General features: G+C 54.4%; 227 protein-coding genes, 3 tRNA genes, 4 rRNA genes and 2 pseudogenes (2 of these 236 running past the window's edge). 151 read left to right on the top strand and 85 right to left on the bottom strand.

The window, feature by feature from the left end; genetic code table 11:
- The 6 genes from asd to glgP all read left to right on the top strand — a co-directional run.
- Positions 1-1045: the 3' portion of an aspartate-semialdehyde dehydrogenase gene (asd, locus tag ACMYSO_RS12185; protein ID WP_154144988.1), read on the top strand. The gene continues 62 nt to the left of window position 1, outside the view; 1045 of the gene's 1107 nt are visible here — the last part of the coding sequence; its start codon lies beyond the left edge, outside the window; the stop codon is at positions 1043-1045.
- Between the two features lie 251 nt (positions 1046-1296).
- Positions 1297-3483, top strand: coding sequence for a 1,4-alpha-glucan branching enzyme (gene glgB / locus ACMYSO_RS12180; protein WP_434670634.1), 2187 nt, complete (start codon positions 1297-1299; stop codon positions 3481-3483).
- The gene (gene glgX / locus ACMYSO_RS12175) at positions 3480-5456 is read left to right on the top strand and encodes a glycogen debranching protein GlgX (protein ID WP_434670633.1); all 1977 of its coding nucleotides are present in this window, start codon (positions 3480-3482) and stop codon (positions 5454-5456) included. The genes glgB and glgX overlap by 4 nt, the downstream gene beginning before the upstream one ends.
- An 80-nt stretch (positions 5457-5536) precedes the next feature.
- Complete coding sequence (gene glgC / locus ACMYSO_RS12170; protein WP_434582701.1) at positions 5537-6832, top strand: glucose-1-phosphate adenylyltransferase; 1296 nt, start codon at positions 5537-5539, stop codon at positions 6830-6832.
- Positions 6832-8265, top strand: a complete 1434-nt coding sequence (gene glgA, locus ACMYSO_RS12165; protein WP_434582702.1) for a glycogen synthase GlgA — start codon at positions 6832-6834, stop codon at positions 8263-8265. The genes glgC and glgA overlap by 1 nt, the downstream gene beginning before the upstream one ends.
- A gap of 17 nt (positions 8266-8282) precedes the next feature.
- Positions 8283-10730: a glycogen phosphorylase gene (gene glgP / locus ACMYSO_RS12160; protein WP_434670632.1), complete on the top strand. Its 2448-nt coding sequence runs from the start codon at positions 8283-8285 to the stop codon at positions 10728-10730.
- Between the two features lie 99 nt (positions 10731-10829).
- Here the strand turns inward: glgP and glpD are convergent, their stop codons facing one another.
- Positions 10830-12338, bottom strand: coding sequence for a glycerol-3-phosphate dehydrogenase (gene glpD / locus ACMYSO_RS12155; protein ID WP_434670631.1), 1509 nt, complete (start codon positions 12336-12338; stop codon positions 10830-10832).
- Positions 12339-12552: 214 nt separating this feature from the next.
- Here glpD and glpE point away from each other — a divergent pair, with 214 nt between their 5' ends.
- The 3 genes from glpE (at position 12553) to ACMYSO_RS12140 (ending at position 14714) form a co-directional block, all read left to right on the top strand.
- Positions 12553-12882: a thiosulfate sulfurtransferase GlpE gene (gene glpE / locus ACMYSO_RS12150; protein WP_123757310.1), complete on the top strand. Its 330-nt coding sequence runs from the start codon at positions 12553-12555 to the stop codon at positions 12880-12882.
- Positions 12883-13070: 188 nt separating this feature from the next.
- Entirely contained in the window at positions 13071-13901 is an 831-nt protein-coding gene (gene glpG, locus ACMYSO_RS12145) for a rhomboid family intramembrane serine protease GlpG (RefSeq protein WP_434582706.1), read from the top strand.
- 54 nt (positions 13902-13955) lie between these two features.
- Entirely contained in the window at positions 13956-14714 is a 759-nt protein-coding gene (locus ACMYSO_RS12140; RefSeq protein WP_434582707.1) for a DeoR/GlpR family transcriptional regulator, read from the top strand.
- Positions 14715-14720: 6 nt separating this feature from the next.
- Here ACMYSO_RS12140 and malT read toward each other — a convergent pair whose 3' ends face one another.
- Complete coding sequence (gene malT / locus ACMYSO_RS12135; protein ID WP_434670629.1) at positions 14721-17426, bottom strand: HTH-type transcriptional regulator MalT; 2706 nt, start codon at positions 17424-17426, stop codon at positions 14721-14723.
- Positions 17427-18034: 608 nt separating this feature from the next.
- Between malT and malP the strand changes: the two genes are divergently transcribed.
- A complete protein-coding gene (gene malP / locus ACMYSO_RS12130) occupies positions 18035-20425 on the top strand; it encodes a maltodextrin phosphorylase (protein WP_123757314.1) in 2391 nt (796 codons plus the stop codon).
- Between the two features lie 10 nt (positions 20426-20435).
- Entirely contained in the window at positions 20436-22526 is a 2091-nt protein-coding gene (malQ, locus tag ACMYSO_RS12125; RefSeq protein WP_434670628.1) for a 4-alpha-glucanotransferase, read from the top strand.
- 113 nt (positions 22527-22639) lie between these two features.
- Here the strand turns inward: malQ and gntT are convergent, their stop codons facing one another.
- From gntT to gntX, 3 genes are all read right to left on the bottom strand, one after another.
- On the bottom strand, positions 22640-23956 hold the full coding sequence (gene gntT / locus ACMYSO_RS12120) for a gluconate transporter (RefSeq protein WP_123757316.1): 1317 nt from the start codon (positions 23954-23956) through the stop codon (positions 22640-22642).
- A 341-nt stretch (positions 23957-24297) separates the two neighbouring features.
- Positions 24298-24873 (bottom strand): Fe-S biogenesis protein NfuA, encoded by a 576-nt coding sequence (nfuA, locus tag ACMYSO_RS12115; RefSeq protein WP_123757317.1) that lies wholly within the window; start codon positions 24871-24873, stop codon positions 24298-24300.
- A 58-nt stretch (positions 24874-24931) separates the two neighbouring features.
- Positions 24932-25606, bottom strand: a complete 675-nt coding sequence (gene gntX, locus ACMYSO_RS12110) for a DNA utilization protein GntX (protein ID WP_434670627.1) — start codon at positions 25604-25606, stop codon at positions 24932-24934.
- 37 nt (positions 25607-25643) lie between these two features.
- Here gntX and bioH point away from each other — a divergent pair, with 37 nt between their 5' ends.
- A complete protein-coding gene (gene bioH / locus ACMYSO_RS12105) occupies positions 25644-26426 on the top strand; it encodes a pimeloyl-ACP methyl ester esterase BioH (protein WP_434670626.1) in 783 nt (260 codons plus the stop codon).
- A 108-nt stretch (positions 26427-26534) separates the two neighbouring features.
- Positions 26535-26804, top strand: coding sequence for a YdgH/BhsA/McbA-like domain containing protein (locus ACMYSO_RS12100; RefSeq protein ID WP_123757320.1), 270 nt, complete (start codon positions 26535-26537; stop codon positions 26802-26804).
- Positions 26805-26862: 58 nt separating this feature from the next.
- Here ACMYSO_RS12100 and feoC read toward each other — a convergent pair whose 3' ends face one another.
- From feoC to greB, 5 genes are all read right to left on the bottom strand, one after another.
- Positions 26863-27099, bottom strand: a complete 237-nt coding sequence (gene feoC, locus ACMYSO_RS12095; RefSeq protein WP_434670793.1) for a [Fe-S]-dependent transcriptional repressor FeoC — start codon at positions 27097-27099, stop codon at positions 26863-26865.
- A gap of 9 nt (positions 27100-27108) precedes the next feature.
- Complete coding sequence (gene feoB, locus ACMYSO_RS12090) at positions 27109-29445, bottom strand: Fe(2+) transporter permease subunit FeoB (protein WP_434670624.1); 2337 nt, start codon at positions 29443-29445, stop codon at positions 27109-27111.
- A gap of 28 nt (positions 29446-29473) precedes the next feature.
- Positions 29474-29701, bottom strand: a complete 228-nt coding sequence (gene feoA, locus ACMYSO_RS12085; RefSeq protein WP_434582714.1) for a ferrous iron transporter A — start codon at positions 29699-29701, stop codon at positions 29474-29476.
- A gap of 443 nt (positions 29702-30144) precedes the next feature.
- A complete protein-coding gene (locus tag ACMYSO_RS12080; RefSeq protein WP_434670623.1) occupies positions 30145-32475 on the bottom strand; it encodes a Tex family protein in 2331 nt (776 codons plus the stop codon).
- A 101-nt stretch (positions 32476-32576) separates the two neighbouring features.
- Entirely contained in the window at positions 32577-33050 is a 474-nt protein-coding gene (greB, locus tag ACMYSO_RS12075) for a transcription elongation factor GreB (RefSeq protein ID WP_434670622.1), read from the bottom strand.
- A gap of 246 nt (positions 33051-33296) precedes the next feature.
- Between greB and ompR the strand changes: the two genes are divergently transcribed.
- Both ompR and envZ read left to right on the top strand, forming a co-directional pair.
- Complete coding sequence (gene ompR / locus ACMYSO_RS12070) at positions 33297-34016, top strand: osmolarity response regulator transcription factor OmpR (protein ID WP_006177890.1); 720 nt, start codon at positions 33297-33299, stop codon at positions 34014-34016.
- Positions 34013-35374 (top strand): two-component system sensor histidine kinase EnvZ, encoded by a 1362-nt coding sequence (envZ, locus tag ACMYSO_RS12065; protein ID WP_434670621.1) that lies wholly within the window; start codon positions 34013-34015, stop codon positions 35372-35374. The genes ompR and envZ overlap by 4 nt, the downstream gene beginning before the upstream one ends.
- A gap of 78 nt (positions 35375-35452) precedes the next feature.
- On the opposite strand, the gene pckA is transcribed toward envZ, so the two are convergent.
- The 5 genes from pckA to ACMYSO_RS12040 form a co-directional block, all read right to left on the bottom strand.
- On the bottom strand, positions 35453-37075 hold the full coding sequence (gene pckA / locus ACMYSO_RS12060) for a phosphoenolpyruvate carboxykinase (ATP) (RefSeq protein ID WP_434582717.1): 1623 nt from the start codon (positions 37073-37075) through the stop codon (positions 35453-35455).
- 364 nt (positions 37076-37439) lie between these two features.
- Positions 37440-38324 carry an Hsp33 family molecular chaperone HslO gene (gene hslO / locus ACMYSO_RS12055; protein ID WP_434670792.1) on the bottom strand — a complete coding sequence of 295 codons (885 nt, stop codon included), beginning with the start codon at positions 38322-38324 and terminating at the stop codon, positions 37440-37442.
- A 40-nt stretch (positions 38325-38364) separates the two neighbouring features.
- Positions 38365-38766, bottom strand: coding sequence for a ribosome-associated heat shock protein Hsp15 (hslR, locus tag ACMYSO_RS12050; protein ID WP_123757328.1), 402 nt, complete (start codon positions 38764-38766; stop codon positions 38365-38367).
- Positions 38763-39446 (bottom strand): GMP/IMP nucleotidase, encoded by a 684-nt coding sequence (gene yrfG, locus ACMYSO_RS12045; protein WP_123757329.1) that lies wholly within the window; start codon positions 39444-39446, stop codon positions 38763-38765. The genes hslR and yrfG overlap by 4 nt, the downstream gene beginning before the upstream one ends.
- 60 nt (positions 39447-39506) lie before the next feature.
- Positions 39507-41636, bottom strand: a complete 2130-nt coding sequence (locus tag ACMYSO_RS12040) for an intracellular growth attenuator family protein (RefSeq protein ID WP_434670620.1) — start codon at positions 41634-41636, stop codon at positions 39507-39509.
- A gap of 328 nt (positions 41637-41964) precedes the next feature.
- Between ACMYSO_RS12040 and nudE the strand changes: the two genes are divergently transcribed.
- On the top strand, positions 41965-42525 hold the full coding sequence (gene nudE / locus ACMYSO_RS12035; protein WP_434582720.1) for an ADP compounds hydrolase NudE: 561 nt from the start codon (positions 41965-41967) through the stop codon (positions 42523-42525).
- Between the two features lie 67 nt (positions 42526-42592).
- Here the strand turns inward: nudE and mrcA are convergent, their stop codons facing one another.
- Entirely contained in the window at positions 42593-45151 is a 2559-nt protein-coding gene (mrcA, locus tag ACMYSO_RS12030) for a peptidoglycan glycosyltransferase/peptidoglycan DD-transpeptidase MrcA (RefSeq protein WP_434670619.1), read from the bottom strand.
- A gap of 118 nt (positions 45152-45269) precedes the next feature.
- On the opposite strand from mrcA, the gene ACMYSO_RS12025 reads away from it, so the two are divergent.
- The 12 genes from ACMYSO_RS12025 to trpS all read left to right on the top strand — a co-directional run bounded on the left by ACMYSO_RS12025 (position 45270) and on the right by trpS (position 55387).
- Positions 45270-46055, top strand: coding sequence for a pilus assembly protein (locus ACMYSO_RS12025; RefSeq protein ID WP_434670618.1), 786 nt, complete (start codon positions 45270-45272; stop codon positions 46053-46055).
- Positions 46056-46057: 2 nt separating this feature from the next.
- Positions 46058-46597 carry a PilN domain-containing protein gene (locus ACMYSO_RS12020; protein WP_434670617.1) on the top strand — a complete coding sequence of 180 codons (540 nt, stop codon included), beginning with the start codon at positions 46058-46060 and terminating at the stop codon, positions 46595-46597.
- Positions 46581-47030: a hypothetical protein gene (locus tag ACMYSO_RS12015; RefSeq protein WP_434670616.1), complete on the top strand. Its 450-nt coding sequence runs from the start codon at positions 46581-46583 to the stop codon at positions 47028-47030. The genes ACMYSO_RS12020 and ACMYSO_RS12015 overlap by 17 nt, the downstream gene beginning before the upstream one ends.
- Positions 47020-47418, top strand: coding sequence for a HofP DNA utilization family protein (locus ACMYSO_RS12010; protein WP_434670615.1), 399 nt, complete (start codon positions 47020-47022; stop codon positions 47416-47418). The genes ACMYSO_RS12015 and ACMYSO_RS12010 overlap by 11 nt, the downstream gene beginning before the upstream one ends.
- Entirely contained in the window at positions 47342-48595 is a 1254-nt protein-coding gene (hofQ, locus tag ACMYSO_RS12005) for a DNA uptake porin HofQ (RefSeq protein ID WP_434582726.1), read from the top strand. The genes ACMYSO_RS12010 and hofQ overlap by 77 nt, the downstream gene beginning before the upstream one ends.
- Positions 48596-48984: 389 nt before the next feature.
- On the top strand, positions 48985-49506 hold the full coding sequence (aroK, locus tag ACMYSO_RS12000; RefSeq protein ID WP_004868452.1) for a shikimate kinase AroK: 522 nt from the start codon (positions 48985-48987) through the stop codon (positions 49504-49506).
- A gap of 54 nt (positions 49507-49560) precedes the next feature.
- Positions 49561-50655, top strand: a complete 1095-nt coding sequence (gene aroB / locus ACMYSO_RS11995) for a 3-dehydroquinate synthase (RefSeq protein ID WP_174510131.1) — start codon at positions 49561-49563, stop codon at positions 50653-50655.
- 84 nt (positions 50656-50739) lie between these two features.
- Entirely contained in the window at positions 50740-52041 is a 1302-nt protein-coding gene (gene damX, locus ACMYSO_RS11990) for a cell division protein DamX (protein ID WP_434670613.1), read from the top strand.
- Positions 52042-52117: 76 nt separating this feature from the next.
- A complete protein-coding gene (gene dam / locus ACMYSO_RS11985; RefSeq protein WP_434582728.1) occupies positions 52118-52942 on the top strand; it encodes an adenine-specific DNA-methyltransferase in 825 nt (274 codons plus the stop codon).
- A gap of 16 nt (positions 52943-52958) precedes the next feature.
- Entirely contained in the window at positions 52959-53636 is a 678-nt protein-coding gene (gene rpe / locus ACMYSO_RS11980; RefSeq protein ID WP_434582729.1) for a ribulose-phosphate 3-epimerase, read from the top strand.
- The gene (gph, locus tag ACMYSO_RS11975) at positions 53629-54390 is read left to right on the top strand and encodes a phosphoglycolate phosphatase (protein WP_434670612.1); all 762 of its coding nucleotides are present in this window, start codon (positions 53629-53631) and stop codon (positions 54388-54390) included. Before rpe ends, gph begins: the two co-directional genes overlap by 8 nt.
- Entirely contained in the window at positions 54383-55387 is a 1005-nt protein-coding gene (gene trpS / locus ACMYSO_RS11970) for a tryptophan--tRNA ligase (protein ID WP_123757343.1), read from the top strand. Before gph ends, trpS begins: the two co-directional genes overlap by 8 nt.
- 69 nt (positions 55388-55456) lie before the next feature.
- Here the strand turns inward: trpS and cysG are convergent, their stop codons facing one another.
- The 3 genes from cysG to nirB all read right to left on the bottom strand — a co-directional run bounded on the left by cysG (position 55457) and on the right by nirB (position 59850).
- Positions 55457-56830, bottom strand: a complete 1374-nt coding sequence (gene cysG, locus ACMYSO_RS11965; protein ID WP_434670611.1) for a siroheme synthase CysG — start codon at positions 56828-56830, stop codon at positions 55457-55459.
- Between the two features lie 153 nt (positions 56831-56983).
- Positions 56984-57310, bottom strand: coding sequence for a nitrite reductase small subunit NirD (gene nirD / locus ACMYSO_RS11960; RefSeq protein WP_434582734.1), 327 nt, complete (start codon positions 57308-57310; stop codon positions 56984-56986).
- Positions 57307-59850: a nitrite reductase large subunit NirB gene (nirB, locus tag ACMYSO_RS11955; protein ID WP_434670609.1), complete on the bottom strand. Its 2544-nt coding sequence runs from the start codon at positions 59848-59850 to the stop codon at positions 57307-57309. Before nirB ends, nirD begins: the two co-directional genes overlap by 4 nt.
- Positions 59851-60090: 240 nt before the next feature.
- Here nirB and ACMYSO_RS11950 point away from each other — a divergent pair, with 240 nt between their 5' ends.
- On the top strand, positions 60091-61413 hold the full coding sequence (locus tag ACMYSO_RS11950; RefSeq protein WP_434670607.1) for a cytosine deaminase: 1323 nt from the start codon (positions 60091-60093) through the stop codon (positions 61411-61413).
- 4 nt (positions 61414-61417) lie between these two features.
- On the opposite strand, the gene tsgA is transcribed toward ACMYSO_RS11950, so the two are convergent.
- A complete protein-coding gene (gene tsgA, locus ACMYSO_RS11945) occupies positions 61418-62602 on the bottom strand; it encodes an MFS transporter TsgA (protein ID WP_434670606.1) in 1185 nt (394 codons plus the stop codon).
- A gap of 276 nt (positions 62603-62878) precedes the next feature.
- Between tsgA and ppiA the strand changes: the two genes are divergently transcribed.
- From ppiA to argD, 3 genes are all read left to right on the top strand, one after another.
- Entirely contained in the window at positions 62879-63448 is a 570-nt protein-coding gene (ppiA, locus tag ACMYSO_RS11940) for a peptidylprolyl isomerase A (protein WP_123757349.1), read from the top strand.
- A gap of 162 nt (positions 63449-63610) precedes the next feature.
- The gene (gene pabA / locus ACMYSO_RS11935) at positions 63611-64174 is read left to right on the top strand and encodes an aminodeoxychorismate synthase component 2 (protein ID WP_434670604.1); all 564 of its coding nucleotides are present in this window, start codon (positions 63611-63613) and stop codon (positions 64172-64174) included.
- Positions 64175-64329: 155 nt separating this feature from the next.
- The gene (gene argD, locus ACMYSO_RS11930; protein WP_123757351.1) at positions 64330-65550 is read left to right on the top strand and encodes a bifunctional acetylornithine/succinyldiaminopimelate transaminase; all 1221 of its coding nucleotides are present in this window, start codon (positions 64330-64332) and stop codon (positions 65548-65550) included.
- Here argD and ACMYSO_RS11925 read toward each other — a convergent pair.
- Positions 65540-67618 carry a YccS/YhfK family putative transporter gene (locus ACMYSO_RS11925; protein WP_434582740.1) on the bottom strand — a complete coding sequence of 693 codons (2079 nt, stop codon included), beginning with the start codon at positions 67616-67618 and terminating at the stop codon, positions 65540-65542. The genes argD and ACMYSO_RS11925 overlap by 11 nt on opposite strands.
- Positions 67619-67670: 52 nt before the next feature.
- Positions 67671-68303 (bottom strand): cAMP-activated global transcriptional regulator CRP, encoded by a 633-nt coding sequence (gene crp, locus ACMYSO_RS11920; protein WP_000242758.1) that lies wholly within the window; start codon positions 68301-68303, stop codon positions 67671-67673.
- Positions 68304-68608: 305 nt separating this feature from the next.
- Here crp and ACMYSO_RS11915 point away from each other — a divergent pair, with 305 nt between their 5' ends.
- Positions 68609-69013: an OsmC family protein gene (locus tag ACMYSO_RS11915; RefSeq protein WP_434670602.1), complete on the top strand. Its 405-nt coding sequence runs from the start codon at positions 68609-68611 to the stop codon at positions 69011-69013.
- A gap of 68 nt (positions 69014-69081) precedes the next feature.
- Here the strand turns inward: ACMYSO_RS11915 and ACMYSO_RS11910 are convergent, their stop codons facing one another.
- The 8 genes from ACMYSO_RS11910 to ACMYSO_RS11875 form a co-directional block, all read right to left on the bottom strand.
- Positions 69082-69951, bottom strand: coding sequence for a phosphoribulokinase (locus ACMYSO_RS11910; protein ID WP_434670601.1), 870 nt, complete (start codon positions 69949-69951; stop codon positions 69082-69084).
- A gap of 36 nt (positions 69952-69987) precedes the next feature.
- Positions 69988-70206: a YheU family protein gene (locus tag ACMYSO_RS11905; RefSeq protein WP_123757355.1), complete on the bottom strand. Its 219-nt coding sequence runs from the start codon at positions 70204-70206 to the stop codon at positions 69988-69990.
- On the bottom strand, positions 70203-71162 hold the full coding sequence (locus tag ACMYSO_RS11900; protein ID WP_434670791.1) for a hydrolase: 960 nt from the start codon (positions 71160-71162) through the stop codon (positions 70203-70205). Before ACMYSO_RS11900 ends, ACMYSO_RS11905 begins: the two co-directional genes overlap by 4 nt.
- Before the next feature lie 237 nt (positions 71163-71399).
- Complete coding sequence (locus ACMYSO_RS11895; protein ID WP_434670599.1) at positions 71400-72017, bottom strand: TetR/AcrR family transcriptional regulator; 618 nt, start codon at positions 72015-72017, stop codon at positions 71400-71402.
- 6 nt (positions 72018-72023) lie between these two features.
- On the bottom strand, positions 72024-75131 hold the full coding sequence (locus ACMYSO_RS11890; protein ID WP_434670598.1) for a multidrug efflux RND transporter permease subunit: 3108 nt from the start codon (positions 75129-75131) through the stop codon (positions 72024-72026).
- A 16-nt stretch (positions 75132-75147) separates the two neighbouring features.
- On the bottom strand, positions 75148-75537 hold the full coding sequence (locus ACMYSO_RS11885; RefSeq protein WP_434670596.1) for a hypothetical protein: 390 nt from the start codon (positions 75535-75537) through the stop codon (positions 75148-75150).
- 171 nt (positions 75538-75708) lie between these two features.
- The gene (locus tag ACMYSO_RS11880) at positions 75709-76161 is read right to left on the bottom strand and encodes a nuclear transport factor 2 family protein (RefSeq protein ID WP_434670595.1); all 453 of its coding nucleotides are present in this window, start codon (positions 76159-76161) and stop codon (positions 75709-75711) included.
- Positions 76162-76272: 111 nt separating this feature from the next.
- Positions 76273-78177 carry an ABC transporter ATP-binding protein gene (locus ACMYSO_RS11875; protein ID WP_434670594.1) on the bottom strand — a complete coding sequence of 635 codons (1905 nt, stop codon included), beginning with the start codon at positions 78175-78177 and terminating at the stop codon, positions 76273-76275.
- A gap of 173 nt (positions 78178-78350) precedes the next feature.
- On the opposite strand from ACMYSO_RS11875, the gene kefG reads away from it, so the two are divergent.
- From kefG to slyD, 4 genes are all read left to right on the top strand, one after another.
- Positions 78351-78914 (top strand): glutathione-regulated potassium-efflux system ancillary protein KefG, encoded by a 564-nt coding sequence (kefG, locus tag ACMYSO_RS11870; protein WP_434582751.1) that lies wholly within the window; start codon positions 78351-78353, stop codon positions 78912-78914.
- Positions 78901-80706: a glutathione-regulated potassium-efflux system protein KefB gene (kefB, locus tag ACMYSO_RS11865; protein WP_434670593.1), complete on the top strand. Its 1806-nt coding sequence runs from the start codon at positions 78901-78903 to the stop codon at positions 80704-80706. Before kefG ends, kefB begins: the two co-directional genes overlap by 14 nt.
- Positions 80707-80720: 14 nt before the next feature.
- The gene (locus ACMYSO_RS11860; protein WP_123757364.1) at positions 80721-80921 is read left to right on the top strand and encodes a YheV family putative zinc ribbon protein; all 201 of its coding nucleotides are present in this window, start codon (positions 80721-80723) and stop codon (positions 80919-80921) included.
- Between the two features lie 94 nt (positions 80922-81015).
- A complete protein-coding gene (gene slyD, locus ACMYSO_RS11855) occupies positions 81016-81600 on the top strand; it encodes a peptidylprolyl isomerase (RefSeq protein WP_123757365.1) in 585 nt (194 codons plus the stop codon).
- Between the two features lie 167 nt (positions 81601-81767).
- Here the strand turns inward: slyD and ACMYSO_RS11850 are convergent, their stop codons facing one another.
- Entirely contained in the window at positions 81768-81986 is a 219-nt protein-coding gene (locus ACMYSO_RS11850; RefSeq protein WP_434582753.1) for a protein SlyX, read from the bottom strand.
- 222 nt (positions 81987-82208) lie between these two features.
- Here ACMYSO_RS11850 and fkpA point away from each other — a divergent pair, with 222 nt between their 5' ends.
- From fkpA to bfr, 11 genes are all read left to right on the top strand, one after another.
- The gene (gene fkpA / locus ACMYSO_RS11845; RefSeq protein ID WP_434582754.1) at positions 82209-83039 is read left to right on the top strand and encodes an FKBP-type peptidyl-prolyl cis-trans isomerase; all 831 of its coding nucleotides are present in this window, start codon (positions 82209-82211) and stop codon (positions 83037-83039) included.
- A 357-nt stretch (positions 83040-83396) separates the two neighbouring features.
- A complete protein-coding gene (locus ACMYSO_RS11840) occupies positions 83397-84119 on the top strand; it encodes a helix-turn-helix transcriptional regulator (protein ID WP_004868391.1) in 723 nt (240 codons plus the stop codon).
- A complete protein-coding gene (tusD, locus tag ACMYSO_RS11835) occupies positions 84119-84505 on the top strand; it encodes a sulfurtransferase complex subunit TusD (RefSeq protein WP_123757368.1) in 387 nt (128 codons plus the stop codon). The genes ACMYSO_RS11840 and tusD overlap by 1 nt, the downstream gene beginning before the upstream one ends.
- A complete protein-coding gene (gene tusC, locus ACMYSO_RS11830; protein ID WP_434670592.1) occupies positions 84505-84864 on the top strand; it encodes a sulfurtransferase complex subunit TusC in 360 nt (119 codons plus the stop codon). Before tusD ends, tusC begins: the two co-directional genes overlap by 1 nt.
- A 7-nt stretch (positions 84865-84871) precedes the next feature.
- Positions 84872-85159: a sulfurtransferase complex subunit TusB gene (gene tusB / locus ACMYSO_RS11825; protein ID WP_434670591.1), complete on the top strand. Its 288-nt coding sequence runs from the start codon at positions 84872-84874 to the stop codon at positions 85157-85159.
- Positions 85160-85283: 124 nt separating this feature from the next.
- Positions 85284-85658 carry a 30S ribosomal protein S12 gene (gene rpsL, locus ACMYSO_RS11820; protein ID WP_002920115.1) on the top strand — a complete coding sequence of 125 codons (375 nt, stop codon included), beginning with the start codon at positions 85284-85286 and terminating at the stop codon, positions 85656-85658.
- A 95-nt stretch (positions 85659-85753) separates the two neighbouring features.
- Complete coding sequence (gene rpsG / locus ACMYSO_RS11815) at positions 85754-86224, top strand: 30S ribosomal protein S7 (RefSeq protein WP_004106370.1); 471 nt, start codon at positions 85754-85756, stop codon at positions 86222-86224.
- Between the two features lie 96 nt (positions 86225-86320).
- The gene (gene fusA, locus ACMYSO_RS11810; protein WP_434582758.1) at positions 86321-88435 is read left to right on the top strand and encodes an elongation factor G; all 2115 of its coding nucleotides are present in this window, start codon (positions 86321-86323) and stop codon (positions 88433-88435) included.
- A 70-nt stretch (positions 88436-88505) separates the two neighbouring features.
- Positions 88506-89690, top strand: coding sequence for an elongation factor Tu (gene tuf, locus ACMYSO_RS11805; protein WP_187042350.1), 1185 nt, complete (start codon positions 88506-88508; stop codon positions 89688-89690).
- A gap of 180 nt (positions 89691-89870) precedes the next feature.
- A complete protein-coding gene (gene bfd, locus ACMYSO_RS11800) occupies positions 89871-90065 on the top strand; it encodes a bacterioferritin-associated ferredoxin (protein WP_004106366.1) in 195 nt (64 codons plus the stop codon).
- A 73-nt stretch (positions 90066-90138) separates the two neighbouring features.
- Positions 90139-90615, top strand: coding sequence for a bacterioferritin (gene bfr, locus ACMYSO_RS11795; protein WP_434582759.1), 477 nt, complete (start codon positions 90139-90141; stop codon positions 90613-90615).
- Positions 90616-90622: 7 nt separating this feature from the next.
- Here the strand turns inward: bfr and ACMYSO_RS11790 are convergent, their stop codons facing one another.
- Entirely contained in the window at positions 90623-91066 is a 444-nt protein-coding gene (locus ACMYSO_RS11790) for a prepilin peptidase (protein WP_434670590.1), read from the bottom strand.
- A gap of 380 nt (positions 91067-91446) precedes the next feature.
- Between ACMYSO_RS11790 and rpsJ the strand changes: the two genes are divergently transcribed.
- The 31 genes from rpsJ (at position 91447) to ACMYSO_RS11635 (ending at position 106274) form a co-directional block, all read left to right on the top strand.
- Entirely contained in the window at positions 91447-91758 is a 312-nt protein-coding gene (gene rpsJ, locus ACMYSO_RS11785) for a 30S ribosomal protein S10 (protein WP_001181005.1), read from the top strand.
- 32 nt (positions 91759-91790) lie between these two features.
- Entirely contained in the window at positions 91791-92420 is a 630-nt protein-coding gene (rplC, locus tag ACMYSO_RS11780) for a 50S ribosomal protein L3 (RefSeq protein ID WP_004868374.1), read from the top strand.
- 10 nt (positions 92421-92430) lie between these two features.
- Positions 92431-93036 carry a 50S ribosomal protein L4 gene (rplD, locus tag ACMYSO_RS11775; RefSeq protein ID WP_000424395.1) on the top strand — a complete coding sequence of 202 codons (606 nt, stop codon included), beginning with the start codon at positions 92431-92433 and terminating at the stop codon, positions 93034-93036.
- Complete coding sequence (gene rplW, locus ACMYSO_RS11770) at positions 93033-93335, top strand: 50S ribosomal protein L23 (RefSeq protein WP_004868363.1); 303 nt, start codon at positions 93033-93035, stop codon at positions 93333-93335. The genes rplD and rplW overlap by 4 nt, the downstream gene beginning before the upstream one ends.
- A 17-nt stretch (positions 93336-93352) precedes the next feature.
- Entirely contained in the window at positions 93353-94174 is an 822-nt protein-coding gene (gene rplB / locus ACMYSO_RS11765; RefSeq protein ID WP_002919786.1) for a 50S ribosomal protein L2, read from the top strand.
- 16 nt (positions 94175-94190) lie between these two features.
- Entirely contained in the window at positions 94191-94469 is a 279-nt protein-coding gene (rpsS, locus tag ACMYSO_RS11760) for a 30S ribosomal protein S19 (RefSeq protein WP_001138115.1), read from the top strand.
- A 14-nt stretch (positions 94470-94483) separates the two neighbouring features.
- A complete protein-coding gene (gene rplV, locus ACMYSO_RS11755; RefSeq protein ID WP_002919773.1) occupies positions 94484-94816 on the top strand; it encodes a 50S ribosomal protein L22 in 333 nt (110 codons plus the stop codon).
- A 17-nt stretch (positions 94817-94833) separates the two neighbouring features.
- Positions 94834-95532, top strand: coding sequence for a 30S ribosomal protein S3 (gene rpsC, locus ACMYSO_RS11750; RefSeq protein WP_123753635.1), 699 nt, complete (start codon positions 94834-94836; stop codon positions 95530-95532).
- A 12-nt stretch (positions 95533-95544) separates the two neighbouring features.
- Complete coding sequence (gene rplP, locus ACMYSO_RS11745) at positions 95545-95955, top strand: 50S ribosomal protein L16 (protein ID WP_002919759.1); 411 nt, start codon at positions 95545-95547, stop codon at positions 95953-95955.
- On the top strand, positions 95955-96146 hold the full coding sequence (rpmC, locus tag ACMYSO_RS11740) for a 50S ribosomal protein L29 (protein ID WP_123753634.1): 192 nt from the start codon (positions 95955-95957) through the stop codon (positions 96144-96146). Before rplP ends, rpmC begins: the two co-directional genes overlap by 1 nt.
- On the top strand, positions 96146-96400 hold the full coding sequence (gene rpsQ / locus ACMYSO_RS11735; protein ID WP_004868357.1) for a 30S ribosomal protein S17: 255 nt from the start codon (positions 96146-96148) through the stop codon (positions 96398-96400). Before rpmC ends, rpsQ begins: the two co-directional genes overlap by 1 nt.
- A 160-nt stretch (positions 96401-96560) precedes the next feature.
- Positions 96561-96932, top strand: coding sequence for a 50S ribosomal protein L14 (rplN, locus tag ACMYSO_RS11730; RefSeq protein ID WP_004160583.1), 372 nt, complete (start codon positions 96561-96563; stop codon positions 96930-96932).
- Positions 96933-96942: 10 nt separating this feature from the next.
- Positions 96943-97257, top strand: coding sequence for a 50S ribosomal protein L24 (rplX, locus tag ACMYSO_RS11725; protein WP_041142967.1), 315 nt, complete (start codon positions 96943-96945; stop codon positions 97255-97257).
- A gap of 14 nt (positions 97258-97271) precedes the next feature.
- The gene (rplE, locus tag ACMYSO_RS11720; RefSeq protein WP_041142966.1) at positions 97272-97811 is read left to right on the top strand and encodes a 50S ribosomal protein L5; all 540 of its coding nucleotides are present in this window, start codon (positions 97272-97274) and stop codon (positions 97809-97811) included.
- A gap of 14 nt (positions 97812-97825) precedes the next feature.
- Positions 97826-98131, top strand: a complete 306-nt coding sequence (gene rpsN, locus ACMYSO_RS11715; protein ID WP_002919667.1) for a 30S ribosomal protein S14 — start codon at positions 97826-97828, stop codon at positions 98129-98131.
- Positions 98132-98164: 33 nt separating this feature from the next.
- Positions 98165-98557 carry a 30S ribosomal protein S8 gene (gene rpsH, locus ACMYSO_RS11710; protein WP_004106343.1) on the top strand — a complete coding sequence of 131 codons (393 nt, stop codon included), beginning with the start codon at positions 98165-98167 and terminating at the stop codon, positions 98555-98557.
- Between the two features lie 12 nt (positions 98558-98569).
- On the top strand, positions 98570-99103 hold the full coding sequence (gene rplF / locus ACMYSO_RS11705) for a 50S ribosomal protein L6 (protein ID WP_041142965.1): 534 nt from the start codon (positions 98570-98572) through the stop codon (positions 99101-99103).
- Positions 99104-99112: 9 nt separating this feature from the next.
- A complete protein-coding gene (rplR, locus tag ACMYSO_RS11700) occupies positions 99113-99466 on the top strand; it encodes a 50S ribosomal protein L18 (RefSeq protein ID WP_000358960.1) in 354 nt (117 codons plus the stop codon).
- Between the two features lie 14 nt (positions 99467-99480).
- The gene (gene rpsE, locus ACMYSO_RS11695) at positions 99481-99984 is read left to right on the top strand and encodes a 30S ribosomal protein S5 (RefSeq protein ID WP_004106339.1); all 504 of its coding nucleotides are present in this window, start codon (positions 99481-99483) and stop codon (positions 99982-99984) included.
- A gap of 3 nt (positions 99985-99987) precedes the next feature.
- A complete protein-coding gene (gene rpmD, locus ACMYSO_RS11690; protein ID WP_001140434.1) occupies positions 99988-100167 on the top strand; it encodes a 50S ribosomal protein L30 in 180 nt (59 codons plus the stop codon).
- Between the two features lie 3 nt (positions 100168-100170).
- Positions 100171-100605 carry a 50S ribosomal protein L15 gene (gene rplO, locus ACMYSO_RS11685; RefSeq protein WP_434670588.1) on the top strand — a complete coding sequence of 145 codons (435 nt, stop codon included), beginning with the start codon at positions 100171-100173 and terminating at the stop codon, positions 100603-100605.
- Positions 100606-100612: 7 nt separating this feature from the next.
- Positions 100613-101944, top strand: a complete 1332-nt coding sequence (gene secY, locus ACMYSO_RS11680; protein WP_041142963.1) for a preprotein translocase subunit SecY — start codon at positions 100613-100615, stop codon at positions 101942-101944.
- 31 nt (positions 101945-101975) lie between these two features.
- Positions 101976-102092: a 50S ribosomal protein L36 gene (rpmJ, locus tag ACMYSO_RS11675; protein ID WP_000868187.1), complete on the top strand. Its 117-nt coding sequence runs from the start codon at positions 101976-101978 to the stop codon at positions 102090-102092.
- Between the two features lie 146 nt (positions 102093-102238).
- Positions 102239-102595 (top strand): 30S ribosomal protein S13, encoded by a 357-nt coding sequence (gene rpsM, locus ACMYSO_RS11670; RefSeq protein ID WP_123753631.1) that lies wholly within the window; start codon positions 102239-102241, stop codon positions 102593-102595.
- 16 nt (positions 102596-102611) lie between these two features.
- A complete protein-coding gene (rpsK, locus tag ACMYSO_RS11665; RefSeq protein WP_004138423.1) occupies positions 102612-103001 on the top strand; it encodes a 30S ribosomal protein S11 in 390 nt (129 codons plus the stop codon).
- Positions 103002-103034: 33 nt separating this feature from the next.
- Complete coding sequence (gene rpsD / locus ACMYSO_RS11660) at positions 103035-103655, top strand: 30S ribosomal protein S4 (RefSeq protein ID WP_004868345.1); 621 nt, start codon at positions 103035-103037, stop codon at positions 103653-103655.
- 25 nt (positions 103656-103680) lie between these two features.
- The gene (locus ACMYSO_RS11655) at positions 103681-104670 is read left to right on the top strand and encodes a DNA-directed RNA polymerase subunit alpha (RefSeq protein WP_002919219.1); all 990 of its coding nucleotides are present in this window, start codon (positions 103681-103683) and stop codon (positions 104668-104670) included.
- A gap of 40 nt (positions 104671-104710) precedes the next feature.
- A complete protein-coding gene (gene rplQ, locus ACMYSO_RS11650) occupies positions 104711-105097 on the top strand; it encodes a 50S ribosomal protein L17 (RefSeq protein WP_004868344.1) in 387 nt (128 codons plus the stop codon).
- A 107-nt stretch (positions 105098-105204) separates the two neighbouring features.
- Positions 105205-105573 carry a DUF1992 domain-containing protein gene (locus tag ACMYSO_RS11645; RefSeq protein ID WP_434670790.1) on the top strand — a complete coding sequence of 123 codons (369 nt, stop codon included), beginning with the start codon at positions 105205-105207 and terminating at the stop codon, positions 105571-105573.
- Positions 105574-105575: 2 nt separating this feature from the next.
- Positions 105576-105998, top strand: a complete 423-nt coding sequence (gene zntR / locus ACMYSO_RS11640; protein ID WP_174510507.1) for a Zn(2+)-responsive transcriptional regulator — start codon at positions 105576-105578, stop codon at positions 105996-105998.
- Positions 105999-106055: 57 nt separating this feature from the next.
- Entirely contained in the window at positions 106056-106274 is a 219-nt protein-coding gene (locus ACMYSO_RS11635; protein ID WP_434670587.1) for an alternative ribosome-rescue factor A, read from the top strand.
- Here the strand turns inward: ACMYSO_RS11635 and mscL are convergent.
- The 5 genes from mscL to def all read right to left on the bottom strand — a co-directional run bounded on the left by mscL (position 106271) and on the right by def (position 111036).
- Entirely contained in the window at positions 106271-106684 is a 414-nt protein-coding gene (gene mscL, locus ACMYSO_RS11630; RefSeq protein WP_434670586.1) for a large-conductance mechanosensitive channel protein MscL, read from the bottom strand. The genes ACMYSO_RS11635 and mscL overlap by 4 nt on opposite strands.
- Before the next feature lie 143 nt (positions 106685-106827).
- Positions 106828-108204, bottom strand: a complete 1377-nt coding sequence (gene trkA, locus ACMYSO_RS11625; protein WP_434582807.1) for a Trk system potassium transporter TrkA — start codon at positions 108202-108204, stop codon at positions 106828-106830.
- Positions 108205-108217: 13 nt separating this feature from the next.
- Positions 108218-109513 carry a 16S rRNA (cytosine(967)-C(5))-methyltransferase RsmB gene (rsmB, locus tag ACMYSO_RS11620; protein WP_434670585.1) on the bottom strand — a complete coding sequence of 432 codons (1296 nt, stop codon included), beginning with the start codon at positions 109511-109513 and terminating at the stop codon, positions 108218-108220.
- 51 nt (positions 109514-109564) lie between these two features.
- Positions 109565-110512 (bottom strand): methionyl-tRNA formyltransferase, encoded by a 948-nt coding sequence (gene fmt, locus ACMYSO_RS11615; RefSeq protein WP_434670584.1) that lies wholly within the window; start codon positions 110510-110512, stop codon positions 109565-109567.
- 14 nt (positions 110513-110526) lie between these two features.
- A complete protein-coding gene (def, locus tag ACMYSO_RS11610; RefSeq protein WP_123753623.1) occupies positions 110527-111036 on the bottom strand; it encodes a peptide deformylase in 510 nt (169 codons plus the stop codon).
- A gap of 128 nt (positions 111037-111164) precedes the next feature.
- Here def and dprA point away from each other — a divergent pair, with 128 nt between their 5' ends.
- Genes dprA through ACMYSO_RS11580 form a run of 6 tightly spaced genes read left to right on the top strand, consistent with a single transcriptional unit; the run spans position 111165 to position 114956 of the window.
- Positions 111165-112289 carry a DNA-protecting protein DprA gene (gene dprA, locus ACMYSO_RS11605; RefSeq protein ID WP_434670582.1) on the top strand — a complete coding sequence of 375 codons (1125 nt, stop codon included), beginning with the start codon at positions 111165-111167 and terminating at the stop codon, positions 112287-112289.
- Positions 112261-112734 (top strand): DUF494 family protein Smg, encoded by a 474-nt coding sequence (smg, locus tag ACMYSO_RS11600; RefSeq protein WP_123753621.1) that lies wholly within the window; start codon positions 112261-112263, stop codon positions 112732-112734. Before dprA ends, smg begins: the two co-directional genes overlap by 29 nt.
- Before the next feature lie 26 nt (positions 112735-112760).
- Complete coding sequence (locus ACMYSO_RS11595; RefSeq protein ID WP_434670580.1) at positions 112761-113303, top strand: topoisomerase DNA-binding C4 zinc finger domain-containing protein; 543 nt, start codon at positions 112761-112763, stop codon at positions 113301-113303.
- A gap of 4 nt (positions 113304-113307) precedes the next feature.
- Positions 113308-113880 carry an L-threonylcarbamoyladenylate synthase type 1 TsaC gene (gene tsaC, locus ACMYSO_RS11590; RefSeq protein WP_434670579.1) on the top strand — a complete coding sequence of 191 codons (573 nt, stop codon included), beginning with the start codon at positions 113308-113310 and terminating at the stop codon, positions 113878-113880.
- 3 nt (positions 113881-113883) lie between these two features.
- Positions 113884-114702 (top strand): shikimate dehydrogenase, encoded by an 819-nt coding sequence (gene aroE / locus ACMYSO_RS11585; RefSeq protein ID WP_434670578.1) that lies wholly within the window; start codon positions 113884-113886, stop codon positions 114700-114702.
- Positions 114699-114956: a DUF1488 domain-containing protein gene (locus tag ACMYSO_RS11580; RefSeq protein ID WP_434670576.1), complete on the top strand. Its 258-nt coding sequence runs from the start codon at positions 114699-114701 to the stop codon at positions 114954-114956. Before aroE ends, ACMYSO_RS11580 begins: the two co-directional genes overlap by 4 nt.
- Here the strand turns inward: ACMYSO_RS11580 and ACMYSO_RS11575 are convergent.
- A complete protein-coding gene (locus ACMYSO_RS11575; RefSeq protein WP_123753638.1) occupies positions 114932-115486 on the bottom strand; it encodes a gamma carbonic anhydrase family protein in 555 nt (184 codons plus the stop codon). The two genes, ACMYSO_RS11580 and ACMYSO_RS11575, sit on opposite strands and share 25 nt — an antisense overlap.
- A 469-nt stretch (positions 115487-115955) precedes the next feature.
- On the opposite strand from ACMYSO_RS11575, the gene ACMYSO_RS11570 reads away from it, so the two are divergent.
- From ACMYSO_RS11570 to rrf (ACMYSO_RS11550), 5 genes are all read left to right on the top strand, one after another.
- A 16S ribosomal RNA gene (locus ACMYSO_RS11570) occupies positions 115956-117496 on the top strand.
- 232 nt (positions 117497-117728) lie between these two features.
- Positions 117729-120633, top strand: a 23S ribosomal RNA gene (locus ACMYSO_RS11565).
- A 95-nt stretch (positions 120634-120728) separates the two neighbouring features.
- A 5S ribosomal RNA gene (rrf, locus tag ACMYSO_RS11560) occupies positions 120729-120844 on the top strand.
- A gap of 14 nt (positions 120845-120858) precedes the next feature.
- A tRNA-Thr gene (locus tag ACMYSO_RS11555) sits at positions 120859-120934 on the top strand.
- Between the two features lie 38 nt (positions 120935-120972).
- Positions 120973-121088: ribosomal RNA gene (rrf, locus tag ACMYSO_RS11550) — 5S ribosomal RNA — on the top strand.
- The 16S, 23S and 5S rRNA genes sit together here with 1 tRNA gene alongside, the layout of an rRNA operon.
- Positions 121089-121283: 195 nt before the next feature.
- On the opposite strand, the gene ACMYSO_RS11545 is transcribed toward rrf (ACMYSO_RS11550), so the two are convergent.
- The 12 genes from ACMYSO_RS11545 to acuI form a co-directional block, all read right to left on the bottom strand.
- On the bottom strand, positions 121284-121505 hold the full coding sequence (locus ACMYSO_RS11545) for a hypothetical protein (RefSeq protein ID WP_434582818.1): 222 nt from the start codon (positions 121503-121505) through the stop codon (positions 121284-121286).
- A gap of 518 nt (positions 121506-122023) precedes the next feature.
- The gene (gene fis, locus ACMYSO_RS11540) at positions 122024-122320 is read right to left on the bottom strand and encodes a DNA-binding transcriptional regulator Fis (protein ID WP_000462905.1); all 297 of its coding nucleotides are present in this window, start codon (positions 122318-122320) and stop codon (positions 122024-122026) included.
- Between the two features lie 23 nt (positions 122321-122343).
- On the bottom strand, positions 122344-123309 hold the full coding sequence (dusB, locus tag ACMYSO_RS11535; RefSeq protein WP_434582843.1) for a tRNA dihydrouridine synthase DusB: 966 nt from the start codon (positions 123307-123309) through the stop codon (positions 122344-122346).
- A 358-nt stretch (positions 123310-123667) separates the two neighbouring features.
- Positions 123668-124549, bottom strand: coding sequence for a 50S ribosomal protein L11 methyltransferase (gene prmA, locus ACMYSO_RS11530; protein WP_434670574.1), 882 nt, complete (start codon positions 124547-124549; stop codon positions 123668-123670).
- 11 nt (positions 124550-124560) lie between these two features.
- Entirely contained in the window at positions 124561-126012 is a 1452-nt protein-coding gene (panF, locus tag ACMYSO_RS11525) for a sodium/pantothenate symporter (protein WP_123756258.1), read from the bottom strand.
- Entirely contained in the window at positions 126002-126244 is a 243-nt protein-coding gene (locus ACMYSO_RS11520) for a YhdT family protein (protein WP_434670573.1), read from the bottom strand. The genes panF and ACMYSO_RS11520 overlap by 11 nt, the downstream gene beginning before the upstream one ends.
- A gap of 111 nt (positions 126245-126355) precedes the next feature.
- Positions 126356-127705 carry an acetyl-CoA carboxylase biotin carboxylase subunit gene (gene accC / locus ACMYSO_RS11515; RefSeq protein ID WP_123756260.1) on the bottom strand — a complete coding sequence of 450 codons (1350 nt, stop codon included), beginning with the start codon at positions 127703-127705 and terminating at the stop codon, positions 126356-126358.
- Between the two features lie 10 nt (positions 127706-127715).
- Entirely contained in the window at positions 127716-128180 is a 465-nt protein-coding gene (gene accB / locus ACMYSO_RS11510; RefSeq protein ID WP_434670572.1) for an acetyl-CoA carboxylase biotin carboxyl carrier protein, read from the bottom strand.
- 22 nt (positions 128181-128202) lie between these two features.
- A complete protein-coding gene (gene aroQ, locus ACMYSO_RS11505) occupies positions 128203-128655 on the bottom strand; it encodes a type II 3-dehydroquinate dehydratase (RefSeq protein WP_123756262.1) in 453 nt (150 codons plus the stop codon).
- A gap of 233 nt (positions 128656-128888) precedes the next feature.
- Positions 128889-129488 (bottom strand): protein-methionine-sulfoxide reductase heme-binding subunit MsrQ, encoded by a 600-nt coding sequence (gene msrQ, locus ACMYSO_RS11500; RefSeq protein WP_434670571.1) that lies wholly within the window; start codon positions 129486-129488, stop codon positions 128889-128891.
- Positions 129488-130489 carry a protein-methionine-sulfoxide reductase catalytic subunit MsrP gene (gene msrP / locus ACMYSO_RS11495; RefSeq protein ID WP_434670569.1) on the bottom strand — a complete coding sequence of 334 codons (1002 nt, stop codon included), beginning with the start codon at positions 130487-130489 and terminating at the stop codon, positions 129488-129490. Before msrP ends, msrQ begins: the two co-directional genes overlap by 1 nt.
- A 77-nt stretch (positions 130490-130566) precedes the next feature.
- Positions 130567-131541 carry an acrylyl-CoA reductase (NADPH) gene (acuI, locus tag ACMYSO_RS11490; protein ID WP_434670567.1) on the bottom strand — a complete coding sequence of 325 codons (975 nt, stop codon included), beginning with the start codon at positions 131539-131541 and terminating at the stop codon, positions 130567-130569.
- A 219-nt stretch (positions 131542-131760) separates the two neighbouring features.
- Here acuI and csrD point away from each other — a divergent pair, with 219 nt between their 5' ends.
- The 8 genes from csrD (at position 131761) to tldD (ending at position 144240) form a co-directional block, all read left to right on the top strand.
- Complete coding sequence (gene csrD, locus ACMYSO_RS11485) at positions 131761-133701, top strand: RNase E specificity factor CsrD (RefSeq protein WP_434670566.1); 1941 nt, start codon at positions 131761-131763, stop codon at positions 133699-133701.
- A 304-nt stretch (positions 133702-134005) separates the two neighbouring features.
- On the top strand, positions 134006-135049 hold the full coding sequence (mreB, locus tag ACMYSO_RS11480; protein WP_002918653.1) for a rod shape-determining protein MreB: 1044 nt from the start codon (positions 134006-134008) through the stop codon (positions 135047-135049).
- Positions 135050-135119: 70 nt separating this feature from the next.
- On the top strand, positions 135120-136112 hold the full coding sequence (gene mreC, locus ACMYSO_RS11475; protein WP_123756267.1) for a rod shape-determining protein MreC: 993 nt from the start codon (positions 135120-135122) through the stop codon (positions 136110-136112).
- Complete coding sequence (gene mreD / locus ACMYSO_RS11470; protein WP_123756268.1) at positions 136112-136600, top strand: rod shape-determining protein MreD; 489 nt, start codon at positions 136112-136114, stop codon at positions 136598-136600. Before mreC ends, mreD begins: the two co-directional genes overlap by 1 nt.
- A 7-nt stretch (positions 136601-136607) precedes the next feature.
- Complete coding sequence (locus ACMYSO_RS11465; protein WP_434670564.1) at positions 136608-137189, top strand: Maf family protein; 582 nt, start codon at positions 136608-136610, stop codon at positions 137187-137189.
- 2 nt (positions 137190-137191) lie between these two features.
- On the top strand, positions 137192-138661 hold the full coding sequence (gene rng, locus ACMYSO_RS11460) for a ribonuclease G (RefSeq protein ID WP_123756270.1): 1470 nt from the start codon (positions 137192-137194) through the stop codon (positions 138659-138661).
- A gap of 124 nt (positions 138662-138785) precedes the next feature.
- Entirely contained in the window at positions 138786-142583 is a 3798-nt protein-coding gene (yhdP, locus tag ACMYSO_RS11455) for an AsmA2 domain-containing protein YhdP (RefSeq protein WP_434670563.1), read from the top strand.
- Between the two features lie 211 nt (positions 142584-142794).
- Complete coding sequence (gene tldD, locus ACMYSO_RS11450; RefSeq protein ID WP_123756272.1) at positions 142795-144240, top strand: metalloprotease TldD; 1446 nt, start codon at positions 142795-142797, stop codon at positions 144238-144240.
- Between the two features lie 81 nt (positions 144241-144321).
- Here tldD and aaeR read toward each other — a convergent pair whose 3' ends face one another.
- Positions 144322-145251, bottom strand: a complete 930-nt coding sequence (gene aaeR, locus ACMYSO_RS11445; protein ID WP_123756273.1) for an HTH-type transcriptional activator AaeR — start codon at positions 145249-145251, stop codon at positions 144322-144324.
- A gap of 130 nt (positions 145252-145381) precedes the next feature.
- Here aaeR and aaeX point away from each other — a divergent pair, with 130 nt between their 5' ends.
- The 4 genes from aaeX (at position 145382) to ACMYSO_RS11425 (ending at position 148928) form a co-directional block, all read left to right on the top strand.
- Complete coding sequence (aaeX, locus tag ACMYSO_RS11440; protein WP_041147453.1) at positions 145382-145585, top strand: p-hydroxybenzoic acid efflux pump operon protein AaeX; 204 nt, start codon at positions 145382-145384, stop codon at positions 145583-145585.
- 7 nt (positions 145586-145592) lie between these two features.
- Positions 145593-146525, top strand: coding sequence for a p-hydroxybenzoic acid efflux pump subunit AaeA (aaeA, locus tag ACMYSO_RS11435; protein WP_434670562.1), 933 nt, complete (start codon positions 145593-145595; stop codon positions 146523-146525).
- A gap of 5 nt (positions 146526-146530) precedes the next feature.
- Positions 146531-148498 carry a p-hydroxybenzoic acid efflux pump subunit AaeB gene (gene aaeB, locus ACMYSO_RS11430; protein ID WP_434670561.1) on the top strand — a complete coding sequence of 656 codons (1968 nt, stop codon included), beginning with the start codon at positions 146531-146533 and terminating at the stop codon, positions 148496-148498.
- 154 nt (positions 148499-148652) lie between these two features.
- Positions 148653-148928 (top strand): barstar family protein, encoded by a 276-nt coding sequence (locus ACMYSO_RS11425; RefSeq protein ID WP_123756276.1) that lies wholly within the window; start codon positions 148653-148655, stop codon positions 148926-148928.
- Between the two features lie 50 nt (positions 148929-148978).
- Here the strand turns inward: ACMYSO_RS11425 and yhcN-B are convergent, their stop codons facing one another.
- From yhcN-B to argR, 3 genes are all read right to left on the bottom strand, one after another.
- Positions 148979-149245 (bottom strand): DUF1471 family stress response protein YhcN-B, encoded by a 267-nt coding sequence (yhcN-B, locus tag ACMYSO_RS11420; protein ID WP_123756927.1) that lies wholly within the window; start codon positions 149243-149245, stop codon positions 148979-148981.
- Between the two features lie 102 nt (positions 149246-149347).
- Positions 149348-149611, bottom strand: coding sequence for a peroxide/acid stress response protein YhcN (gene yhcN, locus ACMYSO_RS11415; protein ID WP_434670560.1), 264 nt, complete (start codon positions 149609-149611; stop codon positions 149348-149350).
- A gap of 353 nt (positions 149612-149964) precedes the next feature.
- Complete coding sequence (gene argR, locus ACMYSO_RS11410; RefSeq protein ID WP_041147448.1) at positions 149965-150435, bottom strand: transcriptional regulator ArgR; 471 nt, start codon at positions 150433-150435, stop codon at positions 149965-149967.
- A 415-nt stretch (positions 150436-150850) separates the two neighbouring features.
- Between argR and mdh the strand changes: the two genes are divergently transcribed.
- The gene (gene mdh / locus ACMYSO_RS11405) at positions 150851-151789 is read left to right on the top strand and encodes a malate dehydrogenase (protein WP_434670559.1); all 939 of its coding nucleotides are present in this window, start codon (positions 150851-150853) and stop codon (positions 151787-151789) included.
- A 58-nt stretch (positions 151790-151847) separates the two neighbouring features.
- Here mdh and degS read toward each other — a convergent pair whose 3' ends face one another.
- The 3 genes from degS to zapG form a co-directional block, all read right to left on the bottom strand.
- A complete protein-coding gene (gene degS / locus ACMYSO_RS11400) occupies positions 151848-152906 on the bottom strand; it encodes an outer membrane-stress sensor serine endopeptidase DegS (protein WP_434670558.1) in 1059 nt (352 codons plus the stop codon).
- A gap of 87 nt (positions 152907-152993) precedes the next feature.
- Positions 152994-154361 (bottom strand): serine endoprotease DegQ, encoded by a 1368-nt coding sequence (gene degQ / locus ACMYSO_RS11395; RefSeq protein WP_434582879.1) that lies wholly within the window; start codon positions 154359-154361, stop codon positions 152994-152996.
- Positions 154362-154534: 173 nt separating this feature from the next.
- Positions 154535-154933, bottom strand: a complete 399-nt coding sequence (zapG, locus tag ACMYSO_RS11390; protein ID WP_434582880.1) for a Z-ring associated protein ZapG — start codon at positions 154931-154933, stop codon at positions 154535-154537.
- Between the two features lie 190 nt (positions 154934-155123).
- Between zapG and zapE the strand changes: the two genes are divergently transcribed.
- The 8 genes and pseudogenes from zapE (at position 155124) to nanQ (ending at position 160183) form a co-directional block, all read left to right on the top strand.
- Positions 155124-156251, top strand: coding sequence for a cell division protein ZapE (gene zapE / locus ACMYSO_RS11385; RefSeq protein ID WP_434670556.1), 1128 nt, complete (start codon positions 155124-155126; stop codon positions 156249-156251).
- A 279-nt stretch (positions 156252-156530) separates the two neighbouring features.
- Entirely contained in the window at positions 156531-156959 is a 429-nt protein-coding gene (rplM, locus tag ACMYSO_RS11380) for a 50S ribosomal protein L13 (RefSeq protein ID WP_123756283.1), read from the top strand.
- Between the two features lie 15 nt (positions 156960-156974).
- Positions 156975-157367 (top strand): 30S ribosomal protein S9, encoded by a 393-nt coding sequence (gene rpsI, locus ACMYSO_RS11375; protein WP_003025138.1) that lies wholly within the window; start codon positions 156975-156977, stop codon positions 157365-157367.
- Between the two features lie 312 nt (positions 157368-157679).
- On the top strand, positions 157680-158318 hold the full coding sequence (gene sspA, locus ACMYSO_RS11370) for a stringent starvation protein SspA (RefSeq protein WP_123756284.1): 639 nt from the start codon (positions 157680-157682) through the stop codon (positions 158316-158318).
- 3 nt (positions 158319-158321) lie between these two features.
- On the top strand, positions 158322-158816 hold the full coding sequence (gene sspB, locus ACMYSO_RS11365; RefSeq protein WP_434670554.1) for a ClpXP protease specificity-enhancing factor: 495 nt from the start codon (positions 158322-158324) through the stop codon (positions 158814-158816).
- A gap of 145 nt (positions 158817-158961) precedes the next feature.
- Positions 158962-159251 (top strand): annotated as a pseudogene (locus ACMYSO_RS11360) (MFS transporter); the annotation flags it as partial.
- A gap of 303 nt (positions 159252-159554) precedes the next feature.
- Positions 159555-159719: pseudogene (locus tag ACMYSO_RS11355) on the top strand (N-acetylmannosamine kinase); the annotation flags it as partial.
- On the top strand, positions 159716-160183 hold the full coding sequence (gene nanQ / locus ACMYSO_RS11350; protein WP_434670553.1) for an N-acetylneuraminate anomerase: 468 nt from the start codon (positions 159716-159718) through the stop codon (positions 160181-160183). The pseudogene ACMYSO_RS11355 and the gene nanQ, both read left to right, overlap by 4 nt.
- Before the next feature lie 72 nt (positions 160184-160255).
- Here nanQ and ACMYSO_RS11345 read toward each other — a convergent pair whose 3' ends face one another.
- Both ACMYSO_RS11345 and gltB read right to left on the bottom strand, forming a co-directional pair.
- Positions 160256-161674, bottom strand: coding sequence for a glutamate synthase small subunit (locus tag ACMYSO_RS11345; protein ID WP_123756292.1), 1419 nt, complete (start codon positions 161672-161674; stop codon positions 160256-160258).
- Between the two features lie 9 nt (positions 161675-161683).
- Positions 161684-166144 carry a glutamate synthase large subunit gene (gltB, locus tag ACMYSO_RS11340; protein WP_434670552.1) on the bottom strand — a complete coding sequence of 1487 codons (4461 nt, stop codon included), beginning with the start codon at positions 166142-166144 and terminating at the stop codon, positions 161684-161686.
- 675 nt (positions 166145-166819) lie between these two features.
- Here gltB and ACMYSO_RS11335 point away from each other — a divergent pair.
- The 4 genes from ACMYSO_RS11335 to mtgA all read left to right on the top strand — a co-directional run bounded on the left by ACMYSO_RS11335 (position 166820) and on the right by mtgA (position 171789).
- A complete protein-coding gene (locus tag ACMYSO_RS11335) occupies positions 166820-167755 on the top strand; it encodes a TIGR01212 family radical SAM protein (protein ID WP_434670551.1) in 936 nt (311 codons plus the stop codon).
- An 84-nt stretch (positions 167756-167839) separates the two neighbouring features.
- Positions 167840-170179, top strand: a complete 2340-nt coding sequence (arcB, locus tag ACMYSO_RS11330) for an aerobic respiration two-component sensor histidine kinase ArcB (RefSeq protein WP_434670550.1) — start codon at positions 167840-167842, stop codon at positions 170177-170179.
- A 231-nt stretch (positions 170180-170410) separates the two neighbouring features.
- Complete coding sequence (gene elbB, locus ACMYSO_RS11325; protein WP_434582896.1) at positions 170411-171064, top strand: isoprenoid biosynthesis glyoxalase ElbB; 654 nt, start codon at positions 170411-170413, stop codon at positions 171062-171064.
- Positions 171061-171789 carry a monofunctional biosynthetic peptidoglycan transglycosylase gene (gene mtgA / locus ACMYSO_RS11320; RefSeq protein WP_434670549.1) on the top strand — a complete coding sequence of 243 codons (729 nt, stop codon included), beginning with the start codon at positions 171061-171063 and terminating at the stop codon, positions 171787-171789. The genes elbB and mtgA overlap by 4 nt, the downstream gene beginning before the upstream one ends.
- A 63-nt stretch (positions 171790-171852) precedes the next feature.
- Here mtgA and npr read toward each other — a convergent pair whose 3' ends face one another.
- The 11 genes from npr to ACMYSO_RS11265 all read right to left on the bottom strand — a co-directional run bounded on the left by npr (position 171853) and on the right by ACMYSO_RS11265 (position 179749).
- Positions 171853-172125, bottom strand: a complete 273-nt coding sequence (npr, locus tag ACMYSO_RS11315) for a PTS phosphocarrier protein NPr (protein WP_123756299.1) — start codon at positions 172123-172125, stop codon at positions 171853-171855.
- On the bottom strand, positions 172122-172976 hold the full coding sequence (rapZ, locus tag ACMYSO_RS11310) for an RNase adapter RapZ (protein ID WP_434582898.1): 855 nt from the start codon (positions 172974-172976) through the stop codon (positions 172122-172124). Before rapZ ends, npr begins: the two co-directional genes overlap by 4 nt.
- A 45-nt stretch (positions 172977-173021) precedes the next feature.
- Positions 173022-173510 (bottom strand): PTS IIA-like nitrogen regulatory protein PtsN, encoded by a 489-nt coding sequence (gene ptsN / locus ACMYSO_RS11305; RefSeq protein WP_434582899.1) that lies wholly within the window; start codon positions 173508-173510, stop codon positions 173022-173024.
- 70 nt (positions 173511-173580) lie between these two features.
- Positions 173581-173868 (bottom strand): ribosome hibernation promoting factor, encoded by a 288-nt coding sequence (gene hpf, locus ACMYSO_RS11300; protein WP_123756302.1) that lies wholly within the window; start codon positions 173866-173868, stop codon positions 173581-173583.
- Between the two features lie 22 nt (positions 173869-173890).
- A complete protein-coding gene (rpoN, locus tag ACMYSO_RS11295) occupies positions 173891-175324 on the bottom strand; it encodes an RNA polymerase factor sigma-54 (protein ID WP_174509420.1) in 1434 nt (477 codons plus the stop codon).
- Positions 175325-175371: 47 nt separating this feature from the next.
- Positions 175372-176097: an LPS export ABC transporter ATP-binding protein gene (lptB, locus tag ACMYSO_RS11290; RefSeq protein ID WP_434582900.1), complete on the bottom strand. Its 726-nt coding sequence runs from the start codon at positions 176095-176097 to the stop codon at positions 175372-175374.
- 6 nt (positions 176098-176103) lie between these two features.
- The gene (gene lptA, locus ACMYSO_RS11285; protein ID WP_434670548.1) at positions 176104-176649 is read right to left on the bottom strand and encodes a lipopolysaccharide ABC transporter substrate-binding protein LptA; all 546 of its coding nucleotides are present in this window, start codon (positions 176647-176649) and stop codon (positions 176104-176106) included.
- The gene (gene lptC, locus ACMYSO_RS11280; protein WP_434670547.1) at positions 176618-177193 is read right to left on the bottom strand and encodes an LPS export ABC transporter periplasmic protein LptC; all 576 of its coding nucleotides are present in this window, start codon (positions 177191-177193) and stop codon (positions 176618-176620) included. The genes lptA and lptC overlap by 32 nt, the downstream gene beginning before the upstream one ends.
- Entirely contained in the window at positions 177190-177756 is a 567-nt protein-coding gene (gene kdsC, locus ACMYSO_RS11275; protein ID WP_434582903.1) for a 3-deoxy-manno-octulosonate-8-phosphatase KdsC, read from the bottom strand. The genes lptC and kdsC overlap by 4 nt, the downstream gene beginning before the upstream one ends.
- 14 nt (positions 177757-177770) lie before the next feature.
- On the bottom strand, positions 177771-178775 hold the full coding sequence (kdsD, locus tag ACMYSO_RS11270) for an arabinose-5-phosphate isomerase KdsD (RefSeq protein ID WP_410003350.1): 1005 nt from the start codon (positions 178773-178775) through the stop codon (positions 177771-177773).
- Positions 178772-179749 carry a calcium/sodium antiporter gene (locus ACMYSO_RS11265; RefSeq protein WP_434670546.1) on the bottom strand — a complete coding sequence of 326 codons (978 nt, stop codon included), beginning with the start codon at positions 179747-179749 and terminating at the stop codon, positions 178772-178774. The genes kdsD and ACMYSO_RS11265 overlap by 4 nt, the downstream gene beginning before the upstream one ends.
- Positions 179750-179960: 211 nt before the next feature.
- Here ACMYSO_RS11265 and mlaF point away from each other — a divergent pair, with 211 nt between their 5' ends.
- The 7 genes from mlaF to murA all read left to right on the top strand — a co-directional run bounded on the left by mlaF (position 179961) and on the right by murA (position 184766).
- Entirely contained in the window at positions 179961-180779 is an 819-nt protein-coding gene (gene mlaF, locus ACMYSO_RS11260; RefSeq protein ID WP_434582906.1) for a phospholipid ABC transporter ATP-binding protein MlaF, read from the top strand.
- Positions 180779-181561, top strand: a complete 783-nt coding sequence (gene mlaE / locus ACMYSO_RS11255) for a lipid asymmetry maintenance ABC transporter permease subunit MlaE (RefSeq protein ID WP_123756311.1) — start codon at positions 180779-180781, stop codon at positions 181559-181561. Before mlaF ends, mlaE begins: the two co-directional genes overlap by 1 nt.
- 4 nt (positions 181562-181565) lie before the next feature.
- A complete protein-coding gene (gene mlaD / locus ACMYSO_RS11250; protein ID WP_434582907.1) occupies positions 181566-182117 on the top strand; it encodes an outer membrane lipid asymmetry maintenance protein MlaD in 552 nt (183 codons plus the stop codon).
- A gap of 18 nt (positions 182118-182135) precedes the next feature.
- A complete protein-coding gene (mlaC, locus tag ACMYSO_RS11245; protein WP_123756313.1) occupies positions 182136-182771 on the top strand; it encodes a phospholipid-binding protein MlaC in 636 nt (211 codons plus the stop codon).
- Positions 182771-183061 carry a lipid asymmetry maintenance protein MlaB gene (gene mlaB / locus ACMYSO_RS11240; RefSeq protein ID WP_434582910.1) on the top strand — a complete coding sequence of 97 codons (291 nt, stop codon included), beginning with the start codon at positions 182771-182773 and terminating at the stop codon, positions 183059-183061. The genes mlaC and mlaB overlap by 1 nt, the downstream gene beginning before the upstream one ends.
- Positions 183062-183197: 136 nt before the next feature.
- Positions 183198-183452 carry a BolA family iron metabolism protein IbaG gene (ibaG, locus tag ACMYSO_RS11235; RefSeq protein WP_123756315.1) on the top strand — a complete coding sequence of 85 codons (255 nt, stop codon included), beginning with the start codon at positions 183198-183200 and terminating at the stop codon, positions 183450-183452.
- A 54-nt stretch (positions 183453-183506) separates the two neighbouring features.
- Positions 183507-184766, top strand: a complete 1260-nt coding sequence (gene murA, locus ACMYSO_RS11230; protein WP_174509427.1) for a UDP-N-acetylglucosamine 1-carboxyvinyltransferase — start codon at positions 183507-183509, stop codon at positions 184764-184766.
- A 63-nt stretch (positions 184767-184829) separates the two neighbouring features.
- On the opposite strand, the gene sfsB is transcribed toward murA, so the two are convergent.
- Both sfsB and ispB read right to left on the bottom strand, forming a co-directional pair.
- On the bottom strand, positions 184830-185102 hold the full coding sequence (gene sfsB, locus ACMYSO_RS11225; protein ID WP_123756317.1) for a DNA-binding transcriptional regulator SfsB: 273 nt from the start codon (positions 185100-185102) through the stop codon (positions 184830-184832).
- Positions 185103-185298: 196 nt separating this feature from the next.
- On the bottom strand, positions 185299-186270 hold the full coding sequence (ispB, locus tag ACMYSO_RS11220) for an octaprenyl diphosphate synthase (protein WP_434670545.1): 972 nt from the start codon (positions 186268-186270) through the stop codon (positions 185299-185301).
- Between the two features lie 260 nt (positions 186271-186530).
- On the opposite strand from ispB, the gene rplU reads away from it, so the two are divergent.
- From rplU to cgtA, 4 genes are all read left to right on the top strand, one after another.
- Positions 186531-186842, top strand: coding sequence for a 50S ribosomal protein L21 (gene rplU / locus ACMYSO_RS11215; RefSeq protein ID WP_004106123.1), 312 nt, complete (start codon positions 186531-186533; stop codon positions 186840-186842).
- Positions 186843-186861: 19 nt separating this feature from the next.
- Positions 186862-187119: a 50S ribosomal protein L27 gene (gene rpmA / locus ACMYSO_RS11210; protein WP_003861831.1), complete on the top strand. Its 258-nt coding sequence runs from the start codon at positions 186862-186864 to the stop codon at positions 187117-187119.
- Positions 187120-187214: 95 nt separating this feature from the next.
- Entirely contained in the window at positions 187215-188180 is a 966-nt protein-coding gene (locus tag ACMYSO_RS11205; protein WP_434582912.1) for a DMT family transporter, read from the top strand.
- 15 nt (positions 188181-188195) lie between these two features.
- Positions 188196-189374: an Obg family GTPase CgtA gene (gene cgtA, locus ACMYSO_RS11200; RefSeq protein ID WP_123756320.1), complete on the top strand. Its 1179-nt coding sequence runs from the start codon at positions 188196-188198 to the stop codon at positions 189372-189374.
- Between the two features lie 121 nt (positions 189375-189495).
- On the opposite strand, the gene dacB is transcribed toward cgtA, so the two are convergent.
- Positions 189496-190929, bottom strand: coding sequence for a serine-type D-Ala-D-Ala carboxypeptidase (dacB, locus tag ACMYSO_RS11195; protein WP_434582913.1), 1434 nt, complete (start codon positions 190927-190929; stop codon positions 189496-189498).
- 235 nt (positions 190930-191164) lie between these two features.
- On the opposite strand from dacB, the gene greA reads away from it, so the two are divergent.
- Positions 191165-191641 (top strand): transcription elongation factor GreA, encoded by a 477-nt coding sequence (gene greA / locus ACMYSO_RS11190; RefSeq protein ID WP_123756322.1) that lies wholly within the window; start codon positions 191165-191167, stop codon positions 191639-191641.
- Between the two features lie 152 nt (positions 191642-191793).
- Here the strand turns inward: greA and yhbY are convergent, their stop codons facing one another.
- Positions 191794-192087, bottom strand: a complete 294-nt coding sequence (yhbY, locus tag ACMYSO_RS11185) for a ribosome assembly RNA-binding protein YhbY (RefSeq protein WP_004139797.1) — start codon at positions 192085-192087, stop codon at positions 191794-191796.
- A 124-nt stretch (positions 192088-192211) separates the two neighbouring features.
- On the opposite strand from yhbY, the gene rlmE reads away from it, so the two are divergent.
- From rlmE to ACMYSO_RS11150, 7 genes are all read left to right on the top strand, one after another.
- Positions 192212-192841, top strand: a complete 630-nt coding sequence (gene rlmE, locus ACMYSO_RS11180; RefSeq protein ID WP_434670544.1) for a 23S rRNA (uridine(2552)-2'-O)-methyltransferase RlmE — start codon at positions 192212-192214, stop codon at positions 192839-192841.
- A 99-nt stretch (positions 192842-192940) separates the two neighbouring features.
- Positions 192941-194875 (top strand): ATP-dependent zinc metalloprotease FtsH, encoded by a 1935-nt coding sequence (ftsH, locus tag ACMYSO_RS11175; RefSeq protein ID WP_434670542.1) that lies wholly within the window; start codon positions 192941-192943, stop codon positions 194873-194875.
- A gap of 101 nt (positions 194876-194976) precedes the next feature.
- On the top strand, positions 194977-195825 hold the full coding sequence (gene folP / locus ACMYSO_RS11170) for a dihydropteroate synthase (protein ID WP_434670541.1): 849 nt from the start codon (positions 194977-194979) through the stop codon (positions 195823-195825).
- Positions 195818-197155, top strand: coding sequence for a phosphoglucosamine mutase (gene glmM, locus ACMYSO_RS11165; RefSeq protein ID WP_434670540.1), 1338 nt, complete (start codon positions 195818-195820; stop codon positions 197153-197155). The genes folP and glmM overlap by 8 nt, the downstream gene beginning before the upstream one ends.
- 297 nt (positions 197156-197452) lie before the next feature.
- A complete protein-coding gene (gene secG / locus ACMYSO_RS11160; protein ID WP_100684841.1) occupies positions 197453-197782 on the top strand; it encodes a preprotein translocase subunit SecG in 330 nt (109 codons plus the stop codon).
- 9 nt (positions 197783-197791) lie between these two features.
- A tRNA-Leu gene (locus tag ACMYSO_RS11155) sits at positions 197792-197878 on the top strand.
- A 147-nt stretch (positions 197879-198025) separates the two neighbouring features.
- Entirely contained in the window at positions 198026-198427 is a 402-nt protein-coding gene (locus ACMYSO_RS11150) for a hypothetical protein (RefSeq protein ID WP_434670539.1), read from the top strand.
- A gap of 41 nt (positions 198428-198468) precedes the next feature.
- On the opposite strand, the gene ACMYSO_RS11145 is transcribed toward ACMYSO_RS11150, so the two are convergent.
- From ACMYSO_RS11145 to argG, 3 genes are all read right to left on the bottom strand, one after another.
- Complete coding sequence (locus ACMYSO_RS11145) at positions 198469-199020, bottom strand: YfaZ family outer membrane protein (RefSeq protein ID WP_123756327.1); 552 nt, start codon at positions 199018-199020, stop codon at positions 198469-198471.
- Positions 199021-199483: 463 nt separating this feature from the next.
- Positions 199484-200113 (bottom strand): helix-turn-helix domain-containing protein, encoded by a 630-nt coding sequence (locus tag ACMYSO_RS11140; protein ID WP_434670538.1) that lies wholly within the window; start codon positions 200111-200113, stop codon positions 199484-199486.
- A 168-nt stretch (positions 200114-200281) separates the two neighbouring features.
- A complete protein-coding gene (gene argG, locus ACMYSO_RS11135) occupies positions 200282-201625 on the bottom strand; it encodes an argininosuccinate synthase (RefSeq protein WP_434670537.1) in 1344 nt (447 codons plus the stop codon).
- 455 nt (positions 201626-202080) lie between these two features.
- On the opposite strand from argG, the gene ACMYSO_RS11130 reads away from it, so the two are divergent.
- The 12 genes from ACMYSO_RS11130 (at position 202081) to mtr (ending at position 215790) form a co-directional block, all read left to right on the top strand.
- Positions 202081-202157 (top strand) — tRNA-Met (locus ACMYSO_RS11130).
- A gap of 206 nt (positions 202158-202363) precedes the next feature.
- Entirely contained in the window at positions 202364-202816 is a 453-nt protein-coding gene (rimP, locus tag ACMYSO_RS11125; protein WP_148060396.1) for a ribosome maturation factor RimP, read from the top strand.
- A 27-nt stretch (positions 202817-202843) separates the two neighbouring features.
- A complete protein-coding gene (nusA, locus tag ACMYSO_RS11120) occupies positions 202844-204331 on the top strand; it encodes a transcription termination factor NusA (RefSeq protein ID WP_434670536.1) in 1488 nt (495 codons plus the stop codon).
- 24 nt (positions 204332-204355) lie between these two features.
- On the top strand, positions 204356-207040 hold the full coding sequence (infB, locus tag ACMYSO_RS11115; RefSeq protein ID WP_434670535.1) for a translation initiation factor IF-2: 2685 nt from the start codon (positions 204356-204358) through the stop codon (positions 207038-207040).
- Positions 207041-207135: 95 nt separating this feature from the next.
- Positions 207136-207537: a 30S ribosome-binding factor RbfA gene (gene rbfA / locus ACMYSO_RS11110; protein WP_004106092.1), complete on the top strand. Its 402-nt coding sequence runs from the start codon at positions 207136-207138 to the stop codon at positions 207535-207537.
- Positions 207537-208481, top strand: a complete 945-nt coding sequence (gene truB / locus ACMYSO_RS11105) for a tRNA pseudouridine(55) synthase TruB (RefSeq protein ID WP_434670534.1) — start codon at positions 207537-207539, stop codon at positions 208479-208481. Before rbfA ends, truB begins: the two co-directional genes overlap by 1 nt.
- A 147-nt stretch (positions 208482-208628) precedes the next feature.
- The gene (rpsO, locus tag ACMYSO_RS11100; RefSeq protein ID WP_123756334.1) at positions 208629-208898 is read left to right on the top strand and encodes a 30S ribosomal protein S15; all 270 of its coding nucleotides are present in this window, start codon (positions 208629-208631) and stop codon (positions 208896-208898) included.
- A gap of 241 nt (positions 208899-209139) precedes the next feature.
- On the top strand, positions 209140-211275 hold the full coding sequence (pnp, locus tag ACMYSO_RS11095; RefSeq protein WP_434670533.1) for a polyribonucleotide nucleotidyltransferase: 2136 nt from the start codon (positions 209140-209142) through the stop codon (positions 211273-211275).
- Positions 211276-211383: 108 nt separating this feature from the next.
- Positions 211384-212268, top strand: a complete 885-nt coding sequence (gene nlpI, locus ACMYSO_RS11090; RefSeq protein WP_123756336.1) for a lipoprotein NlpI — start codon at positions 211384-211386, stop codon at positions 212266-212268.
- Positions 212269-212371: 103 nt separating this feature from the next.
- On the top strand, positions 212372-212452 hold the full coding sequence (yrbN, locus tag ACMYSO_RS11085) for a protein YrbN (protein WP_099001532.1): 81 nt from the start codon (positions 212372-212374) through the stop codon (positions 212450-212452).
- Positions 212445-214403 (top strand): DEAD/DEAH family ATP-dependent RNA helicase, encoded by a 1959-nt coding sequence (locus ACMYSO_RS11080; protein ID WP_123756337.1) that lies wholly within the window; start codon positions 212445-212447, stop codon positions 214401-214403. Before yrbN ends, ACMYSO_RS11080 begins: the two co-directional genes overlap by 8 nt.
- Before the next feature lie 142 nt (positions 214404-214545).
- Entirely contained in the window at positions 214546-215790 is a 1245-nt protein-coding gene (gene mtr, locus ACMYSO_RS11075) for a tryptophan permease (protein WP_434670532.1), read from the top strand.
- A gap of 52 nt (positions 215791-215842) precedes the next feature.
- Here mtr and ACMYSO_RS11070 read toward each other — a convergent pair whose 3' ends face one another.
- The 3 genes from ACMYSO_RS11070 to ubiU form a co-directional block, all read right to left on the bottom strand.
- Positions 215843-216850 (bottom strand): luciferase-like monooxygenase, encoded by a 1008-nt coding sequence (locus ACMYSO_RS11070; RefSeq protein ID WP_434670530.1) that lies wholly within the window; start codon positions 216848-216850, stop codon positions 215843-215845.
- Positions 216851-216992: 142 nt separating this feature from the next.
- A complete protein-coding gene (locus ACMYSO_RS11065; RefSeq protein ID WP_434670529.1) occupies positions 216993-217871 on the bottom strand; it encodes a U32 family peptidase in 879 nt (292 codons plus the stop codon).
- A gap of 8 nt (positions 217872-217879) precedes the next feature.
- Positions 217880-218875, bottom strand: coding sequence for a ubiquinone anaerobic biosynthesis protein UbiU (ubiU, locus tag ACMYSO_RS11060; RefSeq protein WP_434582929.1), 996 nt, complete (start codon positions 218873-218875; stop codon positions 217880-217882).
- Between the two features lie 223 nt (positions 218876-219098).
- Here ubiU and ubiT point away from each other — a divergent pair, with 223 nt between their 5' ends.
- Together ubiT and ACMYSO_RS11050 are read left to right on the top strand one after the other, a co-directional pair.
- A complete protein-coding gene (gene ubiT, locus ACMYSO_RS11055) occupies positions 219099-219623 on the top strand; it encodes a ubiquinone anaerobic biosynthesis accessory factor UbiT (RefSeq protein WP_123756342.1) in 525 nt (174 codons plus the stop codon).
- Entirely contained in the window at positions 219617-220120 is a 504-nt protein-coding gene (locus ACMYSO_RS11050; RefSeq protein WP_434670528.1) for a GNAT family N-acetyltransferase, read from the top strand. Before ubiT ends, ACMYSO_RS11050 begins: the two co-directional genes overlap by 7 nt.
- Here ACMYSO_RS11050 and ACMYSO_RS11045 read toward each other — a convergent pair.
- The gene (locus tag ACMYSO_RS11045; protein WP_434670527.1) at positions 220107-220391 is read right to left on the bottom strand and encodes a GIY-YIG nuclease family protein; all 285 of its coding nucleotides are present in this window, start codon (positions 220389-220391) and stop codon (positions 220107-220109) included. The two genes, ACMYSO_RS11050 and ACMYSO_RS11045, sit on opposite strands and share 14 nt — an antisense overlap.
- A 55-nt stretch (positions 220392-220446) precedes the next feature.
- Between ACMYSO_RS11045 and ACMYSO_RS11040 the strand changes: the two genes are divergently transcribed.
- The 3 genes from ACMYSO_RS11040 to ACMYSO_RS11030 all read left to right on the top strand — a co-directional run bounded on the left by ACMYSO_RS11040 (position 220447) and on the right by ACMYSO_RS11030 (position 222704).
- Positions 220447-220884 (top strand): YhbP family protein, encoded by a 438-nt coding sequence (locus tag ACMYSO_RS11040; RefSeq protein ID WP_434670526.1) that lies wholly within the window; start codon positions 220447-220449, stop codon positions 220882-220884.
- Positions 220885-220976: 92 nt separating this feature from the next.
- Positions 220977-221621, top strand: coding sequence for an NAD(P)H-binding protein (locus ACMYSO_RS11035; protein ID WP_434670789.1), 645 nt, complete (start codon positions 220977-220979; stop codon positions 221619-221621).
- Between the two features lie 45 nt (positions 221622-221666).
- Entirely contained in the window at positions 221667-222704 is a 1038-nt protein-coding gene (locus ACMYSO_RS11030; RefSeq protein WP_434670525.1) for a permease, read from the top strand.
- 84 nt (positions 222705-222788) lie between these two features.
- On the opposite strand, the gene dolP is transcribed toward ACMYSO_RS11030, so the two are convergent.
- The 4 genes in view from dolP to ACMYSO_RS11010 are tightly spaced (at most 22 nt apart) and all read right to left on the bottom strand, a layout consistent with a single transcriptional unit that may run on beyond the window.
- The gene (gene dolP / locus ACMYSO_RS11025) at positions 222789-223364 is read right to left on the bottom strand and encodes a division/outer membrane stress-associated lipid-binding lipoprotein (RefSeq protein ID WP_123756348.1); all 576 of its coding nucleotides are present in this window, start codon (positions 223362-223364) and stop codon (positions 222789-222791) included.
- Between the two features lie 9 nt (positions 223365-223373).
- Positions 223374-223964 carry a DnaA initiator-associating protein DiaA gene (gene diaA / locus ACMYSO_RS11020; protein ID WP_002918211.1) on the bottom strand — a complete coding sequence of 197 codons (591 nt, stop codon included), beginning with the start codon at positions 223962-223964 and terminating at the stop codon, positions 223374-223376.
- Positions 223965-223986: 22 nt separating this feature from the next.
- Positions 223987-224373 carry a YraN family protein gene (locus tag ACMYSO_RS11015; protein ID WP_434582941.1) on the bottom strand — a complete coding sequence of 129 codons (387 nt, stop codon included), beginning with the start codon at positions 224371-224373 and terminating at the stop codon, positions 223987-223989.
- Positions 224331-225694 carry the 3' portion of a penicillin-binding protein activator gene (locus ACMYSO_RS11010; protein WP_434670524.1) on the bottom strand. The gene runs 718 nt beyond the window's last position, so only the last 1364 of its 2082 coding nucleotides appear in the window; the start codon falls outside the window, past its right edge; the stop codon is at positions 224331-224333. Before ACMYSO_RS11010 ends, ACMYSO_RS11015 begins: the two co-directional genes overlap by 43 nt.

Raw genomic sequence — 225694 nt, 5'->3', positions numbered from 1 at the left:
GGTTGAAGAGCGCGATTTCGACGCCATTCGCCCTGTTTTTTTCTCCACCTCTCAGCTGGGGCAGCCTGCTCCTTCCTTCGGTGGTAGCACCGGCGGCACGCTTCAGGATGCATTTGATCTGGAAGCACTGAAAGCGCTGGATATTATTGTGACCTGCCAGGGCGGCGATTATACCAACGATGTATATCCGAAGCTGCGTGAGAGCGGCTGGCAGGGTTACTGGATTGATGCGGCCTCGTCGCTGCGTATGAAAGACGATGCCATCATTATTCTCGATCCGGTTAACCAGGATGTGATTACCGCAGGCCTGAACAACGGCGTGAAAACGTTTGTTGGCGGTAACTGTACCGTCAGCCTGATGCTGATGTCCCTTGGCGGCCTGTTTGCACAGGATCTGGTTGAGTGGGTTAGCGTGGCGACGTATCAGGCAGCTTCCGGCGGCGGCGCGCGCCACATGCGCGAGCTGCTGACCCAGATGGGCCAGCTGCATACCCACGTAGCGGCAGAACTGGCGGACCCGGCTTCTGCGATTCTGGATATTGAACGCAAAGTGACGTCGCTGACGCGTAGCGGCGAGCTGGCAGTCGATAACTTTGGTGTGCCGCTGGCGGGCAGTCTGATCCCGTGGATCGACAAACAGCTGGATAACGGCCAGAGCCGTGAAGAGTGGAAGGGCCAGGCAGAGACCAACAAGATCCTCGCCGCCCCGTCAGTGATTCCGGTTGATGGTCTGTGTGTTCGTGTGGGCGCCCTGCGTTGTCACAGCCAGGCGTTCACCATCAAACTGAAAAAAGATGTCTCTATCCCGACCGTTGAGGAACTGTTGGCGGCGCACAATCCGTGGGCCAAAGTGGTACCGAACGATCGTGATATTACCATGCGTGAGCTGACCCCGGCTGCCGTTACCGGCACCCTGACCACCCCAGTCGGTCGCCTGCGCAAGCTGAATATGGGGCCGGAGTATCTCTCGGCCTTCACTGTCGGAGACCAGCTCCTGTGGGGCGCTGCGGAGCCGCTGCGACGCATGTTGCGCCAGCTGGCTTAATATCCGACTCAACAACGGGAAAGGGGGTGTTTAACACCCCCTTTTTTTTGCGTAATACAAGGAGTAAACGCGGATGTTAGATTTTTTCCAACGGAGGTAACTCAGCCTTGGCTATGCTTTAAGTAAGGAACGACAACGTTGCCTTACCTGAAGGTGGGACGGAGCAGAAGGATGCACAGAGTGCTGCACCGTTCAGGTCAAAAAAAGTCGTCAGATACAGGAAATGACGGCACTTACAACAGGATGAAACCATGTCTAATCGTATCGATAGAGACGTGATTAATGCGCTTATCTCTGGCCATTTTGCGGACCCTTTTTCCGTGCTTGGCATGCATCAAACGGATGCCGGTCTGGAGGTACGTGCGTTATTACCCGATGCTACTGATGTATGGGTTATTGAGCCGAAAACCGGGCGTAAAGTTGGCAAACTGGAATGCCTCGATTCACGCGGTTTCTTTAGCGGCGTTCTGCCGCGTCGAAAAAATGCCTTCCGCTACCAGCTGGCGGTGACCTGGCATGGCCAACAAAATCTGATTGATGATCCTTACCGTTTTGGCCCGCTGCTGCAGGATCTCGACGTCTGGCTGCTCTCTGAGGGGACCCATCTGCGCCCGTATGAGACGCTGGGCGCGCATGCTGACACGATGGACGGGATCACCGGGACGCGATTCTCCGTCTGGGCACCGAACGCCCGCCGGGTTTCCGTCGTCGGCCAGTTCAACTACTGGGACGGGCGCCGCCACCCGATGCGCCTGCGAAAAGAGTCCGGTATCTGGGAGCTGTTCATCCCCGGCGCGCATAACGGTCAATTGTATAAATTCGAACTGATCGACGCCAACGGCCATCTGCGGGTGAAATCTGACCCTTATGCCTTTGAAGCGCAGATGCGCCCGGACAGCGCCTCGCTTATCTGCGGGTTGCCGGAAAAGGTCGAACAGCCGGAAGCGCGTCGCCAGGCTAACCAGTTTGATGCGCCGATTTCGATTTATGAAGTTCACCTCGGTTCATGGCGCCGCCATACCGATAACAACTTCTGGCTGAGCTATCGCGAGCTGGCTGACCAGCTGGTGCCTTATGCCAAATGGATGGGCTTTACCCATCTGGAGCTGCTGCCGGTTAACGAACATCCGTTTGATGGCAGCTGGGGCTATCAGCCCACCGGGCTGTACGCACCGACCCGCCGGTTTGGTACCCGTGAAGATTTCCGTTACTTCCTCGATGCCGCACATGCCGCTGGGCTGAACGTGATTCTGGACTGGGTTCCCGGCCACTTTCCGTCCGATGATTTCGCGCTCGCCTCGTTTGATGGTACCTCGCTGTATGAACACAGCGACCCGCGCGAAGGGTATCACCAGGACTGGAATACGCTGATCTATAACTACGGTCGCCGCGAAGTCAGCAACTTCCTCGTCGGGAATGCGTTGTACTGGATTGAGCGCTTCGGGATCGATGCGTTGCGGGTCGATGCCGTGGCGTCGATGATCTATCGCGACTACAGCCGCAAAGAGGGCGAGTGGGTGCCAAACGAGTTTGGCGGTCGGGAAAACCTCGAGGCGATTGAGTTCCTGCGTAATACCAACCGCGTGCTCGGCGAACAGACGCCGGGGGCGGTCACCATGGCGGAAGAGTCCACCGATTTCCCAGGCGTTTCCCGGCCTTCGTCGACAGGCGGCCTCGGCTTCTGGTTCAAATGGAACCTCGGCTGGATGCACGACACCCTCGATTACATGAAGCTCGATCCTGTCCATCGCCGTCATCATCACGACAAGATGACCTTCGGGATGCTCTATAACTACACCGAAAACTTCGTGCTGCCGTTGTCCCACGATGAAGTGGTGCATGGCAAAAAATCGATTCTGGACCGCATGCCCGGTGACGCATGGCAGAAGTTCGCCAACCTGCGCGCCTACTACGGCTGGATGTTTGCCTTCCCGGGCAAAAAGCTGCTGTTTATGGGGAACGAGTTTGCCCAGGGGCGGGAGTGGAACCACGATGGCAGCCTGGACTGGCATCTGCTGGAAGGTGGTGATAACTGGCACCACGGCGTCCAGCGGCTGGTGCGCGATCTAAACCATACTTATCGCCACCATAAAGCGCTCCACGAACTCGATTTTGACCCCTACGGCTTTGAATGGCTGGTGGTGGATGATCATGAGCGCTCGGTCTTCGTCTTCGTGCGCCGCGATAAAGCCGGTAACGAGATTATCGTTGCCAGCAACTTCACTCCGGTTCCGCGTCATGACTACCGTTTCGGGATCAATCAGCCTGGACGCTGGCGTGAAGAGCTGAATACTGACTCGATGCACTACCACGGTAGTAATACCGGCAACGGTGGCGTCGTGGAAAGTGATGCTATCGCCAGCCACGGCCGTGAACATTCGCTGTCAATTACGCTACCGCCGCTGGCGACCGTCTGGTTGGTACGGGAGGCACAATGACGATGCTGGCCGCCGGAAAACCCTCACCGTTAGGCGCAAGCTATGATGGAAAGGGCGTGAATTTTACGCTCTTATCCGCCCACGCTGAGCGGGTAGAGCTGTGCGTCTTTGATGCACAGGGTAATGAGCAGCGCTTTGATTTACCCGCGCGCAGCGGGGATATCTGGCACGGCTGGCTGGCGGATGCCGGGCCAGGGTTACGCTACGGCTACCGTGTTCACGGCCCGTGGGACCCGGCGCAAGGGCACCGTTTTAATCCGGCGAAACTGCTGCTCGACCCCTGTTGTCATCGGGTCGAGGGGGGGCTGCCCGATGACCCGCGGCTCCACGGCGGCGACCGCACGCCCGATCACCGCGACAGTGCAGCGATCGCCCCGAAGTCGCAGGTGGTGGATCTGCGCTACGACTGGCACAACGATACGCCGCCCCGGACGCCCTGGGGGCAGACGGTCATCTACGAAGCCCATGTGAAAGGACTGACGTGGCTACACCCGGCGCTGCCAGAGGCCATTCGTGGCACCTATAAAGCGCTGGGCCATCCGGTGATGATCGACTACTTCACCACCCTTGGGGTCACGGCGCTAGAGCTGATGCCAGTGGCGCAGTTCGCCAGTGAACCGCGATTGCAGAGAATGGGGTTGAGCAACTACTGGGGCTACAACCCGATGGCGATGTTCGCGCTCGACCCGCGCTACGCCAGCGAGCCGGAGCGCGCGCTCGACGAGTTTCGTGATGCGGTGAAAGCGCTGCATGCCGCGGGCATTGAAGTGATCCTCGACGTGGTGCTGAACCATAGTGCGGAAATTGACCTGGAGGGGCCGACCTTCTGTTTTCGCGGAATCGACAACCGTTACTATTATTGGATAAGAGACGACGGGGATTACTACAACTGGACCGGTTGCGGCAACACCCTCAATCTGAGCCAGCCTGGCACCGTGGAGTTTGCTCGTCAGTGTCTGCGCTTTTGGGTCGATGAGTGCCACGTCGACGGCTTCCGTTTCGACCTGGCTTCGGTGATGGGCCGTACCCCGCAATTTCGCCAGGATGCGCCGCTGTTTGAGGCGATTCGCCACGATCCGCAGCTTTCGGCCGTCAAGCTGATTGCTGAACCCTGGGATATTGGTGCCGGGGGGTATCAGGTGGGCAATTTCCCGCCGCTGTTTGCCGAATGGAACGATCATTTCCGTGATGTCGCAAGGCGGTTCTGGCTACATAACAACGTGTCGCTGGGCGAGTTCGCCCGGCGTTTTGCCGCCTCCAGCGATGTTTTTCAGCAAAACGGGCGGCTGCCGGCCGCGGCGGTCAATCTGGTCACCGCCCACGACGGGTTCACTCTCTGCGACTGCGTTTGTTTCAATCAGAAACACAATGAGGCAAACGGTGAAGAGAATCGCGATGGGACTAACAATAACTACAGTAGCAACCATGGTATAGAAGGGTTAGGGGGCAGTCTTGACGTGATGGAACGGCGTCGGGACAGCGTTCATGCCCTATTGTCCACGCTGCTGTTGGCACAGGGTACGCCGATGCTGCTGGCGGGTGACGAGCATGGTCATAGCCAGCATGGCAATAATAACGCCTATTGTCAGGACAATGCCCTGACCTGGCTTGACTGGAGTCAGGCCAATGGTGGACTGACCGCATTTACCGCCGCGCTCATTCATTTGCGCCGCAGCATACCGGCCTTAACCGGGAATGCGTGGTGGCAGGAAGGGGACGGCAACGTGCTGTGGCTAAACCAGAATGCGCAACCATTAACCGCTGACGAGTGGCAGCATGGCATCCCACGCCTGCAAATTCTACTCTCCGATCGTTGGCTGGTGACGCTGAACGCCACCCCGGAGGTGGCGCCAATGGAATTACCTGAGGGGGAGTGGCACGCCGTTCCTCCTTTCGCCGGAGAGGATAATCCGGTTGTCATAGCTGTCTGGCATGGGCCCGCGCACGGAGTGTGCGTATTTCAAAGGTCGTAAGCCCTGAAGCTTCCGGTTGGACTCGCGGCGGCTGCGCGGTGGGAAGGACGGGAAGACCGGGATGTAAAAAGGAGTTAATCATGGTTAGGCTTGAAAAGAATGACCCATTGATGCTGGCGCGTCAGTTGCCGATCAAAACCGTTGCGTTGATTCTGGCGGGGGGGCGCGGTACCCGGCTTAAGGACTTAACAATCAAGCGTGCAAAACCGGCCGTCCATTTTGGCGGTAAGTTTCGCATCATTGATTTCGCGTTATCTAACTGCATTAACTCAGGTATTCGCCGTATTGGCGTGATCACCCAGTATCAATCCCACACGTTGGTACAACATATTCAACGTGGCTGGTCGTTCTTTAGCGAAGAGATGAACGAATTCGTCGATTTGCTGCCGGCACAGCAGCGTGTGCATGGCGAAAACTGGTATCGCGGCACCGCGGACGCCGTGACGCAGAACCTCGATATCATCCGCCGCTATAAAGCAGAATATGTGGTGATCCTCGCCGGCGACCATATCTACAAGCAAGACTATTCCCGCATGCTTATCGACCATGTCGAAAAAGGGGCGCGCTGCACCGTCGCCTGTATGCCGGTGCCCATCGAAGAGGCATCCGCCTTCGGCGTGATGGCGGTGGATGAGAGCGACAAAATCATCGAGTTCGTCGAGAAACCGGCCAACCCGCCGGCCATGCCAAGCGATGCGAGTAAATCGCTGGCCAGCATGGGGATCTATGTCTTTGATGCGGATTATCTTTATGAGCTGCTGGCGGAAGACGATAACGACGAAAATTCCAGCCACGATTTCGGTAAAGATATTATTCCTAAGATCACCGAAGCTGGCATGGCTTATGCACATCCTTTCCCACTTTCCTGCGTGCAATCTGACCAGGATGCGGAACCGTACTGGCGTGATGTGGGAACGCTGGAAGCCTACTGGAAAGCGAACCTGGACCTGGCTTCGGTGACGCCGGAGCTGGATATGTATGACCAGAACTGGCCGATTCGCACCCATATGGAGTCTCTGCCGCCGGCGAAGTTTGTGCAGGACCGTTCCGGCAGTCACGGCATGACGCTGAACTCCCTAGTGTCGGGCGGCTGTATTATCTCCGGCTCCGTGGTGGTGCAGTCGGTGCTGTTCCCGCGCGTGCGCGTGAACTCATTCTGTAACATTGATTCGTCAGTCTTATTGCCAGAAGTATGGGTGGGGCGCTCATGCCGTCTGCGCCGCTGTGTAATCGATCGTGCCTGTGTCATTCCTGAAGGGATGGTGATCGGTGAACATGCGGAAGAAGATGCGCGTCGGTTCTACCGCTCAGAGGAAGGTATCGTGCTGGTTACGCGTGATATGTTGCGGAAGTTGGGGCATAAACAGGAGCGCTAATGCAGGTCTTACACGTATGTTCGGAGATGTTTCCGCTGTTAAAAACCGGCGGCCTGGCAGATGTCATCGGCGCGCTGCCTGCGGCACAAATCGCGGAAGGTATAGACACGCGTGTGTTGTTACCGGCCTTCCCTGATATCCGTCGTGGAGTGACCGATGCGCAGGTAGTGACGCGCCGGGATACCTTCGCGGGTCGTATGACGCTGCTGTTCGGCCATTTTAACGGCGTGGGGATCTATCTGATCGATGCCCCACATCTCTACGACCGCCCTGGGAGCCCTTATCACGATACCCATCAGCATGCTTATACCGACAACGTACTGCGTTTTGCGCTGCTGGGATGGGTCGGCAGCGAAATGGCCAGCGGGCTGGATCCTTTCTGGCGTCCCGATGTTGTGCACGCCCATGACTGGCATGCGGGGCTGACGCCCGCCTATCTGGCGGCACGCGGACACCCGGCGAAATCGGTCTTTACGGTGCATAACCTGGCCTATCAGGGGATGTTCTACTCCTGGCACATGAATGATATCGAACTGCCCTGGTCGTTCTATAACATGCATGGCCTCGAGTTCAACGGGCAGATCTCGTTCCTGAAAGCGGGACTCTATTATGCCGACCACATTACGGCAGTGAGCCCGACCTACGCGCGCGAGATCACCGAGCCACAATACGCCTACGGCATGGAAGGGCTGCTGCGTCAGCGCCAGCACGAAGGGCGGCTCTCGGGGATTCTTAACGGGGTAGACGACCGTATCTGGAACCCGGAAAGCGACCTGCTGCTGGCCGCGCGTTATGATCGTGACCGCCTTGAAGAGAAAGCAGAAAACAAACGTCAGCTGCAGATTGCGATGGGGCTGAAGGTCGATGACAAAGCGCCACTGTTTGCCGTCGTCAGCCGCCTGACCAGCCAGAAAGGGCTGGATTTGGTGCTGGAAGCGCTGCCGGGCCTGCTGGAGCAGGGCGGGCAACTGGCGCTGCTGGGGGCGGGCGATCCGGTACTGCAGGAAGGTTTCCTGGCCGCGGCGGCGGAACATCCGGGGAAAGTTGGCGTGCAGATCGGTTATCACGAGGCCTTCTCCCACCGCATTATGGGCGGTGCCGACGTGATTCTGGTTCCCAGCCGTTTTGAACCCTGCGGCTTAACACAGCTGTATGGCCTGAAGTACGGCACGTTGCCGTTGGTCCGTCGTACCGGCGGCCTGGCGGATACCGTCACCGACAGTTCACTGGAAAACCTCGCCGATGGCGTGGCCAGCGGTTTTGTGTTCGAAGACAGTAATGCACTTTCGCTATTACGGGCCATTCGACGCGCCTTCGTGCTGTGGTCGCGCCCGTCGCTGTGGCGATATGTGCAGCGCCAGGCGATGAATATGGATTTTAGCTGGCAGGTTGCCGCGAACTCCTATCGCGAACTTTATCAACGCTTGATGTAACCACAGGAGTCATTGCGATGAATGTACCCTTTAGCTATGCATCACCCACGCTGAGCGTTGAGGCGTTAAAGCACTCTATTGCCTACAAGCTGATGTTTATCATCGGCAAAGATCCGGCTATCGCCAATAAACATGAGTGGCTCAACGCCACCCTGTTTGCCGTCCGCGACCGGATGGTTGAGCGCTGGTTACGCTCCAATCGCGCGCAGCTTTCTCAGGAGGTTCGCCAGGTTTACTACCTGTCGATGGAATTCCTGATTGGTCGCACCCTCTCTAACGCGTTGTTGTCACTGGGCATCTATGAGGATGTGAACAATGCGCTGGAAGAGATGGGGCTCAATCTGGAAGAGCTGATTGATGAAGAGAACGACCCGGGCCTCGGCAATGGCGGCCTGGGGCGTCTGGCGGCCTGTTTCCTCGACTCTCTGGCGGCCTTAGGTCTGCCGGGACGGGGCTACGGGATCCGTTATGACTACGGGATGTTTAAGCAAAACATCGTGGACGGGCGGCAGAAAGAGTCACCAGACTACTGGCTGGAGTACGGTAACCCGTGGGAGTTTGAACGCCACAATACGCGTTACAAAGTGCGCTTTGGCGGGCGCATTCAGCAGGAAGGTAAACAATCCCGCTGGGTAGAGACCGAAGAGATCCTTGCGGAAGCGTACGATCAGATTATCCCGGGCTTCGACACCGACGCCACCAATACCCTACGGCTGTGGAGCGCGCAGGCCAGCAGCGAGATCAACCTCGGTAAATTTAACCAAGGCGATTACTTTGCTGCGGTAGAAGATAAAAACCACTCGGAAAACGTCTCCCGGGTGCTGTATCCGGATGACTCGACCTATTCCGGACGCGAGCTGCGCTTACGTCAGGAGTATTTCCTGGTTTCCGCCACGGTGCAGGATATTCTCAGCCGTCACTATCAGCTGCATAAAACCTACGCCAACCTGGCGGCGAAGATTGCGATTCACCTCAACGATACCCACCCGGTGCTGTCGATTCCGGAACTGATGCGCCTGTTGATTGACGAGCATAAATTCAGCTGGGACGAGGCCTTCGAAGTCACCTGCCAGGTGTTCTCCTACACCAACCATACCCTGATGAGCGAAGCGCTGGAGACCTGGCCTGTCGATATGCTCGGGAAAATCCTGCCGCGACACCTGCAGATTATCTTTGAGATCAACGACTATTTCCTGAAGACGCTTCAGGAGCAGTACCCTAGCGATACCGGGCTGCTGAGCCGTACGTCGATTATCGATGAATCTAACGGTCGTCAGGTGCGCATGGCGTGGCTGGCGGTGGTGATTAGCCATAAAGTGAACGGTGTTTCCGAGCTGCACTCACGGCTGATGGTGGAGTCTTTATTTGCTGACTTCGCGAAAATCTTCCCGATGCGCTTCACCAACGTTACCAACGGCGTGACGCCACGGCGTTGGCTGGCGCTGGCGAACCCGCCGTTATCGAAGGTGCTGGATGAGCACATTGGCCGCACCTGGCGTACCGATCTGAGCCAGTTGAAAGAGCTGGAGCAGCATATCGACTACCCGACGGTGAACCTCGCCGTGCGTCAGGCGAAGCTGGAGAACAAGCAGCGGCTGGCGAACTACATTGCCCAGCATCTGAACGTGGTGGTGAACCCGAAAGCGCTATTTGATGTGCAAATCAAGCGTATCCACGAGTACAAGCGCCAGCTGATGAACGTGCTGCACGTAATTGCGCGCTATAACCGTATCAAGGCCGATCCTGACGCCGAGTGGGTGCCGCGGGTGAATATCTTTGCCGGGAAAGCCGCATCGGCCTACTACATGGCGAAGCACATTATTCATCTTATTAACGACGTGGCGGCGGTGGTGAACAACGACCCGCAGATTGGCGATAAGCTGAAAGTGGTGTTTATCCCGAACTACAGCGTCAGCCTCGCGCAGGTGATCATTCCGGCAGCCGATCTTTCCGAACAGATTTCGCTGGCGGGAACCGAAGCATCCGGGACCAGTAATATGAAATTCGCGCTGAACGGCGCGTTGACTATTGGGACCCTGGACGGCGCCAACGTCGAGATGCAGGAGCACGTCGGAGAGGAGAATATCTTTATCTTCGGCAATACCGCAGAAGAGGTGGAGGCGCTGCGCAGGAGCGGCTATAAGCCACGTGAGTTCTACGAGCAGGATCCGGAACTGCATCAGGCGCTGACGCAAATCGGCACCGGTGTGTTTAGTCCTTCAGAGCCGGGGCGCTATCGTGACCTGCTGGATTCGTTGATTAACTTTGGCGACCACTATCAGGTGCTGGCGGATTACCGTAGCTACGTAGATTGCCAGGATAAAGTCGATGAGCTGTATCGTCATCCGGAAGAGTGGACCATGAAAGCGATGCTTAATATCGCCAATATGGGCTATTTCTCCTCCGACCGTACGATTCAGGAGTATGCCGACCATATCTGGCATATCGACCCCGTCCGGCTGTAGCCGTTCGTGCACTAAAACACACGGGGCCAGATGGCCTAATGCTGGTCACTTAAGGTGACCAGCATTTTTTTATGGTGTATCACGGGTCCGGTCAGCTGCTTAGGACGCCAGAGAGAGTTCAGTCTTTCCCACGCGCTGCGCCAGCCATTCAGCGATCCGCGCCTGCTGCTCGTCGTTCAGCCACATCCCCTGTTTCGTCCGACGCCAGATGGCATCGTCAAGGCTGCGTACCCATTCATGCTCGACCAGGTATTTTAGCTCGGCTGCGTAAAACTCATGGCCAAAGTCTTCACCCAGATCGTTCAGCGAGGACGCACCGGAGAGGATCAGTTCGCTGTTGCTGCCGTAGGTGCGGGCATAGTGGCGCGCCATGGATTCGCTGATAAAGGCGAAGCGGCGACGGAGTTTCGCTGCGTAATCATCCCGGTCACCGCCGATATCACCGCCGGGTAACACGGCAGTTTTGGTCCACGCCGGACCGATCCCTTTATAGTATGGCGTCAGTTTTTCCAGCGCGTGTTCGGCCAGCTTGCGATAGGTGGTCAGCTTACCGCCAAACACCGACAGCAGCGGTGCCTGACCATTTTCATCATGAATATCAAGGGTATAATCGCGGGTGATGGCCTGCGGTGAATCCGATTCATCATCACACAGCGGGCGGACGCCGGAGTAGGTCCAGACGATATCGTCGCGCGACAGCGTTTTCTTGAAGTGGGCGTTGTAGGCCTTCAGCAGATAGTTTATCTCGTTGTCATCGATCGCCACTTTTTGCGGATCGCCGTTGTACTCCACGTCGGTGGTGCCGATGATCGAGAACTCATCCATCCACGGGATGACGAAGACAATACGCTTATCTTCGTTTTGCAGAATGTAGGCCTGCTTCTGGGTATGCACCCGCGGCACCACGATATGGCTGCCTTTGATCAGGCGGATGCCGTACGGCGAGCGTAGCTGCATACCGTCGTCAAAGAACTGTTTGACCCACGGGCCGGTCGCGTTGACCAGTCCCCGGGCCTGCCAGGTAAATTTCTCGCCGGTATCGATATCCTCGGCTTCAACAATCCACAGACCGTTTTCGCGTTTTGCCGAGAGAGCCCGGGTACGGGTACGGACCTCGCCGCCTTTGCGTTCCACCATCTGTGCGTTAGCCAGTACCAACCGCGCATCGTCGACCCAGCAGTCAGAATATTCGAAACCGCGCACAATTTCAGGTTTAAGCACTGATTCTGCGCCAAATCGCAACCCGGTTGAGCTGGGTAAACTGGTGCGTTTACCGAGATGATCGTACATAAACAGACCCACCCGGATCATCCAGGCCGGGCGCAGGTGCGGGCGATGGGGCAGGCGAAAACGCATCGGGAAGGCGAGATGCGGCGCCATTTTTAGCAGCACTTCGCGCTCGGCCAGCGCTTCGCTGACCAGGCGGAATTCGTAGTGTTCAAGGTAGCGCAGCCCGCCGTGAATCAGCTTTGAGCTGGCGCTGGAGGTGGCGCAGGCGAGATCGCGTGCTTCCAGCATCAGGACGGATAAACCACGCCCGGCGGCGTCTGCCGCGATACCGGCACCGTTGATGCCTCCCCCTATCACAATCAGATCTTTGGTTTCCACGTTCGCTACCTCTGGCACTTTCGTTTAAGCTCACAAATGTTCGATATCGCTCAATATAGCAAACAAACGCGCCTTTGGTAACATCAAAAAAACATTTCAGAGTGATGCATGTAACATATTGGTGTTTAATTGCCGTCTGACGGTAAACTAGGCAGTAGAATCATGGCCGGTTACCGCCCGTAAAAACCCCTGCTATATATAGAGAACAGAGCACATGGACCACTTTGAATGTATCAACGTAGAAGAAGCGCACCAGAAACTGCATCAGGCGATGGCGGTGCTGGTGGATATTCGCGACCCGCAGAGCTTTGCGATGGGGCACACGCCGGGCGCGTTTCATCTGACCAACGATACGCTGGGCGCGTTTATGCGCGATAACGATGTTGAAACCGCAGTGATGGTGATGTGCTACCACGGCAACAGCAGCAAAGGCGCCGCGCAGTATCTACTGCAGCAGGGCTATGACAAGGTCTACAGCGTGGATGGCGGTTTTGATGCGTGGCATCGCCACTTCCCGGCGGAAGTGGAGCATGGCGCGCTGTAAGCGTCTTTTCCTGGCCAGCCGTCGGCTGGTCGATGCCGTTGATAAGGTGCGGCACTCTCTTGCTGGCTGATGCTGTCTCAAGGCCATAAGCGCGACGGCCCCGTGGCGTCAGTGGCGTACATCTCCTGCAACTCGACGGGTTTAGTGTATATACTAGCCCCCTTTGTGTGGAATAAGCGACCCGCTGTATGTTAATGATTACCTCTTTTGCTAACCCGCGTGTGGCCCAGGCGTTTGTCGACTATATGGCGACGCAAGGCATTATCCTGACCATTCAGCAGCATGAGCAGAGTGATGTCTGGCTGGCTGATGAGAGCCAGGCCGGGCGGGTGCAGACTGAACTGGCTCGCTTTCTGGAAAACCCGGCCGACCCGCGCTATCTGGCGGCCAGCTGGCAGTCCGGACACACCAACAGCGGTCTGCGCTACCAGCGCTTTCCCTTTTTTGCCACCCTGCGCCGTAACGCCGGACCTTTTACGTGGGCGGTGCTGATCGCCTGTATTCTGGTCTTTGTGCTGCAAAATCTTATCGGCGACCAGCCGGTGATGTTGCTGCTGGCCTGGCCGTATGATCCGTCACTGAAATTTGAGGCCTGGCGCTACTTTAGCCATGCTTTCATGCACTTCTCGCTGATGCATATTCTGTTCAACCTGCTATGGTGGTGGTACCTCGGCGGCGCGGTGGAAAAACGTATTGGCACCGGCAAGCTGGTGGTCATCACCGTGATTAGCGCCCTGTTGAGCGGGTTTATCCAGCATCAATATAGCGGTCCCTGGTTTGGCGGTTTGTCCGGCGTAGTCTATGCGTTGATGGGCTATGTCTGGCTGCGGGGCGAGCGGGATCCGCAAAGCGGCATCTATTTACAGCGCGGCCTGATCCTCTTCTCTTTAGTATGGTTAGTGGCTGGATGGTTTGATGTTTTTGGCATGTCGATAGCGAACGGCGCGCACGTGGCAGGTTTGTTGACCGGGCTGGCGATGGCGTTTGTCGATACTCAGCATGTGCGAAAGCGAACATAGCGCCTCTTCACCGGGCTCTCTGTGAAGTGAGTCTTATAATCCCAGGGATATTTCATGAAACAAACACAACGTCATGACGCGATTATCGAGCTGGTAAAAAAACAGGGATATGTCAGTACGGAAGAACTGGTCGAGCAGTTTGCCGTCAGCCCGCAGACCATTCGTCGTGACCTGAATGACCTCGCTGAACAGAAGATGATCCTGCGTCATCACGGCGGTGCGGCGCTGCCGTCCAGTTCGGTGAACACCTCGTGGCACGACCGAAAAGCCACCCAAACGCAGGAAAAAGAGCGCATTGCCCGTAAGGTGGCAAGCCAAATTCCCGACGGCGCCACGCTGTTTATTGATATTGGCACCACCCCGGAAGCCGTCGCGCACGCGCTGCTGGAGCATAACGATCTGCGTATCGTCACCAATAACCTCAACGTCGCCACCACGCTGATGGTGAAAGAGGACTTCCGCATTATTCTGGCCGGTGGCGAGCTGCGCAGCCGTGACGGGGGCATTATCGGCGAAGCGACGCTGGATTTTATCTCCCAGTTTCGCCTGGATTTCGGCATTCTCGGCATCAGTGGCGTTGACAGTGACGGTTCACTGCTGGAGTTTGATTACCATGAGGTGCGGACCAAGCGCGCGATCATTGAAAACTCGCGCCATGTGATGCTGGTAGTGGATCACTCGAAGTTTGGCCGTAACGCGATGGTGAATATGGGCAGCATCAGCATGGTCGATGCAGTCTACACCGATGTGATGCCGCCGGCAGGCGTGCTGAAGGTCATTACCGAGAATAACGTTCAGCTGGAACTGTGCTAAACGGCGTCAGACGCCGTATCCCATCATTTTAAGCAACCGCTGGGCATGCTGAACGGCATCCTGGCGGTGTGCGACTCCCAGCTTCTGATACAGATTACGAATATGGGTTTTAATGGTCGTGGCCGCAACGTCCAGTTCACCCGCGATCTGCTCATTGCTATAGCCGGAGTAGATAAGCCCTAATACCTGCCATTCGCGTTGGGTCAGCGGGCTGGTGCGGATCAGCTCCGGGACTTCCGGGTGGCTCAGCAGGCGCTCGACAAAGCCTTCATCAAAGTGAGCAAATTTATGGCGATGGTGCTGGTTAATATCGCGCAGGATGCGCTGGGCGCGGTGCTGCTCCAGCTCTGGCAGGGTATTTAACTGGATAAGCTGACGCAGCTGCTGCGCCATGGCTTCGCCTTCAATCACAAAGTGATTAATAAACCCGGTGCGGTTAGCGAGGGCCAGCGCTTCAAGCAGCACTTTTTGCGCTTCGCCTTTGCGTCCCGCCTGCCAGTACAGCTGGTTGAGCAGCAGCAGGTTGCGGTTGATATCGCTCATCAGGCGCAGCGAACGCGCGTTGTCGTTTAACTCTTCCAGTACCATTTCCGCCGAGTCAAAATCACCCAGCAGGATCTGCGCCCGGGCAATGTTGCGCCACTGGCTTTGCAGGAAGTGGTTATTGGCAAATTCTGGTTTTGGCGTCTGGCGCAGCCAGTTGGCCGCCGCGGCTTTGTCGCCGACCATCTGCCAGTAGATCACCCGGACCTTGTCGGCGTTCGACACCCAGTCGCTATGGTAGTGACCGTTGCCGAGCAGGTTTTCCAGACGATTGAGATGGCTGCGGGCGTTATCCAGATCCCCGCGCGCCAGCGAGCACTGGACCATCAAGGCCAGGCATTGCAGCTGCTGTTGCGGCTGATAGGTCGCCAGCACTTCCATCCCGCTACGGGCTGAGGCTTCTGCTTCGTCCAGACGCGCCCATGCCCACAGCAGCTGCGCACGAATACGCAGCAGGAACTCATGCATCGGTAGCTGTTCGAGATGCTGTTCCCGGATCAGCTGGAAGGCTTTCTCTTGAACTTCCCACGCGGCTTGCAGGAAGCCCTGGGCAAACAGAATTTCACTTTGCTGGATCATGCTCCACAGCGCGTAGTGCCAGATATCGTGGCGACGGGCCATCTGTTCCGTCTGCTGCATCACCGCCAGCGATTTACTCAACTGGCCTTTGCAATGCAGGACTTCACCGTGCACCGAAGTGGCGACGATGCGGCTGTAGTAGCTGGCCAACGGCAGCTCGTCGAGGGCGACCATTGCCAGACGCTCAGCCTCTTCCTGATCGCCGGCGTTAATGGCCACCTGCGCGCGCAGGGCGTTGAAATCGCCATGCATGGCGGTATCCAGCTTAATATCCATCTCCTGCTCGGCACGGGCCAACAGAGTATTGACTTCGCTGTAGCGGTGCTGGCTTTGCATCAGCCAGGCCTGCAACAGAATCAGGCGCGGGTTTTCCAGCAGGCTTGACCACGGCAGCGCCGCCAGCGACTGCTCAAGCAGCCCCAGCTCGCTGTGGTTAAACATGCCCCAGGCGTGATTGAGCAGGATATCGCGCAGCATTTTTGCATCGCCGGCCGCCAGTGCATGATGGATAGCTTCGCTCGGGAAGCCGAGCGCCATCCAGCCTTCTGCGGCGGAGCGATGGATTTCAGGGAGTTCGGTTGCCAGTTCCCACTGGCAGCGCTGACGCAGGAAGTTGCCGAAAAGAGGGTGATAGCGGAACCATTCACCGGAATCATCCATCCGCTGCATGAACAGGCCCTGACGTTCAATCTCTTCCAGCTGCATCTGGCCGTTATCTTCACCGGTCACGCGCACGATAAGCGCATCGTTCATTGAACGTAGCAGCGAGCTTTTCAGCAGGACATTGCGCGTCCGGGCATCGACATTATCCAGCACCTCATCCACCAGGTAATCGGACAGGTGGCTGGCGTTAATACCGGCCAGACGTCGGGCGGAGTGGTGAGCGGAGGAGTTGTTCTGGCGTGCAGACAGGGCAATCAGCTGCAGTGCGGTTGCCCAGCCGGCGACATCGTCACACAGCCGGCGGCTGTCTTCTGCTTCAATCGGTGACGTCAGGCGACAGTCGAAAAATTGTTTGGCTTCCTGATGGGTGAACGCCAGCTGTTGGCTGCCGATCTCCAGCAGTTGATCGCGGACCCGCAGGTTGGCAATGCCAAGCTGCGGCAGGTTACGCGAGAGCACCACCAGGGTCATATTTTCGGGTTGGTGGCGCAGGAAGAAGCGCATCGCATCATGAATCACCGGGTTGTTGATCAGGTGATAGTCATCGATGATCAGGTACAGCGGATGCTGCCAGCTGGCAAGTTCAATAAACAGCTGCGCGAAGAGCGAGGGGAGGCTGGCATACTGGCGCTTCTGCACCATCGCCTCGCTGGCGGCGCAGTGCCCACCGGTAGCCTGCTGAACGGAGGCGATCAGATAACTGGCAAAACGTTCCTGTTGGTTGTCGCCTTCATCGAGCGAGAACCACCCAAGTTCTTTTTTCCCCGCCGCCCACTGTGAGATGAGCGTGGTCTTGCCATAGCCTGCCGGGCTGGTGACCAACACGAGACGGTAATTGTTCGCGCCGGAAAGTTTCGCCAGTAATCGCTCGCGAACCACAGTGTGTTCAAGGCGGACTGGACGACCTAATTTAGACGGAATCAACATAGTTAATCATTTCGCTGTGCAAGAGAGGTTTGCGATTTTTTTTGCGCTTCGTAATTAATGACTATTAAGGTCGGCGATTATGAAAGTTATTGCAAGTTATGTCCGAATTTTATGCTCTTGAATTTGCACCAGGTCACAAATTCCTCATTAAATCACTCGCATGGTAAAACCGGTACCAGTGGGCGTGGAGCCTGGGTTTGATCGCACTTTCAGCGGCGATGAAATGAATTTCACTGCATTTTCTTGTAGTTGCATGTTTTTATTAAATTAATGTCAGCAAATTCTTAGAAATAAGTGTTTTGACGTATTGAGCATCCCGGAGAGGATTATTTTTACACAATGTTTATTTTTATTTGGTGATAATTGCGCAAGGGTATTGGGTTGAGCGCCATGTTTCGCCCTGTAACAGATTTTGTCCCTCTATCGCCCCCCGGCGTGGTGATTTATTCAGCAAATTTTTCTCAGAGAGCTACCGTTATAGTGGCCACGATCACACTTTTCGCTCATCCCTGCTGCTCCTCCCTGCCTAATCCCCATCGGGATGAGGACGTCGCTGCAGGAGGTCGGCACACTAACGCCAACGTTTTAGTAAAGGACCCGGATTTCTTATGTCACAGACTTCTTTTAATAAAGATCAGTTTCAGGCTGCACTGACCCGTCAGTGGCAGCATCTTGGCTTACAGTCCGCTTCTGAGATGACGCAGCGTCAGTGGTGGCACGCCGTGAGCGGCGCGCTGGCCGAGCTGTTATCGGCTCAGCCGATCGCGAAACCCGCGAAAGGACAGCGACACGTCAACTACATCTCGATGGAGTTTTTGATTGGCCGCCTGACCGGTAACAACCTGCTGAACCTCGGCTGGTATCAAGGGGTGAGCGATGAGCTGAAAGCGCACGACATCCACCTGACCGACCTGCTGGAAGAAGAGATCGATCCGGGACTGGGTAACGGCGGCCTGGGCCGTCTGGCAGCCTGTTTCCTCGACTCCATGGCGACCGTAGGCCAGTCAGCAACCGGCTATGGCCTCAATTATCAATACGGTCTGTTCCGCCAGTCTTTCAACGATGGCCAGCAGATTGAAGCACCTGATGACTGGGGGCGTAGTCGCTACCCATGGTTCCGCCATAACGAACAGCTGGACGTACAGGTCGGGCTGGGCGGTAAGGTGAGCAAGAGCGGTGCCTGGCAGCCGGCGTTTGTGATTACCGGTGAAGCCTGGGATCTGCCGGTACTGGGCTATCGCAATAACGTCGCGCAGCCGCTGCGTTTATGGCAGGCGACCCACGCGCATCCGTTTAACCTGACCAAATTTAACGACGGCGATTTCCTGCGTGCTGAACAGCAGGGTATCGACGCGGCCAAACTGACTAAAGTACTCTACCCGAACGACAACCACCAGGCAGGGAAAAAGCTGCGTCTGATGCAGCAGTACTTCCAGTGCGCCTGTTCGGTTGCCGATATTCTGCGTCGTCATCATCTGGCAGGCCGCAAGCTGGCCGAGCTGGCGGATTACGAAGTGATCCAGCTTAACGACACGCACCCGACGATTGCCATCCCTGAACTGCTGCGCGTGCTGATCGATGAGCACCAGCTGAGCTGGGACGATGCATGGGCTATTACCAGCAAAACCTTCGCCTATACCAACCACACGCTGATGCCTGAAGCGCTGGAGTGCTGGGACGAGAAGCTGGTCAAAGCGCTGCTGCCGCGTCACATGCAGATCATTAACGAAATCAACAAACAGTTTAAAACCCTGGTTGAGAAAACCTGGCCGGGCGATAAGCAGGTGTGGGCGAAACTGGCGGTGGTGCATGACAAGCAGGTTCGTATGGCGAACATGTGCGTGGTCAGCGGCTTCGCGGTGAACGGCGTGGCGGCACTGCACTCCGATCTGGTGGTGAAGGATCTGTTCCCGGAATATCACCAGCTGTGGCCGAACAAATTCCATAACGTTACCAACGGCATCACGCCGCGCCGCTGGATTAAACAGTGCAACCCGGCCCTGGCCGCGCTGCTGGATAAGACGCTGAAGAAAGAGTGGGCTAACGACCTCGATCAGCTGATTAATCTTGAAAAATATGCCGATGATGCGGCGTTCCGTAAAACGTATCGTGACATCAAGCTGGCGAACAAAGTCCGTCTGGCGGAGTTCGTTAAGCTGCGTACCGGTATCGAGATTAACCCGCAGGCGATTTTCGATATCCAGATCAAGCGTCTGCACGAGTACAAACGTCAGCACCTCAACCTGCTGAACATCCTGGCGCAGTACAAAGAGATTCGTGAAAATCCGCAGGCAGACCGTGTACCGCGCGTATTCCTGTTTGGCGCGAAAGCGGCACCGGGCTACTACCTGGCGAAGAACATCATTTTCGCTATCAACAAGGTAGCGGAAGCGGTCAATAACGACCCGCTGGTGGGCGATAAGCTGAAAGTGGTGTTCCTGCCGGATTATTGTGTCTCCGCGGCGGAAATGCTGATCCCAGCGGCGGATATCTCTGAGCAGATCTCCACGGCAGGTAAAGAAGCCTCCGGTACCGGCAACATGAAGCTGGCGCTGAACGGCGCATTGACCGTCGGCACTCTGGACGGCGCGAACGTTGAAATCGCTGAGCAGGTCGGCGAGGAAAACATCTTTATCTTCGGTAACACCGTCGAAGAAGTGAAAGCGCTGAAGGCGAAAGGCTATGACCCTCTGAAATGGCGTAAGAAAGACAAGCTGCTGGATGCGGTGCTGAAAGAGCTGGAAAGCGGTAAGTACAGCGATGGCGATAAACACGCCTTCGACCAGATGCTGCACAGCCTGCTGAAAGGCGGCGACCCGTACCTGGTGCTGGCGGACTTCGAAGCCTATGTGGCGGCGCAGAAGCAGGTGGATGAATTGTACCGTGACCAGGAAGCCTGGACGCGCGCGACCATTCTGAATACTGCGCGTTGCGGTATGTTCAGCTCCGACCGCTCTATCCGCGATTATCAACAACGTATCTGGCAGGCAAAACGCTAAGGACGGGCCTATGGAGACTCAACGCCTTGATAACGCCGCGCTGGCGGCAGGGATAAGCCCTGACTACATCAATGCGCATGGTAAGCCGCAGTCTATTGCTGCGTCGACGAAAAAGCGTCTGCTTGATGCGATGCATCGGACCACTGCCGCCACGAAAGTGGCGGTCGATCCCCTGCCGGTGGTGAAGGTGTTCACCCACGGGAAAAAAATGTCGCTGCCGGTCGCCGGCAGCGGTGAATTCCAGTGGATCCTCACTACCGAAGAGGGGAAGCAGTATCAGGGCAAGGTTAGCGGCGGCGATACGCTGCCGCTGCCGGTGAAACTCCCGGAAGGCTATCATTCACTGACGCTCACCCAGGATGGGGAGCGCTGGCACTGTCGGGCGATTGTCGCGCCCGTACGCTGCTATGAACCTCAGGCGCTGAAAGAGGGCCAAAAGTTGTGGGGCGCCTGCGTGCAGCTCTATACGCTGCGCTCAGAGAACAACTGGGGAGTGGGCGACTTTGGCGATTTACGTGCGATGCTGCCGCAAATCGCTCAGCGCGGCGGGGCGTTTATCGGCCTCAACCCGATTCATGCGCTCTATCCAGCAAACCCGGAAAGCGCCAGCCCATACAGCCCGTCTTCGCGGCGCTGGCTGAACGTTATCTATATCGACGTGAACGCGGTCGATGATTTCCGGTTGAACAAAGAAGCCCAGGCCTGGTGGCACTCACCGGAGACGCAGCAGGCTTTACAGGCGGCGCGTCAGACCGAGGATGTGGATTACACCGCGGTCACCGCGTTGAAAATGACTGCGTTGCGCATGGCCTGGCAGCGTTTTTCTGCCCGCAACGATGACGCCATGACGGCGTTTCGTCAGTTCGTGCTGCGCGAGGGCGAAAGCCTGTACTGGCAGGCGGCATTTGATGCGCTGCATGCCTGGCAGGTTCAGCAAGATCCGCTGCGCTGGGGCTGGCCGGCATGGCCAAAAGCCTACCAGGATATCACCAGCCCTGAAGTGAAAGCCTTCTACACTGAACATGCTGATGAGGTGAGTTTCTACCTCTGGCTGCAGTGGTTGGCCTGGTCACAGTTTGCCGACTGCTGGCAGACTAGCCAACGAGATGCGATGCCGATTGGCCTGTATCGCGATCTGGCGGTTGGTGTGGCGGAAGGGGGATCGGAAACCTGGTGTGACCGTGAGCTGTACTGCCTGAAAGCCTCCGTTGGTGCACCGCCGGACATTCTCGGTCCGCTGGGACAAAACTGGGGCCTGCCGCCGATGGATCCGCATATCATCGTCTCCCGGGCGTATGAGCCGTTTATCGAACTGCTGCGGGCCAACATGCAAAACTGCGGCGCGCTGCGTATCGACCACGTGATGTCGGTCCTGCGTCTGTGGTGGATCCCGTACGGCGAAACCGCCGACCACGGGGCCTATGTGCAGTATCCGGTGGACGATCTGCTGTCGATTCTGGCGCTGGAGAGTCAGCGTCAGCGCTGCATGGTGATCGGCGAAGACCTCGGTACGGTGCCGGTAGAGATTGTCGGCAAGCTGCGTAAGAGCGGCGTTTATTCCTACAAAGTGCTCTATTTCGAAAATGACCACGAGAAGAATTTCCGCGCGCCGCAGACGTATCCGGTGCAATCAATGGCGGTGGCGACAACGCATGACCTGCCGACGCTGCGCGGCTACTGGGAAAGCGGAGATCTGACGCTGGGCAAATCGTTAGGCCTGTATCCGGATGAAGTGGTGCTGCGCGGTCTGTATCAGGATCGCGAGCTGGCGAAGCAGGGGCTGCTGGACGCCCTGCATGAATACGGCTGCCTGCCAAAACGCGCCGGGCATCATGCTTCGCTGATGGCGATGAGCTCCACTCTGAATCGCGGGATGCAGCGTTATATTGCCGATAGCAACAGCGCGTTGCTGGGGCTGCAGCCGGAAGACTGGCTGGAGATGGCTTCTCCGGTCAATATTCCGGGCACCAGCACCGAGTATCCGAACTGGCGGCGCAAGCTGTCGGTGACCCTTGAGCAGATGTTTGCCGATGAACGGGTGAATAAGCTGATTAAGGATCTGGATAAGCGTCGTAAAGCGGCGGCGAAGAAGAATAAGTAGTATTGCGGTTCCCCGATTGCGGCAGACGCGTAGGGGAACTGTGTAAAAGGTCCCAAGAAAAAGGCCGGGTCGCGACATGCTGACCCGGCCTTTTTTCTATCACACTACCTGACTTACACCACCATCCCCAGCAGCAGACAACCCACCAGGCCGCAGACTGAGATAATGGTTTCCAGCATCGACCAGGACTTGATGGTCTCACCGATGGTCAGGTTGAAGTACTCCTTGAACAGCCAGAAGCCCGGGTCGTTGACGTGAGAGAAGATCACGCTACCTGAGCCCACTGCAATCACCATCAGTTCCGGGCTGACGCCGGTGGTGGCGATCAGCGGAGCCGCAATGCCCCCCGCGGTGATGGCCGCGACGGTTGCCGAGCCCAGTGCGATACGCAGCACGGCGGCGATAGACCAGGCCATAAACAGCGGAGACATGTTGGATTCATGCATGATAGAGGCGATGTATTTATCCATGCCGCTATCTACCAGCACCTGTTTGAAGGCGCCGCCGCCGCCGATGATCAGCAGCATCATGGCGATGATTTTGATCGATGAAGTCAGCGTCTCGTTGATCTGATCCATCGAACGGCCGCGGTTCAGACCGAAGGTGAACAGGGCAATTAAGACCGCGATCAGGGTTGCCATCACCGGGTCGCCAAAGAATTCAGCAACCGGCAGGAAGGCGTGACCTTTTGGCAGCACCATTTCAGCCACGGCGCGCATTGCCATCAGCACCACCGGGACCAGCGAAGTCCAGACGCTGACGCCGAAGCCCGGCATCTCTTCTTCGGTGAAGGTTTTCGGGTTGTGCAGGCCTTCCGGAATCGGTTTATCGATGTTCTTCAGGCAACGGGCATAGACCGGACCGGCCAGAATCACGGTCGGAATAGCCAGCAGCGTACCGTACAGTAAGGTTTTACCCATGTCGGCATGGAAGATGGTGGCGATCGCCGTCGGACCCGGGTGCGGAGGCAGGAAACCGTGGGTAACGGAGAGCGCGGCCGCCATTGGGACACCGACATACAGCAGCGGGATACGAGCAGACGCGGCGATGGTAAAGACCAGCGGCAGCATCAGCACAAAGCCCACTTCATAGAACAGGGCGAAGCCGACGGTAAAACCAGTCAGCACTACTGCCCATTGAATGTGCTTTTTGCCAAATTTGGCGATGAGGGTCGTAGCGATACGCTGAGCGCCACCACAATCCGCCAGCAGCTTACCGAGCATGGCGCCAAAGCCCATGATCAGCGCAAGACTGCCGAGGGTGCCTCCCACGCCGTTTTTAATGGATACGATGACTTTATCCAGCGGCATACCCTGCATCAGTCCGACGGCGAGAGCCACCAGAACCAGCGCGATAAAACCGTTCATTTTGAAGCGGATCATCAGCAGTAATAACAGGGCAACCCCGATAGCAACGATGACTAATGGCATAATTTACCTGGCCTTTCATTTGTTATGGGTAACGTCAAATTTCAATCTCTTTTCGCTTGCTCCCACGCGGGTGGCAAGCGGTGCGGCGCCATAAAATGGACTATCACTCCTGTAAGAAAGGATAGCTGGCTATTTTTATAGCAGCGGTGCCTGAAACAGATGATACGGGTAACATATGCAGGTTGAGAATCACCCGACGGGGGTAAATTTTAAATATGAGACTTAAGTCATACTCTTTCCCGGGTTTTAGCCGGATAGCTTAGCGGGAAATGCTGGGTGGGGGCGTCAGAAAAGCAGCCCGGCAGGTGAAACACCGCCGGGCGTGATACGGAAGGGGAGACTTAGTAGTAGGAGTGCTCGCCGCGCTGGTGTTCGGTCAGGTCGCGCACGCCTTTCAGCTCCGGGAATTCGTTCAGCAGTTGCTTCTCGATCCCTTCTTTCAGGGTCACATCGACCATGGAGCAGCCGTTACATCCGCCGCCGAACTGCAGGATCGCCAGGCCGTCTTCAGTGATTTCCATCAGCGTAACGCGCCCGCCATGGCCGGCCAGCTGCGGGTTAATCTGCGATTGCAGCATGTACTCCACGCGCTCCATCAGCGGTGCATCGTCGGAGACTTTACGCATCTTGGCGTTCGGCGCCTTCAGCGTCAGCTGAGAACCCAGCTGATCGGTTACGAAGTCAATTTCAGCGTCATCGAGGTACGGCGCGCTGAGTTCGTCGACATAGGCGGTCAGTTGCTCAAACTTCAGCGCCGTGTCGGTGGCTTCCACCGCATCCGGTGGGCAGTAGGAAACGCCGCACTCAGCGTTAGGGGTGCCGGGATTGATCACAAATACGCGAATTTGTGTCCCTTCTTCCTGATTGACCAGCAGTTTGGCAAAGTGCGCTTGTGCAGCATCGGAAATACGGATCATAGCGTTGGCCTAATAGTTGACTATTTTACTGGGTTATAATACGCCCATCAGCAGGGGTCTACAAGGTACGGCATATACACCATACCTGAACCGTCGCGGCGCCGTTTCGCAAAAGCAGGCGGGATATCTCGGCGACGGTGCTTCCGGTTGTGACGACATCATCCACAATGGCGATATGGTGACCCTGAACCGGGATTTCAAGCTGAAAGGCATTTTTCAGGTTGCGTCGACGTAATCGGGCGGAGAGTTGATGCTGGGTTGCGGTACGCCGGTGGCGCCGTAACGCATCACTATGCCAGGCGCAGTGCATCCAGCGCGCCAGCGGGAGACAGAGCAGGTCGCTTTGATTGAAACCCCGCCGCCAGTGGCGCCGCTGCCAGAGCGGGACGCTGACGAGCCGGTCCGGCCGGGGTAATTCCGCGCTCTGGCGCAGGCGTAACAGCAGCAGGCGCGCCAGCGCCGGGGCCAGTTCCGGGCGCGCGGTAAACTTCAACTGATGCACCAGGTGGCTCAGCGGTGCCCGGTAGTCATTGACCGCCACCAGACGTTGCCACGGCGGCGGTTTTTGCACGCAGCGTCCGCAGGGCTGCAGGCCGGTGATGGCCGGCAGTCCACACTGCGGGCACAGCGGTTGCGGGTGCAGTAATGCACTGGTGCAGCGCGAACAGATCCCCCATCCGCTGAGCGCCAGCGGCATTTGGCATAGCCAGCATAAGCTGTGTGCTGTTAGCATATTTCACCTCATAGTGATGGAAAGAGAACAGTAACTGATGAACGACATCTGGTGGCAAACCACGGGCGAAGGAAATTGTCATCTTGTGCTGCTGCACGGCTGGGGGCTGAATGCCGGGGTATGGGATGGCGTCGTGTCGGAACTGGCCTCGCATTTTACGCTACATCTGGTCGACCTGCCGGGCTACGGCCGCAGTCGTGGTTTTGGCGCACTGTCGCTGGACGCGATGGCGCAGCTGGTGGTGGAAAAAGCGCCGGAAAGGGCGGTCTGGTTGGGCTGGAGCCTCGGCGGGCTGGTGGCCAGTCAGGTGGCGTTGCAGCATCCTGAGCGGGTGCTGGGGCTGGTGACCGTTGCCTCTTCCCCTTGTTTCGGTGCCGATGGCGACTGGCCGGGTATCAAGGCGGAGGTGTTGAGCGGTTTCCAGCAGCAGCTGAGCGAGGATTTTCAGCGCACCGTTGAGCGTTTTCTGGCGCTGCAGACCATGGGTACAGAAAGTGCGCGTCAGGACGCCCGGGCGTTGAAAAGCACGGTACTGTCGCTACCTATGCCCTCCACTGAGGTATTAAATGGCGGCCTGGAGATCCTCAAAACCACGGACCTGCGCCAGCCGCTGGCGGCGTTAACGATGCCGTTTATCAGGCTGTATGGCCGACTGGATGGTCTGGTGCCGCGCAAAATCGTGCCCCTGCTGGATGCCTCATGGCCGCAGAGCGAATCTCTCGTCTTTGATAAAGCCGCCCACGCGCCGTTTATCTCGCACCCGCAGGCGTTTTGCCACCCGCTGGTGGCGCTGAAAAACCGCCTGAGCAATTATTTGTAGCCAGCTGTGGCAAAAATCCCGGTCAAAGCAATACTTAGGTTGTCACGGAGAAAATGAATTTCGGTCATTACCGTGTCCTATAAAAACAACCTGATGGAGAGTTAGGCTATGAAACTTATTACGGGTATTGCTGCATCTCTGGTTATTGGATCCCTGTCTTTCGGCGTATTTGCGGCGAAAGAGATTCAAAAAGATGAAGTTGCGTCGATGAATTTGACGAAAGTCGGAAGCATTACCACCTCTAAAACGACATCTCCGATGGATGCAAAACGCGATCTGTCGAAGAAAGCGGATGAGCTGGGCGGCAAGTATTTTGTGGTCATTGCCGGTGAGAAAAACGAGAAAACCGTGCACGCTAACGCCGACGTCTACAAATAAGCAAAAAGCGGGTCCTCAGGACCCGCTTTTTGCTGTGCTCTTCCCGCCGTCATGGCGTTCAGCGCAGTGCCCACCACTCCCGTAAACAGGCGTTGCCCTCCGGGCAGCTTTTGCAGTTACCGGACAAGCAGCTGTCTTTGTCTTCCTTGATACGCATGACTTTTCCCATGGCTTCCAGGCGACTCAGCATGGCGTCAACCAGCGGCTGCGGCGTATGGAGACGGGCGCTGAGTTGCGTCGCCTCCATACGGCCCTGCAGGGCCAGCATATCGCGGACTTCAATCAGTGACGCCATCATGGTTTCCTAGTGGCAATCCCCTGCCGGACTCTGGCAGCAGGATGACGGCGTTTTGCGCGTGGCCAACAGCGAGACGTCCACCCGGCTACGCGCCCGGCGCAGCAGACCAAAGACCACGACGTTAAACAGGATCACCGACAGGATGCACACCAGGCTATAGCGGGGATGCTGGCTGAAGCTGACGGTCTGGTAGTACAGCGTCGAGAGTGAATAGGCGATGTTCAGCCCCCACAGGATGGAGAATGACATCCAGCCACGGCTGGATTCGCGGGCGATAGCCCCCATCACCGAGATGCACGGAATATAGAGCAGAACGAAAATCAGGTAGCTGTAGGCGGCCGCAGCGCTGCCGAACTTGCTGCCCATCACGCCCATGGCGCCGGTTTCCATTTCACCATCGCCTTTGCTGGCTTCGATAGGGTTAGCCAGCACGCTCAGGCTGAAGGTATCTTTCAGGCTCTGCCACGTCTCGTCTACCGCCGCCAGCAGCTCGTCACCGAGGTGGAACTCCTGCGGGTTAAAGGCTTCATTCTGGATATCTTCCGCGGTGTAGAGCGTGTTCAGCGTCCCGACTACCACCTCTTTGGCCATCGCACCGGTAAACAGCCCGACGGTCGCCTGCCAGTTATCTTCATGCACGCCGATCGGTTTGAAAATCGGGGTGATCACCCGGCTGACCGACGCCAGCGCCGAATCGTTGATGTTGTTCACCAGTTTCCCGTTGAGCGAGAAGCTGTTCAGGGCGCTGAGGAAGATACTGACGATCACGATAACTTTACCCGCGCGCAGGACGAAGCCTTTCAGGCGCTGCCAGGTCTGAATGATCAGGCTCTTAATATGCGGAACGTGATAGACCGGAAGCTCCATGACGAACGGCGAGGCTTCGCCACGCATAATGGTGTGTTTAAGCATCAGGCCGGTCAGGATCGCCATCACAATGCCAAGCAGATACAGCGAGAACACCGCCAGCGCACCGTTCTGACCGAAAAACGCAGCGGCGAAGACGGCGAAGATCGCCAGACGTGCGCCGCAGGACATAAACGGCGCCATCATGATAGTCATCAAGCGTTCACGCGGCGCATCCAGCGTGCGCGCCCCCATCACCGACGGGACGTTACAGCCGAAGCCGACAATCAACGGCACGAAGGATTTGCCCGGCAGGCCCAGCGCCTGCATCAGACGGTCCATAACGAACGCCGCCCGCGCCATATAACCGGAATCCTCAAGGAAGGAGAGGAACAGGTACATCATGCCAATCTGCGGCACCAGCGGCAGGACGGTATTGATACCGCCGCCAATCCCCTGGGCCAGAAAAACGGTCAGCCAGTCTGGAAGATGCAGCGTGTAGCCCAGCCACTGGATACCGTGGATAAAGATGGCGACGGAGCCGGCGTCGAAGAACGGCTGCAGCGCGCCGCCGATGTTGATCGCCAGCAGGAACATCAGGTACATGACAAACAGGAACACCGGTAGCCCCAGCACGCGGCTGAGGACGATTTTATCCATCGCGGCGGTAAAGCGGCTCGGTTCAGCGGTCAGAGTGTTGCTGACCGCATCGCAGATGGCGGCGATGCTTTGATAACGGGCATCGGCAATATGTAGCGCCGGATCGTCAATCTCGTTGCTCAGGTTGGCGAGCGCGGCGTCTAATTTATGCTCGGCATTGCCGGCATTGCCGGCATTGCCGGCGTATGCGCGGCTGTAAATATCGCCCTCCAGCATCTGCAGACCCAGCCAGCAGCGTTGACGTTCCGGGATGTCCTGCGCCATCTCCTGGGCCAGCAGGTTGGCTTCACGCAGCAGCGGCTGCGGATAGTGCACCAGTTCGAGCGCGGTATTTTGCTGGTGGCGATCGACCGCCATTTTTAAGGCTTCAATCCCGCGACCGCGCGTAGAAACCAGCGGGATCACCGGGCAGCCGAGACGAGCTGCGAGCGCATCAACGTCGATACGGATTTTTTGTTTCTCGGCGATATCCAGCATATTCAGGGCGACGATGCAGGGGAAACCGAGTTCCAGTAACTGGAGGGTCAGGTAGAGGTTACGTTCCAGGTTTGAGGCGTCGACCACGTTAATCAGCATGTCGGCGTCGCCGCTCAGAATATAGTGGCAGGCTATTTGCTCATCCAGAGAGGTTTGCGAAGAGATGGTGGTGAGCGAGTAAGTTCCCGGAAGGTCAACCAGCGTGACCTGGTGGTCCGTGGTGGTAAACGCCCCTTCTTTACGCTCAACGGTCACCCCGGCCCAGTTGCCTACGCGCTGGCGGGCGCCGGTGAGCTGGTTGAATAAGGTTGTTTTACCGGAATTAGGATTTCCAATTAAACCAATGGTTAATTTTTTCATATTTCAGACTCTAAGTGCCGGGCCGGCGTTATTGTGCAACCGCTTCCAGTTCGATTAAATCGAGATCTTTTTTACGTAATACCAGGCTCACGCGCCGGGTTTCGATATGAACAGGATCGCCAAGCGGTGCGACGCGAACCACACTAAAAGAAGAGCCTGGCAGCATTCCAAGAGACAGCAGTTTCTGACGATAAGCCGGGCTAATATCGCGAGAGAAACCAGTGATTTTCCACGCACTATGAGGAGTGAATTGCATAGGGCCTACTTGTCATCGCTAAGTCAATGAGAATGGATTGCATGCGATAGCCACACCGCGCCGGGGAGCATCGCCAACGGAGAAAATATATACTAACTACGAATGATGATAATGATAATGGTTTTTATCATCAATACATAACCAGTGTAATAATCAACTTAGACCGGCAAATTTGCCTGTTTTTTGATATGACGCAAGGTCTGTGACATAGGGAAAAATAAAGGCAAAGTGAGCTGCTGTTGTTAATGTTTAATTAAGGTTTCATTGGTTAACAAAATGAAATCTTTAGGCGGGGAATATTTACTCATTTAATTAACCGTAATTAACGGTAATTAACCCGTTACCAGAATATATAAACGCTCAGAGGTTGTTGGCCGAGGGAAAGGGAATGGCGAATGTTGCGGGAATGAAAACGGCCCCTCGTCAGAGGGGCCGGGAAGGCATTAGCGTTTTTTGCCCATTGCCGCAGCCAGCGCGTCCATCATGGCGCTGTTACCGGTAGACGCTGTTTCACGGCCACGAGGTTTCGCCGTTTTCGCTGCCGGGCGGTTACCCTGCGGGCGTTCATTGCCGCCGCTGCGCCGGGCGTTGCTCTCGCCTGGTTGCTCGTCCAGACGCATGGTTAAGGCGATACGCTTACGCTGCAGGTCGACCTCCATCACTTTCACCTGCACGATATCACCGGCTTTGACCACGGTATGCGGGTCTTCGACGAATTTATTCGACAGCGATGAAATATGTACGAGGCCATCCTGGTGAACGCCGATATCGACAAAGGCGCCAAAGTTGGTGACGTTGGTGACCGCCCCTTCAAGCACCATGCCGGGCAGCAGGTCGTTCATGGTTTCCACGCCGTCTGCAAACTTCGCGGTTTTAAACTCCGGACGCGGGTCACGGCCAGGCTTTTCCAGCTCTTTGATGATGTCGGATACCGTTGGCACACCAAACTTGTCATCGGTGAAATCGGCGGCTTTCAGGTTGCGCAGTTCGCTGCTGTTGCCCATCAGGTCGTTTAACGCCTGTTGGGTGGCGGCCAGAATGCGCTCCACGATCGGGTAGGCTTCCGGGTGCACGGTAGAGGCATCCAGCGGGTTATCACCGTGGTTGATGCGCAGGAAGCCGGCGCACTGTTCAAAGGCTTTTGGCCCGAGGCGGCTCACTTTCAGCAGTTGCTGGCGGTTCTGGAACTGACCGTTTTCATCGCGCCAGGCGACGATATTCTGCGCCATCATCCGGGTCAGGCCGGCCACGCGGGTAAGCAGCGGCACCGACGCGGTGTTCAGGTCTACGCCGACGGCGTTTACGCAGTCTTCGACGACCGCATCCAGCTTACGCGCCAGCTGCGACTGGCTAACGTCGTGCTGATACTGGCCCACGCCGATGGATTTCGGGTCGATTTTAACCAGCTCGGCCAGCGGGTCCTGCAGACGACGGGCGATAGATACCGCACCACGAATGGAGACGTCGAGGTCCGGGAATTCCAGCGCTGCGAGTTCGGAGGCGGAGTAGACGGAGGCGCCTGCTTCGCTAACGATCACCTTCTGCGCAGTAACTTTCGGGAACTGCTGCTGCACGTCGAGGAAGAAACGCTCGGTTTCACGGGAAGCGGTGCCGTTACCGATCGCCACCAGCTCGACGTTGTGTTTTTCGCACAGCGCAGCCACGGCAACCGCCGCTTTAGCGGCCTGCCCGGTGTGCGGGTAGATGGTATCGGTGGCCACCAGTTTGCCGGTGCCATCGACAACCGCGACCTTGACCCCGGTACGCAGGCCAGGATCGAGGCCCATGGTGGCGCGCAGACCGGCAGGTGCCGCCATCAGCAGATCGTGCAGGTTACGGGCAAAGACATTGATCGCTTCATCTTCCGCGCGTTCACGGACGGTGCCCATTAGCTCGGTTTCGAGGTGCATCAGCACCTTGATGCGCCAGGTCCAGCTCACCACGCCTTTACGCCAGCTGTCCGCCGGGGCGTTGTTCAGGCGCAGGCCAAGATGGTTGATAATAATGAGCTCGCACTGGCTCTCTTTCGGCGGCTCATCGAACTGCGGGTCGGCATTGAGGGCCAGCTGCAGTATGCCTTCGTTGCGCCCACGGAACATCGCCAGCGCACGGTGTGAAGGGACGGTAGCGATCGGCTCGTGATGGTCGAAGTAGTCGCGGAACTTGGCGCCTTCTTCTTCTTTACCCGTCACGACGGTGGCGACCAGGTGGGCATTCTTCCACAGATAGTCGCGCACTTTTGCCAGCAGTTGGGCGTCTTCGGCGAAACGCTCCATCAGGATGTAGCGTGCGCCATCAAGGGCGGCTTTGGTATCGGCGATGCCTTTGTCGGCATCGATAAATCTGGCGGCTTCCGTCTCCGGATCGTGGGACGGTTCGTTCCACAGCAGGTCTGCCAGCGGCTCCAGTCCAGCCTCAATCGCAATCTGCCCGCGGGTGCGGCGTTTTGGTTTGTAGGGCAGGTAGAGGTCTTCGAGCTCGGTTTTGCTCAGGGTGGTGGTGATGGCTTTCTCCAGCGCGTCGGTCAGCTTGCCCTGTTCACCGATCGATTTGAGAATCGACTGACGGCGGTCTTCCAGTTCACGCAAATAACCGAGACGGGTTTCCAGATTACGCAGCTGCGTGTCATCCAGACCGCCGGTGACTTCTTTACGATAACGTGCAATAAACGGCACGGTATTCCCTTCATCAAGCAGGCGAACGGCAGCTTCTACCTGTTCAGACCTGGCCTGAAGTTCACCCGCAATAATGCGGCAGAGCGAATCATTCATCATGTCTATTTCATCTTGTGGATCGAAAATCAGGGGATAGTTATACGGGCTGGCACGGTAAAATGCCAGTCGCCGCACGAGGGTCTCAGAATGTTCCGGACGCGCTATTTAACATATTCAATCTCGTTCACGTACCAGCTGGCTTCGCCTGCCGGGGTGTTGACCACCGCCAGGTCGCCGACCTCTTTTTTCAACAGCGCGCGGGCCATCGGCGAGTCGATGGAGATGTAGTCTTTGCGCCCGAAGATTTCATCGTAGCCCACGATGCGAAAACGCTTGGTATCGCCCTCGTCGTTTTCGATTTCCACCCACGCGCCGAAGAACACTTTGCCCTCCTGCTGCGGGGAGTAATCGACAATCTTCAGATGTTCCAGACATTTGGTGAGGTAGCGTACCCGGCGGTCAATTTCACGCAGACGCTTTTTGTTGTACTGGTAATCCGCATTCTCGCTCCGGTCACCGAGGCTGGCAGCCCAGGTCACTTTCTTCGTCACTTCCGGACGCTCTTCACGCCACAAATAGTCCATTTCTTTTTTAAGTTTTTCATACCCTTCACGGGTGATCAGCGGCGTTTTCATTCATCGATCTACCTTCAGGTTACCGGTATTGCACATGGGGATGTGCGGTTGCGCACAATTCGTAGTGCGTAATAATACCGACAGGATAAATAATGTGTCTTATGATTAAATGTATGCTTAAGCTGCTGTTAAATATGCTTTGTAACAATTTAGCCTGGAATATATACCAGATTTAGCTGGTGGGCGAGCCGGGCTTTTTTGAGAATACGCACTGACAAATGCAGTGAACCTTTGGGAGTATAAACAATGCAAGAGAATTATAAGATTCTTGTTGTCGATGATGACATGCGTCTGCGTGCGCTGCTCGAACGTTATCTGACCGAGCAAGGCTTCCAGGTTCGTAGCGTCGCAAACGCTGAACAGATGGATCGTCTGTTAACCCGCGAATCGTTCCACCTGATGGTGCTGGATCTGATGCTACCGGGCGAAGATGGCTTGTCCATTTGCCGTCGTCTGCGTAGCCAGAGCAACCCGATGCCTATCATCATGGTGACGGCGAAAGGGGAAGAAGTTGACCGTATCGTGGGCCTCGAAATCGGTGCTGACGACTACATTCCGAAACCATTTAACCCGCGTGAACTGCTGGCCCGTATTCGTGCCGTGCTCCGTCGCCAGGCGAATGAGCTGCCGGGCGCGCCGTCGCAGGAAGAAGCGGTCATCGCTTTCGGCAAGTTTAAGCTGAACCTCGGTACCCGTGAGATGTTCCGTGAAGATGAGCCGATGCCGCTCACCAGCGGCGAGTTCGCGGTGCTGAAAGCGCTGGTCAGCCATCCTCGCGAACCGCTCTCCCGTGACAAGCTGATGAACCTGGCCCGTGGTCGCGAATACTCGGCGATGGAGCGTTCCATCGACGTGCAAATCTCCCGTCTGCGCCGTATGGTTGAAGAGGACCCGGCCCATCCGCGTTATATCCAGACCGTGTGGGGGCTTGGCTACGTATTTGTACCGGACGGCGCTAAGGCATGAAACGCCTGCGTTTCTCGCCGCGAAGCTCGTTTGCCCGCACCCTGTTGCTGATCGTCACTCTGCTGTTTGTCAGCCTGGTGACGACCTATCTGGTGGTGCTGAACTTTGCGATCCTGCCGAGCCTCCAGCAGTTTAATAAGGTGCTGGCATACGAAGTGCGTATGCTGATGACCGATAAGCTGCAGCTGGAGGACGGTACGCAACTGGTGGTGCCGCCGGCGTTTCGGCGCGAGATTTATCGCGAGCTGGGGATTTCGCTGTACTCCAACGAAGCGGCGGAAGATGCAGGTCTGCGCTGGGCGCAGCATTATGAGTTCTTAAGTCAGCAGATGGCGCATCAACTGGGTGGGCCAACCGAAGTGCGGGTTGAGGTGAATAAAAGCTCTCCCGTGGTGTGGTTGAAAACCTGGCTGTCACCCAATATCTGGGTGCGCGTACCGCTGACCGAAATCCATCAGGGCGACTTCTCTCCACTGTTCCGCTATACCCTGGCAATTATGCTGCTGGCGATTGGCGGGGCCTGGCTGTTTATTCGTATTCAGAACCGACCCCTGGTCGACCTGGAGCATGCGGCGTTGCAGGTTGGACGCGGCATTATTCCGCCACCGCTGCGGGAGTACGGTGCCTCTGAAGTGCGGTCGGTGACCCGGGCCTTTAACCATATGGCCGCCGGCGTCAAACAGCTGGCGGACGACCGAACCCTGCTAATGGCTGGCGTCAGTCACGATCTGCGTACGCCGTTGACGCGTATTCGCCTGGCGACGGAGATGATGGGCGAAGAGGACGGTTACCTCGCCGAATCGATTAACAAAGATATCGAAGAGTGCAACGCCATCATCGAGCAGTTCATCGACTATCTGCGTACCGGTCAGGAGATGCCGATGGAGCTGGCGGACCTGAACTCGGTGTTGGGTGAGGTTATCGCGGCGGAGAGCGGTTATGAGCGGGAAATCGCGACTAATCTGCAGGCAGGCGAAATCCCTCTGCGGATCCACCCGCTGTCGATCAAACGTGCGCTGGCCAATATGGTGGTTAACGCTGCGCGTTATGGTAACGGCTGGATTAAAGTGAGCAGCGGTAGCGAAGCCAACAGCGCATGGTTCCAGGTCGAGGATGATGGCCCGGGGATCAAGCCGGAGCAGCGCGAACATCTGTTCCAGCCGTTTGTTCGCGGCGACAGCGCCCGAAGTACCAGCGGAACCGGACTGGGGCTGGCGATTGTGCAGCGTATTATTGATAACCATAACGGTCGCCTGGAGATTGGCTCCAGCGAGCGCGGTGGGTTGTTGATTCGTGCGTGGTTGCCGGTGCCGTTCCAGCGTGTACAGGCGCCTACGAAGCCAGGGAAAGAGAGTTAATCTATCCAGGTTATGAGTTGGTGAGAAACGTAAAAAGCCGGGCATTTGCCCGGCTTTTCTTTATCTATCGACTGCGGATTAGCGTTTCGGGCCTGCGGCCACCAGCGCTGCGCCTGCCGGCGTATCGGTGTACTTCTCAAAGTTCTCAACGAACAGTTTCGCCAGCTGCTCGGCTTTCTCCTGCCACTGCTCCGGCGACGCGTAGGTATTACGCGGGTCGAGAATATGCGTATCCACACCCGGCAGCGAGGTCGGGATCTGCAGATCAAACATCGGCAGGGTGAAGGTTTCCGCATCGTCCAGCGAACCGTCGAGAATGGCGTCGATAATGGCGCGGGTATCTTTAATTGAGATACGTTTGCCGGTGCCGTTCCAGCCGGTGTTGACCAGGTAGGCCTGGGCGCCGGATGCCTGCATGCGTTTTACCAGCACTTCCGCATACTGTGTCGGGTGCAGCGACAGGAACGCCGCGCCGAAACAGGCCGAGAAGGTCGGCGTTGGTTCGGTTACACCACGCTCGGTGCCTGCCAGCTTGGCGGTAAAGCCGGAGAGGAAGTGGTACTGGGTCTGGTCAGCGGTCAGGCGCGATACCGGCGGCAGTACGCCGAAGGCATCCGCAGTCAGGAAGATGACTTTGGTGGCATGGCCCGCTTTAGAGACCGGCTTAACAATGTTTTCGATATGATCGATCGGGTAGGAGACGCGGGTGTTCTCGGTTTTCGAACCATCATCGAAATCAATGGTGCCGTCAGCGCGCACGACGACGTTTTCCAGCAGCGCATCGCGGCGGATGGCGTGATAGATATCCGGCTCGGCGGCTTCCGACAGTTTAATGGTTTTGGCGTAGCAACCGCCTTCGAAGTTGAAGACGCCGTCGTCATCCCAGCCGTGCTCGTCATCGCCAATCAGGCGGCGTTTCGGGTCGGTGGACAGGGTGGTTTTGCCGGTGCCGGAAAGCCCGAAGAAGACCGCAACGTCCCCTTTTTCGCCGACGTTGGCGGAGCAGTGCATCGACGCGATGCCCTGCAGCGGCAGCAGGTAGTTCATGATAGAGAACATCCCTTTCTTCATCTCGCCGCCGTACCAGGTCCCGCCGATCAGCTGAATGCGCTCGGTCAGGTTGAAGGCGACGAAGTTCTCAGAGTTCAGACCCTGTTCTTGCCACTGTGGGTTGGTGCATTTGGCGCCGTTCATCACGATAAAGTCTGGCGTAAAGTTAGCCAGTTCTTCTTCGCTTGGGCGGATGAACATGTTTTTGACAAAGTGTGCCTGCCAGGCCACTTCGGTAATAAAACGCACGCTCAGGCGGGTGTCGGCGTTGGCGCCACAGAATGCATCAACGATGAAAAGACGCTTACCGGAAAGCTGATTGGTGACCAGTCCTTTCAGATGTTGCCAGGTTTCCTGAGACAGCGGTTTGTTGTCATTCTTACCGTTGCCTTTATCTGACCACCACACGGTGTCGCGGGTGGTGTCATCGCGAACGATATATTTATCTTTCGGCGAACGACCGGTGAAAATGCCGGTATCGACAGCGATCGCGCCGAGACTGGTGAGGATACCACGCTCATACCCTTCCAGACTGGGATCGAGTTCCTCTTGATACAATGTTTCGTAGCTTGGGTTGTGGACGATATCCTGGACGTCGTTGATACCATAAGCCTTGAGATCCTGCGGGGTTAAACCATGATTAACGCGCATGTCACTGCTCCTTAGCCATTAAGATATACTGCTTCAAATTGTAGGGGTTCTTTAGGGGTATAGACCGCGACCAGGCTCATAGATTTACGTATCTCGACAAACGCCTTACTTACGAAAAACACGGTGACTCCTGTCACGAAGCGTGCGTGATTATCTCAGGAAAATGGCGATGGGTGGTGATAGATGTTTCTTATTGGTTAAAAAGTAATTAAAGAAACTGCCGAAATGTGAATGTAATCGCTTTCTTGAAAGAAAACTACGTAACTCTTTCAGTGAAAATCGATTCATCTCGCGAAGGAAAATTTCACGCCAGCGGCGGCGGCGGCAGAAAACCGACACCGGGCCCGCTGGCGGGGGAAGAAAATCAGTGAACCTGTGGGTCGGCCGGAGAGGCGTTATTGCGGATCTCGGCGATATCCATCGCATTGAAGAGGTAATGACTGCCGCAGTAATCGCAGTGCATATCAATTTCGCCTTCGTCAGCCAGGATGCTGTCGATCTCTTCATCCGGCAGCGTTTTCAGCGCACCGGCGCAGCGCTCGCGAGAACAGGTGCATTTAAATTCCACATTCTGCGGATCGTAAACGGTCACTTCTTCTTCGTGATACAGGCGCCACAGCACGTCGGTCGCAGAGAGGGTGAACAGCTCTTCGGCTTTGATGGTCTCCGTCAGGGTCGCCAGATGCTCAAAGTCTGTCGCCTGCGCATCCTGTGCCGGCATTACCTGCAGTAACATGCCTCCGGCCATCGGTTTACCTTCAAGTTCGCCGGTACGGATGACCAGACGGGTCGGCAGCTGCTCAGAGCGCTGGAAATAATCTTCCAGACAGGCCGCGAGAGTGTCGCCTTCCAGACCGACGACGCCCTGATAGCGCTCGCCTTCATCCGGAGAGATAGTAATGACGAGATAACCATTACCGACCAGCGTTTTCAGATCCGCATCTTCCGGAATATCGCCCTGAACGCGCGCGACGCCGCGCAGCTGCTGCTGGTTGGTGCCGTTAATCACCGCCAGAGACAGCGGCCCGTCGCCCTGCAACTGCACGGTAATATCGCCGGCAAATTTTAGCGTTGCGGTCAGCAGGCTGGTGGCAACCAGCAGCTCGGCCAGCACGGTTTTAACCGGCTGCGGATAGCTGTGATTCTCAAGAATCTGCGCCAGGGTTTCTGATACGGTCACCAGTTCACCGCGTACGGCAACGTTTTCAAACAGGTAACGATGTAATTGATCGTGTTGAGTCATAATTATCTCTCTTGCTGGCCACAGTGGCTTCTACGGATATAGAAGGTTATTCACTGTCACCGTGTTTAAATCTCATCAGGTCGCGGCGTTCTTTCTTGTCCGGACGTCTGTCGGGATGGGGCATGGTCAGCGCGTTCATTTTGCGCGCCAGCGCCGTTTTCTCGCGCTTTTCGATGCTCTCCGCCGTCTCTTCATACAACGAGACGGCTTCGCTGGCTGGCCGGCGCTGTTCCATGATCGCTTTGACGAGTAGCGTGCGGTCGTCATTGCCCTGGCGTAGGGTCAGGATTGCGCCTGGCTCGACGATTTTCCCCGGTTTACTGCGCTGCCCGTTGTAGTGCACCTTGCCGCCTTCAATCATCTCGCGCGCCAGCGCACGGGTTTTATAGATGCGGGCCGCCCACAGCCATTTGTCCAGCCTGACGGCGTCGACGGGTTTTTCTTTCATGGCCTCTCCTGTTGGGTCAGGGAAGGGATCAGCCGCCGGTAATCGTTCAACCCTGGGTGGCGAGCATAGCTTTTTTCCGCCAGCCCGGAATCCGGATTGGTGATGCCAAGGCAGTAGCGAATACCGAACTGCGCGGCAGCGTCCAGAATGGCCTCGTTATCATCGACAAAGAGCGTTTTACGCGCATCAAAGCCGGTTTCTTCCTCGACCGCACGCCATAAGCGCTGATCCTCTTTCGGATAACCAAATGTGTGGGTGGAAAGCAATAAATCAAGGTGTGCATCGAGGCCGGTATGCTTAAGTTTTACGGCCAGGTTGTGCGGATGGGCGTTGGTCAACAGGATCCGCTGCTTGCCGCTGGCTTTGAGCGCATCAAGAAACGGCACGGTATCTTCACGCAGTGAAGCGCGTGGCCCCTGCTCGCTGGTCATCGCACGAATATCCAAATTCAGACGCTCGCTCCAGTAATCAAGACAGTACCAGTTTAGCGTATGCTGAACCGCATGGTACTCCTGGTGCATCGCCTCTTTGGCTTCTGTCAGGCTGAGCCCGCGTGCGGCCCCCCAGGTTTCCGGAACCAGCTTTTGCCAGAAATAGTTGTCGAAGGCGAGGTCGAGCAGCGTGCCATCCATATCCAGCAGAACGGTATCGACCTCCTGCCAGGCAATATCTACGTGCATGGTGAGTCTCCAGCAAGGGGGGAAATGCGCGACAGGGTATCACACCCATCGCGCCGGGAATTACTCTTGATGATCCGTTGAGGGGATGAGGACCGGATTCAGGCAGCTTTCATAGTATTTTTGAATATCTTCCATTCGCTGACGATGGCGCTGATAGCGGCGAATCGTCAGGATCCCGTGCCAGGACATGCAGCCTAACATCGTCAGCAGCAGCAGGGTGGTGCCAAGATAGCGCCACAGGCCTGAGCGGTCGGGAATGCGATGCAGATTAATGTGCTGTGTCCCGTTGGCATCGGTGAACAGATTAGTGACAATTCCTTCGGCGTGGAATGGCGTACGCATCAGCATGCCCGCCAACCGTTGCAGCTCTCCCCACTGTTCATGCGCCGGATAGTCATACAGGCTGGTGGTGGGCCACGGCTGATTGACCAGTTCACTGCCTTCATCGCTGGCGATCACAAAGCCGCCAGGGGCCGGGCTGTTCAGCGCCTGTGCTGCGCGCGATGTCTCACGGACGATAAACGGCGCGGTTGACGTGGTGACCAGGTTCTCCAGTGATTCTGCGCTCACCGGGCGAAGAAGCACGTTGACGCCATCCAGCTTGCCAGAACTGGCGCGCTTGGTCAGAGCTTCCCAGTTACGGGTATTGCCAAGGTTAACCAGGGCATTTTTCAACCGGGTGCAGTCATCTTTGGCTGCGCACAAGCTATTGGTTTTGATTACGATATCGCCAAAGTCGTCCAGCAGTACCATGCCTGATTTCTGAATTGCCGAACGCAGCGCCGGGCTAACGCGCGAATCATCGTCCGGATCAGGGTGCAGCTGGCGCTGTACGGACTGCATCAGCGCGGTGGCTTTACTGACAATGTCGGACTCCGGCAGCGGCAGCGGCGGGGCTTCATTCCAGATGATCTGTGAGCAATCGAAGGGCATAAACGGCGAATTTTCTTTTGCCGTCCAGCTGTCGGGAGAGTGGATATTGCACATCCCAATCCCTTTCAGCCTGAGCGTATCGCCGATGCGAACCTGCGACTTTTCCATTTGCGCGACGGTGGTGGCTTCAATCGTTTGCGCGCCTTTCAACCACGAGAGGGTGAATTTAAAGGGCATATTCAACGGCACGCTGGCCCACAGCATCATCACCACCAGCAGCGCGCCGCTGGCGATAATAGCGCTGCGCAGCCAGTACTGCAGAGGAAAGTGTTTCACCTCATCGTGCAATGACAGGAAGCGTCCCTGGCGAACAACGTGGCGGCTCAGATAAATATCGATATCCGTTTGTTGTCCGAGGTCCAGGGCAATCCAGGGCTGCCAGTGGCGTGGATAAATCAGATCGATAATTCCCAGGGAGATGTTGTTGATCTGCTCCTGGTCATTTTCGCCAAACAGGCCCCAGCGTTTTGGCATCCCACGCAGACAGTGGATCTCCCGAAGCGAGGTCTTACGTGGCGGGGCATAGATCCCCCACAGGCCTGCTGCCAGCAACAGCAAGCCGCCGGCCAGCAACCATGGCGTAAATACGTAGGGACTGATCAGACTGAAGTAAAACAGCAGGAACGAGGCGACGATCAGGACGGCTTCACGAAGGCCGTCAGGGCGAATCAGGGCATGTTCTTCCTGGGTTTCCTGACGAATGTTCAGCAGCTCAATTTGCTCGCTCTCTTCCCCGCGTATCGAGGCCTGAGTGGCTGATACCCGCTCAAGCGCAAAGTTGCGATGCTCCTGCGGATAATCGCTGAGCGCGTGACCATTGAGTGCAATGACCAACGGCAGGCTCTCGGTGGGGATCAGCTCAACGCTATTTTCGTCATTAATATATTGTTCCCAGAACGGTGGAAGATGAACTTCTACCGAGTCGAGGAAATAGCGCCATTTGTTCGGTTCGTCAGAGGTAATGCCGTAGCGCGTAATCGCACGGGTGACGGTAAAGACGGTATCGCTCTGCAGCGTTAATGCGAGATTGGCCGGCGCCACGCTGGCCCCGGATGCTGGCGTCTGCTGTGCGCGATTGACACCCTCGAGGTACTTTTCTACCGCCCGCTGTTCATCCGTCGTGATCTTGCGCGTCGTGGCGTCACTAAAGGCATGCAGCAGGGGGAGGCGGCGACGTCTGGCATGCACGCGATACCACCACCCGATGAGCAATGCGCAGATTAGCAGAGCTGTGAAAGAAATCAGAAAGGTGCCCATGCCCATCCCATCATAGTTATTCTTTTCTTACAGGTTCGTCGATTGCATAACACGTTGCGCAAACCTGCAGTTTGCTCGTGGCAGATGTCGTGTAAATACGGGAAAAAATAGTATGCGATACAGCTGCCTGGTAGCTTATCAAAAACGCAAAAAATCAGGAATCAGTAAATTCTCAAAGACATTTCAAACTATTGACTTTTTTATCTTAATCAGCGTCCGTCTGCCTGTATTTAGGTTGCAATTATGTAAATTAGTGGCGAATTGAATTGCCGAAACCGTGGCGCGTATCGCACAATGACTTCTGGAATCACAGCATAGATCGATAACAATGAGCAAATCATTACAAAAACCCACCATTCTTAATGTTGAAACAGTAGCGCGTTCGCGTCTTTTTAACGTTGAAAGTGTGGATCTGGAGTTCAGTAACGGCGTGCGTCGCGTGTATGAACGCATGCGTCCTTCTACGCGTGAAGCCGTGATGATTGTCCCGATTGTTGATGACCACCTCATTCTGATTCGTGAATATGCCGTCGGCACCGAATCCTATGAACTGGGGTTCTCCAAAGGGTTGATTGATCCAGGGGAAACCGTGCTGGAGGCTGCCAACCGCGAACTGAAAGAAGAAGTCGGTTTCGGCGCCAACCAGCTGACGTTCCTGAAAAAACTCAGCATGGCGCCGTCGTATTTCTCCAGCAAGATGAATATTCTGGTGGCGGAAGACCTGTATCCGGAATCGCTGCCGGGCGATGAGCCGGAGCCGTTACCGCAGGTGCGCTGGCCGATATCGCAACTGATGGCGTTGCTGGATGAAGAAGACTTTAATGAAGCGCGCAACGTCAGTGCGTTGTTCCTGGTCCGCGAATGGCTGCTGGCTCAGGGGCGTTTGTAGCTCGCTAAAGTCGGTTGCAGACTCGAGCAGAGAGATAAAGAAAAAGCGCCCGCAGGCGCTTTTTTTGTCAGAACAATTCGTGAGTTTCGCCACCGCCATCGGTGATAGTGGTCCCCACTTCATGAACCGCCTGATGAGTAGGCTGTGTGCCTTCGATGAAGTATTCGGCGCGGCTGTTACCCCCGCTCGCGAGCTGCCCGGTGCTTCGGTCGATATTGACCGTCACCACGCCAGGTGGCGGAGTTAACGGCTCTTCCGGTACGCCTTCCAGGACCTGTTTCATAAAGTCATCCCAGGCCGGCTGGGCGCTTTTTGCTCCCCCTTCATAGCCAGAGATCTGATCTTTAATCGCCCCGGAAGCGGTGGTCCGCCCCAGGTCGCGGCGGTGATCGTCAAAACCAATCCACACCGAGGTGACGACCCCAGGACCGTAACCCGAGAACCAGGCATCTTTAGAGCTGTTGGTGGTCCCGGTTTTGCCGCCGATATCTTTGCGCTGCAGATCGCGACCGGCACGCCAGCCGGTACCCATCCAGCCTGGTTCACCGAAAATGTTCGTGTTCAGCGCGCTTTTAATCAGGAACGCCAGCGGGGTGTTAATCACGTGCGGCGCATATTCCTGCGTACCGGTTTGTGCAACCAGAGACTGGTTAGCCTGTTCAAGCTGTGGCTGCGGCGGTACCGGGACATTCTGCGCGGTGTCAGAGGTGGCAACATCTTCGACATCTTTATTTTCCAGCACGTTGGATTTCGGTGTATCACCGTAAATCACCGGCACATCACACTGCGGGCAGGCAATCTTCGGTCGTTCTTCGAAGATCACGCCGGCCTGGTCGTTCTCGATTTTGCTGATAAAGAAAGGTGTTACCAGGAAGCCGCCGTTAGCCATCACCGAGTAACCGCGGGCCACCTGCAGTGGCGTAAAGGAAGCGGAACCCAGCGCCAGCGATTCGGTTCGCACGATATTCTGTGCCGGGAAGCCGAAACGCTGCAGATATTCCGCGGCATAATCGACGCCCATAGCGCGCATGGCGCGCACCATCACCACGTTTTTCGACTGTCCCAGTCCCTGACGAAGACGGATCGGGCCGGCGTACTGCGGCGGGGAGTTTTTCGGCTGCCAGTCAGAACCGGCGCCGGCATCCCAACGGGAAATCGGTACGTCATTGAGCATGCTTGCCAGGGTCAGGCCTTTATCCATTGCTGCGGTGTAGAGGAACGGCTTGATGTTTGAGCCGACCTGACGCAGCGCCTGAGTCGCGCGGTTAAATTTGCTCTGATTGAAATCGAAACCGCCAACCAACGCAATAATGGCACCGTTCTGCGGGTTGATGGACACCAGCGCCGAGTTAACATCCGGAACCTGCGAGAGCGACCAGTTAGTACCTACCTGACGCACCCACACCTGCTGCCCGGCCTGCAGTACGTCGGTCACTTTACGTGGTGTGGCGCCCTGTTGGGTATCGGAGATAAAACGACGCGCCCAGCGGACGGCATCAATATTCAGCGTGACGGTGGCGCCGTTGCCCAATAGTGCGACGGCTTCCTGTGGGTTCGCCGCAGTGATCACCGCAGGCGCCAGCGGCCCGTATCCCGGCAGTCGTTTGAGCTCCGCCAGAATTTTAGCGTTATCCCACGGGGTTTCACCCACTTTCCACAGCACATTTGCCGGGCCGCGGTAGCCGTGGCGCATATCGTAATCCAGCACATTATTGCGGACTGCCTGCTGGGCCGATTGCTGATTTTTACGGGTAATGGTGGTGTAAACGCGGTAGCCATCTTCATAGGCCTGCTCGCCGTAGCGGCGGACCATTTCCTGGCGGACCATTTCACTCAGATAAGGCGCGGAGAAGGCAATTTCCGGTGCGTGGTAGCGTGCGTCGATGCTTTCGCTACGTGCGCTGTCGTACTGCGCTTGAGTGATATAGCCTTCACTCAGCATACGCGCCAGAACCACGTTGCGACGCGCGGTGGCGCGATCCATCGAATAGAGCGGGTTAAAGGTCGACGGCGCTTTAGGCAGGCCGGCAATCACCGCCATTTCGCTCAGCGTCAGCTGATCGACGTTTTTACCAAAGTAGACCTGCGCCGCGGCGCCAACGCCGTAGGCACGGTAGCCGAGATAGATTTTATTCAGGTACAGCTCAAGGATTTCATCTTTATTCAGCAGCTGCTCGATGCGGATCGCCAGGAAGGCTTCTTTGATCTTACGCATCAGGGTCTTCTCCGGACTGAGGAAGAAGTTACGCGCAAGCTGCTGAGTGATGGTACTGGCACCTTGCGAAGCATGCCCGGAGAACATAGCGACGCTGGCGGCACGGAAGATTCCGACGGGGTCAACACCGTGGTGCTCATAGAAACGGCTGTCTTCGGTGGCAATGAACGCTTTGATCAGTTCAGGCGGCATTTGCTGCAACGTGACAGGAATACGACGTTTTTCGCCATATTGCGCGATCAGCTCGCCATCCGCGCTATAGACCTGCATGGGGATCTGCAAACGCACATCCTTCAGGGTCGCGACGTCGGGGAGTTGTGGCTCAATATATTTATAAAGGCCAAAAACCGAGCCTGCTCCCAGCAGTACGCAACAGACTGCAAGGATCAATAGATACTTTACGAACTTCACCGGAGATTTCCCATTTAGTTTGATTTGGGCAGTTTATAAACAAACGCGCGGTAGTATAAAGGCAAGCCTGGTGCATTGATAGAGTCGAGCCGTAATGGCGGACAAGGAGATCGTAAGCATGGCTTTCACTAACTGGCGAATCGGGATGCATATCCAGCAGGACGAAATCGTGCTTGTGGCGCTGCGCAATGTACGTGCACGCTGGGCGCTATGTCGTTGGTGGCGTATTCCGCTGACACCCGGAACCGTACGTCATGGGATGGTGGTTGACGTTGTCGGGTTGGTGCAGCAACTGCGTCACTGGCGACGAGAGCTGCCGCTGCAACACCAGGTCAGCATTGCCTTTCCGGCCAGCCGAACTCTGCAAAAGCGGCTGCCACGGCCACAATTGTCCCTCAGCGAAAGTGAACGCGCGCAATGGATAACCAGCGTCATGGCTCAGCAGTTGGAAATGCCCGTAGCTTCACTCTGCATCGATTATTCTGCCGCACCGGCAATGACGGAATGGCGGGTGACGGCGGCACAACGTCTGGAGATCGACCTGCTGCGCCAGCTCGCGGCGCGTCTGAAGTTAAGAGTGGCAGAGATTGTGCCGGATGCCAGTGCCCTCAGGGCCTATTTTCCCTGGCTACCTTCAGGATCGCACGGTCTGGGGTGGCGTCATGGCCCGAACTGGCTGTGGGCCACGCAAGAGGGCTGGGGCTGTTCGCCTTGCGCTGAAACCGCTTCATTTGCGCAGCTCGCCCGACAGATCAACGCCGAATCACTCCAGCACTGTGCTGCTGGTTCCGGCGATGAAACCTGTTTTAACCCCTGGAGTGTGATTCATCGCCTGCAACCCCCGCTGCCGGAGGGTGGCGATGGCTTCACCGTGGCGATCGGACTGGCGTTAGGCGGGCGTTAACTATGGCTGCGCTGGTTAATTTTCTACCCTGGCGTGACGTGCGCCGCCGTCAGCGAGTCCGTATTGGGGTGTTGTATGCCATCGGACTGGGATTGTCGCTGCTGACGATCGCCGTGGCTCAGCGAGTAGCTCATGACGCTGACGAGGCGCTTGTCGTGGTACGCATGGCGGCGGACAACCAACTCTTTGCTGCTCTCAGCCAGCGTGAAAGCCTGCTGTTGGAGCGGCGTCAACAGCGTGAACAACGGCGCCAGCGGCAGCAGAGACGAGCGTTGACCGAGTCCTGGCATCAGCGTTTACAGACCATTGCCGCGCGGCTTCCGCCGCAGGCCTGGTTAACCCGGCTGGAGTATCAGCGTGATGCCCTGACATTGAACGGGATGGCCTTGAACCTGAACGCCGTATCGGGGCTGCAGCAGCTCCTGAGTACGGTCTCCGGGTTCCAGCCCGCGCGGGCTGGTGAAACGCGTCGCGGTGAGCAGGGGAACTGGCAGTTTAGTTTTTCTCTTGCCGGAGGGCACGCCGATGCGCGCGACCATTGAGCACTGGTGGGGGCTGCTTTGTTCCGGGCGTGGTGGCCAGCTGGCGTTGCCATTCGTGCTGGTATTGCTGGTGGCGGGGTATTTCTGGTTCTCGTTATCACCTCCGCCAGTTGAAAGCCATGAGCCTCCCGGTATCCGTCTGCAGTGGCTGCGGCTGATGCCGTTACAGGTCGCTTCGCCGCAGGATAGTGTTGAAGAGCGGGTCACGCAGCGTTTTTCTCCTATGACGCTGCCCGGAACTGACAGCAAACTGGTGGCCTGGCGTCCTGTGGGACGAGGAGGAGAGTTGGTGCTGGATGTCCGCTGGCAGGCGGTTCCGCCCCTGTTTTTGTGGCTAGCGCAGTGCGGTATGCGAGTCACGGCGTTTTCGCTTCATCCGCACAAGGGATCGTTGCAAATGACGCTGGCGCTGGAGGCTGACCATGAGGATTAACGGGTGGTACCTGCTGTGGCTGCTTCCGTTGCCGGTGCTGGCTGCCGATCGCGATCCGTTTGAGCCAGTGGAAGACCGCTGCCAGACGGCGCAGCTGGCGCAATGGCACTACGGCGGCGCAGTGGGAACTGCGCAGCAGAACGTGGGTTACCTGCAGGACCGCACAGGTAAATGGCGCCGCGTGCGCGTGGATGACGCTTTGCCTCCCGGCTGGCAAGTTACTGCGCTGACGACAGAACGCATTGAAATTATGACCGGGCCAGGATGTGAACCCTTGCGTTGGGCGTGGAAGCGAAAGGAGAACGGAATAAATGATGCGATGGATAAGCCTGCTGATTCTGCTGCTGCCAGCTCTGGTGGTTACCGCACCCGGAGCGGTAAAAAATGAACCGCCAGTTTCTTTGATGGTTGATGATGTTCCGGTTGCCCAGGTGCTGCAGACTCTGGCAGAAATGCGGCAAAAAAACCTGATTATCGCGCCGGACGTCAGCGGTTCGCTGTCGCTGCACCTGAAAAATGTTTCCTGGCAGCAGGCGTTACGTTCGGTTATCGATAGCGCCGGGCTGACGCTTAGCCAGCAGGGCACCGTTCTCTATGTACACACGCTGGCCTGGAAAAGCGCCCAGCAGGCGCAGCAGGAGGCGGAACGTGAGAAGCGCTTGCTGAGCTTACCGTTACAACGGCACAGCGTGACTTTGCGCTATGCCGATGCGACGGAGCTGGCGAAGGCCGGGGATAAATTACTCAGCGCGCGTGGCAGCCTGACGGTGGATGCACGCACTAATCGCCTGTTGATGCGTGATGATGCCCGCCATCTTGCGATCCTGAAAGCGTGGGCGCAGGAGATGGATCTCCCGGTTGGTCAGGTCGAACTGGCTGCGCATATTGTGTCCATGAGTGAAACCAGCCTGCGAGAGCTGGGGGTGAAATGGAGTCTGGCCGAGGCCAGCAATACGCCTGGTTTCGGCAAGCTCACGACCTTTAGCAGCCAGCAAGGGGTAAGTAATGCCGATACACGGGCCGGATTTAATATCGGCCGTATCAGTGGGCGACTGCTGGAGCTCGAACTCTCGGCGCTGGAGCAAAAGCAACTGGTGGAAATCATCGCCAGCCCTCGTTTGCTGGCTTCCCATATGCAGCCTGCCAGTATCAAACAGGGGAGCGAAATCCCTTATCAGGTTTCCCGGGGTGAAAACGGGGCAACGTCGGTGGAGTTTAAAGAAGCGGTGTTAGGCATGGAGGTCACGCCAACGGTTCTGCAACAAAACCGCGTGCGCCTGAAGTTACGGATTAGCGAAAATACGCCGGGTCAGGCCCTGAAGCAGGAGAATGGCGAAGTCCTGGCGATCGACAAACAAGAAATTGAAACCCAGGTCGAAGTGAAAAGCGGTGAAACGCTGGCGCTGGGCGGCATATTTTCACAAAAAAAGAAATCAGCCCGGGATGGTATTCCCCTTCTTAGCGATATCCCATTGCTTGGCCAGCTGTTTCGTCACGATGGTAAAGGGAAGGAACGGCGTGAACTGGTGGTCTTCATCACCCCACGAATTCTGGCAGTGCATTAAGCCCTTTTCTTGCTAAACATGTTTCAGGTGTTTGACGTGAGGACGGATTTAGCATACAAGGGGTACCGATTTGAGAGTCGGGTTCGGCATCAATCTTCTTTTTTGTCCGGTGATTGCAACAAGATCATTCAGGATGCATCAAGGCGGCACGCTGATTTACCCCCAGAATCATAGATAACTATGCACCTGGAGGCGAAAAAGTGCAGCCGACGGCAGGGTAGTTTGAATATTGACTAGTATATTCAGTTGCCAAACCTGCCTGAGTATTGAGATAATTTTCAGTCTGACTCTCGCTCTATTGCATATGAGGTTTCAGTTCATGTCCTGCTGCGCCAGGTAGTTGCGAAGCGGGTTTACCATTAACGAATAGTCTTAGTAGTACCGAAAAAATGGCAGAGAAACGCAATATCTTTCTGGTTGGGCCTATGGGTGCCGGCAAAAGCACTATTGGGCGCCAGTTAGCCCAACAGCTCAATATGGAATTTTACGATTCTGATCAAGAGATTGAGAAACGCACTGGCGCAGATGTAGGCTGGGTTTTCGATGTCGAAGGTGAAGACGGCTTCCGCGACCGTGAAGAAAAAATCATCAATGAGTTGACGGAAAAACAGGGAATTGTGCTGGCGACTGGCGGCGGCTCTGTGAAATCCCGTGAAACGCGTAACCGTCTCTCCGCCCGCGGCGTGGTGGTGTACCTGGAAACAACGATCGAAAAACAGCTTGCCCGTACGCAGCGTGATAAAAAGCGTCCTCTCTTACAAGTTGAAGCGCCGCCTCGCGAAGTTCTTGAAGCGTTGGCCGACGAACGCAACCCACTGTATGAAGAGATTGCTGACGTCACTATCCGTACCGACGATCAAAGCGCAAAAGTCGTGGCAAACCAGATTATTCATATGCTGGAAAGCAATTGATTCTGGCTTAATAAAGAGCGTCAGAGTAAAAGCAACTGAGGTGGACGTCGCGTTATGGAGAGGCTTACTGTAACTCTCGGGGAACGTAGTTACCCGATTACCATCGCGGCTGGTTTGTTTAACGATCCAGCTTCCTTCCAGCCACTGAAATCAGGCGATCAGGTTATGCTGGTCACCAATGAGACTCTGGCGCCGCTTTATTTGGATAACGTTCGCTCCGTGATGGAGCAGGCGGGTGTTAAGGTTGACAGTGTCATTCTCCCTGACGGCGAGCAGTACAAAAGCCTGGCAGTGATGGACACCGTCTTTACCGCCCTGCTGCAAAAACCGCATGGCCGTGATACGACGCTGGTGGCGCTTGGTGGTGGTGTAGTCGGTGATTTAACCGGCTTTGCTGCGGCCAGCTATCAGCGCGGCGTGCGTTTTATCCAGGTTCCAACCACTCTGCTGTCGCAGGTGGACTCCTCGGTCGGTGGTAAAACGGCCGTCAATCATCCCCTCGGTAAAAACATGATTGGTGCCTTCTGGCAGCCGGTTTCCGTGGTCGTCGATCTCAACTGTCTTAAGACGTTGCCGGCTCGCGAGCTCTCTTCCGGACTGGCCGAAGTCATCAAATATGGCATTATCCTGGACCCTGAATTCTTCAGCTGGCTTGAAGACAATATCGACGCGCTGATGGCGCTTGACGAGAAAGCAATGGCGTATTGCATTCGCCGTTGTTGTGAACTGAAAGCCGAAGTTGTCGCCGCTGACGAGCGCGAAACCGGGTTACGTGCTTTACTCAATCTTGGACATACTTTTGGTCATGCTATTGAGGCTGAAATGGGCTACGGTAACTGGCTCCACGGCGAAGCCGTCGCTGCCGGTATGGTGATGGCCGCGCATACGTCCGAACGATTAGGGCAGTTCAGCAAACAGGACACACAGCGTATCATTACGCTGTTGCAGCGTGCGGGCTTGCCGGTACGTGGACCGCAGGAGATGTCTGCGCAAGCGTATCTGCCCCACATGATGCGTGATAAGAAAGTACTGGCCGGTGAGATGCGGTTGGTACTTCCGCTCGCTATAGGGAAAAGCGAAGTACGCGGTGGAGTGCCGCATGATGTTGTTCTTGGCGCGATTGCTGATACTCAGCTAGCGCAACAATAAGAAGGTCTAGCCGCGCTTGCGCGGCGTTATCATTTCAGGTGACATGCAAAAGTCGTGAGCATAAGCCTTTTAGTGGGGTGTTAAATGGATGAATTAAAACCAGAAGACGATCTGAAAGCCGATCGCAGCGATCGTCGTACTGGTCGTTCCCGTCAATCTTCCGAGCGCGATAGCGATCCGCAGATCAATTTTGATGATGTCGATCTTGATGCGGATGACAGCCGTCCAACACGTGCCAGTAAAGCACGCCGTGAGCGCGATGAAGAAGAGTATGAAGAGGACGTAGAGTCTGAAGAAGACGAAGAGCAGGAAGAGCAGCAGGTAGAGCGCCGTCCGCGTAAGCGTAAGAAAGCGCCCTCAAAGCCAGCGTCTCGCCAGTATATTATGATGGGGGTGGGGATCCTCGTGCTGCTGCTGCTGATTGTTGGCATCGGTTCTGCACTGAAGTCGCCGTCCTCTTCCAGCGAACAAACCGCATCAGGTGAGAAGAGCATTAACCTTTCAGACGATCAGTCGGGTAATGCTCAGCCAGCCTCTCAGGAGCCGTCTGCTTCTCAGGGTCAGACTGCGGGTACCAATCAGCAGCAGGACGTCTCTCTGCCGCCAATCGCTGCTAACCCGACTCAAGGCCAGACGACCACTGAGCCGCAAGGGCAGCAGCGTGTTGAAGTTCAGGGCGATCTGAATAATGCACTGACTCAGCAACCGGGTCAGATGGACAGCGCTGTGGCCAATTCCACACTGCCGACCGAACCTGCCACCGTTGCTCCGGTGCGCAATGGCACCGCGCCGCGTCAGGCGACGACCGAGCGCCAGACTACCGCCGCCCAGCGTCCGGTAGAGCGTAAGCATACGGTTATTGAGCCGAAGCCAGTCGCGAAAGCACCGGTTGAAGCGAAGCCAGTACAGCCTAAGCGTGTTGAAAGCACTACGGCAACCGCCCCGGTGAAAGCGCCTGCTATCCAGCCGAGCAAGCCTGTTGCGACAGCACAGACTAAATCTGCTCCGGCAACCACGGCGACCGCACCAGCGGCCACTGCAGCAGCCACAACGGCGGCGACAGCGGCGCCGGCAGCAGTAGCAGCCGGCGGTAAAACTGCGGGTGATGTCAGCTCCATGAAAGCGGCACCGTCTGGCAACTATACTTTGCAACTTAGCTCCTCCTCCAACTACAACAACCTGAATAGCTGGGCGAAGAAAGAGAAGCTGGAAAAATATGTTGTCTATGAGACCACCCGCAACGGCCAACCCTGGTATGTACTGGTCAGCGGCATCTACGCATCGAAAGACGAAGCGAAACGTGCTGTAGCCACTCTGCCAGCGGACGTGCAGGCGAAAAACCCGTGGGCGAAGCCGCTGCATCAGGTACAAGCTGACCTGAAATAAGCGCGGTGTAGTCTTAAGCGCAGGGTGCTGTCGGAGCTTTCTCCACAGCCGGAGAATGTGTAATTAGTTAGGCAGCATGAAAAAGAATCGCGCTTTTCTGAAATGGGCAGGGGGGAAATACCCCCTGCTTGACGATATTAAAAAGCATTTGCCGCAAGGCGATTGTCTGATTGAGCCCTTTGTGGGCGCCGGGTCGGTATTTCTTAATACCGACTTTTCTCGTTATATCCTGGCGGACATCAACAGCGATCTGATCGGTCTCTACAACATCGTCAAATTGCAGACTGATGAGTATGTGAGCGCAGCGCGTGACATGTTTACGCCGGAAAATAACGCCGCAGAGCAGTACTACCGGTTCCGCACTGAATTCAACCTGAGCCAGGACCCATTCCGCCGTGCGGTGTTGTTCCTGTACCTCAACCGCCACGGTTACAATGGCCTGTGTCGTTACAATCTGCGCGGTGAATTTAACGTCCCGTTCGGCCGTTACAAGAAACCCTATTTCCCGGAAGCTGAGCTGTATCATTTTGCCCAGAAGGCGCAGAATGCGTACTTCTACTGCGAGTCGTATGCCGACAGCATGGCACGCGCGGACGGGTCTTCGGTGGTCTATTGCGATCCGCCGTACGCTCCTTTGTCGTCGACCGCCAATTTTACGGCATACCACACCAGCAGCTTTAATGCCGAGCAGCAGGCGCACCTGGCGCAGCTGGCAGAGAATTTGCTCGAGCAGCGGGTTCCGGTTCTGATTTCCAACCACGATACGGCGCTGACGCGCGAATGGTATCGTCAGGCTAAGCTGCATGTCGTCAAAGTGCGGCGCAGCATCAGCAGTAACGGTGGTACACGAAAGAAGGTGGACGAGCTTCTTGCTCTTTACCGTCCGCCCAAGACTAAATAATTTCAAGGAGATGCGGATGAAGCAGTATTTGATTGCCCCTTCGATTCTGTCGGCTGATTTTGCCCGTCTGGGTGAAGATACCGCCAAAGCGTTGGCTGCAGGTGCCGATGTTGTGCACTTTGACGTGATGGACAACCACTACGTGCCGAATCTGACCATCGGCCCTATGGTGCTGAAAGCACTGCGCAATTATGGCATCACCGCCCCGATCGACGTGCATCTGATGGTGAAGCCGGTTGACCGCATCATTCCTGATTTCGCCGCGGCGGGCGCCAGCATCATCACCTTCCACCCGGAAGCGTCTGAACACGTCGACCGCAGCCTGCAGCTAATCAAAGAACATGGCTGTAAAGCCGGTCTGGTGTTTAACCCGGCCACCTCGCTGAGCTACCTCGATTACGTGATGGACAAGCTGGACGTCATCCTGCTGATGTCCGTCAACCCAGGTTTCGGCGGCCAGTCTTTCATCCCACAGACGCTGGATAAACTGCGCGAAGTTCGTCAGCGTATTGATGCCTCGGGCTATGACATTCGCCTGGAAGTCGACGGTGGCGTCAAGGTCAGCAATATCGCGGATATTGCCGCGGCGGGTGCTGATATGTTCGTTGCCGGCTCGGCGATTTTCGATCAGCCGGACTACCAGCAGGTTATTGATCAAATGCGCAGTGAATTAGCAAAGGTTAGTCATGGATAAATTACACGCCATTCGCGGTATTGCCTTCGACCTGGACGGTACGCTGGTAGACAGCGCGCCGGGGTTGACTGCCGCGGTTGATAGCGCACTTTACGCGCTGGAGTTACCGGTCGCCGGTGAGCCGCGCGTCGTGACCTGGATTGGCAACGGCGCGGATGTTCTGATGGAGCGGGCCCTCAACTGGGCGCGTCAGGAGCGTGCCACCCAGCGTGCCGCAATGGGTAAACCGTCTGTCGATCATGACGATATCCCGCAGGCAGAGCAACTGATGGTGTTGCGTAAGCTGTTTGACCGCTACTATGCCGAAGCCGCTGAAGAGGGCAGTTTCCTGTTCCCGGCGGTTGCCGATACCCTCGGTGCCCTGCACGCGAAAGGTTTACCGCTGGCGCTGGTGACCAACAAGCCGACGCCGTTTGTCGCGCCGATCCTGGACGCGCTGGATATCGCGAAATACTTTAGCGTCGTCATTGGCGGCGATGATGTGAAGAATAAGAAACCGCATCCGGACCCGCTATTGCTGGTGGCGCAGAAACTGGCGCTGACGCCGGCTGAGCTGTTGTTTGTCGGGGATTCACGCAATGACATTCAGGCCGCGAAAGCGGCGGGCTGCTGTTCCATCGGGCTGACCTACGGCTATAACTACGGCGAGTCGATTGCCATCAGCGAACCGGACTATATCTTCGACCAATTTAATGAACTCTTGCCCGCTTTCGGGCTACCGAACAGTGAAACTCAGGAATTGAAAAATGACTAAGCCCATCGTTTTTAGTGGCGCACAGCCCTCAGGTGAATTGACCATTGGCAACTACATGGGTGCGCTGCGTCAGTGGGTGAGCATGCAGGATGATTATCACTGCATCTACTGCATCGTGGATTTGCATGCTATCACCGCGCGTCAGGATCCGGAGAAACTGCGTAAAGCGACGCTGGATACGCTGGCGCTTTACCTGGCCTGCGGGATCGATCCTGAGAAAAGCACCATCTTCGTTCAGTCACACGTGCCGGAGCACGCACAGCTGGGCTGGGCGCTGAACTGCTACACCTATTTCGGCGAACTGAGCCGTATGACCCAGTTCAAAGATAAATCGGCGCGTTATTCGGAAAACATTAACGCCGGCCTGTTTGACTATCCGGTGCTGATGGCGGCGGACATTCTGCTGTATCAGACCAACCAGGTGCCGGTCGGTGAAGACCAGAAGCAGCACCTGGAGCTAAGCCGCGATATTGCCCAGCGCTTCAACGCCATCTACGGAGACGTGTTTAAAGTGCCTGAGCCGTTCATTCCGAAATCTGGCGCTCGCGTGATGTCGCTGCTTGAGCCGACCAAGAAAATGTCTAAGTCGGACGACAACCGCAATAACGTGATCGGCCTGCTGGAAGACCCGAAATCGGTCGTCAAGAAGATCAAACGTGCAATGACCGACGGTGACGAGCCGCCTGTTGTGCGCTACGACCAGCAGAATAAAGCCGGTGTTTCCAACCTGCTGGACATTCTCTCTGGGGTAACCGGTCAGAGCATTGCCGAGCTGGAACAGCATTTTGAAGGCAAAATGTATGGTCATCTGAAAGGTGAAGTAGCCGATGCCGTGTCCGGTATGCTGCTGGAGCTGCAGGAGCGTTATAACCGCTTCCGTAACGACGAAGCGTTCCTGAACCAGGTGATGAGAGACGGGGCCGACAAGGCCAGCGCTCGCGCATCTGAGACCCTGAAAGCGGTGTACGACGCTATTGGTTTTGTCGCTAAGCCATAATCGGTCAGCGTTCGGCAAACAGAAAAGGGCGGGTTATCCCGCCCTTTTGCTATTCAGGCATAGCCTGAATCAATGATGTGAGAACCAGTTCAGTTTGTCTCGCAGGCTGACCACGCGACCCACGATAATCAACGCCGGGCTGGCCATTTGCTGTGCCAGAAGATCCAACTGATCCAGCGTCCCGGAGACCACCTTCTGGCTGACCGCCGTGCCATTTTCCACAATGGCGACCGGCATCTCTGCCGCCATACCGTGGGCAATGAGCTTTTCACGGATGGCCGGAGCCTGACTCAGCCCCATATAAAACACCAGGGTTTGTTTCTCTGCAGCCAGATTTTCCCAGTCCATCTCGCCGTCGGTTTTCAGGTGCCCGGTGACAAGCCGCACGCCCTGGGCGAAATCGCGATGGGTCAGCGGGATGCCGGAATAGGCAGAACAGCCGGAAGCGGCGGTAATTCCCGGTACCACGGAGAAGGGGATCCCGGCATTACACAGGGTTTCCAGCTCTTCCCCTCCGCGACCGAAAATAAAGGGATCGCCACCTTTCAGACGCACTACGCGACGCCCGTTCTGGGCCTCGCGCAGCAGGATCTGGTTAATTTCTTCCTGCGGTACGCAGTGGTAACCCGCGCGTTTACCGACGAATACCCGGTCGGCGTCGCGGCGTACCAGGTTCATAATGTCGTCGGAGACCAGACGGTCATATACCACAACGTCCGCCTGCTGAATTTGCTGAAGACCTTTCAGCGTCAGCAGCCCGGCATCGCCCGGTCCGGCGCCCACCAGCACCACTTCACCACGATGATCCAACGGCTCTGTGAGCAACTGCTCGGTGGTATCCGCCACGGCCTGACGGTCCTGGTTGGCCAGCGATTGCGCGAGGCGGTCGTTGATAAACAGCTTCTCCCAGAAACGGCGACGTTCGCCGACCGTCGCAAACTGTTTTTTCACCCGCGAACGTAACTGGCCCGCATAGTGCGCGAGCTGGCCTAAATGGAGCGGTAACAGGGATTCCAGCTTTTCGCGTAGCAGTCGTGCCAGCACCGGCGAGGTGCCGCCAGAGGAGACGGCGACCATCAGCGGCGAACGGTCGATGATCGACGGCATAATAAAGCTGGCCTGCTTCGGCGCATCTACCACGTTACAGAAAATCCGACGGGATTCTGCGGCGTCGCTGACCTGCTGATTGACATCTTCATCGTCGGTGGCGGCAATCGCCAGCCAGCAGGCGTCAAGCAGCGCGGGGTCAAATGGCGCCGTCACCAGTGTCAGCATCTGCGAATCCGCCCACGCCTGGAACTGCGGTGAGAATGCCAGCGCGTTGACCGTTAACCTGGCGCCGGCATCCAGCAGCAGGCGTGCCTTGCGTTCGGCAACATCACCGCCGCCGACTAGTAAACAATCGCGACCGCGCAGCTGACAGAAAATAGGTAAGTGGTCCACGGAACATCCTCGCAGAAAAGCAGTGGGAGAGGGTAAGCGGTCGTAGCATAACAGCAGAGGGTTGACGGAATACACGACTTTTCTGGGGTCTACCGCTTAGTGGTCATAAGAAAAAAATAGGGTTCCCTCTGGGCGGGAGGGAACCGCAGAGCGCTATGCCTTCAGCTGCACGTTGCCGTCTTTTACTCGCGCCTCAAAGTGGGCGATGGAGTGACTTTCATCTTCCATACACAGGCCGTCGCGCAGGCGGAAGCGCTGTTTCTTCAGCGGGCTGGCAACCCACAGCTCGCCTTCGTGTTCGGCAATGATGCCGCGTGACAGCACGCTGGCGTTAAAGAACGGGTCGATATTGCTGATCGCAAACACCCGATCGTCATGGTAGGGCCGGAACAGTGCGACCTGCTGCTGACCCAGCAGCGCGCAGACGCCGGTCGCGGGCAGGATATCGTCAATCTTGCAGATGTTTATCCACTGGCTCATGCGTTTTCCTCCACCAGCGTCACCGGGATACGCTCATACGGCGTGGCCGGGCGATGCTGCTCGCGCTCCGGGACGACCTGCACATTCGGGTCGCGCTGGTTGCTGTTGATAAAGTGTTTGAAGCGGGTCTGCGCCGCCGGGGTATTGACCGTTTCGGTCCACTCGCAGGCGAAGGCGGCACGCAGACGCGCCAGCTCTTCTTCAAGGTGTGCGTTCAGGCCCAGCTTGTCGTCGATGATGACACTGCGCAGGTAGTCGATTCCGCCTTCCATGTTATCTAACCATGGTGCGGTACGGGTCAGCTTATCGGCTGTGCGAATGTAGAACATCATGAAACGGTCGAGATAGCTGAGCAGCGTTTCACGATCGAGGTCGGCGGCCAGCAGATCGGCGTGACGCGGTTTCATCCCACCGTTGCCGCAAACATACAGGTTCCAGCCTTTTTCGGTGGCGATAATCCCTACGTCTTTGCCCTGGGCTTCCGCACATTCACGGGTACAGCCGGAGACGCCAAACTTCATTTTATGCGGCGTGCGGATGCCCTTGTAGCGGTTTTCCAGCTCGACGCCAAAGCCCACGCTGTCACCGACACCGTAGCGGCACCAGGTGCTGCCGACACAGGTTTTCGCCATCCGCAGCGCTTTGGCATACGCGTGGCCGGTTTCGAAGCCCGCCTCAATCAACTGACGCCAGATTTCCGGCAGGTCGTCTTTTTGCGCGCCGAACAGGCCAATGCGCTGTGAACCGGTAATTTTGGTGTAGAGGTTATATTCGCGTGCAATGCGCCCAACGGCGACCAGGCCTTCCGGAGTAATTTCACCGCCGGCGGAGCGCGGGATCACTGAATAGGTACCATCTTTCTGGATGTTGGCGAGGAAGTTATCGTTGGTATCCTGCAGCGGCGTATGCTGCGGCTTGAGGATGTACTCGTTCCAGCAGGAGGCCAGCAGGGAACCGACCGTCGGCTTACACACTTCACAGCCGTACCCTTTACCGTGTTTGGCCAGCAGCTCTTCGAAGGTTTTAATGCCTTCAACGCGGATCAGGTGGAACAGTTCCTGGCGGGAGTAGGCGAAGTGTTCGCATAGGTTATGGTTAACTTCGATACCCTGTTTTGCCAGTTCGGCGTTCAGTACCTGCGTCACCAGCGGGATACAGCCGCCGCAGCCGGTACCGGCTTTGGTCTCAGCTTTCAGGGCCGCCACGGTATGGCAGCCTTTGTTGATGGCGGCAACCAGCATCCCTTTGGTGACATCGAAGCAGGAGCAGATTTGTGCGCTGTCCGGCAGTTTATCGACGCCAATTGATGGTTTGCCGCTGCCCGCATGGGCCGGCAGGATAAGCGAGTCCGGGTTTTCCGGCAGCTCAATAGCGTTCAGTACCAGCTGCAGCAGGTTGCCGTAGTCGCTGGTATCGCCGACCAGTACCGCGCCAAGCAGGGTTTTATTGTCTTCGCTGACGATCAGGCGTTTATAGACTTCTTTGCTTTCATCGAGATAGACATAGCTACGGGCGCCCGGCGTGCGACCATGCGCGTCACCGATGCCGCCAACGTCGACGCCAAGCAGTTTCAGTTTGGCGCTGAGATCGGCGCCGGTAAAGGCGTTGCTGTTGCCGAGCAGATGATCGACGGTCACCTGTGCCATCTTATAGCCCGGTGCTACCAGGCCATAGACGCGGTTGTTCCAGCTGGCGCATTCGCCGATCGCATAGATGTCCGGGTCTGATGTCTGACAGGTATCATTCACGGCGATGCCGCCACGTTGGGCGACCGCCAGACCACACTGGGTCGCCAGCTTGTCGCGTGGACGAATACCGGTGGAGAAGACGATAAAGTCGACCTGCAGTTCGCTACCATCGGCGAACTGCATAGTTTTGCGCGCTTCGCTGCCCTGCTGGAGGATCTCTTTGGTGTTTTTGCTGGTATGGACCTTCACGCCCATGCTTTCGATTTTACGTTTGAGCTGTTCGCCGCCCATGTTATCCAGCTGCTCGGCCATCAGCATCGGAGCAAACTCAATCACGTGGGTCTCGACGCCGAGGTTCTTCAGGGCGCCAGCAGCTTCGAGGCCCAGCAGGCCGCCGCCGATGACCGCACCGCGTTTGCTGCGGCGGGCGCAGGACTCGATCGCGTTGAGGTCTTCAATAGTACGGTAGACGAAGCAGTCCTGAGTTTCTGCGCCTTTGATCGGTGGGATCCACGGATAAGACCCTGTTGCCATGACCAGCTTGTCATAAAAGACGGTGCGTCCGGCGCTGGAGTGAATGACTTTCTCCTGACGGTTAATCGTGATCGCCCGTTCGCCGATCAACACTTTCACGCCATGCTTTTCGTAAAATCCTTCACGAACCAGCGAAAGTTCTTCCGCAGTGTGGTGGGAGAAGTAAGACGACAGGTGGACACGGTCGTAAGCGATACGGGGTTCTTCACAGAACACGGTAATGTCGAATTGTCCGGCAGGCGCCTTATCAAGAAGCTCTTCGATAAAGCGATGGCCGACCATGCCGTTACCGATAATAGCGATTCTGACTTTGCTCATTTTTGCCTCGATTTCTTTTCTATTACCGCCTACCTTAACGATTCAGCCAGTGCACTTATTGATACAAATCAAGATCGCTCCCGCCTACCACTTAATGGGTATGATCATGATTTTAATGGATTTTTATAAGTTGTGGAAAACTCAGGCTTTTCCTTCTTGCTGCTTTTGTGTACAAACTGGAGGTGAGAAAATGTTCATAGCCTGGGTGAATAATCAGCATTATTAACGGGAGTCATCACGATGACAGCAGTTCCACTTTGGTTAATTCAGAACGTACGTCTGCCGGACCGCGACGGGTTATGGCAGATTGCGATAGATAAAGGCTGTTTTGGCGATATCACCCCTATGGGTGATGCGCGTAGCGAAAGTTACGAAGTGCTTAACGCCCGCGGAGGGCTGGCAATCCCGCCGTTTATTGAACCGCATATTCACCTGGATACCACCCAAACCGCCGGTGAACCGAACTGGAACCAGTCCGGAACACTGTTTGAGGGCATTGAACGCTGGGCCGAGCGCAAGGCGCTGCTGAGCCACGAGGATGTGAAAGCCCGGGCGTGGAAAACCCTGAAGTGGCAAATTGCCAACGGGATCCAGTTTGTTCGTACCCACGTTGACGTTTCTGACCCGACGCTGACCGCCCTAAAAGCGATGCTGGAAGTGAAGCAGGAGGTAGCGCCGTGGGTAGATTTGCAGATCGTCGCCTTCCCCCAGGAGGGGATTTTATCCTACCCCAATGGAGAGGCCCTGCTGGAAGAGGCGCTGCGCCTCGGAGCCGATGTGGTGGGTGCCATTCCGCACTTTGAGTTTACTCGCGAGTACGGTGTCGAATCGCTGCATATTGCGTTCCGTCTGGCGCAGCAGTATCAGCGGCCGCTGGATATTCATTGCGATGAAATCGATGATGAGCAGTCGCGGTTTGTCGAAACCGTTGCCGCTCTGGCACTGAAAGAGGGGATTGGCCCGCGGGTTACCGCCAGCCATACCACCGCGATGCACTCCTATAACGGCGCCTATACCTCCAGGCTGTTCCGCCTGCTGAAGCTCTCGGGTATCAACTTCGTGGCTAACCCACTGGTGAACATTCACCTCCAGGGACGGTTTGATGATTATCCGAAGCGCCGGGGTATTACCCGGGTGAAGGAGTTGATGGCCGCGGGCATTAACGTCTGCTTTGGTCACGATGATGTGTTCGACCCGTGGTATCCGCTCGGCACTGGCAACATGCTGCAGGTGCTGCATATGGGGTTACATGTCTGTCAGTTGATGGGCTATCAGCAGATTAACGACGGGCTGAAGCTTATCACCGACAACAGCGCCCGCACCTTCGGCCTGCAGGATTACGGCATTGTCCCGGGGAATCCGGCCAATCTGATTATTCTGCCGGCAGAGAATGGTTTTGAGGCGGTGCGTTGTCAGGTACCGGTCCGCTGGTCGATCCGTCAAGGTAGGGTGATTGCCACGACGCAGTTGGCACAGACCTGGATCCAGACTGACAGAGGAGGAGAGGAGCTGTTCTTTACCAGAAACAGCCCCTTCGCGGATGCTAAGGGGCCGACGGCTTAAAGGCTTAGTGAGACGCCGCTGCCATGTTGTGCTGGCGGTGGCGGGAGACGAACCCGAGAATCAGGCACATCACAAAGACCACGGCGTAGAGGCCGTTAGCGGTGTGCAGCGCAGCCAGTGGGCCGCTGGCTGCCACAATCGGGCCGGTCACAACGAAGGTCAGCATGGTGCCGATGGTGCCGCAGGTCAGGACGAAGTTCACCAGCTTCGGCGATGCCACTTTGGTCTGCAGCGAACCCAGGGTGATGAGCGAAGTGTAAATCGCGCTGGAGAAGAAGCCCAGGGTCAGGATAAACCATGGCATGTGCTCCGGCGAACCGTTGATGAACAGATACATCAGCACCGTTGCCAGGCCCGCCAGAACGGTGAGGATCCGCTGAAGGTCGAAGAAGCGCAGGATAAAGCTAAATGACCACATTCCAATCATGTAAGACATCCAGAAATCACTGACCAGTTGACCGCCATCGGCAAGGCTCATACCCAGCGTCTTCGCGTATTCAGGCACCCAGGAGATAAAGCCCAGCTGGCCGAGGATATAGCACAGCGCCGCGATAGCGAGGAACAGCACGCCGATGCCCCACTTTTCTTTGACCACGGGCTGACTGTCCTGCTGCGCTTTTTTACCGAGAACCGGGAATTCGCAGCCGAAAGTCAGAATAAAGATCGCTACGTAGACCAGACCAATGCAGGCGTACACCCAGTACCACTCAATGCTACGAGCCAGCAGGAATGCAGCGACCATCGGGAAAATCATCCCCGCCATGCTGAAGAAGGAGTCGGTAAACAGCAGGCGCGCACCGCGCTGACGGCCTTCATACATGTGGGTGATCAGGAAGGTACCGATCGACATGGTAATCCCGCTGACCAGACCCAGTACAAACATCGAGGCGGAAAATAGCGCCAGGCTGTGGCTGTACATCAGCCCGGCAACGGCCAGCACCATAAGAATAAAGCCAAAACGGAGCTGAGTTTTCAGCGGGACAATTTCCATCAGCCAGGCGTTCAGGAAGATAGAGATCAGAATACCGGCGTTGAGGAAAGTAAAAGTGTTACTCATACTGGAAACCGGTAGGTGGAAATAATCGGCGATATTTCCCATCACCATTCCGGTGACGATCACCAACGCACCGGTAAGGGCGTAGGAGAAGAAGCTGATCCATGTGAGCTTGGTACGGTTGCTGTTAGTCATGACTGGCCTGTGAATAGAAATGTAAAGCGCATTGACTGCGCGATGGCGAACAGATTTTATTCATTCGCGTGATGTAAGCAAACGTTTATTATGTAATACACTCTTTTTTGCATTGATTAGTGTGATGTTGATCGGCTTTAAATGCGGCGCTGGTGAATGGATGTGTCGTAACAACTATTTCAGCTACGTAAAATTAGGTAAAACGCTGGCCCACGATGCAAAGGCTCTTTAGAATCAAAGCACTCGCTTTTTATTCTGCTCCGTTAAGGAATTCCCATGTTCAAATCAACTCTGGCGGCGGTGGTTGCCGTTGTCGCCATTTCAGCTTTCTCTCCGGCTATGGCTGCGAAGGGCGATCCTCATGTATTGCTGACGACCTCCGCGGGAAATATTGAGCTGGAGTTAAATAGCCAGAAAGCACCGATTTCCGTGGATAACTTCCTGAAATACGTGAACAGCGGTTTCTATAACAACACCACCTTCCACCGCGTAATCCCGGGCTTCATGGTGCAGGGCGGTGGATTTAACGAACAGATGCAGCAAAAGCAGCCGAATCCGCCGATTAAAAACGAAGCCGATAACGGCCTGCGCAACACCCGCGGCACCATCGCGATGGCGCGTACTGCCGACCAGGACAGCGCGACCAGCCAGTTCTTCATTAATATCGCTGACAATGCTTTCCTTGACCACGGACAGCGTGATTTTGGCTACGCGGTCTTCGGTAAAGTGGTGAAAGGCATGGACGTGGCAGATAAGATTTCTCAGGTGCAGACCCACAACGTCGGGCCGTACCAGAATGTTCCGTCTAAACCCGTCGTCATCCTCTCCGCGAAAGTCCTGCCGTAAGCTTTTCTTCCCGCGCGGGTAATGATCCCCCGCGCCTTATCGCCCGTTCTGTCTCAGCGGAAAGGGCGATTCCGACCCTTCTGCACGGATGTTTCGCAAAGTGATAAGCGCAGCAGCATAATCTGAGTAGAATAGCCCGGTTTTGTTTTTTCCGGAGCCACCATGATCCTGCTTATCGATAACTATGATTCTTTCACCTGGAACCTGTACCAGTATTTTTGCGAGCTGGGGGCGGAGGTGCTGGTCAAGCGCAATGATGAGTTGACGCTTGAGGAGATTGCGGCGCTGGCGCCGGAGAAAATTGTTATCTCGCCCGGGCCCTGTACGCCGAATGAGTCCGGCATCTCGCTGGCGGTTATCGCGCATTATGCCGGCCGGGTTCCGCTGCTGGGGGTTTGCCTGGGCCATCAGGCGATTGCGCAGGTCTTTGGGGCCACCATCGTCCGCGCTGCTACCGTTATGCACGGCAAAACCTCGCCTATCCAGCACAACGGCACCGGGGTCTTCCTGGGGCTGAATAATCCGCTGGTGGTCACCCGCTATCACTCTTTGCTCATTGACCCTGCGACCCTTCCCGCCTGCTTTGAAGTGACGGCGCGTAGCGAGAATGGTGAAATTATGGGAATTCGCCATCGCGAGTGGGATCTCGAAGGGGTGCAGTTCCACCCGGAGAGCATTCTCAGCGAGCAAGGGCATCAGCTGCTGGCAAACTTTCTCAATCGATGATTTATGCCTTTCATACATCCAGGCTAGCGCTTAGTCGCTTAACCCCACAACGCGAATTATTTTGGCTATACAGTTGCCATTGATTGATTTTTTATGCATATTTTGTGATTAGATTATCACAATAATGATTGCGTAACGAAGAAGGATGGCATGACATGGCAACTGAGCAACCGGTAATTACCCGCGCCACATTCGATGAAGTTATTCTGCCAATTTATGCACCTGCGGAATTCATCCCGGTAAAGGGTAAAGGTAGCCGCGTATGGGATCAGCAGGGTAAAGAGTACATTGATTTTGCCGGTGGGATTGCGGTGACGGCGTTAGGTCATTGTCATCCGGCGCTGGTGGCGGCGCTGCAGCAGCAGGGCGAAACCCTGTGGCACACCAGCAACGTCTTTACCAACGAACCGGCGCTGCGCCTTGGTCGCAAGCTGGTGGACGCCACCTTTGCCGAGCGTGTGGTATTTATGAACTCCGGTACGGAAGCCAACGAGACGGCCTTCAAGCTGGCGCGCCACTACACCATTACCCGCCACAGTCCGTATAAGACCAAAATCATCGCCTTCCATAACGCCTTCCATGGCCGCTCGCTGTTTACCGTGTCCGTGGGCGGGCAGCCAAAGTATTCTGATGGCTTCGGCCCGAAACCCGCCGACATTATCCACGTGCCGTTTAACGACCTGCATGCGGTTAAAGCGGTGATGGACGATCACACCTGCGCGATCGTGGTTGAGCCGATCCAGGGAGAAGGTGGCGTGATGGCGGCGACGCCAGAGTTCCTGAAAGGACTGCGTGAACTGTGCGATGAGCATCAGGCGCTACTGGTGTTTGATGAAGTGCAGTGCGGGATGGGGCGTACCGGTTCGCTGTTTGCGTACATGCATTATGGCGTGACGCCGGATATCCTCACCAGTGCTAAAGCGCTGGGCGGCGGTTTCCCGATCAGCGCCGTGCTGACCACCAATGAGATTGCCAGCGCCTTCCATGCTGGCTCCCATGGTTCAACCTACGGCGGTAATCCGCTGGCCTGCGCCGTTGCCGGGGCGGCATTTGATCTGATTAATACGCCTGATGTGCTGGAAGGGGTGAACGCGAAGCGGGCGCTGTTTGTGCAACATCTGCAGGAGATTGATGCTCGTTTCGACCTGTTTAGCGATATCCGCGGCATGGGGTTACTGATTGGCGCGGAGCTCAAACCGCAGCATCAAGGCCGGGCGCGTGATTTTCTGTATGCCGCGGCGGATGCGGGCGTCATGGTGCTCAACGCCGGGCCGGACGTCATGCGCTTTGTGCCGTCGTTGGTGATCGATGAGCAGGATATTGCTGAAGGGATGGCGCGCTTTGCCCAGGCGGTACAGAAGGTGCTTAGCGCTTAGTCGCGCTTAGCCAGATGCCATGATGAGGACGCTGACGCCATGCCACCGACGAGATGGTGTGCATGGTGTTCAGATGGTCTAGGATCCGCTGCAGGTGCTGTTCCATGGTGCTTAGCGGGCCGCGGCTCACTTCAACGTCCTGAGACTCCATAATATTCACGTCGTCAGCGCTGCCAGGACCGTCGGTGTCCAGCCGCTGCTGACAGCGCTGAAGCGCAATCTCACAGGACTCCAGATAGCGCCGGGCCAGCTCCGGCGTCAGCATGTTGTGCTCGCGGGCGAGGGTGGTCATCGCGTTGATATGCTCAACAATAAACTGGCTGTGGGTGACCCACAGCTTCATATCTTCCAGATAATGTGAGTTAAACCCAGGCTCCTGCATAGCCTGGTTCAACGAGTTAAACAGCGAGTTATGTGCTTGATTGACGCGCATGCGGCGATAGGCCAGCGCCGGTGCCTGGTGGTCGTCGCTGAGGATCAGCCGGATGGCCTCCTGATCGGCTTCCAGCGCGTCATGGGCGTTTTTACGTAGCAGTCCGCTCTGCCACTGTGGCCACAGCCAGACCATCCCGCCAAAGGCGATCAGGCAGCCGATAAGCGTATCGATAAGCCTGGCGACAATGTACTGTTCGCCGTTAAGTGTCAGAAGTTGCAGGGTATAGACCGCCGTCACGGTAAAGCCGACCATCGCCCAGCCGTAATGCTTACGAATAATCAGGTAGCTCAGCAGCGTAATGATCAGCAACGCGGTAAGCGTATACCCCTCTGGAACGTGAAAGTGCAGCGTCAGTCCGGCAATGGCGAGGCCTGCGAGGGTGCCGGCCGCCCGATGGACGATGCGCACTCGTGTCGCGCCGTAGCCGTTTTGGGTGACGAAAAGCACCGTCATTAAGATCCAGTAAGGCTTGGGAAGATGCAGGGCGCTGCCCATCAGGCTGGCGGCGGTGAGCATCACGCAGATACGCGCGGCATTGCGCAGCGCCGGCGATTTCCATGAGAGATAGTGCTTCAGCGCAGGTAGCAGCGGCAGGCGGCGTTCTTTATCTGCCATCAGGTTGCGGGCATACAGCGGGCGCTGGGTACGCAGCACCCGGGCGATGCGGCTAAAGTGCCAGGCACAGAATTGCCCGACGGGATTGTCGGGGTGCTGCCAGGCAATTTTCTCCAGCGCGCCAATCTGCTTATCCATATGAAAGCGTTGCGGATAGCGGTGGTACAGAATGTCGTCGGCCAGCACCCGTAGACGGGCGGCAACGGTTTGTGCGTTCCAGCGGATCACCGCCTCCGCGTGGCTCCGCTCCACCAGTTTCTGAACTTCCTCAGGCTGATGCAGGCTGACGGAGATATGTTCCTGTAGATCCAGCGCCACCTGAAACGCCCGCAGCAGACGCTTGTGATCGTTACGCTGGTTCGCCGCCAGCATATGCATCTGCTGGTAGCACTGGGTGATCAGATCCACCACCTTTTGCTGGCGTGTGAGCAGCGGCGGGAGCGAGGTCGCCGGGTCAATATGCTGAGTCAGTAGGCTGTATTTCGCTTCGCAGTAGTTAGCCAGCTCCCGGTAGAGCAGGCTCAAGGATTCACGCAGCGGTTGTTCGCGCCATAGCCAGAACCAGAACCAGTTAAACAGTCCGTACCACAAGGTGCCGAGTGCGTAGATCAACAGCGGCTCCCAGATGGGCATGTTCCCGGCAAGGCTCAGGGTAAAGATGGCTGCAATCAGTGAGGCCGGGAGAAGTCTGGCATGGAGCGAGCTAATCTCTGCCGTCACGCCAAGCAGCAGCGCCAGGCCGCTAAGAATTAAGGGCAGCGGGATTTCCTGTTGCAGCAGCAGCTGAACCACCAGGCTACAGCCGGCAAACAGTGAACCGCCCACGATCAGGCGTTTAAAAAAGCGTTTGTGCGGGGTGTCCAGACCGGCGACGTTACAGCAGGCAGGTACTAAGGAAAACAGCAGACCCTGTTGCAGGTGACCGAGGAGAAGACCGACCGCGACAGGCAAACACAACACCAGCGTTTGCCGCAGTGCATAGTTGACTTCTGGATGGTAAATCAGCCTGCGCCACATCAGGAGGAGACAAAAACGGCGTATTGCGGGGGCAACACGCCGTTTTAACGACTTAACGGGTACCGTAAACGACGATAGTTTTACCGTGTGCGGAGATCAGATTCTGATCTTCCAGCATCTTCAGAATACGGCCGACGGTTTCGCGAGAACAACCGACGATCTGACCAATTTCCTGGCGGGTAATTTTAATTTGCATACCATCAGGGTGGGTCATGGCGTCCGGCTGTTTAGCCAGATTCAGCAGCGTCTGAGCGATACGACCGGTGACGTCGAGGAAGGCAAGGTTACCCACTTTTTCAGAGGTGACCTGCAGACGACGAGCCATCTGCGACGACAAGCGCATCAGAATATCCGGGTTAACCTGGATCAGCTGACGGAATTTTTTGTAAGAGATTTCGGCCACTTCACATGCGGTTTTTGCACGTACCCAGGCGCTACGCTCCTGGCCTTCTTCAAACAAGCCTAATTCACCGATGAAATCGCCCTGGTTGAGGTAAGAGAGGATCATCTCTTTACCTTCTTCATCCTTGATGAGCACAGCCACAGAGCCTTTGACGATGTAGTACAACGTTTCTGCTTTTTCACCCTGGTGGATCAGCGTGCTTTTCGATGGGTACTTATGAATATGGCAATGAGACAAGAACCATTCGAGGGTAGGGTCTGTTTGCGGTTTGCCAAGCACCATGCGCGGTTATCCTCTGTTATAAGCTATCTCCGGGTGCCGACACTACACGGCATCCGGGCATGCAATCGTATTGTTTCCCTATGCCTGGGAAATGGCTGGTGATTTTTCTTCAGCCTGTAATGTGAACTCCTCTGCATACATGCAATACATCAATGTAATACTGTAGCATCCCGACTGTTTTAGCATAGCTTTTGCCGCATGTCTCCTGGTGTCTCGCTTCAGCATGATGTAGGTCGCCTTCCGTTGCGAGAATTGTTATGTGCGCGTAATCTGTCAGGAAAATTGCAACCTCGGAGTTAAATTTTATGCAAGCTCGTGTGAAATGGGTTGAAGGGTTAACCTTCATCGGAGAGTCCGCATCAGGTCACCAGATTCTGATGGACGGCAACTCCGGAGATAAAGCGCCAAGCCCGATGGAAATGGTGTTGATGGCGGCGGGCGGATGCAGCGCAATTGATGTTGTGTCTATTTTGCAGAAAGGGCGTCACGACGTGACCAACTGTGAGGTGAAGCTGACCTCTGAACGCCGGGAAGAGGCGCCGCGCCTGTTTACCAATATCAACATGCATTTCATTGTGACCGGCAAAGAGCTGAAGGATGCGGCGGTATCGCGTGCGGTGGATCTGTCGGCAGAGAAATATTGCTCGGTGGCGCTGATGCTGCAAAAAGCAGTGAACATCACCCACACCTATGAAGTCATTGAAGGCTAACTGACGGCAGGATAGTGCCAGGTAGCAGAGAACAACCCCGGTCGTAATGCGTCCGGGGTTTTTTATGGCTAGTCGATCTTTCTGCCTTCCATCAGGCGCTCTACCAGCGGCGTCATGATCAACTCCATCGCCAGGCCCATTTTGCCCCCCGGAACCACCAGCGTATTGATATGCGAGATAAACGACCCCTGCAGCATCGCGAGCAGCCACGGGAAATCGATATCCTGCAGATTACGGAAGTGGATCACCACAAAGCTCTCATCCAGTGAGGGGATGCCTTTAGCCGCAAACGGGTTCGAGGTATCGACGGTGGGGACCCGCTGGAAGTTGATATGGGTACGGGAAAACTGTGGGGTGATGAAATTGATGTAGTCCTCCATCGAACGCACGACGGAGTCCATCACCGCTTCACGGGAATGGCCGCGTTCGCTGGTATCCCGGATAAGCTTCTGGATCCATTCCAGATTGACAATCGGCACCACCCCGACCAGCAAATCGACATTCTGTGCGACGTTGTACTGCGGGGTGACCACGCCGCCGTGCAGCCCTTCATAAAACAGGACGTCGGTGGGTTCCGGGAGCGGTTGCCACGGCGTAAAGGTACCCGGAACCTGATTCCACGGGACCGCTTCGTCATAGGTATGCAGGTATTTTCGCGACTGACCGCTGCCGTTGCGCCCGTATTCAATGAAGGTATTTTCGAGCAGTCCGAAGTCGTTGGCTTCCGGACCGAAGTAGCTGATGTGCTTCCCCTGATCGCGCGCTTTACGGATCGCCATGTCCATTTCCGGGCGGGTGTAGCGATGGAAGCTGTCGCCTTCGACTTCCGCAGAACGCAGATTCAGCTGGGCGAAAATTTTTCGAAAGGCGAGGCTGGTGGTCGTGGTTCCCGCGCCGCTGGAGCCCGTGACGGCAATCACCGGATGTTTGGCAGACATAACAACTCCCAGATTAAACGATGGTGTGGTGCCGCCTTAGCCGTGGAACTGCTTGCGGGGCATAATGTTGACCGTTTCGTGTAGTTCAGACCACACCAGCACGGCTTCTCCGCTTTTTAACTGTTGTTTGACGTCGGCGACTTTATCCACCAGCGAGCGTTCATGTTCACCATAATCGGTGCCTTCGCGCAATACAAAACTTTCGATTAGGTTATCCAGCGTTTCGGGATCCAGATCGTGCCAGGGAATAATCATATTTGTGCTCCCAACCAACGGGTTAACCAGTCCGGAATGCGTCGTTCGAGCCACATTTCCGGCTTACGCAACGTGCCGCCAACGAACCCGACGTGCCCACCTTGTTCGGTCAGCTGATATTCCACATTTGCCGGCAGCTGTTCTTGCGGTGGGATAGAGTGGTGATCCATGAAAGGATCGTCCTTTGCGTGAATGATCAGCGTCGGCGTGGTGATATCACTTAATCGTGGCATCGCGCTGCACTGGCGATAGTAGTCCAGCGCATCGGCGAAACCGTGGATTTTCGCGGTGATCATATCGTCAAACTCGCGGATGCGGCGCATTCCTTTGAGCTGGCGTAAATCGACCGGCAGTGAACCCGGGTAGGCCTTCAGCTTACGGGCCGCATTGGCCTTTAGCAGGTTAAGCAGATAGCGCTGATAGACCCGGGAAAAGCCTTTATCCATATGATAGCTGCAGGCTTCCAGCATGAAGGGGGCTGAGACGATCACCGCGGCGTCCAGCGGGGCGTTATCGCCTTCTTTTGCCAGCAGGCAGCCCAGCATGTTTCCCCCCAGCGAATAGCCAACGGCGGCGGTCGGGACCGTACCAAATTCACGTTGCAGCCAGTGCAGAAACCAGCTGCCGTCTTCGGTTTCGCCAGAATGATAGATCCGGTTATTACGATTGGGTTCACCGCTACAGCCGCGAAAATGCATCACCACGCCCAGCCAGCCGCGCTGCATGGCAGCATGAATCAGGCCGTGAGCGTAGGGGCTGTGCAGGCTGCCTTCCAGGCCGTGAAAAACGACCAACCGCGGTTTATGCCGTGCCAGGGAGGGGTCTTCGCTCCATGCCAGATCGACAAAATCACCATCCGGTAGCTCGAGGCGTTGCCAGAAGGGTGTGAAGCCCAGTTTGCGGCGGATCAGACGCGGAAGCATGGTTTGCAGATGACGATTACCCACGCCGCGCATCGGGTGAAACTCGCGCGAATCGTCTTCAGGGGGCGTCATTTCTGTGGGGGTGATTTCAACCATAGCACCAGAGCAATTAATAAACTAATACGACACTATACCGCGCACGAGGTGCGCCGGTTATCCAATATGTGGTCTTACGGCCAGGACTATAGGTTACACGAAATTGCGGCCGGGTGATGACTGGAGTACGCGCTGCCGGTAATTATCGCGCCCGGCAGGCGTCGGTCCGGTGGGTCAGGAGTGGTAATGCCAGGCGCTGAGGAAAGTAGTGACGGCAGATTTGGCGAGTGGCTCCAGCTGCGCGGGGTCAAGCGCCTGCTGCGAGATCAGTGCCGCTGGTAGTGGGTAACCCATCACCGATCCAAGGAACAACCTGGCCTGCACTTCGGGTTCCGTCAGGGTCAACGTGCCGCGCGCATTTTGCGTGCTGAGTATCTCAACCAGCACGGTCAACACCCGGCCCGACGGGCGTTGTTCGATCACCGCGTACAGCTCGGGCTTTTGCACCAGCACCTGAATGAGGAGACGCTGAAAGCGGATATTTTCCGCACTGTAAAAATGCGCCTGCACGATACGAGCAAAACCGAGCAGCAGGGCTGGTAAGTCGTGCTGCTTATCCTGCAGCAACTGACGCAGCGGCGGCTGCATTTTCGCGTTTAAATAGGAAAAGCTCTCCAGCAGCAGCGCGTCTTTACCACCCGGGAAGTGGCTATAGAGCGTGGGGCGGGAGCTTCCTGCTTCAGCGGCGATGGCGTCGAGGGAGACATCCAGCCCGTGTTTCAAAAACAGTTCGCATGCGGTATGTAAAATGCGAGGGCGCGCGGTCATCGGGCGCCCACGTTGGTTAGCCATCAATTGCTATCCTTTGTGTTTTCCTTTTAGGGAGTGGATCCCCTGTTGGATCAGGATGAAAAAAAGCGGGACCAGGAGCAGCGTCAGGAGTGTCCCGGAAAGCATCCCGCCGATCACCGCGGTTCCGATTTCCGTGCGGCTCGACGCGCCAGCTCCGCTAGAGAGTACCAGAGGGATGGCGCCGGCAACAAATGCCAGCGACGTCATTATGATCGGCCGCAAACGCAGGCGTGCACCTTCAAGGGTGGCTTCCACCAGCTTTTGGCCAGCCGCCAGCCTTGTCTGGGCGAATTCAACGATCAGGATGGCATTTTTAGCTGACAGCCCCATGGTGGTCAGCATCCCGACCTGAAAGTAAATATCGTTATCAAAACCGGCCAGCGTCGATGCGCTTACTGCCCCCAATATGCCCGGAGGAATGATCAACATAACAGCCAACGGAATTGACCAGCTCTCATAGAGCGCGGCAAGACAAAGGAAGATAAAGATAACTGAGGCAAGGTAAACCCACAGCGTCTGCCCCGATGAGGCCTGTTCCTGGTACGACAATCCGCTCCATTGTAGACCGAAGCCATCCAGACCCTGTACCAGCGTGGTCATTTCATTCATCGCGCTACCGGAGCTAATACCGCTGGCGGCACTTCCCTGGAACTGGACCGCCGACAGACCATTAAATCGCTGCAGCATCTGCGGCCCTGTGGTCCATTGCATCGATGCGAAGCTGTTGAAAGAAGCCATGTTGTCTTCACTGCCGCGCACAAACCAGGTGGCGAGACTTTCAGGGCTGGAGCGCCACGGTGCATCGCCTTGCATGTAAACTCGTTTGATACGCCCGCGGTCGACAAAATCGTTAACGTAAACACCCCCCCAGGCAGCGGCGATAGTCTCGTTGATGTCAGCCTGCGCCAGACCCTGTGATTCGGCCTTCTGACGATCCACCTCAATGTGCAACTGAGATTTTTCATCAAGGCTATTGAGTCTCACTGCATCGAGGTTGCTGTTGGCTGTCGCCATCGACATCAGATTTTGTTGCGCCGCGAGAAGTGCGTCATACCCCTGCGCCGACTGGTCCTGCAGCCACAGCTCAAAGCCGCTGGACTGCCCAAGTCCGCGAACGGCCGGCGGGGCGGAAACGCTAATCGTCGTGTCGGTCGATGCCCTGAAGTACCGATTGGCGCGAGCAATAATCGACTGGGCGCTGTTTTCTGTACCCTGGCGTTCGTCCCAGCGTTTTAACTCTACAAACGCCATGCCGACGTTTTGTCCGCTGCCGGCGTTATTACGCCCGGTGACCATAAAAATGACGTTCAGGTTGTCTTTCTCTTCGGTCATAAAATAGTTTGAGATGTCTTTTCCCGTCTGCTCGGTCATCGACATCGGCGAGCCAGGCGGCAGCGTAAACTGAATGACGACCGATCCCTGATCCTCCTCCGGCAGGAAGCCGGTTGGCAGACGTTGATACTGCCAGAGCATCAACAGGATCAGCAGAAGAGTGAGCAGGCAGTTGCGTAAGGGCCGGCGAGTGATGTGCTGCAGAATGATGAGATAACGGCTTTGGCTTTTTTCGACGCCGTGGTTAAACCAGCGGAAAAATCGGCCTTGCTTCGCGTGACCGGACTTGAGTAAATGCGCGCACAAGGTAGGGGTCAGCGTCATCGCTACCAGCGCGGAGAGGCTCATGGCGGTCACGATCGTGGCGGTAAACTGCCGGTAGATGATCCCAACGGAACCACCAAAAAAGGCCATGGGAACAAAGACAGCCGACAGCACCATCGCGATACCGATCAGCGCCCCGGTGACCTCATTCATCGAACGTAGCGTCGCCTCTACCGGGCCGAGTCCCTCTTCAGCCATCACCCGCTCGACGTTTTCGACCACCACGATGGCATCATCAACCAGCAGACCAATCGCCAGAACCATGGCGAACAGCGTCAGGGTATTGATGTTGTAGCCGAGCATGCTGAGGATACCAAAGGTGCCAAGCAGGACGACCGGGACGGTGACCGTCGGGATCAGCGTCGCACGCCAGTTTTGCAGGAACAGGTACATGACGATGACCACCAGAATGATGGCTTCGATAAGGGTTTGCACCACGCCTTCAATCGAGACGGTGACGAACGGCGTACTGTCGCGCGGGTAGGCCGCCACCATACCTGCAGGAAACTGAGGGCTTAATCTTTCAACTTCGGCACGTACATTTTCGGCGGTATTGAGTGCGTTTGCCCCTGAGGCCAGTTGGATAGAGATCCCGGCAGCAGGGTAGCCATTCAGGGTGGTCAGGTTCTGATAGTTTTCGGCGCCGACCTCAATACGAGCAATGTCGCGCAGATAGATCGTGGAGCCATCGCGGTTGGTCCGAATAGTGATGTTTTCAAACTGTTCTGGCGTTTCCAGCCGCGATTGCATCGTGACTGTCGCGTTGAGGTATTGCCCTTCCAGCGTCGGCAGCGTACCGATTTCCCCGCTGGTCACCTGCGTGTTTTGTGCCTCAATCGCGGCGCGGACGTCGGAAGGCATCAGCCCGAAACTATTGAGCTTGTGCGGGTTCAGCCAGATGCGCATGGCGTACTGGGCGCCGAATACCGTGGTTTCTCCGACGCCATCGACACGGCTGAGCGGATCCTGCAGGGTGTTAACCAGGAAGTCGTTAATATCAATATTGGTGAGCTGGCCGGTTGTATCGTACAGGGCGACCACCATCAGGCTGTCCCCCTGTGATTTGGTTACCGTGATCCCCTGTTGTTGTACTTCCTGTGGTAAACGAGTTAATGCCTGGTTGACGGCGTTCTGGACCTGGACCTGCGCCATATCAGGATCGATATTTTGGGCAAAGCTGAGGCTGATACGTGCCTGTCCGGCAGAACTGCTGCTGGACGAAAAGTAGAGCAAACCATCAATGCCCTTAATTTGCTGTTCCAGCACCTGAGTGACGCTTTCTTCGATCGTTTCAGCAGAGGCGCCAGGGTAGTTTGCCGTCACGGTGACGCCAGGAGGTGCGATATCGGGATATTGTTCAACGGGTAGCGTAAACAGGGCGAGCGTACCGGCCGCCATGATGCAAATTGCCATGACGGCGGCAAAAACGGGTCGGGAAACAAAAAAATGTGCCAGCATATTCACAAACCTTTCGTCAGTCAGCGGGATAAAGTTTCCGGAGAAGCGAGGGGTAGGCTTCAGGACAATAGAGGGCGCGTCGTGCGTAGTTGACGCAGAGTGGATTGAGTTCAAGCAACATCAGGTTCCACTGATACGCCGTCCACAGGCGGTCATAGACCTGGATACTGAGTGAGTTTTGCTGCAGCTTTTCCCGCAGTTGATGCAGTGTTGCCAGCGTACTTTGACGGTTGAATAACCGCTGCTGCAGGCCGCTGCGCGTCCAGACGGCGGGCGCCGGACAGATGGCGGAAATTTTGATCGCTACTGGCGCGATAATAAGGTGTGCGGACGCAGAATTTCCGGCGCTGAATACCGATAACAACATGAAAAAAACCAGATAATTCCACCTTTTGTACAGCGTCATGTTACGGCATCCACATCAATTTATTTACTTTACAGTAAAGTAAATAAATTGGTTAAACAAGACACATTCGCAAGTGTTATGACGAGGGTAAACAGAGGAAGGTGTAGGGGAGGTCAGAGAATAACGCAGGAAAAATAGCCACCTTGCACCACAGATGGCTGAGTGACGGGGTTAAAACATACCGTTGCCGCTGGCCGTTTTTTCCGGAACAGTCTGAATAACGTCCCAGTGTTCCACGATTTTATGCTGTGCATCGAGGCGGAAAATATCCACGATGGCGCGGGTGACTCCGGGTTCGCGTCCGGTGGTGGCGACGTGCAGGACAACGTAGTCGCCATCGACGATCGTCCGTTTAATCTCGCTGCGGGAGTCCGGGTATTTATCTTTCAGGAAGGCGATAAACTGGCGAAAGCCTTCAGGCCCATCTTTTGCACCGGGGTTGTGCTGGATATACTGCTGGCCGAGATAGGGCCTGGCGGCATCAAAGTCTTTATCGTTCAACGCCTTATTATAAAAGGCGATGACGTTTTCTTTGTTTTTTAATTCGCTCTCGGTGTAGGCGGCAAAAGCTGTATGGGTCAGGGCGCACAGCAGTGAGAGGGAAAGGAGCGTTTTTTTAACCATGGCAGTTCCTCTTGCAGGTGGGTTATGCGGTTTTTAACAGAGGCGAAGCACGATGCATTCCCATAAAACCACATCGCTGGATTTTCGCCTCTGTTATTAGCATACCCGGCTTTAGCCTTCCTGCAGCATTTGCTCCAACTGCTCTTGCGCCTCCAGCCAGGCCATTTCACACTCTTCCAGACCCGACTTCGCACTGGCCTGCTGTTGCAGGCAGGCGGTTAGATCCGCTTTGCGAGAGGTGTCATACAGCTCGCTGTCGCCCAGCAACTCTTCCGCCTGAGCAAGTTGGGCGTTGAGCTTGTCCATCTCTTTTTCAAGGCGGGTAATCTCTTTGCGCAGTGGTTGAGTCAACGTACGCAGTTCGGCTTCCCGCCGTTTTTGATCTTTGCGGGCCTGGGCGCTGTTACCGGCCTCTTTCGGCGCTTCAGTGCTCTGGCTTTCCTGCTTTTGCGAGTCGCTGAGCCACTGCTGATAATCCTCCAGGTCACCATCAAACGGCTCAACTTTACCGTCGTGCACCAGATAGAGATCGTCAGTGGTCGAGCGGATCAGATGGCGATCGTGCGATACCACCACCAGTGCGCCTTCGAAATCAATCAGCGCTTCGGTTAAGGCCTGGCGCATATCGAGGTCAAGGTGGTTGGTGGGTTCATCGAGCAGCAGCAGGTTCGGGCGCTGCCAGACGATGAGTGCCAGCACCAGTCGCGCTTTCTCACCGCCGGAGAAACGTTGGGTCTCTTCGTTGACCTTGTCGCTCTGGAAACCAAACCCGCCGAGATAGTCGCGTAGCTTTTGCTCCAGCTCCTGTGGCGCCAGACGAGCCAGGTGCTGCAATGGCGATTCATCAGCACGCAGGAACTCCAGCTGATGCTGGGCAAAGTAGCCAAGCTTAATACCTTTGGCGAGGCCAATCTCACCGTGCAGCGGCTGGAGTTCACCGGCCAGCAGCTTAATCAGCGTCGATTTACCGGCGCCGTTACGACCTAACAGGCCGATACGAGAACCCGGTACCAGGTTGAGTTTGATGGAGTCCAGAATGATCCGCTCGCCGTATCCGGCGCTGACCTTCTCCATTTTCAACAGGGGATTGGGCAGGCTTTCCGGGGCACGGAAGCTAAAGTGGAACGGGTTATCGACGTGAGCCGGGGCGATCAGCTCCATCCGTTCCAGCATTTTGATACGGCTCTGCGCCTGCTTGGCTTTCGTGGCCTTGGCACGAAAACGGTCGATATAGCTCTGCAGATGCGCGACGCGCAGCTGCTGGCTTTCGTACATCGACTGCTGCTGCGACAGACGAGTCGCGCGCTGGATTTCAAACGAGCTGTAGTTGCCGGTGTACTCGAACATCGTTTGCTGTTCGATATGAATGATCTTATCGACGATCGGGTCCAGGAAGTCGCGGTCGTGAGAGATCAGAATCAGCGTGCCCGGATAGCCTTTGAGCCACTTTTCCAGCCAGATGACCGCGTCGAGGTCAAGGTGGTTGGTCGGTTCATCGAGCAGCAGTAAATCGGAGCGGCAAATCAGCGCCTGCGCCAGGTTCAGGCGCATACGCCAGCCACCGGAAAAGTCACTGACCGGGCTTTCGAGCTGCTCGTTGCTGAACCCCAGCCCGTGCAGCAGGCTGGCGGCGCGGGAGCGAATAGTCCAGGCATCGATGGCATCGAGCTTGCCGTGCACCGTGGCGATAGCATGGCCGTCGTTCTGCTCGTTGGCGTGATGTAAATCCGCTTCAAGCTGGCGATATTCGCGATCGCCGTCGATAACATAATCAATAGCGGGCTGCGCAAGCGCCGGGGTTTCCTGATTAACCCACGCCAGCTGCCAGCTGCCCGGGAAGGTCATACTGCCGCCGTCGGCGCTAATCTCGTTTTTCAAAAGCGATAGCAGCGTGGATTTCCCGCAGCCGTTTTTGCCCACCAGACCGACTTTCTGGCCAGGGTTGATGGTGGCGGTGGCGTTGTCCAGCAGGACCCGTACGCCGCGACGAATTTGTAACGAGGAGAAAACAATCATAAGGCGCCGTATGTTCTGACTATGTTAGTTTGTCATTATGATAATGTAATGTGGTAGCAAATAGCTCCACCGGGCCGCAATGGTAGCCCAAAACGAAGACGATAGACAAAGTCATTCTGGTTGCGTCGGGACGCAGCCATGTTAGAGGCCGCCAAAAGACATTCGGGAGGGGAATGATGTCTCAGACAGCGAAGGTTTTGCTGCTGTATGCCCACCCAGAATCCCAGGATTCCGTGGCCAACCGGGTTTTGCTTGAACCGGCTTTACAGTTGCCTAATGTCACCGTGCACGATCTTTATGCGCACTACCCCGATTTTTTTATCGATATTGCCCATGAGCAGGATCTCCTGCGCCAACATGAGGTGATTGTGTTCCAGCATCCGTTATACACCTGGAGCTGTCCGGCCTTACTGAAGGAGTGGCTGGACAGGGTTCTGAGCCGCGGCTTTGCCAGCGGTGCCGGAGGAAATCAGCTCGCGGGAAAGTACTGGCGCAGTGTGATCACCACCGGTGAGCCAGAGAGTGCCTACCGACGTGATGCAAACCGCTATCCGATGAACGATATTCTGCGGCCGTTTGAGCTGACGGCCGGCATGTGTCGCATGCACTGGATGAGTCCGATTATTGTCTACTGGGCTCGCCGGCAGTCACCCGACGATCTGAAAAGTCATGCCCGTGCCTACCGTGACTGGCTGGCCAATCCCATTACGGCAGGAGGAATTTATGGCGGGAGCTGATTTGCTGTTAGCCGGCGTCTTATTTCTGTTTTCTGCCGTGGTTGCGGTACCGCTGGCCGCCAGGCTCGGTATCGGTGCGGTCTTAGGTTATCTGCTGGCCGGTATTGCGATCGGTCCGTGGGGGCTGGGATTCATCAGTGATGTTGATGAGATCCTCCATTTCTCCGAACTGGGCGTGGTGTTCCTGATGTTTATCATCGGGTTGGAACTGAATCCGTCCAAACTCTGGCGCTTACGCAGTTCGATCTTTGGCGTGGGGGCGGCGCAGGTGCTGCTCAGCGCGGGTATTCTTGGCGGCCTGCTGGTGCTGACGGGGTTCTCCTGGCAAGCGGCGGTGGTCGGGGGGATTGGGCTGGCCATGTCGTCCACGGCGATGGCGTTGCAGCTGATGCGCGAAAAGGGGATGAGCCGGAGCGAATCCGGGCAGCTGGGTTTTTCGGTATTGCTGTTTCAGGATCTGGCGGTGATCCCCGCGCTGGCCCTGGTACCGCTGCTGGCGGGACCCGGGGATGACCATTTTGACTGGTTTACGATCGGGATGAAGGTGCTGGCTTTCGGCGGCATGCTGATTGGCGGCCGCTTTTTGCTGAGGCCAGTTTTCCGCTTTATTGCCGGCTCCGGCGTGCGCGAAGTGTTCACCGCCGCGACGCTGTTGCTGGTGCTGGGGTCAGCCCTGTTTATGGATGCCCTTGGCCTGTCGATGGCGCTCGGCACCTTTATTGCCGGCGTGCTGCTGGCCGAGAGCGAATATCGCCATGAGCTGGAGATCGCTATCGAGCCGTTTAAGGGACTTCTGCTAGGTTTGTTTTTTATCTCCGTGGGGATGGCGCTGAATCTTGGCGTGCTGTACACCCATTTGCTGTGGGTGGCGGCAAGCGTCGCCGTGCTGGTGGCGGTAAAAAGCCTGGTGCTGTACATCCTGGCGAGAGTGTATGGTTTGCGCAGCTCGGAACGGATGCAGTTTGCTGGGGTGCTGAGCCAGGGGGGAGAGTTTGCTTTTGTACTGTTCTCGCTGCCGGCTTCGCTACGTCTGTTTGAAAACGATCAGATGGCGCTGCTATTGGTGACGGTTACATTGTCGATGATGACCACGCCGCTCCTGATGACCCTGGTCGATAGTGTGCTCTCCCGGCGTTTTAATCAGTCGGAAGAAGAAGATGAGGCTCCGTGGGTTGAAGATGATAAACCGCAGGTCATTATCGTCGGGTTTGGTCGTTTCGGGCAGGTGATAGGCCGCTTACTGATGGCCAACAAAATGCGTATTACCGTGCTGGAGCGTGATATCAGCGCGGTTAACCTTATGCGGAAATATGGTTACAAGGTCTATTTTGGCGACGCAACCCAGCTGGAATTACTGCGCTCGGCAGGGGCTGAAGCGGCACAGTCGATCGTGATCACCTGCAATGAGCCGGAAGATACCATGAAGCTGGTCGAGATGTGCCAGCAGCACTTTCCGCATCTCAATATCCTGGCGCGAGCACGGGGCCGCGTTGAGGCGCATGAGTTGTTGCAGGCCGGGGTAGTGCAGTTTTCACGTGAGACCTTTTCCAGCGCCCTGGAGCTGGGGCGCAAAGCGCTGATTAGCGTCGGCATGCACCCGCACCAGGCACAACGTGCGCAACTGCACTTTCGGCGTCTGGATATGCGAATGCTGCGCGAGTTAATGCCGGTAAATACTGATACGCTGCAGATATCACGCGTGCGGGAAGCGCGCCGGGAGCTGGAGGAGATTTTCCAGCGTGAGATGCAGAAAGAGAGCAGACAGCTTGATGGCTGGGATGAGTTTGAATAAAGGGTCAATAAAAGATGGCTGTACGTAAACGTTTTATTGCTGGCGCAAAATGTCCAACGTGCCAGGCTCAGGATTCACTGGCGATGTGGCGTGAAAATAATGTCGATATTGTTGAGTGTGTTAAGTGTGGACACCAGATGCGTGAGGCGGATAAAGAGGCAAAAGAGCATGTCCGCAAAGATGAACAGGTGATTGGCATTTTTCATCCGGACTAGCGTTATCGCTCGCCTTTTTTTAAGCTAGAGGGTACACGGCTGCAGAATTCCGTTACAATCTGCGCCACTATTCTTCCCATGCTCAGGAGCAATCATGAAAGTAGCAAAAGACCTGGTGGTCAGCCTGGCCTATCAGGTACGTACAGAAGACGGTGTGTTGGTTGATGAGTCTCCGGTGAGCGCACCGCTGGACTACCTGCATGGTCACGGTTCCCTGATCTCCGGCCTGGAAAATGCGCTGGATGGTCATGAAGTGGGCGACAAATTTGACGTAGAAGTCGGCGCGAACGACGCGTACGGCCAGTACGACGAAAACCTGGTTCAGCGTGTTCCTAAAGACGTCTTCATGGGCGTTGATGAACTGCAGGTCGGGATGCGTTTCCTGGCTGAAACCGACCAGGGTCCAGTACCGGTTGAAATCACCGAAGTTGATGACGAGCACGTTGTGGTTGATGGTAACCACATGCTGGCGGGCCAAAACCTGAAGTTCAACGTTGAAGTGGTTGCGATTCGCGAAGCGACGGCAGAAGAGCTGGAACACGGTCACGTACACGGTGCTCACGGCCACGATCATGACCACGATCATGATGGTTGCTGCGGCGGTCACGGCCACGATCACGACCACGGTCATGAACATGGCAAAGGTGGTTGCGGTAACGGCGGTTGCGGCTGCCACTAATACCAAACGTCTTTCAAGCGCAGGTGCGTTGGTTTCGCTGTTAACCCCGGCACGTCGGGTGTGCTCAGGTTACCGCCATACTGTGACTCGAAATTCTTCAGGTATTCAATCCGGTAGCAACAATGCTACCGGATATAGAAAGCGGGGAAACCCGCTTTTTTTACGTCTCAATAATGTGGAGGTGGCGTTTCTTCGGCCTGTGACGCGATGTGCGATGACTGGGTAGCTTTCAGTTTTTCGACCATCAGACGCATATGCTCACGCATTTTCGCCATCTCGATCTCATGGGCGGTAACGGTCTTGTTGAGGTCTTCAAGGGTGATTTCCTGAAATGCCAGTCGGCTTTCCAACTCCGCCAGGCGAGTCTCCAGTGTACTATCGTGCATGAGTTACCCCTTTTGTCGGATTTCGCGGGCGGATTCTACTGAATTTTCATCAGTTGTGCAGCAACCTGGCGTAAGGCAGGAAACTAATTTATACAAAAATAGTCTGAAAACGGGTGATATTCAGGAACGACTGTATGTAGATTTATCCTGCAACGTTCTATAGTACCTCTTTTGCATTTTACGATAACCCTGGGGTGAGATGCCCCGGCCCTGGAGAAATGGATGAAATCACTGTTTAAAGTAACGCTGCTGGCGACCACAATGGCTGTCGCCCTGAATGCACCGCTGACCTTTGCGGCTGATACTGCTGCGAAGGCGGCACCTGCGACGGATAGCAAAGCGGCATTTAAAAATGACGATCAAAAATCTGCTTATGCGCTGGGTGCATCGCTGGGACGTTACATGGAAAACTCCCTGAAAGAACAAGAAAAACTGGGCATCAAGCTGGATAAAGATCAGCTGATCGCCGGTGTTCAGGACGCGTTTGCCAACAAGAGTAAACTGTCCGATCAAGAGATCGAGCAGACACTGCAGACTTTCGAAACTCGCGTAAAAACTGCTGCTCAGCAGAAAATGGAAAAAGACGCGACTGAGAACGACGCGAAAGGCAAAGCCTACCGTGATACCTTCGCGAAAGAGAAGGGCGTGAAAACCTCTAAATCTGGTCTGCTGTATAAAGTTGAGAAAGAAGGTACCGGTGACGCACCGAAAGACAGCGATACCGTTGTCGTGAACTACAAAGGTACGCTGATCGACGGTAAAGAGTTCGATAACTCTTACACCCGTGGTGAGCCACTTTCTTTCCGTCTGGACGGCGTGATCCCGGGCTGGACTGAAGGTCTGAAAAATATCAAGAAAGGCGGCAAAATCCAGCTGGTCATCCCACCGGATCTGGCTTACGGCAAAACAGGCGTACCGGGTATTCCGGCAAACTCCACTCTGGTATTTGACGTAGAACTGCTGGATATCAAGCCAGCACCGAAAGCGGATGCCAAGCCTGAAGCAGCGGCTGACGCAGCGGCAGCAGCGCCGGCTGCAGACGCGAAGAAGTAATCTGGTTTAAGCCGCCGCCCTCAAAGGCGGCGGCTTTTTTATTTGGGGCGGATATAATTAAAACTGGAAAGTGCCTCAAGCGCTGTATTACTTTAGATAGCTTAATAATGATGATGAGCCTGCCCTGACGAGCTACACTTCATCCTTCAAGCCGCATCTACGTTGGCCGCACTCGCTAATTTCAGTGACCATCGGAGTTTGCTCTGGGAATCATAAGAGACATCGAGTCTCTTACTGAACCAGCTTCTGGCTGGTCAAATTCGTTGCTGATGAGTTTGTCCTGGACTTGTGCCTCAACGCACCTTGAATGATTTGGTGTAAAAAATGACAGGCTCCTGAAAAGGAGTGCTTTTTTTCATGTCCAGGTCGCTTTTAACCAACGAAACCAGTGAGCTTGACCTGCTGGATCAACGTCCTTTCGACCAGACCGACTTCGATATCCTCAAATCCTATGAAGCGGTGGTGGACGGGTTAGCGATGCTCATTGGTTCCCATTGTGAGATCGTGCTGCATTCCCTACAGGATTTGAAATGCTCCGCTATCCGCATCGCCAACGGTGAACATACCGGTCGCCAAATCGGCTCGCCTATTACCGACCTCGCGCTGCGTATGCTGCACGATATGACGGGTGCCGATAGCAGCGTTTCCAAATGTTACTTTACGCGAGCCAAAAGTGGCGTCCTGATGAAGTCTGTCACGATTGCTATCCGCAACCGTGAGCATCGGGTTATTGGTCTGCTGTGCATCAACATGAACCTGGACGTCCCGTTCTCCCAGATCATGAGCACCTTTATTCCGCCGGAAACGCCGGAGGTCAACTCTCAGGTGAACTTTGCATCGTCTGTTGATGACCTGGTTGCACAAACGCTTGAATTCACGATTGAAGAAGTCAATGCGGACCGCAATGTGTCCAACAACGCCAAAAATCGCCAGATTGTCCTGAACCTCTATGAGAAAGGGATCTTTGATATCAAAGATGCCATTAACCAGGTCGCCGATCGGCTCAATATTTCCAAACATACGGTCTACCTCTACATTCGCCAGTTTAAGAGCGGCGATTTCCAGGGGCTGGATAAGTAATGCGTTTTGCCATTACGGTGACAGGGCCAGCCTACGGTACACAACAGGCCAGCAGTGCCTGGCAGTTTGCCCAGGCGGTTCTGCAAGAGGGCCATGAACTGGCCTGCATTTTTTTCTATCGTGAAGGCGTCTATAACGCTAACCAACTGACGGCGCCTGCTAGCGATGAGTTTGACCTGGTGCGCGCATGGCAACGTCTGCATGATGAACATGCGGTTGCTTTACACATTTGCGTCGCGGCAGCGCTGCGCCGTGGTGTAACCGATGAACGGGAAGCTCAGCAACTGGGCTTACCGGGCCATAATCTGCAGCCAGGGTTTACGTTGAGCGGCCTTGGGGCGCTGGCAGAAGCGTCATTAACCTGCGATCGGATGGTGCAGTTCTGATGAAACGCGTGGCCTTTGTTTTTTCTTCCGCGCCTCACGGCTCAGCTTCCGGCAGGGAAGGTCTGGATGCGCTGCTGGCGACCTCTGCATTAACCGATGAGCTGGGCGTTTTCTTTGTTGGCGACGGCGTCTTTCAGCTGTTATCGGGTCAAACGCCGTCAGCGGTGTTTGCCCGCGACTATATCGCCACTTTTAAGCTGCTGTCATTGTATGACATTGACGCCTGCTGGGTATGCGCGGCTTCCGCGCGTGAACGCGGTCTTGATGCAACCACGCCGTGGATTATCGATGCTGAATGGCTTGAACCCGAAGCGTTACGCGCCCGGCTCGATGATTTCAACGTGATTCTGCGGTTTTGAGGTTCCGATGCTCCACACCTTAAGCGTTTCTCCCTGGCATACCGATATCACTACCATGCTCCGTCTGATGAACGCGGGGGATGATCTGCTGTTGTTATCGGATGGCGTCACTGCCGCCATCGCCGGTAGCCGCTTCCTTGAAATGCTACAGTCTGCCCCCATAACCATTCATGTTCTGCAAGATGACATCGATGCCCGCGGGCTGGCTGGTCAAATTTCAGACAGTGTCGTCAGGGTTGGCTATACTGATTTCGTCAGAATGTCGATCAAACATCCCGGGCAACTGGCCTGGTAATGACGGGATTGTTGTATATTTCTTGACACCTTTTCGGCACCGCCCTAAAATTCTGCGTCCTCATATTATATGAGGCGATTTATTACGTGTTTACGAAGCAAAAGCTAAAACCAGGAGCTATTTAATGGCAACAATTAACCAGCTGGTACGCAAACCACGCGCACGCAAAGTTGCAAAGAGCAACGTGCCTGCACTGGAAGCCTGCCCGCAGAAACGTGGCGTATGTACCCGTGTATATACCACCACTCCTAAAAAACCGAACTCCGCACTGCGTAAAGTTTGCCGTGTTCGTCTGACTAACGGTTTCGAAGTCACCTCCTACATCGGTGGTGAAGGTCACAACCTGCAGGAACACTCCGTGATCCTGATCCGTGGCGGTCGTGTTAAAGACCTTCCGGGTGTTCGTTACCACACCGTTCGTGGTGCGCTTGACTGCTCCGGCGTTAAAGACCGTAAGCAAGCTCGCTCCAAGTATGGCGTGAAGCGTCCTAAGGCTTAATGGTTCTCCGTTAAGTAAGGCCAAACGTTTTATATTAATGTCAAACTAAACTCTTTGAGTTTTGGACAATCCTGAATTAACAACGGAGTATTTCCATGCCACGTCGTCGCGTCATTGGTCAGCGTAAAATCCTTCCAGATCCTAAGTTCGGATCAGAACTGCTGGCAAAATTTGTCAACATCCTGATGGTAGATGGTAAAAAATCTACTGCAGAAGCAATCGTATACAGCGCGCTGGAGACCCTGGCTCAGCGTTCTGGTAAAAATGAACTGGAAGCTTTCGAAGTCGCTCTGGACAACGTCCGTCCGACCGTCGAAGTTAAGTCCCGCCGTGTAGGTGGTTCTACTTATCAGGTTCCAGTTGAAGTCCGTCCGGTTCGTCGTAATGCCCTGGCAATGCGTTGGATCGTAGAAGCTGCTCGTAAACGTGGTGATAAATCCATGGCTCTGCGTCTGGCGAACGAACTTTCTGATGCTGCAGACAACAAAGGTACTGCAGTTAAGAAACGTGAAGACGTTCACCGTATGGCAGAAGCCAACAAGGCGTTCGCACACTACCGTTGGTAATCCCTTCGGAGTCATAGTCACCAGGCGGGCGCTTCAGGTAAGTCGCCCGTACTGGATAACTTAACTGAACGCCTAAAGAAACAAACGAGGAATCAAATGGCTCGTACAACACCCATCGCACGCTACCGTAACATCGGTATCAGTGCGCACATCGACGCCGGTAAAACCACTACTACCGAACGTATTCTGTTCTACACCGGTGTAAACCACAAAATCGGTGAAGTTCACGACGGCGCAGCAACCATGGACTGGATGGAGCAGGAGCAGGAGCGTGGTATCACCATCACCTCCGCAGCGACTACTGCATTCTGGTCTGGTATGGCTAAGCAGTATGAACCGCATCGCGTTAACATCATCGACACCCCGGGGCACGTTGACTTCACTATCGAAGTAGAACGTTCCATGCGTGTGCTTGATGGTGCAGTAATGGTTTACTGCGCAGTTGGTGGTGTTCAGCCGCAGTCTGAAACCGTATGGCGTCAGGCAAACAAATATAAAGTTCCGCGCATTGCGTTCGTTAACAAAATGGACCGCATGGGTGCGAACTTCCTGAAAGTTGTTGGTCAGATCAAATCCCGTCTGGGCGCGACTCCGGTCCCGCTGCAGCTGGCAATTGGTGCTGAAGAAGGTTTCACCGGTGTTGTTGACCTGGTGAAAATGAAAGCCATCAACTGGAACGAAGAAGACGCAGGCGTTACCTTCACTTATGAAGATATCCCGGCTGACATGCAGGAACTGGCTGACGAATGGCACCAGAACCTGATCGAGTCCGCTGCTGAAGCTTCAGAAGAGCTGATGGAGAAATACCTGGGTGGTGAAGAACTGACTGAAGAAGAGATCAAAAAAGCTCTGCGTCAGCGTGTTCTGAACAACGAAATCATCCTGGTAACCTGTGGTTCTGCGTTCAAGAACAAAGGTGTTCAGGCGATGCTGGATGCGGTAATTGATTACCTGCCATCCCCGGTTGATGTACCTGCGATCAACGGTATTCTGGACGACGGTAAAGATACTCCGGCTGAGCGTCACGCTAGCGATGAAGAGCCGTTTGCTGCTCTGGCATTTAAAATTGCTACCGACCCGTTCGTGGGTAACCTGACCTTCTTCCGCGTTTACTCCGGTGTGGTTAACTCTGGTGATACCATCCTGAACTCCGTGAAATCTGCACGTGAGCGTTTCGGTCGTATCGTACAGATGCACGCTAACAAACGTGAAGAAATCAAAGAAGTTCGCGCGGGCGATATCGCTGCTGCTATCGGTCTGAAAGACGTAACTACCGGTGACACCCTGTGTAACCCGGATGCGCCGATCATTCTGGAGCGTATGGAATTCCCAGAGCCGGTAATCTCCATCGCTGTTGAACCGAAAACCAAAGCTGACCAGGAAAAAATGGGTCTGGCTCTGGGTCGTCTGGCTAAAGAAGACCCGTCATTCCGCGTATGGACTGACGAAGAATCTAACCAGACCATTATCGCCGGTATGGGTGAACTGCACCTCGACATCATCGTTGACCGTATGAAGCGTGAATTCAACGTTGAAGCGAACGTCGGTAAACCTCAGGTTGCTTACCGCGAAGCAATTCGCTCTAAAGTTACCGATATCGAAGGTAAACATGCTAAGCAGTCTGGTGGTCGCGGTCAGTATGGTCACGTTGTGATCGACATGTACCCACTGGAGCCGGGCTCAAATCCGAAAGGATACGAGTTCATCAACGACATCAAAGGTGGTGTAATTCCTGGCGAATACATCCCGGCCGTTGATAAAGGCATCCAGGAACAGCTGAAAGCTGGTCCGCTGGCAGGTTACCCGGTAGTTGATCTCGGTGTGCGTCTGCACTTCGGTTCTTACCATGACGTTGACTCCTCTGAGCTGGCGTTTAAACTGGCTGCTTCTATTGCCTTTAAAGATGGCTTTAAGAAAGCGAAACCAGTTCTGCTTGAGCCGATCATGAAGGTTGAAGTAGAGACTCCGGAAGAGAACACTGGTGATGTCATCGGTGACCTTAGCCGTCGTCGTGGTCAGCTGAAAGGCCAGGAATCTAACGCTACTGGCGTACAGATTCATGCTGAAGTTCCGCTGTCTGAAATGTTCGGATATGCAACTCAGCTGCGTTCCCTGACCAAAGGTCGTGCATCTTACTCCATGGAATTCCTGAAGTATGATGACGCACCGAACAACGTTGCTCAGGCCGTAATTGAAGCCCGTGGTAAATAAGCCGTAGGGTTAAAACCAAAATCCCGTGCTCTCTCCTGATGGGGAGAGCACTATAGTAAGGAATATAGCCGTGTCTAAAGAAAAATTTGAACGTACAAAACCGCACGTCAACGTCGGTACTATCGGCCACGTTGACCATGGTAAAACTACTCTGACCGCTGCAATCACTACCGTTCTGGCTAAAACCTACGGTGGTTCTGCTCGTGCATTCGACCAGATCGATAACGCACCGGAAGAAAAAGCTCGTGGTATCACCATCAACACTTCCCACGTTGAATATGACACCCCGACTCGCCACTACGCACACGTAGACTGCCCGGGCCACGCCGACTATGTTAAAAACATGATCACCGGTGCTGCTCAGATGGATGGCGCGATCCTGGTTGTTGCTGCGACTGACGGCCCGATGCCGCAGACTCGTGAGCACATCCTGCTGGGTCGTCAGGTAGGCGTTCCTTACATCATCGTGTTCCTGAACAAATGCGACATGGTTGATGACGAAGAGCTGCTGGAACTGGTTGAAATGGAAGTTCGTGAACTTCTGTCTCAGTACGACTTCCCGGGCGACGACACTCCGATCATCCGTGGTTCTGCTCTGAAAGCGCTGGAAGGCGAAGCAGAGTGGGAAGCTAAGATCGTTGAGCTGGCTGGCTACCTGGATTCTTACATCCCGGAACCAGAGCGTGCGATTGACAAGCCGTTCCTGCTGCCGATCGAAGACGTATTCTCTATCTCTGGCCGTGGTACTGTTGTTACCGGTCGTGTAGAGCGCGGTATCGTTAAAGTTGGCGAAGAAGTTGAAATCGTTGGTATCAAAGAGACTGCTAAGTCTACCTGTACTGGCGTTGAAATGTTCCGCAAACTGCTGGACGAAGGCCGTGCTGGTGAGAACGTTGGTGTTCTGCTGCGTGGTATCAAACGTGAAGAAATCGAACGTGGTCAGGTACTGGCTAAGCCGGGTTCTATCAAGCCGCACACCAAATTCGAATCTGAAGTGTACATCCTGTCCAAAGATGAAGGCGGCCGTCATACTCCGTTCTTCAAAGGCTACCGTCCGCAGTTCTACTTCCGTACAACTGACGTGACTGGTACCATCGAACTGCCAGAAGGCGTAGAGATGGTAATGCCGGGCGACAACATCAAAATGGTTGTTACCCTGATTCACCCGATCGCGATGGACGATGGTCTGCGTTTCGCAATCCGTGAAGGCGGCCGTACTGTTGGTGCGGGCGTTGTAGCTAAAGTTCTGGGCTAATTTATTAGTTCTGAATTAAAAAGGGCGCTTCGGCGCCCTTTTTGCTGTCTGTCATTTACGGTGGCAGTAAAGATGTTGCTTGATTAAAACGTGCTTCGCTCTCGGTATTTCAGCAATAGTCTATTGTAATTATAACCATTCTCATTTACACTTTTGATCATAAATTGAACGGGAGTCGGTATGTACGTTTGTTTGTGTAATGGTGTAAACGATAAAAAAATTCGTCAGGCCGTGCGTCAATTTCATCCTCAGTCTTTTCAGCAACTGCGTAAATTCATTCCTGTGGGAAATCAATGCGGTAAGTGCGTCCGCGCGGCCCGCGAGATTATGGAAGATGAATTAACCCGCATGCCTGAATACCAGGAGATCGCTTAAGCGCTCCAGCTTTTCTTTGACATCTATATAGCCCGAACTACGCTTCAATAAGTGGAAGCGGAGGGACTATATAATGAAAGGTGATGTCAAAATCATAAGTTATCTCAATAAATTATTGGGCAATGAGCTTGTCGCAATAAATCAGTACTTTCTTCATGCCAGAATGTTCAAGAACTGGGGCCTGATGCGTCTCAATGATGTTGAATATCATGAGTCCATAGATGAAATGAAACACGCCGATAAATACATCGAGCGGATTTTGTTTCTTGAAGGCATTCCAAATTTGCAGGATCTCGGAAGACTGGGCATCGGTGAAGATGTCGAGGAGATGTTGCAATCTGATTTAAGGCTGGAGCTTGAAGGCGCAAAAGATCTGCGTGAAGCGATCGCCTATGCTGATAGCGTTCATGACTATGTTAGTCGCGACATGCTGATCGAAATTCTTACCGATGAGGAAGGCCATATTGACTGGCTGGAAACCGAGTTAGATCTTATCGGTAAAATCGGGCTGCCGAACTACCTCCAGTCGCAGATCAAAGTGGCTGACTAACTCGCGTTTACCATCCACACCAAAAACCCGCTGCAGCCAAAAAAGGGCCAAATGGCAGCGGGTTGTTTAATGACCCCTCCGTTTTACCCGACAGCATCAAAATCAGCCATCCGCCACAGGCCAGAAGTGAGGCCATAAAGATCAATTGTGGCAACAGTTGCCAGCCATGCCATGCGCCGAGGGCGGCCAGAAATTTGACATCCCCATAGCCTAATCCTTCATAACCGCGAATCCCGCGATAAAGCCAGTAGATCAATGCGAAGGCGAGATAGCCCGCGATGGCACCAGCAACGGCTTGTTCCAGTTTGATTGGGGAATGGCAAAGATAATAGAGCAGACCACACCAGAGCAGGGGACAGGTCAGGCGGTCAGGAAGTAACCCATCCCGCAAATCATACCAGCACAGTGCGAGCGTAAAACTGCTATAGACAAGTAAGAAGGGGAGCGTCATCGATTCATTGCCCTGGCTGCGGAGTTGTAACCCAGAGTCTGGGAGAAAGGGTGGCCAGTGGCAAAAGACAGAGCTGACAATCTCGAGCGGTATTCTGATGTTTTGCACCTATTTCAGAGTGTTGCAGTGCCTGACCAGTCAGGTACGCAAAAATGATTGCTGATTTTGTATGCAGTACTTGCGTAAGGCCGGAATTTGCGTATAATGCGCGGGCCTGTCAAAATTGGCAGGCTGGTTCGATATGAACCCTGATAGAGCAGTTAGCTATCAAACAATGTTCCCAATCGGGGAACTATGTAAGAACGGTTACACTCTCCCATCAATCGTAATGGGTATGAGGAGTAATCATTTCGTCTATAAATAATTGGAGCTCTGGTCTCATGCAGAACCAAAGAATCCGTATCCGTCTTAAAGCGTTTGATCATCGTCTGATCGATCAATCAACCGCGGAAATCGTCGAGACTGCCAAGCGCACTGGTGCGCAGGTTCGTGGTCCGATCCCGCTGCCGACCCGCAAAGAGCGCTTTACCGTTCTGATCTCCCCGCACGTCAACAAAGATGCGCGTGATCAGTACGAAATTCGCACTCACAAGCGTCTGGTTGACATCGTTGAGCCAACTGAGAAAACCGTTGATGCTCTGATGCGTCTGGATCTGGCTGCCGGTGTAGACGTGCAGATCAGCCTGGGTTAATCAGGTCATCGAGCGATTGAGAGGTTGAAACAATGATTGGTTTAGTCGGTAAAAAAGTGGGCATGACCCGCATCTTCACTGAAGATGGCGTATCTATCCCAGTAACCGTAATCGAAGTTGAAGCAAACCGTGTTGCACAGGTTAAAGACCTGGCTAACGATGGTTACCGCGCAATTCAGGTTACCACCGGTGCTAAAAAAGCTAACCGTGTAACCAAGCCGGAAGCTGGTCACTTCGCTAAAGCTGGCGTAGAAGCTGGCCGTGGTCTGTGGGAATTCCGTCTTGCTGACGGCGAAGAATTCACCGTAGGTCAGAGCATTAGCGTAGAACTGTTTGCTGACGTTAAAAAAGTTGACGTAACCGGTACCTCTAAAGGTAAAGGTTTCGCCGGTACCGTTAAGCGCTGGAACTTCCGTACCCAGGACGCTACTCACGGTAACTCCTTGTCTCACCGCGTTCCGGGTTCTATCGGTCAGAACCAGACTCCGGGCAAAGTGTTCAAAGGCAAGAAAATGGCAGGTCAGCTGGGTAATGAGCGTGTCACCGTTCAGAGCCTGGACGTAGTACGTGTTGACGCTGAGCGCAACCTGCTGCTGGTTAAAGGTGCTGTCCCGGGTGCAACCGGTAGCGACCTGATCGTTAAACCAGCTGTGAAGGCGTGAGGAGATAGCAATGGAATTAGTATTGAAAGACGCGCAGAGCGCGCTGACTGTTTCCGAAACTACCTTCGGTCGTGATTTCAACGAAGCGCTGGTACACCAGGTTGTTGTTGCTTATGCAGCTGGTGCTCGTCAGGGTACTCGTGCTCAGAAGACTCGTGCTGAAGTAACTGGTTCAGGCAAAAAGCCGTGGCGCCAGAAAGGTACCGGCCGTGCGCGTTCAGGTTCTATCAAGAGCCCGATCTGGCGTTCCGGTGGCGTGACCTTCGCTGCTCGCCCGCAGGACCACAGTCAAAAAGTTAACAAAAAGATGTACCGCGGCGCGCTGAAAAGCATTCTGTCCGAACTGGTACGTCAGGATCGTCTGATCGTTGTCGAGAAGTTCTCTGTTGAAGCGCCTAAAACTAAGCTGCTGGCACAGAAACTGAAAGACATGGCTCTGGAAGATGTGCTGATCATCACCGGTGAGCTGGACGAGAACCTGTTCCTGGCTGCGCGCAACCTGCACAAGGTTGACGTACGCGATGCAACTGGTATCGACCCGGTTAGCCTGATCGCCTTCGACAAAGTCGTAATGACTGCTGATGCTGTTAAGCAAGTTGAGGAGATGCTGGCATGATTCGTGAAGAACGTCTGCTGAAGGTGCTGCGCGCACCGCACGTTTCTGAAAAAGCGTCTGCTGCGATGGAAAAAACAAACACCATCGTTCTCAAAGTTGCTAAAGACGCGACTAAAGCAGAAATCAAAGCTGCTGTGCAGAAACTGTTTGAAGTCGAAGTCGAAGTCGTTAACACCCTGGTAGTTAAAGGGAAAGTTAAACGTCACGGACAGCGTATCGGTCGTCGTAGCGACTGGAAAAAAGCTTACGTCACCCTGAAAGAAGGCCAGAATCTGGACTTCGTTGGCGGCGCTGAGTAAGTCGGAGGAGTAATACAATGGCAGTTGTTAAATGTAAACCGACATCTCCGGGTCGTCGCCACGTTGTTAAAGTGGTTAACCCTGAGCTGCACAAGGGCAAACCTTTTGCTCCGTTGCTGGAAAAAAACAGCAAATCCGGTGGTCGTAACAACAATGGCCGTATCACCACCCGTCATATCGGTGGTGGCCACAAGCAGGCTTACCGTATTGTTGACTTTAAACGCAACAAAGATGGTATCCCGGCAGTTGTTGAGCGTCTTGAGTACGATCCGAACCGTTCCGCGAACATCGCGCTGGTTCTGTACAAAGATGGCGAGCGCCGTTACATCCTGGCCCCTAAAGGCCTGAAAGCTGGCGACCAGATTCAGTCTGGCGTTGATGCTGCAATCAAAGCAGGTAACACCCTGCCGATGCGCAATATCCCGGTTGGTTCTACCGTTCATAACGTAGAAATGAAACCAGGTAAAGGCGGTCAGCTGGCACGTTCCGCTGGTACTTACGTTCAGATCGTTGCTCGTGATGGTGCTTATGTCACCCTGCGTCTGCGTTCTGGTGAAATGCGTAAAGTCGAAGCAGACTGCCGCGCTACTCTGGGCGAAGTTGGCAATGCTGAGCATATGCTGCGCGTTCTGGGTAAAGCAGGTGCTGCACGCTGGCGTGGTGTTCGTCCTACCGTTCGCGGTACTGCGATGAACCCAGTCGACCACCCACATGGTGGTGGTGAAGGTCGTAACTTTGGTAAGCACCCGGTATCCCCGTGGGGCCTGCAGACCAAAGGTAAGAAGACCCGCAGCAACAAGCGTACTGATAAATTCATCGTACGTCGCCGTAGCAAATAATATTAGAGGATAAGCCATGCCACGTTCTCTCAAGAAAGGTCCTTTTATTGACCTGCACTTGCTGAAGAAGGTAGAGAAAGCGGTGGAAAGCGGAGACAAGAAGCCCCTGCGCACTTGGTCCCGTCGTTCAACGATCTTTCCTAACATGATCGGTTTGACCATCGCTGTCCATAATGGTCGTCAGCACGTTCCAGTTTTTGTTTCCGACGAAATGGTTGGTCACAAACTGGGTGAATTCGCACCGACTCGTACTTATCGCGGCCATGCTGCTGATAAAAAAGCGAAGAAGAAATAAGGTAGGAGGAAGAGATGGAAACTTTAGCTCAACATCGCCATGCTCGTTCTTCTGCTCAGAAGGTTCGCCTTGTAGCTGACCTGATTCGCGGTAAGAAAGTGTCGCAGGCCCTGGATATTCTGACCTACACCAACAAGAAAGCTGCTGTATTGGTCAAGAAGGTACTGGAATCTGCCATTGCTAACGCTGAACACAACGATGGCGCTGACATTGACGATCTGAAAGTTGCGAAAATTTTCGTAGACGAAGGCCCGAGCATGAAGCGCATTATGCCGCGTGCGAAAGGTCGTGCAGATCGCATCCTGAAGCGCACCAGCCACATCACTGTGGTTGTGTCCGATCGCTGAGACTCTGGAGACTAGCAATGGGTCAGAAAGTACATCCTAATGGTATTCGCCTGGGTATTGTCAAACCATGGAACTCTACCTGGTTCGCGAACACCAAAGAATTCGCTGACAACCTGGACAGCGATTTTAAAGTACGTCAGTTCCTGACTAAAGAACTGGCTAAAGCGTCCGTATCTCGTATCGTTATCGAGCGTCCGGCTAAGAGCATCCGTGTGACCATTCACACTGCTCGCCCGGGCATCGTTATCGGTAAGAAAGGCGAAGACGTAGAAAAACTGCGCAAGGTCGTAGCGGATATCGCTGGCGTTCCTGCACAGATCAATATCGCCGAAGTTCGTAAGCCAGAACTGGACGCTAAATTGGTTGCTGACAGCATCACTTCTCAGCTGGAACGTCGTGTTATGTTCCGTCGTGCTATGAAGCGTGCTGTACAGAACGCAATGCGTCTGGGCGCTAAAGGTATCAAAGTTGAAGTTAGCGGCCGTCTGGGCGGCGCGGAAATCGCACGTACCGAATGGTACCGTGAAGGTCGCGTACCGCTGCACACTCTGCGTGCTGACATCGACTACAACACCTCTGAAGCGCGTACCACTTACGGTATTATCGGCGTTAAGGTATGGATCTTCAAAGGCGAGATCCTGGGTGGTATGGCTGCTGTTGAACAACCGGAACCGGCTGCTCAACCTAAAAAGCAGCAGCGTAAAGGCCGTAAATAAGGAGCGTCGCTGATGTTACAACCAAAGCGTACAAAATTCCGTAAAGTGCACAAAGGCCGCAACCGTGGTCTGGCGCAGGGTACGGATGTTAGCTTCGGCACTTTCGGTCTGAAAGCTGTTGGCCGTGGTCGTCTGACTGCACGTCAGATCGAAGCAGCACGTCGTGCTATGACCCGTGCAGTTAAGCGTCAAGGTAAGATCTGGATCCGTGTATTCCCGGACAAACCGATCACCGAGAAGCCGCTGGAAGTTCGTATGGGTAAAGGTAAAGGTAACGTGGAGTATTGGGTTGCCTTGATTCAGCCGGGTAAAGTCCTGTATGAAATGGACGGTGTTCCGGAAGAGCTGGCCCGTGAAGCCTTCGGCCTGGCAGCAGCGAAACTGCCTATCAAAACCACCTTTGTAACTAAGACGGTGATGTAATGAAAGCAAAAGAGCTGCGTGAAAAAAGCGTTGAAGAGCTGAACGCTGAGCTGCTGAACCTGCTGCGTGAGCAGTTCAACCTGCGTATGCAGGCTGCAAGTGGCCAGCTGCAACAGACTCACCTGCTGAAGCAAGTGCGTCGTGATGTTGCGCGCGTTAAGACTTTACTGACTGAGAAGGCGGATGCGTAATGACCGATAAAATCCGTACTCTGCAAGGTCGTGTTGTTAGCAATAAAATGGAAAAATCCATCGTTGTTGCTATCGAACGTTTTGTGAAACACCCGATCTACGGTAAATTCATCAAGCGTACGACCAAACTGCACGTACATGACGAGAACAACGAATGCGGTATCGGTGACGTGGTAGAAATCCACGAATGCCGTCCGCTGTCCAAGACTAAGTCCTGGACGCTGGTTCGCGTTGTAGAGAAAGCAGTTCTGTAATAGAGCTGTGTTCTCAACGGATAAACGGCTCAGCGATGAGCCGTTTATTTTTTCTACCCATATCCGATTTCCGGTGTTATAATGCCGCGCCCTCGATATGGGGATATTTATTGGCCCGATTTTGGGTCTCAGTAGTAGTTGACATTAGCGGAGCACTAAAATGATCCAAGAACAGACTATGCTGAACGTCGCCGACAACTCCGGTGCACGTCGCGTAATGTGTATCAAGGTTCTGGGTGGCTCGCACCGTCGCTACGCAGGCGTAGGCGACATCATCAAGATCACCATCAAAGAAGCAATTCCGCGTGGTAAGGTCAAAAAGGGTGATGTGCTGAAGGCGGTAGTGGTGCGCACCAGGAAGGGTGTTCGTCGCCCGGACGGTTCTGTCATTCGCTTTGATGGTAATGCATGCGTTATTCTGAACAATAACAGCGAGCAGCCCATCGGTACGCGTATTTTTGGGCCGGTAACTCGTGAGCTTCGTACCGAGAAGTTCATGAAAATTATCTCTCTGGCACCAGAAGTACTCTAAGGAGCGAATCATGGCAGCGAAAATCCGTCGTGATGACGAAGTTATCGTGTTAACCGGTAAAGATAAAGGTAAACGCGGTAAAGTTAAGAATGTCTTGTCTTCCGGCAAGCTCATTGTTGAAGGTATCAACCTGGTTAAGAAACATCAGAAGCCGGTTCCGGCCCTGAACCAACCAGGTGGCATCGTTGAAAAAGAAGCTGCAATTCAGGTTTCTAACGTTGCACTCTTCAATGCGGCAACCGGCAAGGCTGACCGTGTAGGCTTTAGATTCGAAGACGGCAAAAAAGTCCGTTTCTTCAAATCTAACAGCGAAACTATCAAGTAATTTGGAGTAGTACGATGGCGAAACTGCATGATTACTACAAAGACGAAGTAGTTGGTAAACTCATGACTGAGTTTAACTACAATTCTGTCATGCAAGTCCCTCGGGTCGAGAAGATCACCCTGAACATGGGTGTTGGTGAAGCGATCGCTGACAAGAAACTGCTGGATAATGCAGCAGCAGATCTGACAGCAATCTCCGGTCAAAAGCCGTTGATCACCAAAGCACGCAAATCAGTTGCAGGCTTCAAAATCCGTCAGGGCTATCCGATCGGCTGTAAAGTAACCCTGCGTGGCGAACGCATGTGGGAGTTCTTTGAGCGCCTGATCACTATTGCTGTACCGCGTATCCGTGACTTCCGTGGCCTGTCCGCTAAGTCATTCGATGGTCGTGGTAACTACAGCATGGGTGTCCGTGAGCAGATCATCTTCCCAGAAATCGACTACGATAAAGTCGACCGCGTTCGTGGTTTGGATATTACCATTACCACTACTGCGAAATCTGATGAAGAAGGCCGCGCTCTGCTGGCTGCCTTTGACTTCCCGTTCCGCAAGTAAGGTAGGGTTACTTAATGGCTAAGCAATCAATGAAAGCACGCGAAGTAAAGCGCGTGGCTTTAGCTGATAAATTCTTCGCTAAACGCGCTGAACTGAAAGCTATCATCTCTGATGTGAACGCAACCGACGAAGATCGTTGGAATGCTGTTCTCAAGCTGCAGACTCTGCCGCGTGATTCCAGCCCGTCTCGTCAGCGTAACCGCTGCCGTCAAACAGGTCGTCCGCATGGTTTCCTGCGGAAGTTCGGGTTGAGCCGTATCAAGGTCCGTGAAGCCGCTATGCGCGGTGAAATCCCGGGTCTGAAAAAGGCTAGCTGGTAATTGTCACCAATTGAATCACGGGAGTAAAGACAGATGAGCATGCAAGATCCGATCGCGGATATGCTGACCCGTATCCGTAACGGTCAGGCCGCGAATAAAGCTGCGGTCACCATGCCTTCCTCCAAGCTGAAAGTGGCAATTGCCAACGTGCTGAAGGAAGAAGGCTTTATTGAAGATTTTAAAGTTGAAGGCGACATCAAGCCGGAACTGGAACTGACTCTTAAGTATTTCCAGGGTAAAGCTGTTGTAGAAAGCATTCAGCGTGTCAGCCGCCCAGGTCTGCGCATCTACAAACGTAAAGATGAGCTGCCGAAAGTTATGGCGGGTCTGGGTATCGCAGTTATTTCTACCTCTAAAGGTGTTATGACTGATCGTGCAGCGCGCCAAGCTGGTCTTGGTGGCGAAATTATCTGCTACGTAGCCTAATCGGAGGAAAAAATGTCTCGTGTTGCTAAAGCACCGGTCGTTGTTCCTGCCGGCGTTGATGTAAAAATCAACGGTCAGGTTATTACGATCAAAGGTAAGAATGGCGAGCTGACTCGTACTCTCAACGATGCTGTTGAAGTTAAACATGCAGATAATGCACTGACTTTCGGTCCGCGTGATGGTTTCGCAGACGGTTGGGCTCAGGCTGGTACCGCGCGTGCCCTGCTTAACTCAGTAGTTATCGGTGTTACCGAAGGCTTCACTAAAAAGCTTCAGCTGGTTGGTGTAGGTTATCGTGCAGCGGTCAAAGGGGATGTAGTAAACCTGGCTTTAGGTTTCTCACACCCAGTTGAGCATAAACTGCCGGCCGGTATCACTGCAGAATGTCCGACTCAAACTGAAATCGTGCTGAAAGGCGCTGATAAGCAGGTGATCGGCCAGGTTGCAGCAGATCTGCGCGCCTACCGTCGTCCTGAGCCTTATAAAGGCAAGGGTGTTCGTTACGCCGACGAAGTCGTGCGTACCAAAGAGGCTAAGAAGAAGTAAGGTAACACTATGGATAAGAAATCTGCTCGTATCCGTCGTGCGACCCGCGCACGCCGCAAGCTCCAGGAGCTGGGTGCAACTCGCCTGGTGGTACATCGTACCCCGCGTCATATTTACGCACAGGTAATTGCACCGAACGGTTCTGAAGTTCTGGTAGCTGCTTCTACTGTAGAAAAAGCTATCGCTGAACAATTGAAGTACACCGGTAACAAAGACGCGGCTGCAGCTGTGGGTAAAGCTGTTGCTGAACGCGCTCTGGAAAAAGGCATCAAAGATGTTTCCTTTGACCGTTCCGGGTTCCAATATCATGGTCGTGTCCAGGCACTGGCAGATGCTGCCCGTGAAGCTGGCCTTCAGTTCTAAGGTAGAGGTGTAAGATGGCTCACATCGAAAAACAAGCTGGCGAACTGCAGGAAAAGCTGATCGCGGTTAACCGCGTATCTAAAACCGTTAAAGGTGGTCGTATTTTCTCCTTCACAGCTCTGACTGTTGTTGGTGATGGTAATGGCCGCGTAGGTTTTGGTTACGGTAAAGCGCGTGAAGTTCCAGCAGCGATCCAGAAAGCGATGGAAAAAGCCCGTCGCAATATGATTAACGTCGCGCTGAACCACGGCACCCTGCAGCACCCGGTTAAAGGTGTTCACACGGGTTCTCGTGTATTCATGCAGCCAGCTTCCGAAGGTACCGGTATCATCGCCGGTGGTGCAATGCGCGCCGTTCTGGAAGTTGCTGGAGTTCATAACGTTCTGGCCAAAGCATATGGTTCCACCAACCCGATCAACGTGGTTCGTGCAACTATTGATGGCCTGGAAAATATGAATTCTCCAGAAATGGTCGCTGCCAAGCGTGGTAAATCCGTTGAAGAAATTCTGGGGAAATAAACCATGGCAAAGACTATTAAAATTACTCAAACCCGCAGTGCAATCGGTCGTCTGCCGAAACACAAGGCAACGCTGCTTGGCCTGGGTCTGCGTCGTATTGGTCACACCGTAGAGCGCGAGGATACTCCTGCTGTTCGTGGTATGGTCAACGCGGTTTCCTTCATGGTTAAAGTTGAGGAGTAAGAGATGCGTTTAAATACTCTGTCTCCGGCCGAAGGCTCCAAAAAGGCGGGTAAACGCCTGGGTCGTGGTATCGGTTCTGGCCTCGGTAAAACCGGTGGTCGTGGTCACAAAGGTCAGAACTCTCGTTCTGGCGGTGGCGTACGTCGCGGTTTCGAGGGTGGTCAGATGCCTCTGTACCGTCGTCTGCCGAAATTCGGCTTCACTTCTCGTAAAGCGATGATCACTGCAGAAGTTCGTCTGTCTGATCTGACTCACGTAGAAGGCGATGTAGTCGACCTGAACACGCTGAAAGCGGCTAATATTATCGGTATCCAGATCGAGTTCGCGAAAGTGATCCTGTCTGGCGAGGTAGCTCGTCCGGTAACTATTCGTGGCCTGCGTGTGACTAAAGGTGCTCGTGCTGCTATCGAAGCTGCTGGCGGTAAAATTGAGGAATAAGTAGCAGATGGCTAAGCAACCGGGATTAGATTTTCAAAGTGCCAAAGGTGGACTTGGCGAACTGAAACGCAGACTTTTGTTTGTTATCGGTGCGCTGATTGTATTCCGTATTGGTTCTTTTATTCCGATCCCTGGTATTGATGCCGCTGTACTTGCCAAACTGCTTGAGCAACAGCGAGGCACCATCATTGAAATGTTCAACATGTTCTCTGGTGGTGCTCTCAGCCGTGCTTCTATCTTTGCTTTGGGTATCATGCCGTACATTTCGGCATCGATCATTGTCCAACTGCTTACAGTTGTTTATCAACCGTTAGCAGAGATGAAGAAAGAAGGGGAGTCTGGTCGTCGTAAGATCAGCCAGTACACCCGCTACGGTACTCTGGTGTTGGCTATATTCCAGTCGATCGGTATTGCTACCGGTCTACCGAATATGCCTGGTATGCAGGGCCTGGTAATGAATCCAGGCTTTGCATTCTACTTCACCGCTGTTGTAAGTCTGGTCACAGGAACCATGTTCCTGATGTGGCTCGGCGAACAGATTACTGAACGTGGTATCGGTAACGGTATCTCGATCATTATCTTCGCTGGTATCGTTGCGGGTCTCCCGCCAGCCATCGCCCATACTATCGAGCAAGCGCGTCAAGGCGACCTGCACTTCCTCCTGTTGCTATTGGTTGCAGTATTAGTATTTGCCGTGACCTTCTTTGTTGTGTTCGTAGAACGTGGTCAACGCCGCATTGTGGTGAACTACGCGAAGCGTCAACAAGGTCGTCGTGTCTATGCTGCACAGAGCACACATTTACCGTTGAAAGTGAATATGGCAGGGGTAATCCCGGCAATCTTCGCTTCCAGCATTATTCTGTTCCCTGCAACCATCGCGTCATGGTTCGGGGGCGGAACCGGTTGGAACTGGCTGACAACAATTTCGCTGTATTTGCAGCCTGGGCAACCGCTTTATGTGTTACTCTATGCGTCTGCGATCATCTTCTTCTGTTTCTTCTACACGGCGTTGGTTTTCAACCCGCGTGAAACAGCAGATAACCTGAAGAAGTCCGGTGCATTTGTACCAGGAATTCGTCCGGGAGAGCAAACGGCGAAGTATATCGATAAAGTAATGACTCGTCTGACTTTGGTTGGTGCGCTGTACATTACCTTTATCTGCCTGATCCCGGAGTTCATGCGTGATGCAATGAAAGTGCCGTTCTACTTCGGTGGAACCTCGCTGCTTATTGTTGTCGTTGTGATAATGGACTTTATGGCTCAAGTGCAAACTCTGATGATGTCAAGTCAGTACGAGTCTGCATTGAAGAAGGCGAACCTGAAAGGCTACGGCCGCTAACGGGTCGCCCGAGAAGTTACGGAGAGTAAAAATGAAAGTTCGTGCTTCCGTCAAGAAATTATGCCGTAACTGCAAAATCGTTAAGCGTGATGGTGTCATCCGTGTGATTTGCAGTGCCGAGCCAAAGCATAAACAGCGCCAAGGCTGATTTTTTCGCATATTTTTCTTGCAAAGTTGGATTGAGCTGGCTAGATTAGCCAGCCAATCTTTTGTATGTCTGTACGTTTCCATTTGAGTATCCTGAAAACGGGCTTTTCAGCATGGTGCGTACATATTAAATAGTAGGAGTGCATAGTGGCCCGTATAGCAGGCATTAACATTCCTGATCAAAAACATACCGTAATCGCATTAACTGCAATTTTCGGTATCGGCAAGACCCGCTCTAAAGCCATCTGTGCTGACACGGGTATCGCTGAAAATGTTAAGATCAGTGAGCTGTCTGAAGAACAAATTGAAGCCCTGCGTGAAGCAGTAGGCAAATTTGTCGTTGAAGGTGATCTGCGCCGTGAAATCACCCTGAGCATCAAGCGTCTGATGGACCTTGGTTGCTATCGTGGTTTACGCCATCGTCGTGGTCTTCCGGTTCGCGGTCAGCGTACTAAGACCAACGCACGTACCCGTAAGGGTCCGCGTAAACCGATCAAGAAATAATCGGGGTGATTGAATAATGGCAAAGGCACCAGTTCGTGCACGTAAGCGTGTAAGAAAACAAGTCTCTGATGGCGTGGCTCATGTCCATGCTTCTTTTAACAACACCATCGTTACCATCACTGATCGTCAGGGTAACGCACTGGGTTGGGCAACAGCCGGTGGTTCCGGTTTCCGTGGTTCTCGCAAATCCACTCCGTTTGCAGCTCAGGTTGCAGCAGAGCGTTGCGCTGAAGCCGTAAAAGAATACGGCATCAAGAATCTGGAAGTTATGGTCAAAGGTCCGGGTCCGGGTCGCGAATCTACTATTCGTGCACTGAACGCCGCTGGTTTCCGCATCACTAATATTACTGATGTGACTCCGATCCCTCATAACGGTTGTCGTCCGCCGAAAAAACGTCGCGTATAACGCGCTCGTTTCTAGGATTGTTGGAGAAAGAAAATGGCAAGATATTTGGGTCCTAAGCTCAAGCTGAGCCGTCGTGAGGGCACAGACCTGTTCCTTAAGTCTGGCGTTCGCGCGATCGATACCAAGTGTAAAATTGAACAAGCTCCTGGCCAGCACGGTGCGCGTAAACCGCGTCTGTCTGACTATGGTGTGCAGTTGCGTGAAAAGCAAAAAGTTCGCCGTATGTACGGTGTGCTGGAGCGTCAGTTCCGTAACTACTATAAAGAAGCAGCACGTCTGAAAGGCAACACCGGTGAAAACCTGTTGGCTCTGCTGGAAGGCCGTCTGGACAACGTTGTATACCGTATGGGCTTCGGCGCGACTCGTGCTGAATCACGTCAGCTGGTTAGCCACAAAGCTATCATGGTAAACGGTCGTGTTGTTAACATTGCTTCTTATCAGGTTAAAGCGAACGACGTTGTTAGCATTCGTGAGAAAGCGAAAAAGCAATCTCGCGTGAAAGCCGCTCTGGAGCTGGCTGAGCAGCGTGAAAAGCCAACCTGGCTGGAAGTTGATGCTGGCAAGATGGAAGGTACGTTCAAGCGTCAGCCGGAACGTTCTGATCTGTCTGCGGACATTAACGAACACCTGATCGTCGAGCTTTACTCCAAGTAAAGCTTAGTACCAAAGAGAGGACACAATGCAGGGTTCTGTGACAGAGTTTCTAAAACCGCGCCTGGTCGATATCGAGCAAGTGAGTTCGACGCACGCCAAGGTGACCCTTGAGCCTTTAGAGCGTGGCTTTGGCCATACTCTGGGTAACGCACTGCGCCGTATTCTGCTCTCATCGATGCCGGGTTGCGCGGTGACCGAGGTTGAGATTGATGGTGTACTGCACGAGTACAGCACCAAAGAAGGCGTTCAGGAAGATATCCTTGAAATCCTGCTCAACCTGAAAGGGCTTGCGGTGAGAGTTCAGGGTAAAGATGAAGTCATCCTTACTTTGAATAAATCTGGCATTGGCCCTGTGACCGCAGCCGACATTACCCATGACGGTGATGTCGAAATCGTCAAGCCGCAACATGTGATCTGCCACCTGACCGATGAGAACGCTGCGATTAGCATGCGTATCAAAGTTCAGCGCGGTCGTGGTTATGTGCCGGCTTCTGCCCGAATTCATTCGGAAGAAGATGAGCGCCCAATCGGCCGTCTGCTGGTCGACGCATGCTACAGCCCAGTAGAGCGTATTGCCTACAATGTTGAAGCAGCGCGTGTAGAACAGCGTACCGACCTGGACAAGCTGGTCATCGAAATGGAAACCAACGGCACAATCGATCCTGAAGAGGCGATTCGTCGTGCGGCAACCATCCTGGCAGAACAACTTGAAGCTTTCGTTGACTTACGTGATGTACGTCAGCCGGAAGTTAAAGAAGAGAAACCAGAATTCGATCCGATCCTGCTGCGCCCTGTTGACGATCTCGAATTGACTGTCCGCTCTGCTAACTGCCTCAAGGCAGAAGCTATCCACTATATCGGTGATCTGGTACAGCGTACCGAGGTTGAGTTGCTGAAAACGCCGAACCTGGGTAAAAAATCTCTTACCGAGATTAAAGACGTGCTGGCTTCACGTGGTCTGTCTCTGGGCATGCGCCTGGAAAACTGGCCACCGGCAAGCATTGCTGACGAGTAACCGGATCACAGGTTAAGGTTTTACTGAGAAGGATAAGGTCATGCGCCATCGTAAGAGTGGTCGTCAACTGAACCGCAACAGCAGCCATCGCCAGGCTATGTTCCGTAACATGGCTGGTTCGCTGGTTCGTCATGAAATCATCAAGACGACCCTGCCGAAAGCGAAAGAACTGCGTCGCGTAGTTGAGCCGCTGATTACTCTTGCCAAGACTGATAGCGTTGCTAATCGTCGTCTGGCATTCGCCCGCACTCGTGATAACGAGATCGTGGCAAAACTGTTTAACGAGCTGGGCCCGCGTTTCGCGAGCCGCGCCGGTGGTTACACTCGCATTCTGAAGTGTGGCTTCCGTGCAGGCGACAACGCGCCGATGGCATACATCGAGCTGGTTGATCGTGCTGAGCTGAAAGCAGAAGCTGCTGCAGAGTAATCTGTAGTAACGTAAAAAAACCCGCCTCGGCGGGTTTTTTTATATCCTCGTTATGTTGGCGTCACTACAATAGCTGTATTCTTTTTGTTCATCCCCGGAGCCTTATGATGTGGTTACTGGATCAGTGGGCAGAATGCCATATCCTTGACGCCCAGCGCAAAGGCGAGTTCGACGACCTGCCCGGCCGTGGAGAGCCGCTGACGCTAGACGACGATCTACATGTCCCACCTGAACTGCGTGCCGGCTATCGGCTACTCAAAAACGCCGGTTGTCTTCCACCAGAGCTTGAGCAGCGCCGGGAAGCCGTCGCGCTGATTGATTTACTCAAAGTTGTCCGCCCTGATGACCCACAACACGCTGAATTGAGCCGTCAGCTTGCGTTGCTTGAACTGAAGCTTCGCCAGGCTGGATTGAGTACTGATTTTATACGGGGTGAATATGCGGACAGGCTGTATAACAAAATGAATAAGGAGTAGGCATGTATCGTATTGGTGAACTCGCGAAACTGGCTGATGTGACACCCGACACCATCCGCTACTATGAAAAGCAGCAGATGATGGCTCACGATGTCCGTACCGAAGGTGGTTTTCGGCTGTACACCGAGAAAGATCTCCAGCGTTTGCGGTTTATTCGCTATGCCCGCCAGCTAGGCTTTACGCTGGAAGCGATCCGCGAATTATTGTCGATCCGCGTCGATCCGGAACATCACACTTGTCAGGAATCTAAAGGGATCGTGCAGGCCCGTTTGGGTGAAGTGGAAGCACGTATTAAAGAACTACAATCGATGCGCCGGTCTTTGCAACGACTCAATGACGCCTGTTGCGGGAGTGCGCACAGCAGTGTGTATTGCTCGATTCTTGAGGCGCTTGAGCAGGGGGCAAGTAGCACGACAGGACGTTGATTTTCTCATCGCGCGGATCTACACTCGCGACGATCTTATCCACTATCAGGAGTCATCATGAGCCGCTATCAACATACTAAAGGGCAGATTAAAGACAATGCTATTGAGGCGTTACTGCACGACCCATTATTCAGGCAACGGATTGAAAAAAGTAAGAAGGGGAAAGGTAGTTATCAACGTAAGGACAAACATGCAGGGCGGAATGACCGGGAGGCCAGTGGCAAAAGAGTGATCCACTTTTTTACCACTGGCCTTCTGCTTTCTCCGCTTGATTAAGAACGGTTATTTTGCTCTTTCAACAGATCGCGAATTTCACTTAACAATACTTCTTCTTTCGACGGAGCCGGCGGTGCTGCTGGTGCTTCTTCCTTTTTGCGATTCAGGTTATTCATCAGTTTGATTGCCATAAAAATGGCAAAAGCCACGATCACAAAATCGAAGACATTCTGGATAAACACCCCGTAATGCATCACGACAGCAGGGACATCACCCTGTGCATCGCGCAATGTAACGGCAAAGGATTTAAAATCAATACCGCCAATCAGTAGTCCTAGCGGTGGCATAATAATATCGGCAACCAGTGACGATACAATTTTACCAAATGCTGCACCAATGATGACACCCACTGCTAAATCAACAACATTCCCGCGCATCGCGAAGTCGCGAAACTCTTTTAAAATGCTCATTTTATTCTCCTTGAACCAGCCAACTTAATAAGTTTATCAAATGTATTCCTGTTTGCCATTACTGTTGAATAATTGCTAAAAAATATTATCCATTAATAAGTGCAGGGTAATTAAAGCGGGCGCTGTATTGCCGCCCGCAGTTATTAAAGGAAGAAAGGACTTGGCTGGAACAGGCGTTCGACATCGGAGATAAATTTTTTGTCCGTCAGGAACATAATGACATGGTCGCCCTGTTCAATGCGCAGGTTATTATTGGCAATCATAACATCGTTACCACGGACTACGGCGCCAATGATCGTGCCTGGTGGCAGTTTGATCTCATCGATCGAACGACCAACTACCCGGGAGGTACTTTCATCGCCATGGGCGACAGCTTCAATGGCCTCAGCCACACCGCGGCGTAGTGATGATACGCCAACGATATCCGCTTTACGCACATGACTGAGGAGGGCAGAAATGGTGGCCTGCTGCGGAGATATCGCAATGTCGATCACGCTACCTTGTACCAGATCGACGTACGCTTTCCGTTGGATCAGCACCATCACTTTTTTGGCGCCCATCCGTTTGGCCAGCATGGCGGACATGATGTTCGCTTCGTCATCGTTGGTGACGGCAATGAAAAGATCCACCTGATCAATGTGCTCTTCGGCCAGCAGCTCCTGATCGGAGGCATCGCCATAAAACACGATCGTATTTTGCAATTTCTCGGCAAGTTCAGCGGCTCGTTGCTGATCGCGTTCGATGAGTTTTACGCTGTAATCTTTCTCAAGACGATGAGCCAGACCTGCCCCGATGTTGCCACCACCAACCAGCATGATTCTTTTATAAGGTTTTTCCAGACGCTGCAGTTCACTCATTACCGCGCGGATATGTTGGGATGCGGCAATAAAGAACACCTCATCGCCGGCTTCAACAATCGTTGATCCCTGGGGGCGGATAGGTCTGTCGTGGCGGAAAATGGCCGCGACGCGCGTGTCGATATGTGGCATATGTTCGCGCATGGTTGATAGTGCATTACCGACCAGCGGACCACCGTAGTAGGCTTTCACTACCGCGAGACTGACTTTCCCTTCTGCAAAGTTGACGACCTGCAGCGCACCCGGATACTCAATAAGGCGATAGATATTGTCGATAACTAACTGTTCAGGCGCGATTAGATGGTCAATGGGTACCGCTTCTGAGTGGAACAGTTTTTCGGCATCCCGGACGTAATCCGGCGAGCGGATGCGGGCAATACGATTGGGAGTATTAAAGAGCGAGTAGGCGACCTGGCAGGCCACCATATTGGTCTCATCTGAGCTCGTTACCGCAACCAGCATGTCGGCATCATCAGCGCCGGCTTCACGTAATACCCGGGGGTGGGAACCGTGTCCCTGGACAACGCGAAGGTCGAATTTATCCTGCAGACTGCGCAGGCGATCCCCGTTGGTATCGACCAAGGTAATGTCGTTGTTCTCTCCAACGAGGTTTTCCGCGAGAGTTCCACCTACCTGACCGGCGCCCAGAATAATAATCTTCATCAGCAGTGATCCATTATTTCCGATGTTTGATCAGCTTAGCGTAAAAGAACCCATCACCGTCTTCAGCACCAGGCAAATTTTGCACGCCAGGCTGCTCGGGGGTACCGGTGATGCTGAGTTCGGCATCTGCGGTACGCTTCAGGAACGCCGCAATCTGCTGGCTATTCTCTTCCGGAAGGATTGAACAGGTTGCATAGACCAATGTGCCGCCAGGTTTCAGATGTGACCAGATAGCATCCAGAATTTCTGACTGCAGTCGGGCCAGTTCGGCAATATCGCGGTCGCGGCGTAACCATTTAATATCCGGATGGCGACGAATGACGCCCGTTGCCGAGCAGGGGGCATCAAGCAGAATACGGTCGAATTTTTCATCCTCGCACCACTGGGCGGGATAGCGGCCATCGCCCTGTTTGACCTGGGCTTTCATGCCGAGTCGTTTCAGGTTGTCGTAGACGCGGGACAGGCGTTGTTCGTCAATATCAACGGCCAGTACGTTAGCCTGCGGCGCAACTTCGAGAATATGCGTCGTTTTGCCACCAGGGGCTGCACATAGGTCCAGTATTCTCTCACCGTTTTCCGGGGTTAAATAACGCATGCAGCCCTGAGCTGAAGCATCCTGAACGGTGACCCAGCCCTGGTCGAATCCCGGTAATGCATGGACGGGAGCCGGCGTTGCCAGGCGAACCGCATCAGGGTAATCAGGATGAGTGAACCCCTGTAATCCGGCCTCTTCCAATAATTTCAGCCACTCATCGCGCGAGTGATGATTGCGGTTAACACGCAGCCACATAGGCGGGCGCTGATTATTCGCCTCGGCGATGGATTGCCATTGCTGCGGCCAGGATTTTTTCAGGCGGTTAAGCAACCAGGCGGGGTGGAGAAAGCGGCTCTCGCCCTGGGCAAATTCGGCCAGCAGGGTTTCCTGTTGACGCTGAAACTGGCGTAATACGCCGTTGATGAGCCCTTTCAGTTGCGGACGTTTGATCGCTACCGCGCCTTCAACGGTCTCTGCTAGCGCAGCATGAGCCGGAATGCGGGTATAGAGCAGCTGATAAAACCCGACCATAATTAAATAGTGAATAGTACGCTGTTTGCCCGTCATCGGGCGCGCCATCAGCTTGTTAACCAGCCATTCCAGCTGGCTCAGCGTGCGTAGTACGCCAAAGCACAACTCTTGCAGCAGTGCTTTGTCTTTTTCTCCAACCTTCTGCTGTAACGGTGGCAGAACGTTGCTCAACGACTGGCCTTGTTCGACAACCTGCTCAACGGCCTGTGCCGCCAGACTGCGTAAATTAAAATTTTTTTTCATAGTCGCAAAATAAAAATGCCCGGTAAATCCGGGCGTTAGAATTGATTACTGTCAGGATAGACGGTTGCCAGGAGTAAACCATTCCCGTCGAGAATTTAGCAGGTCCTGGGCGCTCATCGCTTTTTTACCCGCAGGCTGCAACGATTCCAGATTCAGGATGCCGTTGCCTGTTGCGACCTGGATGCCTTGCTTACCAGCGGCTACGATGGTGCCTGGTGCAGCGCTGCTGGTTTCAGCAATCACAGATGCCTGCCAGACTTTCACCGGTTGCTCGTCAATTTCAAGCCAGCTCATCGGCCACGGGTTGAAGGCACGAATGCAGCGCTCGAGTTGGGCAGCGGAAAGTGACCAGTCAATACGGGCTTCTTCTTTGCTGAGCTTCTCTGCGTAGGTTACAACTGCCTCGTCCTGTACTTCCGGCTGAGTGGTGCCATTCGCCAACTGGGTTAATGTTTCCAGTAATCCCTGCGGGCCGAGAGCCGCGAGCTTGTCATACAGGCTCGCGCTGGTATCCTGTGCCGTGATCGGGCAGGAGAGTTTGTGCAGCATGTCTCCGGTATCCAGACCAACATCCATCTGCATGATGGTCACACCGGTTTCCGCGTCACCCGCCCAGAGCGAGCGTTGGATCGGTGCTGCCCCACGCCAGCGTGGTAACAATGAGCCATGTACGTTGATGCAGCCCAGGCGCGGCATATCCAACACCGCTTTAGGCAGAATCAATCCGTAGGCCACGACAACCATGACATCGGCGTTCAGCGACGCAACCAATTGCTGATTTTCTTGCGGGCGCAAGGAAACAGGCTGAAATACCGGCAGATTGTGGCTCTCAGCGAGGGCTTTTACCGGCCCCGGCATCAGCTTTTTGCCGCGGCCAGCAGGGCGATCCGGCTGGGTAAATACGCCAACAACCTGGTGCTCAGACGACAACAGCGCATCAAGATGACGCGCTGCAAAATCAGGGGTTCCCGCAAAAATGATACGTAGTGATTGTGACACGTTAGTCCTTGTCCTCAGGCACGCGTACGCAAACGATCCAGTTTTTCAACTTTCTGACGGATACGCTGTTGCTTAAGCGGTGACAGATAATCGATAAACAGCTTGCCTACCAGGTGATCCATTTCATGTTGGATGCAGATAGCCAGCAGACCGTCAGCCTCCAGTTCGAACGACTTGCCTTCGCGATCTAATGCGCGAATTTTCACGGTTTCGGCACGTGGGACCAGCGCTCGTTGTTCCGGGATCGACAGGCAACCCTCTTCGATACCCGTTTCACCGTCCTTTTCCAGCAGCTCAGGGTTGATTAACACCAGCTGCTGTTCGCGGTTCTCAGAAACATCAATGACGATAATCCGCTGATGGACGTCTACTTGAGTGGCGGCCAGGCCAATACCTTCTTCCGCGTACATCGTCTCGAACATATCATCGACGATACGCTGAATTTCTGCATTCACTTCTTTTACCGGTTCAGCGACTTTGCGAAGGCGCTCGTCCGGGATATGTAACACTTGCAAAACTGCCATAAAGATCCAGAGTCGTATTCAGGAGTGGATAAGATTATTAGCTCTATTCTAGACAAAACCCCCTGCAATTGACAGTCTCGCTCTCCAATCACAAGGATTGTCAAAGCCACTTATGGCAGGGGATAAGGATGGCGCCTACAGAGATTTGGTTGCGCCTGATGAAGGTGAACAACCTTTATGGTGATAGCATGATGTGGACTGCCAGGAGACTGTGTGCGGCCCCTACACTTGATAGCGAGGCCCTCGGTGCCTGTGGCTTGAGTAGCGCGCAGGCTGGACAATTTATGTCCTTGAGCCAGCAACAGCTTGATTCTGCACTATTGTGGCTGGAACAGCCCGGGCACCATCTGCTGCTGGCCGACCATCCATACTATCCACCGCAGCTACGTGCGATCGTTGATTATCCTGGCGCGCTTTTCGTCTGCGGGGAATTACCCCTTCTCAGCAGCGTTCAACTGGCGATTGTTGGTAGTCGTGCACATTCCTGGTACGGCGCGCGTTGGGGACGGCAGTTCAGTGAACTGCTGGCGTCTCGTGGCATCACGATTACCAGTGGTCTGGCGCTCGGCATTGATGGTGTCGCTCACCGCGGTGCACTGGACGCGCAAGGGAAGACTATTGGCGTACTCGGCAATGGATTAGAGGCGATTTACCCACGTCGTCATCGTGCACTAGCAACGCAAATAGTGGATAGCGGTGGCGCGTTGTTGTCAGAATTCCCCCTCGCTGCGGCTCCGCTACCGGGGAATTTCCCTCGTCGCAACCGGATCATCAGCGGGCTTAGTGTCGGTGTTGTAGTGATTGAGGCCGCTTTGAGAAGTGGCTCCCTGGTAACCGTTCGCTGCGCATTAGAGCAGGGCAGAGAAGTTTTTGCGCTACCCGGACCGGTGGGTAATCCCGGCTCAGAAGGGCCACATTGGTTAATTAAGCAAGGGGCCGTCCCCGTGACGTCGGCGGAAGATATCATTGAATACTGCCGGCAGGAGCTACAATGGTTCCCTGATACACCTGACAATATAAATAATTGCGTGGATCGGCCTCCCATGGCATTGCCATTTCCAGAGCTCCTGGCTAACGTAGGAGATGAGGTAACACCTGTTGACGTTGTCGCTGAACGTGCCGGCCAATCTGTGCCAGTGACCGTAGCTCAGCTACTTGAACTGGAGTTAGCAGGCTGGATCGCAGCTGTACCCGGCGGCTATGTCCGATTAAGGAGGGCAAGCCATGTTCGACGTACTCATGTATTTGTTTGAGACTTACATTCAAAACGAAGCAGAAATGCGCGTGGACCAGGACAAACTGACCCGTGATCTGACTGATGCAGGTTTTGATCGGGAAGATATCTATAACGCGCTGATGTGGCTCGAGAAACTGGCTGATTATCAGGAAGGTCTCGTTGAACCCATGCAGCTTGCGTCAGACCCGCTCTCTTTGCGGATTTACACCGAAGAAGAGTGCTTGCGTCTGGATGCCAGTTGCCGAGGATTTTTATTATTCCTCGAGCAGATTCAGGTGTTGAACCTCGAAACACGAGAAATGGTGATAGAGCGTGTGTTAGCGCTGGATACAGCAGAGTTCGATCTGGAAGACCTGAAATGGGTGATTCTGATGGTGCTGTTTAACATTCCAGGCTGTGAAAATGCCTATCAACAAATGGAAGAATTACTCTTCGAAGTAAATGAAGGTATGCTGCATTAATCTTTTTGCAGCAACATCGAGTTGTTATGACCAAATCAGCACTGTTTTCGGTGCGTAAAAATGAGCCCTGCCCACAGTGTGGGGCTGAACTGGTAATTCGCTCCGGGAAACACGGGCCGTTTCTCGGCTGCTCACACTATCCGGACTGTGATTATGTCCGTCCCCTGAAAAACCAGGCGGACGGGCATATCGTAAAAGTGCTGGAGGGGCAGGCATGTCCGTCTTGTGGCGCTGTTATGGTGTTACGCCAGGGGCGCTTCGGGATGTTTATTGGCTGCAGCCGTTATCCGGAATGCGAACATACCGAAACTATCGATAAACCCGACGAAACCGCGATAGCCTGCCCACAGTGTGGACAGGGGCAGCTGGTTCAGCGTCGCTCTCGTTTCGGCAAAACATTCCATTCCTGCGATCGTTACCCCGATTGCCAGTTCGTTATCAACTTCAAACCGGTAGCGGGTGAATGTCCTGAATGCCACTATCCGCTATTAATCGAAAAGAAAACGGCACAGGGCGTAAAATGCTTTTGTGCCAGTAAGCAATGTGGAAAGCCGATCCCGGCGGAATAAATCAGTGAATAATAACCTGCACTCAGAAACCGTCGCCCATGCCGTGGCGGTTCTACATAATGAACATGTCATCGCCTATCCGACAGAAGCCGTTTTTGGTGTTGGTTGCGATCCTGACAGCGAAAAGGCTGTTATGCGTCTGCTGGAGCTCAAACAGCGTCCCGTCGATAAAGGTCTCATTTTGATCGCCGCGAATTTTGAGCAACTGAAACCTTATATTGATGATTCGCAGCTCAATGACGAACAGCGTGCGGCGATTAACGCCTGCTGGCCTGGTCCCGTAACCTTTGTTTTCCCTGCTAATGTTTCAACCCCTCGCTGGTTAACCGGCCGCTTTGATTCTCTGGCCGTGCGTGTTAGCGATCATCCGTTGGTGATCGCGCTGTGCGAGGCTTATGGTAAACCGCTGGTCTCAACCAGTGCCAATTTATCCGGTCAGCCTCCTTGCCGCACTACGGCAGAGGTTCTGGCGCAGTTTGGCGCTGATTTCCCGGTAGTTGATGGTCCGACAGGCGGCCGTCAAAACCCGTCTGAAATTCGCGATGCCCTGACGGGTGAACGCTTTCGCCAGGGGTAAATAATGGAAACCTATGCAGTCTTCGGAAATCCGATAGCCCACAGCAAGTCCCCTTCTATTCACCAGCGTTTTGCGCAGCAGCTGCAGATTGCTCACCCGTATGGCCGTATCCTGGCGCCGACAGACAGTTTTATAAACACTCTGAATACTTTCTTTGCTGAAGGTGGGAAAGGGGCGAATATTACCGTGCCGTTCAAGGAAGAAGCGTTTGCCCGTGCGGATGAGCTCACTGAACGCGCGGCGTTAGCCGGGGCAGTGAATACCCTGAAGCGACTAGAGGACGGGCGTTTGTTGGGGGATAACACTGACGGGATTGGGTTGTTGAGCGATCTGGAGCGGCTAGGATTCATTAAGCCAGGTTATCGGGTATTGCTCATCGGTGCGGGTGGCGCATCACGCGGTGTTCTACTGCCGCTTCTGTCACTGGATTGTGCGGTGACGATTGTTAACCGCACCTTCGCGCGTGCCCAGGAGCTGGCAACTCTGTTCGCACACACCGGCAGTATTTGCGCTCTGGAGATGGAGTCGCTGGCTGGACATGAGTTTGACCTCATTATTAATGCGACCTCCAGCGGCATCAGCGGCGAAGTGCCAGCCATCCCAGTTTCATTAATAAATGCCCAGGTCCATTGTTATGACATGTTTTACCAGAAAGGCAGCACGCCGTTTCTGTGCTGGTGTCAGCAGCATGGCGCTAAAATGTATGCCGATGGTTTAGGGATGCTGGTGGCACAGGCTGCTCACGCGGTACTGCTCTGGCATGGCGTTCTGCCGGAAATTGCACCGGTTATCCAGGAACTGGATCAGGAACTGAACGCGTGAATCAGGCGATCCAGTTTCCCGACAGGGAAGAGTGGGATAGTGACCGACAATGTGTCACCTTCCCGGTCCTGGTACAGGGGTTCCAGCTCACTTGCGCAATCCGCGGCGCGACATTAAAGCAGCGCTTTGGTGGTGATGAGCCGGGGCAGTGGCTGGACGCGTTCCGCGAGCATCGTTGGGATCTGGAAGATGAAGCTGACGAATTGATCCGCGACCAGCAGGAAGACGATCAAGGCTGGGTCTGGTTTTCCTGATCCAGATAATCGTTTTTCCATTTCACATAGTTGTTGGCTGAATACAGAAGACCAGCCCGCTCCGCCTCCGTCAGGGGGCGAATTTGTTTTACCGGGTTACCAAAATAGAGATAGCCGCTTTCCAGACGTTTATTTTGCGGTACCAGACTACCGGCACCAATCATCACGTCATCTTCTATAACGACGCCATCCAGCAAAATTGAACCCATCCCGACCAGGACTCGATTGCCAATAGTGCAACCATGCAGCATAACCTTGTGACCAACGGTGACATCTTCGCCGATGAGTAGCGGGTTCCCCTGCGGGTTATAGGATGATTTATGGGTGACGTGCAGGACGCTCCCGTCCTGAATGTTCGTGCGGGCGCCGATTTCCACATAGTTAACATCCCCGCGAATAGCGACCAATGGCCAGATGCTGACATCGTCAGCCATTCGGACATCGCCGATCGCCACGCTGGTCGCATCGATCATGACGCGCAGGCCGGTTTGCGGGAACAAATCTTTATACGGACGTAAATTGGCGGACATGATTACCTCAATAAACCAGGGTTGTATAAAGACTTTGGTGGCTTTTAAGGCCATCTGCAACCCTTTATTGTGGTAAAAACTGAACGAATTGGGTAATAACACCGCGAAAAGGGTGAAAAACCATCACTTGGAAAAAAAGATCGATAAAAGGCTTGTGCAAAAAAATCGGATCCCTATAATGCGCTCCCACTGACACGGCAAATGTGAACAACTTCACAGAGTAAGCCGGGTCGGAAAGAGAAAAACTTCTGAAAATGAGGTTGACTCTGAAAGAGGAAAGCGTAATATACGCCACCTCGCGACAGAGCGCTAAGCGCCGTCGCACTGCTCTTTAACAATTTATCAGACAATCTGTGTGGGCACTCAAAGTGACATGGATTCTTAACGTCCTCGGACGAAAAATGAATACCAAGTCTCTGAGTGAACATACGTAATTCATTACGAAGTTTAATTCACGAGCATCAAACTTAAATTGAAGAGTTTGATCATGGCTCAGATTGAACGCTGGCGGCAGGCCTAACACATGCAAGTCGAGCGGTAGCACAGGAGAGCTTGCTCTCTGGGTGACGAGCGGCGGACGGGTGAGTAATGTCTGGGAAACTGCCTGATGGAGGGGGATAACTACTGGAAACGGTAGCTAATACCGCATAACGTCGCAAGACCAAAGTGGGGGACCTTCGGGCCTCATGCCATCAGATGTGCCCAGATGGGATTAGCTAGTAGGTGGGGTAATGGCTCACCTAGGCGACGATCCCTAGCTGGTCTGAGAGGATGACCAGCCACACTGGAACTGAGACACGGTCCAGACTCCTACGGGAGGCAGCAGTGGGGAATATTGCACAATGGGCGCAAGCCTGATGCAGCCATGCCGCGTGTATGAAGAAGGCCTTCGGGTTGTAAAGTACTTTCAGCGAGGAGGAAGGCATTAAGGTTAATAACCTTAGTGATTGACGTTACTCGCAGAAGAAGCACCGGCTAACTCCGTGCCAGCAGCCGCGGTAATACGGAGGGTGCAAGCGTTAATCGGAATTACTGGGCGTAAAGCGCACGCAGGCGGTTTGTTAAGTCAGATGTGAAATCCCCGGGCTCAACCTGGGAACTGCATTTGAAACTGGCAAGCTTGAGTCTTGTAGAGGGGGTAGAATTCCAGGTGTAGCGGTGAAATGCGTAGAGATCTGGAGGAATACCGGTGGCGAAGGCGGCCCCCTGGACAAAGACTGACGCTCAGGTGCGAAAGCGTGGGGAGCAAACAGGATTAGATACCCTGGTAGTCCACGCTGTAAACGATGTCGACTTGGAGGTTGTTCCCTTGAGGAGTGGCTTCCGGAGCTAACGCGTTAAGTCGACCGCCTGGGGAGTACGGCCGCAAGGTTAAAACTCAAATGAATTGACGGGGGCCCGCACAAGCGGTGGAGCATGTGGTTTAATTCGATGCAACGCGAAGAACCTTACCTACTCTTGACATCCAGAGAACTTAGCAGAGATGCTTTGGTGCCTTCGGGAACTCTGAGACAGGTGCTGCATGGCTGTCGTCAGCTCGTGTTGTGAAATGTTGGGTTAAGTCCCGCAACGAGCGCAACCCTTATCCTTTGTTGCCAGCGGTCCGGCCGGGAACTCAAAGGAGACTGCCAGTGATAAACTGGAGGAAGGTGGGGATGACGTCAAGTCATCATGGCCCTTACGAGTAGGGCTACACACGTGCTACAATGGCATATACAAAGAGAAGCGACCTCGCGAGAGCAAGCGGACCTCATAAAGTATGTCGTAGTCCGGATTGGAGTCTGCAACTCGACTCCATGAAGTCGGAATCGCTAGTAATCGTAGATCAGAATGCTACGGTGAATACGTTCCCGGGCCTTGTACACACCGCCCGTCACACCATGGGAGTGGGTTGCAAAAGAAGTAGGTAGCTTAACCTTCGGGAGGGCGCTTACCACTTTGTGATTCATGACTGGGGTGAAGTCGTAACAAGGTAACCGTAGGGGAACCTGCGGTTGGATCACCTCCTTACCTGAAAGAACCTGCCTTTGTAGTGTCCACACAGATTGTCTGATGAATGATAAATTTCAAAATGTACTGTGAAGTGCATTGTGAAATTTTGCTCTTTAAAAATCTGGATCAAGCTGAAAATTGAAACGACACACTGTTTCCTTTCTCCGTAATAAGAAAGGAAAAGCGGTGTGTTCGAGTCTCTCAAATTTTCGCAATGCGAACTGTTTTACGAAACAGCTTCGGGTTGTGAGGTTAAGCGACTAAGCGTACACGGTGGATGCCCTGGCAGTCAGAGGCGATGAAGGACGTGCTAATCTGCGATAAGCGTCGGTAAGGTGATATGAACCGTTATAACCGGCGATTTCCGAATGGGGAAACCCAGTGTGTTTCGACACACTATCGTTAAGTGAATACATAGCTTAACGAAGCGAACCGGGGGAACTGAAACATCTAAGTACCCCGAGGAAAAGAAATCAACCGAGATTCCCCCAGTAGCGGCGAGCGAACGGGGAGGAGCCCAGAGTCTGAATCAGCGCGTGTGTTAGTGGAACGGTCTGGAAAGTCCGGCGGTACAGGGTGATAGCCCCGTACACTAAAATGCACACGTTGTGAACTCGAAGAGTAGGGCGGGACACGTGGTATCCTGTCTGAATATGGGGGACCATCCTCCAAGGCTAAATACTCCTGACTGACCGATAGTGAACCAGTACCGTGAGGGAAAGGCGAAAAGAACCCCGGCGAGGGGAGTGAAAAAGAACCTGAAACCGTGTACGTACAAGCAGTGGGAGCCTACTTGTTAGGTGACTGCGTACCTTTTGTATAATGGGTCAGCGACTTATATTCTGTAGCAAGGTTAACCGTATAGGGGAGCCGCAGGGAAACCGAGTCTTAACTGGGCGTTAAGTTGCAGGGTATAGACCCGAAACCCGGTGATCTAGCCATGGGCAGGTTGAAGGTTGGGTAACACTAACTGGAGGACCGAACCGACTAATGTTGAAAAATTAGCGGATGACTTGTGGCTGGGGGTGAAAGGCCAATCAAACCGGGAGATAGCTGGTTCTCCCCGAAAGCTATTTAGGTAGCGCCTCGTGAATTCATCTTCGGGGGTAGAGCACTGTTTCGGCTAGGGGGTCATCCCGACTTACCAACCCGATGCAAACTACGAATACCGAAGAATGTTATCACGGGAGACACACGGCGGGTGCTAACGTCCGTCGTGAAGAGGGAAACAACCCAGACCGCCAGCTAAGGTCCCAAAGTCATGGTTAAGTGGGAAACGATGTGGGAAGGCACAGACAGCCAGGATGTTGGCTTAGAAGCAGCCATCATTTAAAGAAAGCGTAATAGCTCACTGGTCGAGTCGGCCTGCGCGGAAGATGTAACGGGGCTAAACCATGCACCGAAGCTGCGGCAGCGACACTATGTGTTGTTGGGTAGGGGAGCGTTCTGTAAGCCGTTGAAGGTGGCCTGTGAGGGTTGCTGGAGGTATCAGAAGTGCGAATGCTGACATAAGTAACGATAAAGCGGGTGAAAAGCCCGCTCGCCGGAAGACCAAGGGTTCCTGTCCAACGTTAATCGGGGCAGGGTGAGTCGACCCCTAAGGCGAGGCCGAAAGGCGTAGTCGATGGGAAACAGGTTAATATTCCTGTACTCGGTGTTACTGCGAAGGGGGGACGGAGAAGGCTATGTTAGCCGGGCGACGGTTGTCCCGGTTTAAGCATGTAGGCGGAGCGTTTAGGTAAATCCGGACGCTTGTTAACGCTGAGGTGTGATGACGAGGCACTACGGTGCTGAAGTAACAAATGCCCTGCTTCCAGGAAAAGCCTCTAAGCATCAGGTAACATCAAATCGTACCCCAAACCGACACAGGTGGTCAGGTAGAGAATACCAAGGCGCTTGAGAGAACTCGGGTGAAGGAACTAGGCAAAATGGTGCCGTAACTTCGGGAGAAGGCACGCTGATGGTAAGTGAAGTGACTTGCTCATGGAGCTGAAATCAGTCGAAGATACCAGCTGGCTGCAACTGTTTATTAAAAACACAGCACTGTGCAAACACGAAAGTGGACGTATACGGTGTGACGCCTGCCCGGTGCCGGAAGGTTAATTGATGGGGTTATCCGTAAGGAGAAGCTCTTGATCGAAGCCCCGGTAAACGGCGGCCGTAACTATAACGGTCCTAAGGTAGCGAAATTCCTTGTCGGGTAAGTTCCGACCTGCACGAATGGCGTAATGATGGCCAGGCTGTCTCCACCCGAGACTCAGTGAAATTGAACTCGCTGTGAAGATGCAGTGTACCCGCGGCAAGACGGAAAGACCCCGTGAACCTTTACTATAGCTTGACACTGAACATTGAGCCTTGATGTGTAGGATAGGTGGGAGGCTTTGAAGCGTGGACGCCAGTCTGCGTGGAGCCAACCTTGAAATACCACCCTTTAATGTTTGATGTTCTAACGTAGACCCGTGATCCGGGTTGCGGACAGTGTCTGGTGGGTAGTTTGACTGGGGCGGTCTCCTCCCAAAGAGTAACGGAGGAGCACGAAGGTTAGCTAATCCTGGTCGGACATCAGGAGGTTAGTGCAATGGCATAAGCTAGCTTGACTGCGAGCGTGACGGCGCGAGCAGGTGCGAAAGCAGGTCATAGTGATCCGGTGGTTCTGAATGGAAGGGCCATCGCTCAACGGATAAAAGGTACTCCGGGGATAACAGGCTGATACCGCCCAAGAGTTCATATCGACGGCGGTGTTTGGCACCTCGATGTCGGCTCATCACATCCTGGGGCTGAAGTAGGTCCCAAGGGTACGGCTGTTCGCCGTTTAAAGTGGTACGCGAGCTGGGTTTAGAACGTCGTGAGACAGTTCGGTCCCTATCTGCCGTGGGCGCTGGAGAATTGAGGGGGGCTGCTCCTAGTACGAGAGGACCGGAGTGGACGCATCACTGGTGTTCGGGTTGTCATGCCAATGGCATTGCCCGGTAGCTAAATGCGGAAAAGATAAGTGCTGAAAGCATCTAAGCACGAAACTTGCCCCGAGATGAGTTCTCCCTGACTCCTTGAGAGTCCTGAAGGAACGTTGAAGACGACGACGTTGATAGGTCGGGTGTGTAAGCGTAGCGATACGTTGAGCTAACCGATACTAATGAACCGTGAGGCTTAACCTTACAACGCCAAAGCTGTTTTGGTGGACAGAGAGAAGATTTTCAGCCTGATACAGATTAGTTGATGCGTCTTCAGGACGTGTTGATAACAGAATTTGCCTGGCGGCGATAGCGCGGTGGTCCCACCTGACCCCATGCCGAACTCAGAAGTGAAACGCCGTAGCGCCGATGGTAGTGTGGGGTCTCCCCATGTGAGAGTAGGGAACTGCCAGGCATCAAATTTAGTGTGCTGATATGGCTCAGTTGGTAGAGCGCACCCTTGGTAAGGGTGAGGTCCCCAGTTCGACTCTGGGTATCAGCACCAGTTTTTAGGTTAAAGTTCGGTACTTTGAAAAGAATTTGCCTGGCGACGAGAGCGCGGTGGTCCCACCTGACCCCATGCCGAACTCAGAAGTGAAACGCCGTAGCGCCGATGGTAGTGTGGGGTCTCCCCATGTGAGAGTAGGGAATTGCCAGGCATCAAATAAAGCAAAAGGCTCAGTCGAAAGACTGAGCCTTTTGCTTATCTGTTGTTTGCCGGTGAGTAGTTGCAACGGCCACGGAATGTGGCGGGCAGGAAAGCCCGGCGTACATCAGGCCCAAATAATATAAAAGGGCTCCGTCTTGCGACGGGGCCCTTTGTTTTATCTGCTAGTAAGCCGCTGTGCTCAAACTTAACGAGTTAACGCCACAATCCCAAGAGTTAAACCGGCAACGGCTGCAGCGCCGCCTGCGATAGCGCCTGCCGTTTCCCAGTTATCCTGGGTGGTCCCTTTCATACAGGTGTTGGTATGGACCAGTCTGCCCTCAGAATCATAGACCGGCACGCAGGGGGAATCGTGAGCACAGCCTGCGAGTAAAGTCGCCAGCAGTGACACTATAATTAATTTTTTCATGACAGGACCTCTGAATAAACCGCCTGGTGGTATCGATTCAGATACATGACGGAATGCGTTATTTTACCATCAGCAATATCAGGGCCCGGCAGGCGAAATAATCTCAATTTATGACCAGCGTAAACATCATGGAGAAGGCTGTGGGATTATGTGGAAAATATGCAGAGTGGAGCAAAGAAATCTATTTTTGACGGCTTCGTAAGCCAGGTGCGGTGAAAGGTCTGAAACTAATACTTTAGCTCTCTGGTCTTGAGTGGGAGGGTATCAGCCGTTAAACAGCGCAGAGGGTATCATATGCCGATGAGAGCGCCCAGAATCCACGACATTGACTTCCCGGCCACCTCTTTGGGGCAGGCTAATATTTTACCAACGATCGCGTGATGTGCGTTTTATTCACTTTCATGTCGCACGCGCTGTTGCAGCAGAAAGATGTTTAGGGGAGAGAGGAGCCAGAAAATAAAAAGGCGCTTCCCCATGCCGAAGAGCGCCTTTTATCACCAGCAATTAACTGATTAGTATCAGTTCATGCCGTATTTTTTCAGTTTTTTACGCAGAGTACCACGGTTGATACCCATCATCAGGGCCGCACGGGTCTGGTTACCACGGGTGTATTGCATCACCATGTCCAACAGGGGCTGTTCAACTTCAGCCAGTACTAGCTCATACAGGTCATTCACATCCTGACCATTCAGTTGAGCAAAATAGTTCTTCAGTGCCTGTTTAACCGAGTCACGCAGGGGTTTTTGAGTTACCTGATCCTGAGAGTTAACGGTAGAAACGGTCAGTACGTCAGAATTTACGCGTTGTTCGAACATAGTTCTGTCAGCTCTTTATTTCATTACGCAAGATTTTCGAAGTATGCCTCCAACGCCTCCAGCTGTTCGCTGGCATCCTCTATGGCGTTGAATGTGCGCCGAAACTGGTCATTTGGAGCGTGCTCCTGGAGATACCAGGATACGTGTTTACGCGCAATTCGGTACCCTTTTGCCTGACCGTAAAAGTCATGCAATTCCCGAACATGTGCGCAAAGTAAGCGCTTAACCTCTGCCAGTGGCAGTGGCGCAAGCAGCTCTCCAGTGTCCAGATAATGCTGGATTTCCCGAAAGATCCAGGGTCTTCCCTGAGCTGCGCGTCCTATCATCAGAGCATCAGCTCCCGTATAGTCGAGCACAGCTCTGGCTTTAAGCGGGTCAGTAATGTCACCATTCGCGATAATCGGAATGGAAACTTTCTGCTTAACTGCCCGAATGCTGTCGTATTCAGCTTCGCCATTGAACAAACAGGCGCGAGTGCGTCCATGAATGGTCAGAGCCTGAATGCCGCAGTCTTCGGCCAGTTGGGCAATCTCTACACAGTTACGGTGTTCCGGCTCCCAACCGGTGCGAATCTTGAGTGTCACAGGAACGTCCACTGCCTTGACGACCGCCGTCAGGATTAACTTCACCTGATCGGGATACTGCAAGAGGGCTGAACCTGCGAGCTTACGATTCACCTTTTTCGCCGGGCACCCCATATTAATATCAATAATCTGGGCACCGCTTTCCACGTTAATCCGGGCGGCTGCGGCCATCTCTTCCGGTACGCTACCGGCGATTTGCACGGTACGAATACCGGGCTCATCAACGTGCACCATCCGTAAACGGGACTTGTCACTCTCCCAAACCTGAGGGTTGGAGGACATCATCTCGGAAACGGTTAAACCGGCTCCCATCTCATAACACAACGTCCTGAATGGTCTGTCAGTGATGCCAGCCATAGGCGCTGCGATCAGGCGATTTCTGAGCTGATAGTGTCCGATGCGCATGAATTAAGAAATGACCATACTGTGACTGCAAGGCGGCGTATATTACGCATTTTTTGCACGAGATGAAAGGCCAAACTTTGAGCAATCCTCTGTCACAGATCAATGAATCGAGTATCGATATAAAAGTGATGATTAAATTACCATATTAATCATTGCCTTAATCAATAGCGGATAATTTGTGCCCATTTATAAAATCGCAAAACTTCTCGATTTTTCTTAGAAAAAGGTGGTCATTGACGGTATAAAACGCTGTTTTTGTAGCCAAAAAAGCGCTTCGTAATGCGATCTGGCTCTCATTTCTTGACGTCATTCAGCGGTTACTGGAAACAAAGGGCGGCCCGCAGGCCGCACTGCGGAGTTATTTGCGCTGGCCGGTAATGCGGCACCACTCTTCTTTCTCCACCACCGGGTCGAGAGTAAAGCGATCGATATACGCCTCGCAGACGCTTTCCGCCTGGCTGGCAAGAATACCGGAAAGGCCCAGCAGACCGCCTGAAACGGGCAGCACGCTGATTAACGGGGCTAGCTCACGTAATGGGCCTGCCAGAATGTTGGCGACCACGACATCGGCGCTCAGCGCGTCTGGCTGGTCCTGCGGTAAGTAAAGTTCCAGACGGTCAGAGACGCCATTGCGTTCGGCGTTATCACGGCTGGCCTGAATCGCCTGGGGGTCGATATCAATGCCGATTGCTTTGGCTGCGCCGAGCTTTAGCGCGGCAATGGCCAGGATGCCCGAACCACAGCCGAAATCGATGATCGTTTTGCCCGTCAGATCCAGGCTATCCAGCCACTGCAGGCACAGCGAGGTGGTCGGGTGCGTGCCAGTACCAAATGCGAGGCCCGGATCGAGCATCACGTTGACCGCGTTTTCATCCGGCACGTCACGCCAGCTCGGGCAAATCCACAGGCGCTCGCCGAAACGCATCGGGTGGAAGTTATCCATCCATTCGCGTTCCCAGTCTTTATCTTCCAGCTGTTCGATTTTATGCGCAAAACCCGTTCCCAGCAGTGGATGGTTCTCAAGGATAGCCACGACCTCATGCATATCGCTTTCGGCATCAAACAGGCCGATAACATCAGTATCGCCCCACAGGCGGGTTTCGCCCGGCAGCGGTTCGAATACCGGTGTATCGTGGGTATCCTGGAAGGTGATGGAGACTGCACCAGCCTCCATCAGCGCGTCACTCAGCTCTTCAGCGTGTGCGCCGGTGGTGTTCAGTTTCAGTTGGATCCATGGCATAGCAAAACTCTTTATTTGTCAGTAGTCATAATAGGGGCCGGTGGTACGGGTTGACCAAAACGGTTTCCCACCACAAAAGCCAGCAAACTTAGCAGCAGCGAGGGCACGATCGGATGAAAGCCCAGGTACTGAATCTTGAACGTGGCGAGAACGGCATACAGTATGCCGCCGACCAGCATGGCGCTGAGCGCACCGGCCGCATTCGCACGCTCCCAATAAAGTCCCAGCACGAGCGGCCATAAGAACACCGCTTCCAGGCCACCAAAGGCTAACAGGTTCAGCCAGATGATCATCTCAGGTGGTCGCCAGGCCGCCAGCAGCAGCAGCGCGCCGAGAATCAGCGTAATCAGCGCCGACATCCGCTTCAGGCGTTTCTCGTTATGCAGCTGCTCCGGGTGCAGGTTCAGGTACAAATCCTTAATGATCGTAGCGGAACTCTGTAATAACTGCGCGTTGATCGTCGACATGATCGCCGCCATCGGTGCAGCAAGGAAGATCCCGGCGGCAAACGGCGGCAGCACTTTCACCATCAGCGTCGGGATCACCAGATCCGGAATAGTCAGATCCGGGATCACTGCACGTCCCAGGGCGCCGGCGAGATGCATACCAAACATCAGGATCGCCACCACGATGGTACCGAGAATAATCCCGCGGTGCACCGCTTTGCTGTCTTTATAGGAGATACAGCGCACCGCCGTATGCGGCAGCCCGATAACCCCAAAACAGACCAGCACCCAGAAAGAGGTCATAAAGGTCGGTGACAGAATATCGTCTGCTCCCTGAGGAGCAACCAGCTTCGGATCGATGTGTTCCAGGGTCTGCACCGCCTGGCTCAGCCCCCCCGCGGCATGAACGATCCCGACCAGCAGCACGATGGTGCCAACCAGCATCACCAGCCCCTGCATTGCGTCATTCAGCACGCTGGCGCGAAAGCCGCCGAAAGCAGTGTAGAGCGCGATACTGATGCCGAAAATCAGCAGGCCGGTTTCGTACGGGATACCGGCAGCGGTTTCTAGTAATCGCGCGCCGCCGATAAACTGCACCGTCATTGCGCCGATAAACGCAACCAGCAGGCTGAGGCTTGCCAGCCACACCAGCAGACGGCTTTGGTAGCGAGCGAACAGCATATCGTTGAGGGTCACCGCGTTATAACGACGGGCAAGGATCGCGAATTTTTTTCCCAGCACGCCCAGAGACAACCACACGGCAGGCAGCTGGATCATCGCCAGCAGAACCCAGCCAAGCCCGTATTTATAGGCCGCACCCGGGCCACCAATGAATGAACTGGCGCTGATATAGGTGGCGGTCAGGGTCATGGCCAGCACGAAGCCGCCCATTGAACGGCTGCCGAGAAAATATTCGTTGAGGAAGGTGCCGGTCGTGCGTTTGCGCATCGCATAAATCGACAGGCCAAACACCACCACCAGGTAGGCGACCAGCGGCAGGATCACTTCAGGCTGCATCGTCATCCTCCAGAGGAATATCGCAGTAGATAAACTTCACCATGGCCCAGCACAGCAGCGTAAACAGCAGGGGCACCAGCAGGCAGGCCATTTCGAACCAGTGCGGCAGACCGGTGATGCCAATGCCATTACCCGGTAGGTAAGCCGTTACCAGCCAGGCGGCAAGATAGAGAAGGGTCAGCCACAGCGCCCAGCGCGCTTCTTTGTGGGCCTGAACAAACCGTTTGTCCATTTTTAAGTCCCGGGAGGATGAAGAAAGCGGGGATTGTACCGCATGGTAAAGACGAGGGGAGAGAAAAAGAAAAAAGGCCGGATTAACCGGCCTTTTGCTGCATGGGCAGGATTATTTTTCCTGCAGACCGAGTTTTTTCTCCAGATAGTGGATGTTGGTTCCACCGTGCTGGAAATTCTCGTCATTCATGATACGAATCTGCAGATCGACGTTGGTTTTGATACCATCGATGATCAGTTCCTGCAGCGCATTTTTCATGCGTGAGATGGCAACATCACGGTTTTCACCGTAGCAAATCAGCTTGCCAATCATTGAGTCATAGTACGGAGGCACGGTATAGCCTGCGTAGATATGAGACTCCCAGCGCACACCAAAACCGCCAGGCGCGTGGAAGCGGGTAATTTTTCCCGGGCTCGGCAGGAAGGTGTTCGGGTCTTCGGCGTTGATACGGCATTCAACCGCATGGCCACGGACATGAACTTCTTCTTGCTTGATGGACAGCGGTTGACCCGCAGCAATACGCAGCTGTTCTTTGATCAGGTCAACGCCGGTGATCATTTCAGTGACCGGGTGTTCAACCTGAATACGGGTATTCATCTCAATGAAGTAGAACTCGCCGTTTTCGAACAGGAACTCGAAAGTCCCGGCGCCACGATAGCCGATATCGACACAGGCTTTGGAGCAGCGCTCGCCGATGTAACGGCGTAGTTCGGGAGTAATACCCGGTGCTGGCGCTTCTTCGACCACTTTCTGGTGACGACGCTGCATAGAACAGTCGCGCTCTGCCAGATAGATAGCATTGCCCTGGCCGTCAGCCAGTACCTGGATCTCGATGTGACGCGGATTTTCCAGGTACTTTTCCATGTAGACCATGTCATTGTTGAACGCGGCTTTTGCTTCAGCTTTGGTCATGGAGATGGATTGCGCCAGTTCGGCATCGCTGCGCACAACGCGCATACCGCGACCGCCGCCGCCGCCGGACGCTTTGATGATAACCGGGTAGCCGATGCGTTTCGCATGGGCACGGTTAGCATCCATATCTTCGCCCAGAGGGCCGTCAGAACCTGGAACGGTAGGAACCCCCGCTTTCTTCATCGCGGTGATGGCCGACACTTTGTCGCCCATCAGGCGAATAGTGTCGGCTTTCGGGCCGATAAAGATAAAGCCAGAACGTTCTACCTGCTCGGCGAAGTTCGCGTTCTCCGAGAGGAAGCCGTAGCCCGGGTGGATAGCCACTGCACCGGTGATTTCAGCCGCGCTGATGATCGCCGGGATATTCAGATAGCTTTTTACGGACGGAGCCGGGCCGATACAGACCGTCTCATCCGCTAACAATACGTGTTTTAGATCGCGATCCGCAGTGGAGTGCACAGCAACGGTCTTGATGCCCAGTTCTTTACAGGCACGCAGGATACGCAGTGCAATCTCGCCACGGTTGGCGATAACAATTTTATCCAGCATGTTCGCCTCGTTACTCGATGACTACTAGCGGCTCGTCAAATTCTACCGGTTGGCCACTTTCGATCAGAATGGCTTTCACCACGCCGGCTTTATCGGCTTCGATCTGGTTCATCATTTTCATTGCTTCTACGATGCACAGGGTGTCGCCCACGTTAACTTTCTGACCGATTTCCACAAACGCTTTAGCGTCCGGGCTCGGGGTACGGTAGAAAGTACCGACCATTGGGGAACGTACGATGTGACCGCTGATTTCTGCTTTCGCCGGTGCTTCTGCCTGAGCGGCAGCTGCTGGTACTGTCGCTGCAACCGGAGCCTGCATCATTGGTGCGGCATAGGCCTGTTGCATGACCGGGTAGCCCGCATTCGGTGCGGCACGGCTGATGCGTACAGACTCTTCGCCTTCAGAAATTTCCAGTTCGGAGATGCCTGATTCTTCAACCAGCTCGATCAGCTTTTTAATCTTACGAATATCCATGAGTGGGTTCCGTACTCTTTGTTTAGTGTGATTGTGACAGGCGTTTTACCGCCGTCTGTAAAGCGTATGAATAGCCGTCCGCACCAAGTCCGCAGATGACGCCCGAGGCGATATCCGACAGATAGGAGTGGTGACGGAACGGTTCGCGTGCATGTACGTTGCTCAGGTGGATCTCGATAAACGGGATACTCACCGCAAGTAACGCATCGCGGATAGCCACGCTGGTGTGCGTAAACGCGGCCGGATTAATCAGGATATAGTCCACAGTGTCTTTAGCCTGATGAATTCGGTCGATGAGCGCGAATTCCGCATTGGACTGCAGGTGATCCAGCGTTACATTCAAAGCCGAGGCTTCTGACTGCAATTGGTTAACAATCTCAGAAAGCTTAAGGGTTCCGTACTTCTCAGGCTCGCGTGTTCCAAGCATGTTAAGGTTGGGTCCGTTTAAAAGCAAAATGCGAAACTTGTCAGCCATTGTGCGGCTATCTCCTGCCATTCTCGGGTAAAAAACAAAATATACCTTCGAAGCGCGCTTGTCACCTTTTCAGAGTCCGAAAACCCCGTCAGGAAAACCAAAGTCGCACATTATAACGATTTCGTAGCATTTGGCAGCTAAATACTGGTCTTATCAGGGAAGATTATCAACCGCTATTGTTAAAAGCGTCGCGGTTGATAAAAGATCTGCGGGAAACTGCACATATCCGGTGATTAACGCCACCACTGACGGAACTTCTTGTAACGCCATACTAAAAGCAGTGCGGCGAGTACCGCATAAATCACCGGTTGTGGGGATAAAATTTTCACCGACCACAGGTAATGAACTGGTGCGAGGATCGCCACCAGATAGACGAAGTTGTGCAATGTTTGCCAGCGACGACCTAATTTTCGCTGTAGTGCCTGGGTAGAAGTCGCGGCCAGCACCAGCAAAATCAACCAACTGATAAAACCCAGGGTGAGATACGGTCTGCTAACCACCTCTGAACCCAGCAGCGCCAGGTTGTTGATCCCTAACTCCAGCAATGTGTAACTGGTGAGATGCAGCGTCGCCCAAGCGAAACACCATAATCCCAACAAACGGCGGGTACGAATCAATAATGGTTGTTTAGCGTAGCGTGCCAGCGGCGAAACAAGCAAGGTCGCGAGCAAAAATTTAAGAGCCATCCTACCGGTAAAGTGTTGAATATCTTTTGCCGGGTCGGCGCTAAAGTAGCCTTGCTGTCTGGCCCAGAACAGCCAGATGAACGGTAAAAAACCAGCCAGGTGGAGAGCCACTTTCAGCCAGGTAATCTGTTTTACACTCAGGCGCACTAGTAGTTCTCCCGCAAATTGAGACCCCGATAGAGCGATGCCACGTCGTCGGCATAGCCGTTGAATAACAAAGTTGGTTGACGCTTAACGTCGAGCACGCCCCCTGAACCGATAAAGCGTTCTGTGGCCTGCGACCAGCGAGGATGATCGACATGCGGATTCACATTGGCGTAGAAGCCATATTCTTCCGGACCCGCCAGATTCCAGGTGGTGGGGGGACGCTCGCGGGTCAGCTCGATACTGACGATAGATTTAATGCCTTTAAAACCATATTTCCACGGCACGGTCAGGCGCACCGGCGCCCCATTTTGCGGCGGCAGGGCTTTCCCGTAAACGCCGACGCTCAATAACGTCAGGGGATGCATCGCTTCGTCCAGTCGCAACCCTTCCACATAAGGATAAGCCAGTCCGCCGCCGATAAAGCGGTCTTTCTGCCCCGGCATCTGGTCCGGCGCGTAGATCGTTTTAAACGCCACAAACCGGGCATTGCTGGTGGGTTCAACCAGCGTCAGCAGTTTATGCAACGGGAAACCGACCCACGGCACCACCATCGACCAGGCCTCTACGCAGCGCATCCGGTAAATGCGTTCTTCCAGTGGAAAACGCCTGGTGAGGTCATCATGATCAAGAGTCAGCGGTTTAGCGACTTCACCGCCAATAGTCAGCGTCCAGGGGTCAGTTCGCAGGCTGCCTGCATTGGCGGCGGGGTCGGCTTTATCGAGGCCAAATTCATAGAAATTGTTGTAGCCCGCGACTTTATCTTCTGGCGTGAGTGCGAGTGAGTTTTGCCATTGTGCGGGTTTGTCGAAGGTTAATGCTTTACCTGCCGGGGCGGGAGGGCGGTCATGGCCTTTGAACCAATCCAGAAGATCGGCCTGGGCGACAGGAGAAAGTGAAAGGGCCGTAGCGGTAATACCGAGCGTTTTTAGCACCTGGCGGCGCTGCAGCATAAAAACGGATTCGGCCGTTACATCGGCTTCCGTGAGTTTTTTGGGTTTCATGACATCCTCCGGCATGCTTTTTTCTAAGCATGACGGAGGCGAAGCGTTATCGCGAATATGTCACGAAAAATTGCAGATTAGGCGATCTTCACCAGCGTCCGGCCCTGGATCTGGTTATTGATGATTTTGTCGGCGAATGCCGGCGCTTCTGCGAGGGCGATCTCAGTGGTGCTGGTGGCGTAGAATGATTCCGGTAGATCGCGGACCAGACGTTGCCAGGCTTCCGCGCGGCGTGCCGGTGGGGTCATCACGGAGTCCACGCCCTGTAGACGGACGTTACGCAAAATAAATGGCATAACCGTGGTGGGCAGCGCGAAACCTCCAGCCAGGCCACAGGCGGCGACGCAACCACCATAGTTCATCTGTGCCAGCACTTTCGCCAGCACTTTATCCCCGACGGTATCAACCGCGCCAGCCCACAGCTGTTTTTCCAGCGGACGGGTTTCGGCAAACTCTTCACGCCCGAGAATGCGTTGAGCGCCTAGGCTTTTCAGGTATTCATGCGTGCTTTCGCGACCCGAGACCGCGACGACCTGGTAACCAAGCTGATGCAGCAGCGCAATGGCGGTGCTGCCAACGCCGCCGCTGGCGCCCGTCACCACGATCTCACCGTCCTGCGGGCGAATACCAGCATCTTCCAGCGCCATCACGCACAGCATGGCGGTAAAACCGGCGGTGCCGATAGCCATAGCTTTGCGGCCATCCAGGCCTGCGGGCATGGCGACCAGCCAGTCACCTTTCACCCGGGCACGCTCTGCCAGGCCGCCCCAGTGGTTTTCACCGACGCCCCAGCCGGTCAGCAGCACTTTCTGGCCACTGTGGAAGCGGGGATCTTCGCTGGCGTGAACCGTGCCGGCGAAATCGATGCCAGGAATCATCGGAAAGTTTCGAATGATTTTTCCCTTGCCGGTGATTGCCAGCGCATCTTTATAGTTGAGGCTGGACCACTGAATATCGACGGTTACATCGCCTTGCGGCAGCTGCCCTGCGTCGATGGTTTGCACCGAAGAGATTGTTTTGCCATCTTGCTGTTCTAATATTAAAGCCTGCATATGCGGGTCCTTATATGTACAAAGATTGGAAAAATTTTTCTGCAGACTATACTCGCTATCGGCATTATTACGCCGATTTAACGCAATAAATTGCCAGATACGCCAGCTTTGATAGTATGCCTCGCGCTTTAGAAAGTTAGTGCTTACTTTAGGTATAGTGCTAGTACAGGAGCCTGAATTTCTATCGGGCGGTCATTCACTCGCGGAGTTAACACAGGGATGCGATTAACGACGAAGTTCTCAGCATTTGTTACGCTGCTTACCAGCCTGACCATCTTTGTCACGCTTATAGGCGCTTCGCTGAGTTTCTATAACGGTATCCAGCTCAAAATGGAGAATCGCATCCAGGCTGTGGCGACGATGTTGGATAACCGCCTGGTGACTTCTTCCTTTGATAAGCTTGAGCCGCAGATGGATGAGCTGATGACGCCGGTCGAGATCGTCCGGGTGGATTTCCTGCTCGGCGGGAAGTCGGTATACAGCCACTCTCGTAGCGACAGCTATCGTCCGCCGGGAAGTAATAATCAGTATCGTGAAATCATTGTACCGTCGTTAAAACACCCGGGGATGACGTTTCATCTGGTCTATCTCGACCCGATGGTGAACTATTTCCGCGCGCTGCATACCACTGCACCATTATCTATTGCTATTGGCTTGATGGTGCTGGCGATTTTCTTCTCCGTACGCTGGGTTCGTCGTCAACTGGCGGGGCAGGAGCTGCTGGAAATGAGGGCGGCGCGCATCCTCAGCGGCGAGCGCGGCCCTCAGGTGAGAGGGTCGGTACACGAGTGGCCAGCGAGTACCAGTAGCGCGCTGGATATGCTGCTTTCTGAACTGCAATTTGCCAGCGATCAGCGCAGCCGTATGGATACACTTATTCGTTCTTATGCCGCGCAGGATTCGAAAACCGGGCTAAGCAATCGCCTGTTTTTTGATAATCAGCTGGCTACCCTGCTGGAAGATCAGGAAAAAGTCGGGTCACACGGTATCGTCATGATGATTCGTCTGCCGGAGTTCGACCTGCTCCGTGATAACTGGGGACGCGCGGCTGCCGAAGAGCATTACTTCACGCTCATCAACCTGCTTTCTACTTTTATTATGCGTTACCCAGGCGCGCTGCTGGCGCGTTATCACCGCAGTGATTTTGCGGTGCTCCTCCCTCATCGCACCTTAAAAGAAGCCGATAGCATTGCCGGACTGCTGTTAAAAGCGGTTGATGCACTGCCTCCGACCCGCATTCTTGACCGTGACGACATGATGCATATCGGCATCTGTGCTTTCCGTAGTGGCCAGACCGCGGCACAGGTGATGGAACGTGCTGAGGCTGCCACCCGCAATGCGGTACTACAGGGCAGCAATAGCTGGGCAGTTTATGATGATTCGTTACCGGAGAAAGGGCGCGGTAACGTCCGTTGGCGCACGCTGATTGAGCAGATGCTCAGTCGCGGGGGACCCCGTTTGTATCAGAAACCGGCGGTAACGCGTGACGGTCGGGTTCATCATCGCGAACTGATGTCACGACTGTACGACGGGACGGAAGAGGTTATCGCGGCGGAATATATGCCGATGGTGCAGCAGTTTGGCCTGGCGGAAGAGTATGACCGCCTGCAGGTAACGCGACTGCTGCCGTTTTTAAGCTTTTGGCCAGAAGAAAACCTGGCGCTGCAGGTTACCGTTGAGTCATTGATCCGGCCGCGTTTTCAGCGCTGGTTGCGTGATACTTTGATGCAATGTGAAAAATCGCAACGGCGACGGATTATTTTTGAACTTGCAGAGGCAGATGTTTGTCAATATATCGGCCGCTTACAACCGGTCATGCGCCTGGTGAACGCTTTGGGTATACGTGTGGCGGTTGTTCAGGCTGGATTAACGCTGGTTGGAACCAGCTGGATCAAGCAGTTGGACGTCGAAGTCATTAAGCTGCATCCGGGGCTGTCGCGCAATATAGAAAAGCGCAGTGAGAACCAGCTGCTGGTGCAGAGCCTGGTGGAAGCCTGTAAGGGCATGCCGGTTCAGGTTTTTGCCACGGGAGTCCGGAGCCGTAGCGAGTGGCAGGTGCTGTCTCAGTGCGGTGTCACCGGTGGTCAGGGGGAATTTTTTGCCGCCTCACAGCCACTTGACACAAATGTGAAAAAATATTCGCAAAGATACTCGGTTTGATCTGCCGTTTAGCGTGATTTCACGTAGAATAACGCGCGCCATAGTGAAGGGGGTGTGCTTGTCTACCTGCCGGATTATCGCAATGTAAATGCCAGTAAATGACCTTTAACGGGTTACGGATTCAAGCGCGGAGCGCTGCTGAACATTTCAGCACTGAATGGACCCGGTAAATTTGTAACAAAGGACATGAACTGCACTAATTTTCACCGTAGCAGATGATTTTTGCGCCTTGTCGCTGCTGCGTGTGGTTGGTAAAGTAAGCGGATTTTGTTTTCCGCCCCAGCTTTCAGGATTATCCCTTAGTATGTTAAAAAAATTTCGTGGCATGTTTTCCAATGACCTGTCCATTGACCTGGGTACTGCGAATACCCTCATCTATGTAAAAGGACAAGGCATCGTATTGAATGAGCCTTCAGTTGTGGCCATTCGTCAGGATCGTGCCGGTTCGCCGAAAAGCGTCGCTGCTGTTGGTCATGAAGCGAAGCAGATGCTCGGGCGTACTCCGGGCAATATCGCGGCGATTCGCCCGATGAAAGACGGCGTCATTGCCGACTTCTTCGTTACTGAAAAGATGCTCCAGCACTTCATCAAACAGGTGCATAGCAATAGCTTCATGCGTCCGAGCCCGCGTGTTCTGGTGTGTGTGCCGGTTGGCGCGACACAGGTTGAACGTCGTGCGATTCGTGAATCTGCGCAGGGCGCTGGCGCGCGTGAAGTCTTCCTGATTGAAGAGCCGATGGCGGCTGCAATCGGTGCGGGCCTGCCGGTATCTGAAGCCACCGGTTCAATGGTGGTGGATATTGGTGGTGGTACCACAGAAGTGGCGGTTATCTCCCTGAACGGCGTGGTGTACTCCTCTTCCGTACGTATCGGCGGTGACCGTTTCGATGAAGCCGTGATTAATTATGTGCGTCGTAACTACGGCTCACTGATCGGTGAAGCGACAGCTGAACGTATCAAGCATGAAATCGGCTCGGCATACCCGGGTGATGAAGTGCGTGAGATCGAAGTTCGTGGTCGTAACCTGGCAGAAGGTGTGCCACGTGGCTTTACCCTGAACTCAAATGAAATTCTCGAAGCCCTGCAGGAACCGCTGACCGGCATCGTGAGCGCGGTAATGGTCGCACTGGAACAGTGTCCGCCAGAACTGGCTTCTGATATCTCCGAGCGCGGCATGGTGCTGACTGGCGGTGGTGCGCTGCTGCGTAACCTTGACCGTCTGTTGATGGAAGAGACAGGTATTCCTGTCGTAGTTGCAGAAGATCCACTGACTTGCGTCGCGCGTGGCGGCGGTAAAGCGCTGGAAATGATCGACATGCACGGCGGCGACTTGTTTAGCGAAGAGTAGTCAGCCGAAGGTCTGGGGTAGTCGTAAACGCTACCCCTGGTCTTAACTGACACGAGAATACGCATAGCCTATGAAGCCAATTTTTAGCCGTGGCCCGTCGCTACAGATTCGCCTTATTCTGGCGGTTTTGGTGGCGCTTGGCGTGATTATCGCCGACAGCCGCTTAGGTACGTTCAGTCAGATCCGAACGTATATGGACACAGCCGTCAGTCCTTTCTACTTTGTCTCAAATGGTCCCCGGGAATTACTGGACAGCGTGTCGCAAACGCTGGCTACCCGCGATCAGCTCGAACTGGAAAACCGTGCACTGCGCCAGGAGTTGCTGTTAAAGAACAGCGATTTGCTGATGCTGGGTCAGTACAAGCAGGAGAACGCGCGTCTGCGTGAACTGCTGGGTTCGCCCCTGCGCCAGGATGAGCAAAAAATGGTGACCCAGGTCATCTCAACGGTTAACGATCCTTACAGCGATCAGGTTGTCATCGATAAAGGCAGCGTCAACGGCGTTTATGAAGGCCAGCCGGTGATCAGTGACAAAGGTGTTGTCGGCCAGGTCGTGGCGGTGGCGAAGCTGACCAGCCGCGTTCTGCTGATTTGCGATGCGACCCATGCCTTGCCTATTCAGGTACTGCGTAATGATATCCGCGTGATTGCGGCCGGGAACGGCTGTACAGACGATTTGCAACTGGAACACCTGCCGGCCAATACCGATATTCGCGTCGGTGATGTGCTGGTGACCTCTGGTCTCGGTGGGCGCTTCCCGGAAGGTTACCCGGTCGGGGTGGTTTCTTCCGTGAAGCTGGATACGCAGCGTGCCTATACGGTTATTCAGGCGCGTCCGACCGCCGGTCTGCAGCGTCTGCGCTACCTGCTGCTGCTGTGGGGTGCCGATCGCAACGGGGCTAACCCGATGACACCGGAAGAAGTCCATCGTGTGGCCAATGAGCGCCTGATGCAGATGATGCCGCAGGTTCTGCCGGCGCCGGATGCTATGGGGCCGCAAATGCCTGCGCCAGCAACTGGCCTGACGCCACCTGCGCAACCTCTGCCTGCAGGGGGGCAATAGTGGCAAGCTACCGAAGCCAGGGACGCTGGGTTATCTGGCTCTCGTTTCTTATCGCTCTATTGCTGCAGGTCATGCCCTGGCCGGCGGATCTTACCGTCTACCGGCCAAACTGGGTGTTCCTTATTCTGCTTTACTGGATCCTCGCCTTACCGCATCGAGTCAACGTCGGCACCGGTTTCGTGATGGGGGCGATCCTTGACCTCATCAGCGGGTCGACACTGGGCGTTCGCGCACTATCGTTAAGTATCATTGCTTATCTGGTCGCTCTGAAATATCAGCTGTTCCGTAATCTGGCACTCTGGCAGCAGGCGCTGGTGGTCATGATGCTATCGCTCGCGGTGGATATCGTTGTTTTCTGGTCAGAGTTTTTAGTGATCAACGTCTCTTTCCGTCCGGAAGTGTTCTGGAGTAGTGTAGTAAACGGTGTGCTGTGGCCCTGGTTATTCCTCCTGATGCGTAAGGTGCGTCAGCAATTTGCGGTGCAATAAGGTTGATATGATGATGTTGTATCTCGCTTCTGGCTCTCCGCGTCGGCAGGAATTGCTGACGCAAATGGGTCTGTGTTTTGAACGTCTGGTTCCCGGCATTGAGGAACAACGTTTGCCGCAGGAGAGCGCTGAGCATTATGTCGTTCGTCTGGCGCGCGAAAAAGCGCAGGCGGGCGTGACTCTGGCCGAACGGGATCTGCCGGTGCTGGGTGCGGATACCATCGTCATACTGAACGGCGAAGTGCTGGAAAAACCCCGCGACGCTGGCCATGCCGCAGAGATGCTGCGTATGCTTTCCGGTAAAACGCATCAGGTCATGACGGCCGTGGCGTTGGCTGACAAGCAACAGACGCTGGATTGCCTGGTGATGACGGAAGTGACCTTCCGCCTGCTCTCAGAGCAGGATATTGCCGGCTACGTGGCCAGCGGCGAACCGCTCGATAAAGCAGGTGCATACGGTATTCAAGGGTTGGGTGGCTGTTTCGTCAGGAAGATAAATGGCAGCTATCACGCCGTAGTCGGCTTACCGCTGGTAGAAACGTATGAGTTGCTGAGTAACTTTAACTCACTGCGTGAAGAAAAGGGATAAAGATGACGGCTGAACTACTCGTTAACGTAACACCATCAGAGACGCGCGTTGCGTACATTGATGGCGGTATTCTGCAGGAAATTCATATTGAGCGTGAAGCGCGGCGCGGGATCGTAGGCAATATCTACAAAGGGCGTGTCAGTCGTGTGCTGCCGGGAATGCAGGCGGCTTTTGTAGATATTGGCCTGGATAAAGCCGCATTCCTGCATGCGTCAGATATTATGCCGCATACCGAATGCGTTGCCGGGGAAGAGCAAAAGCAGTTCACCGTGCGTGATATTTCTGAGCTGGTGCGCCAGGGCCAGGACCTGATGGTACAGGTGGTGAAAGATCCCCTCGGCACTAAAGGCGCCCGCCTGACCACCGATATTACGCTCCCCTCCCGCTATCTGGTGTTTATGCCCGGGGCTTCTCACGTTGGCGTATCCCAGCGTATTGAAAGTGAAGCGGAACGCGAACGGTTGAAGCGCGTGGTGGCCGACTACTGTGATGAGCAGGGCGGCTTTATCATTCGTACCGCCGCGGAAGGTGTACACGAACAGGAACTGGCTGCCGATGCCGCGTATCTTAAGCGGGTCTGGACCAAGGTCATGGAGCGTAAGAAACGTCAGCAGACGCGCTATCAACTCTACGGCGAGCTGGCGCTGGCTCAGCGCGTGCTGCGTGACTTTGCCGACGAACACCTCGATCGCATTCGCGTCGACTCTCGCCTGACTTATGAATCGCTGGTCGAGTTTACTGCCGAATATATGCCTGAGATGACCAGCAAGCTGGAGCATTACAGCGGTCGCCAGCCAATCTTCGATCTCTTTGACGTTGAGAACGAGATCCAGCGTGCGCTGGAGCGCAAAGTAGAGCTGAAATCTGGTGGCTATCTGGTTATCGACCAGACGGAAGCGATGACCACCGTGGATATCAACACCGGTGCATTCGTGGGCCACCGTAATCTCGACGATACCATCTTCAATACCAATATCGAGGCGACTCAAGCCATTGCCCGCCAGCTACGTCTGCGCAATCTGGGCGGTATTATTATCATTGATTTCATTGATATGAATAATGAGGATCACCGCCGCCGGGTACTGCATTCACTGGAGCAGGCACTGAGTAAAGACCGGGTAAAAACCAGTATTAACGGTTTCTCTCAGCTTGGGCTGGTGGAAATGACGCGTAAGCGTACGCGTGAAAGCGTTGAGCATGTATTGTGTAAAGACTGCCCTACCTGTCATGGCCGCGGTACGGTGAAATCGGTCGAAACCGTGTGCTATGAAATCATGCGTGAGATTGTCCGTGTGCACCATGCCTACGATTCCGATCGTTTCCTGGTCTATGCTTCTCCTGCTGTTGCGGAAACGTTGAAAGGGGAAGAGTCGCACGCGCTAGCGGAAGTCGAAATCTTTGTTGGCAAGCAGGTCAAAGTTCAAATTGAGCCGCTCTATAATCAAGAGCAGTTCGATGTCGTTATGATGTAATCATCCGGCAGCCTCTGTTCACGCATTTATGGACACAAACTGGCGATGCTTCACCGTAAGTGAAGGTCGCTGACGCAGAGGCAACCAGACGGATGATGTGTAAAAGTCTGACAAGGAGAGAGGCGTGAGACGACTGCCCGGGATATTACTGCTCACCGCGGCAACATTAACTGTTGTCGTCGCTCTGCTGGTGAGTGGCCTGCGTCTCGTGCTGCCGCAGTTGGATGCATGGCGACCACAGCTGCTGGCAAAAATCTCCGCGATGTCAGGTACACCGGTCAATGCCTCGCAGCTGACAGCCAGCTGGCAGAATTTTGGTCCGGCACTCGATGTGCGTGATATCAGCGCTGGCCTGAAAGATGGCGGTCAGCTGTCTGCCAAACGTGTCACTCTGGCACTGGATGTCTGGCAAAGCCTGCTGCATATGCGCTGGCAATTCCGCGATCTCACTTTCTGGCAGCTAAAAGTCCATACCAATTCACCCATTCAGACCAATGATGGCGGCGATAGTCTAAAAACCGACCATATTGGCGATCTGTTCCTGCGTCAGTTCGACCACTTTATCCTGCGCGACAGCCATTTGAGTTTTGTGACTATTTCCGGCCAGCGTGCGGAGCTAGCCATACCCCAGCTTACCTGGCTGAATACGAATAACCGCCACCGTGCAGAAGGCCAGCTGAGCCTCTCCAGCCTGAATGGCCAGCATGGGGTGATGCAGGTACGCATGGACCTGCGTGATGAAAATGGCTTGCTGAACAAGGGGCGGGTGTGGCTGCAAGCCGACGACATTGATGTTAAGCCGTGGCTCGGGCGTTGGATGCAGGACAATATCGCGTTACAAAACGCGCGCTTTAGCCTGGAAGGCTGGATGAACATCGACAAAGGCGATATCGCCGGGGGCGACGTCTGGCTGAAAAAGGGCGGCGCCAGCTGGAAAGGCGATCGCGAGCCTCATCATTTGACGGTGGATAACCTGACGGCGCAAATCTTCCGTGAGAAGCAGGGCTGGGGTTTTCATATCCCGGATACCCGCATCTCGATAGATGGTAAAGCCTGGCCACGCGGCGCGCTGGCGATGGCGTGGATCCCGGCGCAGGACGTGGGTGGCGATGCACATTTACGCAGTGATGAACTGCGCATCCGTGCCAGCAATCTCGATCTGAATGGCCTGGTTGGACTGCAGCCTTTTGCGGATAAGTTAGCGCCGGCACTGGGTGACATCTGGCGGACCACGCAGCCTACCGGCATCATCGACGTTCTGGCGTTAGACATTCCGCTGCAGGCGGCGGATAAGTCCCGCTTTCAGGCGCGCTGGAGCGATCTCGCCTGGAAACAGTGGAAGCTGTTACCTGGGGCCGAGCATTTCTCCGGAAACGCTGCCGGTAGCGTGGAGAACGGCGCACTGCATGCCAGTATAACGGATGCGAAAATGCCCTATGCCACGGTCTTCCGTGCACCGCTGGAAATTGCACAAGGCGATGCCACCCTCAGTTGGGTGAAGAATGACAAAGGCTTCATGCTCGACGGGCGCAATATTGACGTGCAGGCGACCGGCGTACGCGCCCGCGGTGGGTTCCGTTATTTACAGCCGCAGGACGATGAGCCATGGCTGGGTATTCTGGCAGGGATCAGCACCAATGACGGTGGTCAGGCATGGCGTTATTTCCCGGAAAACCTGATGGGGAAAGCGCTGGTCGATTATCTCAGTGGCGCGATCAAAGGCGGCAATGCGACCGATGCCACTCTGGTATACGGCGGCAATCCGCATCTGTTCCCGTACCTTCACAACGAAGGTCAGTTCCAGGTGTCGGTGCCATTAACCAACGCCACCTTTGCCTTTCAACCCGACTGGCCGGCGTTGACCGGACTGGATATCAACCTCGACTTTATCAATAACGGCTTATGGATGAAGTCAGATAAAGTGATGCTGGGTAAAGTTGCCGCTACCCACCTTGATGCAGCCATCCCGGATTATTCGCGGGAAAAACTGCTTATCGATGCCGATGTGAACGGCCCGGGGAAAGACGTCGGCCCGTACTTTAAAGAGACTCCGCTGAAAGAGACGTTGGGATCGGCGCTGGATGAACTGCAGTTAGATGGAAATGTGAGCGCTCGCTTACATCTTGATATTCCGCTGGACGGCGAGCTCACCACCGCCAAAGGCGACGTGGTACTGGCGAATAACAATCTGTATATCAAGCCAATCGATACGACGCTGAAAGACCTCAACGGTAAATTCAGCTTTGTGAATGGCGACCTGAAAAGCGATACCCTGAAAGCCAACTGGTTCAATCAACCGCTGAATGTCGATTTTTCCACTACTGAAGGGCCAAAAGCCTTTGCGGTGAATGTGGGCATGAACGCCAACTGGCAGCCTTCACGCATGGGGCTACTCCCAAAAGCGGTTGATGATGCCCTGAGCGGTAGCGTGCCGTGGGAAGGCAAGGTGGCGATTGAGCTGCCGTATCGCGGGAGCGCGAGCTATAAAGTCGATATCAGCGGTGACCTGAAAAATGTAAGTAGCCACTTACCTTCTCCGGTAGATAAACCGGCGGGCGTCGCGCTACCGGTAAAAATTAATGCCGAAGGCGGGTTAAACAGCTTTGAACTGACCGGGACCATCGGCGGGAAAAATCATTTCAACAGCCGCTGGCTGCTGAACCGTAAGCTGACTCTCGATCGCGCCATTTTAACTTCTGATAGCAAAGCGATTTCTCCGCTGCCGGATCAGGCCGGGGTTGAGCTGAATATGCCGCCGATGGATGGCGCTGAGTGGCTGGCTCTGTTCCAGGGCGGTGCCGTCAATGAAGTCAGCAGCAATATCGTCTTCCCACAGCGCATTACGTTGCGTACGCCGTCGCTGACCTTCGCCGGTCAACGCTGGAACAACGTCAGCCTGGTGAGCGAGCCGGATGCAGGCGGTTCTAAGGTGGAAGCCCAGGGGCGGGAAATCAACGCTACCTTGACGATGCGCGACCATGCTCCCTGGCAGGCAGCCATTCGCTATCTGTATTACAACCCGACCAGCGCCCAAAAGTCCGCTGACACTACGAGCACGGCTCCGCTTGCCAATAATCGCCTTGATTTCCGCGGCTGGCCCGATCTCCAGCTCCGCTGCGCGGAGTGTTGGTTATGGGGGCAGAAGTACGGTCGCATCGATGGCGATTTCGCCATTCAAGGCGATACCCTGTCGCTGGCGAACGGCCTGGTGGATACCGGTTTTGGCCGCCTCACCTCTGAAGGTGTTTGGGTGAATGCGCCCGGCGGCGTGCGGACATCGCTGAAGGGCAAGCTCCACGGTAATAAAACGGATGCTTTCGTCAGCTTCTTCGGGATCTCCACGCCGGTGAAAGGCTCGTCGTTTGATGTCGACTACGATTTACACTGGCGTGCGCCGCCGTGGCAGCCGGATGTGGCGTCGCTTAACGGGGTGCTGAAAAGCCACCTTGGTAAAGGCGAGTTTACCGATATCAGCACTGGCCACGCCGGTCAGTTGCTGCGTTTACTGAGCGTCGACGCGCTGCTGCGTAAGCTGCGTTTCGACTTTAGCGATACCTTTAGCGAAGGCTTCTATTTCGATTCGATCAACAGCACGGCATGGATTAAAGATGGCGTGCTGAATACCGACGATACCCTGGTCGATGGCCTTGAAGCAGATATTGCCATGAAAGGCTCGGTCGACCTGGTGAGACGAGAACTCGATCTGCAAGCGGTGGTGGCGCCGGAAATTTCCGCCACCGTCGGCGTGGCAACGGCGTTTGTGATTAACCCGATTGTCGGCGCCGCCGTTTTTGCTGCCAGTAAGGTGCTGGGACCGCTGTGGAACAAAGTGTCCATTTTGCGTTATCGCATCACCGGTCCTATCGACCAGCCACAAATCAATGAAGTTCTACGCCAGGCACGCAGCGACAAAAAGCAATGATTTGACGATTACGGGGAATTATCGCACTCTCAATAGATAGCGTTTTATACCCGTTATCGTTGCAGGCTGCCGGTGTGCGACGGGTGACGGCACCCATCGATACTGAGGCCCGTGCGGTTTCATCGTGTTTTTGGCGCTATTGTCCTGCAGCCTGAACGATTTAGGGTATATTCTTCCGCCTGATACGCGGCAACATATGAGTAGCAAAACGATGAGTCTGAACCTGGTAAGTGAACAATTACTGTCGGCAAATGGCCTGAATCATCAGGATCTTTTTGCCATTCTTGGCCAGTTGGCCGAGCGCCGTCTTGATTACGGCGATCTCTATTTTCAGTCGAGCTATCACGAATCCTGGGTTCTGGAAGACAGCATCATTAAAGATGGCTCGTATAACATTGACCAGGGTGTCGGCGTGCGTGCGGTCAGCGGTGAAAAAACCGGTTTTGCCTACGCCGACCAAATTAGCCGACTGGCTCTGGAACAGAGCGCGCAGGCGGCCCGTACCATCGTGCGCGATAGCGGCGATGGCAAAGTACACACCCTGGGGGCGGTAGAGTATAGCTCGCTGTACACCAGTATCGATCCGCTGCAAAGCATGAGTCGCGAAGAGAAGTTGGATATTCTGCGTCGCGTCGATAAAGTTGCTCGTGCTGCCGATAAGCGCGTGCAGGAAGTGTCCGCCAGCCTGAGCGGTGTCTATGAACTGATTCTGGTCGCGGCGACCGATGGAACGCTGGCGGCAGATGTTCGCCCGTTAGTACGCTTGTCCGTCAGCGTGCTGGTGGAAGATGATGGCAAACGCGAACGAGGTTCCAGCGGCGGCGGCGGTCGTTTTGGTTACGACTATTTCCTGGCCTCCGAAGATGGTGATGTTCGAGCGGATGCCTGGGCGCGAGAAGCGGTGCGTATGGCGCTGGTGAACTTGTCAGCCGTTGCGGCACCGGCTGGCATGTTGCCGGTGGTACTTGGCGCCGGTTGGCCTGGCGTGTTACTGCATGAAGCGGTAGGGCACGGTCTGGAAGGCGATTTCAACCGTCGCGGCACCTCGGTCTTCAGCGGCCATATGGGTGAGCTGGTGGCGTCAGAACTCTGTACCGTCGTGGATGATGGCACCATTGCCAATCGTCGTGGTTCGCTGGCGGTGGATGATGAAGGGACCCCAGGTCAATACAACGTGTTGATTGAGAATGGGATCCTTAAAGGCTATATGCAGGATAAACTCAATGCGCGCTTGATGGGCGTTGCGCCGACCGGTAACGGCCGTCGCGAATCTTATGCGCATTTACCGATGCCGCGTATGACCAATACCTACATGCTGGCAGGGAAATCAACGCCGCAGGAGATTATCGAATCGGTGGATTACGGGATCTATGCGCCTAACTTTGGCGGTGGCCAGGTGGATATTACCTCCGGTAAGTTTGTGTTCTCTACCTCTGAAGCCTATCTGATCGAAAAAGGTAAGGTCACTAAAGCGGTGAAAGGCGCGACCCTTATTGGCTCCGGAATTGAAGCCATGCAGCAGATTTCGATGGTCGGTAATGATCTGAAGCTGGACAGTGGCGTTGGTGTTTGTGGTAAAGAAGGCCAGAGCGTGCCGGTGGGCGTTGGTCAGCCGACGCTGAAAGTCGATAACCTCACCGTCGGCGGAACTGCCTGACTGTCGTCAATGCGCTTCCGCTTCGTGCGGAGGCGCAATCTGACCCTGATTCCCTGTGATCTCACCTTGCTGTTTTGCGCGCTAGCGGGCGATTCCGCGGCCGTGCATGCCCTGATAAATTTTCGCCACTTCGACAAAATACTCCGTCAGCGAGTTTATACACACCTGCACCTTCAGCGGCAGTTTGTCTTTTTCGGTATACACCGCATACACCGGGCGAGGATCGGACTGGTAGCTGGGTAACAGGATCTCCAGTTCGCCACGGTTGATCTCCTCGATCGCCCACATCAGCGGCACATAGGCTACCCCGACGCCAGCGGTCAGCCAGCGTACCAGCGTCATCGGATCGTTAGTAACAAAGCGGCCCTGCGGGATCAGTTTAGTGGAGATCCCTTCCGGGGCGATAATTTCGAACTCATTATCCGGGCGCACGCTGTACTCAAGCCATGAGTGGCTGGCGAGATCGGCGGGTTTTTCCGGGATCCCTGCCTGTTGCAGATAACTTTTCGCCGCGCAGAGCACCATCGGCATGGAGCCGAGGCGTCGTGAAAAGAGGCTGGAATCCTGTAGCGCCCCAACGCGGATCACCACATCCAGGCCGTCGGCGATCAGGTCCGGGGCCGGGATACCGGTGACCAGGTTGACCGATAAACCCGGATATTCTTTCAGCATACCTGCAGTAATGTGGGCGAGGACATTCTGTGCCATAGTTGAAGAGCAGCCGACGCGCAGCGTGCCGATAGGCGTATTGTTAAATGCGTAGAGCTGCTCGTGGACATCACGGGCTTCAAACAGCATCCGGCGGCAGCCCTGGTAATAAATTTTACCGGCTTCTGTTAAGGCCAGGCTGCGCGTGCTGCGGTTTAACAGCTTCACCTGTAGCTCATCTTCCAGTTTAGAGACTGTCTGGCTGATGGAAGAGACACTCATCTGAAGCTGCTGTGCCGTGGCGGTAAATGAACCCAGTTCAACCACTTTGGCAAAAACGGACATGCGTTTTAATCGTTCCATTATTCACTCTGACTTAAAAGTGATTTAGATCACATAATATAGATCATGCTGCAATGGTTACGTTACTATATTGTTAGCTAAATAATAAACGCTTCACGCTACCACCTGTACGCTTCTTATCAAGGTCATCATGAGTCTGTTCCCTGTCATCGTGATTTTCGGCTTGTCATTTCCGCCGATCTTCTTTGAATTGCTAATATCGCTGGCCGTTTTCTGGCTGGTGCATCGGCTGCTGGTTCCCACTGGCATCTATGATTTTGTCTGGCATCCTGCACTTTTCAATACCGCGTTATATTGCTGCCTTTTTTATCTGATATCGCGTTTGTTCGTTTGAGGTCGATGTGAAAACACTAACAAGAAATATCTTCCGTACCGCAATCACTGTGATACTGGTTATCCTGGCGTTTGTCGCGATTTTTCGCGCCTGGGTCTATTACACCGCCTCTCCCTGGACACGTGATGCACGCTTTAGTGCCGATATCGTGGCCATCGCCCCTGATGTATCAGGGTTGATTTCACAGGTAAATATCAAGGATAACCAGCTGGTTAAGAAAGACCAGGTGTTGTTTGTCATTGATCAGCCGCGCTATCAGAAAGCCCTGGAAGAAGCTCAGGCCGACGTTTCCTATTACCAGACACTGGCGCAGGAAAAACGTGTTGAAGCCGGGCGGCGTAACAGGCTGGGCGTGCAGGCGATGTCTCGTGAAGAGATAGACCAGGCCAATAACGTTTTACAAACCGTGGAACACCAACTGGCGAAAGCCATGGCCAGCCGGGATCTGGCTAAGCTCGATCTTGAACGTACGGTGGTGCGTGCGCCGGCCGATGGCTGGGTGACCAACCTCAACGTCTACAACGGCGAATTCATTACCCGCGGCTCTACCGCCGTGGCACTGGTTAAACAAAACACCTTCTACGTGGTGGCCTATCTCGAAGAGACTAAGCTGGAAGGTGTCCGTCAGGGGTACCGTGCGGAAATCACTCCGCTGGGCAGCAGCCTGTCCATTAAAGGGACGGTAGACAGTATTGCCGCCGGGGTGACCAACGCCAGCAGCAGCGTCGATGCGAAAGGGATGGCCTCCGTGGACTCCAACCTCGAATGGGTGCGTCTGGCGCAGCGTGTTCCGGTACGTATCCGTCTCGACAAACAGCAAGGCAATCTGTGGCCAGCCGGGACAACCGCAACGGTGGTGATTACCGGTAAGGAAGATCGCGATACCAGCCAGGCTAATTTCTTCCAGAAACTGGCGATGCGCCTGCGTGAGTTTGGTTAATCGCCATGGGCATCTTCACCATTGCATCCAGGCACCTTCGCTTCGCGATTAAATTAGCGTGTGCGGTCGTGCTGGCGCTGTTTGTCGGTTTCCACTTTCAGCTGGAAACCCCACGCTGGGCAGTGCTTACCGCAGCGATTGTGGCCGCAGGTCCTGCGTTTGCAGCCGGAGGAGAGCCTTACTCGGGCGCTATCCGCTATCGCGGCATGCTGCGTATTGCCGGGACCTTTATCGGTTGTATCGCCGCCCTGACAATTATTATTTTGATGATCCGTGCACCACTGCTGATGATGCTGGTGTGCTGTTTGTGGGCGGGATTTTGTACCTGGATCTCCTCACTGGTACGGGTTGAAAACTCGTATGCCTGGGGGCTGGCGGGCTATACCGCGCTTATCATTATTATCACTATCCACACCGACCCGATGCTGGCGCCGCAGTTCGCCGTTGAACGATGCAGCGAGATTGTCGTGGGTATTGTCAGCGCGATCATTGCCGACCTGCTATTTTCCCCGCGTTCGATTAAGAAAGAGATCGATCTGGAGCTGGATAATCTGCTGGTCGATCAGTACCGGCTGATGCAGTTGTGCGTGGCGCATGGCGATAGCGAAGTGGTCGATAAAGCCTGGGGGGCGCTGGTGCGCCGGACCAGCGCGTTGGAAGGGATGCGCGGTAACCTGATTATGGAGTCTTCGCGCTGGGCGAAGGTCAACCAACGGCTGAAGGCGATCAATACCATCTCGTTAACGCTGATTACCCAGGCCTGTGAAACCTACCTTATCCAGAACTCTCGCCCGGAAATGGTGACCGATGATTATCGTGAGCTGTTTGCTGAGCCGGTAGAGAGCGTACAGGACGTCCACCGGCAGCTGAAAAGAATGCGCCGCTTTCTGACCTGGAAAGGGGAACACAATACGCCGGTGACGATCTACAGCTGGGTTGGCGCTGCGACACGCTATCTGTTGCTGAAGCGCGGGGTGGTGGGCAATACCCGAATCAGCCGGATTGAAGATGACGTGCTGCAGGGCGAAGTCGTGGTGAAGGCAGGATCCGCTGAACATCATCATGCGATGGTCAACTTCTGGCGCACCTCTATTTCCTGCATTCTCGGCACATTGTTTTGGCTGTGGACTGGCTGGACTTCAGGTAGTGGGGCGATGGTGATGATTGCGGTGGTCACGTCGTTGGCCATGCGGCTTCCTAATCCGAAGATGGTGGCGATTGACTTCCTCTATGGCACGCTGGCCGCTTTACCGCTCGGGGCGTTGTTTTTCCTGGTAATTATGCCTGCCACGCAGCAAAGCATGCTGTTGCTGTGTCTCAGCCTGGCAGCCATGGCATTCTTTATTGGTATTGAGGTCCAAAAACGGCGGCTGGGGTCGCTGGGGGCACTGGCGAGCACCATCAACATACTGGTGCTGGACAACCCAATGCAGTTTCAATTCAGCCAGTTTCTCGATAGCGCGCTAGGGCAGATCGTCGGTTGTTTCCTGGCGCTGATGGTGATTCTGTTAGTGCGGGATAATTCGCAAGCACGTACCGGACGCGTGCTGCTCAATCAGTTTGTGTCGGCAGCCGTTTCATCGTTGACGACCAACACAGCGCGGCGCAAAGAGAACCATTTGCCAGCGCTGTATCAGCAGCTGTTCCTGTTGCTGAATAAGTTCCCTGGGGACATTGCTCGCTTTCGCCTGGCGTTAACGCTAATTATTGCTCATCAACGCCTGAGGGATGCGCCAGTACCGGTGAACGACGATCTGTCGGCGTTCCACCGTCAGCTGCGGCGTACCGCCGATCATGTGATTTCTGCCAGTAATGATGATAAGCGGCGTCGCTATTTTGCTCGCTTGTTAGAGGAGCTGGATGTTTATCAGGAAAAACTGCAGCTCTGGGAAGCGTCACCGCAGGTGACCGAACCCGTTCGAAGGCTGGTGGAGATGCTGCGGAAATACCAGCAAGCTCTCACCAACAGCTAACCCTCTGAACCGACGCCTGAAGCGTCGGTTTTTTTATCACTATACTTAAGCGTCGAGGACGTTTACGTTGTGTACAGGAGAGCGGGTGGAAAACCCGGCGCAGAAAGAGTATCGGGACGGGTGACAATAGCGCGATATTGACAGGGTGCGGGCGATGACTATCTATACCTTTGATTTCGATGATATAGCCGAACAGCAGGATTTCTATCGTGAATTCTCACGGACCTTCACGCTCAATCGTGACAAGGTGAATAATCTGGACTCTTTGTGGGAAGTGGTTACCGGAGGACTGCTGCCGTTGCCGCTGGAGATTGAGTTTATTCACTTGAGTGATAAGCAGCGTCGGCGCTTTGGGGCGTTGATATTGCTGTTTGATGAAGCGGAAGAAGAGCTGGAAGGGGAGCTACGCTTTAATGCCAGACAGGCATAAAAAAAGCCCCCGACAGGCGGGGGCAAGTCGTCGGAATAGACGACGAGGGTTTATTTGTACAACTCAGCTGTAGCGTGCCAGCTATCGCCGGTACGGGCTTCAATAATGCGGTAGCTGCTTGCGCCTTCTTTCTCGGCTTTCGCCGCCAGTTCCTGACGCATATCCATCGGGGCGCTGCCTACCTGAGAAACAGACACGGTACCCATAGACTGCAGATTTTGAGCTTGTTCTGCGCTGACCTGGTTCACGGCGGCATTCGCGCCGAAGGAGAGAACGGAAGCCAGGCCCAGGGATGCGATGATCATTGCACTTTTCATAATCTTTACTCCAACCATAATGTTGCAGCGGCGGGAGGTGTCATATGAACCTGGGCCGCTGGGAATATTCGTATTCAGTTAATAACCGACAATCGTTAAATCTTATTTATAAAGCTCAGCCGTTGCGTGCCAGTGGTCACCGGTGCGGGCTTCGATAATGCGATAGGAAGAAGCACCTTCTTCCTGAGCTTTCTGGTTCAGCATTTCATGCATATCCATCGGAGATGCGCTCACCGCGCCGACGGAAACGGTGCCGATTGACTGACGGCCTTGCGCCTGCTCGCTATTAATCGAGTCAGCGGCGAAAGCGCCAAAGGAGAGAACCGACAGAATGCTGAGTGCAGCTACAGTTGTTTTGATTTTCATGATGTTCACCTCGTCGAATCTTATTATTGAGGGCTCTTTGTTTCGTGACCCTCATCACAAAATCAAGTATACACTAATCACTGAAAATATTAATACCGTGCTAATTGTTTTATGAGTAAATAATTGCAAGGAATTGTCGTTTTTATAACGTATAAGTATTAGGAATGTCATTTTTTCGCCATGACTAGGTGTTATAGCGAATAAAATCATATGGATAGGTTAATTTGATATTTTGTGCGTTTTAGACGCAGTCATTCGGTAAAGGAATGTATAGAGGCGGAAAACCACACTAAATGTTAAAGAAATGCTGCGTTTTTGAGTGAGCCCCCTGGCGGGCGCCAGAGGGAAGGGGCTTACAGTTCTTGTTCGAACAGCACCAAAATTGCGTCGTGCAGATCTTTGACGGTAAATCCTCTGGCCGGGGTGGTAAAGATGGTGTCATCACCGGCAATACTGCCAAGAATGCCTTCCGCTTTGCCGAGGGAGTCCAGCAGGCGGGCAATCAACTGCGCAGCACCTGGGCTGGTATGAATCACTACCACGGCATCGTTATAGTCGATATCGAGGACCAGATTCTTCAGTGGGCTGGAGGTTGTCGGGACGCCAAGTTCGGCAGGCAGGCAATAGACCATCTCCATTTTGGCGTTCCGGGTACGCACCGCGCCAAATTTTGTCAGCATGCGGGAGACTTTCGATTGGTTAATATTATCGAAACCTTCTTCCTGCAGCGCTTGGACAATCTCGCCTTGAGAGCTGAACTTTTCTTCTTTAAGCAGCAGTTTAAACGCTTTAACCAGTTCTTCTTGTTTTGCCGAACTTCGCATAAGTCACCCAAATTATGGTGGTAAAAACAACATCATTATGCATAGTAATGAATTTTTATGCAAATAATCCGCAGAGGGATAAAGTAAATAATGTTATGAAGGGGGCATATTTTAGCAAATAACCCTGCGAAGGAACATGCCTTCATCACAGCCCGTAAATCGCTGTAAAAGTAAATTAATTGTTATGAGAATGATGTTGTTTTGCCGAGCAGGCTGGGTGTATTGTAACCAATAGTCGATCCGGTGAAGTATTGTGCCGGGTAGTCACCCTCAAGGATGAAAATGCGAAGCTGATGCATCACTGAGCAACAGTCCGCATTATTCAACCATACTGATTGTAATTGTTTATCTTGTGAATTAAGGTCCAGGCGACGGAATAACGAAAGACGATATTAACCATAATAAGGAGTTTAGGATGAAAGTTGCAGTCCTCGGCGCTGCTGGTGGAATTGGCCAGGCGCTTGCCCTACTACTTAAGACCCAACTGCCTTCAGGTTCAGAACTCTCGTTGTACGACATTGCTCCGGTCACGCCGGGCGTGGCGGTTGATCTTAGCCATATTCCTACCGATGTGAAAATTAAAGGTTTCTGCGGTGAAGACGCCATTCCAGCGCTTGTCGGGGCGGATGTCGTGTTGATTTCTGCTGGCGTAGCCCGTAAGCCAGGCATGGATCGCTCCGATTTATTTAATGTTAACGCCGGCATTGTGAAGAATCTGGTACAACAGATTGCGAAAACCTGCCCGCAGGCCTGCATCGGTATTATTACCAATCCGGTGAATACCACGGTGGCCATTGCTGCAGAAGTGCTGAAAAAAGCCGGCGTTTACGACAAGAACAAACTGTTTGGCGTGACCACGCTGGACATCATCCGTTCGAACACCTTTGTGGCTGAGCTAAAAGATAAATCGGCATCAGATATCGAAGTCCCGGTGATTGGCGGCCACTCCGGCGTGACGATCCTGCCGTTACTGTCACAGATTGCGGGCGTGAGCTTCAGCGATCAGGAAGTTGCCGACCTGACAAAACGTATCCAGAACGCCGGCACCGAAGTGGTGGAAGCAAAAGCCGGTGGCGGTTCGGCGACGCTTTCGATGGGCCAGGCTGCCGCACGTTTCGGCTTGTCCTTAGTTCGGGCAATGCAAGGCGAAAAAGGGGTGGTGGAATGTGCTTACGTGGAAGGCGATGGTCAGTACGCGCGTTTCTTCTCCCAGCCGCTGCTGCTTGGTAAAAATGGTGTGGAGGCGCGCCAGCCGATCGGCAAGCTCAGTGCATTTGAACAGCAGGCGCTGGAAGGGATGCTGGATACGCTGAAGAAAGATATCGCTATGGGCGAAGATTTCGTCAACAAGTAAGCGTGTGATGGATTAAAAAAACCGGAGCCAGCGAGTCGCTCCGGTTTTTTTATGTCTGCTAGTTGGTCGCCGGGTATTCCTGAACGGCAATATGCAGAGTGATCTTCTTGTCATCACGCATAATAATCACCGGAATTTCTGATCCAGGGCGGATTTCCGCGACCTGATCCATAGTCTCAAGTGCGGAGACGGCCGGTTTGTCATTCACGGAGACGATTACGTCATTGGCGCGGATCCCGGCCTGAGCTGCCGGACCATCCGGAGCAACATCATTGACCACAATCCCTTGCAGCTGATCGATCCCGCCGCCCTGCGCATGCAGTGGGGCAATCTCACGACCGCTGATGCCGATATAGCCGCGGATCACCCGACCATCGCGGATAAGCTTATCCATAATTTTGGTAGCCAGCTGGAACGGAATGGCAAAGCCGATCCCTTCAGGTGTTTCGCCATCATTGCTTTTATCAAATGACAGCGTGTTGATGCCCATCAGCTCGCCCAGCGAGTTCACCAGTGCGCCGCCGGAGTTACCGTGGTTAATGGAAGCATCGGTCTGCAGGAAATTCTGACGCCCGGTGGGGTTCAGGCCAATACGACCGGTGGCGCTGATAATACCTTGGGTAATCGTCTGCCCAAGGTTGTAGGGGTTACCAATCGCCAGCACCACATCACCGATATGCGGTACCCTTTTAGGGTTGATCGGGATAACCGGCAAGCCGGAGTTGGCGTTAATCTTCAGGACGGCAAGATCGGTCAGCGTATCAGAGCCCACCAGTAACGCTTCAAAGACCCGGCCATCCTGTAGGGCAACGATGATCTGATCGGCATCATTGATAACGTGCTTATTGGTAAGAATGTAACCGCGCTGATCCATGATGACGCCGGATCCCAGAGTGAGCTGATTATGGCTGGTGCCATTCAACGCGCGATTATAGACATTCACCACCGCTGGCGCGGCACGGCGGACGGCTGGATTATAGCTGGCGGGCGATTCGTCCGCGCTATCGTACTGGGTGGTCGTCGACAGATGCCACTGACGCAAAGAAGGCATCGCGGCGAGCAGCAGGCCCCCGACGATCAAACCGATGAGTACAGAACGTAATAACTTTCCAGGCATGATGCAGATATCGTTAATGGATAGACAAGCGCAGCATAGCACGAGTTATCCGGACATCGCACGGCAGGCGATGTCCGGAAACCCGCATTAACGCAGCAGCAGATAAATGCTTTCGTTTCCGCGCATGACGTTTAGTGCAATGACGGCCGGTTTACTCTCCAGCACTTTACGCAGCTCGACGATGGACTGAATGCGTTCGCGATTCAGGCCGATGATCATGTCATCTTTATGCAGGCCAACCTGGGCCGCAGGGCTTCCTTTCTCTACGCTATCGACGGTGACGCCTTTCGTGCCGTCTTTCATTTGTCCGTCACTGAGCGATGCCCCCTGGAGGGCCGGAATGATGAGATCGGCGCTGGCGGTCGAGGACGTACTTTTATCCAGCGTCACTTCAACGTCCAGTGGCTTCCCTTCACGTAGCAGACCCAGCTTCACTTTGGTCCCCGGCTCCGTTGTGGCGATCCGCGAGCGCAGTTCAGCAAAACTGTTGAGTGGTTTGCCATTCATGCTGACAATCACGTCGCCAGACTTCACCCCGGCTTTGGCCGAACCTGAGTTAGGCAGGACTTCACTGACGAAAGCTCCGCGCTGAGCGTCGATGTTCATCGCTTTGGCGATATCTGCGCTCATTTCCATGCCTTTTATACCCAACAGGCCGCGTTTGATTTCGCCAAACTGGATCAGCTGCTGGGCAAGGGTTTGCGCCATATTACTCGGAATGGCAAAGCCGATACCGACGCTGCCACCGCCCGGTGCCAGAATCGCGGTATTGATACCAATCAGTTCGCCGTTGAGGTTCAGCAGTGCCCCGCCGGAGTTACCACGGTTAATGGAGGCATCGGTCTGGATAAAGTTCTCGAGCCCTTCGAGGTTCAGCCCGCTGCGGCCCAGTGCCGAGACGATACCGGAGGTTGCGGTCTGACCAAGGCCAAACGGGTTGCCGACGGCCACGGCGAAATCGCCGACGCGCAGCTTATCGGAGTCGGCGATGGCGATTTGCGTCAGATGGCTGGGTTTCTGGATTTGTAATAATGCGATATCGCTCTGGTCGTCGCTGCCGACCAGCTTCGCGTCAAACTCACGACCATCGTTAAGCTGAACGCTGATTTTCTGCGCCTGGCTGATCACGTGATTGTTGGTCAACACATAGCCTTTTGCGGCATCGATGATGACGCCGGAGCCGAGGCCTTCAAAAGGCTGAGCCTGCTCCTGCGGCACATTGTCGCCAAAGTACTTTTTCAACTCTTCCGGCATATTTTGCGCAGGCGCGGCGGTCCCTTCGACCTGTACGCTCACCACCGCAGGCAGCACTTTTTCTAACATGGGGGCAAGGCTTGGCAGTGCGCCCTGGCCGGGGATCTGGGTGGGTAACGATGCCATAGCCGTAGGTAAAACCGACAGCGATAACCCGATGCTTAACGCTAACGCACTCAACAGCAAAGTCTGTTTCTTCATCTGATGCTGGCTCTCGTAACCTGAGGTGTATGGAAATGCGTCCCGAATGGTCTGATGTTATTGAATTTTTGACCCGCTAACAATGCGGTCAATGTTTAAATAATAGCTGGGATGCAGGGTTGAGACGGGCGCAGGGAACGCGCCCGGATAATATTTTTGCGGTCAGGGAGAGATTAGTCGCGTTTTGCTCCGCCGCGCAGCAGGCCGGACGCACCATCAGAATAGTCACGCGGCATCTGGACCGGCGCCTGATCGTTACCGGCTTCGGATTCAGCCAGACGATTGCGGAACGGGTTTGCGTCCGCCATGGTGTCTGGCAGCAGGTTGCTGGAGCTTTTTGCCATATGCTGATACAGCTGGCGATAGTCATCAGCCATGTTATCCAGCAGTTCTGCACTGCGGGCAAAGTGGCTGACCAGCTCTTCACGATACTCTTCAAGCTCTGTTTTATTCTTTTCCAGCTCGAACTGCAGCGCCTGTTGTTGGCGTAATTTGCGGTTGCCAAAACGCATGGCGACGGCACCGATGATGATACCGACAACTAGCCCAATTAGCGCATATTCCCAGGTCATGTACATCTCCCGTTGTTTTGTGGTTCCGTAGGGTGGCTGTAAGGCTCTCCGCCTGCGCCCGATAGTGCCACTATAACCGCTAATTCCACAGAAGTGGAATCCTGGCGTATCATCGCGTAGTGTAGAACGGCCTTTTTTTCGTCAATCGTGAGCTTCAGCATTACGGTTTTCAAGGAATAACAATTAGATCATGCAAAGCCTGTCCCCAACATCGCGTTACCTTTTCGCTCTCAAAGAGGGCAGCCATCAACCCGACGATGTCCAGCAAGAAGCGGTAAGCCGCCTTGATACCATCTATCATGAACTGCAGAATAAACCCGTTCCGGTACCGCAAAGCGGCGGCTTACGGGCAAAATTCGGCAAGCTGCTGGGCAAACGTGAACCTACCGCCGATACCGCTGCCGTGCGCGGCCTCTATATGTGGGGAGGCGTAGGCCGGGGCAAGACCTGGCTGATGGATCTGTTTTACCAAAGCCTGCCGGGCGAGCGTAAGCAGCGCCTGCACTTCCACCGCTTTATGCTGCGCGTGCATGAGGAACTCATTACCTTGCAAGGGCACAGCGATCCGCTTGAGATCCTCGCTGACCGCTTCAAGGCGGAAACCGACGTATTGTGTTTCGATGAGTTTTTTGTCTCCGATATTACCGATGCGATGCTGCTGGGCGGCCTGATGAAAGCGCTGTTTGCCCGCGGGATTACGCTGGTGGCGACCTCGAACATTCCGCCGGATGACCTGTACCGCAACGGGCTGCAGCGTGCTCGCTTCCTGCCCGCCATTGAAGCGATTAAACAGCACTGTGACATTATGAACGTCGATGCCGGTATTGATTACCGCCTGCGTACTTTAACCCAGGCGCATTTGTGGCTGTCGCCCCTCAATACCCAGACACAAGATCAGATGGATAAACTGTGGCTGGCGCTGGCGGGAGCCAAACGTGAGCAGACGCCGACGCTGGAGATCAACCATCGTTTGTTGCCGACGCTTGGCGTGGAAAACCAAACGCTAGCGGCCTCGTTTGCCACACTATGTGTGGATGCGCGCAGCCAGCACGATTACATTGCGCTCTCGCGTCTGTTCCATACCGTGATGCTCTTTGATGTCCCGGTGATGACCGGGCAACTGGAGAGTGAAGCCCGGCGTTTTATCGCGCTGGTGGATGAATTCTACGAGCGCCACGTCAAACTGGTGGTCAGCGCCGCGGTTCCGCTACATGACATTTATCAGGGCGAACGTCTGAAGTTTGAGTTCCAGCGTTGTTTATCGCGCCTGCAGGAAATGCAAAGCGAAGAGTATTTGAAACGCCCGCATATGCCCTGATTGATAACCTTTCCCTTATGCCATGTAGCCTGAGGGAAAGGGAGAAGAGAACGGCGAAAAAACCTGCTTCTAATCACATAAAGGGGTCGACCTTTGTTCCCGACTTCTCTATAATCTTGCGACCCCACGTTACAAGAAGGTTTTTTTCCCAAAACTTTCTATAGTGCCGGCATAGGCTATTCGAAGGGGTAGGTTTGCTGGACAATGTCGCGTGAACCTCAACTGACTAAACGTTTGGGTGTTCACCAACGTGTAACTTATTATTTGGGTAAGCTTTTAATGAAAACTTTTACAGCTAAACCAGAAACCGTACAGCGCGACTGGTATGTTGTTGACGCGACCGGTAAAACTCTGGGCCGTCTGGCTTCTGAACTGGCTCGTCGCCTGCGCGGTAAGCATAAAGCGGAATACACTCCGCACGTAGATACCGGTGATTACATCATCGTTCTGAACGCAGAAAAAGTTGCTGTAACCGGCAACAAGCGCGAAGACAAAATGTACTATCATCACACCGGCCACATCGGTGGTATCAAAGAAGCGACCTTTGAAGAGATGATTGCTCGCCGTCCTGAGCGTGTGATTGAAATCGCGGTTAAAGGCATGCTGCCAAAAGGCCCGCTGGGTCGTGCTATGTACCGTAAACTGAAAGTTTACGCGGGTAACGAGCACAACCACGCGGCACAGCAACCGCAAGTTCTTGACATCTAATCGGGATTATAGGCAATGGCTGAAAATCAATATTACGGCACTGGTCGCCGCAAAAGTTCCGCAGCTCGCGTTTTCATCAAACCAGGCAGCGGCAAAATCGTTATTAACCAGCGTTCTCTGGAACAGTACTTCGGTCGTGAAACTGCCCGCATGGTAGTTCGTCAGCCGCTGGAACTGGTCGACATGGTTGAGAAACTGGATCTGTACATCACTGTTAAAGGTGGTGGTATCTCTGGTCAGGCTGGTGCGATCCGTCACGGTATCACCCGCGCTCTGATGGAGTATGATGAGTCCCTGCGTGGCGAACTGCGTAAAGCTGGTTTCGTTACTCGTGATGCTCGTCAGGTTGAACGTAAGAAAGTCGGTCTGCGTAAAGCACGTCGTCGTCCTCAGTTCTCCAAACGTTAATTGTTTTCTGCTCACGCAGAACAATTTGCGAAAAAACCCGCTTCGGCGGGTTTTTTTATGCAGAAATCTGGCGTTTTCCCTCCGAAAACCACCTGTTCTTACCACTTTTTCAGCATTTCCAGAATCCCCTCACCACAATGCCTTCAAGATCTGGTAAACTATCATCCAATTTTCTGCCCAAATGCTGGTGAACGTTCATTTTTGTGATTTTACCCAAACGAGAATGACGTCACGCTACTGGGGTTTTTACATCTGGCCAATCCTGTGTGATTGGCAGCAGTACAAAAATTCTGAATATACCTGGAGGTTTTCATGGCTGTCGCTGCCAACAAACGTTCGGTAATGACGCTGTTTTCTGGTCCTACTGACATCTATAGCCACCAAGTCCGCATCGTGCTGGCAGAAAAAGGTGTTAGTTTTGAGATAGAACACGTGGAAAAGGACAATCCACCTCAGGATCTGATTGACCTCAACCCGAATCAAAGCGTACCTACGCTGGTGGATCGTGAGCTCACTCTGTGGGAATCCCGCATCATTATGGAATATCTGGATGAGCGTTTCCCGCACCCACCGTTAATGCCGGTTTATCCGGTTGCGCGTGGAGAAAGTCGTCTGTACATGCAGCGCATCGAAAAAGACTGGTATTCACTGATGAACACCATTCAGACCGGCACCGCTGCTCAGGCCGAAACCGCGCGTAAACAGCTGCGCGAAGAGCTGCAGGCGATCGCACCTGTATTCACTCAGAAACCTTACTTCCTGAGCGATGAGTTCAGCCTGGTTGATTGCTATCTGGCACCGCTGCTGTGGCGTTTGCCTGTACTTGGCGTAGAAATTATTGGTGCCGGCGCGAAAGAGCTCAAGGGCTATATGACTCGCGTCTTTGAACGTGATTCCTTCCTCGCTTCCTTAACTGAACCCGAGCGTGAAATGCGACTCGGTCGAGGCTAACCGATGGATGTATCGCAGCTAACGCCGCGTCGCCCGTATTTACTGCGGGCGTTCTATGAGTGGCTGCTGGATAACCAGCTGACGCCACATCTGGTTGTAGATGTGACATTACCAAACGTACTGGTGCCGATGGAGTACGCGCGCGATGGGCAAATCGTCCTGAATATTGCGCCGCGTGCCGTGGGTAACCTGGAACTGGCTAATGACGAAGTGCGTTTTAACGCGCGCTTTGGCGGTGTCCCGCGCAATGTTTCCGTGCCGATGGCTGCTGTACTGGCTATCTATGCCCGTGAAAACGGCGCTGGTACCATGTTCGAGCCTGAAGCGGCCTACGATGAAGACGTCACGACGCTGAATGATGACGACGCATCGGTAAGCAATGAAACCGAGACGGTTATGTCGGTGATTGACGGCGACAAGCCGGATAATCATGACGATGACCCTGACGATACGCCGCCGCCGCGCGGTGGCCGTCCGGCGCTACGCGTCGTGAAATAATCATCCAGCAGGTTATGGATGCCAGATTACAGGCCCTTCGGGGCCTGTTCTGTTATCTACGCCGCCCACAGGGAATTCTTGTGGTAAGATGATCCCGTCGTCACTTGCTGTCACACATCACACATGGTCCCTATGAGCGCATTTGATCCTTGGGATCTTACCGAAATTTATTGACGGTTACTTCGATACAGTTCAACGTGTTCCCGGTTTGGGTTTTACCTATAACTCAGGATTCTGACTGCACAACTAATGGATCTAGGCGCCACTCTGGAGCGTTGTCGTTCGGTCTGACGTTTGTGGTGATTCAGCTTATCGGTCTGGATATGTCCTCCAGCGTGAAACGTTGGATCCGCCTGAAAGCGGAATGTTTTTGATGCGTTTAATAGCAAGCGACTGAGTGGCGCAGTGCCATTCAGTGCTAACAAAAACAGATAACTGAAAACCTGTTAGCCTACGGCTGACGCTGGGGCCGGGTCATGGCAGATATTAGGGCGTTGTGATGTTTTTGCTTGAACAACTGGATCGCTGTTTCGAGATTAACAGCGATAAACCTCAGTGGCTTGGCCCGATTGTTTGTCCGGCTTGACTGTGCCCTCAGGTATTGCTATCAATGATGAGCATGCTGCAGTATGAGCGACATACCATGTGCTGCTAGAGAAGATGGATTCGATGGTCTTTCTCACTTTTCCAACCGGCATCGGAGCGGTTGAAACAGCCATGACAGACCGCATACCGGCGGTGATCGGTGGTAGCATCGGCCTGGCCAGCGGTTATTTGCCGCTGGTGATGGAATATTTATCACAAGAGCCCGCGGTCTATCAGGTTCCGCTGCGGGAAGCCCGTTACCGACATGATGCGGGGCTGTTGGGTGCGGCATTATGGGGACAAGGAGCAACGAGATGATTTTTGGTCATTTACAGCAGCCTCTGCCGGCCGGGTTACCGACGGCGCTGGTGCGGGCTATTAAACTGGCACAAGCCCACGACCTGAACAATAAGGCACCGGGCAGCTATGAATTACAGGGCGACAACGTGTTTATGAACGTCATGCAGTTCACTACCGGCGCCCCTGAGGAGAAGAAAGCCGAACTGCACATGCAGTATATCGATATCCAGATTTTGCTGTCCGGAACGGAGCGGATTTATTACGGCGCGACAGGCTCAGCCCGCGAGTGCGAGGATGCGCAGGTTGTAGAGGATTATCAGCTGTGCCAGCGCATTGCCGGGGAGCAGGTGCTGACGCTGCAGCCGGGGATGTTTGCGGTATTTATGCCCGGAGAACCGCATAAACCTGGTTGCCAGGTGACGCTCCCTACCGACATCAAAAAAGTGGTGATTAAGGTTCGCGCCGATCTGTTGCTGCCATAAAAAAGCCCGTGGGTGAAGAACCCACGGGCATTGTCTTTCTGCCCGGATACGTTAGTTATCCAGGCGGGGGCATTACACTTCCAGGTAGTTCAGGATCCCGTCAGCCGCTTTACGACCCTCGGCAATGGCGGTGACCACCAGATCGGAACCACGCACGATATCGCCGCCAGCAAAGATTTTCGGGTTGCTGGTCTGGAACGCGTTTTCATTGCCTTCCGGCGCGATAATACGGCCCTGAGAATCCAGCTCAACGTCGTGCTTCGCCAGCCACTCCATGCTGTGCGGACGGAAACCAAACGCCATGACTACCGCATCAGCCGGAACCACGTGCTCGGAGCCGGCGACGATTTCCGCGCGACGACGACCCTTAGCATCCGGTTGGCCCATCTCAGTACGCGCCATTTTCACGCCGCACACTTTGCCATTGGCATTCACTTCAACGCCCAGAGGCTGAACGTTGAACTGGAACTCGACGCCTTCTTCACGCGCGTTTTTCACTTCGCGGCGGGAGCCCGGCATGTTTTCTTCGTCACGACGATAGGCGCAGATGACATGCGATGCCCCCTGACGTACGGAGGTACGCACGCAGTCCATCGCGGTGTCACCACCACCCAGTACCACGACACGTTTACCTTCCATGTTGACGTACGGCTCGCTCGCTGTTTCGCCAAAGCCCATGGTCTGCTTGGTGTTAGCGATCAGGAACGGCAGAGCATCAAAGACGCCGTTTGCCTCTTCGTTTTCCAGTCCGCCGCGCATGGACTGATAGGTCCCGACGCCGAGGAACACCGAATCGTACTCTTTCAGCAGGTCGTCGAGCTGAACATCCCGGCCCACTTCGACGTTGAGTTTGAACTCAATGCCCATGCCGGTGAAGATTTCACGACGACGGGTCATGACCTCTTTCTCCAGCTTGAATGCCGGGATACCGAAGGTCAGCAGGCCGCCGATTTCCGGGTGGCGGTCGAAGACCACCGCTTTGACGCCGTTACGGGTCAGGACGTCTGCGCAAGCCAGACCTGCCGGGCCTGCTCCGACGATGGCCACTGTTTTACCGGTGGCCTTCACGCCGGAGAGATCCGGGCGCCAGCCCATTTCGAACGCTTTATCGTTGATATAGCGCTCGATGTTACCGATAGTCACCGCGCCGAATTCATCATTCAGCGTACAGGACCCTTCGCACAGGCGGTCCTGCGGGCAAACGCGCCCGCAGACTTCCGGCAAGGTGTTGGTCTGATGCGACAGCTCAGCCGCTTCAAAAATACGTCCTTCATTGGCCAGCTTCAGCCAGTTAGGGATGTAGTTGTGGACCGGACATTTCCATTCGCAGTACGGGTTGCCGCAGGACAGGCAGCGGTCTGCCTGTGCTTTGGCCTGGCCTTCTGAAAACGGCTCATAAATTTCTACAAATTCAATTTTGCGGATCTTCAGCGGTTTCTTTGGCGGATCAACACGCTGTAAGTCGATAAACTGGTATACGTTCTGGCTCATCTGAATTCCTTACTGCGCCTGCACACGCAGCTCTGCTGCGCTACGACTACGGTGACCCAACAGTGCTTTAACATCGCTGGACTTAGGTTTAACCAGCGCGAATTTCGCTGCAAAGGCCGGCCAGTGGGCCAGGATCTCTTCGCCGCGAGACGAACCGGTCAGCTGCACGTGTTCGGTAATCAGACCACGCAGGTGCTCTTCATGGATAGCCAGAGAATCAACGTCCAGCACTTCCACCAGTTCAGGGTTCACACGTTTACGGAAGTCTCCGTCTTCATCCAGCACGTAAGCAAAGCCGCCGGTCATCCCTGCGCCAAAGTTGACGCCGGTTTTACCCAGTACGCAGACAATACCGCCGGTCATGTATTCGCAGCCGTTATCGCCGATGCCTTCGACCACGGTGATGGCGCCGGAGTTACGTACTGCAAAACGTTCACCCGCACGGCCTGCGGCGTACAGACGACCACCGGTGGCACCGTACAGACAGGTGTTGCCGATGATGCTCGCTTCGTGGCTGCGGAAGGCAGAACCCACCGGAGGACGAATGGAGAGCAGACCGCCTGCCATCCCTTTACCGACGTAGTCGTTGGCGTCACCGGTCAGGTGCAGCTCAACGCCACCGGCGTTCCATACGCCGAAGCTTTGGCCCGCGGTACCGCTAAAGTGCGCGGTGATAGGATCGGCCGCTAACCCCTGATCGCCATGGGTCTGGGCGATATAGCCGGACAGCGAGGCGCCAACGGAGCGGTCGGTGTTACGGATATCGAACCAGAAGGTTTTGCTCTGCTTGCCGTCGACAAACGGTTTTGCCTGCTGCAGCAGCTGCGCGTTCAGCACCCCGTTATCAAACGGCGGGTTGCTTTCGGTGCAGAACAGCGCTTTGCCCGGATGCGGCTCGGCGGTTTCCAGCAGTTTGCTCAGATCCAGCTTCTGTTGCTTCGCGGTAAAGCCGTCCAGCACTTTCAGCAGGTCGGTACGACCAATCAGGTCCACCAGACGCTTCACGCCCAGCTCGGCCATCAGCTCGCGGGTTTCGCGGGCGATGAATTCAAAGTAGTTGGTCACTTTGAACGGCAGGCCGTGGTAATGGTTCTTACGCAGTTTGTCATCCTGGGTTGCTACGCCGGTCGCGCAGTTGTTCAGGTGGCAAATACGCAGGTATTTACAGCCCAGCGCGACCATCGGGCCGGTGCCGAAGCCGAAGCTTTCCGCGCCGAGAATCGCCGCTTTGATGATATCAAGGCCGGTTTTCAGGCCGCCGTCCACCTGCAGGCGAATCTTATGACGCAGGCCGTTGGCGACCAGCGCCTGCTGGGTTTCCACCAGGCCAAGTTCCCACGGACAGCCAGCGTATTTCACCGAAGAGAGCGGGCTGGCACCTGTACCGCCATCATAACCAGCGATGGTGATGAGGTCGGCATAGGCTTTTGCCACGCCGGTGGCGATGGTGCCGACGCCAGGTTCAGAAACCAGCTTCACGGAAATCATCGCTTTCGGGTTGACCTGTTTGAGGTCGAAAATCAGCTGCGCCAGATCCTCGATAGAGTAAATATCGTGGTGCGGCGGCGGTGAAATCAGGGTTACGCCCGGAACCGAATAACGCAGTTTGGCAATGTACGGCGTGACTTTGTCACCCGGCAGCTGCCCACCTTCGCCCGGCTTCGCGCCCTGAGCCACTTTAATCTGGATAACATCGGCGTTGACCAGGTATGCCGGGGTAACGCCGAAGCGACCGGAAGCAACCTGTTTAATACGCGACACTTTATTGGTGCCATAGCGCGCCGGGTCTTCGCCACCCTCACCGGAGTTAGAGAAGCCGCCGATGCTGTTCATGGCTTCCGCCAGCGACTCATGCGCTTCCGGGCTCAATGCACCGATAGACATAGCGGCGGTATCGAAGCGTTTGAACAGCTCTTTTGCCGATTCCACCTGATCGATGCTGATAGCATTCTCGCCAGGATTTACTGCCAGCAGATCGCGCAGCGTCGCGGCCGGACGTTCATTGACCAGCTTCGCATACTGCTGATAATCGCTGTATTCACCGCTCTGGACAGCCTGTTGCAGGGTACGCACCACGTCCGGGTTGTAGGCGTGATATTCACCGCCATGAACGTATTTCAGCAGGCCACCCTGCGCCAGCGGCTTACGGACCAGCCACGCGCGTTTGGACAGATTCAGCAGATCCTGCTGGAAGTCATCAAAGCCCGCGCCGCCGATACGGCTGACAACGCCGAGGAAGCACAGATCGGACACTTCACGATGCAGGCCGACAGCTTCGAACAGCTTCGAACAGCGGTAAGAGGCGATGGTCGAGATGCCCATTTTGGACATGATCTTGTACAGGCCTTTGTTGATACCGTTACGGTAGTTCAACATCACTGAGCGGTACGCTTTATCAATCGCTTTGCTATCGACCAGTTTTGCCAGCGTTTCATAGGCCAGGTAAGGATAGATAGCCGTGGCGCCGAAGCCCAGCAGCACCGCAAAGTGGTGCGGGTCACGGGCGCTGGCGGTTTCAACGATGATGTTGGCATCGCATCGCAGGCTCTTATCCACCAGACGGGTCTGGATCGCGCCAACCGCCATCGGGGCCGGTACCGGCAGACGATCTTTGGCGATATTACGATCGGAGAGCACCAGCAGAACGGTACCGTTACGTACCATCTGCTCGGCTTTATCGCACAGCGCTTTCACCGTTTCGGCCAGCGTGGTTTCGGTGGCGTTAAAGGTGATATCCAACGTATCGGCACGATAGTGTTCTTCTTCCATCGTGGTCAGCTGTTTGAAATCGGAGTACAGCAGGATCGGCGATTTGAAGCTCAGACGGTGTGCCTGGCCTTCCGCTTCGCAGAAGACGTTCATTTCACGGCCGATGCTGGTGGCCAGCGACATCACGTGCGCTTCACGCAGTGGATCGATCGGCGGGTTGGTCACCTGCGCGAACTGCTGACGGAAGTAGTCGTAGATAATACGCGGCTGGCTGGAGAGCACAGCAAACGGGGTATCATCGCCCATCGAGCCGACGGCTTCCTGGCCATTTTCACCCAGCACGCGCAGCACGGAGTCCAGCTCTTCAGCGCTGTAGTTAAACTGTTTCTGGTAGCTGGAGAGGGTATCGTCATCCAGCTGACGGCTGCCAACGTCTTCGTCAGGCAGGTCTTCGAACGGCACCAGACGGCGGACGTTTTTCTCCATCCACTCTTTATATGGATGGCGGCTTTTCAGGTCGTCATCGGTTTCCGCGGAGTGCAGAATGCGGCCTGCGCGGGTATCGATAACCATCAGTTCGCCTGGGCCAACGCGGCCTTTTTCCACCACTTCGTCAGGCTGGTAATCCCAGATACCGACTTCTGATGCACAGGTGATCAGCTTATCTTTGGTAATGACGTAGCGCGCCGGACGCAGACCGTTACGGTCGAGGTTACAGGCCGCGTAGCGACCGTCGGACATAACGATGCCCGCCGGGCCATCCCACGGCTCCATGTGCATGGAGTTAAAGTCGAAGAAGGCGCGCAGCTCAGGATCCATATCCGGGTTGTTCTGCCAGGCTGGTGGCACGAGCAGACGCATGGCGCGTACGATATCCATCCCGCCGGCTAGCAGCAGCTCAAGCATGTTATCCATGGAGCTGGAGTCGGAGCCGGTTTCGTTAACGAACGGCGCCGCATCGTGCAGATCCGGAATTAACGGGGTCTGGAACTTGTAGGTACGCGCACGCGCCCACTGGCGGTTACCGGTGATGGTGTTGATTTCACCGTTATGTGCCAGGTAGCGGAACGGCTGTGCCAGCGGCCAGCGTGGGACGGTGTTGGTGGAGAAGCGCTGGTGGAACAGGCAAATTGCCGACTCCAGACGCAGGTCCGCGAGGTCCAGGTAAAAGCGCGGCAAATCTGCCGGCATACACAGACCTTTATAAATATTCACCAGGTTCGACAGGCTGCAGACGTAGAAATCTTTATCTTCCTGCAGGCGCTTTTCGATGCGACGACGAGCGATGAACAAACGGCGTTCCATATCGCGCGGGCGCCAGCCTGCCGGAGCGTTAACAAAAATTTGTTCAATACGGGGCAGCGAGGAGAGGGCGATTTCACCGAGAACCCCTTCGTTGGTCGGCACATCGCGCCAGCCAACAATAGACAGGGTTTCACATTGTAATTCTTCTTCAACGATGCGGCGCGCCGTAGCAGCCAGTTCAGGATCCTTATTAAGGAATAACATCCCGACGGCATAATTTTTGGCTAAACGCCAGCCGTTCTCCTCCGCAACGATACGGAAGAAACGATCGGGTTTTTGCAGCAGCAAGCCACAACCGTCGCCGGTTTTACCATCGGCAAGGATCGCGCCGCGGTGCTGCATTCGGGCCAGTGCGTGTATAGCGGTACGCACTACCTTGTGGCTAGGTTCGCCTTCTATGTGGGCGATCAGGCCGAAACCACAGTTATCCCTCTCAAGGGATTTATCGTACAACATATCAGTGAACCTCCCCAGGCTCTACGGGACACCCTCCGATACCGATTGCGCACGGGCACAGAAAGAGCATGGCGACGGGGTGGTTTGCACCTCGCATTCGCCCTCTTTAAATCCTTTTCGCATCGGTACGCAAGTTTGAGGACTTGCTGTAAGAGGGAATCTCAATTACTGCATAAATATGATGAGCAGAGTGCTCATCCAGAAAGCTTCCAGCGGATTCCCAACTTATCGGGAATCGGCACTTACGTCAAATGGCAATCTTATTTATACAAAAATGTGCTATGAGGTGCTCAATGTTATGATTGTTAAGGAAAATAAGGAGTTTTAAACAACAATGAAACGCAGCGGAAAGCATATTCTAGTGTGATCTGTCTCACTATATCGATAGCTTATCATTATCGTTATATGCTGAACTGGCTATTTATAGCAGAGTATTCATCTGCCTGTTCCTTTTGGTGTGGGGAATAACACTGTTTTTTCCCCTGATGAAGATAATGGCAATCCAGGGCTTAAGTATAAGGAAAAGTCATTACCGGACGGGTGAATGAAATTGCAGTTATCTTGAGTGGTTATGCAATGAGGTGTGCGGCCGCACTGACGATTGATCCAGGTCATCGTCATCGGTGGCTAAAAATGGCAGGCTTGGCCCCTTTCTTAAGGCCGGTCTATCAGATTATGCAGTTACAAAAATTAGTCAATATGTTTGGTGGGGATCTTTCGCGTCGCTATGGCGAAAAAGTCCATAAACTGACGCTGCATGGCGGGTTTAGCTGCCCGAATCGCGATGGCACCATCGGCCGCGGAGGCTGCACCTTCTGCAATGTGGCCTCTTTTGCTGACGAAGAGCAACAGCACCTCTCCATTGCAGAACAACTGGCGCATCAGGCGCAGCGCGTGAATCGCGCAAAGCGTTATCTGGCCTATTTCCAGGCGTACACCAGCACCTTTGCGGAAGTACAGGTCCTGCGCAATATGTATCAGCAGGCGGTGAGCCAGGCCAATATTGTTGGGCTCTGTGTCGGCACCCGCCCGGATTGTGTCCCGGAAGCGGTGTTAGATCTGCTGAGCGGCTACCACCAGCAGGGCTATGAAGTGTGGCTGGAGCTGGGCCTGCAAACCGCACATGACAAAACGCTGCAGCGGATTAATCGCGGCCACGATTTTGCCTGCTACCAGCGAACGACCCGGCTGGCGCGTGAACGCGGGCTGAAAGTGTGCTCGCACCTGATTGTCGGGCTGCCGGGCGAAACCCAGGCGCATTGCCTGCAAACTCTGGAGCAGGTGGTGGATACCGGCGTTGATGGTATCAAGCTGCATCCTCTGCACATTGTGACCGGTAGCACGATGGCGAAAGCCTGGCTGGCCGGGCGTCTGAAGGCCATTGAGCTTGAGGAGTATACGGTCACCGCCGGCGAGATGATCCGCTCCACGCCGCCGGAGGTGATTTATCACCGGATTTCGGCCAGCGCTCGTCGCCCGACGCTACTGGCGCCGCTGTGGTGCGAAAACCGCTGGACCGGCATGGTAGAACTCGACCGCTATCTGAATCAGCACGGCGTGCAGGGCTCGGCGCTGGGGCGTGCCTGGACGCCACCTTCCCTCCAGGAGTAAAGGGCTTCGCATTTTTCGCACAACTTACAGCGGTTTGCTCAGAATTGGGTATTATTGTGCGGAGTTGTCGCGAAGGAATCCCTTATGAAGCAAATCCGTATGCTGGCGCAGTACTATGTCGACCTGATGATGAAGTTGGGTCTGGTGCGTTTTTCCATGCTGTTGGCCCTTGCACTGGTGGTGCTGGCGATTGTCGTGCAGATGGCCGTTACGATGGTGCTGCATGGTCAGGTCGAGAGTATCGATGTTATCCGCTCCATCTTCTTTGGTCTGCTGATCACGCCCTGGGCGGTCTATTTTCTATCGGTCGTTGTTGAGCAACTGGAAGAGTCACGGCAGCGTCTCTCCCGACTGGTTGAAAAGCTTGAGGAAATGCGCGAACGCGACCTGAAGCTCAACGTGCAGCTTAAGGACAATATTGCCCAGCTTAATCAGGAGATTGGCGAGCGTGAGAAAGCGGAAGCCGAGCGCGAAACGACCCTCGAACAGCTGAAGATTGAGATGAAAGAGCGCGAAGAGGCGCAAATTCAGCTTGAGCAGCAATCTTCCTTCCTGCGCTCTTTCCTGGATGCCTCCCCGGATTTGGTTTTCTATCGTAATGAAGACAAAGAGTTTTCCGGCTGTAACCGCGCTATGGAGTTGCTGACAGGGAAAAGCGAAAAGCAGCTTATTCACCTGAAACCTCAGGATGTCTATAACGAGGAAGCGGCGGTAAAAGTCCTCGAGACGGATGAGAAAGTCTTCCGCCATAACGTCTCCCTGACCTATGAACAGTGGCTGGATTATCCCGACGGGCGCAAAGCCTGCTTTGAGATCCGCAAAGTCCCCTACTATGACCGCGTGGGTAAACGCCGGGGGCTGATGGGCTTTGGCCGCGATATTACGGAACGTAAGCGCTACCAGGATGCCCTGGAACGCGCCAGCCGAGACAAGACCACCTTTATTTCCACTATCAGCCATGAGCTGCGTACGCCGCTGAATGGCATCGTCGGGCTGAGCCGTATCCTGCTGGATACCGACCTGACCGGCGAGCAGGAAAAATACCTCAAGACCATTCATGTGTCGGCGGTAACGTTGGGGAATATTTTCAACGATATTATCGATATGGATAAGATGGAGCGCCGTAAGGTTCAGCTGGATAACCAGCCGGTCGACTTCACCAGCTTCCTGGCCGACCTCGAAAACCTCTCCGGCCTGCAGGCACAGCAGAAGGGGTTGCGCTTCGTGATGGATCCGGCGCAGCCGTTGCCACATAACGTGGTGACTGACGGAACGCGTCTGCGGCAGATCTTGTGGAATCTTATCAGTAACGCCGTGAAATTTACGCCGCAGGGCGGAAATGTCACCGTCCGCGTACGTTACGATGAGGGGGACATTCTGCACTTTGAAGTGGAGGACTCCGGTATCGGTATTCCCCAGGCGGAGCAGGATAAGATCTTCGCCATGTACTATCAGGTAAAAGACAGCCACGGCGGTAAACCGGCAACCGGGACCGGGATTGGCCTTGCCGTGTCGCGTCGTCTGGCACGCAATATGGGCGGCGACATTAATGTCTCCAGTTTGCCAGGACAAGGAGCGACGTTTACGTTGACCGTGCATGCGCCTGCGGTGGCGGAAGAGACGGAAGACAGCCTGACTGATGATGAGATGCCGCTGCCGGCGCTCAGCGTGCTGCTGGTCGAAGATATTGAGCTTAACGTGATCGTCGCGCGCTCGGTGCTGGAGAAACTGGGTAATACCGTGGACGTCGCGATGACCGGTGCCGCGGCGCTGGAGATGTTTAAACCGGGCGAATATGACCTTGTCTTGTTGGATATCCAGCTTCCGGATATGACCGGCCTGGATATTTCCCGGCATCTTAAACAGCACTTTGCTGCCGATGAGCTGCCGCCGCTGGTGGCGCTGACGGCGAATGTGCTGAAAAACAAAAAAGAGTATCTCGATGCCGGCATGGACGATGTCCTGAGCAAGCCGCTATCGGTGCCGGCATTAACCGCCATCATTAAAAAATTCTGGGATTCCCCGGAAGAGGATGAGTGCGAGATGCCGGAGGTAGATGCGAGTAAAGCCTCTTCGGTGCTCGATATTCCAATGCTTGAGCAGTATATCGAGCTGGTCGGGCCGAAGCTTATCAACGACGGCCTGGCGGTGTTCGAGAAGATGATGCCTGGCTATATGGCGGTGCTGGAGTCTAATTTGACCGCCCGTGACCGCAAAGGCATCGTGGATGAAGGGCATAAGATCAAAGGCGCGGCGGGCTCTATCGGCCTGCGTCATATTCAGCAGCTCGGACAGCAGATTCAGACCCCGGACCTGCCAGCGTGGTCAGATAACGTTGCTGAATGGGTTGAAGAGATGAAGTCAGAGTGGCAGAACGATGTGGCGGTGTTGAAGGCGTGGGTGGCGTCGGCACCAAAAAAATGACCCCGGATAAACCGGGGTGCGCGAACACTGCGCCAACACCAGGGAACTGGTCGTTGCGCCAGAATTTTTAGACAGAGTTATATGCAGCGCAACCTGAGGATTCGGTTTGCTCGCTCATTAAGATAGCAAACCTTAAATTATTTGTTACGTGAATCAGTTAAATATGTGAAGCAATGCGAGTAAATCAAAATTTTTGACTGGTTTCAGTAAGTTGTACTAAGGAGTGGGCGTATGAAAAAGATTGGTGTGGTACTGAGCGGATGTGGTGTGTATGACGGGACGGAGATCCATGAAGCGGTCATTACCCTGTTGGCGATTGCCCGTGGTGGCGCGCAGGCCATCTGTTTTGCGCCGGATAAAGCCCAAACGGACGTTATCAACCATCTGACCGGCGAACCGCTGGGTGAAACGCGCAACGTGCTGATTGAGGCTGCGCGTATTGCCCGTGGCGATATCCAGCCGCTGGCTAGCGCCCGGGCCGAGGCGTTAGACGCGCTGATTGTTCCCGGTGGGTTTGGCGCGGCGAAGAACCTCAGTAGCTTTGCCTCGCAGGGCGCTGAATGCCTGGTTGATAGTGACCTGAAAGCGTTGGTGCTGGCGATGCATGAGGCCGGAAAACCGCTGGGCTTTATGTGCATTGCCCCGGCGCTGCTGCCGAAAATTTTCTCTGTGCCCTTGCGGATAACTATCGGCACCGATCTCGATACTGCTGATGTGGTGGAAGAGATGGGCGCAGAACACGTGCCTTGCCCGGTTGATGACATCGTGGTCGATGAAGAGAACAAGGTCGTGACGACCCCGGCCTGGATGCTGGCACAGAACATCGCGGAAGCGGCAAGTGGTATTGAGAAGCTGGTGGCTCGCGTACTGGTTCTCGCTGCATGAGTGTTCGTCGCCTGTCGCCGCTGCGGATATTCAAGCGCGTGCTGCTGCGTATCCTGATGATTGGGGTGGTGATGTGGGGCGGGGGAATCGCACTCTTTAGCGTTCTGCCGGTGCCTTTTTCCGCCGTCATGCTGGAGCGGCAGGTTGGCGCATGGTTGCACGGTGATTTCCACTACGTTGCCCATTCGGACTGGGTCAGCATGGATGAGATATCACCGTGGATGGGGCTGGCGGTTATTGCGTCAGAGGACCAAAAGTTTCCCGAGCACTGGGGCTTTGATGTGTCGGCGATAGAAAAAGCGCTGGCGCACAATCAACGCCAGGAAAATCGCGTGCGCGGTGCTTCCACGCTGTCGCAGCAGACGGCGAAAAACCTGTTCTTGTGGGATGGGCGCAGCTGGTTGCGCAAAGGGCTGGAGGCCGGGCTGACGGTCGGCATTGAGACGGTGTGGAGCAAGAAACGTATCCTGACGGTCTATCTGAATATTGCCGAGTTTGGCGAAGGGACGTTTGGTGTTGAAGCCGCCTCTCAGCGTTTTTTTCATAAGCCGGCCAGCAAGCTAACCGCTTCGGAAGCCGCGCTTCTGGCGGCGGTACTGCCTAATCCGATCCGCTTTCGCGCCGATGCACCGTCCGGCTATATTCGCAGTCGCCAGGCGTGGATCCTGCGTCAGATGCGCCAGTTAGGCGGAGAAGGGTTTATGCGGGCGCATAAGCTGGACTGAAACAGGACAGGGGGCGTGAGCCCCGGTCAGCATCGCGCGGCCGGGGAGTGCATCAGGTAAAGGCTAATCTTCGTCAAAACCGGCGTTGAACAGTGCAATGACCGCTGCCAGCGCCTCTGCTTCTTGCGGACCGTTGGCCTCAATCTCAATTTGCCGACCCTTTGCTGAGTCGAGCATGAGCAAGGCAATCACACTATTGGCTTCGGCTTCCGTGCCTTCATCATTGCGCAGCAACACTTCTGCGTCATAATTTTGCATCAGCTCAAACAGCTTCATCGCCGGGCGGGCGTGCATACCCAGCTTATTCGTGATTTCAACGGTCTGCTTTACAGTCATGATTTGCGTTTTTCCAGCGTCCGATGGCGAGACTGCACATTCTTGCCGCGTGAGCGGAAGTAATCAGCCAGTTGCTCGGCAATGTAGACCGAGCGATGTTTACCGCCGGTACAACCAATAGCCACCGTCAGATAGCTGCGATTATTGGTCTCCAGCATCGGTAACCATAGCTCAAGATAGCTGCGGGTCTGGTAAATAAAATTGTGAACTTCCGTGTGCCGGTCAAGGAAGGCCGCCACCGGTTTATCCAGCCCGGTCATTGGACGCAGTTTGGGATCCCAGTGCGGGTTGGGTAGGAAGCGCACGTCGAAGACATAATCGGCATCAATCGGGATGCCGTGCTTAAACCCAAAGGATTCAAAGACCATGGTCAGTTCGCGCTCACGCTTACCGAGCAGGCGCGTACGCAGCATTTCTGCTAGTTCATGCACCGACATTTCGGAGGTATCGACGATCAGGTCTGCGCGGGAACGCAACGGTTCCAGCAGGGCGCTCTCTTCGTCAATTGCGCTTTCAAGCGACAGATTCTTGCTCGACAACGGGTGCAGACGGCGCGTGTCGCTATAGCGGCGGATCAGCGTGTTACGGTCGGCATCAAGGAACAGGAGCTGAGGTGAAAACGTCTCTGGCAGGTTTTTCATGGCCTGCTCAAAGATCTCCGGTGATTCCGGCATATTGCGCACGTCAATGCTGACGGCTGCTGACATGTTTCTGTCGGCCAGCGAGCGGGCCAGTTCGGGCAGCAGCACAACCGGCAGGTTATCTACGCAGTAGAAACCCATATCTTCCAGTGCCCGCAGGGCAACGGATTTCCCCGAGCCTGAGCGGCCACTGACGATCATCAGTACCATGTACCGTTTCTCCTCAGTACGATAAAGAATGAAGTGCGACTCTCGTTAACTATCATCGCTGCTTCCTGCTTCGGTGATGATCTCATACAGTTCTTCATCGCTTTGCGCTGCGCGCAGGCGACGACAAATGGTTTTATCTGCCAGTCGCTTCGCCACCAGCGACAGCGTATGCAGATGAGTCTTGGTCTGATCGGCCGGCACCAGAAGTGCAAACAGCAGATCGACCGGCTGGTTGTCGATGGCATCAAATGCAATCGGGGTTTCCAGCTGGACAAATACGCCAACCGCACGCAGCGTATCCTCTTCGAGCTTGCCATGAGGAATGGCAATCCCATTGCCAATCCCGGTGCTGCCCATTTTCTCGCGAGTGAGAATAGCTTCAAACACCAGTTGTGGCGGTAAACCTAGCTGTTTAGCTGCCAGCTCACTGATGATTTCCAGCGCGCGTTTTTTGCTCTGGCAGTGAACCTGGCTACGGGTACATTCCTGGTTAAGGACGTTGCTCAGTTGTAGAGCCGAATCGTTGTTCATCATAATTTCACCTGAGCGCCCCTTGCCTGCTACCCATTAAAGCGGGTAACAGGCGAGAGCAACGCCCGGACAATTAGTGTTGTTTTAGTTTATCTTTATGTTTTGTTAACTGTCTTGCCAGCTTATCGATAAGACCATCGATAGCGGCGTACATATCCTGCCCTTCCGCACTGGCATGGATTTCGCCACCGTTGACATGCAGATTGGCATCCGCAATTTGCGTTACCTTCTCTACTTTTAACACAATGTAGACCTGGTTGATCCGGTCGAAAAACTGCTCCAGTTTGCTGAACTTCGCGTTAACGAAGTCGCGCAGTGCAGGGGTGATCTCGACGTTGTGTCCTGTAATGTTGAGCTGCATAGTGTCTTCCTTATCGGTTGTGTCAGACCAGTTGTTTACGCTGGTTGGACGGCGGAATGGATAAAGACTCTCGGTACTTGGCAACGGTACGGCGCGCGACCATGATACCTTGTTCGGACAGTATGGTGGTGAGCTTACTGTCACTCAACGGCTTCGCGGGGTTCTCCGCGGCGATTAACTTCTTCACCAGCGCACGAATGGCGGTGGACGATGCCTCGCCGCCGCCTTCGGTACTGACGTGGCTGGAGAAGAAATACTTCAGCTCAAAAATACCGCGCGGACTGTGCAGGTATTTTTGAGTGGTGACACGTGAAATGGTGGATTCATGCATTTCGACGGCCTGGGCAATATCCGCCAGCACCATCGGTTTCATATACTCTTCGCCCTGCTCGAAGAAGGCCTGCTGCTGCTCGACGATGCAGCGGCTGACGCGCAGCAGCGTATCGTTACGGCTTTCCAGGCTCTTAATTAGCCAGCGGGCTTCCTGCAGGTTGCTGCGGATAAACTGGCTGTCGGCGTCATTGCGAGAGCTGTTACCCATTGCGGCATAGTGCTGATTGATTTTCAGACGCGGGATACTGTCGGAATTCAGCTCCACTACCCAGCGGTCGCTAACCTTGCGTACCAGAACGTCAGGAATGACGTACTCTGGCTCACTGGTCTGGATCGACTGGCCTGGGCGAGGATCGAGCGACTGGATCAGGTTAACCGCTTCTTTCAGCACATCTTCTTTAAGGCGCGTCACGCGCATTAAGGAACGAAAATCATGGTTGGCGAGCAGATCAAGATGATCGCTGATGATCAGCCGGGCCTCTTCCAGCCAGGGCGTCTCTTTCGCATATTGTGAAAGTTGAACCAGCAGGCAGTCGCGCAGATCTTTCGCCGCCACGCCAACCGGATCAAAACGCTGGATACGTTTTAGTACCGCTTCAACTTCTTCGAGGCCGATCTCTTCATCGTCGATGCTCTCGACAATGTCTTCGATCCGAATAGTGAGATAGCCCGTATCATCGACGGCATCGACGATAGAGGTGGCGATGGCGCGATCGGTATCGGTAAATGGCGTCAGCTCGACCTGCCACATCAGATAATCCTGCAGGCTTTGGGTCGTTTCGCCTTGATAGACCGGCAGCTCGTCGTCCTGATAGTCAACGCCGTTTCCTGATGGTGTACCGGCGGTGTAGATCTCATCCCAGCTGGCGTCGAGGGGCAACTCCTCCGGCATATCTTTTTGCTCAAGCGCATCGACCGTATCCAGCGATTCGCGGTCCTCGACCTCTTTGGTTTCTACCTCATCGTGAAGATCGGTTTGCTCAAGCAACGGATTACTCTCCAGCGCCTGCTGGAGTTCCTGCTGGAGTTCTAACGTGGACAACTGCAGCAAACGGATAGCCTGCTGCAGTTGTGGCGTCATGGCAAGCTGTTGGCTTAGCCTTAATTGCAAACCTTGCTTCATATTCAGGGCAAATATCTCCGGCTAAAACGTCTGTAACCTCTACCCTATCAGAGTCTGAAGTCTTCCCCAAGATACACGCGCTTAACCTGCTCGTCTTCAAGGATTTGCTGAGGCGTGCCGTGGGCAATCAGGTGACCCTGGCTAACGATATAGGCACGTTCACAAACGGCCAGCGTTTCCCTGACGTTATGGTCGGTGATCAGTACCCCAAGACCGCTGTCTCGCAGGTGTTCGATGATCCGTTTGATATCGATAACGGAAATCGGATCCACGCCGGCAAAGGGTTCATCCAGCAGGATAAATTTCGGGTTAGCGGCCAGCGCTCGCGCGATTTCGACACGACGGCGTTCACCACCGGAAAGCGCCTGACCAAGGCTGTCGCGCAGATGTTCAATATGAAACTCTTCCATCAGCTCTTTGGCGCGGTCTTCGCGCTGCTCGCTGCTGAGATCGTCCCGAATCTGCAACACCGCCATCAGGTTATCAAACACGCTCAGGCGGCGGAAAATGGAGGCTTCCTGCGGCAGGTAGCCGATACCCCGACGCGCGCGGGCGTGCAGCGGCAGCAGGCTGATATCTTCATCGTCGATGATAATGTTGCCGGCGTCGCGCGGCACAATGCCCACCACCATGTAGAAGGTCGTGGTTTTACCGGCGCCGTTTGGGCCAAGCAGGCCGACAATCTCGCCGGAGTTCACGGTCAGACTGACATCTTCCACCACGCGGCGGCCTTTATAGGCTTTAGCAAGATTCTTTGCAGTTAATGTTGCCATAACGAATTACTTACCTTTCTTTGACTGATCGCCACTTTTGTCCTGCAGCTGCGAAGGAACCAGAACCGTGGTTACGCGTCCGCCTTTGCTGCTGAACGCCTGCATTTTCTGCTCTTTCACCAGGTAAGTGATCTTGTCACCCTGGATGTTGCTGTCGAGCTGATCCAGGTGCGCGTTGCCGGTCAACACCACAAAATCGTTCTGCAATTCATAATGCATTTTATCGGCGCGGCCTTTCACCGGTTTGCCGTTGTCCTGCATCTGATAGAAGGTAGCCGGGTTGCCATAACCGTCGATCACTTCTTTGCCTTTTTCCCCGCCAGGACGGGTGACGACCACCTTATCCGCGTTGATTTTGATGGTGCCCTGGGTGACGACCACATTGCCGGTAAAGGTGACGATATTGCCCTGCATATCCAGCGACTGCTGATCGGATTCGATGTGGATCGGCTGATCGGTATCACCGGTTTTGGCCAGTGCCGGCAGGCTGGCGGCCAGAATGGCGCTGGCGAGCGCAATCTTAAGGCTGAGTTTGTTTGTTCTGAATTTCATAAGAGGTTCTAACCTTTTCAATCAGCTCGGCAGTTTTGCTGCGCAAGTTACCGCGCATTTTCAGGCCGCTAGAATTAAATGTTGTCCCGTACAACGTCACCAAGTCATCGGAGGTAACATCTTGTGTTACCAGGTTTATCTGGGCGTTATCCGTCGTAATTTTGCGCAGTTGAGAGTCCGCTGTCAGTGCGTTTACCTCAACATGCCCGTAAAGATACAGCATGCGGTCGTTGGTCAGCTTTGCCTTGTCTGCTTTGATAGACCAGGTCGGGACCTTATTGGTGTCAAAGGTCGTCATTACCGGTTTGGTGAACCACGATAGCGCCTCGGCGGAAAAATACTCCACGTGCTCAGCGATTAAGCGATAGTTAAGCGCCCCTTCAGGGCTGTAGACCACGGTATCGGTATGCTCACTGGTGTACGTTGGGTCAGCAGGATTGGCCTCTGGTGCAGGCGCGTCGTCCGTACCCGCCAGATTCAGGCCTATCAGGACCAGCGCGACCAGCGATAGTAAAATAATAACCCAACGTCTGGTTTTACTCATATTGATTGTCCTTTGGCCTCATCCAGCTTGCCCTGCGCCAGGAGTAACAAATCGCAGACTTCTCGTACCGCTCCACGCCCGCCATTGATGCGAGTGATGTAGTTCGCTCGGGGCAGCAGCAGAGGGTGGGCATCTGCCACCGCAACGCTCAGCCCGACTTCTGCCATCACCGGCCAGTCGATCAGGTCATCGCCAATGTAGGCAACTTCCTCCGGATGGACCGCCAGCTTGCTTAATAAGTCACGGAATGCCAGCAGTTTATCAGACTGCCCTTGATACAGGTGCGTAATGCCAAGCGTCTGACAACGGTCTTCTACCAGTTTAGCTTTTCGCCCGGTAATAATCGCGACTTCAATACCGGAAGTCAGTGCACAGCGGACCCCATAACCATCCCGTACGTTAAACGCCTTCAGCTCTTCACCGTGGTTACCCATGTAGATAAGACCGTCGGACAGCACGCCGTCAACGTCGAGGATGAGTAAACGGATCTTCGCCGCCCGCTCGATAAACTCAGCGCTTACCGGTCCGTAACAGGTTGCCAGCAGAGCATCAGCATTATTCATTATTTTATCCTTACTTACACTACGCCTGCGCGCAGGAGATCGTGCATATGTACCACACCCAACAGATGGTCGCCATCGGCAACTAACACGCAGGTGATATGACGTGACTGCATCAGGTTCAGCGCATCCACGGCCAGAATGCCGGGGCGGATGCGGATCCCCCCCGGTGTCATCACCTCGGCGATGCTGGCGTTACGCATATCGACGCCGGTATCGAACACCCGGCGCAGGTCACCATCGGTGAAGATTCCAATGATGTTCATGTCGTCGTCGCAGACTGCCGTCATGCCTAAATTTTTACGCGTGATTTCCAGCAGCGCATCGCGCAGGGTTGCCGTCACGTTGACATGCGGGATTTCATCACCCGTATGCATAATATCATTGACCCGCAGCAGCAGCTTACGACCCAGTGCGCCGCCAGGATGCGACAGGGCGAAATCTTCAGCGGTAAAACCACGAGCTTCGAGCAGCGCGACCGCCAGGGCATCACCCATCACCAGTGCGGCGGTAGTGCTGGAGGTCGGGGCCAGCCCTAACGGACAGGCTTCCTTCAATACTTTCACGCAAAGGTGAATATCTGCCGCCCGCGCCATGCTGCTTTCCGGGCGACTGGTCATGCAGATGAGTGGCACCTGCTGGCGTTTCAGGACCGGAATCAGCGCCAGGATCTCGTTTGATTCACCGGAGTTGGAGAGCGCAATGATAACATCTTGCGGTGTCACCATGCCTAAGTCACCGTGGGCTGCTTCGCCGGGATGAACGAAAAATGAAGGCGTACCGGTGCTGGCGAAGGTGGCCGCCATTTTACGCCCGATATGGCCAGATTTGCCCATCCCCATCACCACCACTTTCCCGCTACAGCGGAAGATCTTTTCGCAGGCCTGCGTAAAATCGGCGTTAATGTATTGATCGAGTTGAGCCAGACCTTCACGTTCAATGTCCAGCACTTCACGTCCTGCCCGTTGAAAGTCAAAATCCGTTGGCAAATCTATTTGCGACATAATGTTATCCCGAGTCATTCAACGAAGAGCGGTGCTGCCCAGTACAGCATCGCCAACCAAACTACAAAACCGCCGACCAGGAGCGCACCGACAAGACGGCTTAGTTGTTGCTTACGGCGCCAGCACAGCAGGGCGAAGATCACGCTGACGAACATCATGACCGCGTAGTCGCGGGTAAATGCCTCCGGTGCGAACCCGCCCGGTGCAATCAGTGCCGGTAAGCCAAGAACCAGGGCAATATTGAGAATATTCGCGCCAATAATATTGCCGATGGCGATGTCATCTTCCCCTTTTCTCGCCCCGGCGATCGCCGTCGCGAGCTCCGGCAGGCTGGTCCCGATAGCGACCACCGTCAGACCGACGGTCAGCTCGCTGATAGCAAAATAGTTAGCCAGCACGGTGGCGTTGTCCACGACCATTCGGGTGGCCATCGGCATTATAATCAGGGCCACGCCTAACCATAGCAGGGCGACCGGAAGCGAACCTTCCCGCGGGAGTTCAGCCATCTGCTCCCGGGTCAGACTATCGCTGCCCTGGCGTTCAGCAATGCGGGCGATTTTAATCGTAAACATCAACCACAGTATGGCCAGCGCGAATAAAAACAGGCCATCTATACGGGACAGTTGCCCATCGTACAGCACAAAGCTTGCCAGCAAACTGACCAGCAACATTAGCGGCAACTCGCGGCGCAGGATATCAGAATGCACGGTAAATGGATGGAGCAGGGCAGCGAGGCCAAGTATTAATAATATATTGGTGATATTGGAGCCGATTGCCGTACCGATGGCCAAATCGGTCTGCCCGTGCAGGGAGGCGGCTGCAGAAACGATGATCTCGGGCAAGCTGGTGCCAATACTGACCACCGTCATCCCGATTATCAGCGGCGGGATCCCCAGCATTCGGCACAGAATGGAAGCGGCGTAGACCAGACGATCGGCGCTGTAGACTACCAGCAGTAAACCAATGATTAACAGAGCCGTCGCTAAGAGCATCTAAAGTCCTTTCTTCAGGTATAATCGTCGCTTCGCTGTCCCATTCCGTCTGCAGCGTAACGAATTCTTAATTTTGACTTTATGTTTGTCAAAAGTAAAACAAATGCCAGTTTTCGCTAACCCAGGCAGGTAAGATTCTGTAAAAATGTTGGGTTTGTGGTGAAGGTACGCGCCATGCTTAGCCCGAGGGATGTTTAGGAAGGATGATTTTATGAGCCAAACGTTGGCGAATTTGGTCGAAGTTCGCGGTATCCGCTTCTCTCGCGGCGATCGGGTGATCTTCGATGACATCTCGCTGTCAGTGCCGCGCGGTAAGATCACGGCGATCATGGGGCCATCGGGGATCGGTAAAACGACGCTGCTGCGCCTGATCGGTGGACAGATCCCGCCTGATAAAGGTGAGATCCTGTTTGATGGCGAAAACGTGCCCGCGATGTCACGCTCGCGCCTCTATACCGTGCGCAAGCGTATGAGCATGCTGTTCCAGTCCGGCGCACTGTTCACTGATATGAATGTGTTCAATAACGTTGCTTACCCGCTGCGCGAACATACGCGTCTGCCTGAAGCGTTGCTGCACACCACCGTTATGATGAAACTCGAGGCCGTCGGCCTGCGCGGTGCCGCGAAGTTAATGCCTTCCGAACTCTCTGGCGGGATGGCACGGCGTGCCGCGTTGGCGAGGGCCATCGCACTGGAGCCGGATCTAATCATGTTCGACGAGCCGTTTGTCGGGCAGGATCCGATCACCATGGGCGTGCTGGTTAAGCTGATTTCGGAACTGAACAGCACGCTTGGTGTGACCTGTATTGTGGTGTCGCATGACGTGCCGGAAGTGCTCAGCATTGCGGACTATGCGTATATCGTGGCCGACAAAAAAATCGTGGCCCATGGCAGCGCACAGTCGCTGCGGGAAAATGACGACCCGCGGGTTCGTCAGTTTATCGACGGTATTGCCGATGGTCCGGTGCCGTTCCGCTATCCGGCGGGCGACTATCACCATGATTTACTCGGCAAGGGAGTGAGTAACTGATGCTGCTAAATCTGCTGGCATCACTCGGGCATCGGGGGATTAAAACCACCGCGACGTTCGGGCGTGCCGGGTTAATGCTGTTCAATGCCGTCGTGGGCAAGCCGGAGTTTCGTAAGCATGCGCCGCTGCTGGTTCGCCAGCTCTATAACGTCGGCGTACTGTCAATGTTGATCATCATCGTGTCAGGGCTGTTTATCGGTATGGTGCTGGGGCTGCAGGGCTATCTGGTGTTAACCACCTACAGCGCCGAGACCAGTTTAGGCATGCTGGTGTCGCTGTCGCTGCTGCGCGAGCTGGGACCGGTGGTTGCCGCGTTGCTGTTTGCCGGACGCGCGGGCTCTGCATTGACGGCCGAAATTGGCCTGATGCGGGCGACCGAACAGCTCTCCAGTATGGAGATGATGGCGGTCGATCCGCTGCGTCGTGTGATTTCGCCTCGCTTCTGGGCTGGGGTGATTTCGCTGCCGCTGTTGACCATTATTTTTGTCGCCGTGGGGATCTGGGGCGGCTCGCTGGTGGGCGTCAGTTGGAAAGGTATCGACAGCGGCTTCTTCTGGAGCGCGATGCAAAATGCCGTCGACTGGCGAATGGATCTGGTTAACTGTCTGATTAAGAGCCTGGTATTCGCCGTTACGGTGACCTGGGTGGCGTTATTTAACGGTTATGACGCTATCCCCACTTCCGCCGGGATTAGCCGGGCAACGACGCGCACGGTAGTGCATTCGTCGCTGGCGGTTCTGGGGCTGGATTTTGTGCTGACTGCGCTGATGTTTGGGAATTGAGTTCATGCAAACGAAAAAAAGTGAAATCTGGGTAGGTGTGTTCTTACTAGCGGCATTACTGGCGGCGCTGTTTGTCTGCCTGAAGGCCGCTAACGTGACGTCTTTGCGTACTGAGCCGACGTATCGTATCTATGCCACCTTCGACAATATTGGTGGACTCAAAGCTCGCTCTCCGGTGCGTATCGGCGGCGTTGTCGTGGGTCGGGTCGCGGACATCACGCTGGATCCGAAAACCTATCTGCCGCGTGTGGCGATCGATATCGATGAGAGCTACAACCATATCCCTGATACCAGTTCATTGGCCATTCGTACCTCAGGCCTGCTGGGGGAACAGTATCTGGCGCTGAATGTCGGTTTTGAAGATCCGGAACTCGGGACGTCTATCCTTAAAGATGGCGGCACCATTCAGGACACCAAGTCAGCCATGGTACTGGAAGACCTGATTGGTCAGTTCCTTTACAGCAGTAAAGGCGGTGACAATAAGAATTCTGGCGATGATTCGTCTGCGGAAGCGGCTCATACTGACGCGACGCAGCCGGCTGCCACGACGCATTAATTTCAGGAGAAAAACGATATGTTTAAACGCGTACTGATGATCGCCATGTTGGTGATTGCCCCATTGACCGCTGCGACGGCGGCGGATCAGACCAATCCGTATAAGCTGATGAATGAAGCGGCGCAAAAAACCTTCGATCGCCTGAAAAACGAACAGCCGAAGATTCAGGCTAACCCGAACTATCTGCGTGATATCGTCGATCAGGAACTGATGCCGTATGTTCAGGTGAAATATGCGGGTGCGCTGGTGCTGGGCCGCTATTACAAAGATGCGACGCCGGCGCAGCGCGAAGCCTACTTTACGGCCTTCCGTGAATATCTGAAACAGGCCTATGGCCAGGCGCTGGCGATGTACCACGGTCAGACGTATCAGATTGCGCCGGAGCAGCCGCTGGGCGATGCAACGATTATTCCGATTCGCGTAACGATTCTCGACCCTAACGGCCGTCCGCCGGTACGCCTGGACTTCCAGTGGCGTAAAAATACCCAGACCGGCAACTGGCAGGCTTATGACATGATTGCCGAAGGCGTGAGTATGATCACCACCAAGCAGAACGAGTGGAGCGATCTGCTGCGTACCAAAGGTGTTGATGGCCTGACCGCGCAGTTGAAATCGATCTCCGCGCAGCCGATCACTCTGGAACAGAAAAAATAATGACCGGGCAGCTGAGCTGGACTCGCGATGGCGAGCGACTGGCGCTGCATGGGGAGCTGGACCAGGATCTGCTGGTCCCGCTCTGGGATGCCCGTGCGCAGGCGACGGATGGCGTGTCGGTCATCGATCTTAATGCGGTCACCCGGGTCGATACCGCCGGGCTGGCGCTGCTGATGCATTTCGTGGCGTTAATTCGCCATCAGGGCAGGGAAGCGACACTGACGGGCAAAAGCGAAAATCTGCAAACGTTAGTCAGCCTCTACAATCTTCCTGCCGATATGATCCCATAGTTTTTCAGTGCGTTATTGCTAAGGTTATCCTGAAAGTCCCCTCTAAATTTTAGATGGGACTTTTTGCTTGTTTAAGACTGCGTCACTTTCCTCTAAGATGTTGGGCTATTTTCACCACCAGATAAAATGTGAACCCATGGAAAATCATGAAATTCAGACCGTGCTGATGAACGCACTCTCCCTTCAGGAAGTCCACGTCTCTGGCGATGGTAGCCACTTCCAGGTTACTGCTGTGGGTGAGATGTTTGACGGCATGAGCCGGGTAAAAAAACAGCAGGCAATCTATGCCCCGTTAATGGAATATATTGCCGACAACCGTATTCATGCGCTGTCGATCAAAGCGTTTACCCCGCAAGAATGGGCACGAGACCGCAAACTAAACGGCTTTTAAGCTGCCGGGACGCTCCCTGCAGCATAGGTAAATTTTTAACAGAGAACAGAATCAATGGATAAATTCCGTGTTCAGGGGCCGACTCGCCTTCAGGGCGAGGTCACTATCTCCGGTGCGAAAAACGCAGCCCTGCCGATCCTTTTTGCGGCACTGTTGGCAGAAGAGCCGATTGAGATCCAGAACGTCCCCAAACTGAAAGACATCGATACCACGATGAAGCTGCTGAGCCAGCTCGGCGCCAATGTGAAGCGCAATGGCTCGGTCTGGATCGATGCCGGTCCGGTTGACGTCTTCTGTGCACCGTACGACCTGGTTAAAACGATGCGTGCTTCCATTTGGGCGCTGGGGCCGCTGGTGGCTCGCTTTGGCCAGGGTCAGGTTTCACTGCCGGGTGGCTGTGCTATCGGTGCGCGTCCGGTCGACCTGCATATTGTCGGCCTGGAGCAACTGGGCGCTGAAATCAAGCTGGAAGAAGGCTATGTGAAAGCGTCGGTCAACGGGCGTCTTAAAGGCGCACATATCGTGATGGACAAGGTCAGCGTAGGCGCAACCGTGACCATCATGAGCGCAGCGACCCTGGCAGAAGGCACCACCGTTATCGAAAACGCCGCCCGTGAGCCGGAAATCGTCGATACGGCGAACTTCCTCAACGCGCTGGGTGCGAAGATTACAGGTCAGGGGACTGACCGCATCACCATCGAAGGCGTCGCGCGTCTGGGTGGCGGTGTTTATCGCGTGCTGCCGGACCGTATCGAAACCGGTACTTTCCTGGTGGCTGCGGCGATCTCCGGCGGTAAAATTGTGTGCCGTAACGCACAGCCTGATACGCTGGATGCCGTCCTGGCCAAGCTGCGTGACGCGGGTGCGGACATCGAAACCGGTGAAGACTGGATTAGCCTGGATATGCACGGCAAACGTCCGAAGGCCGTCAACGTGCGTACCGCGCCACACCCAGGGTTCCCGACTGACATGCAGGCGCAGTTCACGCTGCTGAACCTGGTTGCGGAAGGTACCGGTGTGATTACCGAGACCATTTTCGAAAACCGCTTCATGCATATCCCGGAACTTATCCGTATGGGCGCGCATGCTGAAATCGAAAGTAATACGGCGATCTGCCATGGCGTGGCACAGCTTTCAGGTGCACAGGTGATGGCGACCGATCTGCGTGCTTCTGCCAGCCTGGTTCTGGCGGGCTGCATCGCGGAAGGGACCACGATTGTCGATCGTATTTACCACATTGACCGTGGTTACGAGCGTATTGAAGACAAACTGCAGGCGCTGGGCGCAAATATCGAGCGCATCAAAGGCGAATAAACCTGCCATAAAAACAGCCCTCTGACGTCCGTCCGGGGGCTGTGTTTACATTCACTTCTCACTTCACTTGCTCTCTTTCTTCTGGCGTATCATCTGTGTTCTGTCGATAAACTGATGGGTGACAGGATCATGGTAGCGTGAGGGCCAGATCGCCCAGGGCGTGGTATCCAGCGCCGTCGCAATTATCAGCTCGCCTTTCGGCCACGGCCGGGTCAGCGCATTCGCCAGTGTTGAAGAACTTAAGCCGTTGCGCCGCGATTCTGCTGCGAGCGAGGTCCCTTTTTTGCGTAATCCCGCAATGATGTCTGCTTGATGCCAGTCGATGAACTTATCCATAAATTCTCCCGGTGGTAAGGATACAGTACGCCGCGGATGGGCGACGTAATAACTATACGCTCAGGATTATTTAAGTTCTAACAAGTTCTAGTAAAGTGTTTGAATATTCAGAATGCGCCAGGGGCGGCAAGGTATCAGATGTTTTCTGGAATTTTGCGGAACATCCCGCGCGCTGCGCGGGAGTAATACAAAGGGATTAGCTATCGCGTTGCACAGCAATATGCGCCAGGCCGATGAGCGCTTCGCGCCACGGCGAATCGGGGAGAACCTGCAGGACGGCAATAGCCTTATCCGCTTCTTCTTCCGCGCGCTGGCGGGTCCAGTCCAGTGAACCGCAGGCCGCCATGGTTTCCAGCACGGCATCCAGCAGGTGGCGACCGTTACCTTGTTCAATCGCTCCACGTATCATTGCAGACTGCTCAGGCGTGCCGTGACGCATGGCGTGGAGCAGCGGCAACGTGGGTTTGCCTTCATTCAGGTCATCGCCGACGTTTTTGCCGAGACGCTCGCCATCGGCGCTGTAATCGAGCAAATCGTCGATCAGCTGGAACGCCGTACCGAGATAACGACCGTAGTCCTGCAGCGCCTGTTCCTGCTCTGCGGTACAGCCTGCCAGAATACCTGAACACTGGGCGGCAGCTTCAAACAGGCGGGCGGTTTTGCTGTAAATGACCCGCATGTAATTTTCTTCCGTGATATCCGGGTCGTTGACGTTCATCAGCTGCAGCACTTCGCCTTCAGCAATCACGTTAACGGCTTTCGACATGACTTCCAGTACCTTCAGCGAGCCGAGGCTGGTCATCATCTGGAAAGAACGCGTATAGATAAAATCGCCCACCAACACGCTGGCAGCGTTGCCAAAAGCGGCGTTTGCCGTCGCTTTGCCACGACGCATGTCTGACTCATCAACCACATCATCATGCAGCAGGGTCGCGGTATGGATAAATTCGATCAGCGCGGCGATGGTGACGTGCGCGTCGCCCTGGTAGCCGACGGCCCGGGCTGCAAGGACCGCGATCATCGGACGAATACGTTTTCCGCCTCCGCTAATGATGTAATAGCCTAACTGATTGATAAGCTGAACATCTGAGTCAAGTTGCTCAAGGATTGCCGCATTGACACCCGCCATATCTTGCGCGGTTAACTCATTGATTTTTTCTAAATTCATCGCAAAAGCCGGGCCACATGTCCTGTTACCGCGAATCCAGGTGGGTTCACAGAAGGATTAAGATAGAATTAAAAGAAGCTATGATTGTACTGAAAAATTGCCATAGATAAACGTTAGCGTGAAAGTTGTGTTTTTTTTCTGCGTTGATCGCTAATCGCTCTTGTCAAAGGCTCGCGTTTTGCGTAATATTCGCGCCCTATTGTGAATATTTATAGTGCACTCTGAATCACACGAAGAGGTGCACGGAAGCGGAGTTTTATATGTACGCGGTTTTCCAAAGTGGTGGTAAACAACACCGAGTAAGCGAAGGTCAGACCATTCGCCTGGAAAAGCTGGACATCGCAACTGGCGAAGCTGTTGAGTTCGCTGAAGTTCTGATGATCGCAAACGGTGAAGAAATCAAGATCGGCGTTCCTTTCGTTGAGGGCGGCGTAATCAAAGCTGAAGTTGTTGCTCACGGTCGTGGCGAGAAAGTTAAAATCGTTAAGTTTCGTCGTCGTAAACACTACCGTAAACAGCAGGGCCATCGTCAGTGGTTCACTGATGTGAAAATTACTGGCATCAGCGCCTAAGACCTGAGGAGAGATTTAAATGGCACATAAAAAGGCTGGCGGCTCAACTCGTAACGGTCGCGATTCAGAAGCTAAACGCCTCGGCGTTAAGCGTTTCGGTGGCGAATCCGTTCTGGCGGGTAGCATCATCGTTCGTCAGCGTGGCACCAAGTTCCACGCAGGCACCAACGTAGGTTGCGGTCGTGACCACACTCTGTTTGCTAAAGCAGACGGTAAAGTGAAATTTGAAGTTAAAGGCCCGAACAACCGTAAATACATCAGCATCGTTGCTGAGTAAGTTTTTCGTGGTCCGGTAACGGATTAAAGCCCCGCAACGTGTTGCGGGGCTTTTTACATTAGAACCCCGGATATTTTTCTGCAGGGAAAACGGGTATGAAGCAGCAGGCCGGCATTGGCATTCTTTTGGCACTCACCACCGCAATGTGCTGGGGTGCATTGCCAATTGCAATGAAGCAGGTTCTTGAAGTGATGGAGCCACCAACCGTGGTGTTCTATCGCTTTTTGATGGCGAGTATCGGCCTTGGCACTATCCTGGCAATCAGGGGAAAACTGCCGCCGCTGCGCCTCTTTCGCAAACCGCGCTGGTTGGTACTACTGGCCATTGCGACGGGCGGCCTGTTCGGTAACTTCATCCTGTTTAGCTCTTCCCTGCAATATCTTAGCCCTACGGCTTCTCAGGTGATCGGCCAGCTGTCTCCGGTCGGCATGATGGTGGCCAGCGTATTCATCCTGAAGGAGAAAATGCGTGGTACCCAGGTCGTGGGGGCGCTAATGCTGATTTGCGGGCTGGTGATGTTTTTTAACACCAGCCTGATTGAAATTTTTACCCGCCTGACGGATTACACGTGGGGGGTAATTTTCGGCGTCGGAGCGGCCGCAGTCTGGGTCAGCTATGGCGTCGCACAAAAGGTGTTATTACGCCGCCTGGCGTCACAGCAGATCCTTTTTTTGCTGTACACTTTATGTACGATAGCACTGTTGCCCCTGGCAACGCTTTCGCAGGTTCTGGCGTTAAGCGACTGGCAGCTAGCGTGCCTGTTTTTCTGCGGGTTAAATACCCTGGTAGGCTACGGTGCGCTGGCGGAAGCCATGGCGCGCTGGCAGGCAGCGCAGGTCAGCGCGTTAATTACCTTAACGCCTTTGTTTACGCTGCTTTTTTCAGATTTATTATCAATGGCCTGGCCCGATGTTTTCGCCAGACCGATGTTAAACCTGTTAGGTTATCTCGGTGCGTTTGTCGTGGTTGCGGGCGCGATGTACTCCGCCATAGGCCACCGTCTTTGGGGTGGCTTACGTAAGCGTGAAGCGGTTGTACCGCTGCCCCGCTCAGGCGAATGATTTTCGGAGAGTAAAATGAAGTTTGTTGATGAAGCAACGATCCTGGTCGTAGCAGGTGATGGCGGCAACGGTTGCGTTAGCTTCCGCCGTGAAAAATATATTCCGCGAGGCGGCCCGGATGGCGGCGACGGTGGTGATGGTGGTGATGTCTGGCTGGAAGCGGACGAAAACCTGAACACCCTGATCGACTATCGCTTTGAGAAATCTTTCCGCGCTGAGCGTGGACAGAATGGTCAGAGCCGCGACTGTACCGGTAAACGTGGTAAAGATGTCTCGGTGAAAGTGCCTGTAGGGACCCGTGTTATCGATCAGGGGACCGGCGAAGTCATGGGCGATATGACCAAACATGGTCAACGTCTGATGGTCGCTAAAGGCGGCTGGCACGGTCTGGGCAACACCCGTTTCAAATCGTCCGTTAACCGTACCCCGCGTCAAAAAACAATGGGTACGCCGGGCGACAAGCGCGATCTGCAGCTGGAGCTGATGCTGCTGGCAGACGTCGGGATGCTGGGCATGCCGAATGCCGGTAAATCCACGTTCATTCGTGCCGTTTCTGCCGCGAAGCCGAAGGTGGCTGACTATCCGTTTACCACGCTGGTACCGAGCCTTGGCGTTGTCCGTATGGATAACGAGAAGAGCTTCGTTGTGGCGGATATCCCGGGGCTTATCGAAGGGGCTGCGGAAGGCGCAGGTCTGGGGATTCGCTTCCTGAAGCACCTTGAGCGTTGTCGCGTACTGCTGCACCTCATCGATATTGAGCCTATCGACGGATCCGATCCGGTCGAGAACGCGCGAATTATCATCGGTGAGCTGGAGAAATACAGCGAGAAGCTGGCTGAGAAACCGCGTTGGTTAGTCTTCAACAAGATTGACCTGATGGATAAAGCCGAAGCTGAAGCTAAGGCAAAAGCGATTGCCGAAGCGCTGGGCTGGGAAGACAAGTTCTACCTGATCTCTGCGGCAAGCCAACAGGGCGTGAAAGACCTGTGCTGGGACGTGATGACCTTTATCATCGAAAACCCTATCGTGCATGCGCCGGAAGAGAAAGTCGCAGAAAAAGTCGAGTTCATGTGGGATGACTACCATCGTCAGCAGCTTGAAGAAGCCGAAGTTGAAGTCGAAGATGACGAAGACTGGGATGACGACTGGGACGAAGACGACGAAGAAGGCGTTGAGTTCATCTACAAGCGTTAATCTGCTGAACTGCACCCCGGTCATAGTTGCGGTCGGGGTGAGCGCGATACGGGCCGTATAAGGCTTTTTGCCGCTATTCAGGACGTACAAAAAGGACCGCATTCAATGCGGCCCTTTTGCTTTAGTTATTCTGGTACAAATCTTTGTATAACCGGCTTTCGAAGCGCACCAGCGGGATCCGTCGGTTACGCTGATCGGCCGGCGGTACGGCATACCCTGATAAATACTGCACAAAGGCTATTTTCTGCCCGCTGGCGGCGGTAATAAAGCCGGCGAGGTTATAGACTCCCTGCAGTGAACCGGTTTTTGCCGATACCTTGCCATCAACGCCCGCCTGATTCAGCCCCGCACGATACTGGAGCGAGCCATCGTGACCGGCCAGCGGCAGCATGGAGATAAAGTTAAGCTCATTATCATGCTGGGCAATATATTGCAGCACCTGCATCATGGTGGCTGGTGCAATCAGGTTATGGCGCGACAGGCCTGAACCATCGGCAATAATGGTATTGCCCAAATCGATACCGGCCTGCTGACGCAGGATTTGACGCACCGCATCAGAACCGGCACGCCAGGTTCCCGGTACACCAAGACGAGCATGACCGATGGTGCGAAAAACGGTATCGGCAATCATGTTGTCGGACTTTTTCAGCATGATCCGCAGGAGATCGTGCAGTGGAGCAGATTGTGTGGTGGCCAGAACCGTTCCCGGCTCGTTAGCCAGCGTCTGACGCAGCAGCGTGCCGCTGTAGGTGATCCCTGCTTGCGCCAGCTCAGACTTCAGAATCACGCCAGCATAACTGGCTCCGTCCTGAATGGCGAATGCCAGTGGTAACGGCTCACTGCGTTGCGGCAGGCAGCCGGTTAAGGTGTAGCGGTTCAGATCGCCTGTCACCACGTCAAGTTCACAGTACTGAGCTTCAGACGAGCCGCGGGCCAGGGTTCTCACCTGGCTAAACATGGTCACCGGGTAGTAAGAGGCGACGCGGATAAAGGCCAGATCGCCAGGCTTCTGTGCACTGTAAAGCGAGATAGAAAAACAGTTACGGTCGACGATGGCGGCAGCCGGAGGCGCGCTGAAACACTGGGTCATGTCGTTCCACGGCCAGCCAGGTGCTTTGTCATGGCTGGCGAAAACCGAGGTATCAATCAGGACGTTACCTTCGATGCGCTGAACGCCGGCTTTTTTCAGCGTCGCCACCATATTGCGAATATCCTGGCGTCTGAGAGTCGGGTCGCCTCCAAAACGGGCGATGAGATCGCCTTTCAGCACGCCGCTATCAAGGCTGCCCTTGGTTTCGAGGGTGGTCGTGAAACGGAAATCCGGCCCGAGCTGGAGCAGGGCGGCCAGCGCGGTGATCACCTTCTGAGTACTGGCAGGCAGTGCCATCTGCTGACTGTGAAAATCTATCTCCGGCGTAGGGGAGCCAACCTTTTGCGCCATGAAGGCGAGGTTCGCACCCGCGGGAAGCTGGGTGATGTAGTCGTCAATATTCGCCGCCTGAGCGCTAAACGCTATGCCGGCAGTCAATCCGATGATAAATCTGGAAAATCGCATAATCTCGCGCTAACAACCTGAAACCGAGCCGTCATACTACGGTGCAATACCCTGTAAAGTAAACGATGACCCATAGTGAACTTCAGGGTAAAATACTTATCAAATTGAAAATTGCTGCTGACCTGGGGAATGTTTTCCGGGTTGGTTTTCTTTTTGCTCCTGTCCTGCCTATGGCCTGGCCGGTTGCGGAACGGAAGCATCCGTTCCATGAAGGAATGATAAAGAGGTATAACAAATGCAAGCTATTCCGATGACCTTACGTGGTGCCGAAAAACTGCGCGAAGAACTGGATTTTCTGAAATCCGTTCGTCGCCCTGAAATCATTGCTGCGATTGCCGATGCGCGTGAGCATGGCGATCTGAAAGAGAACGCTGAATATCATGCAGCCCGCGAACAGCAAGGTTTCTGCGAAGGTCGTATCAAGGATATTGAAGCCAAACTGTCTAATGCACAGGTGATTGATATCACTAAAATGCCGAACAACGGCCGAGTGATTTTCGGCGCGACGGTCAATGTTCTGAATCTCGATACTGATGAAGAGCAGACATACCGCATCGTGGGTGATGATGAGGCTGACTTTAAGCAAAATCTGATCTCTGTGAATTCACCGATTGCGCGTGGTCTGATCGGTAAAGAGCAGGATGATGTGGTGACAATCCGCACGCCTGGTGGCGAAGTAGAATATGAAATTATTAAGGTCGAGTACCTTTAACCCGTATTTCCCGCTACCATGTTGATGGATTGTAAAGAAAGGAAAAAGGCCGCATAGCGGCCTTTTATCAACGTCCGGAGCATGGCATTTTGCTCGTCTACCCGTAGAAATCCCTCGTTTTACACAAAGTTGTGTAGAGTTTCAGGATATTCTTAGCGTGGCAGCGAGATTTTACGCTCTTTAGTTGGGCGATACAGGACCAGCGTTTTACCGATGACCTGTACGTTACAGGCGCCGGTTTCGCGCACGATAGCTTCCACGATCAAGGTTTTCGTTTCGCGGTCTTCCGATGCGATTTTCACCTTGATGAGCTCATGGTGCTCTAACGCTTGTTCGATCTCGGCCAGTACCCCTTCGGTCAAACCATTATTGCCAAGCATAACTACCGGCTTGAGCGGATGTGCCAGACCTTTCAGGTGCTGTTTTTGTTTAGTACTCAGATTCATCGTATTTTTTTGCTTACGTTGGGATTGAAAACGGTTCATTCTACCGCCATCTCCCATATATCGCCAAACTACCGTGTCGATTTTTACGTCGCAAAGTATGATGAACCCGAAATGGGAATGTTAAATGACAGGTAAAAAGCGTTCTGCCAGCTCAAGTCGCTGGCTTCAGGAACACTTTAGCGATAAATATGTCCTCCAGGCGCAGAAAAAGGGGTTACGTTCCCGCGCCTGGTTTAAACTTGATGAAATACAGCAAGGTGACAAAATTTTTAAACCGGGGATGACGATTGTTGACCTCGGCGCTGCCCCCGGTGGCTGGTCGCAATATGCGGTTACCCAAATCGGAAACAGCGGCCGCATTATCGCTTGCGATCTTTTACCGATGGATCCAATCGTTGGTGTGGACTTCCTTCAGGGCGATTTTCGTGATGAATTAGTCCTGAAAGCGTTACTGGATCGTGTAGGTGACAGTAAAGTACAGGTTGTCATGTCCGATATGGCGCCAAATATGTGTGGAACACCGGCGGTGGATATTCCCCGGGCCATGTATTTGGTAGAGCTGGCGCTTGGAATGGCTCGTGATGTATTAGCGCCAGGTGGTAGTTTTGTAGTGAAGGTGTTCCAGGGCGAAGGCTTCGATGAGTATCTTAGAGAAATTCGCTCCCTGTTTACGAAGGTCAAAGTTCGTAAGCCGGACTCTTCTCGCGCCCGTTCGCGTGAAGTGTACATTGTAGCGACCAGGCGTAAACCATAACCGGTAGATTTCAAACGAAAGTTTGAAAGACGCTGGATATAGAGTATCCTGACGCTGTTTTTAACACAGTTGTAATAAGAGGTTAATCCCTTGAGTGACATGGCGAAAAACCTAATACTCTGGCTGGTCATTGCCGTTGTGCTGATGTCAGTATTCCAGAGCTTTGGGCCCAGCGAGTCTAATGGCCGTAAGGTGGATTATTCAACCTTCCTGCAGGAGGTCAACCAGGATCAGGTTCGCGAAGCGCGTATCAACGGACGTGAGATCAACGTTACCAAGAAAGATAGTAACCGTTACACGACTTACATTCCGGTTAACGATCCGAAGCTGCTCGACAACCTGTTGACGAAAAACGTCAAAGTGGTTGGCGAACCGCCGGAAGAGCCGAGCCTGCTGGCTTCCATCTTCATTTCCTGGTTCCCGATGCTGTTGCTGATCGGCGTCTGGATCTTCTTTATGCGGCAAATGCAGGGCGGCGGCGGAAAGGGCGCGATGTCCTTCGGCAAAAGCAAAGCCCGTATGCTGACGGAAGACCAGATCAAAACCACTTTTGCTGATGTCGCCGGTTGCGATGAAGCGAAAGAGGAAGTCGGTGAGCTGGTTGAATACCTGCGTGAGCCGAGCCGTTTCCAGAAGCTGGGCGGTAAAATCCCGAAAGGCGTCCTAATGGTCGGCCCTCCGGGTACCGGTAAAACGCTGCTGGCGAAGGCTATCGCCGGTGAAGCAAAAGTACCGTTCTTCACAATTTCAGGTTCTGACTTCGTAGAAATGTTTGTTGGTGTGGGCGCATCCCGTGTGCGTGACATGTTCGAACAAGCTAAGAAAGCAGCACCGTGCATTATCTTCATCGATGAAATCGACGCCGTAGGCCGCCAGCGTGGCGCGGGTCTGGGCGGTGGTCACGATGAACGTGAACAGACACTTAACCAGATGCTGGTTGAGATGGATGGTTTTGAAGGCAACGAAGGCATCATTGTTATCGCTGCAACTAACCGTCCTGACGTTCTTGACCCTGCGCTGCTGCGTCCTGGTCGTTTCGACCGTCAGGTTGTGGTTGGGCTGCCGGATGTTCGCGGTCGTGAACAGATTTTGAAAGTTCACATGCGTCGCGTCCCGCTGTCGCCAGATATCGATGCGGCTATCATTGCGCGCGGTACTCCAGGCTTCTCCGGTGCTGACCTGGCAAACCTGGTCAACGAAGCGGCACTGTTTGCTGCCCGTGGCAACAAACGCGTCGTATCGATGGTTGAGTTCGAAAAAGCGAAAGACAAAATCATGATGGGTGCGGAACGTCGCTCCATGGTGATGACGGAAGCGCAGAAAGAATCTACCGCTTACCACGAAGCGGGCCACGCGATTATCGGCCGTCTGGTGCCAGAGCACGATCCGGTCCACAAGGTAACGATTATCCCACGCGGTCGTGCGTTGGGTGTGACTTTCTTCCTGCCGGAAGGCGATGCTATCAGCGCCAGCCGCCAGAAACTGGAAAGTCAGATTTCAACTCTGTACGGTGGTCGTCTGGCGGAAGAGATTATCTACGGCGTTGAGCATGTTTCTACCGGTGCGTCTAACGACATTAAAGTCGCGACTAATCTGGCACGTAACATGGTGACGCAGTGGGGCTTCTCTGACAAACTCGGTCCGCTGCTGTATGCGGAAGAAGAGGGCGAAGTCTTCCTGGGCCGTAGCGTCGCGAAAGCGAAGCATATGTCCGATGAGACTGCACGTATCATCGACCAGGAAGTGAAGTCACTGGTTGAACGTAACTACAATCGTGCTCGTCAGATTCTGAACGACAACATGGACATCCTGCATTCGATGAAAGATGCGCTCATGAAATATGAGACTATCGATGCACCGCAGATTGATGACCTGATGGCTCGTCGTGACGTTCGCCCGCCAGCTGGCTGGGAAGATCCGAACGGCAGCAATAATTCTGGCAACAATGGTACGCCAAGTGCGCCGCGCCCGGTCGATGAACCGCGTACGCCGAACCCGGGCAGCACCATGTCAGAGCAACTGGGCGACAAATAAGTCAGTTGCTGTTGATGTTGTTGTAGATATCGAAACCCCGGGGCGCCTGCCGCTCCGGGGTTTTTCTTTTTATTAACCCTTCCTGATTCAGGGATTTCGTGATGAAACTCGCAGCCCAGGGCTCAATCCTCGACCTCTCCCATCCGCATGTGATGGGGATCCTTAACGTGACTCCCGACTCCTTCTCGGACGGCGGCACACATAATTCACTGGTAGAAGCGGTGAAACATGCCAATCTGATGATTAACGCGGGAGCGACTATCATTGATATCGGTGGTGAATCGACGCGCCCTGGTGCGTTAGATGTCAGCGTCGAGGAAGAGTTAGCGCGCGTTATCCCTGTGGTGGAGGCCATTGCCCAGCGTTTTGAAGTCTGGATCTCTGTGGATACATCGAAACCTGAAGTGATCCGTGAGTCTGCGCGGGCAGGGGCGCATATTATTAACGACATCCGCTCGCTGACCGAACCTGGTGCCCTGGAAGCCGCCGCGCAAACCGGGCTGCCGGTATGTCTGATGCATATGCAGGGCCAGCCGAAAACCATGCAGGAAGCGCCGAAGTATGACGATGTTTTTGCTGATGTTGTCCGCTTCTTCACCGAACATATCGTGCGTTGCGAGCAGGCTGGCATCGCAAAAGAGAAATTGTTGCTCGACCCAGGATTCGGTTTCGGTAAAAATCTTTCCCATAATTATGCGCTGCTTGCTCGACTTGGTGAGTTCCACCATTTTGGCCTCCCCCTGTTGGTCGGTATGTCACGTAAATCGATGGTGGGTCAATTGCTCAACGTCGGACCGACGGAGCGCCTCAGCGGCAGCCTGGCTTGTGCAGTAATTGCAGCGATGCAGGGCGCGCAGATCATTCGCGTCCATGACGTCAAAGAAACGGTAGAAGCGCTACGCGTGGTGGAAGCCACACTGAGCACAAAGGAAAATAAACGTTATGAGTAACCGCAAATATTTTGGCACCGATGGTATCCGTGGCCGCGTAGGCGATGCGCCTATTACTCCGGAGTTCGTACTCAAGCTGGGCTGGGCAGCGGGGAAGGTATTGGCACGTCACGGTTCAAGGAAAATTATCATCGGTAAAGATACTCGTATCTCCGGCTATATGCTGGAGTCGGCGCTGGAAGCGGGACTGGCTGCCGCAGGGTTGTCGGCCTCTTTCACTGGCCCAATGCCAACGCCAGCGGTGGCTTACCTGACGCGAGCCTTCCGCGCAGAAGCCGGGATTGTGATTTCTGCTTCTCACAATCCGTTCTATGACAACGGTATCAAGTTCTTCTCCATTGAAGGCACCAAGTTGCCGGACAATGTCGAAGAAGCCATTGAAGCCGAAATGGAAAAAGAGCTGACCTGCGTCGATTCTGCCGAGTTAGGCAAAGCCAGCCGTATTGTCGATGCGGCAGGCCGTTACATCGAGTTCTGTAAAGGTACCTTCCCGAACGAACTGAGCCTGAATGCTCTGAAAGTCGTGGTTGATTGCGCGCACGGGGCGACCTATCACATTGCGCCGAATGTGTTCCGTGAACTGGGTGCCCAGGTGATTGCGATGGGCTGCGAACCCAACGGTCTCAATATCAATGAAGAGGTCGGGGCGACGGATGTGCGTGCCCTGCAGGCGCGCGTATTGGCGGAAAAAGCCGATCTTGGTATTGCCTACGATGGCGATGGCGACCGCGTCATTATGGTCGACCATGAAGGTAACAAGGTCGACGGCGACCAGATTCTGTATATCATCGCCCGTGAAGGATTGCGTCAGGGTCAGCTGCGCGGCGGCGCGGTGGGGACGCTGATGAGCAATATGGGGCTGGAACTGGCGCTCAAACAACTGGGGATCCCGTTTGTTCGGGCAAAAGTGGGCGACCGCTATGTCCTTGAGAAGCTGCAGGAGAAAGGCTGGCGTATCGGGGCCGAAAACTCCGGCCACGTTATCCTGTTGGACAAAACCACGACCGGTGATGGCATCGTTGCCAGCCTGCAGGTCGTAGCGGCAATGGTGCGTAACCATATGAGCCTGCATGACCTGTGCAGCGGCATGAAAATGTTCCCGCAAATTCTGGTTAACGTGCGCTTCACCGAAGGCAGCGGTAACCCGCTGGAGCACGAAAACGTGAAGGCGGTCATGGCGGAAGTGGAAGCGGCATTAGGCAACCGCGGTCGCGTGCTGCTGCGTAAATCGGGTACCGAGCCGTTAATTCGCGTGATGGTTGAAGGTGAACGCGAAGAGCAGGTACATGATTTTGCGCACCGGATCGCAGATGCAGTGAAAAATGCCTGATTAAGCCAATGTGCTTCTCCGGCCTGTTTAACAGGGTGACCCGGAGCAGGGTGATAATCATGTAGGCTGATGTGGTTCTATGTGTTTAAAAAGGCGGCGTTTGCCGCCTTTTTCTTCGACCCAAAAGCGCATTTTGCTGTTTTTTTCCGCAGTTGATACAATGCACCGAAATTGCCCTTGCGAAGGTCATTCGCTTTGGTTAGTATTCACACCCGCTTCAGTGGGAAACGTTAATGCGTCCCGCTTTATTGGTTGAAGCAATTGGTATGCGGCGAATCCGCAAGGAACAGGTTGATTATGCAAGAAGCTCTTTTAGTTGTTTTCCTTATTGTGGCGATTGGTCTTGTTGGCCTGATCATGCTGCAGCAAGGTAAAGGCGCTGATATGGGAGCCTCCTTCGGAGCAGGCGCTTCCGGCACGTTGTTTGGATCCAGCGGTTCTGGTAACTTCATGACCCGCATGACAGGTATCCTGGCAGCGTTGTTCTTCATCATCAGTCTGGTGCTGGGTAATATCAATAGCAACAAGACCAATAAAGGAAGTGAGTGGGATAACCTGAGCGCGCCGAAAACCGAGCAAACTCAACCCGCAGCACCGGCGCAGCCGAGCAGCGATATCCCGCACTAAGATTTCTGTACCGAGGTGGTGGAATTGGTAGACACGCTACCTTGAGGTGGTAGTGCCCTAACGGGCTTGTGGGTTCGAGTCCCATCCTCGGTACCAATATTCCAAAGAAAAGACGCTGAAAAGCGTCTTTTTTTTCGCCTGCAATTTGTGTTTGTTTATTTATAAATAACTCTTCACTGGTCTTGAACCCTGCGTAATCGCTAAAGTCGCGCCCATCTATTCAGAAGAGGTGAAGTGACGCAGATGAAAAAATTCAGGTCGTTTATTATCGCAGGCGTCCTGTGTTTGTCCGGGTGCAGTGCCACGCCATCGGCGGATACCGTCGATACCATTAATACCTTAACGGTGCCGGTATTACACAGTGATGCACAACCTTCAGGACAAAGTGGCCAGGCGGTCGTTAGCTGTTTTCAGGATAATACTGCGTTGATTGGTAGCCTGAGCCAGTCGCTCAAAGATAACTACTTACAGGATGTCTCGAAGAAAGACATTTTCGATAAAGACAGTGATGCGTTCCATGTCTATAGCGCGCTGACGAAACTGGAACAGATGTCTGCAATGAATGAGGTTTATCGTAAAGAGAACAATATTGCAGGTCTGCGGGTGATCAACCGGCTACTGAAAACCGTACCCGCGGTTGCTTAAGTGAATGAGGGATTGCCAAAGGCAATCCCTTTTGCGTGCCATCAGAAACGGAAGTTGAAGCCTGCATAAGCCCCATCGGCGAGCGTGTTGTCGCGATGGCTATTTTTCCCCGCCATATCGATGTAGCGATATCCTGCTTCAATACTCAGCGATTTAATGACGTTCACCCGTACCCCGGCGTTAGCTTCGACATAGTCATCGACGCCGCTGGACATGGAATCCGGGGAATAATAGGTCTCACCAAACAGGGTAAAGAAATCGCCCAATGGCAGCTGCGCACCACCACCCATCGCGACCGCATAGCCTTCATCGCCATCCTTCGGATTCAGGTACAGCGCTTTCCCCCCAAGGGTCAAAAGAAACGGACCGAGGTTAAAGTTATAGCCCATACCTAACCCGGCAACATCACCATCGTTATCGCTGTGTGCCCAGTTGCCGTTGAACGTCATGCCCGGATCTTCCGCGCCGAAACTGGCTGAGAGATTAGTGAACTCCTCTCCCGCTTCGCCGTGCAAATTAACGGATGCGCAGGCAGCGCTGCTTGCGCTGAGAGCTGCAACTAACAGAACTGATTTCGGAGTGATCATGCTCATTGTTGAATTCCTTCAGGTAAAAAAATACCCGATACGAGCGTTCGGGCAAATGATTAACGGTTTTTTGGGTTTAATCGTTATTAGCTGAAGCACTTTCCGTTATCACCAGCACGGTAGGGAGATCGAACTTATGCTGTGCAGATGGCCGGAAGCGTCGCAGGCATGCTCTGACAACGGCACAGGTGATATCAAGAATCAGACCGCGTCTTCAGGGATAGCTGAAAGCGCATGTCTCTGCGTCCATTGGTGTACCGAAGCACGTTGGTGAGTGGAGCAGGGAATACCATCGCCATTTCTGAGCCTGTTTTTCAGCTTTCAGTACACTTTTCAGTGTGATAAATACAGGGGCTCAGAATAAAAGTATTTATCGCTTGTCGTTATCGTTTGTTTGTTTAAATTTAAATTCGCTTGCCGGTACACGGCGCGACGACGATAGATAAGCGATAAATAGCGTGATGGCTAATTAGAATTTCTCAGGAAGTGAATTTACGTTTTGCAGATAACCGCCACGGGCGAACTCAATGTAGCCTCCCTTTTTTAACGCCGACAGGACATTGAGAATGCTGCTGCGTGAAAGGTGGGTACGGTCCTGGATATATTCAAGAATGGAGACGCGTAAGCGTGTCTCTTCCGGTAACAGCAGCATCTCCATCAGATGATTGCGGATAACCGAATAGGTGCGTTGTTGTAATACCAGATCGTCGCGATAAACCAGGTAAGAGGTGTGGTATGCCAGCAGGCGGGTGACCTCTTCCCACAAATTATGTTCGCGGAACAGTTTGATGGCGTGCTCACTATCGATACGTAATACATCGGAGGCGACCTCGGCACGCAGAGCATGGCTATGGCTGGGTTGCAATATTTCCGCTACGCCAAACAGATGCGGTTCATACACCGTCACAATCAATAATTTGTCGGAAGAACGGATGACCGATAGCTCGCCTTTTTTTAAAAGATAGAGCTGCGTTTTGCCTTTATAGCTTGGGGTCAGCCGTTTTCTGGCGACAACGTTCATGGGTGTCGCGTACGGTTCTAGGATTTCCAGAAGACGGTTGATTGCCTGGTTTGGCCTGACCGGGGGATTAATATTCATTGAGATCCTCACGGGGTCAAGGATAAATGTATTCGGCTGATTATAGACAACAATTATAAGAAATTGCGACAGGTAAAAATTTGGGGGGGTTATTTGCACGCCGGTGGTAACACAGCACAGTAAAAAGCCGACGGATTAGCGTCGGCTTAGTGCACAGGGAAAAAGAGCTTATTTGTCTCTGTTTTCCAGGTTTTCAACCTGAGGAAGGCCGGTCGCCGAGGAGGCGGTCAGCAGACCCGATTGCGCGTAACCAAACAGCTTGTCACGGGTGTCGGTGATATCCAGATTACGCATTGTCAGCTGGCCAATACGGTCTTCTGCGGAGAACATTGAGTCACCTTTTTCCATCGTTAAACGCTCTGCCTTGTAGGTCAGATTGTCGGAGACGGTGTTGAGGATCGAGTAATCGTTACCGCGACGCAGTTCCAGCGTGACTTCGCCGGTGATGGCGCTCGCCACCCAACGTTGCAGGGCGTCACGCAGCATCAGCGCCTGTGAGTCAAACCAACGGCCCTGATACAGCAGACGGCCTAACTGACGCCCGTGAGCGTGATACTGCTCGATGGTATCTTCGTTATGGATGCCGGTCAGCAGACGCTCGTAGGCGATATGCAGCAGCGCCATCCCCGGGGCTTCGTAGATGCCACGGCTTTTTGCTTCGATGATGCGGTTTTCGATCTGGTCACTCATACCCAGACCATGACGGCCACCGATGCGGTTCGCTTCAAGCATCAGCTCAACATCATCACTGAAGGTTTTACCGTTCAATGCCACAGGATGACCCTGCTCGAAACGGATGGTAACTTCTTCAGCTGGAATTTTTATGCTCTCATCCCAGAATTTGACGCCCATAATCGGGTTAACGATTTTGACGCTGGAGTTCAGGAACTCCAGATCTTTCGCTTCGTGGGTGGCGCCCAGCATGTTGGAGTCGGTGGAGTAGGCTTTTTCTACCGACATTTTGTAGTCAAAGCCGCAGGCTATCATAAACTCGGACATCTCCTGACGGCCGCCCAGTTCATCGATAAAGTCGCTATCCAGCCACGGTTTGTAGATTTTCAGTTCGGCGTTGGTGAGCAGGCCATAACGATAGAAACGTTCGATATCGTTGCCTTTATAAGTACTGCCGTCACCCCAGATGTTCACGCCGTCTTCTTTCATCGCAGCAACCAGCATAGTGCCTGTTACCGCACGACCCAGCGGGGTAGTGTTAAAGTAGGTCAGGCCACCAGTGGTATTGTGGAATGCGCCACACTGGATAGCAGCGATACCTTCTGCGACCAACTGCTTACGGCAGTCGATCAGACGAGCGCCTTCGGCACCGTACTCTTTGGCGCGACGAGGAATCGCATCGTAGTCCTCTTCGTCCGGCTGACCCAGGTTCGCGGTATAGGCATAAGGCACAGCGCCTTTTTTGCGCATCCACAGCAGTGCGGCGCTGGTATCCAGTCCACCAGAGAAAGCGATACCAATGCGTTGACCAACCGGGAGATGCTTAAGAATCGTCGTCATAAAATAAAACCCTGCTAGATAGACTGTTGTGAGTTCGGTTTATCAAGTCGTAAAACCTGTCCCATTTGACTATATCTGCCTGCCGTTGTTTTTCCGGACTCCGCACATAATCGTGGCGAACATTGACGCTGCTCTGGTGACTGCGCGCTTTCCGTGGCCAAAGAGGCGGTAACAATAGTATCAAGTGGAACAGTTTTTTATTGCATGTTTATGCATTAATTGTGAGTTTTCATTTAATCATCTTTTGCGGATGACAGGAAGTGCTTCATTGCGTTTTTGCTAAAAAAGAGCGAAATGACAGCACAAACGGAAACAGGACATGATGAAATACATGTTGACAAAATATAGGGTTTATCAATAAACTTTACCACGATTTTATGTCCCGTCCTCGGTACCAAATCCCAGCAGTATTTGCGTCTTTTACTCATTAAGAGTAAAATATGCCACGTTTCAGGCGCGGGGTGGAGCAGCCTGGTAGCTCGTCGGGCTCATAACCCGAAGGTCGTCGGTTCAAATCCGGCCCCCGCAACCACTTTCCCATTGAGTACTTTTTCAAATATACTGTGAGGACCTGGTCCTTCGTAGCCGAATTTGAAAGAATTCTCCTGGAAGGTGTTCCAGATCGCAGTTGCGATCGCAGGGTTCAGTTATCTAAAACCCCGATTTATCGGGGTTTTTTGTTATCTGACTTCAGAATAACTGGGCGATACGCCCTTTTTTTATGTCTTGGGGGTGGGTTTGTCCACATTAGAGCAAAAATTAACAGAGATGCTCACTGCGCCAGTTGAAGCGCTTGGCTTTGAGCTGGTCGGCATCGAATTCGTTCGCGGTCGCACGTCTACACTGCGCATCTATATTGATAGTGATGATGGCATCAATGTTGATGATTGTGCTGATGTGAGCCACCAGGTCAGCGCTGTCATGGATGTCGAAGATCCAATCACCGTAGCTTACAACCTGGAAGTGTCTTCACCTGGCCTTGATCGCCCGATGTTTACCGCCGAACACTACGCGCGTTTTTCCGGTGAGGAAGTCTCGCTGGTACTGCGTATGGCGGTACAGAACCGTCGCAAATGGCAGGGCATTATCAAAGCGGTAGACGGTGAAATGATCACGGTAACCGTTGAAGGCAAAGATGAAGTGTTCGCGCTGAGTAACATCCAGAAGGCGAACCTGGTTCCCCACTTTTAACAGTCTGGATTGAGGTGAAAGGCCCCGATGAACAAAGAAATTTTGGCTGTTGTTGAAGCCGTTTCCAACGAAAAAGCGCTGCCGCGCGAAAAGATTTTCGAAGCACTGGAAAGTGCACTGGCAACGGCGACCAAGAAAAAATACGAACAAGAGATCGATGTGCGTGTGAGCATCGATCGTCGTAGCGGTGATTTTGACACTTTCCGTCGCTGGTTGGTCGTAGAAGAAGTGACCCAGCCGACGCGCGAAATCACGCTGGAAGCGGCGCGCTACGAAGACGAAAGCATGAATCCTGGCGATTACGTTGAAGACCAGATTGAATCCGTCACCTTCGACCGTATCACCACGCAGACCGCGAAACAGGTTATCGTGCAGAAAGTCCGTGAAGCTGAGCGCGCCATGGTTGTCGATCAGTTCCGTGAGCACGAAGGTGAAATCATCACCGGCGTGGTGAAGAAGGTAAACCGCGATAACATCACTCTGGATTTGGGCAGCAATGCTGAAGCCGTGATCCTGCGTGAAGATATGCTGCCGCGTGAAAACTTCCGTCCTGGTGACCGTATTCGCGGCGTTTTGTACGCTGTTCGTCCGGAAGCTCGTGGTGCTCAGCTGTTCGTCACCCGTTCCAAGCCGGAAATGCTGATCGAACTGTTCCGCATTGAAGTGCCAGAAATCGGCGAAGAAGTGCTCGAAATTAAAGCGGCTGCCCGCGATCCTGGCTCCCGTGCGAAGATTGCAGTAAAAACTAACGATAAGCGTATCGATCCGGTTGGCGCTTGCGTTGGTATGCGTGGTGCGCGCGTTCAGGCGGTTTCTACCGAGCTGGGCGGTGAGCGTATCGATATCGTCCTGTGGGATGATAACCCGGCGCAGTTCGTGATTAACGCAATGGCTCCGGCTGATGTCGCGTCCATCGTGGTTGATGAAGATAAACACACCATGGATATCGCGGTTGAAGCAGGCAACCTGGCGCAGGCGATTGGCCGTAACGGTCAGAACGTCCGTCTGGCCTCGCAGCTGAGCGGCTGGGAACTCAACGTCATGACCGTTGATGACCTGCAGGCGAAGCATCAGGCTGAAGCCCACGCGGCGATCGATACCTTCACTAAATATCTTGATATTGATGAAGATTTCGCCACGATGTTGGTTGAAGAAGGCTTCGCTACGCTGGAAGAACTGGCCTATGTGCCGGTAAAAGAACTGCTGGAAATCGACGGCCTCGATGAAGACACCGTTGAAGCACTTCGTGAGCGTGCGAAAAACGCGCTGACCACGTTGGCGCTGGCTCAGGAAGAAAGCCTGGGAGATACTAAACCTGCTGAAGATTTACTGAATCTCGAAGGTTTAGAACGTTTGATGGCTTTCAAACTGGCTGCCCGTGGCGTTTGTACGCTGGAAGATCTCGCCGAGCAGGGCATTGATGATCTGGCTGATATCGAAGGGTTGACCGACGAAAAAGCCGGAGAGCTCATCATGGCCGCCCGTAATATTTGTTGGTTCGGCGACGAAGCGTAATAAACTGTAGCAGGAAGGAACAGCATGACAGATGTGACCATTAAAGCGCTGGCCTCAGAGATTCAGACCTCTGTGGATCGCCTGATACAGCAATTTGCTGATGCAGGGATTCGCAAATCGGCTGATGATTCTGTGACAGCGCAAGAGAAACAGACCTTGTTGTCGCACCTTAACCGTGAACACGGCTCGGCGCCCGACAAGTTAACGCTGCAGCGCAAAACGCGCAGCACGTTGAATATTCCAGGTACCGGTGGAAAGAGTAAATCGGTACAAATCGAAGTCCGCAAGAAACGCACCTTTGTGAAACGCGATCCGCAAGAGGCAGAACGCCTTGCCGCGGAAGAGCAGGCGCAGCGTGAAGCGGAAGAGCAAGCCCATCGTGAGGCAGAAGAAACTGCCAAGCGAGAGGCGCAATTAAAAGCTGAACGTGAGGCCGCAGAACAAGCTAAACGTGAAGTCGCTGAGAAAGCGAAACGTGAAGCCGCGGAAAAAGACAAAGTGAGCAATCAACAAACCGACGATATGACCAAAACCGCCCAGGCTGAAAAGATCCGCCGTGAAAACGAATCAGCAGAGCTGAAGCGCAAATCGGAAGAAGAAGCGCGCCGTAAGCTTGAAGAAGAAGCGCGTCGTGTTGCGGAAGATGCCCGCCGCATGGCCGAAGAAAATGAGAAAAATGGTGTGAATGCCGAGCCGACTGAAGACACCAGCGATTACCACGTAACCACCTCTCAGCATGCTCGTCAGGCTGAAGACGACAACGATCGCGAAGTTGAAGGCGGTCGTGGCCGTGGTCGTAACGCCAAAGCCGCACGTCCTCAGAAGAAAGGTAACAAGCACGCAGAATCCAAAGCCGACCGTGAAGAGGCTCGTGCAGCCGTTCGTGGCGGTAAAGGTGGTAAGCGTAAAGGTTCTTCTCTGCAACAGGGCTTCCAGAAGCCTGCGCAGGCTGTAAACCGTGACGTTATCATTGGTGAAACCATCACCGTGGGTGATCTGGCCAACAAAATGGCCGTCAAAGGTTCTCAGGTCATCAAAGCAATGATGAAGCTGGGCGCAATGGCGACTATCAACCAGGTCATCGACCAGGAAACCGCACAGCTGGTTGCCGAAGAGATGGGCCACAAAGTTATCCTGCGTCGTGAAAACGAGCTGGAAGAAGCGGTAATGAGCGACCGTGATACTGGCGCTGCGGCAGAAGCCCGTGCACCGGTTGTGACCATTATGGGTCACGTTGACCACGGTAAAACCTCTCTGCTGGACTACATTCGTTCAACGAAAGTGGCATCCGGTGAAGCGGGCGGCATTACCCAGCACATTGGTGCATATCACGTTGAAACTGAAAACGGGATGATCACCTTCCTGGATACCCCGGGTCACGCCGCGTTTACCTCCATGCGTGCTCGTGGTGCTCAGGCAACGGATATCGTTGTTCTGGTTGTTGCTGCCGATGATGGCGTGATGCCGCAAACTATCGAAGCTATCCAGCACGCGAAAGCAGCGCAGGTTCCGGTAGTCGTTGCAGTGAACAAAATCGACAAACCAGAAGCTGATATGGATCGTGTTAAAAACGAACTGTCTCAGTACGGTGTTATGCCGGAAGAGTGGGGCGGCGAATCTCAGTTCATCCCAGTATCTGCGAAAGCCGGTACCGGTATCGACGATCTGCTGAACGCCATCCTGCTGCAGGCTGAAGTTCTGGAGCTGAAAGCCGTGCGTAATGGTATGGCAAGCGGTGCGGTTATCGAATCCTTCCTGGATAAAGGTCGTGGTCCGGTTGCTACCGTTCTGGTACGTGAAGGTACCTTGAACAAAGGCGATATCGTTCTGTGTGGCTTCGAATATGGCCGCGTTCGTGCAATGCGTAACGAACTGGGTCAGGAAGTTCTGGAAGCAGGTCCGTCCATTCCGGTGGAAATCCTCGGTCTGTCCGGTGTTCCGGCTGCCGGTGATGAAGTGACCGTTGTTCGTGACGAGAAAAAAGCGCGTGAAGTTGCGCTGTATCGTCAGGGCAAATTCCGCGAAGTCAAACTGGCACGTCAGCAGAAGTCTAAGCTTGAGAACATGTTTGCTAACATGACTGAAGGCGAAGTTCACGAAGTGAACGTGGTACTGAAAGCGGACGTTCAGGGTTCAGTGGAAGCGATCTCTGACTCTTTACTGAAACTGTCTACCGACGAAGTGAAAGTGAAGATCATTGGTTCTGGTGTCGGTGGTATTACCGAAACCGACGCGACTCTGGCTGCGGCATCCAACGCCATCCTGGTGGGCTTCAACGTACGTGCTGATGCCTCTGCACGTAAAGTTATCGAAGCGGAAAGCCTGGATCTGCGTTACTACTCCGTCATCTATAACCTGATCGACGAAGTGAAAGCAGCAATGAGCGGCATGCTGTCTCCGGAACTGAAACAGCAGATCATTGGTCTGGCTGAAGTGCGTGATGTGTTCAAATCGCCGAAATTTGGCGCCATCGCGGGCTGTATGGTTACCGAAGGTATCATCAAGCGTCATAACCCAATCCGCGTTCTGCGCGACAACGTGGTTATCTACGAAGGCGAGCTGGAATCCCTGCGCCGCTTCAAAGATGACGTTAACGAAGTCCGTAACGGCATGGAATGTGGTATCGGTGTTAAGAACTACAACGACGTTCGCGTTGGCGATATGATCGAAGTATTCGAAATCATTGAAATCCAACGTACTATCGCTTAATTGCTGATGGTAGGCCGGGTTAGCACAGCGCCACCCGGCACGCATTCTAAAAAGGGGCTAAGGCCCCTTTTTTGTCTTTATCTGGAGAATCTATTATGGCGAAAGAATTCGGTCGCCCGCAGCGTGTGGCTCAGGAGATGCAAAAAGAAATTGCTATCATCCTGCAGCGTGAAATTAAAGACCCGCGTCTGGGTATGATGACGACAGTCTCTGGCGTTGAAATGTCCCGCGATCTGGCTTATGCCAAAGTGTTTGTGACCTTTCTGAACGACAAAGACGAAGCCGCGGTTAAAGCGGGTATCAAAGCGTTACAGGAAGCATCTGGCTTTATCCGTTCTCTGCTGGGTAAAGCGATGCGCCTGCGCATCGTGCCGGAACTGACCTTCTTCTACGACAACTCACTGGTCGAAGGGATGCGCATGTCCAACCTGGTGACCAGCGTGGTGAAACATGACGATGAACGTCGTGTGAACCCGGACGACAGCAAGGAGGACTAATGAGTCGTCCTCGTCGTCGCGGTCGTGATGTGCACGGCGTACTGCTGCTGGACAAGCCTCAGGGGGCCTCCAGCAACGATGTACTGCAAAAAGTAAAACGTCTTTATAACGCGAACCGGGCAGGGCACACCGGAGCGCTGGATCCGCTGGCAACCGGCATGCTGCCGGTTTGCCTTGGCGAAGCCACCAAGTTCTCTCAGTACCTGCTGGATTCCGATAAGCGCTATCGCGTGATTGCCAAACTCGGGCAGCGCACCGATACCTCCGACGCCGATGGTCAGGTGGTTGAAGAGCGCCCGCTGACATTTAGCGATGAACAGCTGGCGGCAGCGCTGGACAGTTTCCGTGGCGAAACCCAGCAGGTGCCGTCGATGTACTCGGCGCTGAAGTACCAGGGGAAAAAGCTGTACGAATATGCCCGTCAGGGGATTGACGTGCCGCGTGAAGCCCGCCCGATTACCGTCTACGAACTGCTGTTTATCCGTCATGAAGGTGACGAGCTGGAGCTGGAAATTCACTGCTCAAAAGGCACCTATATTCGTACAATTATCGACGATTTAGGTGAGAAGCTGGGCTGCGGCGCGCATGTGATTTTCCTGCGTCGTCTGGCTGTCAGCAAATATCCGGTTGAGCGGATGGTGACGCTGGAACAGCTTCAGGCGCTGGTTGAACAGGCCGCCGCGCAGGATATCCCTGCCGCGGACCTTCTTGACCCGCTGCTGATGCCGATGGACAGTCCGGCATCGGATTATCCGGTGGTTAATATTCCAGAAACATCGGCCGTTTACTTTAAGAACGGTAACCCGGTTCGCACATCAGGCGTGCCGTTTCAGGGGCTGGTTCGGGTCACCGAAGGTGAAGCCGGGACGTTTCTCGGGATGGGTGAAATTGACGATGAAGGCCGCGTGGCACCACGTCGCCTGGTTGTTGAATACCCAGCTTGAGGGCTGTTCTTGCGATAAAAGCCGGCTGCGAGTAGAATATCGCCGCTTAACGTCCGCAAAAGTGTTTTAACATTTTCGGGTGTTACATCGGGGGTCGCTGAATTAGAGATCGGCACCCTTTCTTTCTTTTCAATTTGGAGTTTTAAAATGTCTCTAAGCGTTGAAGCTAAAGCAAAAATCGTTTCTGAGTTTGGTCGTGGCGAAAACGACAGCGGTTCTACCGAAGTTCAGGTTGCACTGCTGACTGCACAGATTAACCATCTGCAGGGTCACTTCTCCGAGCATAAAAAAGATCACCACAGCCGTCGTGGTCTGCTGCGCATGGTTTCCCAGCGTCGTAAACTGCTCGACTACCTGAAACGTAAAGATGTTGCACGTTACTCTGCGCTGATCGAGCGTCTGGGTCTGCGTCGCTAATTCTGCGAGTTTCAGAAGAAGGGGCCTCAGGGCCCCTTTTTTCGACCGGGCGGCAGCAATTCACTAAAAACTCATGTATTGTTGCTATTAATGATCTTTGTGCAGAGGTTCGCGCGGCTAATGAGAGGCTTGACCTGTAGAGACGGGTAAAGGTTGTCATTAGTCGCGAGGATGCAAAAGATCGGGTCAACGATGCTATGTCGTGGATATAGCGTCACCAATTGATATAAAGGATAGAATCTTGCTAAATCCGATCGTTCGTAAATTCCAGTACGGCCAACATACCGTCACCCTGGAAACCGGCATGATGGCTCGTCAGGCCAGTGCCGCTGTCATGGTTAGCATGGATGACACTGCGGTATTCGTTACCGTTGTTGGTCAGAAAAAAGCTAAACCAGGTCAGGACTTCTTCCCGCTGACCGTTAACTACCAGGAACGTACCTACGCAGCCGGTAAAATCCCGGGTGGCTTCTTCCGTCGTGAAGGCCGTCCGAGCGAAGGCGAAACCCTGATCGCGCGTCTGATTGACCGCCCGGTTCGTCCGCTGTTCCCGGAAGGCTTCGTCAACGAAGTTCAGGTTATTGCTACCGTTGTTTCCGTTAACCCACAGGTTAACCCGGATATCGTCGCCATGATTGGTGCTTCCGCGGCTCTGTCCCTGTCTGGTATCCCATTCAACGGTCCGATCGGTTCCGCGCGTGTTGGCTACATCAATGACCAGTACGTACTGAACCCGACTCAGGATGAGCTGAAAGAAAGTAAGCTGGACCTGGTTGTTGCCGGTACCGAAGCTGCCGTACTGATGGTTGAATCCGAAGCAGAACTGCTGAGCGAAGACCAGATGCTGGGCGCAGTGGTCTTTGGCCATGAGCAGCAGCAGATTGTTATTCAGACCATCAACGACCTGGTGAAAGAAGCGGGCAAACCGCGTTGGGACTGGCAGCCTGAAGCCGTCAACGAAGCGCTGAACGCGCGCGTTGCCGCACTGGCTGAAGCTCGTCTGAGCGACGCTTACCGTATCACCGACAAGCAAGAGCGTTACGCGCAGATTGACGCGATCAAAGCTGAAGTCATCGCTACACTGGTTGCAGAAGACGAAACCCTGGACGCTAACGAACTGGGTGAAATCCTGCACGCTATCGAGAAAAATGCCGTTCGTAGCCGCGTACTGGCAGGCGAACCGCGTATCGATGGTCGTGAAAAAGATATGATCCGTGGCCTGGACGTTCGTACTGGCGTTCTGCCGCGTACTCACGGTTCTGCACTGTTCACCCGTGGCGAAACGCAGGCGCTGGTTACCGCGACCCTGGGTACTGCACGTGATGCACAGAACATTGATGAACTGATGGGCGAGCGTACTGACTCCTTCCTGTTCCACTACAACTTCCCTCCGTACTCCGTTGGTGAGACCGGCATGGTAGGTTCACCGAAGCGTCGTGAAATCGGTCACGGTCGTCTGGCTAAGCGCGGCGTGCTGGCCGTGATGCCGACCACTGAAGAATTCCCGTACACCGTACGTGTGGTTTCTGAAATCACCGAATCTAACGGTTCTTCTTCTATGGCTTCCGTGTGTGGTGCTTCTCTGGCGCTGATGGATGCTGGCGTGCCGGTGAAAGCCGCCGTTGCTGGTATCGCAATGGGCCTGGTGAAAGAAGGCGACAACTACGTTGTTCTGTCTGACATTCTGGGTGACGAAGACCACCTGGGTGATATGGACTTCAAAGTAGCGGGTTCCCGCGACGGTATCTCTGCACTGCAGATGGATATCAAAATTGAAGGTATCACCAAAGAGATCATGCAGGTTGCGCTGAACCAGGCTAAAGGTGCGCGTCTGCACATCCTGGGCGTGATGGAGCAGGCGATTAACGCGCCGCGCGGCGATATCTCTGAATTCGCACCGCGTATCCATACCATCAAGATCAGTCCGGACAAGATCAAAGACGTTATCGGTAAAGGCGGTTCCGTCATCCGTGCGCTGACCGAAGAAACCGGCACCACCATCGAAATCGAAGATGACGGTACCGTGAAAATCGCAGCAACTGATGGTGATAAAGCACAGCACGCTATCCGTCGTATCGAAGAGATTACTGCTGAGATCGAAGTGGGTCGCGTCTACAATGGTAAAGTGACCCGTATCGTAGACTTTGGCGCATTCGTTGCCATTGGCGGCGGTAAAGAAGGTCTGGTTCATATCTCTCAGATCGCCGACAAGCGCGTTGAGAAAGTGACCGATTACCTGCAGATGGGTCAGGAAGTACCGGTTAAGGTACTGGAAGTTGACCGTCAGGGCCGTGTTCGTCTGAGCATTAAAGAAGCAGCTGAACAAACTCAGCCTGCCGTTGCACCGGAAGCTCCGGCTGCTGAGCAGGGCGAGTAAGATTGCCGTTTGCCCTCCGCTCTGGCGGAGGGCTTATTACGGGCAGGACGCCTTGTTTGCAGTCGGGGAACTGGACGTTCATCCAATCGTTGTCTTCGGGAGTGGGAAATGAAGCCTTTTTTGCGCTGGTGTTTCGTGGCGACAGCTCTCACGCTGGCAGGATGCAGCAACTCTGCCTGGCGTAAGGACGCAGTCCTCGCGGTGCCATTGCAACCGACTTTGCAGCAAGAAGTGATTCTGGCGCGCATGGAACAAATTCTTGCCAGTCGGGCTTTAACCGATGACGAACGCGCACAGCTTTTATATGAGCGCGGAGTGTTGTATGATAGTCTCGGTCTGAGGGCATTAGCGCGAAATGATTTTTCACAAGCGCTGGCAATCCGACCAGATATGCCTGAAGTATTCAATTACTTAGGCATTTATTTAACGCAGGCAGGCAATTTTGATGCTGCCTATGAAGCGTTTGATTCTGTACTTGAGCTTGATCCAACTTACAACTACGCGCACTTAAATCGCGGCATCGCTCTGTATTACGGCGGTCGTGCTAAGTTAGCGCAAGATGATCTGCTGGCGTTTTATCAAGACGATCCCAATGATCCTTTCCGTAGTCTGTGGCTTTACCTCGCCGAGCGCAAACTCGACGAGAAGCAGGCACTTGAAGCACTAAAACAGCGCTTCGACAAATCGGATAAAGAACAATGGGGATGGAACATTGTCGAGTTCTACCTTAACGATATTAGCGAAAAAACGCTGATGGATCGTTTGAAGGCAGACGCAACGGATAACACCTCGCTCGCTGAGCATCTCAGTGAAACCAACTTCTATTTAGGTAAGTACTACCTAAGTCTGGGGGACAGGGACAGCGCTACGGCACTGTTCAAACTGGCGGTCGCAAACAACGTTCACAACTACGTTGAGCACCGATACGCATTGTTGGAATTATCGCTCTTGGGCCAGGAGCAAGATGACCTGGCAGAATCGGACCAGCAATAGCTGACGAACACACATCAGCCCATTTTTTGTTTGCCATCACCTTTACGGGTGAGGGCGTTGTTGTTCGTTAATACACCTACTTTGAGCCGGTTCACACTTTTCAATGAAAATTACTCTAAATTTTCACGTTGAGTTATGTAGACTGGCCGCCATTAATTTTGAGGCACACGTACTACATGGCTGAATTCGAAACCACTTTTGCAGATCTGGGCCTGAAGGCTCCTATCCTTGAAGCCCTTAACGATCTGGGTTACGAAAAACCATCTCCGATCCAGGCTGAGTGCATTCCGCACCTGCTGGGCGGCCGCGACGTTCTGGGTATGGCCCAGACTGGTAGCGGTAAAACTGCAGCGTTCTCTTTACCGCTGCTGAACAACCTTGATCCTGAGCTCAAAGCACCGCAAATTCTGGTGCTGGCGCCGACCCGCGAACTGGCGGTACAGGTTGCTGAAGCGATGACGGAATTCTCTAAACATATGCGCGGCGTAAACGTGGTAGCCCTTTACGGCGGCCAGCGTTATGACGTGCAGCTGCGTGCACTGCGCCAGGGACCACAGATCGTCGTCGGTACCCCGGGTCGTCTGCTGGACCACCTGAAGCGCGGTACGCTGGATCTCTCTAAACTGAGCGGTCTGGTGTTGGATGAAGCTGACGAAATGCTGCGCATGGGCTTCATCGAAGACGTAGAAACCATTATGGCTCAGATCCCAGAAGGTCATCAGACCGCTCTGTTCTCTGCCACTATGCCGGAAGCGATCCGTCGTATTACCCGCCGCTTTATGAAAGAGCCGCAGGAAGTGCGCATCCAGTCCAGCGTAACGACTCGCCCGGACATCAGCCAGAGCTACTGGACTGCCTACGGTATGCGTAAAAACGAAGCGCTGGTGCGTTTCCTGGAAGCGGAAGATTTTGATGCGGCGATTATCTTCGTTCGTACCAAAAACGCGACCCTGGAAGTGGCAGAAGCGCTGGAGCGTAGCGGTTATAACAGCGCCGCGCTGAACGGTGACATGAACCAGTCCCTGCGTGAGCAGACTCTGGAACGTCTGAAAGATGGTCGTCTGGACATCCTGATTGCGACCGACGTTGCGGCTCGTGGCCTCGACGTTGAACGTATCAGCCTGGTTGTTAACTACGACATCCCGATGGACTCAGAATCTTACGTTCACCGTATCGGCCGTACCGGTCGTGCGGGTCGTGCTGGTCGTGCGCTGCTGTTCGTTGAGAACCGCGAACGCCGCCTGCTGCGTAACATCGAACGCACCATGAAGCTGACGATTCCAGAAGTAGAACTGCCGAACGCAGAGCTGCTGGGCAAACGCCGTCTGGAAAAATTCGCCGCGAAAATTCAGCAGCAGCTGGAAAGCAGCGATCTGGACCAGTACCGTGCGCTGCTGGCGAACATCAAGCCGTCCGCCGAAGGTGAAGAACTGGATATCGAAACTCTGGCCGCAGCACTGCTGAAAATGGCTCAGGGCGAGCGTCCGCTGATTCTGCCGCCGGATGCCCCGATGCGTCCTAAGCGTGAATTCCGCGATCGCGACGATCGTTTCGAACGTCGTAACGATCGTAATGACCGTGGCCCGCGTGGCGACCGTCCGGAACGTGGTGGTGAAGATCGTCCGAAGCGCGAACGTCGTGACGTGGGTGATATGGAACTGTATCGCATTGAAGTGGGCCGTGATGATGGTGTTGAAGTTCGTCACATCGTTGGCGCTATCGCTAACGAAGGCGACATCAGCAGCCGTTACATCGGTAACATCAAGCTGTTTGGTACCCACTCCACTATCGAACTGCCGAAAGGCATGCCGGGCGAAGTTCTGCAGCACTTTACTCGCACCCGCATCCTGAACAAGCCGATGAACATGCAGCTGCTGGGCGATGCTCAGCCGCGTCCGGACCGTGGCGGCGAGCGTCGTGGCGGTGGTGAACGTCGCGAAGGCGGTCGTGCATTCGGTGGCGAACGTCGTGAAGGCGGCCGTAATTTCAGCGGTGAGCGTCGCGAAGGTGGCCGTGGTGATGGTCGTCGTTTCAGCGGCGAACGTCGTGAAGGTCGTGCACCGCGTCGTGATGATGCAGCTGCACCGCGCCGTGATGATTCCGCGGGTCGTCGTCGTTTCGGTGGCGATGCGTAATTAGCGCACTCCGCTAGCGTAAAGTAAATAATACAGCCCCGATCGTGATGATTGGGGCTTTTTTTATTCCTTTTGTACTCGTGTACTGGTACAGTGCTTCGCGTTAATAACTTAAAGCATGATTGACTGGAGATTGCGTTAAATGGCGACACTTACCACTACGGCAACCCGACCGTCCCTGTTTGGCGGCGTGGTGATTATCGGCGGGACCATTATTGGCGCAGGGATGTTTTCGCTGCCGGTGGTTATGTCCGGTGCGTGGTTCTTCTGGTCGCTGGCCGCTCTGGTCTTCACCTGGTTCTGTATGCTGCACTCCGGGCTGATGATTCTGGAAGCGAACCTGAACTACCGCATTGGTTCCAGTTTTGACACCATTACCAAAGACCTGCTCGGCAGAGGCTGGAACCTGATTAATGGGCTTTCAATTGCCTTTGTCCTTTATATCCTGACCTACGCCTACATTTCGGCCAGCGGTTCGATCCTCCACCATACGTTTTCTGAACTTTCGCTAGACGTTCCGGCGCGGGCGGCGGGCTTTGGCTTTGCGCTGCTGGTTGCTTTTATCGTCTGGTTGAGCACCAAAGCGGTGAGCCGGATGACGGCGATTGTGTTGGGTGCAAAGGTCATCACCTTTTTCCTGACCTTTGGCAGCCTGCTGGGGCATGTTGAACCGACCACGCTGTTGAACGTCGCTGAAAAAAATGCCTCCTACACGCCGTACCTGCTGATGACGTTGCCGTTTTGCCTGGCTTCTTTTGGCTACCACGGTAATGTGCCGAGCTTGATGAAGTATTACGGCAAGGATCCGCGTACCATCGTCCGTTGCCTGGTGTACGGCACGCTGCTGGCGCTGGGGCTGTATGTCATCTGGTTGCTGGTGACAATGGGCAATATTCCACGTCCGGAGTTTGTCGGTATTGCTCAGAAGGGCGGTAACATTGACGTGCTGGTGCAGGCGCTGAGCGGCGTACTCAATAGCCGTAGCCTGGACCTGCTGCTGGTCGTGTTTTCAAACTTCGCGGTTGCCAGCTCGTTCCTTGGAGTGACTCTGGGCCTGTTTGACTATCTGGCCGATCTGTTTGGTTTTGATGATTCGGCTCTGGGACGCTTTAAAACGGCGCTGCTGACCTTCGTTCCACCGATGATCGGCGGCCTGCTGCAGCCTGACGGTTTTCTGTATGCCATCGGCTATGCCGGGTTAGCGGCGACCATCTGGGCGGCGATTGTGCCGGCGCTGCTGGCCCGCGCATCACGTAAGCGCTTCGGTAGCCCACAGTTTCGCGTCTGGGGTGGAATGCCGATGATTGTGCTGATTCTGCTGTTTGGTGCCGGAAACGTGGTGGTCCATTTCTTATCGAGCTTTAACATCCTGCCTGTTTATCAATAATTTCAACGCTTCCCGGTTGGTGTTCATCCCAGCCGGGAAGCGGAAACAGACATTAACCCAGCACTTCCTCTTTCACCTGCATCGCTAACTCAAACGAATGCAACCGCGCCTGATGATCGAAGATCTGGCCGTTCACCATCAGCTCGTCGGCCTGGGTATCACGCAATACAGACTCCAGCCCGTGGCGAATCTTAGTTTTATCCCCGACCAGCGACATGCTCAGCGCCTGCTGCACGCCGTACTGCTCAGAAGCGGACCACAGCTGGTGCATATTCTCCACCGGCGGTGGTAGTTGACCGGTTTCGCCGCGGCGCAGTTTCACAAACGCCTGCTGCATCGAGGTAAACAGGAATTCCGCATCACGGTTGCTGTCGGCGGCGATGATATTAATGCACACCATGGCATACGGTTGTGCTAACCGCGCTGACGGCTTGAACTGGGTCCGGTAGAGATGCAGGGCCTGCAACAGCATATCCGGCGCGAAGTGTGAGGCGAAGGCAAAAGGCAGTCCAAGCTGCGCTGCCAGCTGGGCGCTGTACAGGCTGGAACCGAGCAGCCACACCGGGATCTTTTCCCCGTAGCCGGGTACCGGGCGCACGTGCGGATTAGGATCGCGGGCATCAAACCAGTCCACCAGATCGGCAACATCGCGCGGGAAATTGTCGACATCTCCGCTCATGTGGCGGCGTAGCGCGCGCATTGTCGGCTGGTCGCTGCCCGGCGCGCGGCCAAGACCGAGGTCAATTCGTCCGGGATAGAGCGTGTTCAGAGTGCCAAACTGCTCGGCAATCACCAGCGGCGCGTGGTTGGGCAGCATGACGCCACCGGAGCCCAGGTGCAGCGTCGTGGTATTGGCGGCAAGATAGCCGATAAGCACCGAGGTTGCGGCGCTGGCGATCCCGACCATATTGTGATGTTCCGCCAGCCAGTAGCGGTGATAGCCGCGTTTTTCAGCCAGTTGTGCGAGATCCAAAGAGTGGGAGAAGGCTTCTTGTGCAGAAGAGCCCTGTGGGATCGGCGCCAGATCGAGCACCGAGAACGGAATAGATTTGTCAGTCATAAAGGCTCACTTTGTTACAGCATCGTCATCAGATTGAAGGTCTTCTTCCAGCCTGGCGCATTCAGCAGGCGCCGGCCAGAAAAGCTGCAGCGTTAATACTGCATGAAAAAACGAGACGTGTTGTTAACAAAGTGAGCTATTTTCAGGATTGCAGTTCCAGCCCGGCCAACCGCTTCCAGTAACCGTTACAATCGCTGTTGGCGGTCAGCGGCAGTGGTGAAGTGCCGTTTTCATTGGCGCGGAAGGCATCCAGCATGGCAAAGGTCTCATTGCCAAGCGGTGACAGGCGTACCATATCAACCAGCCCCTGCATCGATGCCAGCTCGTTACCCAGGTTATACACATAGCCGCTCATGGTCTGGATACCGTTCAGGACGAAGACCTGCTGATTCTCCTGGGACAGCACGCTGCGCCCGTTCGGGTACTTAATGCAGCAGGTTTCGCATTCGTCTTTCGGACGGTCTTCGGAGCGTGCGGTAAAACAGCGGGCAGAGTAGGCCAGCGGCAGATGGCCGTAGCTCAGCACTTCCACTTCAAACCGATCGCGGATCCCCAGCTCTTCACACTGCGTGAGCAGGTTCACCAGCCAGTCGCGGGAAAGCTCAACCGGCATGCACCAGCGCACCATCCCCTGTTTGTGTAGTAAACGCAGGGTGACGGCGTTATAGCAGTTGAGCGCATGACCGGCGACAAACGGCAGTCGACGCTCGGCACACATATTCACCACGCCGAGGTCGCTGGCTTCGATCAGAAATTCGCCGTTATCGACATAGCGTTTCAGCTCGCCTAGCTCCGAGGAGGCCTGCACAAGCGCGAGAGTGGAGAGCACCACCTGCTTGCCGCTGCCGGCCAGGGCTTTCGCCATCTCAAGCCAGTCACCCACTTTGGTGGCACGACGTTTACTGCATACCGCTTCGCCCAGATAGATGGTATCGGCGCTGGAGCTGGCTGCCTGCTGGTAAAAATCGTCCAGCGTCTCTTTTGACCAGTAGTAAAGCACTGGCCCTAACGAATATTTCATCACGTTTCTCACTGCCATTTACGGTGGTAGGCGCCAAGAGTGGTTTGCGTCCCTTCAGACATCGCGCCGAGCGTCTCCATCCACGCAGATTGCGGGACAAAGTGCTGCGGATCGGCTTTGCAGCGATCGATCGCCTGACGCCAGACTTTCGCGACCTGGGTGACGTAGGCGGGGCTGCGCTGACGACCTTCAATTTTCACCGACGCAATATTTGCCGCCATCAGTTCCGGCAGCAGCTCCAGCGTATTCAGGCTGGTTGGCTCTTCCAGCGCATGATAGCGCTCGCCATCCACCAGATAGCGGCCTTTGCACAGCGTCGGGTAGCCAGCGTTTTCACCATCCTGATAACGGTCAATCAGGACTTCGTTCAGGCGCGACTCCAGCCCTTGAGGCGTTTGTTGCCAGCGAACAAAGCGCGCAGGTGAACAGGCGCCGACGGTATTTGGCGATTCGCCAGTCAGATAAGAGGAGAGATAGCAACGGCCTTCCGCCATGATACACAGGCTACCGAAGGCGAAAACCTCCAGCGGAACCGGCGTGGTGCGCGCCAGTTGCTTCACCTGATGAATCGAGAGCACCCGTGGCAATACCACCCGGGCGACGTCGAAATTACGGTGATAGAAACGCACCGCCTCTTCATTAGTGGCTGAGGCCTGCACCGAGACGTGGCGCTCAATATGCGGATAGCGCTCGGCGGCGTACTCCAGCATGGCGATGTCGGCTAGAATCAAGGCATCGGCACCCAACTGTGCTGCCATGTCTACCGCACGTTGCCAACGGATGTAACCGTCAGGGTGCGCAAAGGTATTGATCGCAATATGCAGTTTACGACGGTGCTGATGAACAAAGCTGACGGCTTCCTGCAGTTTCTTTTCGGTGAAATTCAGACCGGCAAAGTGGCGGGCGTTGGTGTCATCTTTCAGCCCAATATAGACGGCATCGGCACCGTTTTCGATGGCCGCCTTAAGTGCCGGAAGATTACCGGCTGGGCAGAGCAGCTCCATAATTTTTCCTGGAAAAATGCGGCCCGGAGGGACGCTAATTAGGGTTAATGAGCAGGGATTTTAGTTAACCTTCTGGTGACAATTCTTGATTTGAGGCAGTTAAAAGCGTATTGACGGATTCAATAATAGGAACCTGTCGACGCGATTTTGTTGATTTACGCCGCTATGTCGTTTATTTGATATGGCACAATAGTGGAACTATTGCTTTCATGGAGTAAGGCTTGTGTTGGATAAATTGCGTTCCCGGCTGGTCCACTTTGGCCCGTCTTTACTGAGCGTGCCGGTTAAGCTGGCGCCTTTTGCCCTCAAGCGTCAGGTGCTGGAGCAGGTGTTAAGCTGGCAGTTCCGTCAGGCACTGGAAGATGGTGAGCTGGATTTTCTCGAAGGCCGCTGGTTAAGTATTAATGTGCGTGATATCGGTCTGCTGTGGTATACCTCGGTAAGCGATGGGCGGCTGGTGGTGAGCTCAATGGCGCAAGCCGACGTGAGCTTCAGCGCTGATGCCAGCGATCTGCTGATGATTGCCGCGCGTAAACAGGATCCGGATACGCTGTTTTTCCAGCGTCGACTGGTGATTGAAGGCGATACCGAGCTGGGGCTGTATGTAAAAAACCTGATGGATGCCATCGAGCTGGAGCAGATGCCGAAAGCGCTACGCGTGATGCTGCTGCAAATGGCGGACTTTGTTGAAGCCGGGCTAAGCAGCCCGCAGAAACCTGAACAGACATCGGTAGGTGAGGCATGCTGATTCGAGTTGAAATTGGGATTGATGCACCGGGAATCGACGCCTTATTGCGTCGTACGTTTGGCAACGAGGCTGAAGCGCAGCTGGTGCACGATTTACGTGAAGACGGCCTGATCACGCTCGGCGTGGTTGCGACCGACGACGAAGGGCAGATTATCGGCTATGTTGCCTTCAGCCCGGTCTCTGTCGAAGGCGAAGAGCTGCAATGGGTCGGTCTGGCTCCGCTGGCGGTGGACGAAAACTACCGCGGACAGGGTATCGGCAGCCAGCTGGTTTACGAAGGGCTGGATTCCCTGAATGAATTTAGCTACGCCGCCGTCGTCACATTAGGCGACCCGGCCTTGTATAGCCGCCTGGGCTTTGAGCCGGCAGCCCGTTTCGATCTGCGTTGCCGCTGGCCAGATACCGCCGAGGCTTTTCAGGTTCGCCCTCTGGCCGAAGACGCGCTGGAAGGCGTGCATGGCCTGGTGGAGTACAGCGACCACTTCAATCGCTTCTGAGACTCTCCAGCAGGGTCTCGAAAGAACCATCTCCGGTAACGAGGCGCTCTTTCTGGCGCTTCGTTAGCTGCTTGATGCGGTACTCGAGCCGTAGTGCAAGTGAGTGTTCACCAACTTCCTGGCTAAACGCCAGCTGTAGCACACCTTTTCCCCGCAACGCTTTCGCCCCCTTACCCTCCTGATGCTGGCAAAAACGGCGTGAGACATCGGTCGTAATCCCGGTATAGAGACGATTATCGGCGGTACGTATCAAATAAAGAAACCAGCACACGGCAGTGAGATCGGTATGTTAAGGTGGGTGCACCATAGCATACTGGAGAGTAAAGATGGATACGCTTGCTGCGATCGGCCGCTGGCTGAGCAAACAGCACGTTATTACCTGGTGTGTGGCCAGCGAGGGCGAATTGTGGTGCGCCAACGCGTTTTACGTGTATGACTCAGAACGCGTTGCCTTTTATCTCCTGAGCGATGACAACACCCGACACGGGCGGATGAGCGGCCCTCGTGCGCAGGTTGCCGGTACCGTGAATGGCCAGCCGAAAACCGTCGCCTTGATCCGCGGTGTCCAGTTCAAAGGTGAAATTCGCCGCCTCTCTGGCGACGAGGAAGCGGCGATGCGCCAGCGCTATGTCAGCCGTTTTCCAGTGGCCAGAATGTTGCCCGCGCCGGTCTGGGAAATCCGTCCCGATGAGCTTAAATTTACCGATAACACCCTGGGCTTTGGCACCAAACTGCACTGGCTACGCGACGCCGAAAGCGCGTAAAAGCCGGTGCCAGGCGTGCAGAATCTCATACTGCCTGCATACTGTGGTTAGTGCGGTTGCCGCCGCGGCAGGGTGATTTTTTTGGAGGTATGATGAGTCGGGTCTTGATTACCGGGGCGACCGGGTTAGTTGGTGGGCACTTACTTCGAATGTTGAGGCAGGCGCCGGGCATCACGGCAATCACCGCCGCAACCCGCCGTCCGCTGGAGGATGGCGCAGGGGTGTTCAATCCTCACGACCCGCAGCTGAGCGATGCGCTGGCGCAGGTGGTCGAGCCGATTGATATCGTGTTCTGCTGCCTGGGTACCACGCGGCGGGATGCGGGCAGCAAAGCCGCATTTGTTCAGGCTGACTACACGCTGGTGGTGGATACAGCGTTGACGGGCCTGCGCCTCGGCGCGAAGCATATGCTGGTGGTCAGCGCGATGGGTGCCGATGCGCATTCGATGTTTTTCTACAATCGGGTAAAAGGTGAGATGGAAGCGGCGCTGCGCGCGCAGCCGTGGCAGCAACTGACGATCCTGCGCCCCTCGATGCTGCTGGGTGAACGCGAAAAAAACCGGGCCAACGAAGCGCTGCTGGCGCCGTTGTTCAGCCTGTTACCGGGGAACTGGAAATCAATCCACGCCCGGGATGTGGCCAAGGTGATGCTGAGCGAAGCGCTTGCGCCCGCACAGCAGGGCGTCACGATTCTACCCTCGGCAAAACTGCGTGAAATCGCGGCCAGCGAAGCGTAGTATTCTGCGCTTCACGTTATCACCACATTTTTCCTGGGGAATGCTATGGCTGGTCAGTCTTCATCTCAGGCGGCAACACCGTTTCAATGGTGGAAACCCGCACTCTTTTTCCTCGTCGTGATCGTGGGTCTGTGGATCGTTAAATGGCAGCCGTACTACGGCAAAGCGTTTACGGCTGCAGAAACCCACAGCATCGGCAAATCGATCCTCGCTCAGGCCGACGCCAACCCGCTGAAAGCGGCATGGGACTATGCGCTGGTCTACTTTCTGGCGGTCTGGAAAGCTGCAGTGCTTGGCGTCCTGCTCGGCTCGTTGATTCAGGTACTGATCCCGCGCAACTGGCTGCTACGCACGCTGGGGCAAAAGCGGTTTCTTGGGACGCTCTCCGGCGTGCTGTTCGCGCTTCCCGGCATGATGTGTACCTGCTGTGCCGCGCCGGTAGCGGCGGGGATGCGTAAGCAACAGGTGTCGATGGGTGGTGCGCTGGCGTTCTGGATGGGCAACCCGCTGCTGAACCCGGCGACGCTGGTGTTCATGGGGTTTGTACTGGGCTGGCAGTTTGCGCTGATTCGGCTTGTAGCGGGACTGGCGACGGTGCTGATTGTGGCGACGCTGGTTCAAAGATGGGTGAAAGAGGCGGCAACAGAGCCTTCAACCGTGCCCGTCATCGACGAGAGCGAACCTGGGCACTTTTTCTCCCGCTGGCTGAGCGCGCTGTGGACGCTGTTCTGGAGCACGATCCCGGTCTATATCCTGGCGGTGCTGGTGCTGGGTGCTGCGCGTGTCTGGCTGTTCCCACATGCCGATGGCGTGGTTGGTAACACGCTGTTCTGGGTTATCGCGATGGCAGTTGCCGGCTGTCTGTTTGTTATCCCGACGGCGGCAGAGATCCCTATCGTGCAGACCATGATGCTGGCGGGTATGGGGTTTGCACCGGCGCTGGCGCTGCTGATTACCCTGCCTGCGGTCAGCATGCCGTCGTTGATTATGCTGCATAAGGCATTTCCGGCGAAAGCGCTGTGGTTGACCGGCGGGCTGGTGGCATTGTGCGGTGCGGTGGTGGGAGGACTGGCGTTAATCTGATGATCTTCCCGGAGGCGGCGCTGCACGCCTGTCCGGGCGACGAAACCTGGAGCACCGCCCCGGGAAAGGGGCGGGCGCTGGGACTTATTTGATGTAGGTAAAGGCGGTCGTGACGCGAGACACGCCGCTGACCCGGCTGGCGATATCTGCCGCAGCACGCCCTTCGCGATCGGTGACCAGCCCCATCAGGAACACTTCACCATTCTCGGTGGTCACTTTGACGTTCGACGATTTCACCTGATCGGTGCCCAGCAGCTGGGAACGCACTTTGGTGGTTACCCACGTATCAGAAGAGGCGGTGCCTAAGCCAATCGGCTGGCCCTGGCGAACTTCGTTAAACACTTCCGTGGTCCCTTCGACGCCCATCGCAATTTGTTTTGCGCGCGCGGAAAGGTCTGACGTCGGTGACTGACCGGTCAGCAGGACTTTACCCTGATAGGCCGTGACGTTAATCCGCGCCTGTTTCTTAATCTGTTCGTCTTTCGATAGCGCGCTGTTGACGCGCAGTTCCAACGTGCTGTCATCAACCTGGGTTCCGACCGTACGCGGGTCCGTGGCGGCTTTGGTGCCGACAGCTGCGGTTCCGACTACCGCTGCGGCAACGCATCCTTGTAGCAGTAGTGCAGACAGAATGATGGCGAGGGGCGAGAGAGCCTTCATGTGTTCTCCTTAATCGTCCTGGTGTGGAAAAAGCGTGTTATCAATCAAATCGCACAGGCAGTTGACGGTGAGCATATGCATCTCCTGAATTCGCGCGCTGCGATGAGAAGGAATGCGGATCTCGACATCCTGCTGGCCCAACAGGCCCGCCAGCTCACCACCGTCGTAGCCGGTCAGCGCGACAATGGTCATGTCGCGGGTCACCGCCGCTTCAACGGCTTTCACGATGTCCCGACTATTGCCGCGCGTGGAGATCGCCAGCAGGACATCGCCTGCGTGACCCAACGCGCGCACCTGCTTGGCATAAATCTCGTCATGCAGGCGATCGTTGGCAATTGCGGTTAAGACCACATTATCGGTATTTAGTGCAATGGCGGGTAAACCTGGGCGCTCTGTTTCAAAACGATTAATCATGCTGGCAGCAAAATGCTGTGCGTTGGCGGCAGAGGTGCCATTGCCACAACAGAGGATTTTGTTGCCATTAAGCAGCGACTGCACAAGCGTCATGGCCGCACGGGAGATGGCATCCGGGAGTGCTTCCGCTGCTGCAATTTGGGTTTGAATGCTTTCAGTGAAGCAGGCTTTAATTCTATCGAGCACGGGATCCCTTAATTCATTTACGCTATTCGCCAAAGGCGTTTTTCAGCCATTGGATGTCGTTTCCGGTGAAGGCTACCACATCGAAACGGCAATCCACAGTGTCAAAGCTCCCATTATGCCGGGAGAGCCACAGACGGGCGGCCTGCAGGAGCTTTTGTTGTTTTCTTTGCGTGACGCTGGCGGCAGCATCACCGTAGCGGGCATTGCGACGATAGCGCACTTCCACAAACACGGTGGTCACACCATCGCGCATGATGAGGTCAATTTCGCCGCCTCGCTCACGGGCGTTGGCGGCGACAAACCGAAGTCCTTGATCTTCCAGCCACCGACGCGCCTGGTTTTCCCAGGCGTCGCCGGTCTGTTTAGTTAGTTGGCTGAGACGACCTGTCCGTGCTGGTACTTGAGCCATGACAATTTCCTGGTGATCACACAGTCAGGCGTGGCCGTCAGATCGCCGGTATTACCGTTCAGCTCGAAGCCCGGGGTCTGGCGCATCTGGGAGAAATGGTTAGCCAGCGACCAGGCATCCGCACCCATCGCATACAGGCGAGCCAGCGAATAATCGTTGCGTACGGCAGAGAGCGCCTGCTGCATCAGTGCCGGGTTGCTGCCGGCCAGCATCGGGATCTCACTATACTGCAAACCTTCCATCTCCAGACGGAAATCGGGGCCTGCGGTGCCCTGAGCGCTGCGGGAGCTGGCGTACAGGGTGGCGCCGCTTTGGCTGCCGTTGCGTAGAGCAATCATCGGTTTGATGTAGCCAATCTGCTCTGGTGTGGCGAGGATCCAGGTCGCATCAACACCGCCTGAGCTGCTGACCGGCACATCTTCCGCGCTACCGAGGGTGCTGTCCTGCGCTGACGGCAGCGTTGACACCGGCGTACCGGTCAATGAGATACCGCTGTTCACGCTGGATTTCAGCTCGGCGGTGGAGCCGAAACGCTGCTGCAGGACGGTTCCGCCGCCCAGTTTTAGCCATTCGTTAGCGAAAGCGCTTACCACACGATCGCCGAGGGCGCCGCGCGGCGCCAGCAGCAGCGGCGTTTGTTTACCTTGATCGTGGATATGACGCGCCGCATCGCGAGCTTCATCTTCCGGCGACAGCGCGAAGTAGCAGATATTCGCGCGGTTTTCGACTTTCTCCGGCTGGTTCAGCGCCAGCACGTTCAGCGAGGTATTGCTCTTGATAACATCCTCGACGTTATCTTTGAGCAGCGGCCCGACGACGATGGTCGCGCCGTCCTGCTGCACCTGCGCTAACAGCTGGCTCATCGGCTGAGAGCTGGTGTCATAAATTTTCAGTTCTGCCGCCGGGTTGGCCGGGGTCGCCGCCACGCCCTGAACCGCAGGCGTAGTGACCGCGGGTTGTTCGGTTGAGGTGGCGGTGGTATCGCTGGTGGTAGCCGGCGCTGGCGTTGTCGTCGGCGGGGCCTGGTCGGCGGCTGGAGCCTGCACCGGCGCCTGGGTGGTACCGGTGGTGGTCAGGTCGGTTACTTCAGCCTGGGAAGGGCTGACGACGTCGTTGGTTGCGACATTTGCCGCCTGGGCGACCTGCGCAGGAACGGCGCTGCCGGCAACGGCAGGCGCGCCATTTTTGGCGGCTTCAAAACCTTGCTGAATGGTACGGCCAAATACGGCGGCCTGGCCGTTTAAGGGCAGCAGAAGGGCAATCTTATTGACCGAGGCCGGCTGATAATTTTGCATATTCACCAGCGCCGTCGGCAGCATTT

Source organism: Klebsiella sp. B345, assembly GCF_051131735.1.
Taxonomy (GTDB): domain Bacteria; phylum Pseudomonadota; class Gammaproteobacteria; order Enterobacterales; family Enterobacteriaceae; genus Klebsiella.
The sequence above is the reverse complement of the archived record's forward strand: the minus strand, read 5'-3'. Positions and strand labels throughout refer to the sequence as shown.

What these genes read in the sequence shown, in the direction of transcription:
- glgB (WP_434670634.1), top strand. Translation starts at nt 1,297, where the DNA reads ATGTCTAATCGTATCGATAGAGACGTGATTAATGCGCTTATCTCTGGC.
- glgX (WP_434670633.1), top strand. Translation starts at nt 3,480, where the DNA reads ATGACGATGCTGGCCGCCGGAAAACCCTCACCGTTAGGCGCAAGCTAT.
- glgC (WP_434582701.1), top strand. Translation starts at nt 5,537, where the DNA reads ATGGTTAGGCTTGAAAAGAATGACCCATTGATGCTGGCGCGTCAGTTG.
- glgA (WP_434582702.1), top strand. Translation starts at nt 6,832, where the DNA reads ATGCAGGTCTTACACGTATGTTCGGAGATGTTTCCGCTGTTAAAAACC.
- glgP (WP_434670632.1), top strand. Translation starts at nt 8,283, where the DNA reads ATGAATGTACCCTTTAGCTATGCATCACCCACGCTGAGCGTTGAGGCG.
- glpE (WP_123757310.1), top strand. Translation starts at nt 12,553, where the DNA reads ATGGACCACTTTGAATGTATCAACGTAGAAGAAGCGCACCAGAAACTG.
- glpG (WP_434582706.1), top strand. Translation starts at nt 13,071, where the DNA reads ATGTTAATGATTACCTCTTTTGCTAACCCGCGTGTGGCCCAGGCGTTT.
- ACMYSO_RS12140 (WP_434582707.1), top strand. Translation starts at nt 13,956, where the DNA reads ATGAAACAAACACAACGTCATGACGCGATTATCGAGCTGGTAAAAAAA.
- malT (WP_434670629.1), bottom strand. Translation starts at nt 17,426, where the DNA reads ATGTTGATTCCGTCTAAATTAGGTCGTCCAGTCCGCCTTGAACACACT.
- malP (WP_123757314.1), top strand. Translation starts at nt 18,035, where the DNA reads ATGTCACAGACTTCTTTTAATAAAGATCAGTTTCAGGCTGCACTGACC.
- malQ (WP_434670628.1), top strand. Translation starts at nt 20,436, where the DNA reads ATGGAGACTCAACGCCTTGATAACGCCGCGCTGGCGGCAGGGATAAGC.
- gntT (WP_123757316.1), bottom strand. Translation starts at nt 23,956, where the DNA reads ATGCCATTAGTCATCGTTGCTATCGGGGTTGCCCTGTTATTACTGCTG.
- nfuA (WP_123757317.1), bottom strand. Translation starts at nt 24,873, where the DNA reads ATGATCCGTATTTCCGATGCTGCACAAGCGCACTTTGCCAAACTGCTG.
- gntX (WP_434670627.1), bottom strand. Translation starts at nt 25,606, where the DNA reads ATGCTAACAGCACACAGCTTATGCTGGCTATGCCAAATGCCGCTGGCG.
- bioH (WP_434670626.1), top strand. Translation starts at nt 25,644, where the DNA reads ATGAACGACATCTGGTGGCAAACCACGGGCGAAGGAAATTGTCATCTT.
- ACMYSO_RS12100 (WP_123757320.1), top strand. Translation starts at nt 26,535, where the DNA reads ATGAAACTTATTACGGGTATTGCTGCATCTCTGGTTATTGGATCCCTG.
- feoC (WP_434670793.1), bottom strand. Translation starts at nt 27,099, where the DNA reads ATGGCGTCACTGATTGAAGTCCGCGATATGCTGGCCCTGCAGGGCCGT.
- feoB (WP_434670624.1), bottom strand. Translation starts at nt 29,445, where the DNA reads ATGAAAAAATTAACCATTGGTTTAATTGGAAATCCTAATTCCGGTAAA.
- feoA (WP_434582714.1), bottom strand. Translation starts at nt 29,701, where the DNA reads ATGCAATTCACTCCTCATAGTGCGTGGAAAATCACTGGTTTCTCTCGC.
- ACMYSO_RS12080 (WP_434670623.1), bottom strand. Translation starts at nt 32,475, where the DNA reads ATGATGAATGATTCGCTCTGCCGCATTATTGCGGGTGAACTTCAGGCC.
- greB (WP_434670622.1), bottom strand. Translation starts at nt 33,050, where the DNA reads ATGAAAACGCCGCTGATCACCCGTGAAGGGTATGAAAAACTTAAAAAA.
- ompR (WP_006177890.1), top strand. Translation starts at nt 33,297, where the DNA reads ATGCAAGAGAATTATAAGATTCTTGTTGTCGATGATGACATGCGTCTG.
- envZ (WP_434670621.1), top strand. Translation starts at nt 34,013, where the DNA reads ATGAAACGCCTGCGTTTCTCGCCGCGAAGCTCGTTTGCCCGCACCCTG.
- pckA (WP_434582717.1), bottom strand. Translation starts at nt 37,075, where the DNA reads ATGCGCGTTAATCATGGTTTAACCCCGCAGGATCTCAAGGCTTATGGT.
- hslR (WP_123757328.1), bottom strand. Translation starts at nt 38,766, where the DNA reads ATGAAAGAAAAACCCGTCGACGCCGTCAGGCTGGACAAATGGCTGTGG.
- yrfG (WP_123757329.1), bottom strand. Translation starts at nt 39,446, where the DNA reads ATGCACGTAGATATTGCCTGGCAGGAGGTCGATACCGTTCTGCTGGAT.
- ACMYSO_RS12040 (WP_434670620.1), bottom strand. Translation starts at nt 41,636, where the DNA reads ATGGGCACCTTTCTGATTTCTTTCACAGCTCTGCTAATCTGCGCATTG.
- nudE (WP_434582720.1), top strand. Translation starts at nt 41,965, where the DNA reads ATGAGCAAATCATTACAAAAACCCACCATTCTTAATGTTGAAACAGTA.
- ACMYSO_RS12025 (WP_434670618.1), top strand. Translation starts at nt 45,270, where the DNA reads ATGGCTTTCACTAACTGGCGAATCGGGATGCATATCCAGCAGGACGAA.
- ACMYSO_RS12020 (WP_434670617.1), top strand. Translation starts at nt 46,058, where the DNA reads ATGGCTGCGCTGGTTAATTTTCTACCCTGGCGTGACGTGCGCCGCCGT.
- ACMYSO_RS12015 (WP_434670616.1), top strand. Translation starts at nt 46,581, where the DNA reads ATGCGCGCGACCATTGAGCACTGGTGGGGGCTGCTTTGTTCCGGGCGT.
- ACMYSO_RS12010 (WP_434670615.1), top strand. Translation starts at nt 47,020, where the DNA reads ATGAGGATTAACGGGTGGTACCTGCTGTGGCTGCTTCCGTTGCCGGTG.
- hofQ (WP_434582726.1), top strand. Translation starts at nt 47,342, where the DNA reads ATGATGCGATGGATAAGCCTGCTGATTCTGCTGCTGCCAGCTCTGGTG.
- aroK (WP_004868452.1), top strand. Translation starts at nt 48,985, where the DNA reads ATGGCAGAGAAACGCAATATCTTTCTGGTTGGGCCTATGGGTGCCGGC.
- aroB (WP_174510131.1), top strand. Translation starts at nt 49,561, where the DNA reads ATGGAGAGGCTTACTGTAACTCTCGGGGAACGTAGTTACCCGATTACC.
- damX (WP_434670613.1), top strand. Translation starts at nt 50,740, where the DNA reads ATGGATGAATTAAAACCAGAAGACGATCTGAAAGCCGATCGCAGCGAT.
- dam (WP_434582728.1), top strand. Translation starts at nt 52,118, where the DNA reads ATGAAAAAGAATCGCGCTTTTCTGAAATGGGCAGGGGGGAAATACCCC.
- rpe (WP_434582729.1), top strand. Translation starts at nt 52,959, where the DNA reads ATGAAGCAGTATTTGATTGCCCCTTCGATTCTGTCGGCTGATTTTGCC.
- gph (WP_434670612.1), top strand. Translation starts at nt 53,629, where the DNA reads ATGGATAAATTACACGCCATTCGCGGTATTGCCTTCGACCTGGACGGT.
- trpS (WP_123757343.1), top strand. Translation starts at nt 54,383, where the DNA reads ATGACTAAGCCCATCGTTTTTAGTGGCGCACAGCCCTCAGGTGAATTG.
- nirD (WP_434582734.1), bottom strand. Translation starts at nt 57,310, where the DNA reads ATGAGCCAGTGGATAAACATCTGCAAGATTGACGATATCCTGCCCGCG.
- nirB (WP_434670609.1), bottom strand. Translation starts at nt 59,850, where the DNA reads ATGAGCAAAGTCAGAATCGCTATTATCGGTAACGGCATGGTCGGCCAT.
- ACMYSO_RS11950 (WP_434670607.1), top strand. Translation starts at nt 60,091, where the DNA reads ATGACAGCAGTTCCACTTTGGTTAATTCAGAACGTACGTCTGCCGGAC.
- tsgA (WP_434670606.1), bottom strand. Translation starts at nt 62,602, where the DNA reads ATGACTAACAGCAACCGTACCAAGCTCACATGGATCAGCTTCTTCTCC.
- ppiA (WP_123757349.1), top strand. Translation starts at nt 62,879, where the DNA reads ATGTTCAAATCAACTCTGGCGGCGGTGGTTGCCGTTGTCGCCATTTCA.
- pabA (WP_434670604.1), top strand. Translation starts at nt 63,611, where the DNA reads ATGATCCTGCTTATCGATAACTATGATTCTTTCACCTGGAACCTGTAC.
- argD (WP_123757351.1), top strand. Translation starts at nt 64,330, where the DNA reads ATGGCAACTGAGCAACCGGTAATTACCCGCGCCACATTCGATGAAGTT.
- ACMYSO_RS11925 (WP_434582740.1), bottom strand. Translation starts at nt 67,618, where the DNA reads ATGTGGCGCAGGCTGATTTACCATCCAGAAGTCAACTATGCACTGCGG.
- crp (WP_000242758.1), bottom strand. Translation starts at nt 68,303, where the DNA reads ATGGTGCTTGGCAAACCGCAAACAGACCCTACCCTCGAATGGTTCTTG.
- ACMYSO_RS11915 (WP_434670602.1), top strand. Translation starts at nt 68,609, where the DNA reads ATGCAAGCTCGTGTGAAATGGGTTGAAGGGTTAACCTTCATCGGAGAG.
- ACMYSO_RS11910 (WP_434670601.1), bottom strand. Translation starts at nt 69,951, where the DNA reads ATGTCTGCCAAACATCCGGTGATTGCCGTCACGGGCTCCAGCGGCGCG.
- ACMYSO_RS11905 (WP_123757355.1), bottom strand. Translation starts at nt 70,206, where the DNA reads ATGATTATTCCCTGGCACGATCTGGATCCCGAAACGCTGGATAACCTA.
- ACMYSO_RS11900 (WP_434670791.1), bottom strand. Translation starts at nt 71,162, where the DNA reads ATGCGCGGCGTGGGTAATCGTCATCTGCAAACCATGCTTCCGCGTCTG.
- ACMYSO_RS11895 (WP_434670599.1), bottom strand. Translation starts at nt 72,017, where the DNA reads ATGGCTAACCAACGTGGGCGCCCGATGACCGCGCGCCCTCGCATTTTA.
- ACMYSO_RS11890 (WP_434670598.1), bottom strand. Translation starts at nt 75,131, where the DNA reads ATGCTGGCACATTTTTTTGTTTCCCGACCCGTTTTTGCCGCCGTCATG.
- ACMYSO_RS11885 (WP_434670596.1), bottom strand. Translation starts at nt 75,537, where the DNA reads ATGACGCTGTACAAAAGGTGGAATTATCTGGTTTTTTTCATGTTGTTA.
- ACMYSO_RS11880 (WP_434670595.1), bottom strand. Translation starts at nt 76,161, where the DNA reads ATGGTTAAAAAAACGCTCCTTTCCCTCTCACTGCTGTGCGCCCTGACC.
- ACMYSO_RS11875 (WP_434670594.1), bottom strand. Translation starts at nt 78,177, where the DNA reads ATGATTGTTTTCTCCTCGTTACAAATTCGTCGCGGCGTACGGGTCCTG.
- kefG (WP_434582751.1), top strand. Translation starts at nt 78,351, where the DNA reads ATGATGTCTCAGACAGCGAAGGTTTTGCTGCTGTATGCCCACCCAGAA.
- kefB (WP_434670593.1), top strand. Translation starts at nt 78,901, where the DNA reads ATGGCGGGAGCTGATTTGCTGTTAGCCGGCGTCTTATTTCTGTTTTCT.
- ACMYSO_RS11860 (WP_123757364.1), top strand. Translation starts at nt 80,721, where the DNA reads ATGGCTGTACGTAAACGTTTTATTGCTGGCGCAAAATGTCCAACGTGC.
- slyD (WP_123757365.1), top strand. Translation starts at nt 81,016, where the DNA reads ATGAAAGTAGCAAAAGACCTGGTGGTCAGCCTGGCCTATCAGGTACGT.
- ACMYSO_RS11850 (WP_434582753.1), bottom strand. Translation starts at nt 81,986, where the DNA reads ATGCACGATAGTACACTGGAGACTCGCCTGGCGGAGTTGGAAAGCCGA.
- fkpA (WP_434582754.1), top strand. Translation starts at nt 82,209, where the DNA reads ATGAAATCACTGTTTAAAGTAACGCTGCTGGCGACCACAATGGCTGTC.
- ACMYSO_RS11840 (WP_004868391.1), top strand. Translation starts at nt 83,397, where the DNA reads ATGTCCAGGTCGCTTTTAACCAACGAAACCAGTGAGCTTGACCTGCTG.
- tusD (WP_123757368.1), top strand. Translation starts at nt 84,119, where the DNA reads ATGCGTTTTGCCATTACGGTGACAGGGCCAGCCTACGGTACACAACAG.
- tusC (WP_434670592.1), top strand. Translation starts at nt 84,505, where the DNA reads ATGAAACGCGTGGCCTTTGTTTTTTCTTCCGCGCCTCACGGCTCAGCT.
- tusB (WP_434670591.1), top strand. Translation starts at nt 84,872, where the DNA reads ATGCTCCACACCTTAAGCGTTTCTCCCTGGCATACCGATATCACTACC.
- rpsL (WP_002920115.1), top strand. Translation starts at nt 85,284, where the DNA reads ATGGCAACAATTAACCAGCTGGTACGCAAACCACGCGCACGCAAAGTT.
- rpsG (WP_004106370.1), top strand. Translation starts at nt 85,754, where the DNA reads ATGCCACGTCGTCGCGTCATTGGTCAGCGTAAAATCCTTCCAGATCCT.
- fusA (WP_434582758.1), top strand. Translation starts at nt 86,321, where the DNA reads ATGGCTCGTACAACACCCATCGCACGCTACCGTAACATCGGTATCAGT.
- bfd (WP_004106366.1), top strand. Translation starts at nt 89,871, where the DNA reads ATGTACGTTTGTTTGTGTAATGGTGTAAACGATAAAAAAATTCGTCAG.
- bfr (WP_434582759.1), top strand. Translation starts at nt 90,139, where the DNA reads ATGAAAGGTGATGTCAAAATCATAAGTTATCTCAATAAATTATTGGGC.
- ACMYSO_RS11790 (WP_434670590.1), bottom strand. Translation starts at nt 91,066, where the DNA reads ATGACGCTCCCCTTCTTACTTGTCTATAGCAGTTTTACGCTCGCACTG.
- rpsJ (WP_001181005.1), top strand. Translation starts at nt 91,447, where the DNA reads ATGCAGAACCAAAGAATCCGTATCCGTCTTAAAGCGTTTGATCATCGT.
- rplC (WP_004868374.1), top strand. Translation starts at nt 91,791, where the DNA reads ATGATTGGTTTAGTCGGTAAAAAAGTGGGCATGACCCGCATCTTCACT.
- rplD (WP_000424395.1), top strand. Translation starts at nt 92,431, where the DNA reads ATGGAATTAGTATTGAAAGACGCGCAGAGCGCGCTGACTGTTTCCGAA.
- rplW (WP_004868363.1), top strand. Translation starts at nt 93,033, where the DNA reads ATGATTCGTGAAGAACGTCTGCTGAAGGTGCTGCGCGCACCGCACGTT.
- rplB (WP_002919786.1), top strand. Translation starts at nt 93,353, where the DNA reads ATGGCAGTTGTTAAATGTAAACCGACATCTCCGGGTCGTCGCCACGTT.
- rpsS (WP_001138115.1), top strand. Translation starts at nt 94,191, where the DNA reads ATGCCACGTTCTCTCAAGAAAGGTCCTTTTATTGACCTGCACTTGCTG.
- rplV (WP_002919773.1), top strand. Translation starts at nt 94,484, where the DNA reads ATGGAAACTTTAGCTCAACATCGCCATGCTCGTTCTTCTGCTCAGAAG.
- rpsC (WP_123753635.1), top strand. Translation starts at nt 94,834, where the DNA reads ATGGGTCAGAAAGTACATCCTAATGGTATTCGCCTGGGTATTGTCAAA.
- rplP (WP_002919759.1), top strand. Translation starts at nt 95,545, where the DNA reads ATGTTACAACCAAAGCGTACAAAATTCCGTAAAGTGCACAAAGGCCGC.
- rpmC (WP_123753634.1), top strand. Translation starts at nt 95,955, where the DNA reads ATGAAAGCAAAAGAGCTGCGTGAAAAAAGCGTTGAAGAGCTGAACGCT.
- rpsQ (WP_004868357.1), top strand. Translation starts at nt 96,146, where the DNA reads ATGACCGATAAAATCCGTACTCTGCAAGGTCGTGTTGTTAGCAATAAA.
- rplN (WP_004160583.1), top strand. Translation starts at nt 96,561, where the DNA reads ATGATCCAAGAACAGACTATGCTGAACGTCGCCGACAACTCCGGTGCA.
- rplX (WP_041142967.1), top strand. Translation starts at nt 96,943, where the DNA reads ATGGCAGCGAAAATCCGTCGTGATGACGAAGTTATCGTGTTAACCGGT.
- rplE (WP_041142966.1), top strand. Translation starts at nt 97,272, where the DNA reads ATGGCGAAACTGCATGATTACTACAAAGACGAAGTAGTTGGTAAACTC.
- rpsN (WP_002919667.1), top strand. Translation starts at nt 97,826, where the DNA reads ATGGCTAAGCAATCAATGAAAGCACGCGAAGTAAAGCGCGTGGCTTTA.
- rpsH (WP_004106343.1), top strand. Translation starts at nt 98,165, where the DNA reads ATGAGCATGCAAGATCCGATCGCGGATATGCTGACCCGTATCCGTAAC.
- rplF (WP_041142965.1), top strand. Translation starts at nt 98,570, where the DNA reads ATGTCTCGTGTTGCTAAAGCACCGGTCGTTGTTCCTGCCGGCGTTGAT.
- rplR (WP_000358960.1), top strand. Translation starts at nt 99,113, where the DNA reads ATGGATAAGAAATCTGCTCGTATCCGTCGTGCGACCCGCGCACGCCGC.
- rpsE (WP_004106339.1), top strand. Translation starts at nt 99,481, where the DNA reads ATGGCTCACATCGAAAAACAAGCTGGCGAACTGCAGGAAAAGCTGATC.
- rpmD (WP_001140434.1), top strand. Translation starts at nt 99,988, where the DNA reads ATGGCAAAGACTATTAAAATTACTCAAACCCGCAGTGCAATCGGTCGT.
- rplO (WP_434670588.1), top strand. Translation starts at nt 100,171, where the DNA reads ATGCGTTTAAATACTCTGTCTCCGGCCGAAGGCTCCAAAAAGGCGGGT.
- secY (WP_041142963.1), top strand. Translation starts at nt 100,613, where the DNA reads ATGGCTAAGCAACCGGGATTAGATTTTCAAAGTGCCAAAGGTGGACTT.
- rpmJ (WP_000868187.1), top strand. Translation starts at nt 101,976, where the DNA reads ATGAAAGTTCGTGCTTCCGTCAAGAAATTATGCCGTAACTGCAAAATC.
- rpsK (WP_004138423.1), top strand. Translation starts at nt 102,612, where the DNA reads ATGGCAAAGGCACCAGTTCGTGCACGTAAGCGTGTAAGAAAACAAGTC.
- rpsD (WP_004868345.1), top strand. Translation starts at nt 103,035, where the DNA reads ATGGCAAGATATTTGGGTCCTAAGCTCAAGCTGAGCCGTCGTGAGGGC.
- ACMYSO_RS11655 (WP_002919219.1), top strand. Translation starts at nt 103,681, where the DNA reads ATGCAGGGTTCTGTGACAGAGTTTCTAAAACCGCGCCTGGTCGATATC.
- rplQ (WP_004868344.1), top strand. Translation starts at nt 104,711, where the DNA reads ATGCGCCATCGTAAGAGTGGTCGTCAACTGAACCGCAACAGCAGCCAT.
- ACMYSO_RS11645 (WP_434670790.1), top strand. Translation starts at nt 105,205, where the DNA reads ATGTGGTTACTGGATCAGTGGGCAGAATGCCATATCCTTGACGCCCAG.
- zntR (WP_174510507.1), top strand. Translation starts at nt 105,576, where the DNA reads ATGTATCGTATTGGTGAACTCGCGAAACTGGCTGATGTGACACCCGAC.
- ACMYSO_RS11635 (WP_434670587.1), top strand. Translation starts at nt 106,056, where the DNA reads ATGAGCCGCTATCAACATACTAAAGGGCAGATTAAAGACAATGCTATT.
- mscL (WP_434670586.1), bottom strand. Translation starts at nt 106,684, where the DNA reads ATGAGCATTTTAAAAGAGTTTCGCGACTTCGCGATGCGCGGGAATGTT.
- trkA (WP_434582807.1), bottom strand. Translation starts at nt 108,204, where the DNA reads ATGAAGATTATTATTCTGGGCGCCGGTCAGGTAGGTGGAACTCTCGCG.
- rsmB (WP_434670585.1), bottom strand. Translation starts at nt 109,513, where the DNA reads ATGAAAAAAAATTTTAATTTACGCAGTCTGGCGGCACAGGCCGTTGAG.
- def (WP_123753623.1), bottom strand. Translation starts at nt 111,036, where the DNA reads ATGGCAGTTTTGCAAGTGTTACATATCCCGGACGAGCGCCTTCGCAAA.
- dprA (WP_434670582.1), top strand. Translation starts at nt 111,165, where the DNA reads ATGGCGCCTACAGAGATTTGGTTGCGCCTGATGAAGGTGAACAACCTT.
- smg (WP_123753621.1), top strand. Translation starts at nt 112,261, where the DNA reads ATGTTCGACGTACTCATGTATTTGTTTGAGACTTACATTCAAAACGAA.
- ACMYSO_RS11595 (WP_434670580.1), top strand. Translation starts at nt 112,761, where the DNA reads ATGACCAAATCAGCACTGTTTTCGGTGCGTAAAAATGAGCCCTGCCCA.
- aroE (WP_434670578.1), top strand. Translation starts at nt 113,884, where the DNA reads ATGGAAACCTATGCAGTCTTCGGAAATCCGATAGCCCACAGCAAGTCC.
- ACMYSO_RS11575 (WP_123753638.1), bottom strand. Translation starts at nt 115,486, where the DNA reads ATGTCCGCCAATTTACGTCCGTATAAAGATTTGTTCCCGCAAACCGGC.
- ACMYSO_RS11545 (WP_434582818.1), bottom strand. Translation starts at nt 121,505, where the DNA reads ATGAAAAAATTAATTATAGTGTCACTGCTGGCGACTTTACTCGCAGGC.
- fis (WP_000462905.1), bottom strand. Translation starts at nt 122,320, where the DNA reads ATGTTCGAACAACGCGTAAATTCTGACGTACTGACCGTTTCTACCGTT.
- dusB (WP_434582843.1), bottom strand. Translation starts at nt 123,309, where the DNA reads ATGCGCATCGGACACTATCAGCTCAGAAATCGCCTGATCGCAGCGCCT.
- prmA (WP_434670574.1), bottom strand. Translation starts at nt 124,549, where the DNA reads ATGCCATGGATCCAACTGAAACTGAACACCACCGGCGCACACGCTGAA.
- panF (WP_123756258.1), bottom strand. Translation starts at nt 126,012, where the DNA reads ATGCAGCCTGAAGTGATCCTGCCGCTGGTCGCCTACCTGGTGGTGGTG.
- ACMYSO_RS11520 (WP_434670573.1), bottom strand. Translation starts at nt 126,244, where the DNA reads ATGGACAAACGGTTTGTTCAGGCCCACAAAGAAGCGCGCTGGGCGCTG.
- accC (WP_123756260.1), bottom strand. Translation starts at nt 127,705, where the DNA reads ATGCTGGATAAAATTGTTATCGCCAACCGTGGCGAGATTGCACTGCGT.
- accB (WP_434670572.1), bottom strand. Translation starts at nt 128,180, where the DNA reads ATGGATATTCGTAAGATTAAAAAGCTGATCGAGCTGGTTGAAGAATCA.
- aroQ (WP_123756262.1), bottom strand. Translation starts at nt 128,655, where the DNA reads ATGGCTGACAAGTTTCGCATTTTGCTTTTAAACGGACCCAACCTTAAC.
- msrP (WP_434670569.1), bottom strand. Translation starts at nt 130,489, where the DNA reads ATGAAACCCAAAAAACTCACGGAAGCCGATGTAACGGCCGAATCCGTT.
- acuI (WP_434670567.1), bottom strand. Translation starts at nt 131,541, where the DNA reads ATGCAGGCTTTAATATTAGAACAGCAAGATGGCAAAACAATCTCTTCG.
- csrD (WP_434670566.1), top strand. Translation starts at nt 131,761, where the DNA reads ATGCGATTAACGACGAAGTTCTCAGCATTTGTTACGCTGCTTACCAGC.
- mreB (WP_002918653.1), top strand. Translation starts at nt 134,006, where the DNA reads ATGTTAAAAAAATTTCGTGGCATGTTTTCCAATGACCTGTCCATTGAC.
- mreC (WP_123756267.1), top strand. Translation starts at nt 135,120, where the DNA reads ATGAAGCCAATTTTTAGCCGTGGCCCGTCGCTACAGATTCGCCTTATT.
- ACMYSO_RS11465 (WP_434670564.1), top strand. Translation starts at nt 136,608, where the DNA reads ATGATGATGTTGTATCTCGCTTCTGGCTCTCCGCGTCGGCAGGAATTG.
- rng (WP_123756270.1), top strand. Translation starts at nt 137,192, where the DNA reads ATGACGGCTGAACTACTCGTTAACGTAACACCATCAGAGACGCGCGTT.
- tldD (WP_123756272.1), top strand. Translation starts at nt 142,795, where the DNA reads ATGAGTCTGAACCTGGTAAGTGAACAATTACTGTCGGCAAATGGCCTG.
- aaeR (WP_123756273.1), bottom strand. Translation starts at nt 145,251, where the DNA reads ATGGAACGATTAAAACGCATGTCCGTTTTTGCCAAAGTGGTTGAACTG.
- aaeX (WP_041147453.1), top strand. Translation starts at nt 145,382, where the DNA reads ATGAGTCTGTTCCCTGTCATCGTGATTTTCGGCTTGTCATTTCCGCCG.
- aaeB (WP_434670561.1), top strand. Translation starts at nt 146,531, where the DNA reads ATGGGCATCTTCACCATTGCATCCAGGCACCTTCGCTTCGCGATTAAA.
- ACMYSO_RS11425 (WP_123756276.1), top strand. Translation starts at nt 148,653, where the DNA reads ATGACTATCTATACCTTTGATTTCGATGATATAGCCGAACAGCAGGAT.
- yhcN-B (WP_123756927.1), bottom strand. Translation starts at nt 149,245, where the DNA reads ATGAAAAGTGCAATGATCATCGCATCCCTGGGCCTGGCTTCCGTTCTC.
- yhcN (WP_434670560.1), bottom strand. Translation starts at nt 149,611, where the DNA reads ATGAAAATCAAAACAACTGTAGCTGCACTCAGCATTCTGTCGGTTCTC.
- argR (WP_041147448.1), bottom strand. Translation starts at nt 150,435, where the DNA reads ATGCGAAGTTCGGCAAAACAAGAAGAACTGGTTAAAGCGTTTAAACTG.
- mdh (WP_434670559.1), top strand. Translation starts at nt 150,851, where the DNA reads ATGAAAGTTGCAGTCCTCGGCGCTGCTGGTGGAATTGGCCAGGCGCTT.
- degS (WP_434670558.1), bottom strand. Translation starts at nt 152,906, where the DNA reads ATGCCTGGAAAGTTATTACGTTCTGTACTCATCGGTTTGATCGTCGGG.
- degQ (WP_434582879.1), bottom strand. Translation starts at nt 154,361, where the DNA reads ATGAAGAAACAGACTTTGCTGTTGAGTGCGTTAGCGTTAAGCATCGGG.
- zapG (WP_434582880.1), bottom strand. Translation starts at nt 154,933, where the DNA reads ATGACCTGGGAATATGCGCTAATTGGGCTAGTTGTCGGTATCATCATC.
- zapE (WP_434670556.1), top strand. Translation starts at nt 155,124, where the DNA reads ATGCAAAGCCTGTCCCCAACATCGCGTTACCTTTTCGCTCTCAAAGAG.
- rplM (WP_123756283.1), top strand. Translation starts at nt 156,531, where the DNA reads ATGAAAACTTTTACAGCTAAACCAGAAACCGTACAGCGCGACTGGTAT.
- rpsI (WP_003025138.1), top strand. Translation starts at nt 156,975, where the DNA reads ATGGCTGAAAATCAATATTACGGCACTGGTCGCCGCAAAAGTTCCGCA.
- sspA (WP_123756284.1), top strand. Translation starts at nt 157,680, where the DNA reads ATGGCTGTCGCTGCCAACAAACGTTCGGTAATGACGCTGTTTTCTGGT.
- sspB (WP_434670554.1), top strand. Translation starts at nt 158,322, where the DNA reads ATGGATGTATCGCAGCTAACGCCGCGTCGCCCGTATTTACTGCGGGCG.
- nanQ (WP_434670553.1), top strand. Translation starts at nt 159,716, where the DNA reads ATGATTTTTGGTCATTTACAGCAGCCTCTGCCGGCCGGGTTACCGACG.
- ACMYSO_RS11345 (WP_123756292.1), bottom strand. Translation starts at nt 161,674, where the DNA reads ATGAGCCAGAACGTATACCAGTTTATCGACTTACAGCGTGTTGATCCG.
- gltB (WP_434670552.1), bottom strand. Translation starts at nt 166,144, where the DNA reads ATGTTGTACGATAAATCCCTTGAGAGGGATAACTGTGGTTTCGGCCTG.
- ACMYSO_RS11335 (WP_434670551.1), top strand. Translation starts at nt 166,820, where the DNA reads ATGCAGTTACAAAAATTAGTCAATATGTTTGGTGGGGATCTTTCGCGT.
- arcB (WP_434670550.1), top strand. Translation starts at nt 167,840, where the DNA reads ATGAAGCAAATCCGTATGCTGGCGCAGTACTATGTCGACCTGATGATG.
- elbB (WP_434582896.1), top strand. Translation starts at nt 170,411, where the DNA reads ATGAAAAAGATTGGTGTGGTACTGAGCGGATGTGGTGTGTATGACGGG.
- mtgA (WP_434670549.1), top strand. Translation starts at nt 171,061, where the DNA reads ATGAGTGTTCGTCGCCTGTCGCCGCTGCGGATATTCAAGCGCGTGCTG.
- npr (WP_123756299.1), bottom strand. Translation starts at nt 172,125, where the DNA reads ATGACTGTAAAGCAGACCGTTGAAATCACGAATAAGCTGGGTATGCAC.
- rapZ (WP_434582898.1), bottom strand. Translation starts at nt 172,976, where the DNA reads ATGGTACTGATGATCGTCAGTGGCCGCTCAGGCTCGGGGAAATCCGTT.
- ptsN (WP_434582899.1), bottom strand. Translation starts at nt 173,510, where the DNA reads ATGATGAACAACGATTCGGCTCTACAACTGAGCAACGTCCTTAACCAG.
- hpf (WP_123756302.1), bottom strand. Translation starts at nt 173,868, where the DNA reads ATGCAGCTCAACATTACAGGACACAACGTCGAGATCACCCCTGCACTG.
- rpoN (WP_174509420.1), bottom strand. Translation starts at nt 175,324, where the DNA reads ATGAAGCAAGGTTTGCAATTAAGGCTAAGCCAACAGCTTGCCATGACG.
- lptB (WP_434582900.1), bottom strand. Translation starts at nt 176,097, where the DNA reads ATGGCAACATTAACTGCAAAGAATCTTGCTAAAGCCTATAAAGGCCGC.
- lptA (WP_434670548.1), bottom strand. Translation starts at nt 176,649, where the DNA reads ATGAAATTCAGAACAAACAAACTCAGCCTTAAGATTGCGCTCGCCAGC.
- lptC (WP_434670547.1), bottom strand. Translation starts at nt 177,193, where the DNA reads ATGAGTAAAACCAGACGTTGGGTTATTATTTTACTATCGCTGGTCGCG.
- kdsC (WP_434582903.1), bottom strand. Translation starts at nt 177,756, where the DNA reads ATGAATAATGCTGATGCTCTGCTGGCAACCTGTTACGGACCGGTAAGC.
- kdsD (WP_410003350.1), bottom strand. Translation starts at nt 178,775, where the DNA reads ATGACTCGGGATAACATTATGTCGCAAATAGATTTGCCAACGGATTTT.
- ACMYSO_RS11265 (WP_434670546.1), bottom strand. Translation starts at nt 179,749, where the DNA reads ATGCTCTTAGCGACGGCTCTGTTAATCATTGGTTTACTGCTGGTAGTC.
- mlaF (WP_434582906.1), top strand. Translation starts at nt 179,961, where the DNA reads ATGAGCCAAACGTTGGCGAATTTGGTCGAAGTTCGCGGTATCCGCTTC.
- mlaE (WP_123756311.1), top strand. Translation starts at nt 180,779, where the DNA reads ATGCTGCTAAATCTGCTGGCATCACTCGGGCATCGGGGGATTAAAACC.
- mlaD (WP_434582907.1), top strand. Translation starts at nt 181,566, where the DNA reads ATGCAAACGAAAAAAAGTGAAATCTGGGTAGGTGTGTTCTTACTAGCG.
- mlaC (WP_123756313.1), top strand. Translation starts at nt 182,136, where the DNA reads ATGTTTAAACGCGTACTGATGATCGCCATGTTGGTGATTGCCCCATTG.
- mlaB (WP_434582910.1), top strand. Translation starts at nt 182,771, where the DNA reads ATGACCGGGCAGCTGAGCTGGACTCGCGATGGCGAGCGACTGGCGCTG.
- ibaG (WP_123756315.1), top strand. Translation starts at nt 183,198, where the DNA reads ATGGAAAATCATGAAATTCAGACCGTGCTGATGAACGCACTCTCCCTT.
- murA (WP_174509427.1), top strand. Translation starts at nt 183,507, where the DNA reads ATGGATAAATTCCGTGTTCAGGGGCCGACTCGCCTTCAGGGCGAGGTC.
- sfsB (WP_123756317.1), bottom strand. Translation starts at nt 185,102, where the DNA reads ATGGATAAGTTCATCGACTGGCATCAAGCAGACATCATTGCGGGATTA.
- ispB (WP_434670545.1), bottom strand. Translation starts at nt 186,270, where the DNA reads ATGAATTTAGAAAAAATCAATGAGTTAACCGCGCAAGATATGGCGGGT.
- rplU (WP_004106123.1), top strand. Translation starts at nt 186,531, where the DNA reads ATGTACGCGGTTTTCCAAAGTGGTGGTAAACAACACCGAGTAAGCGAA.
- rpmA (WP_003861831.1), top strand. Translation starts at nt 186,862, where the DNA reads ATGGCACATAAAAAGGCTGGCGGCTCAACTCGTAACGGTCGCGATTCA.
- ACMYSO_RS11205 (WP_434582912.1), top strand. Translation starts at nt 187,215, where the DNA reads ATGAAGCAGCAGGCCGGCATTGGCATTCTTTTGGCACTCACCACCGCA.
- cgtA (WP_123756320.1), top strand. Translation starts at nt 188,196, where the DNA reads ATGAAGTTTGTTGATGAAGCAACGATCCTGGTCGTAGCAGGTGATGGC.
- dacB (WP_434582913.1), bottom strand. Translation starts at nt 190,929, where the DNA reads ATGCGATTTTCCAGATTTATCATCGGATTGACTGCCGGCATAGCGTTT.
- greA (WP_123756322.1), top strand. Translation starts at nt 191,165, where the DNA reads ATGCAAGCTATTCCGATGACCTTACGTGGTGCCGAAAAACTGCGCGAA.
- yhbY (WP_004139797.1), bottom strand. Translation starts at nt 192,087, where the DNA reads ATGAATCTGAGTACTAAACAAAAACAGCACCTGAAAGGTCTGGCACAT.
- rlmE (WP_434670544.1), top strand. Translation starts at nt 192,212, where the DNA reads ATGACAGGTAAAAAGCGTTCTGCCAGCTCAAGTCGCTGGCTTCAGGAA.
- ftsH (WP_434670542.1), top strand. Translation starts at nt 192,941, where the DNA reads ATGGCGAAAAACCTAATACTCTGGCTGGTCATTGCCGTTGTGCTGATG.
- folP (WP_434670541.1), top strand. Translation starts at nt 194,977, where the DNA reads ATGAAACTCGCAGCCCAGGGCTCAATCCTCGACCTCTCCCATCCGCAT.
- glmM (WP_434670540.1), top strand. Translation starts at nt 195,818, where the DNA reads ATGAGTAACCGCAAATATTTTGGCACCGATGGTATCCGTGGCCGCGTA.
- secG (WP_100684841.1), top strand. Translation starts at nt 197,453, where the DNA reads ATGCAAGAAGCTCTTTTAGTTGTTTTCCTTATTGTGGCGATTGGTCTT.
- ACMYSO_RS11150 (WP_434670539.1), top strand. Translation starts at nt 198,026, where the DNA reads ATGAAAAAATTCAGGTCGTTTATTATCGCAGGCGTCCTGTGTTTGTCC.
- ACMYSO_RS11145 (WP_123756327.1), bottom strand. Translation starts at nt 199,020, where the DNA reads ATGAGCATGATCACTCCGAAATCAGTTCTGTTAGTTGCAGCTCTCAGC.
- ACMYSO_RS11140 (WP_434670538.1), bottom strand. Translation starts at nt 200,113, where the DNA reads ATGAATATTAATCCCCCGGTCAGGCCAAACCAGGCAATCAACCGTCTT.
- argG (WP_434670537.1), bottom strand. Translation starts at nt 201,625, where the DNA reads ATGACGACGATTCTTAAGCATCTCCCGGTTGGTCAACGCATTGGTATC.
- nusA (WP_434670536.1), top strand. Translation starts at nt 202,844, where the DNA reads ATGAACAAAGAAATTTTGGCTGTTGTTGAAGCCGTTTCCAACGAAAAA.
- infB (WP_434670535.1), top strand. Translation starts at nt 204,356, where the DNA reads ATGACAGATGTGACCATTAAAGCGCTGGCCTCAGAGATTCAGACCTCT.
- rbfA (WP_004106092.1), top strand. Translation starts at nt 207,136, where the DNA reads ATGGCGAAAGAATTCGGTCGCCCGCAGCGTGTGGCTCAGGAGATGCAA.
- truB (WP_434670534.1), top strand. Translation starts at nt 207,537, where the DNA reads ATGAGTCGTCCTCGTCGTCGCGGTCGTGATGTGCACGGCGTACTGCTG.
- rpsO (WP_123756334.1), top strand. Translation starts at nt 208,629, where the DNA reads ATGTCTCTAAGCGTTGAAGCTAAAGCAAAAATCGTTTCTGAGTTTGGT.
- nlpI (WP_123756336.1), top strand. Translation starts at nt 211,384, where the DNA reads ATGAAGCCTTTTTTGCGCTGGTGTTTCGTGGCGACAGCTCTCACGCTG.
- yrbN (WP_099001532.1), top strand. Translation starts at nt 212,372, where the DNA reads ATGAAAATTACTCTAAATTTTCACGTTGAGTTATGTAGACTGGCCGCC.
- ACMYSO_RS11080 (WP_123756337.1), top strand. Translation starts at nt 212,445, where the DNA reads ATGGCTGAATTCGAAACCACTTTTGCAGATCTGGGCCTGAAGGCTCCT.
- mtr (WP_434670532.1), top strand. Translation starts at nt 214,546, where the DNA reads ATGGCGACACTTACCACTACGGCAACCCGACCGTCCCTGTTTGGCGGC.
- ACMYSO_RS11070 (WP_434670530.1), bottom strand. Translation starts at nt 216,850, where the DNA reads ATGACTGACAAATCTATTCCGTTCTCGGTGCTCGATCTGGCGCCGATC.
- ACMYSO_RS11065 (WP_434670529.1), bottom strand. Translation starts at nt 217,871, where the DNA reads ATGAAATATTCGTTAGGGCCAGTGCTTTACTACTGGTCAAAAGAGACG.
- ubiU (WP_434582929.1), bottom strand. Translation starts at nt 218,875, where the DNA reads ATGGAGCTGCTCTGCCCAGCCGGTAATCTTCCGGCACTTAAGGCGGCC.
- ACMYSO_RS11050 (WP_434670528.1), top strand. Translation starts at nt 219,617, where the DNA reads ATGCTGATTCGAGTTGAAATTGGGATTGATGCACCGGGAATCGACGCC.
- ACMYSO_RS11040 (WP_434670526.1), top strand. Translation starts at nt 220,447, where the DNA reads ATGGATACGCTTGCTGCGATCGGCCGCTGGCTGAGCAAACAGCACGTT.
- ACMYSO_RS11035 (WP_434670789.1), top strand. Translation starts at nt 220,977, where the DNA reads ATGAGTCGGGTCTTGATTACCGGGGCGACCGGGTTAGTTGGTGGGCAC.
- ACMYSO_RS11030 (WP_434670525.1), top strand. Translation starts at nt 221,667, where the DNA reads ATGGCTGGTCAGTCTTCATCTCAGGCGGCAACACCGTTTCAATGGTGG.
- dolP (WP_123756348.1), bottom strand. Translation starts at nt 223,364, where the DNA reads ATGAAGGCTCTCTCGCCCCTCGCCATCATTCTGTCTGCACTACTGCTA.
- ACMYSO_RS11015 (WP_434582941.1), bottom strand. Translation starts at nt 224,373, where the DNA reads ATGGCTCAAGTACCAGCACGGACAGGTCGTCTCAGCCAACTAACTAAA.